Source organism: Streptomyces polygonati (assembly GCF_042650325.1).
Classification (GTDB): domain Bacteria; phylum Actinomycetota; class Actinomycetes; order Streptomycetales; family Streptomycetaceae; genus Actinacidiphila; species Actinacidiphila polygonati.
Window position 1 is genome coordinate 98,883 of the sequence record NZ_JBHSBB010000008.1, and the last position, 226,855, is coordinate 325,737.

General features: G+C 73.1%; 187 protein-coding genes, 3 pseudogenes and 1 riboswitch. Of the genes and pseudogenes, 88 read left to right on the plus strand and 102 right to left on the minus strand.

Features of this window, described 5'->3' with window-relative positions; genetic code table 11:
- Positions 1 to 53: 53 nt before the first annotated feature.
- Positions 54 to 1,535, minus strand: coding sequence for an MFS transporter (locus tag ACFO3J_RS09160; RefSeq protein WP_386427942.1), 1,482 nt, complete (start codon positions 1,533 to 1,535; stop codon positions 54 to 56).
- 97 nt (positions 1,536 to 1,632) lie between these two features.
- Here ACFO3J_RS09160 and ACFO3J_RS09165 point away from each other — a divergent pair, with 97 nt between their 5' ends.
- Positions 1,633 to 2,130 (plus strand): MarR family winged helix-turn-helix transcriptional regulator, encoded by a 498-nt coding sequence (locus tag ACFO3J_RS09165; RefSeq protein WP_386427943.1) that lies wholly within the window; start codon positions 1,633 to 1,635, stop codon positions 2,128 to 2,130.
- Positions 2,131 to 2,184: 54 nt separating this feature from the next.
- Here ACFO3J_RS09165 and ACFO3J_RS09170 read toward each other — a convergent pair whose 3' ends face one another.
- The 3 genes from ACFO3J_RS09170 to ACFO3J_RS09180 all read right to left on the minus strand — a co-directional run bounded on the left by ACFO3J_RS09170 (position 2,185) and on the right by ACFO3J_RS09180 (position 8,559).
- Positions 2,185 to 3,534, minus strand: coding sequence for a M1 family metallopeptidase (locus tag ACFO3J_RS09170; RefSeq protein WP_386427945.1), 1,350 nt, complete (start codon positions 3,532 to 3,534; stop codon positions 2,185 to 2,187).
- Between the two features lie 110 nt (positions 3,535 to 3,644).
- Entirely contained in the window at positions 3,645 to 7,628 is a 3,984-nt protein-coding gene (locus ACFO3J_RS09175; RefSeq protein ID WP_386427947.1) for a Pls/PosA family non-ribosomal peptide synthetase, read from the minus strand.
- A 445-nt stretch (positions 7,629 to 8,073) separates the two neighbouring features.
- A complete protein-coding gene (locus ACFO3J_RS09180; protein WP_386427948.1) occupies positions 8,074 to 8,559 on the minus strand; it encodes an NUDIX domain-containing protein in 486 nt (161 codons plus the stop codon).
- 333 nt (positions 8,560 to 8,892) lie between these two features.
- Here ACFO3J_RS09180 and ACFO3J_RS09185 point away from each other — a divergent pair, with 333 nt between their 5' ends.
- The 4 genes from ACFO3J_RS09185 to ACFO3J_RS09200 all read left to right on the plus strand — a co-directional run bounded on the left by ACFO3J_RS09185 (position 8,893) and on the right by ACFO3J_RS09200 (position 12,823).
- Positions 8,893 to 9,843, plus strand: a complete 951-nt coding sequence (locus ACFO3J_RS09185; RefSeq protein WP_386427949.1) for an ATP-binding cassette domain-containing protein — start codon at positions 8,893 to 8,895, stop codon at positions 9,841 to 9,843.
- Positions 9,840 to 10,673 (plus strand): ABC transporter permease, encoded by an 834-nt coding sequence (locus tag ACFO3J_RS09190; RefSeq protein ID WP_386427951.1) that lies wholly within the window; start codon positions 9,840 to 9,842, stop codon positions 10,671 to 10,673. Before ACFO3J_RS09185 ends, ACFO3J_RS09190 begins: the two co-directional genes overlap by 4 nt.
- Before the next feature lie 180 nt (positions 10,674 to 10,853).
- On the plus strand, positions 10,854 to 12,149 hold the full coding sequence (locus ACFO3J_RS09195; protein WP_386427953.1) for a sensor histidine kinase: 1,296 nt from the start codon (positions 10,854 to 10,856) through the stop codon (positions 12,147 to 12,149).
- The gene (locus ACFO3J_RS09200) at positions 12,146 to 12,823 is read left to right on the plus strand and encodes a response regulator (protein WP_386427954.1); all 678 of its coding nucleotides are present in this window, start codon (positions 12,146 to 12,148) and stop codon (positions 12,821 to 12,823) included. The genes ACFO3J_RS09195 and ACFO3J_RS09200 overlap by 4 nt, the downstream gene beginning before the upstream one ends.
- 57 nt (positions 12,824 to 12,880) lie before the next feature.
- Here ACFO3J_RS09200 and ACFO3J_RS09205 read toward each other — a convergent pair whose 3' ends face one another.
- Positions 12,881 to 14,026, minus strand: a complete 1,146-nt coding sequence (locus ACFO3J_RS09205) for a baeRF10 domain-containing protein (protein ID WP_386427956.1) — start codon at positions 14,024 to 14,026, stop codon at positions 12,881 to 12,883.
- 51 nt (positions 14,027 to 14,077) lie between these two features.
- Positions 14,078 to 14,506, minus strand: a complete 429-nt coding sequence (locus ACFO3J_RS09210) for a DUF2267 domain-containing protein (RefSeq protein WP_386427957.1) — start codon at positions 14,504 to 14,506, stop codon at positions 14,078 to 14,080.
- 167 nt (positions 14,507 to 14,673) lie between these two features.
- On the opposite strand from ACFO3J_RS09210, the gene ACFO3J_RS09215 reads away from it, so the two are divergent.
- Positions 14,674 to 15,876, plus strand: a complete 1,203-nt coding sequence (locus ACFO3J_RS09215; RefSeq protein WP_386427959.1) for a cysteine desulfurase-like protein — start codon at positions 14,674 to 14,676, stop codon at positions 15,874 to 15,876.
- Between the two features lie 111 nt (positions 15,877 to 15,987).
- On the opposite strand, the gene ACFO3J_RS09220 is transcribed toward ACFO3J_RS09215, so the two are convergent.
- A complete protein-coding gene (locus ACFO3J_RS09220; RefSeq protein ID WP_386427960.1) occupies positions 15,988 to 17,859 on the minus strand; it encodes a phospholipase C in 1,872 nt (623 codons plus the stop codon).
- A gap of 394 nt (positions 17,860 to 18,253) precedes the next feature.
- Between ACFO3J_RS09220 and ACFO3J_RS09225 the strand changes: the two genes are divergently transcribed.
- Complete coding sequence (locus ACFO3J_RS09225; RefSeq protein ID WP_386427962.1) at positions 18,254 to 19,570, plus strand: PP2C family protein-serine/threonine phosphatase; 1,317 nt, start codon at positions 18,254 to 18,256, stop codon at positions 19,568 to 19,570.
- A gap of 40 nt (positions 19,571 to 19,610) precedes the next feature.
- Here ACFO3J_RS09225 and ACFO3J_RS09230 read toward each other — a convergent pair whose 3' ends face one another.
- Positions 19,611 to 20,444, minus strand: coding sequence for an aldo/keto reductase (locus ACFO3J_RS09230; RefSeq protein WP_386427963.1), 834 nt, complete (start codon positions 20,442 to 20,444; stop codon positions 19,611 to 19,613).
- 2 nt (positions 20,445 to 20,446) lie between these two features.
- On the opposite strand from ACFO3J_RS09230, the gene ACFO3J_RS09235 reads away from it, so the two are divergent.
- Positions 20,447 to 20,878 (plus strand): PPOX class F420-dependent oxidoreductase, encoded by a 432-nt coding sequence (locus ACFO3J_RS09235; protein ID WP_386428290.1) that lies wholly within the window; start codon positions 20,447 to 20,449, stop codon positions 20,876 to 20,878.
- 98 nt (positions 20,879 to 20,976) lie between these two features.
- Positions 20,977 to 22,407 carry a pyridoxal phosphate-dependent decarboxylase family protein gene (locus ACFO3J_RS09240; protein ID WP_386427965.1) on the plus strand — a complete coding sequence of 477 codons (1,431 nt, stop codon included), beginning with the start codon at positions 20,977 to 20,979 and terminating at the stop codon, positions 22,405 to 22,407.
- An 18-nt stretch (positions 22,408 to 22,425) separates the two neighbouring features.
- On the opposite strand, the gene ACFO3J_RS09245 is transcribed toward ACFO3J_RS09240, so the two are convergent.
- The 6 genes from ACFO3J_RS09245 to ACFO3J_RS09270 all read right to left on the minus strand — a co-directional run bounded on the left by ACFO3J_RS09245 (position 22,426) and on the right by ACFO3J_RS09270 (position 27,799).
- Positions 22,426 to 22,746 (minus strand): DMT family transporter, encoded by a 321-nt coding sequence (locus tag ACFO3J_RS09245; RefSeq protein ID WP_386427966.1) that lies wholly within the window; start codon positions 22,744 to 22,746, stop codon positions 22,426 to 22,428.
- Positions 22,747 to 22,869: 123 nt separating this feature from the next.
- The gene (locus tag ACFO3J_RS09250; RefSeq protein WP_386427968.1) at positions 22,870 to 23,550 is read right to left on the minus strand and encodes an HAD family hydrolase; all 681 of its coding nucleotides are present in this window, start codon (positions 23,548 to 23,550) and stop codon (positions 22,870 to 22,872) included.
- Positions 23,551 to 23,656: 106 nt separating this feature from the next.
- A complete protein-coding gene (locus ACFO3J_RS09255; protein ID WP_386427969.1) occupies positions 23,657 to 24,742 on the minus strand; it encodes an ABC transporter ATP-binding protein in 1,086 nt (361 codons plus the stop codon).
- Entirely contained in the window at positions 24,739 to 25,671 is a 933-nt protein-coding gene (locus ACFO3J_RS09260) for an ABC transporter permease (protein ID WP_386427970.1), read from the minus strand. The genes ACFO3J_RS09255 and ACFO3J_RS09260 overlap by 4 nt, the downstream gene beginning before the upstream one ends.
- Complete coding sequence (locus ACFO3J_RS09265; RefSeq protein ID WP_386428292.1) at positions 25,659 to 26,594, minus strand: ABC transporter permease; 936 nt, start codon at positions 26,592 to 26,594, stop codon at positions 25,659 to 25,661. The genes ACFO3J_RS09260 and ACFO3J_RS09265 overlap by 13 nt, the downstream gene beginning before the upstream one ends.
- 29 nt (positions 26,595 to 26,623) lie before the next feature.
- Positions 26,624 to 27,799 carry an ABC transporter substrate-binding protein gene (locus tag ACFO3J_RS09270; protein WP_386427972.1) on the minus strand — a complete coding sequence of 392 codons (1,176 nt, stop codon included), beginning with the start codon at positions 27,797 to 27,799 and terminating at the stop codon, positions 26,624 to 26,626.
- Positions 27,800 to 28,343: 544 nt separating this feature from the next.
- Between ACFO3J_RS09270 and ACFO3J_RS09275 the strand changes: the two genes are divergently transcribed.
- Complete coding sequence (locus ACFO3J_RS09275; protein WP_386427973.1) at positions 28,344 to 29,618, plus strand: S53 family peptidase; 1,275 nt, start codon at positions 28,344 to 28,346, stop codon at positions 29,616 to 29,618.
- A gap of 65 nt (positions 29,619 to 29,683) precedes the next feature.
- Here the strand turns inward: ACFO3J_RS09275 and ACFO3J_RS09280 are convergent, their stop codons facing one another.
- Positions 29,684 to 31,960: an NACHT domain-containing protein gene (locus ACFO3J_RS09280; protein WP_386427975.1), complete on the minus strand. Its 2,277-nt coding sequence runs from the start codon at positions 31,958 to 31,960 to the stop codon at positions 29,684 to 29,686.
- A 98-nt stretch (positions 31,961 to 32,058) separates the two neighbouring features.
- On the opposite strand from ACFO3J_RS09280, the gene ACFO3J_RS09285 reads away from it, so the two are divergent.
- Positions 32,059 to 33,324 carry a M28 family peptidase gene (locus ACFO3J_RS09285; RefSeq protein WP_386427977.1) on the plus strand — a complete coding sequence of 422 codons (1,266 nt, stop codon included), beginning with the start codon at positions 32,059 to 32,061 and terminating at the stop codon, positions 33,322 to 33,324.
- 312 nt (positions 33,325 to 33,636) lie between these two features.
- Positions 33,637 to 35,334 (plus strand): xylosidase, encoded by a 1,698-nt coding sequence (locus tag ACFO3J_RS09290; RefSeq protein ID WP_386427978.1) that lies wholly within the window; start codon positions 33,637 to 33,639, stop codon positions 35,332 to 35,334.
- Positions 35,335 to 35,417: 83 nt separating this feature from the next.
- Here the strand turns inward: ACFO3J_RS09290 and ACFO3J_RS09295 are convergent, their stop codons facing one another.
- Together ACFO3J_RS09295 and ACFO3J_RS09300 are read right to left on the minus strand one after the other, a co-directional pair.
- On the minus strand, positions 35,418 to 36,758 hold the full coding sequence (locus tag ACFO3J_RS09295; protein ID WP_386427979.1) for a PP2C family protein-serine/threonine phosphatase: 1,341 nt from the start codon (positions 36,756 to 36,758) through the stop codon (positions 35,418 to 35,420).
- A gap of 117 nt (positions 36,759 to 36,875) precedes the next feature.
- Positions 36,876 to 38,183, minus strand: a complete 1,308-nt coding sequence (locus tag ACFO3J_RS09300; protein WP_386427981.1) for a YcaO-like family protein — start codon at positions 38,181 to 38,183, stop codon at positions 36,876 to 36,878.
- Between the two features lie 858 nt (positions 38,184 to 39,041).
- Here ACFO3J_RS09300 and ACFO3J_RS09305 point away from each other — a divergent pair.
- Complete coding sequence (locus tag ACFO3J_RS09305; protein WP_386427983.1) at positions 39,042 to 43,205, plus strand: glycosyl hydrolase 53 family protein; 4,164 nt, start codon at positions 39,042 to 39,044, stop codon at positions 43,203 to 43,205.
- Between the two features lie 97 nt (positions 43,206 to 43,302).
- Here the strand turns inward: ACFO3J_RS09305 and ACFO3J_RS09310 are convergent, their stop codons facing one another.
- Positions 43,303 to 45,504, minus strand: coding sequence for a phosphocholine-specific phospholipase C (locus tag ACFO3J_RS09310; protein ID WP_386427985.1), 2,202 nt, complete (start codon positions 45,502 to 45,504; stop codon positions 43,303 to 43,305).
- Positions 45,505 to 45,902: 398 nt separating this feature from the next.
- On the opposite strand from ACFO3J_RS09310, the gene lepB reads away from it, so the two are divergent.
- The 4 genes from lepB to ACFO3J_RS09330 all read left to right on the plus strand — a co-directional run bounded on the left by lepB (position 45,903) and on the right by ACFO3J_RS09330 (position 51,676).
- Positions 45,903 to 46,637, plus strand: a complete 735-nt coding sequence (lepB, locus tag ACFO3J_RS09315; RefSeq protein ID WP_386428295.1) for a signal peptidase I — start codon at positions 45,903 to 45,905, stop codon at positions 46,635 to 46,637.
- A 228-nt stretch (positions 46,638 to 46,865) separates the two neighbouring features.
- Positions 46,866 to 48,512: an ABC-F family ATP-binding cassette domain-containing protein gene (locus tag ACFO3J_RS09320; protein WP_386427986.1), complete on the plus strand. Its 1,647-nt coding sequence runs from the start codon at positions 46,866 to 46,868 to the stop codon at positions 48,510 to 48,512.
- 9 nt (positions 48,513 to 48,521) lie between these two features.
- Positions 48,522 to 49,607, plus strand: a complete 1,086-nt coding sequence (locus ACFO3J_RS09325) for a hypothetical protein (RefSeq protein ID WP_386427987.1) — start codon at positions 48,522 to 48,524, stop codon at positions 49,605 to 49,607.
- 140 nt (positions 49,608 to 49,747) lie between these two features.
- Entirely contained in the window at positions 49,748 to 51,676 is a 1,929-nt protein-coding gene (locus ACFO3J_RS09330; protein ID WP_386427988.1) for a protein kinase domain-containing protein, read from the plus strand.
- Between the two features lie 80 nt (positions 51,677 to 51,756).
- Here the strand turns inward: ACFO3J_RS09330 and ACFO3J_RS09335 are convergent, their stop codons facing one another.
- From ACFO3J_RS09335 to ACFO3J_RS09415, 17 genes and pseudogenes are all read right to left on the minus strand, one after another.
- Positions 51,757 to 52,638, minus strand: a complete 882-nt coding sequence (locus ACFO3J_RS09335; protein WP_386427989.1) for a BadF/BadG/BcrA/BcrD ATPase family protein — start codon at positions 52,636 to 52,638, stop codon at positions 51,757 to 51,759.
- Between the two features lie 8 nt (positions 52,639 to 52,646).
- Positions 52,647 to 53,669, minus strand: a complete 1,023-nt coding sequence (locus tag ACFO3J_RS09340; protein ID WP_386427990.1) for an SIS domain-containing protein — start codon at positions 53,667 to 53,669, stop codon at positions 52,647 to 52,649.
- Positions 53,666 to 54,784, minus strand: coding sequence for a Gfo/Idh/MocA family protein (locus ACFO3J_RS09345; protein ID WP_386427991.1), 1,119 nt, complete (start codon positions 54,782 to 54,784; stop codon positions 53,666 to 53,668). The genes ACFO3J_RS09340 and ACFO3J_RS09345 overlap by 4 nt, the downstream gene beginning before the upstream one ends.
- Positions 54,781 to 55,533, minus strand: coding sequence for a sugar phosphate isomerase/epimerase family protein (locus tag ACFO3J_RS09350; RefSeq protein WP_386427992.1), 753 nt, complete (start codon positions 55,531 to 55,533; stop codon positions 54,781 to 54,783). Before ACFO3J_RS09350 ends, ACFO3J_RS09345 begins: the two co-directional genes overlap by 4 nt.
- Positions 55,530 to 57,578, minus strand: coding sequence for a primary-amine oxidase (locus ACFO3J_RS09355; protein ID WP_386427994.1), 2,049 nt, complete (start codon positions 57,576 to 57,578; stop codon positions 55,530 to 55,532). The genes ACFO3J_RS09350 and ACFO3J_RS09355 overlap by 4 nt, the downstream gene beginning before the upstream one ends.
- A 49-nt stretch (positions 57,579 to 57,627) precedes the next feature.
- Positions 57,628 to 58,416, minus strand: coding sequence for a GntR family transcriptional regulator (locus ACFO3J_RS09360; protein ID WP_386427996.1), 789 nt, complete (start codon positions 58,414 to 58,416; stop codon positions 57,628 to 57,630).
- Positions 58,413 to 59,453, minus strand: coding sequence for a Gfo/Idh/MocA family protein (locus ACFO3J_RS09365; protein WP_386427998.1), 1,041 nt, complete (start codon positions 59,451 to 59,453; stop codon positions 58,413 to 58,415). The genes ACFO3J_RS09360 and ACFO3J_RS09365 overlap by 4 nt, the downstream gene beginning before the upstream one ends.
- Positions 59,454 to 59,605: 152 nt before the next feature.
- On the minus strand, positions 59,606 to 60,577 hold the full coding sequence (locus tag ACFO3J_RS09370; RefSeq protein WP_386428000.1) for an NAD-dependent epimerase/dehydratase family protein: 972 nt from the start codon (positions 60,575 to 60,577) through the stop codon (positions 59,606 to 59,608).
- The gene (locus tag ACFO3J_RS09375) at positions 60,574 to 61,365 is read right to left on the minus strand and encodes a sugar phosphate isomerase/epimerase family protein (protein WP_386428002.1); all 792 of its coding nucleotides are present in this window, start codon (positions 61,363 to 61,365) and stop codon (positions 60,574 to 60,576) included. The genes ACFO3J_RS09370 and ACFO3J_RS09375 overlap by 4 nt, the downstream gene beginning before the upstream one ends.
- A 43-nt stretch (positions 61,366 to 61,408) precedes the next feature.
- Entirely contained in the window at positions 61,409 to 62,083 is a 675-nt protein-coding gene (locus ACFO3J_RS09380; protein WP_386428004.1) for a ThuA domain-containing protein, read from the minus strand.
- Between the two features lie 63 nt (positions 62,084 to 62,146).
- Positions 62,147 to 63,823, minus strand: coding sequence for an ABC transporter substrate-binding protein (locus tag ACFO3J_RS09385; protein WP_386428005.1), 1,677 nt, complete (start codon positions 63,821 to 63,823; stop codon positions 62,147 to 62,149).
- A gap of 84 nt (positions 63,824 to 63,907) precedes the next feature.
- Positions 63,908 to 64,993, minus strand: coding sequence for an ABC transporter ATP-binding protein (locus ACFO3J_RS09390; RefSeq protein WP_386428007.1), 1,086 nt, complete (start codon positions 64,991 to 64,993; stop codon positions 63,908 to 63,910).
- Positions 64,990 to 66,099, minus strand: coding sequence for an ABC transporter ATP-binding protein (locus ACFO3J_RS09395; RefSeq protein WP_386428296.1), 1,110 nt, complete (start codon positions 66,097 to 66,099; stop codon positions 64,990 to 64,992). The genes ACFO3J_RS09390 and ACFO3J_RS09395 overlap by 4 nt, the downstream gene beginning before the upstream one ends.
- A 144-nt stretch (positions 66,100 to 66,243) precedes the next feature.
- Positions 66,244 to 67,074, minus strand: a pseudogene (locus ACFO3J_RS09400) (ABC transporter permease); the annotation flags it as partial.
- 3 nt (positions 67,075 to 67,077) lie between these two features.
- Complete coding sequence (locus tag ACFO3J_RS09405) at positions 67,078 to 68,055, minus strand: ABC transporter permease (RefSeq protein WP_386428009.1); 978 nt, start codon at positions 68,053 to 68,055, stop codon at positions 67,078 to 67,080.
- A gap of 3 nt (positions 68,056 to 68,058) precedes the next feature.
- Positions 68,059 to 68,778 (minus strand): ThuA domain-containing protein, encoded by a 720-nt coding sequence (locus tag ACFO3J_RS09410; protein ID WP_386428010.1) that lies wholly within the window; start codon positions 68,776 to 68,778, stop codon positions 68,059 to 68,061.
- Positions 68,779 to 68,791: 13 nt separating this feature from the next.
- The gene (locus tag ACFO3J_RS09415) at positions 68,792 to 69,895 is read right to left on the minus strand and encodes a Gfo/Idh/MocA family protein (RefSeq protein WP_386428012.1); all 1,104 of its coding nucleotides are present in this window, start codon (positions 69,893 to 69,895) and stop codon (positions 68,792 to 68,794) included.
- A 270-nt stretch (positions 69,896 to 70,165) separates the two neighbouring features.
- Between ACFO3J_RS09415 and ACFO3J_RS09420 the strand changes: the two genes are divergently transcribed.
- Positions 70,166 to 71,110, plus strand: a complete 945-nt coding sequence (locus ACFO3J_RS09420; protein WP_386428014.1) for a zinc-dependent alcohol dehydrogenase — start codon at positions 70,166 to 70,168, stop codon at positions 71,108 to 71,110.
- Positions 71,111 to 71,125: 15 nt separating this feature from the next.
- Here ACFO3J_RS09420 and ACFO3J_RS09425 read toward each other — a convergent pair whose 3' ends face one another.
- On the minus strand, positions 71,126 to 71,887 hold the full coding sequence (locus tag ACFO3J_RS09425) for a GntR family transcriptional regulator (RefSeq protein ID WP_386428016.1): 762 nt from the start codon (positions 71,885 to 71,887) through the stop codon (positions 71,126 to 71,128).
- Positions 71,888 to 72,219: 332 nt separating this feature from the next.
- Here ACFO3J_RS09425 and ACFO3J_RS09430 point away from each other — a divergent pair, with 332 nt between their 5' ends.
- Entirely contained in the window at positions 72,220 to 74,706 is a 2,487-nt protein-coding gene (locus ACFO3J_RS09430; RefSeq protein WP_386428018.1) for a SpoIIE family protein phosphatase, read from the plus strand.
- A 29-nt stretch (positions 74,707 to 74,735) separates the two neighbouring features.
- Here the strand turns inward: ACFO3J_RS09430 and ACFO3J_RS09435 are convergent, their stop codons facing one another.
- The 3 genes from ACFO3J_RS09435 to ACFO3J_RS09445 all read right to left on the minus strand — a co-directional run bounded on the left by ACFO3J_RS09435 (position 74,736) and on the right by ACFO3J_RS09445 (position 77,735).
- A complete protein-coding gene (locus ACFO3J_RS09435) occupies positions 74,736 to 75,032 on the minus strand; it encodes a putative quinol monooxygenase (protein ID WP_386428020.1) in 297 nt (98 codons plus the stop codon).
- Positions 75,033 to 75,170: 138 nt separating this feature from the next.
- Positions 75,171 to 76,733 carry an aromatic amino acid lyase gene (locus ACFO3J_RS09440; protein WP_386428021.1) on the minus strand — a complete coding sequence of 521 codons (1,563 nt, stop codon included), beginning with the start codon at positions 76,731 to 76,733 and terminating at the stop codon, positions 75,171 to 75,173.
- A gap of 27 nt (positions 76,734 to 76,760) precedes the next feature.
- Positions 76,761 to 77,735 carry an ABC transporter substrate-binding protein gene (locus ACFO3J_RS09445; protein WP_386428022.1) on the minus strand — a complete coding sequence of 325 codons (975 nt, stop codon included), beginning with the start codon at positions 77,733 to 77,735 and terminating at the stop codon, positions 76,761 to 76,763.
- A gap of 377 nt (positions 77,736 to 78,112) precedes the next feature.
- Here ACFO3J_RS09445 and ACFO3J_RS09450 point away from each other — a divergent pair, with 377 nt between their 5' ends.
- Genes ACFO3J_RS09450 through ACFO3J_RS09465 form a run of 4 tightly spaced genes read left to right on the plus strand, consistent with a single transcriptional unit; the run spans position 78,113 to position 82,202 of the window.
- The gene (locus tag ACFO3J_RS09450; protein ID WP_386428023.1) at positions 78,113 to 80,668 is read left to right on the plus strand and encodes a sensor histidine kinase; all 2,556 of its coding nucleotides are present in this window, start codon (positions 78,113 to 78,115) and stop codon (positions 80,666 to 80,668) included.
- Positions 80,665 to 81,141, plus strand: a complete 477-nt coding sequence (locus ACFO3J_RS09455; RefSeq protein WP_386428025.1) for a roadblock/LC7 domain-containing protein — start codon at positions 80,665 to 80,667, stop codon at positions 81,139 to 81,141. The genes ACFO3J_RS09450 and ACFO3J_RS09455 overlap by 4 nt, the downstream gene beginning before the upstream one ends.
- A gap of 34 nt (positions 81,142 to 81,175) precedes the next feature.
- Positions 81,176 to 81,616: a DUF742 domain-containing protein gene (locus ACFO3J_RS09460; RefSeq protein WP_386428027.1), complete on the plus strand. Its 441-nt coding sequence runs from the start codon at positions 81,176 to 81,178 to the stop codon at positions 81,614 to 81,616.
- Positions 81,603 to 82,202: a GTP-binding protein gene (locus ACFO3J_RS09465; RefSeq protein ID WP_386428029.1), complete on the plus strand. Its 600-nt coding sequence runs from the start codon at positions 81,603 to 81,605 to the stop codon at positions 82,200 to 82,202. The genes ACFO3J_RS09460 and ACFO3J_RS09465 overlap by 14 nt, the downstream gene beginning before the upstream one ends.
- A 59-nt stretch (positions 82,203 to 82,261) precedes the next feature.
- On the opposite strand, the gene ACFO3J_RS09470 is transcribed toward ACFO3J_RS09465, so the two are convergent.
- The 3 genes from ACFO3J_RS09470 to ACFO3J_RS09480 are packed head-to-tail and all read right to left on the minus strand — an operon-like array spanning position 82,262 to position 84,854.
- On the minus strand, positions 82,262 to 82,927 hold the full coding sequence (locus ACFO3J_RS09470) for an ABC transporter permease (RefSeq protein ID WP_386428031.1): 666 nt from the start codon (positions 82,925 to 82,927) through the stop codon (positions 82,262 to 82,264).
- A complete protein-coding gene (locus ACFO3J_RS09475; protein WP_386428032.1) occupies positions 82,924 to 83,643 on the minus strand; it encodes an ABC transporter permease in 720 nt (239 codons plus the stop codon). The genes ACFO3J_RS09470 and ACFO3J_RS09475 overlap by 4 nt, the downstream gene beginning before the upstream one ends.
- Entirely contained in the window at positions 83,640 to 84,854 is a 1,215-nt protein-coding gene (locus ACFO3J_RS09480) for an ABC transporter ATP-binding protein (protein ID WP_386428034.1), read from the minus strand. Before ACFO3J_RS09480 ends, ACFO3J_RS09475 begins: the two co-directional genes overlap by 4 nt.
- A 185-nt stretch (positions 84,855 to 85,039) precedes the next feature.
- Between ACFO3J_RS09480 and ACFO3J_RS09485 the strand changes: the two genes are divergently transcribed.
- The 3 genes from ACFO3J_RS09485 to ACFO3J_RS09495 all read left to right on the plus strand — a co-directional run bounded on the left by ACFO3J_RS09485 (position 85,040) and on the right by ACFO3J_RS09495 (position 88,512).
- Positions 85,040 to 86,014 carry a magnesium transporter CorA family protein gene (locus ACFO3J_RS09485; protein WP_386428036.1) on the plus strand — a complete coding sequence of 325 codons (975 nt, stop codon included), beginning with the start codon at positions 85,040 to 85,042 and terminating at the stop codon, positions 86,012 to 86,014.
- 176 nt (positions 86,015 to 86,190) lie between these two features.
- Positions 86,191 to 86,835, plus strand: a complete 645-nt coding sequence (locus ACFO3J_RS09490) for a TetR/AcrR family transcriptional regulator (protein WP_386428038.1) — start codon at positions 86,191 to 86,193, stop codon at positions 86,833 to 86,835.
- A 162-nt stretch (positions 86,836 to 86,997) separates the two neighbouring features.
- On the plus strand, positions 86,998 to 88,512 hold the full coding sequence (locus tag ACFO3J_RS09495; RefSeq protein WP_386428039.1) for an MFS transporter: 1,515 nt from the start codon (positions 86,998 to 87,000) through the stop codon (positions 88,510 to 88,512).
- A gap of 102 nt (positions 88,513 to 88,614) precedes the next feature.
- Here ACFO3J_RS09495 and ACFO3J_RS09500 read toward each other — a convergent pair whose 3' ends face one another.
- The 7 genes from ACFO3J_RS09500 to ACFO3J_RS09530 all read right to left on the minus strand — a co-directional run bounded on the left by ACFO3J_RS09500 (position 88,615) and on the right by ACFO3J_RS09530 (position 96,539).
- Positions 88,615 to 90,168, minus strand: a complete 1,554-nt coding sequence (locus ACFO3J_RS09500) for a PstS family phosphate ABC transporter substrate-binding protein (protein WP_386428040.1) — start codon at positions 90,166 to 90,168, stop codon at positions 88,615 to 88,617.
- Between the two features lie 196 nt (positions 90,169 to 90,364).
- A complete protein-coding gene (locus ACFO3J_RS09505; protein ID WP_386428042.1) occupies positions 90,365 to 90,610 on the minus strand; it encodes a DUF397 domain-containing protein in 246 nt (81 codons plus the stop codon).
- A complete protein-coding gene (locus ACFO3J_RS09510) occupies positions 90,607 to 91,470 on the minus strand; it encodes a helix-turn-helix domain-containing protein (protein WP_386428043.1) in 864 nt (287 codons plus the stop codon). Before ACFO3J_RS09510 ends, ACFO3J_RS09505 begins: the two co-directional genes overlap by 4 nt.
- A gap of 128 nt (positions 91,471 to 91,598) precedes the next feature.
- The gene (locus tag ACFO3J_RS09515; RefSeq protein WP_386428045.1) at positions 91,599 to 91,922 is read right to left on the minus strand and encodes a hypothetical protein; all 324 of its coding nucleotides are present in this window, start codon (positions 91,920 to 91,922) and stop codon (positions 91,599 to 91,601) included.
- 30 nt (positions 91,923 to 91,952) lie between these two features.
- The gene (locus tag ACFO3J_RS09520) at positions 91,953 to 93,647 is read right to left on the minus strand and encodes a HoxN/HupN/NixA family nickel/cobalt transporter (RefSeq protein WP_386428046.1); all 1,695 of its coding nucleotides are present in this window, start codon (positions 93,645 to 93,647) and stop codon (positions 91,953 to 91,955) included.
- Entirely contained in the window at positions 93,647 to 94,966 is a 1,320-nt protein-coding gene (locus tag ACFO3J_RS09525; RefSeq protein ID WP_386428048.1) for a tetratricopeptide repeat protein, read from the minus strand. Before ACFO3J_RS09525 ends, ACFO3J_RS09520 begins: the two co-directional genes overlap by 1 nt.
- A gap of 124 nt (positions 94,967 to 95,090) precedes the next feature.
- Positions 95,091 to 96,539: a DUF4331 domain-containing protein gene (locus tag ACFO3J_RS09530; protein WP_386428049.1), complete on the minus strand. Its 1,449-nt coding sequence runs from the start codon at positions 96,537 to 96,539 to the stop codon at positions 95,091 to 95,093.
- 217 nt (positions 96,540 to 96,756) lie between these two features.
- Here ACFO3J_RS09530 and ACFO3J_RS09535 point away from each other — a divergent pair, with 217 nt between their 5' ends.
- From ACFO3J_RS09535 to ACFO3J_RS09550, 4 genes are all read left to right on the plus strand, one after another.
- On the plus strand, positions 96,757 to 97,833 hold the full coding sequence (locus ACFO3J_RS09535; protein WP_386428051.1) for a hypothetical protein: 1,077 nt from the start codon (positions 96,757 to 96,759) through the stop codon (positions 97,831 to 97,833).
- Between the two features lie 546 nt (positions 97,834 to 98,379).
- The gene (locus ACFO3J_RS09540; protein WP_386428052.1) at positions 98,380 to 100,326 is read left to right on the plus strand and encodes an amidase; all 1,947 of its coding nucleotides are present in this window, start codon (positions 98,380 to 98,382) and stop codon (positions 100,324 to 100,326) included.
- On the plus strand, positions 100,323 to 100,514 hold the full coding sequence (locus ACFO3J_RS09545) for a hypothetical protein (RefSeq protein WP_386428053.1): 192 nt from the start codon (positions 100,323 to 100,325) through the stop codon (positions 100,512 to 100,514). Before ACFO3J_RS09540 ends, ACFO3J_RS09545 begins: the two co-directional genes overlap by 4 nt.
- The gene (locus ACFO3J_RS09550) at positions 100,511 to 103,471 is read left to right on the plus strand and encodes a hypothetical protein (protein WP_386428054.1); all 2,961 of its coding nucleotides are present in this window, start codon (positions 100,511 to 100,513) and stop codon (positions 103,469 to 103,471) included. The genes ACFO3J_RS09545 and ACFO3J_RS09550 overlap by 4 nt, the downstream gene beginning before the upstream one ends.
- A gap of 82 nt (positions 103,472 to 103,553) precedes the next feature.
- Here ACFO3J_RS09550 and ACFO3J_RS09555 read toward each other — a convergent pair whose 3' ends face one another.
- Positions 103,554 to 107,663 carry a S8 family serine peptidase gene (locus ACFO3J_RS09555; RefSeq protein WP_386428056.1) on the minus strand — a complete coding sequence of 1,370 codons (4,110 nt, stop codon included), beginning with the start codon at positions 107,661 to 107,663 and terminating at the stop codon, positions 103,554 to 103,556.
- A gap of 190 nt (positions 107,664 to 107,853) precedes the next feature.
- On the opposite strand from ACFO3J_RS09555, the gene ACFO3J_RS09560 reads away from it, so the two are divergent.
- Complete coding sequence (locus tag ACFO3J_RS09560; protein ID WP_386428058.1) at positions 107,854 to 108,870, plus strand: helix-turn-helix domain-containing protein; 1,017 nt, start codon at positions 107,854 to 107,856, stop codon at positions 108,868 to 108,870.
- 296 nt (positions 108,871 to 109,166) lie between these two features.
- Positions 109,167 to 112,052 carry an AfsR/SARP family transcriptional regulator gene (locus ACFO3J_RS09565; RefSeq protein ID WP_386428060.1) on the plus strand — a complete coding sequence of 962 codons (2,886 nt, stop codon included), beginning with the start codon at positions 109,167 to 109,169 and terminating at the stop codon, positions 112,050 to 112,052.
- 29 nt (positions 112,053 to 112,081) lie between these two features.
- Here the strand turns inward: ACFO3J_RS09565 and ACFO3J_RS09570 are convergent, their stop codons facing one another.
- Together ACFO3J_RS09570 and ACFO3J_RS09575 are read right to left on the minus strand one after the other, a co-directional pair.
- The gene (locus ACFO3J_RS09570) at positions 112,082 to 112,771 is read right to left on the minus strand and encodes a hypothetical protein (protein WP_386428062.1); all 690 of its coding nucleotides are present in this window, start codon (positions 112,769 to 112,771) and stop codon (positions 112,082 to 112,084) included.
- A 31-nt stretch (positions 112,772 to 112,802) separates the two neighbouring features.
- Positions 112,803 to 113,390: a sigma-70 family RNA polymerase sigma factor gene (locus tag ACFO3J_RS09575; RefSeq protein ID WP_386428064.1), complete on the minus strand. Its 588-nt coding sequence runs from the start codon at positions 113,388 to 113,390 to the stop codon at positions 112,803 to 112,805.
- 178 nt (positions 113,391 to 113,568) lie between these two features.
- Here ACFO3J_RS09575 and ACFO3J_RS09580 point away from each other — a divergent pair, with 178 nt between their 5' ends.
- On the plus strand, positions 113,569 to 113,865 hold the full coding sequence (locus ACFO3J_RS09580) for a hypothetical protein (protein WP_386428066.1): 297 nt from the start codon (positions 113,569 to 113,571) through the stop codon (positions 113,863 to 113,865).
- Positions 113,862 to 114,458, plus strand: a complete 597-nt coding sequence (locus tag ACFO3J_RS09585) for a hypothetical protein (RefSeq protein ID WP_386428067.1) — start codon at positions 113,862 to 113,864, stop codon at positions 114,456 to 114,458. The genes ACFO3J_RS09580 and ACFO3J_RS09585 overlap by 4 nt, the downstream gene beginning before the upstream one ends.
- 74 nt (positions 114,459 to 114,532) lie before the next feature.
- On the opposite strand, the gene ACFO3J_RS09590 is transcribed toward ACFO3J_RS09585, so the two are convergent.
- The 4 genes from ACFO3J_RS09590 to ACFO3J_RS09605 all read right to left on the minus strand — a co-directional run bounded on the left by ACFO3J_RS09590 (position 114,533) and on the right by ACFO3J_RS09605 (position 122,191).
- Positions 114,533 to 118,891 (minus strand): FtsK/SpoIIIE domain-containing protein, encoded by a 4,359-nt coding sequence (locus ACFO3J_RS09590; protein WP_449343640.1) that lies wholly within the window; start codon positions 118,889 to 118,891, stop codon positions 114,533 to 114,535.
- 121 nt (positions 118,892 to 119,012) lie between these two features.
- Positions 119,013 to 119,306 carry a WXG100 family type VII secretion target gene (locus ACFO3J_RS09595; RefSeq protein WP_386428068.1) on the minus strand — a complete coding sequence of 98 codons (294 nt, stop codon included), beginning with the start codon at positions 119,304 to 119,306 and terminating at the stop codon, positions 119,013 to 119,015.
- An 86-nt stretch (positions 119,307 to 119,392) separates the two neighbouring features.
- Positions 119,393 to 120,154 carry an SseB family protein gene (locus ACFO3J_RS09600; protein WP_386428070.1) on the minus strand — a complete coding sequence of 254 codons (762 nt, stop codon included), beginning with the start codon at positions 120,152 to 120,154 and terminating at the stop codon, positions 119,393 to 119,395.
- Positions 120,155 to 120,181: 27 nt separating this feature from the next.
- On the minus strand, positions 120,182 to 122,191 hold the full coding sequence (locus ACFO3J_RS09605; protein WP_386428071.1) for a scabin-related ADP-ribosyltransferase: 2,010 nt from the start codon (positions 122,189 to 122,191) through the stop codon (positions 120,182 to 120,184).
- A gap of 144 nt (positions 122,192 to 122,335) precedes the next feature.
- Here ACFO3J_RS09605 and ACFO3J_RS09610 point away from each other — a divergent pair, with 144 nt between their 5' ends.
- On the plus strand, positions 122,336 to 123,808 hold the full coding sequence (locus tag ACFO3J_RS09610) for a hypothetical protein (protein WP_386428074.1): 1,473 nt from the start codon (positions 122,336 to 122,338) through the stop codon (positions 123,806 to 123,808).
- Between the two features lie 38 nt (positions 123,809 to 123,846).
- Here ACFO3J_RS09610 and ACFO3J_RS09615 read toward each other — a convergent pair whose 3' ends face one another.
- The 5 genes from ACFO3J_RS09615 to ACFO3J_RS09635 form a co-directional block, all read right to left on the minus strand.
- Positions 123,847 to 124,992 carry an L-talarate/galactarate dehydratase gene (locus tag ACFO3J_RS09615; protein ID WP_386428077.1) on the minus strand — a complete coding sequence of 382 codons (1,146 nt, stop codon included), beginning with the start codon at positions 124,990 to 124,992 and terminating at the stop codon, positions 123,847 to 123,849.
- 70 nt (positions 124,993 to 125,062) lie between these two features.
- Entirely contained in the window at positions 125,063 to 126,298 is a 1,236-nt protein-coding gene (locus tag ACFO3J_RS09620; protein WP_386428079.1) for a type III PLP-dependent enzyme, read from the minus strand.
- Positions 126,295 to 128,106, minus strand: a complete 1,812-nt coding sequence (locus ACFO3J_RS09625) for an IucA/IucC family protein (protein WP_386428082.1) — start codon at positions 128,104 to 128,106, stop codon at positions 126,295 to 126,297. Before ACFO3J_RS09625 ends, ACFO3J_RS09620 begins: the two co-directional genes overlap by 4 nt.
- Positions 128,106 to 129,878 carry an IucA/IucC family protein gene (locus ACFO3J_RS09630; protein ID WP_386428083.1) on the minus strand — a complete coding sequence of 591 codons (1,773 nt, stop codon included), beginning with the start codon at positions 129,876 to 129,878 and terminating at the stop codon, positions 128,106 to 128,108. The genes ACFO3J_RS09625 and ACFO3J_RS09630 overlap by 1 nt, the downstream gene beginning before the upstream one ends.
- Positions 129,875 to 131,089 carry an ATP-grasp domain-containing protein gene (locus tag ACFO3J_RS09635; protein ID WP_386428085.1) on the minus strand — a complete coding sequence of 405 codons (1,215 nt, stop codon included), beginning with the start codon at positions 131,087 to 131,089 and terminating at the stop codon, positions 129,875 to 129,877. Before ACFO3J_RS09635 ends, ACFO3J_RS09630 begins: the two co-directional genes overlap by 4 nt.
- 221 nt (positions 131,090 to 131,310) lie before the next feature.
- Here ACFO3J_RS09635 and ACFO3J_RS09640 point away from each other — a divergent pair, with 221 nt between their 5' ends.
- Positions 131,311 to 132,189: a (2Fe-2S)-binding protein gene (locus ACFO3J_RS09640; RefSeq protein ID WP_386428299.1), complete on the plus strand. Its 879-nt coding sequence runs from the start codon at positions 131,311 to 131,313 to the stop codon at positions 132,187 to 132,189.
- A 28-nt stretch (positions 132,190 to 132,217) separates the two neighbouring features.
- Here the strand turns inward: ACFO3J_RS09640 and ACFO3J_RS09645 are convergent, their stop codons facing one another.
- Together ACFO3J_RS09645 and ACFO3J_RS09650 are read right to left on the minus strand one after the other, a co-directional pair.
- Positions 132,218 to 132,706 carry a PGPGW domain-containing protein gene (locus ACFO3J_RS09645; protein ID WP_449343641.1) on the minus strand — a complete coding sequence of 163 codons (489 nt, stop codon included), beginning with the start codon at positions 132,704 to 132,706 and terminating at the stop codon, positions 132,218 to 132,220.
- Between the two features lie 188 nt (positions 132,707 to 132,894).
- Entirely contained in the window at positions 132,895 to 136,968 is a 4,074-nt protein-coding gene (locus ACFO3J_RS09650; protein WP_386428086.1) for a discoidin domain-containing protein, read from the minus strand.
- 379 nt (positions 136,969 to 137,347) lie between these two features.
- Between ACFO3J_RS09650 and ACFO3J_RS09655 the strand changes: the two genes are divergently transcribed.
- Positions 137,348 to 138,784, plus strand: a complete 1,437-nt coding sequence (locus ACFO3J_RS09655; protein WP_449343642.1) for a hypothetical protein — start codon at positions 137,348 to 137,350, stop codon at positions 138,782 to 138,784.
- Between the two features lie 135 nt (positions 138,785 to 138,919).
- Positions 138,920 to 140,122 (plus strand): cation diffusion facilitator family transporter, encoded by a 1,203-nt coding sequence (locus ACFO3J_RS09660; RefSeq protein WP_386428089.1) that lies wholly within the window; start codon positions 138,920 to 138,922, stop codon positions 140,120 to 140,122.
- A gap of 20 nt (positions 140,123 to 140,142) precedes the next feature.
- Here the strand turns inward: ACFO3J_RS09660 and ACFO3J_RS09665 are convergent, their stop codons facing one another.
- On the minus strand, positions 140,143 to 140,883 hold the full coding sequence (locus ACFO3J_RS09665) for an N-acetylmuramoyl-L-alanine amidase (protein WP_386428091.1): 741 nt from the start codon (positions 140,881 to 140,883) through the stop codon (positions 140,143 to 140,145).
- A gap of 233 nt (positions 140,884 to 141,116) precedes the next feature.
- Here ACFO3J_RS09665 and efeU point away from each other — a divergent pair, with 233 nt between their 5' ends.
- Together efeU and efeB are read left to right on the plus strand one after the other, a co-directional pair.
- On the plus strand, positions 141,117 to 143,261 hold the full coding sequence (gene efeU, locus ACFO3J_RS09670; RefSeq protein ID WP_386428304.1) for an iron uptake transporter permease EfeU: 2,145 nt from the start codon (positions 141,117 to 141,119) through the stop codon (positions 143,259 to 143,261).
- A gap of 59 nt (positions 143,262 to 143,320) precedes the next feature.
- Entirely contained in the window at positions 143,321 to 144,619 is a 1,299-nt protein-coding gene (gene efeB, locus ACFO3J_RS09675; protein WP_386428093.1) for an iron uptake transporter deferrochelatase/peroxidase subunit, read from the plus strand.
- Positions 144,620 to 144,719: 100 nt separating this feature from the next.
- On the opposite strand, the gene ACFO3J_RS09680 is transcribed toward efeB, so the two are convergent.
- Complete coding sequence (locus ACFO3J_RS09680; protein ID WP_386428094.1) at positions 144,720 to 145,130, minus strand: BlaI/MecI/CopY family transcriptional regulator; 411 nt, start codon at positions 145,128 to 145,130, stop codon at positions 144,720 to 144,722.
- A 204-nt stretch (positions 145,131 to 145,334) separates the two neighbouring features.
- Between ACFO3J_RS09680 and ACFO3J_RS09685 the strand changes: the two genes are divergently transcribed.
- Complete coding sequence (locus tag ACFO3J_RS09685; RefSeq protein ID WP_386428096.1) at positions 145,335 to 146,039, plus strand: phosphatase PAP2 family protein; 705 nt, start codon at positions 145,335 to 145,337, stop codon at positions 146,037 to 146,039.
- A 36-nt stretch (positions 146,040 to 146,075) separates the two neighbouring features.
- Here ACFO3J_RS09685 and ACFO3J_RS09690 read toward each other — a convergent pair whose 3' ends face one another.
- From ACFO3J_RS09690 to ACFO3J_RS09700, 3 genes are read right to left on the minus strand one after another with little or no spacing between them, the layout of a single operon-like run.
- Positions 146,076 to 146,849: an SGNH/GDSL hydrolase family protein gene (locus tag ACFO3J_RS09690; RefSeq protein WP_386428097.1), complete on the minus strand. Its 774-nt coding sequence runs from the start codon at positions 146,847 to 146,849 to the stop codon at positions 146,076 to 146,078.
- 58 nt (positions 146,850 to 146,907) lie between these two features.
- Positions 146,908 to 147,924 carry a hemolysin family protein gene (locus tag ACFO3J_RS09695; protein WP_386428099.1) on the minus strand — a complete coding sequence of 339 codons (1,017 nt, stop codon included), beginning with the start codon at positions 147,922 to 147,924 and terminating at the stop codon, positions 146,908 to 146,910.
- Positions 147,921 to 149,258, minus strand: a complete 1,338-nt coding sequence (locus ACFO3J_RS09700; RefSeq protein WP_386428101.1) for a hemolysin family protein — start codon at positions 149,256 to 149,258, stop codon at positions 147,921 to 147,923. The genes ACFO3J_RS09695 and ACFO3J_RS09700 overlap by 4 nt, the downstream gene beginning before the upstream one ends.
- Positions 149,259 to 149,418: 160 nt before the next feature.
- Here ACFO3J_RS09700 and ACFO3J_RS09705 point away from each other — a divergent pair, with 160 nt between their 5' ends.
- Both ACFO3J_RS09705 and ACFO3J_RS09710 read left to right on the plus strand, forming a co-directional pair.
- Positions 149,419 to 149,646, plus strand: a complete 228-nt coding sequence (locus ACFO3J_RS09705) for an antitoxin (RefSeq protein WP_386428104.1) — start codon at positions 149,419 to 149,421, stop codon at positions 149,644 to 149,646.
- A complete protein-coding gene (locus ACFO3J_RS09710) occupies positions 149,643 to 150,014 on the plus strand; it encodes a fic family toxin-antitoxin system, toxin component (RefSeq protein WP_386428105.1) in 372 nt (123 codons plus the stop codon). Before ACFO3J_RS09705 ends, ACFO3J_RS09710 begins: the two co-directional genes overlap by 4 nt.
- Positions 150,015 to 150,078: 64 nt before the next feature.
- Here the strand turns inward: ACFO3J_RS09710 and ACFO3J_RS09715 are convergent, their stop codons facing one another.
- From ACFO3J_RS09715 to bioB, 4 genes are all read right to left on the minus strand, one after another.
- Entirely contained in the window at positions 150,079 to 150,582 is a 504-nt protein-coding gene (locus tag ACFO3J_RS09715) for a pyridoxamine 5'-phosphate oxidase family protein (protein ID WP_386428107.1), read from the minus strand.
- Between the two features lie 86 nt (positions 150,583 to 150,668).
- On the minus strand, positions 150,669 to 151,415 hold the full coding sequence (bioD, locus tag ACFO3J_RS09720) for a dethiobiotin synthase (protein WP_386428108.1): 747 nt from the start codon (positions 151,413 to 151,415) through the stop codon (positions 150,669 to 150,671).
- Between the two features lie 157 nt (positions 151,416 to 151,572).
- Positions 151,573 to 152,916 (minus strand): adenosylmethionine--8-amino-7-oxononanoate transaminase, encoded by a 1,344-nt coding sequence (locus ACFO3J_RS09725; protein ID WP_386428110.1) that lies wholly within the window; start codon positions 152,914 to 152,916, stop codon positions 151,573 to 151,575.
- Positions 152,909 to 154,126: a biotin synthase BioB gene (gene bioB / locus ACFO3J_RS09730; RefSeq protein WP_386428113.1), complete on the minus strand. Its 1,218-nt coding sequence runs from the start codon at positions 154,124 to 154,126 to the stop codon at positions 152,909 to 152,911. The genes ACFO3J_RS09725 and bioB overlap by 8 nt, the downstream gene beginning before the upstream one ends.
- Before the next feature lie 153 nt (positions 154,127 to 154,279).
- On the opposite strand from bioB, the gene ACFO3J_RS09735 reads away from it, so the two are divergent.
- On the plus strand, positions 154,280 to 155,461 hold the full coding sequence (locus ACFO3J_RS09735; RefSeq protein ID WP_386428115.1) for an 8-amino-7-oxononanoate synthase: 1,182 nt from the start codon (positions 154,280 to 154,282) through the stop codon (positions 155,459 to 155,461).
- Positions 155,462 to 155,511: 50 nt separating this feature from the next.
- On the opposite strand, the gene ACFO3J_RS09740 is transcribed toward ACFO3J_RS09735, so the two are convergent.
- Together ACFO3J_RS09740 and ACFO3J_RS09745 are read right to left on the minus strand one after the other, a co-directional pair.
- A complete protein-coding gene (locus ACFO3J_RS09740) occupies positions 155,512 to 155,745 on the minus strand; it encodes a DUF397 domain-containing protein (protein WP_386428116.1) in 234 nt (77 codons plus the stop codon).
- A 64-nt stretch (positions 155,746 to 155,809) separates the two neighbouring features.
- The gene (locus ACFO3J_RS09745) at positions 155,810 to 156,667 is read right to left on the minus strand and encodes a helix-turn-helix domain-containing protein (protein WP_386428118.1); all 858 of its coding nucleotides are present in this window, start codon (positions 156,665 to 156,667) and stop codon (positions 155,810 to 155,812) included.
- A gap of 260 nt (positions 156,668 to 156,927) precedes the next feature.
- Here ACFO3J_RS09745 and ACFO3J_RS09750 point away from each other — a divergent pair, with 260 nt between their 5' ends.
- The gene (locus ACFO3J_RS09750; RefSeq protein WP_386428120.1) at positions 156,928 to 157,356 is read left to right on the plus strand and encodes an ATP-binding protein; all 429 of its coding nucleotides are present in this window, start codon (positions 156,928 to 156,930) and stop codon (positions 157,354 to 157,356) included.
- Between the two features lie 5 nt (positions 157,357 to 157,361).
- Here ACFO3J_RS09750 and ACFO3J_RS09755 read toward each other — a convergent pair whose 3' ends face one another.
- The 3 genes from ACFO3J_RS09755 to ACFO3J_RS09765 all read right to left on the minus strand — a co-directional run bounded on the left by ACFO3J_RS09755 (position 157,362) and on the right by ACFO3J_RS09765 (position 159,445).
- Entirely contained in the window at positions 157,362 to 157,943 is a 582-nt protein-coding gene (locus ACFO3J_RS09755) for a C40 family peptidase (protein ID WP_386428121.1), read from the minus strand.
- Positions 157,944 to 158,482: 539 nt separating this feature from the next.
- Positions 158,483 to 158,803 (minus strand): hypothetical protein, encoded by a 321-nt coding sequence (locus ACFO3J_RS09760; RefSeq protein ID WP_386428123.1) that lies wholly within the window; start codon positions 158,801 to 158,803, stop codon positions 158,483 to 158,485.
- 6 nt (positions 158,804 to 158,809) lie between these two features.
- A complete protein-coding gene (locus tag ACFO3J_RS09765; protein ID WP_386428125.1) occupies positions 158,810 to 159,445 on the minus strand; it encodes an ATP-dependent Clp protease proteolytic subunit in 636 nt (211 codons plus the stop codon).
- Between the two features lie 96 nt (positions 159,446 to 159,541).
- On the opposite strand from ACFO3J_RS09765, the gene ACFO3J_RS09770 reads away from it, so the two are divergent.
- The 8 genes and pseudogenes from ACFO3J_RS09770 (at position 159,542) to ACFO3J_RS09805 (ending at position 166,470) form a co-directional block, all read left to right on the plus strand.
- Positions 159,542 to 159,820, plus strand: a complete 279-nt coding sequence (locus ACFO3J_RS09770; RefSeq protein ID WP_386428126.1) for a type II toxin-antitoxin system Phd/YefM family antitoxin — start codon at positions 159,542 to 159,544, stop codon at positions 159,818 to 159,820.
- A gap of 101 nt (positions 159,821 to 159,921) precedes the next feature.
- Positions 159,922 to 160,224 (plus strand): urease subunit gamma, encoded by a 303-nt coding sequence (locus tag ACFO3J_RS09775; RefSeq protein WP_386428128.1) that lies wholly within the window; start codon positions 159,922 to 159,924, stop codon positions 160,222 to 160,224.
- A gap of 13 nt (positions 160,225 to 160,237) precedes the next feature.
- Positions 160,238 to 160,546, plus strand: a pseudogene (locus ACFO3J_RS09780) (urease subunit beta); the annotation flags it as partial.
- Between the two features lie 88 nt (positions 160,547 to 160,634).
- The gene (locus tag ACFO3J_RS09785; protein WP_386428129.1) at positions 160,635 to 162,356 is read left to right on the plus strand and encodes an urease subunit alpha; all 1,722 of its coding nucleotides are present in this window, start codon (positions 160,635 to 160,637) and stop codon (positions 162,354 to 162,356) included.
- A 9-nt stretch (positions 162,357 to 162,365) separates the two neighbouring features.
- Positions 162,366 to 163,052, plus strand: coding sequence for an urease accessory protein UreF (locus ACFO3J_RS09790; protein ID WP_386428130.1), 687 nt, complete (start codon positions 162,366 to 162,368; stop codon positions 163,050 to 163,052).
- Positions 163,053 to 163,159: 107 nt separating this feature from the next.
- Entirely contained in the window at positions 163,160 to 163,855 is a 696-nt protein-coding gene (gene ureG / locus ACFO3J_RS09795) for an urease accessory protein UreG (protein ID WP_386428131.1), read from the plus strand.
- Entirely contained in the window at positions 163,852 to 164,616 is a 765-nt protein-coding gene (locus ACFO3J_RS09800; protein ID WP_386428132.1) for an urease accessory protein UreD, read from the plus strand. The genes ureG and ACFO3J_RS09800 overlap by 4 nt, the downstream gene beginning before the upstream one ends.
- Before the next feature lie 258 nt (positions 164,617 to 164,874).
- Complete coding sequence (locus tag ACFO3J_RS09805) at positions 164,875 to 166,470, plus strand: alpha/beta hydrolase (protein WP_386428134.1); 1,596 nt, start codon at positions 164,875 to 164,877, stop codon at positions 166,468 to 166,470.
- Between the two features lie 76 nt (positions 166,471 to 166,546).
- On the opposite strand, the gene ACFO3J_RS09810 is transcribed toward ACFO3J_RS09805, so the two are convergent.
- The 7 genes from ACFO3J_RS09810 to ACFO3J_RS09840 form a co-directional block, all read right to left on the minus strand.
- Entirely contained in the window at positions 166,547 to 167,032 is a 486-nt protein-coding gene (locus ACFO3J_RS09810) for a YbaK/EbsC family protein (protein WP_386428136.1), read from the minus strand.
- A gap of 52 nt (positions 167,033 to 167,084) precedes the next feature.
- Positions 167,085 to 167,798, minus strand: a complete 714-nt coding sequence (locus ACFO3J_RS09815) for a lysophospholipid acyltransferase family protein (protein WP_386428138.1) — start codon at positions 167,796 to 167,798, stop codon at positions 167,085 to 167,087.
- Between the two features lie 231 nt (positions 167,799 to 168,029).
- Positions 168,030 to 168,191: a hypothetical protein gene (locus tag ACFO3J_RS09820; protein ID WP_386428139.1), complete on the minus strand. Its 162-nt coding sequence runs from the start codon at positions 168,189 to 168,191 to the stop codon at positions 168,030 to 168,032.
- Positions 168,192 to 168,345: 154 nt separating this feature from the next.
- Entirely contained in the window at positions 168,346 to 169,302 is a 957-nt protein-coding gene (locus ACFO3J_RS09825) for a cytochrome c oxidase assembly protein (RefSeq protein ID WP_386428141.1), read from the minus strand.
- 103 nt (positions 169,303 to 169,405) lie between these two features.
- The gene (locus tag ACFO3J_RS09830) at positions 169,406 to 170,431 is read right to left on the minus strand and encodes a 6-phosphofructokinase (protein ID WP_386428142.1); all 1,026 of its coding nucleotides are present in this window, start codon (positions 170,429 to 170,431) and stop codon (positions 169,406 to 169,408) included.
- Positions 170,432 to 170,624: 193 nt separating this feature from the next.
- Positions 170,625 to 171,353: a type 1 glutamine amidotransferase gene (locus ACFO3J_RS09835; protein WP_386428144.1), complete on the minus strand. Its 729-nt coding sequence runs from the start codon at positions 171,351 to 171,353 to the stop codon at positions 170,625 to 170,627.
- A gap of 12 nt (positions 171,354 to 171,365) precedes the next feature.
- Positions 171,366 to 172,604 carry a Mur ligase family protein gene (locus ACFO3J_RS09840; protein WP_386428145.1) on the minus strand — a complete coding sequence of 413 codons (1,239 nt, stop codon included), beginning with the start codon at positions 172,602 to 172,604 and terminating at the stop codon, positions 171,366 to 171,368.
- Between the two features lie 169 nt (positions 172,605 to 172,773).
- Between ACFO3J_RS09840 and def the strand changes: the two genes are divergently transcribed.
- Positions 172,774 to 173,325, plus strand: coding sequence for a peptide deformylase (def, locus tag ACFO3J_RS09845; RefSeq protein ID WP_386428148.1), 552 nt, complete (start codon positions 172,774 to 172,776; stop codon positions 173,323 to 173,325).
- Positions 173,326 to 173,368: 43 nt separating this feature from the next.
- Here the strand turns inward: def and ACFO3J_RS09850 are convergent, their stop codons facing one another.
- Positions 173,369 to 174,016 (minus strand): TetR family transcriptional regulator, encoded by a 648-nt coding sequence (locus ACFO3J_RS09850; RefSeq protein WP_386428149.1) that lies wholly within the window; start codon positions 174,014 to 174,016, stop codon positions 173,369 to 173,371.
- 149 nt (positions 174,017 to 174,165) lie between these two features.
- Between ACFO3J_RS09850 and ACFO3J_RS09855 the strand changes: the two genes are divergently transcribed.
- Complete coding sequence (locus tag ACFO3J_RS09855) at positions 174,166 to 175,392, plus strand: acyl-CoA dehydrogenase family protein (protein ID WP_386428150.1); 1,227 nt, start codon at positions 174,166 to 174,168, stop codon at positions 175,390 to 175,392.
- A gap of 181 nt (positions 175,393 to 175,573) precedes the next feature.
- Complete coding sequence (locus ACFO3J_RS09860) at positions 175,574 to 176,185, plus strand: PASTA domain-containing protein (RefSeq protein ID WP_386428153.1); 612 nt, start codon at positions 175,574 to 175,576, stop codon at positions 176,183 to 176,185.
- A gap of 27 nt (positions 176,186 to 176,212) precedes the next feature.
- Here ACFO3J_RS09860 and ACFO3J_RS09865 read toward each other — a convergent pair whose 3' ends face one another.
- Positions 176,213 to 176,356 (minus strand): hypothetical protein, encoded by a 144-nt coding sequence (locus tag ACFO3J_RS09865; protein ID WP_386428154.1) that lies wholly within the window; start codon positions 176,354 to 176,356, stop codon positions 176,213 to 176,215.
- Between the two features lie 280 nt (positions 176,357 to 176,636).
- Between ACFO3J_RS09865 and ACFO3J_RS09870 the strand changes: the two genes are divergently transcribed.
- Positions 176,637 to 176,765 (plus strand): hypothetical protein, encoded by a 129-nt coding sequence (locus tag ACFO3J_RS09870; RefSeq protein WP_386428157.1) that lies wholly within the window; start codon positions 176,637 to 176,639, stop codon positions 176,763 to 176,765.
- An 82-nt stretch (positions 176,766 to 176,847) separates the two neighbouring features.
- Entirely contained in the window at positions 176,848 to 177,459 is a 612-nt protein-coding gene (locus tag ACFO3J_RS09875) for a winged helix-turn-helix domain-containing protein (RefSeq protein WP_386428159.1), read from the plus strand.
- On the opposite strand, the gene ACFO3J_RS09880 is transcribed toward ACFO3J_RS09875, so the two are convergent.
- A complete protein-coding gene (locus ACFO3J_RS09880; RefSeq protein ID WP_386428161.1) occupies positions 177,443 to 177,907 on the minus strand; it encodes a universal stress protein in 465 nt (154 codons plus the stop codon). The genes ACFO3J_RS09875 and ACFO3J_RS09880 overlap by 17 nt on opposite strands.
- Before the next feature lie 216 nt (positions 177,908 to 178,123).
- On the opposite strand from ACFO3J_RS09880, the gene ACFO3J_RS09885 reads away from it, so the two are divergent.
- From ACFO3J_RS09885 to ACFO3J_RS09895, 3 genes are all read left to right on the plus strand, one after another.
- Positions 178,124 to 178,657 carry an SRPBCC family protein gene (locus ACFO3J_RS09885; protein WP_386428163.1) on the plus strand — a complete coding sequence of 178 codons (534 nt, stop codon included), beginning with the start codon at positions 178,124 to 178,126 and terminating at the stop codon, positions 178,655 to 178,657.
- A gap of 243 nt (positions 178,658 to 178,900) precedes the next feature.
- Complete coding sequence (locus ACFO3J_RS09890; RefSeq protein ID WP_386428164.1) at positions 178,901 to 179,632, plus strand: L,D-transpeptidase family protein; 732 nt, start codon at positions 178,901 to 178,903, stop codon at positions 179,630 to 179,632.
- Positions 179,633 to 180,058: 426 nt separating this feature from the next.
- Positions 180,059 to 181,738, plus strand: a complete 1,680-nt coding sequence (locus tag ACFO3J_RS09895) for a helix-turn-helix domain-containing protein (protein WP_386428166.1) — start codon at positions 180,059 to 180,061, stop codon at positions 181,736 to 181,738.
- A 97-nt stretch (positions 181,739 to 181,835) separates the two neighbouring features.
- Here the strand turns inward: ACFO3J_RS09895 and ACFO3J_RS09900 are convergent, their stop codons facing one another.
- On the minus strand, positions 181,836 to 182,954 hold the full coding sequence (locus ACFO3J_RS09900; RefSeq protein WP_386428167.1) for a baeRF3 domain-containing protein: 1,119 nt from the start codon (positions 182,952 to 182,954) through the stop codon (positions 181,836 to 181,838).
- Positions 182,955 to 183,094: 140 nt separating this feature from the next.
- Here ACFO3J_RS09900 and ACFO3J_RS09905 point away from each other — a divergent pair, with 140 nt between their 5' ends.
- From ACFO3J_RS09905 to ACFO3J_RS09935, 7 genes are all read left to right on the plus strand, one after another.
- The gene (locus ACFO3J_RS09905; RefSeq protein WP_386428169.1) at positions 183,095 to 184,102 is read left to right on the plus strand and encodes a DUF4129 domain-containing protein; all 1,008 of its coding nucleotides are present in this window, start codon (positions 183,095 to 183,097) and stop codon (positions 184,100 to 184,102) included.
- The gene (locus ACFO3J_RS09910) at positions 184,099 to 184,914 is read left to right on the plus strand and encodes a hypothetical protein (RefSeq protein ID WP_386428170.1); all 816 of its coding nucleotides are present in this window, start codon (positions 184,099 to 184,101) and stop codon (positions 184,912 to 184,914) included. Before ACFO3J_RS09905 ends, ACFO3J_RS09910 begins: the two co-directional genes overlap by 4 nt.
- Entirely contained in the window at positions 184,862 to 185,932 is a 1,071-nt protein-coding gene (locus ACFO3J_RS09915) for an AAA family ATPase (RefSeq protein ID WP_386428172.1), read from the plus strand. The genes ACFO3J_RS09910 and ACFO3J_RS09915 overlap by 53 nt, the downstream gene beginning before the upstream one ends.
- Positions 185,929 to 187,272 carry a DUF58 domain-containing protein gene (locus tag ACFO3J_RS09920; protein WP_386428175.1) on the plus strand — a complete coding sequence of 448 codons (1,344 nt, stop codon included), beginning with the start codon at positions 185,929 to 185,931 and terminating at the stop codon, positions 187,270 to 187,272. The genes ACFO3J_RS09915 and ACFO3J_RS09920 overlap by 4 nt, the downstream gene beginning before the upstream one ends.
- Positions 187,269 to 187,871, plus strand: a complete 603-nt coding sequence (locus tag ACFO3J_RS09925; RefSeq protein WP_386428176.1) for a hypothetical protein — start codon at positions 187,269 to 187,271, stop codon at positions 187,869 to 187,871. Before ACFO3J_RS09920 ends, ACFO3J_RS09925 begins: the two co-directional genes overlap by 4 nt.
- 103 nt (positions 187,872 to 187,974) lie before the next feature.
- Positions 187,975 to 190,506, plus strand: a complete 2,532-nt coding sequence (locus tag ACFO3J_RS09930) for a glycoside hydrolase family 2 protein (protein WP_386428177.1) — start codon at positions 187,975 to 187,977, stop codon at positions 190,504 to 190,506.
- Between the two features lie 209 nt (positions 190,507 to 190,715).
- Positions 190,716 to 191,576 carry a putative protein N(5)-glutamine methyltransferase gene (locus ACFO3J_RS09935; RefSeq protein WP_386428179.1) on the plus strand — a complete coding sequence of 287 codons (861 nt, stop codon included), beginning with the start codon at positions 190,716 to 190,718 and terminating at the stop codon, positions 191,574 to 191,576.
- 15 nt (positions 191,577 to 191,591) lie between these two features.
- Here ACFO3J_RS09935 and ACFO3J_RS09940 read toward each other — a convergent pair whose 3' ends face one another.
- On the minus strand, positions 191,592 to 192,662 hold the full coding sequence (locus ACFO3J_RS09940) for a HoxN/HupN/NixA family nickel/cobalt transporter (protein WP_386428306.1): 1,071 nt from the start codon (positions 192,660 to 192,662) through the stop codon (positions 191,592 to 191,594).
- A 331-nt stretch (positions 192,663 to 192,993) separates the two neighbouring features.
- Positions 192,994 to 193,144: riboswitch (cobalamin riboswitch) on the plus strand.
- 36 nt (positions 193,145 to 193,180) lie between these two features.
- Here ACFO3J_RS09940 and ACFO3J_RS09945 point away from each other — a divergent pair.
- The 7 genes from ACFO3J_RS09945 to ACFO3J_RS09975 all read left to right on the plus strand — a co-directional run bounded on the left by ACFO3J_RS09945 (position 193,181) and on the right by ACFO3J_RS09975 (position 197,880).
- Complete coding sequence (locus ACFO3J_RS09945) at positions 193,181 to 193,396, plus strand: CbtB domain-containing protein (RefSeq protein WP_386428182.1); 216 nt, start codon at positions 193,181 to 193,183, stop codon at positions 193,394 to 193,396.
- 45 nt (positions 193,397 to 193,441) lie between these two features.
- On the plus strand, positions 193,442 to 194,302 hold the full coding sequence (locus ACFO3J_RS09950; RefSeq protein ID WP_386428183.1) for a CbtA family protein: 861 nt from the start codon (positions 193,442 to 193,444) through the stop codon (positions 194,300 to 194,302).
- A gap of 10 nt (positions 194,303 to 194,312) precedes the next feature.
- On the plus strand, positions 194,313 to 195,071 hold the full coding sequence (locus tag ACFO3J_RS09955) for a (2Fe-2S)-binding protein (protein ID WP_386428185.1): 759 nt from the start codon (positions 194,313 to 194,315) through the stop codon (positions 195,069 to 195,071).
- Positions 195,072 to 195,135: 64 nt separating this feature from the next.
- A complete protein-coding gene (cobF, locus tag ACFO3J_RS09960; protein ID WP_386428186.1) occupies positions 195,136 to 195,909 on the plus strand; it encodes a precorrin-6A synthase (deacetylating) in 774 nt (257 codons plus the stop codon).
- The gene (locus tag ACFO3J_RS09965) at positions 195,909 to 196,646 is read left to right on the plus strand and encodes a cobalt-precorrin-6A reductase (RefSeq protein ID WP_386428188.1); all 738 of its coding nucleotides are present in this window, start codon (positions 195,909 to 195,911) and stop codon (positions 196,644 to 196,646) included. Before cobF ends, ACFO3J_RS09965 begins: the two co-directional genes overlap by 1 nt.
- 159 nt (positions 196,647 to 196,805) lie before the next feature.
- Positions 196,806 to 197,471 carry an HD domain-containing protein gene (locus ACFO3J_RS09970; protein ID WP_386428190.1) on the plus strand — a complete coding sequence of 222 codons (666 nt, stop codon included), beginning with the start codon at positions 196,806 to 196,808 and terminating at the stop codon, positions 197,469 to 197,471.
- A gap of 178 nt (positions 197,472 to 197,649) precedes the next feature.
- A complete protein-coding gene (locus tag ACFO3J_RS09975; protein ID WP_386428192.1) occupies positions 197,650 to 197,880 on the plus strand; it encodes a DUF6296 family protein in 231 nt (76 codons plus the stop codon).
- A gap of 102 nt (positions 197,881 to 197,982) precedes the next feature.
- Here the strand turns inward: ACFO3J_RS09975 and nhaA are convergent, their stop codons facing one another.
- The gene (nhaA, locus tag ACFO3J_RS09980; protein ID WP_386428195.1) at positions 197,983 to 199,914 is read right to left on the minus strand and encodes a Na+/H+ antiporter NhaA; all 1,932 of its coding nucleotides are present in this window, start codon (positions 199,912 to 199,914) and stop codon (positions 197,983 to 197,985) included.
- A 266-nt stretch (positions 199,915 to 200,180) separates the two neighbouring features.
- Here nhaA and ACFO3J_RS09985 point away from each other — a divergent pair, with 266 nt between their 5' ends.
- The 9 genes and pseudogenes from ACFO3J_RS09985 to ACFO3J_RS10025 all read left to right on the plus strand — a co-directional run bounded on the left by ACFO3J_RS09985 (position 200,181) and on the right by ACFO3J_RS10025 (position 207,431).
- Positions 200,181 to 200,414 (plus strand): hypothetical protein, encoded by a 234-nt coding sequence (locus ACFO3J_RS09985; RefSeq protein WP_093735997.1) that lies wholly within the window; start codon positions 200,181 to 200,183, stop codon positions 200,412 to 200,414.
- A 25-nt stretch (positions 200,415 to 200,439) separates the two neighbouring features.
- Complete coding sequence (locus ACFO3J_RS09990) at positions 200,440 to 201,621, plus strand: SPFH domain-containing protein (protein WP_386428198.1); 1,182 nt, start codon at positions 200,440 to 200,442, stop codon at positions 201,619 to 201,621.
- Positions 201,622 to 202,144: 523 nt separating this feature from the next.
- A complete protein-coding gene (locus ACFO3J_RS09995) occupies positions 202,145 to 203,140 on the plus strand; it encodes a quinone oxidoreductase family protein (RefSeq protein ID WP_386428199.1) in 996 nt (331 codons plus the stop codon).
- Between the two features lie 105 nt (positions 203,141 to 203,245).
- Positions 203,246 to 203,371, plus strand: a pseudogene (locus tag ACFO3J_RS10000) (LysR family transcriptional regulator); the annotation flags it as partial.
- A gap of 83 nt (positions 203,372 to 203,454) precedes the next feature.
- On the plus strand, positions 203,455 to 203,682 hold the full coding sequence (locus ACFO3J_RS10005) for a hypothetical protein (protein ID WP_386428321.1): 228 nt from the start codon (positions 203,455 to 203,457) through the stop codon (positions 203,680 to 203,682).
- Positions 203,683 to 203,808: 126 nt separating this feature from the next.
- Positions 203,809 to 205,179, plus strand: a complete 1,371-nt coding sequence (locus tag ACFO3J_RS10010; protein WP_386428201.1) for an NAD(P)/FAD-dependent oxidoreductase — start codon at positions 203,809 to 203,811, stop codon at positions 205,177 to 205,179.
- Positions 205,180 to 205,267: 88 nt separating this feature from the next.
- Positions 205,268 to 205,612, plus strand: coding sequence for an STAS domain-containing protein (locus tag ACFO3J_RS10015; protein WP_386428202.1), 345 nt, complete (start codon positions 205,268 to 205,270; stop codon positions 205,610 to 205,612).
- Positions 205,612 to 206,292, plus strand: a complete 681-nt coding sequence (locus tag ACFO3J_RS10020) for a response regulator (protein ID WP_386428203.1) — start codon at positions 205,612 to 205,614, stop codon at positions 206,290 to 206,292. Before ACFO3J_RS10015 ends, ACFO3J_RS10020 begins: the two co-directional genes overlap by 1 nt.
- Positions 206,289 to 207,431: a PAS domain-containing sensor histidine kinase gene (locus ACFO3J_RS10025; RefSeq protein WP_386428205.1), complete on the plus strand. Its 1,143-nt coding sequence runs from the start codon at positions 206,289 to 206,291 to the stop codon at positions 207,429 to 207,431. Before ACFO3J_RS10020 ends, ACFO3J_RS10025 begins: the two co-directional genes overlap by 4 nt.
- Here ACFO3J_RS10025 and ACFO3J_RS10030 read toward each other — a convergent pair.
- A complete protein-coding gene (locus tag ACFO3J_RS10030) occupies positions 207,401 to 209,455 on the minus strand; it encodes an ATP-binding SpoIIE family protein phosphatase (RefSeq protein WP_386428206.1) in 2,055 nt (684 codons plus the stop codon). The genes ACFO3J_RS10025 and ACFO3J_RS10030 overlap by 31 nt on opposite strands.
- Before the next feature lie 123 nt (positions 209,456 to 209,578).
- Between ACFO3J_RS10030 and ACFO3J_RS10035 the strand changes: the two genes are divergently transcribed.
- Positions 209,579 to 210,310 carry a ribonuclease H family protein gene (locus ACFO3J_RS10035; protein WP_386428208.1) on the plus strand — a complete coding sequence of 244 codons (732 nt, stop codon included), beginning with the start codon at positions 209,579 to 209,581 and terminating at the stop codon, positions 210,308 to 210,310.
- Positions 210,311 to 210,337: 27 nt separating this feature from the next.
- Here ACFO3J_RS10035 and ACFO3J_RS10040 read toward each other — a convergent pair whose 3' ends face one another.
- Positions 210,338 to 211,384: a PP2C family protein-serine/threonine phosphatase gene (locus tag ACFO3J_RS10040; RefSeq protein ID WP_386428308.1), complete on the minus strand. Its 1,047-nt coding sequence runs from the start codon at positions 211,382 to 211,384 to the stop codon at positions 210,338 to 210,340.
- Positions 211,385 to 211,792: 408 nt separating this feature from the next.
- Here ACFO3J_RS10040 and ACFO3J_RS10045 point away from each other — a divergent pair, with 408 nt between their 5' ends.
- Positions 211,793 to 212,200: a rodlin gene (locus ACFO3J_RS10045; RefSeq protein WP_386428209.1), complete on the plus strand. Its 408-nt coding sequence runs from the start codon at positions 211,793 to 211,795 to the stop codon at positions 212,198 to 212,200.
- 74 nt (positions 212,201 to 212,274) lie between these two features.
- On the opposite strand, the gene ACFO3J_RS10050 is transcribed toward ACFO3J_RS10045, so the two are convergent.
- The 6 genes from ACFO3J_RS10050 to ACFO3J_RS10075 form a co-directional block, all read right to left on the minus strand.
- Positions 212,275 to 212,493, minus strand: a complete 219-nt coding sequence (locus ACFO3J_RS10050) for a DUF6126 family protein (RefSeq protein WP_386428211.1) — start codon at positions 212,491 to 212,493, stop codon at positions 212,275 to 212,277.
- Complete coding sequence (locus ACFO3J_RS10055; RefSeq protein ID WP_386428213.1) at positions 212,490 to 213,122, minus strand: helix-turn-helix domain-containing protein; 633 nt, start codon at positions 213,120 to 213,122, stop codon at positions 212,490 to 212,492. Before ACFO3J_RS10055 ends, ACFO3J_RS10050 begins: the two co-directional genes overlap by 4 nt.
- 77 nt (positions 213,123 to 213,199) lie before the next feature.
- The gene (locus tag ACFO3J_RS10060) at positions 213,200 to 214,519 is read right to left on the minus strand and encodes a cation:proton antiporter (RefSeq protein WP_386428215.1); all 1,320 of its coding nucleotides are present in this window, start codon (positions 214,517 to 214,519) and stop codon (positions 213,200 to 213,202) included.
- A 59-nt stretch (positions 214,520 to 214,578) separates the two neighbouring features.
- Positions 214,579 to 216,045: a cytochrome P450 gene (locus tag ACFO3J_RS10065; protein ID WP_386428216.1), complete on the minus strand. Its 1,467-nt coding sequence runs from the start codon at positions 216,043 to 216,045 to the stop codon at positions 214,579 to 214,581.
- 28 nt (positions 216,046 to 216,073) lie between these two features.
- Entirely contained in the window at positions 216,074 to 217,180 is a 1,107-nt protein-coding gene (locus ACFO3J_RS10070; RefSeq protein WP_386428217.1) for an alpha-hydroxy acid oxidase, read from the minus strand.
- A complete protein-coding gene (locus ACFO3J_RS10075) occupies positions 217,177 to 218,796 on the minus strand; it encodes an NAD(P)-binding domain-containing protein (protein WP_386428218.1) in 1,620 nt (539 codons plus the stop codon). The genes ACFO3J_RS10070 and ACFO3J_RS10075 overlap by 4 nt, the downstream gene beginning before the upstream one ends.
- 246 nt (positions 218,797 to 219,042) lie before the next feature.
- Between ACFO3J_RS10075 and ACFO3J_RS10080 the strand changes: the two genes are divergently transcribed.
- On the plus strand, positions 219,043 to 220,587 hold the full coding sequence (locus tag ACFO3J_RS10080; protein ID WP_386428221.1) for a class I adenylate-forming enzyme family protein: 1,545 nt from the start codon (positions 219,043 to 219,045) through the stop codon (positions 220,585 to 220,587).
- A 78-nt stretch (positions 220,588 to 220,665) separates the two neighbouring features.
- Here the strand turns inward: ACFO3J_RS10080 and ACFO3J_RS10085 are convergent, their stop codons facing one another.
- The 4 genes from ACFO3J_RS10085 to ACFO3J_RS10100 all read right to left on the minus strand — a co-directional run bounded on the left by ACFO3J_RS10085 (position 220,666) and on the right by ACFO3J_RS10100 (position 223,698).
- Positions 220,666 to 221,613, minus strand: a complete 948-nt coding sequence (locus ACFO3J_RS10085) for a DUF4232 domain-containing protein (RefSeq protein ID WP_386428223.1) — start codon at positions 221,611 to 221,613, stop codon at positions 220,666 to 220,668.
- Positions 221,597 to 222,085 carry an RNA polymerase sigma factor gene (locus tag ACFO3J_RS10090; RefSeq protein ID WP_386428310.1) on the minus strand — a complete coding sequence of 163 codons (489 nt, stop codon included), beginning with the start codon at positions 222,083 to 222,085 and terminating at the stop codon, positions 221,597 to 221,599. Before ACFO3J_RS10090 ends, ACFO3J_RS10085 begins: the two co-directional genes overlap by 17 nt.
- A gap of 143 nt (positions 222,086 to 222,228) precedes the next feature.
- The gene (locus ACFO3J_RS10095; protein ID WP_386428312.1) at positions 222,229 to 222,915 is read right to left on the minus strand and encodes a class F sortase; all 687 of its coding nucleotides are present in this window, start codon (positions 222,913 to 222,915) and stop codon (positions 222,229 to 222,231) included.
- Between the two features lie 21 nt (positions 222,916 to 222,936).
- The gene (locus tag ACFO3J_RS10100) at positions 222,937 to 223,698 is read right to left on the minus strand and encodes a DUF4232 domain-containing protein (protein WP_386428225.1); all 762 of its coding nucleotides are present in this window, start codon (positions 223,696 to 223,698) and stop codon (positions 222,937 to 222,939) included.
- A gap of 284 nt (positions 223,699 to 223,982) precedes the next feature.
- Between ACFO3J_RS10100 and ACFO3J_RS10105 the strand changes: the two genes are divergently transcribed.
- Positions 223,983 to 226,802, plus strand: coding sequence for a TIM-barrel domain-containing protein (locus ACFO3J_RS10105; RefSeq protein WP_386428226.1), 2,820 nt, complete (start codon positions 223,983 to 223,985; stop codon positions 226,800 to 226,802).
- Positions 226,803 to 226,855: the final 53 nt, after the last annotated feature.

Here is a 226,855-nt window from a genome sequence, read left to right on the forward strand (position 1 = left end):
ACCGGCCCGGCGGCGCTTCGGGGGGAGCGTCACCGGACCGGGGACCGGTCGGCTCAGGGCCGGGACGCCGGGGCCTGCTCGGCGGCGCCGGCCGGGACACCGGCGGCGACGTCCTCGGTGGCCTCCACCCGCCCGCCGGGCAGCACGAACGCGGCCGCCGCCGACAGCACATACAGGCCGACGACCACCCACATCGCGGTCTCCGCCGAGTGCACCGGCGTGCGGTGCTGGTCCAGCTGCCCGAAGTAGACGGTGCCGATCAGCGCCACACCGGCCGCGACACCCACCTGGATCGTGGTGTTGACCAGGGAAGAGGCCGGTCCGGAGTGCTTGCGCGGAACTTTCGCCAGCACGATGTTCACCAGCGTGCCGGCCACCATCGCCATGCCGACACCGGAGATCACCAGACCGGGGATGAGCTGCCAGGAGTGCAGCGCGGTGCCGTAGCGGTCCAAGGTGGCGAGCACCACGGCCATGCCGGCCGCCATCACCAGCGAGCCGGCCATCACCAGGCGGCGCCCCAGCACCATGAGTTGCGGGGCGAAGCCCGATCCCGCGCCGACGCCCACGGTGAAGGGGATCATCGACAGCGCGGTGTGCAGCGGCGAGTAGCCGATGCCCGTCTGCAGGTGCACGGTCAGCACGAGGGTGTACGCCGTGCCGCCGAAGAAGATCACCGCGACCAGCAGACCGCCGACCGCGCCGCGGAACTTGAACAACTCCGGGTCGATCAGGGGCGTTTCCCCGCGCCGCACCATGGACTGCTCGTAGCGGTAGAAGAGGAACGTCACCAGGGGGCAGGCGAGCATCAGGGCGATGGTCCACCACGGCCAGCCCAGGGTGCGGCCCTCGACCAGCGGGTAGAGCAGGGCCACCAGTCCGGCGGTGACGATGAGCGTGCCGGGCAGGTCGGCGGAGGGGGCCCGCTCGCTGCGCGACTCACGGGTCAGCAGCGCGGCGCCGAGCAGACCGGCGATGCCGATGGGCACATTGACGTAGAAGATCGGCCGCCAGTCCTGGCCGAAGAGGTCGGCGTCCAGCAGGACGCCGCCGAGCAGCGGTCCGCCCAGACCGCCGAGGGCGAAGGTCATGCCGTACATCGCCATCGCCTTGGGCTGTTCGAGCTTGGGGAACTCGACCTGCACCATCGCCAGCACCTGGGGCACCATCAGCGACGCCGAGGCGCCCTGCAGTACACGGGTCGCGATCAGCATCTCCGGGCCGTTGGCCAGACCGGCCAGCGCGGAGGTGATGGTGAAGGCCAGCAGCCCGGCCATGAAGATCCGGCGGCGGCCGAACCGGTCGCCCAGCCGGCCACCGGTGATCATCCCGGAGGCGAAGGCGAGGGTGTAGCCCGCCACCGACCACTCCAGCTGGGTCGACGACGCGTGCAGCTGCTCGCGCAGGGACGGCAGCGCCACGTTGATCACGGTCGAGTCGACCATGTCCATCAGCACCGCGAGCAGTGTGACGGCCAGCGCGAACCATCGCTTAGGGCTGTAGCTGGGAGCCGCCTCAGCTGTGTGTTCGGACATGGTCTCGCCCTTTCTGGCCGCGTGACGGCGGCTCGGGTAAGATCGGCGGAGCAAGAAGACTTTGCTTTGAAAGTAAAGCTATGAGGAAGCGAGAGGCATGTCAACCGATGATCTCTCCGGCCGGGACGCCCCGACCGTGGACCAGGCCATCCGCGACATCCTGCTGCTCCTGCCGCGGGTGATGGCCCGGACCAAGCGCGCGCCGGCGCCCGCCAGCCTCCGGTCGTTCAACCTGGCGCCGCGGCACCTGTCGCTGCTGGGCTATCTGGTCTTCGACGGCCCGCTGGCCGTCAACGAGCTGGCCACCCGGCTGGAGGTCGCCCCGGCGACGGTGAGCCTGATGGTCAGCGACCTGGCCCGGCAGGGCGTGGTGGAGCGGCGGGAGGACGAGGCGGACCGGCGCCGCGCCATCGTCACCATCGCCGAGGCCAACCAGGCAGCGGTCGAGGGCTGGCTGGCCAGGGGCGCCCGCGCGTGGCGTACGGCCTTCGAGCCGCTGTCCCCGGCCGAGCGCAGGACCTTCATCGACACGCTGCGTACCTACGAGCGCGAGATGGCGGGCGCGATGGAACGGGAGGTGGCGGGGGAGAAGTGAGCGGCGGGGCGGCGGCGGCCGAGCCGCGGACCGCCCCGCCGGCCGGCTACCGGCTCAGCGGTCGGCCGGCAGCGGCGGCAGCGCGGGGGCGCGCAGCCAGGCGGCGAAGACGCCGTCGACCGGGCGGGTGGTGTACCGCTGGGCGTGGGCGGCCAGATCGGCGGTGGTGACCACGCCGTGGCGGTGTATCACCGTCCAGCCCCTGAGCATCCGGAAGAAGGCGCCCTCGCCCAGGGTGCGGCGCAGGGCGTGGACGGCCAGGCCGCCGCGCTCGTAGAGCCGGTCGTCGAACATGAGCCGTCTTCCCGGGTCGTCCAGCCGCAGGTCCTGCGGCTGCCGGGCCAGCCTGCTGTGCGCGGCCGCGGCGAGCGCGGCGGCCGTCGGGCCGCCGATGTGCTCCGACCACAGCCACTCCGCGTACTTGGCGAAGCCCTCGTTGAGCCAGATGTGCCGCCAGTCCGCGACCGACACGCTGTTGCCGAACCACTGATGGGCCAGCTCATGGGCCACCAGCCGCTCCGAACGCCGCTGGCCGCCCAGGTGGTTGACCCCGAAGGTGGCCAGGCCCTGGGCCTCGACCGGCACGTCGAGTTCTTCGTCGGCGACCACCACCGCGTACTCCTCGAAGGGATACGCGCCGAACACGTCCTCGAAGAACTCCATCATCCGCGGCTGCCGGCCGAAGTCCGTGCCGAACTCCGGCAGCAACCGGGCGGGCACGTACGCCGTCTGCGGCACGGGTCTGCGTGGGTCGAACCGGGAGGCGCGGCCGGTGAGCGGCACGATCTCGTAGCGGCCGATCGAGACCGTCACCAGATAGCTGGAGGTCGGCGCCGGCTGTTCGTACACCCAGGTGGTGCTGCTCGCCCGGGTGGTCCTGGTGAGCAGCCGCCCGCCGACGACCACGGTGTACGGCGACGGGGCGGTGACCGCGATCTGGTACGACGCCTTGTCGGCGGGCCGGTCGTTGCAGGGATACCAGGACGGCGCGCCGACCGGCTGGCTGGCCACCAGCGCGCCGTCGGTCAGCTCCTCCCAGCCCAGCCCGCCCCACTGGCTGCCCACCGGCTTGGGAGTGCCGGTGTAGCGCACCTCCACGGTGAAGGCCGCGCCCGGCTCCAGCGCCTTGCCCGGGCGGATCCGCAGCTTGCCGGCCCGATGGGTGTAGTGGGCGTCGCGGCCGTCCACCGTCACCCCGCCGAGCCGGAAACCCGCCGCCAGATCGAGCGAGAACTCCCGCAGCGCCTCCCCGCCGGCCACCGCGCTGAGCCGCGCGGTGCCCTTGAGCCGGTTGGACACGGGCCGGTAGTCCAGGGCCAGTTCGTAGCGGTGGACGCCGTAGCGGACGTCCCCACTGGCCGGGAAGTACGGGTCCGCGGCCGGCGCCGCCTGCTTGTGGCTCAATGGTGCTGCGCTCCCTCACGGCCGGCCGGCGGACCGTGGCCCGCCGAGCCGTGCCTCATCCGTGCCCCGTCCCTGCCCCGTCCGTGCGTCATCGGTGCCTCACCGGTGCCTCATGGCTGTCCGAGCCAGGCCTCCGCCGGATTGCCCAGCCACCGGGTGTCCGGCGGGATGGACTCCCCGCGCATCACCAGCGAGGCCGGCCCCAGCGTGCTGCGGGCCCCGATCTCGCTGCCCGGCAGCACGATCCCGCCGGGGCCGAGGGTCGAGCCCTCGCGCAGGGACACCGTATCCATCCGCATGATCCGGTCGTGGAACAGGTGGGTCTGCAGCACACAGCCGCGGTTGACGCTCACCCCGTCCCCGAGGGTGACCAGGTCGGCCTCGGGCAGCCAGTAGCTCTCGCACCACACACCCCGGCCGACGCCCGCGCCCAGACCGCGCAGCCAGAGGTTCATCACCGGGGTGCCCGGCACCGAACCGACCAGCCAGGGCACCGCCAGCACCTCCACGAAGGTGTCGGCCAGCTCGTTGCGCCACACGAAGCCGCTCCACAACGGCCGCTCCACCGCGCGGAACCGCCCGACCAGCAGCCACTTGGCGGCGATGGACACCGCGGCGGCGGCCACCCCCGCGCCCAGCAGCACCACACCGGACAGCAGCGCCGCCCAGCCCAGCGGGACGGCCGCGGTCAGCCGCACCAGCGCGGCCAGGGTCAGCGCGGCCAGCGCGGCCGAGGCCAGCACCGGCACCACCCGGCACACCTCGACCAGCCCACGCGCCCAGACGAGCCGGGCCGGCGGTTCGTACGTACGGCTCTGGTCGCCGTCGTCGGCCGAGCGCGGCAGCCGGACCGGCGGCATCCCCAGGTAGGAGCGGCCCTCCTTGGCCTTCTTCGGCGTGGCCGACAGCACTCCGACCAGGCCCCGGTCCGGGACCGCCCGTCCCGGCGCGGTCATCCCGGAGTTGCCGAGGAACGCCCGCTCGCCGATCTCGGCGGCGCCGATCCGCAGCCAGCCGCCGCCCAGCTGGTACGGCGCCACCAGGGCGTCGTCGGCCAGGAAGGCCCCGTCGCCGATGGTGGTCAGGCTGGGGAGCGCCAGCACGGTGGACACCTCGGCCCGGCTGCCCACCTTCATGCCCAGCGCCCGCAGCCACAGGGGCGTGATCAGACCTGCGTACAGCGGGAAAAGGGTCTGGCGCGCCGCGTCCATCAGCTGGCTCACCGTCCACGACTGCCAGCCGACCCTGCTGTGCAGCGGATGCCAGCCGGGGCGCAGGCCCAGGCTCAGCAGCCGTACACCGGCCACCAGCAGCGCGGCGTAGGCCAGCCCGAACGCCAGGGTGGCGGGCACCAGGGCGATCAGCGCCCCGCGCAGGGCCGCGCCCAGGCCGCCGTCGGCCGGGACGACGCTGCCCACGACCAGCAGCGCCGCCAGCCCGGCGGCCACCGGGAGCAGGCTCAGTCCCAGACCGCTCGCCCCGTACGCCGCCGCCCATCCGGCCCGGCGGGCAGGACGCTGTTTGGGCCAGCGCCGCTCCGCCCGGCCCAGCTTGACCGCGGGCGCGCCGGCCCAGCTCTGCCCGGTCGGCACCTGCCCGGTGACGCTGGAGCCGGCCGCGACCTGTGCCCGCTTGCCGACCCTGGCGCCGGGCAGCAGGGTGCTGCGAGTGCCGACGACCGCGCCGGAGCCGATCTTCACCGACCCGATCTCCAGCCGGTCGCCGTCCAGCCAGTAGCCGGACAGATCCACCTCGGCCTCCACCGCGCAGCCCCGGCCCAGCTTGAGCATCCCGGTGACCGGCGGCAGCGAGTGCAGGTCGACGTCCGGTCCGATCCGGGCGCCGAGCGCGCGGCCGTAGCGGATGAGCCAGGCCCCGGACAGCGTGGTCGCCCCGGCGAACTCCGCGATCCGCTCGGCCGTCCACAGCCGCAGATGCACGCTTCCGCCGCGCGGATAGCTGCCCGGCCGCAGACCGCGCAGCAGCAGCCGGGCGCCGGCGGCCGCGATGGCCAGCCGGCCCGGCGGGCTGAAGAGCAGCAGGCCGCCGGCTCCGACCAGCCACCAGGAGGCGGTCGGCGCCCAGGCGTAGCCGCCGAACCACCCGAGGACATCGCCCAGCGCCAGCAGTCCGACCGTCCAGCGCAGCCCGGCCAGGGTGAACAGCGGCACCAGCAGGAGCAGTTGGACGAGCTTGGCGCGCGTCGGGACCGGCGCGACCGTACGTGCCTCGCGGTCGTCGCGCACCGAGCCGTCCAGCAGCCGCGCGAGCTTGCGGACCGTCGGGTGCTGGTAGATGTCCAGCACGGAGACCGACGGGTGGCGGGCGCGCAGCAGCGTGGTGAGCTGGGCGGCGCCGAGACTGCTGCCGCCGACCGCGAAGAAGTCGTCCCGGGCGTCGGTGACCGGCGCGCCGATGATCTCGCTCCACTGCTCGGCCAGCCACGCCTCGGTGCCGGTGAGCGGCTCGGCGGTGAGTGCGTCGGCTTCCGCTTCGACCAGCGGCAGCGGCCAGGGCAGCGCGGCCCGGTCCACCTTGCCGGAGGTACGGGTGGGCAGCGTCTCGACCGCGGCCAGCAAGGGGACGAGGGCGCCGGGCAGGTGCGCCCGCAGCTGCTCGACGGCCTGCGCCCGGTCCCAGCCCTCGGTGGCCACCACATAGCCGACCAGCAGCTGATTGCCCCGCTTGGCCGTCCTGACCGCGGCGGCGGCGCCGGCCACACCGGGCAGCGCCTGGAGCGCGGCGTCCACCTCGCCCAGTTCGATCCGCCGGCCGCCGAGCTTGATCTGCTCGTCCGCGCGGCCGAGGAAGATCAGGCCTTCGGGCTCGGCCTGCACGAGGTCGCCGCTGCGGTAGGCGCGCTCCCAGCCGAGCGCGTCCAGCGGGGCGTACTTCTCGGCGTCCTTGTCCGGGTCCAGATAGCGGGCCAGGCCGACGCCGCCGATGATGAGCTGGCCGCTGCCGCCCATCGGGACGGGGGCTCCGGACTCGTCCACCACGGCCAGCTCCCAGCCGTCCAGCGGCAGGCCGATACGGACCGGCCCGCCACCGGTCAGCAGCGAGGCGCAGGCCACCACGGTCGCCTCGGTGGGCCCGTAGGTGTTCCACACCTCCCGCCCTTCCATGACCAGCCGCTCGACCAGCTCGGGCGGGCACGCCTCGCCGCCGAAGATCAGCAGCCGCACCTCGTTGAGCGCCTCGGCGGGCCACAGCGCGGCGAGCGTGGGCACGGTGGAGACCACGGTGATCTCCTGCTCCGCGAGCCAGAGGCCCAGGTCGCCGCCCTCGCGCACCTGGGAGCGCGGGACGGGCACCAGGCACGCGCCGTTCCGCCAGGCGAGCCACATCTCCTCGCAGGAGGCGTCGAAGGCGACCGACAGGCCGGCCAGCACCCGGTCACCGGGGCCGATCGGCTCCTCCTGGAGGAAGAGCGCCGCCTCGGCGTCGACGAAGGCCGCCGCGTTCCGGTGGGTGACGGCGACGCCCTTGGGCCGGCCGGTGGAACCCGACGTGAAGATGATCCAGGCGTCGTCCTCGGGGGACGGGCGCGGCTGCCGGGTCCGGGCGGGCCTGCTGTCCGTCACCGTCAGGCCGCGGCCGGCCCCCAGCACCGCGCCGACGCCGGCTTCGCCGAAGACGAGGTCGGCGCGCTCGTCCGGGTCCTCGGCGTCCACCGGTACGTAGGCGGCGCCCACCGCGAGCACGGCGAGGATGCTGACGTAGAGGTCGTTGCTGCCCGACGGCACCCGCACGCCCACCCGGTCGCCGATCCCGATCCCGGCCGCCGCCAGCCGGCGGGCCAGCGCCGCCACCTCGGCGGCGAGCGCCCGGTAGCTGAGCGCGGTGCGGCCGTCGTCCAGCGCCGGTTCGTGCGGATGGGCCAGGACGGTGGCGTCCAGCACATCCAGCAGGGTCCGCGGCGCGGTGGCGCCGCGCCCGGCGAAATGGGCCGGCCGTGCGACGGGGTACTCGGCCTCCCCGGCCTCCCCGGCCTCCCCGGTCCCGCCGGGCAGCCCGGTGCCCGCTGCCGGCCCGGTCCCGGTGGCCCGCTCGTCCTCGACTCGCAGTGTGTCGCTCCGCGCCGCTACGTTCATGCGCTCCTCGTCCCTCGTCCCCGGTCCACGGCCGATGCCGTGCTCAGGGGAACGGTGAGGTGCCCTGGCGGGCGCCGCACTCGGTACCAAAACAAGACAACCGGCCAATATTAAGGGCTGGCCGCGGACCGGCCGCCGAGCCGCGGAGGCCCGGCCCGCCGCCGGCAGCCGCGCGGGACGGCCCCGGAAGGGGCGCTGAGCTGGGCGGATGGTGGCCGGGGCGCCGTCCGCGCAGGGGACCGCCGCCTACCGCCGAACGTGACGCAGTCAACGCCGGACGTACGCCGACAGGCGCCCGGGCGGGGCCCGGAGGGGGTGCGGAGAGGCCAACGCCCGCCGCCGGCCGGGCGGTTGGAGCGGCCCGCGCGGGGGAGCGGGCCGCGCACGGCCCGCTCCGCCGGGGAGGCGGCGGGCAGCCGTCCGTACGACGGCGCGCCGGGAGGATTCATCTCGGGGGAGCCTCCCGCCACTCGGCCAGCCGGTCGAGGAAGACCCGCTGGCCGGCCAGGATCTTCTCGCGGGCCTGCGGCAGATCGAGCCAGGCGGCCCGGTCGATCTCCGGGAACTCCTGGATCCGGCCCGACCCCTTCGGCCACTCCATCGAAAAGGTGCCGGGAACGGCCAGCGCGGGATCGAGATCGCCGTCCAGCGCCCACACCGTCACGATCTTGCCACCGCTCTGCCGCGCCTCGCCGAGCGGAATCAGCTCCCCGTCGGGCACCGGCATGCCCAGCTCCTCCCGGAACTCCCGCCGGGCCGCGTCGAGGGCCGGCTCGTCCGCCGCGTACTCGCCCTTGATCACGCCCCACGCGCCGGCGTCGCGCCGGGCCCAGAAGGGTCCGCCCAGGTGCCCGAGCAGCACCTGGAGCCCGCCGTCGGCGCCGCCGGCCGCGCGGAAGGGAAGGATGCCCGCACTTCGCTTGTCCACCACCCGGCCCAGTCTGCCCGGCGACCCGGCCGAAGGCCCGCCCTGACGCATACGGGTGAACCCCGGGACGGCGCGGGGCGGCTGTTTCCGGCCGTCACTGTCGCCCGCTCCTCCCTGAGGAGGTCGGTGGGCAGTACCGCGGTACTGCCCACCGAGCGCCGAGTCCGCTCCCTGGTACGACGCCCCTGGCCTCCGGCGCCCGTACGGTCGTCACAGGGGCTCCGGAGATCGGTCCGGCGGCCCCGCGCACCGGAAGCAGTCCGGAAGCCCGCCCCGACGGACACCGCGGGAACACCCGTGAGCCGCCCAGGACATCCGAGGACCGAGGACACCCCCATGATCGAGATCAGCCATCTGGTCAAGCGCTACGGTGACAAGACCGCCGTCGACGACCTGGACATCACCGTCCGGCCCGGCATCGTCACCGGATTCCTGGGTCCCAACGGGGCCGGGAAATCCACCACCATGCGCACCGTCGTCGGCCTGGACGAGCCCACCAGCGGCACGGTGAAGGTCAACGGCAGGCACTACGCCGAGCACCGGTCCCCGCTCCAGGAGGTCGGCGCGCTGCTGGAGGCGAAGTCGATCCACCCCGGGCGTTCCGCCTTCGGGCATCTGAAGGCCCTGGCCCTCACCCACGGCATCCCGCTCCGCCGCGTCGAGGAGGTGATCGGCGTCGCCGGACTGAGCGAGGTCGCCGGGAAGCGGGCCGGCGCCTTCTCGCTCGGCATGGGCCAGCGCCTCGGTATCGCGGCGGCCCTGCTGGGCGACCCGCGGACCATCCTGCTGGACGAGCCGGTCAACGGGCTCGACCCCGAGGGTGTGCTGTGGATCCGCAATCTGCTCACCGGGCTCGCCGCCGAGGGGCGGACCGTTTTCGTGTCCTCGCACCTGATGAGCGAGATGGCGCTGACCGCGCAGAACCTCGTCATCGTCGGCCGCGGCCGGCTGCTGGCCGACACCACCGTGGACCGCTTCGTCCAGGACGCCGGCGGCAACAGCGTGGTGGTCGCCAGCTCCGACCCCGCGCGGCTGCGCGGCCTGCTGCTCGGCCCCGGAGTGGACATCACCGGCGCCGCCGGGACGGAGACCCTGCACGTCACCGGACTGACCGCCCGCGCGATCGGCGTCGTCGCCGCCGAGAACGGCATCGCCGTCTACGAACTCACCGCGCGGTCGGTCTCCCTGGAGGAGGCCTTCATGAATCTGACCCGCGACTCGGTGGAGTACCACAGCACCAGCGCCGCCGAGCGGCTCGACCCGGCCGGGGACAGGAGCGCGGCATGAGCACCACCGTGCGCACCCCTCCCGCCGAGACGGCCGCCGCCGAGCGGCCGGTCTACCGGGTCACCGGCCCCCGGGTGGTCCGGGCCGAGTGGTCCAAGCTGTGGTCGCTGCGGTCCACCTGGATCACGCTGGGCGTCTCCCTGCTGGCGCTCGTCGCCTTCGGCTGGATCGCGTCCGCCAGCTACACCCCGAACGGCACCATCAGGGGCCCGGGCGGCGACGCCCACGACGCGGTGGGCCTCGCGCTGGGCGGCTTGAACTTCACCCAGCTCGCCATCGGCGTGCTGGGCGTGCTGATCACCGCGGGTGAGTGCTCCACCGGGATGATCCGCTCCACGCTGGCCGCCGTGCCGCGCCGGCTGCCGGTGCTGTGGGCGAAGGCCGGGGTCTACTTCCTCGTCGTGCTGGTGCCGCTGACCGCGGCGGCCTTCGCGGCGTTCCTGATCGGCGGCACCGCGCTGTCCGGATCGAAGATCGCGCTCGGCCTGTCCGATCCCGGAGTCGTGCGCTGCCTGTTCGGAGCGGGCCTCTATCTGGCGCTGGCCGGCGTGATGGCCGCGGCGCTCGGCATGCTGCTGCGCTCGGTGGCCGGCGGCATCGGCGCCTACGTCCTCGGGGTGCTGCTGCTGGGCGAGCTGGTCAAGCTGCTGCCGAACTCGATCAGCGACTCGGTGGGGCCGTACGTACCCGGTAACGCGGGCGGCGCGGTCTTCGCCCTCACCCACGGGTCCGACACCCTCAGCCCCGGCGCGGGCCTGGCGGTCTTCGCCGGATGGGCGGCGCTCCTGCTGGCCGCGGCCGCCTACCGGCTGCGCCGCAGCGACGTCTGAGCCGTCGGCGACCGGCCGCCTGGCCTACAGTCGGAACATGCGGTTTCCGTCCCTCCCGGGCGGATACGCCCCGAGAAGGCATGATCCGAAGGGCCCGGCCCGGATACGCGCGATCCCGATCGGCGGAGTCGGACCGACACCGGCCGGCCACGTACGACCCAGACAGGTACAAGCACCGTGATGAGCAGCCCCGCGCTCCCGCTCGACCCGCTGCCGGCGCATCCGCTGGCCCAGCGCTGGCTGGGCTTCACCCAGCGGATGCGCGGCGCCGACCGGGCGCGTCCCCGGCGGCTGGACTCGCTCATCGCCGCCGTGGTGGCGCTGCTCGGCCTGGCCGACGCCTTCGTCCAGGACCCGGCCAACCCGTTCCAGCGGCTGCACGGCCTTCCGCTGCCGGCCGTCCTGGCGATCATCGCCGGCCTCGCGCTGCCGCTGCTGTGGCGGCGCCGGGCCCCCGGGGCCGTCTTCTCGGTCGTGATCGCGGTCTGCGCCGTGCAGTGGTCGCTGGGCGTGCTGCTGCACAGCGACCTGAGCGTGCTGGTCGCGCTCTACGCGCTGGCCCGCTACGCCACCCGGCCCCGCCTGCCGTGGGCGGCGGCCGCCACCGTCGCGGCCGCCACGGTCCTCGTGCTGCGGGTCGAGGTGATCAGCCAGCCCCTGCTCAGCCTGTTCTTCGTCTGCGGCACCGCGACCGCGGCCGTCGCGCTCGGCCTGGCGGTGCGGATCCGGCAGGCCCACCTGGCGGCCGTCGCGGACCGGGCGGCACGGCTGGAGACCGAACGTGAGCAGCGGGTCCAGCTCGCCATCAGCGCCGAACGCGGCCGGGTCTCCCGCGAGATGCACGACATCGTCGGCCACACCCTGGCCGTCATCATCGGCCTCGCCGACGGCGGCGCCGCACTGGCCGGCACCGCCCCGGAGCGCAGCGGTGAGGCGTTGCGGATCATCGCCGGCACCGGGCGGCAGGCGCTGGGCGAACTGCGCCGCACGCTGGCCGCCCTGCGCGACCAGCCGTCCGGCCCGGAGCCGGCCGCCACCCGTCCGACCTCGGCCGAGCTGGCCCCGCAGCCCGGCACCGCCGACCTGTCCGCCCTGCTGGACCGCACCCGCGCGGCGGGGCCCGAAGTGGCGTTCCGCACCACGGGCGACATCGCCGCGCCGACGCCGGGCGTCCAGCTCGCGGTCTACCGCATCGTGCAGGAGTCCCTGACCAACGCGCTCAAATACGCCGGCCCCACCACCTCCCTGCGGGTGACCTTGCAGGTCACCCCCGACCGGGTGCACCTCAGGGTGCAGGACAGCGGGCCCGGCGAGCGCCGCGCGCCGACCGAGCCCGACCGCGACGGTCTGGGCCTGATCGGCATCCGCGAACGCGCCGTGCTGTCCGGCGGCACCGCCACCGCCGGCCCACGCCCCGGAGGCGGCTGGACGGTGGCGGCCACCCTCCCGCTGACACCGCGGGAAGAGCGCCCATGACGACCGTCCTCATCGCCGACGACCAGCCCTTGCAGCGGATGGGCTTCCGGATGCTGCTGGACAGCAGTCCGCAGACCTCCGTCGTCGGGGAGGCGGCGCACGGCGCGGAAGCGGTACGGCTGGCCGCGCGTCTCCGTCCCGATGTGGTGCTGATGGACGTGCGCATGCCGGGGATGGACGGCATCGAGGCCACCCGCCGCATCCTGGCGGCGGGCAACCGGTCCCGCGTCCTGGTCCTGACCACGTTCGACGTCGACGAATACGCCCACACCGCGCTGCGCGCCGGAGCCAGCGGCTTCCTGCTCAAGGACGCGCTGCCCGACGAACTACTGGCCGGGATCAGGGCGGTGGCCGCCGGGGACGCGGTGGTGGCTCCCGCGCTGACCCGCAGGCTTCTCGACACCTTCGCCCACCACCTGCCCGCCGGCGCCGACGACGCGGGCGCGCTGGCCCCCTTGCGGCGGCTGACCGACCGCGAACGCGAGGTGCTGGTCGAGGTGGCCGGCGGCCTGACCAACCGTGAGATCGCCGAACGGCTCGTCCTGTCCGAGTCCACCGTCAAAGGCCACGTGGGCCGCGTGCTGGACAAGATCGGCGCCCGGGACCGGGTCCACGCCGTGATCATCGCCTACGACGCGGGCCTGGTCCGCCCCCGGCCTCGGACGCGGCCCTAGCCGTGTGACGGGGAGCCGTACGACCGGGAGCCGTACGACGGGGACGCCGGCCGGGCGTCAGCCGCCGGCCGGGGCCGGCAGCGGGAAGCGCAGCGTCGCCGCCGCGACGTGTTCGCGCAGTGGTGTGTCCGCCCGCACGTGCTGGACGCTGCCGCCCTCGTCGATCACCGCGGCCACCAGTTCGTCGACGACGTCGGGAGTCCGCCGCACGCCTTCGCCGCACAGCGGGCAGGCCTCGGCCGACAGACCCAGCCAGCCGTCCTCCTCGCAGACCACACCCGGCACCACATCGCCCTCCTGCACCAGCAGATCCCGCGCCGCCGCGACCGATCCCGCCCACAAGGAGTCGCGCAGGCCGATCGCGGCCGGCCGCCCGGCCGCCGCCCGCTCCAGGCACGCGTCCACCAGCCGCCGCTCCTCCTCGCGCTGGTGGGCGTCCACGAGTTCACCGGCGCTCGCGCGCACGTCGGCGGGGGTGGCGGTGTCCATGTCGGCGCTGAAGGTGCCGACGAGCCGGGCCCGCAGGTCGGGGGAGAGGAACTCCAGGAAGGCGGGCGCCTCGTACGCGTGGCCCCCGACGGCCAGCAGCTCGAACTCGCCGCGGCGGAAGAGATCCGCCAGCAGCTCCGCGACCCGCCGGTAGTGGTGCTTGCTGATCTCGTCGTTCTTGTTGCGGAGGCGGTCGGCGCCGCGGCCGGTCGCGTAACTGGCGTCGCGCAGCAGCGGATCGCGGAAGGTCTCGATCTCGCGCATCTCGTCCAGGTAGAACTCCCAGACCCTGGCCCGGCTCTTGTCGACCAGGACGGCGCAGGTGCGGCGGTACTCGTCCAGCGACGCTCCCAGCGGACGGGTCCAGGGAGTCGTGTCCAGCGTGATCCGGTCGCGCACCGGGTGCGGCAGCGCGACCTCCTCGAAGAGGTCCCGGGCGCCGCAGGCGAAGTAGGCGTACGCGCCGGGCTTGTGGTGGTCGACCGCCGCCGCCTCCGCGATGCGTGCCATGTCCTCGCGCAGCGACATCCGTACGTCGTGTTCGAGCGAGGCGTCGTCGGCCGCCGGCCGGATCCGGTCCAGCAGGTCGCCGACCCGGGCGGGGAACTCCTTCTGCGCGGGCGGGTCCAGATCGACCCGGGCATAGGCCGACAGCACCGGGAAGCGGGGCTCCTCGAAGTGCCTGAGCCGGTTGAGGGTCTCCTGCGTGATCATCTCAGCTCCTCGCCGTTCCGCGTCCGCGTCGGCCGCGCCCTCCGGGTCGATTCACGGCAGCAGTTTTTCGAGGTCCCTGGGGAGAACGGACCCGACGTTGTGCCATTCGCCCTCGGAGACATGGGCCTTGAGCGCCTGGAAGACGGTCCGGGTCAGCTCCTCCATCCCGCCGTCGACCTTGTGCGGGAACTCCTCGCGCACCCGGGCGAGGAAGTCCTCCTTGCCCATCTTCACCGGCACCCGGCTCGGATCCCAGCTGTCGTAGTAGATGCCGCGCACCAGCATGGGCAGCTGCGCGGCGAGATGCGCCGTCTCCTCGACGGTGAGCCGGTCACGCAGGGCATGGAGGGTGGCACGCAGCGCGCTGTACGACTGGTTGCGGCACTCCTTCGGCCATTCGTTGGCCATCTCGATCTGATGCAGCAACGTGTTCGTCTTGTCAACGGTGACGTTGAACGACGAGAAGCCTGTCTCCGCCATCTGAATGTCCTTTCCGGGCTCGCGGTGAAGGAAGAAGGTCTGCGGCGCCTCGGACAAAAGGGTTCTTTCCACCCTACAAGGCAACCGCTGACCCCGCAGCGGAGCGGTTTCGGCCCGGCCCGCCGCCGGGGCCTTGACGCCGGACCGGGGCCGGGCAGGATGAGCACATGCCCCTTGACATCGCACAGGTCCGCAGCGCGTTCCCGGCTCTCGCGGAGGGAGTGGCGCACTTCGACGGCCCCGGCGGTTCGCAGGTCCCGCTGCCGGTCGCGCGGGCGGTCGCCGACACCCTGTGCGGCGGCATCTCCAACCGCGGCGCCGTCACGGCCGCCGAGCGGCGGGCGGAATCCGTGGTGACCGGGGCCCGGGCGGCCGTCGCCGATCTGCTGGACTGCCGGCCCGAGGGCGTGGTGTTCGCCCGCTCGATGACCCAGGCGACGTACGACATGGCCCGGGCACTGGCCAAGCGGTGGGGCGAGGGCGACGAGGTGGTGGTCACCCGGCTGGACCACGACGCCAACATCCGGCCCTGGGTCACCGCCGCCGAGGCGGCCGGCGCGACCGTGCGGTGGGCCGACTTCGACCCGGCCACCGGTGATCTACCGGTGGACCGGGTGACGGCCGTGCTGTCACCGCGTACCCGCCTGGTGGCCGTGACGGCCGCGTCCAATCTGCTCGGCACCCGCCCGGACATCCCGGCGATCGCCGAGGCCGCGCACGCCGCGGGCGCGCTGGTGTACGTGGACGGGGTCCATCTGACACCGCACGCCGCGGTCTCCGCGGCCGAGCTGGGCGCCGACTTCTACGCCTGCTCACCGTACAAGTTCTTCGGCCCGCACCACGGAGTGCTGGCGGCGGCCCCCGAACTGCTGGAGGCCGTGCACCCGGACAAGCTGCTGCCGTCCACCGACACGGTGCCGGAGCGCTTCGAACTCGGCACCCTGCCCTACGAGATGCTGGCCGGCACCACCGCCGCGGTCGACTTCATAGCGGCGCTGGGCGGCTCGTCCGCCGCTTCCCGGCGCGACCGGCTGGTGGACTCGATGCGGCAGGTGGAGGCATACGAGGACGACCTCTTCGCCCGGCTGCTCGACGGGCTGGCGGCGATCGACGGCGTGACACCGCACGGCTCACCGAAGCGCCGCACGCCCACCGCGCTGTTCTCGGTGGCCGGCCGCTCGCCGCAGGAGGTGTACGAGCACCTGGCCGGGCTGGGCGTCAACGCCCCGGCCGGCAGCTTCTACGCGATCGAGGCGGCCCGGCACATCGGACTCGGCGCGGCCGGCGCGATACGGGCCGGCGTCTCCCCGTACAACAGCGCCGACGACGTCGACCGGCTGCTGGCGGGCGTCGCGGACCTGGCCCGGTAGCCCCCCGGCCACGCGGCACTCCGCGCCCGGGCATGGGGAAGCCCCGCGCTCCGGGGGGAGCGCGGGGCCTTCACGCGATACGCCCGGGGGACGTACCTGCCGTGTTGGTGCTTACGCGGCGCCGCGGTTGGCGCGGTAGCGGCGCCGGACCACGGCGGCGCCGCCGAGGGCCACCACGGCCGCGATGCCCGCGGTGACGGGCAGCATCGGCGAGTCGCTGCTGCCGCTGCTGGCGGCGAGCTTGGCGGTGTCCACGCCGCCGCCGGCCGGCCCGGTGATGGGCTTGACGACGGGCTTGGGGAACTTCTTCGGGATCGAGGTGATCTTGGAGACGGCGCCGTGCTTGTCGAGGATGACCTCGACGTCGTTCGGCTTCTTGAAGCTGAAGGCGTTCAGCAGCGTCCCGCCCCGCTTGTCGAACGAGCCGTCACCGATCGTCCCGGTCTTCCAGTTGCCCTCGATGAAGGACGTGATCGAGGCCTGCTCGGTCAGCGTGTGGTCGACGCTGTTGGTCTTCGCGTAGGGCGAGATGACCAGCAGCGGCTGACGCGGGCCGGGGCCGCAGCGGTCGGCGTAGCCGCCCTTGGCCGCGGGACCGGTCTGGCACGCCTTGCTGTCCACGGCCTTGCCGTTGGAGCCGAGCGTGGAGTCCTTGGAGCCGTTCAGCACCGGCGGGGCGACATGGTCGTACCAGCCGTCGGAGTCGTCGTAGGAGATGACGATCGCGGTGGACTTCCACTCCGGCGACTTCTGGATCTCGTTGATCGTGTTGACCAGGAAGTTCTGCTCGTCCAGCGGGTCGGAGTTGCCCGGGTGGCCGTCCTCGTACGCGGCGGCCTTCAGGAAGCTGACCGCCGGCAGCTTCTGCGCGGCCAGGGCCGCGTCGAAGTCCGTCAGGTCGTAGTTGTGGTTCGCCCGCCCGTTGTGCCCGATCTCGTCCACCGACGCCGGGGCGAGGTGGTGCGGGTTGGAGGTGGACTTGTAGTACTCGAACGGCGAGTGGTGCGCGCTGTAGTCGTTGACGGCCTGTCCGCCCACGTTGGTGTGGGTGGTCGCGCACTTGGCGAACGACGTCGAGGTGCCGTCCCACGGCGTGCTCGGGCGGAAGCCGCCCTGGAACCAGCCCCAGCTGACGTTCTTCTGGTTCAGCAGGTCGCCGATGTTCTGGCCGGTCATCTTGGCCAGCGGGCTGGTGGAGGCGTGGTTGTTGTTCGAGCAGTCGTCGAAGGCCGGGTCGGTGTCACCCGACAGCGTGCCCACGCCCTTGGCGTTCGGCGAGGCCACGAACGACGACGGGGTCGCCGTCTGCTTCGGGTTCTCCGTGCCGGTGGCGGCGTCGACCGACTCCACACCGTGCGTCTGACCGGAGACCAGGTTCAGCGCGCCGGGAGTGGAGGGCCCGTAGGTGGAGCTGAAGGAGTTGTCGTTCAGCGTGTAGTGCTGCGCGTAGTTCCACAGCGCCGTGGTGGTGTTGCCGTCGTAGTAGTCCATGACCATGCCCGGCGCGGCGTACAGGCCACCGGAGCAGGTGTCCTGCTCGGTGTTCTGCACGAACTTGTCGGACTTGCCGTTGTCGTACGCCAGCTGCTCCGGGCCGTACGAGTGGTTCTGCGAGCAGGTCATCGCCTGCGCCGGACCCAGCCGGGTGGGCGCGTACTGGTTCGGGTTCTTCTTCAGCAGGTTCGCGTTGGCCAGGTTGTTCACCTTCGGCGTCTTGGAGGACGCGACGAACGGCGTGCCGTCGGTGTTCGCGGCCTTGGGGTAGGTCGCGAAGTAGTGGTCGAAGGACTCGTTCTCGTCGAACAGCACCACTACGTGCTTGATCGGCGTGGTGGTCTTGGAGCTGTTGTCCTTGGCGTGGCCCGCGGCCGACGCCGGAGCGATCGAACCGCCGAGCGCGACGAGCGCCGCCGCCGCGACCAGCGAGGCCGCGCGCACGGTGCCTCCCCGGCCGGAGCGCGCTGTGGCTCTTGCACTGAACATCTGTCACCTATCCATGGATGCGCGGCCGGCCGCTCCCCCTACGGACCTGCCGGCCTGCGCTTTTCGAGTTGCCGCAGGGCATGTTCCAGCCGCCGCCCCACCGCGCACATGGTCCGTTCATGGACCCCATGTGAACCCTTGGTCAGGAAATCGCCAAGAGTGCCGTGAAGAACGCCCATGTCAGCGGCTTGCGCGGAGCCCGGCGACCGCTTGCCGCCGGCCATGGCGGACGTCACCCGAACGGCGGTGCCCGCCCGGACGGAGGGTCACCCGTGCGGCGGAGGGCGGCCGGCCGCGTTTCAGCCCCCGGGTGGGCGCCGCCGTCCGCCGTCCGGCCCCCGGGGCGGCGCCCGCGGCCCTCGCGCCGTCGGCGCCCGGGTGAGAGAACGGGAGCATGTCCGCAGGCAAGCAGCCGCATCAGGCACTGGTCGAGGAGATGGGGCGCCGGCTGGAGCAGTCGCGCGGCGACGAGAACCGGCTCGCCCGCCTGGTGGAGGACGTGCTGGGGATCGGCGCGGACCTGGATCTGATGTCGGTGCTGACGAAGATCGTGGAGGCCGCCGCGCGAGCGGTGGACGCCCGCCACGGCGCGCTGGGGGTGCTGGACGAGCACGGGGAGTTCTCCGACCTGATCACCACCGGCGTCGACCCGGGCGTCGCCCCGACGGTGGGTCATCTGCCGCACGGCGAGGGCCTGCTCGGTGAGCTGGTGCGCGAGCCCGGACCGATCCGGGTGCCCGACCTGGCCGCCGACCCGCGCGCCGTGGGCTTCCCTCCCGGGCACCCCGTCATGCGCAGCCTGCTCGGCGCCCCCATCCACATCCGCGGCACCGTCTACGGCAACCTCTACCTGACCGACCGCCGGGACGGGCACCCCTTCAGCGCCGCCGACGAGAGCATGCTGGTGGCGCTGGCGAGCGTGGCCGGCGGGGCCATCGAGAACGCCCGGCACCACGACCGCCTCCAGCGGGCCGCCGAGGAACTGCAGCGCCGGCTGCTGCCCGAACTGCCCGACATCGAGCCGCTCCAGGTCCAGGCCCGCTACCACCCGGCCCTGACCACACCGCACGTCGGCGGCGACTGGTACCAGGCGGTGGCTCTCGCCGAGGGCGTCCGCTGCGTCGTCGTCGGCGACGTCATGGGCCACGACACCGGCTCCGCCCTCACCATGCACAAGATCAGCAGCATGCTGTACGTGCTGGCCCTCGACCAGCAGGGCGCCCCCTCCCGGGTCGTCCAGGGCCTGGACCGGGCGCTGCACCGTACCGGCTCCGCGACGATGGCCTCGCTCGTGGTGGCCACCCTCCGTCCCCGCGACGACGCCCGCTGGGTGCTGCGCTGGACCAACGCGGGGCACCCGCCGCCACTGGTGCTCACCCCGCGCGGGGAGGCGGTCTATCTGGACACCGAGGAGCCGCACGGGATGATGATCGGCGTCGACCCTGCCGCGCCGCAGCCCGAGCACGAGCGGGTCCTGGAGCCCGGCAGCACGCTGCTGCTCTACACCGACGGGCTCGTCGAGGACCCCCGCCGCACGCTGACCGAGGGCCTCGACGACCTGGCCGAGCGGGCCGCCGCCCTGTCCGGCGCACCGCTGGACCGCCTGTGCGACGCCCTCACCCGGGCGGACGACCGGCACCGCAACCGGGACGACATCGCCTTGATGGCCATCCGCCTGCCGCCGTCGGACGACGTCCGCGGCCAGGCGTGAGGCCGGCCCGGCCGCGCGTCGGCCGGTCACGCGCCGGCGGTCACAGCGAGTCGAGGTGGTGTTTGCGGCCCGGCGGCGGGAAGGCCTCGTCCAGCGCGCGGAGATCGTCGTCCGTCAGGCGCAGGTCGAGCGCGGCGCCGTTGTCCTCGACATGGGCCGGGGTGGACGCCTTGGGGATCGCGATCACATCGTCCGTGCGCAGCACCCAGGCGAGCGCCACCTGGGCGGGTGACCTCCCGTGGGCGGATGCCACCGCCCGCAGCGCGGGGTGGGCCAGCAACCGCCCCTGCTCCACGGGGGAGTAGGCCATGATCGGGACGGAGAGCTCCCTGCACCGGGGAATCAGGTCGTACTCGCGGCCGCGCCGGGCGAGGTTGTAGAGCACCTGATCGGTCTGCGGGCGGGCGCCTTCGGGCAGTTCGGCCAGGTCGGCGACATCCAGGTTGCTCACCCCCCATGAGCCGATACTGCCCTCGGCCACCAGGGATTCCAGCGCCTGGACGGTCTCGGGGAGCGGGATACTGCCGCGCCAGTGCAGCAGGTAGAGATCGATCCGGTCGGTGCCCAGCCGGCGCAGACTCGCCCGGCAGGCCTTGACGGCGCCCCGCCGGTCGGCGTGCCGGGGCGAGACCTTGCTCACCAGGAACACCTCGTCGCGCCGGCCGCGGATCGCCTCACCGACCAGTTCCTCGGTGGCGCCGCTTCCGTAGACCTCGGCGGTGTCGATCAAGGTCAGCCCCAGGTCCAGGCCCCGCCGCAGCGCGGTGATCTCCTCGGAGCGCCGTGCCGGGTCCTCCGCCATGTGCCAGGTGCCCTGTCCCAGCGCGGGCACCCGCGCACCGGAGGGAAGTGTCACCGTCCGAGTCGTCGTCATCGCTGCCTTCCCAGTCCTCGGCACATCCGCGTGGCCGATCCAGCGCCCATGCTCGCAGCCGGCCGCCCGTCCGACGTGCTCCGACGCGGCCGGGTCGTCCGACCGGTGGGCCACGGCGGGCGGACCTCTGGGAGGAGGACGGACGGGTGCTGCTCACCATGGACGAGCGCCGCAAGCGGCTGGAGCACCTGCGCGACGACCCCCGGGTGACGCTCACCGTGCTCGACGAGGCGGACTGGTACACCCACATCAGCATCATCGGCCGCGTCACCGAGATCCGCGAGGACGTCGATCTCGTCGACAGCGACCGGCTGTCCCTGCACTACCGCGGCAGGCCGTACGCACAGCGCGACCGCCGCCGGATCAGCGCGCGGATCGAGGTCGACCGCTGGCACGGCTGGGGCACGCTGAAGGACAGCAGCCAGCCCAGCTGAATCGGACCCGCGGCGGGTGGGGAGGTGACCGCGGCGGGCGGGAGGAGGTGACCGAGGCCGCCGCTGTCCCGGATGACCGATATGTAATTATGTGAATTGTGAACGACTTCCCCCTGGAGCCCGACCGCTCCGCCATGTCCGAGATGGGCGGTCTGGTCCTCGACCGGGTCGTGGACTTCGTCGAACGGCTGCCGGACCGTCCCACCGGCAACACCACCGACGCCGCGGTGACCGCCGACCTGGTGGCCGCCTTCCTGGCGCCGCCGCCGGAAGGGCCGGGGGACCTCAAGGCCCTGCTCGACCGCCTCGACGCCGCCGCCGACTGCGCCCTCGAGACGGCGGGCCCCGGCTATCTGGCCTACGTTCCCGGCGGCGGGCTCTACACCTCCGCGCTCGCCGAGTTCTACGCCCGCGGTATCAACCGCTACGGCAGCCTCGCCATGGGCGCCCCGGCGCTGACCGCCCTGGAGGAGAGCGTGCTGCGCTGGATCGCCCAGGATGTGTGCGGGCTCCCCGAGGGCAGCGGCGGCCTGCTGACCACCGGCGGCTCGATGGCCACCTTCTCCGCGCTGATAGCGGCCCGCCACGACCACCTCGGGGAGGACCTCGAAGCCGGCACCGTCTATGTCACCGCCTACGCCCACCACTCGGTGGCCAAGGCGGCCCGGCTCGCCGGGATAAGGCAGCGCAACATCCGCACGGTGGCCTGCACCGAGGATCTGCGGATGGACGTCGAGGCAGCGGCGGCGATGATCCGGGCCGACCGGCAGGCCGGCCTGCGCCCCTTCCTGCTGGTCGGATCGGCCGGCACCACCGACACCGGCACTGTCGACCCGCTGCCCGCGCTGGCGGACCTCGCCGAACGCGAGCACCTCTGGTTCCATGTCGACGCGGCCTACGGCGGCTTCTTCCGGCTCACCGAGCGCGGTCGCGAGCAGCTCGCCGGAACCGAACGCGCCGACTCCGTCACGCTCGACCCGCACAAGACGCTGTTCCTGCCCTTCGGCACCGGAGCACTGGTCGTCCGTGATCCCGCCAAGCTGTACGCCGCGCACGAAGGCACCGGGGACTACCTCCAGGACGTCGGTTCGGCCGGCGGACTGCCCAACTACGCCCACATGGGGCCGGAACTCACCCACGAGGTCCGCGGCCTGCGCGCCTGGCTGCCGCTCCACCTGCACGGAGTGGCCGCCTTCCGGGAAGCCCTCGACGAGAAGCTGGACCTCGCCGAGGAGGTCCACGGCAAGCTGGCCGCCGTCCCGGCGCTGGAAGTCCCCTGGCGCCCCGACCTGAGCACGGTGGCCTTCCGGGTCCGCCCGCGCGACGGCGGCGCGGAGGCCGCGGCCGAGGCAGACCTGGCCACCCGCGAACTGCTGGCGCGTATCAACGCCAACCCGCGGGTGCTGCTGTCCAGCACCGCGGTCGACGGCCGGCAGACCATCCGTGTCTGCGTCGTCGTCCACCGCACGCACCGCGACCGCGTGGACGAGGTCGTCGAGCTGATAACCGCCGAGGCCGCGCGGTTGTGAACCGGGAGGCCGCCCCGGTCAGGGGGCCCGGTGCAGGTTGAGGACCACCACGCCCAGGATGATCAGGGCGATCCCCACCCACTGCGGCTTGCCGAGCGACTCGCCGAAGGCCACCGCCCCGATGGCGGCCACCGCCGCGGTGCCGGCCCCCGACCAGACGGCGTAGGCGAAGGACACCGGGATGTCCTTCAGCGCCCGCCCCAGCAGGGCGAACGACAGGATGTACGCCCCCGCCACGCCGATGGTCGGCAGCAGGCGGCTGAAGCCGTCGGTGAGCTTGAGGCAGGTCGTGGCGCACACCTCGGAGATGATGGCCAGGGCGAGCAACAGGTAGGGCATCTGCGGCCTCCGCGGTGTCTTTCGGATGAGCTGTCGGGCTGGTGAAGCCGTGGGATCGGTCGGCCCGGCGGTGTACGGGGTGCGGACGCGTCCCGCCCGGTGCGGGACGCGGGCCGGGAGCGGTCAGAGCCGGGCCGTTTCCACCAGCGCGCTCAGCACGGCCAGATCGACGTCCTCCAGGCTGGCCACCACGGTGACGCCGGGGGAGGGGGCGATCGGCACGGCCGAGGGGATCGCCAGCACGGCGCAGCCCGCCGCACGCGCGGAGGCGATCCCGACGGGGCTGTCCTCCACCGCGACGCAGCTGTCCGGCCGGGCGCGCAGCCCCGCTGCGGCCGCCGCGTAGGGGTCGGGCGCCGGCTTGGTCACCGCGGTGTCCTCGGCCGCCACCGTCACCGTGAACCAGTGCGTGCCGAGCGCCCGGAGCACCAGGTCGACGATCCGGCGCGGCGAGGCGGACACCAGCGCGATCGGCACCTCGGCCGCCACCAGCTCGGCGAGCAGCCGCAGGACGCCGGGGCGGGGCCGCACCTCGGCCGCCACCCGGTCCCCGAACGCCCGCTCCAGGTCCGCCGCCAGATCCCGCGGGTCGCGGTCCGAGCCCGTGGTGCGCCGCAGATACTCGGCGGTGTGGCCGATCGGCCGGCCGAGCACATCGGGCAGATCGGCGTCGGTGAGCGATCGCCCCAGCCCCGCGGCGACCTCCACCGCGGCGTACCACCACAGCCCCTCGGTATCGACAAGCGTGCCGTCCATGTCGAACAGCACGGCGGCGGGACGGGTACGGCTGCTGGTGTGGTGCATGGGGAGGATCCTCGACGGGGGATGAGACGGATGCGCGGCCCGGTCGGGCGCGCGCGGAGCGGACCGCGCCGCCCGGCCGGAGCCGGGCGGCGCGGGCGCGGACGGGTCAGGCGGCGCGGCGGTCGACCAGCACCGGGTGCTCGGGGAACGAGACGGTGGCGGACGAGCCGACCGGGAAGCCCGACGCGGCGTGGCCCGGGACATCGATCTTTACCTCGGTGCCGTCGCCCAGCCGCACGGTGAGGCGGGTGATCGCACCGAGGAAAGCGGCGTTGACCACCCGGGAGGCGCCCTCGCCGTCGATGACGATACGCAGCGCCTCGGGGCGGACCAGGACGTCGAGCTCGCCGTCGGCGGGCACCGCCCCGTCCACCGGCAGGCGGCGGCCGAGCACCTCCACCTCGTCCTGCCCGGCCCGCGTGGCCGGGATGCGACTCATCGTGCCCACGAACTCCGCGACGAAGGCGGTGGCCGGCCGCGCGTACAGCTCCTCCGGCGCGGCGCACTGCTCCAGGCGGCCGGAGCGCAGCACGGCCACCCGGTCGGCCATGGACAGCGCCTCCTCCTGGTCGTGGGTCACGAACAGCGTGGTGATGCCGAGTTCCTGCTGGAGGCGGCGGATCTCCTCGCGGAGATTGAGCCGTACCTTCGCGTCCAGCGCGGACAGCGGTTCGTCCAGCAGCAGCACCCGGGGCCGCAGCGCCAGCGCCCGGGCGAGCGCGATGCGCTGCTGCTGGCCGCCGGACATCTGGTGCGGGAAGCGGTCGGCCAGCTGCGGCAGACCGACCAGCTCCAGCAGTTCCGCGGCCCGGGCCCGCCGCTCCGCCTGCCCCACGCCGCGCATCCGCGGCCCGAAGGACACGTTGTCCAGCGCGGTGAGGTGCGGGAAGAGGCTGTAGGACTGGAAGACCATGCCCGCGTCACGGCGGTGCGCCGGAATCCTGGTGACGTCCTTGCCGTCGACCAGCACCTGGCCCGAGTCCGGGTGCTCGAAGCCGGCCAGCATGCGCAGCGCGGTGGTCTTGCCGCAGCCCGACGGTCCCAGCAGCGCCAGCAGCTCGCCCGGGTGGGCGGTCAGGTCGAGTCCGTCCAGCGCGACAGCGGCGCCGAAGGAGCGCCGCAGCCCGCGGAATTCGATGGTGGCCCCGCCCGCCTCGCGGGCGGTGGCGGGTTCTGTCGCGGTGGCGGTCACGAGATCTCCTGAGCGGCCGGAGCCGCCGCGGCGGGACCGCGGCGGCGGTTCGAGCGGGACGAGCGGAAGGAAGGCCCACGGCCGACGGCGGCGAGCACCAGCAGCAGCCCCCAGGTGAGCACCAGGCTGATCACCGAGACGGCCACCGAGGTCTGCGCCTCGCTGTCGCCGATGGAGACGATCCAGACGGCGAACGGCGTGTAGCCGAGGATGGAGGACACGGTGTATTCGCCCAGCACCAGGGCCAGGGTGAGGAACGCGGTGTTCAGCAGCGCCCCGCGCATATTGGGCAGCACCACCTGGACGACGGCCCGCGGCCAGCCGGCACCGCAGTTGCGGGCGGCCTCCACGAGGGTGGGCACGTCGACGGCCCGCAGTCCGGCGTCCAGCGTGCGGTAGGCCAGCGGTAGCGCCATCAGCACATAGGCGAGCACCAGCACCAGCGGGAAACTCGGGTTCTGGATCGTGTTGAAGGTCTGGAACAGCGGGGTGTCGGCGAAGTGCTCGGGCCCCCAGCTGAGCACCTGGCTGATCCCGGCGGTCAGCGCCACCGCGGGCACGACCAGCGGCAGCGAGCAGACGATCTCCACCACCACCCGCAGCCGGGGAGCGGTCAGCCGGACCGCGAGCAGCGCCGGGACCAGCAGGAGCAGCACTCCGGCGATGGTGGCGCCGGCCATCTCCATGGTCAGCCGGATGCCCGGCCAGAAGCCGGCCGTGCCGAAGATGCCGCTGTAGGAGTCGAGGGTGAAGCCCTGGCCCGGCACATCGAGAGTGAAGAGCACCGAGAAGAACATCGGTCCCAGGAAGTACACCGCGGCCAGCAGCCCGACCAGGCCGCGCCACACCCGCGGCCGGGGCCGCCGCTTCCGCGCGGCCGGTGCGGTCGGGGACGTCTGGGGCGCCGGGGCGGCGGTCAGTGCAGCCATCGTGCGGTCCTTCGCTGCAGGGGTATGTAGGCGGCCATCACCACGCAGGCGATGATGATCATGTCCAGGCTGAGTGCCAGGGCCACGTTGCCCTGTCCGACCAGTACGTTGCCGGACAGCGTGTTGGCGATCTGCAGGGTGATCAGCGGTACGGAGCTGCCGACCATCGCGGCGGCGGTGGCGTACGCCGCGAAGGCGCTGCCGAACAGCAGCACGAAGCTGCCCATCAGCGAGGGGGTCAGGATGGGGCGAGCGACATGGAACCAGTACTGCCAGGCGGTCGCGCCGCCGTTGTGGGCGGCCTCCCGCCACTGGGTGCGCAGTCCCTCCAGCGCCGGGGTGATGGTGAGCACCATCAGCGGCACCAGGAAGTACAGGTAGACGATGGTCAGCCCGTTGAAGTTGTAGAGGCTCCAGCCGTGCTTCGTCAGGTCGAGCCGCTCGGTCAGCTCGCCGGCGTTGCCCAGGGTGGCCACGAAGGCGAAGGCAAGGGGTACGCCGCCGAAGTTGGCGAGCACCCCGGAAGCGGCCAGCACCGCCTCGCGCAGCGCGCGGAAGCGGGAGGTGATGACGGCCTGCGCCAGCGGCAGGCCGAACACCACGCTGAGCAGGGCGGTGAGCGCGGACAGCTTGACACTGCCCAGCAGCGCGGTGGCGTACGAACCCTGGACCGACTGGGTCATGTTGGCCGTGGTCCAGTGCGCGCCGGCCGGGTCGGTGGAACCCGTGTTGAACGCGCCCACCGCGATGGCGTACGTCGGCAGTCCGAAGACGACGGCGACGAAGACCAGGAGCGGGAGTACGGCGAGCCATCCGGTGGCGCGGGGCCGCGGGCGGGAGGCGGACGTGCTCGGGGCGGACAGCGGAGCGGCCCCCGTGCCGCCGGTCTCCTCGAACGAGGAGCCGGCGGCGGGGGACGGCATCGCGGCGGAAGCCGTGGTCATCTCGGGGATCAGCCGCCGACAGCCTTGGACCAGCCTCCGGCGACGGCCTTCTGGGCCGCTACCAGCTGGGCGGGGGTCGGGAACGTCGCGGTACCGGTCACCGGCGGGAGCTTGGCGGCAGCCGCGGAGTCCAGCGTTCCGGCCGTCTGCATGGCGGCCATCTCGACGGGACGCGAGAAGCCCTGCAGGAACAGGTTCTGGCCCTCGGCGCTGTAGAGGTACTCCTCCCACAGGCGGGCGGCGGCCGGGTGCGGCGCCCACTTGTTGATGGCCTGGCTGTAGTACTGCGCGTACTGGCCGTCGGCCGGGATGCTGACCTTCCAGTCCAGGCCCTTGGTCTGGAACTCGCTGGCGTAGCCGGCGTTGAGGTAGTCCCAGTCGATGCTGATCGGGGTCTCGCCCTTTTCGACGGTCGCCGGGGTGGACTGCACCGGGTTGAAGTTGCCGCTCTTCTTCAGCTTGCCGAAGAAGTCCAGGCCGGGCTGGATGTTGTCCAGCGAACCGCCGTTGGCCAGCGCGGCGGCGTACACCCCGCCGAAGGCGGAGCCCGACTTGGTCGGGTCGCCGTTCATGGCCACCTGGCCCTTGTACTCGGGCTTGAGCAGGTCGGCGAAGGTCGTCGGGCACTCCTTGACGCGCTTGGCGTCGCAGCCGATGGAGACGTAGCCGCCGTAGTCGTCGTAGCGCAGCCCGGTGGCGTCCTTCTGGTTGTCCGGGATGTCGGCCCAGGTGGCCACCTTGTACGGCGCGAGGATGCCCTGCGACGCCGCGCTGAGCGCGAAGGAGTTGCCCAGGTCGACGACGTCGGGGGCGCGGCCCTGGCCCTTGCGGGAGGTGATCGCGTTCACCTCGTCCTGGCTGGCGCCGTCGGGGTTCTCGTCGGCGACCTTGATGCCGTACTTCTTCTCGAAGCCCTTGATGATGCTGCCGTAGTTGGCCCAGTCCGGGGGCAGCGCGATCGCGTTGAGCGTGCCCTCCTTCTTGGCGGCCGCGACCAGGGCGTCCATGCCGCCGAAGTCGGCGGCGGAGGCCGCGGTGCTCTTGTTCACGGTCGTACCGGCGGAGCCGGTGGCGGCGGCGTTGCTGGGCGACGAGCTGGAGGCGGAGCCGCAGGCGGACAGACAGAGCGTGGCGGCGGCGATGCCCGCGGCGAGGGTGGCCGCGCGGGCGCGATGGAGTGTCACGGATGTTCTCCTGAAGGACGACGGGAGGAATGCAGGCCCGCCGGTACGCCTTGTGGGGTGGCTGTACGGCTTGGGTTGGCTGCACAAGAAATAGTTGCCTGTACAACTTGGCCAAGTAGGCGGGAGTCCGGTGAGCGGAAGGTGAACGGGCGACCTATCCCTGGGGCCTGACGCAAGAACGTCCGATCCTTCGTGGCGGACGCTGTCCGGGCGGTTGACATGCCCCTGATTCGTAGCTACCGCCAATCCGGGAACCGCCCGGTTTCCCCCAGTGCCGGGCGAACCGGGCGCCGGGCCACGGCCGTTGGCCGCGCCCGCCGAAGGCGCGGTGGATTCCATGCGGCCGGCGGGGTCATTTCTTGACAACGACTTGCCCAACGCGAGAAGCCGCAAGGCAAAGCTGGCGTACAGAATCACCCAAACGCGTTGTTGACGTGCTCGCGTCATCACTAGGGTCTTGTCGGTTTCACTGGAGCCTCACCCGGCACCAGCGGCACTTCCGCATCCGCACGCCCCCCGGTAACCCACCACAGGAGGCAGTACGTTGCGCATCTCCCTCACCCCGGCGATACGTCGTGCCGGTCTACCCCTGATAGCCGTCGCCGGACTCGCCGCGACCGCTCTCGTCATCGCGCCGACCGCCCAGGCCCAGCAGCCGGCCGGGGCGGCGCAGCCCGTCCACACCCAGCGGGCCTGCGCGATTCCCGCCAGGGCCGGCGACATGGCCTGTAAGGCCCTCCGTGTCACCAGCGGCACCGTGCACGCCGCCAGGACCGCCACCGTGACGCCCGCCTCGGCCAACGCCGCCACGCCGACCGGTTACGGCCCCACCGATCTGCGCGCCGCCTACGGCCTGACCGCCGCCTCGGCCGCCAACGGCGCCGGTGAGACGATCGCGATCGTCGACGCGTACGACGACCCCAACGCCGCGGCCGACCTGGCCAAGTACCGCACGTACTACGGCCTGACGGCCTGCACCGTCGCCAACGGCTGCTTCAAGAAGGTGAGCCAGACCGGCTCGACCACCTCCCTGCCGACCGCCGACAGCGGCTGGGCCGAGGAGATCTCCCTCGACCTGGACATGGCCAGCGCCATCTGCCCCAAGTGCAACATCCTGCTGGTCGAGGCCACCTCGCCGACCATGGCCAACCTCGGCAAGTCGGTGAACGAGGCCGTCACCCTCGGCGCGAAGTTCGTCTCCAACAGCTACGGCGGCTCGGAGTCCTCCTCCGACACCAGCTACGACTCGTCGTACTTCAACCACCCGGGCGTCGCGATCACCGTCAGCGCGGGTGACGCCGGCTACGGCGCCGAGTACCCGGCGGCCTCGAAGTACGTGACCTCGGTCGGCGGCACCGCCCTCAGCAAGTCGACCAACGCCCGCGGCTGGACCGAGTCGGTCTGGTCCACCTCCAGCACCGAGGGCACCGGCTCGGGCTGCTCGGCCTACGACGCCAAGCCCACCTGGCAGACCGACACCGGCTGCGCCAGGCGGACCATCTCCGACGTCTCGGCGGTCGCCGACCCGGCCACCGGCGTCGCGGTCTACGACTCCTACGGGGTCACGGCCGGCTGGTACACCTTCGGCGGCACGAGCGTCGCGTCCCCGCTCATCGCCGGCGTCTACGCGGTGGCCGGCACGCCGTCCGCCGGCTCGTACCCGGCCTCCTTCCCCTACGCCCACAAGACCGCCCTCAACGACGTGACCACCGGCTCCAACGGGAGCTGCTCCGGCTCCTACCTGTGCACCGGCAAGGCCGGCTACGACGGCCCGACCGGCCTCGGCACGCCGATCGGCACCACCGCCTTCACCGGCTGACCGTCCCGACGTCCCGGTGGGGCGGGGCGGATCTCCTCCGCTCCGCCCCACCGGGGCCGGCGGCGTCACGGGCGCCGGGCCGCCAGGCGCTGCTGGAGACTGGCGTGGCGGAACTGGTGGAGCGGGCCGGACTGGCGCAGGATGCCGCGCTCGTGGGCGTCGTCGAGGAAGGCCATCAGCCGCCAGGGGAGACGGCCGCTCAGCGCGAGCCAGCTTCTGACCAGGACGAAGGCGCCCCAGGCGGTGCCGGACACACCGATCATGCGGTCGGTGGTGATGAAGGCGAAGGCCATCGCGCAGCCGAGGCCGAGGCCGGTGGCGGGGCCGTAGGCGAAGGCCGCGGTCAGACCGGCCCCCGCGGCCACCAGCGGCCCCGCCGCCAGGGCGCGCAGCAGCGCCGCGGCGCGGTCGTCGCGCAGCACCGTCTTGGGGCTCACGGCCCGCGAGATGTCGGCCTCGTTGTCGATCCAGACGTGCAGGCTGTCCACCACGCCCATGGCCAGCCCCATGGCCACCGCCAGCAGCGCGAAGGTCAGCCCGGTCGCGGGGTCGGCCGTCAGGCCGAGCGACACACCGAGGGCGCCGCCGAAGACCAGGCCGATCAGCAGGCCGACGACCATGCGGTGCAGGATGCGCAGCAGATGGCCCTGCACCCGGACCGTCGCCCGGGTCGGCGACGACCGCCCCTCGTGCACGACGAAGCCCGCGGCCAGGCCGGCCAGCATCCCCACGGACGTGCCCTGCGCCACACCGGCCGCCAGCTGCCCGCGCAGGACGAGGGGCAGGCCGGCGCCGAGCCCGGTGGCGAGGGCGACGACCCGTCCGATGATCGGGCCGGGCAGCCGCCGCCCGAAGTGGACCACGGCAGGGGAGAAGGCGCGGACGGTGGCCAGGACGGTGAGGGCCGCGCCCGCGGCGGCCCCGGTCCGGAATCCGGTCATGGTGCCGAGGATGACCGCGGCGGGGACCCCGGCCGCCAGCCCCACCGGGAAGCCGGTGGCCAGCCGGGGCAGCGTCCCCCGGGCGGCGGTGGGCAGCTGCCACCAGGCCAGATCGGTGGTGCCGCGGTCCTTCAGCCACCCGGCCAGGAAGATCAGCCGGCTCTGGGCCCGCCGGACCCGGTAGGCGTCGCGCGGCCCGGAACGGGGATAGGCCGCGGTCACCAGGTTGTCCAGCAGATGGCGCTCGATCGCGCCGGAGTCCGCGAAGGCGGCCGGGTCGGCGAGTTCGCCCGGTGTCGAGCGCGGATGGCGGTAGACGACGCAGGCCAGCCAGATCATCAGCGGGATCTGGAGCGTCTGGGTCACCGCGCTGCCGCCTGCCCGGTCCAGCAGGTCGAAGACGGTGTCCCAGCGGCCCGGCGGCAGTACGGCCGTGGTCGCGGTCAGATAGCTCTTGATGGCGGGCCCGTCCACTGGGGACAGCTCGACCACCGCCGCCCGCGGCAGCCCGCCGCCGTAGGCCTGGACGGCCTGCCGGTACTCGTCGGTGCGGCTCGTCATCACCACCGGGACCTCGTCGCCCAGTTCGGCGATCTTCTCCAGCGCGGCCTCCCTGGACGGCTCCGGTATCTCGTCGAAGCCGTCGAGGACGAGCAGCAGGCGGTCGGACCGGACCAGCGCCGTGGACAGCTGGACCGGCGGGCCGCCGCCGAGCGGGGGGAGCGACAGCCGTTCCAGTTTCGGGTGGGAGCGGACCAGCTGCCGGGCGACCCAGCGGGCCAGGTCCTCCTCGGGGTCCCAGGACGCGAGGGACAGCAGCACCGGCACCCGCCCCTGCCCGGCGCGCATCTGGAGCATGTCGCGGGCCAGCCGCCGGGCCAGCGAGCTCTTGCCGCCACCGCCCCGGCCCAGCACGATCAGCCGCTGGCGGGGCAGCCGCTGGGTGAAGGTGTCGTAGATGGTGTCGTACTCACCGGCCAGCGACGGCGCCCGGACCGTACGGCCGCGGGCCCCGAGGTCGTCCCAGCCCACCCCGGCCATGGCCAGCTCCGCCTCGCCGGACACCGACCAGCGGACCGGCAGCGCGCGCGGATGACTGGCCCGGTGCCGCTCGTCCTCCAGGCTCCACTGCCGCGCCAGGCCCTTCGCGAGCGCCTCGACGACGGCTTCCAGCTCCATCGGCTGGCGGCTGCCGCCGTGCCGCAGCCAGTCCGCCAGCCCCAGCGCCGGTTTCTGGACGACGGCGGCCACCGCGAGCAGGCCGCCGCCGACCCCGACCCACTGCGTCGAGCGGTCCAGACCCTGCGCGCGCAGGAAGAAGGCCAGCGCGAGGACGGCCGCCGCCAGGATCAGCAGTCCGAGCGTGCCCAGCAGTCGCCGCAGGACCCCCCTGGCATCCATACCTGATGATGACCCCAGGAACTTCCCGGTGCCAAGAGGGTGTTGTCGACCCGTACGTCCCCTATGGGCGTCCCTCGCGAGCGCCTACGCTGACCGCCATGGATGCGCCGAAGACCGGGCCCGCGCCCGCCCCTGGCACCGACGGCCTCGAACAGACCGTCCGCTCGCTCGCCCCGCTCTCCCGGCTGCCCACCTCCGAGGGCGAGCGGGAGGCCGCCGAGCTGATCCGCCGCCGTTTCGAGGCCGCCGGATGCCGCACCCGGGTGGAGCGGGAGAGCGCCTTCCCGTCGTACGCGGTGCCGATCGGCCTGCTCAGCGCCGGCGCCGCGGTCGCGGGGCTGCTCGCCGGGCGGGGGAAGCGCACGAGCCGCCGGGAGGCCGCCGCCGGGCGGCGGGCGGTGGGTGTGCTGGCCGGGGCGGCGGCCGTCTGGGGGATCGTCGACGACATCACCGGCGGGCGGCTGCTGGCCCGCCGGGCGCTGGTGCGGGCGCGTACGACACAGAACGTCATTGCCGAGACCGGTGACCCCGAGGCCGACCACACCCTGGTCGTCCTCGTCCACCACGACGCCGCGCCCTCCGGCGTGGTGTTCCAGCAGCACCTCGAACGCTGGCTGGTGACCCGCCATCCCGGCGTCGCCGAGCGGCTGGACAGCAACCCGCCGCTGTGGTGGCCGGTCATCGCCGGGCCCGCCCTCGTCGCCCTGGGCAGCGCCCGCGACGCCGATCCGCTCCGCCGGCTGGGCGTCGCGCTCTCGGCCCTGTCCGCCGCCGCGCTGGGCGACATCGCCTCCCGGCCGGCCGTCCCCGGAGCCAACGACAACCTCAGCGGTGTCGCGGCGGCGGTCGCCGTGGCCGAGGCACTGCGCGCCGACCCGGTCCCGGGCCTGCGGGTCACCTTTGTCTCCGCCGGAGCGGAGGAGGCCCTCCAGCAGGGCGTCCTCGCCTATGCCCGCCGCCACTTCGGCCGGCTGGCCAAGGACCGCACCTGGTTCCTGACCCTCGACACCGTCGGCTCCGGCACGCTGGTGATGCTGGAGGGCGAGGGCCCGGTGCGGATGCACGACTACGGCGGGCGGTTCAAGGACCTGGTCGCCGACTGCGCCCACCGCGCCGGCGTCCCGCTGCGCCGCGGCCTGCGCTCCCGCAACAGCACGGACGGCAGTGTCCCGCACCGCCACGGCTTCCCCACGGTCACCGTGGTGTCGGTGGACGACCGCAAGCTCATCCCCAACTACCACCTCCCCAGCGACACCCCGGACAACGTCGACTACACCTGCGTCGCGAACGCCGCCCGCCTCACCGAGGCCGTGGCCCGCCGACTGGCCACCGCACAGGCCCTGCGGCGGGACGGTTCGGCGTAACTCCGGACCATCCGCGCATCTCGGCCCCGAGACTTGACGGTTCGCGTCGGGCGGCACTTGAATCAGCGGGAACCGGAGCCACTCGTTCATCATCATGAACAGGTGGTACGTGCCGTCCCCGGGTGCCCGCGCACTGACCTCGTGGTCCGAGATCGGCAGCGACGGCACATCGCGCAGGTCGCGAACGGCCGCGCAGGCCAATGGCGGACCTGTCGCGGGCACCGGGTTTCGCCGGTATGTCCGGACCACCCCCCACACAGTTCACCCACGCGGCCGGCTTTCAGAGCCGTGTCCGCTGTTTTGGAGCACTTCATGTCTGTGTCGCATCGCAGGTCGACCTGGTCCCGCCGCAAGGTCCTGAGCGCCGCCGCCGGTGGTACGGCCGCCGCGGCGCTGGGAGCGTTCGGCGTGGCCCGCGCGGCCACCGCCCCCGCGGCGGCCGCCGGCAGCGCGCCGGGAGACGTGGTCGGCAAGATCACCGTCGGGTACCAGGGCTGGTTCGCCGCCAAGGGCGACGGCGCCCCCATCAACGGCTGGTGGCACTGGACGCAGGACATGGGACAGGCGCCCTCCCCGTCCAACACCGGCATCAAGTGCTGGCCGGACATGCGCGAGTACACCCACACCTACCAGACGGCGTACGCGAACCTCGGCAACGGCCAGCCCGCCACGCTGTTCTCCTCCTACGACCAGCAGACCGTCGACACCCACTTCGGCTGGATGCGGCAGTACGGCGTCGACACCGCGGCGCTGCAGCGCTTCAACCCGGTCGGCGGCGAGGGCCCGACGCGCGACGCGATGGCGGTCAAGGTGCGCGGCTCGGCGGAGTCGCACGGGGTGAAGTTCTACGTCATGTACGACGTGTCCGGCTGGACGAACATGCAGTCCGAGATCAAGACGGACTGGACGAACAAGATGAAGGCGCACACCGCCTCGCCGCAGTACGCGACGCAGAACGGCAAGCCGGTGGTGAGCATCTGGGGCTTCGGCTTCAACGACGACAACCACCCCTTCACCGCCGCGGCCTGCCTGGACGTCATCAACTGGTTCAAGGCGCAGGGCTGTTACGTGATCGGCGGCATCCCCAAGGAGTGGCGCACGGGCGGCCAGGGGACGCGTACCGGCTACAGCGACGTCTACCACGCGTTCAACATGATCTCGCCCTGGATGGTCGGCGCGATCGGCAACGCCGGCGACTCCGACAACTACTACCAGAACGTCAACCTGGGCGACCAGGCCGAGTGCGACGCCCACGGCATCGACTACCAGCCGTGCGTGCTGCCCGGTGACGTCTCGGCCCGCCAGCGGGCGCACGGCGACTTCATGTGGCGGCAGTTCTACAACATGGTCCGGGTGGGCGCGCAGGGCATCTACATCTCGATGTTCGACGAGTTCAACGAGGGCAACCAGATCGCCAAGACCGCCGAGACCCAGGCCATGACACCCACCAACTCCGGCTTCCTGGCCCTGGACGACGACGGCACCGCCTGCTCGTCGGACTACTACCTGCGGCTGACCGGCGACGGCGGCAAGATGCTCAAGGGCCAGATCGCGCTGACCGCCACCCGCCCCACCCAGCCCGTCGTGTCCGGCGGCGGCACCCCGCCCACCAGTCCCGGCACCGGCCAGGTGGTCAGCCTGCGCGCGGGCGTCAACAACGACTACGTCACCGCGGAGAACGGCGGCGCCGCCGCCCTGATCGCCAACCGCACCGCGATCGGCGTGTGGGAGCAGTTCGACCTGCTGGACGCCGGAAACGGCGGCATTGCCCTGCGCGCCCACGCCAACAGCCGCTATGTCACGGCGGGTTCGTCGCCGCTGATCGCCGACGCGACGGCGATCGGCGCCGCGCAGACCTTCCAGCTGATCCACAACTCCAATGGAACGGTCAGCCTGAAGGCGCAGGCCAACAATATGTACGTCACCGCTGAGAACGCCGGCGCCGCGGCACTGATCGCCAACCGCACCGCCATCGGCCCCTGGGAGCAGTTCGCCCTGATCACCGACTAGCGCACCGGCTCACCACCCGGGCCGGGGACAGCGTCCCCGGCCCGGTCGCCTTCGTCATGTCGCCCGCGCGGAGGGCCTGGCGCCTATTCGGGGGTGGCGGTGTACGGGGTGGACAGCTCGGGCGGGACGCGGACCGCGATCAGGGCGATGTCGTCGGTGCTGGTCTCGCCCAGGCCGGCCATCAGCCCGTCGCAGAAGGAGTCCAGCGGTTCCCGTGCCAGCGCGGCGGCGTGCTGGCGCAGCCGGGTCATGCTGTCGTCCAGGCCCTCGCTGCGGCGTTCGATCAGTCCGTCGGTGTAGAACAGCAAGGTGGACTCGGGCGGCAGCGACTCGATGGCGTCCGGACGGATCGTCTCCGGGGCGACTCCGAGCAGCAGGCTGCGGCCGCCGCCCAGGAAGCGGGTGTCGCCCTCGCGGGTGACCAGCAGCGGGGCCACATGCCCGGCCGCGGCGTACTCCAGCTGCCAGGGACCATCGGACTCGGGTTTGGTGAGCAGACCGTACAGGCAGGTCAGGGTCTGCCCGGGGTAGAGGATCTCGTTCGCCACGTCGAGCCGGGCCAGGATCTTGCCGGGTGGCTCCTTGCGGTCGCAGGCGATGCCGCGCAGCATGTTGCGCATCTGGCTCATGGCCACCGCGGCTCGCAGATCGTGGCCCGTGACATCGCCGATGATCAGGGTGAGGGCGCCGTCGGGGAGCGGGAAGGCGTCGTACCAGTCGCCGCCGACCTCGGCGCTCGCCCGGGCGGGGGAGTAGCGCGCGGCGATCTCCACCGGGCCGCCGTGCGGCAGGTCGGGCAGCAGGGACCGCTGGAGGTGCTCGGCGGTGTGCGCTATCTGGCTGTGCAGCCGCACATTGTCCACGGTGATGGCGATCCGGTGCGACAGGTCCTCCAGCAGGCTCAGCCGGCCGCGCTGGGGCAGCCCCTCCGGTCCGGTGCGCACCAGGGTCAGCACCCCCAGCACCCGGCGGCGTGCCCGCAGCGGAATCAGGATGGCGCTGTGCGCGCCGAACCGCTGAAAGGTCCGCAGCTCGGCGCGGTGCAGGGCGTCCGCCGCCTGCTCGGGCGGCGGGAATTCGGTCAGCCGCAGCGGCCCCGCCCCCCGTAGCGCCCGGGCCAGGGGAGCGGGGGAGAAGGCGTCGGCCGGTGGCAGCAGGGCTTCGAGGAAACCGGGAGACAGCGCCTCGGGCTCACGGTGCTCCAGCAGCACCCGGCGCAGCCGTCCGTCGTCCTCCAGCAGATCGACGGCGCACCAGTCGGCCAGCGCCGGTACGAGCACCCGGGCCAGCCGGCGCAGGCCCGTGTCCAGCTCAAGGGTGCTGGACAGCGCCTCGGAGGCGTTGGCCACCAGGGTCAGCCGCTCCAGGGCGTCCTGCACGGCCCGGTCCAGATCGAAGGAGTCCTCCCCGTGCTGGGTGCTCACACCGCCTCCTCCCTGCCTGCGCGCCCCCGCGCACGCGCGCCGCGGGTCAGCCTCCACAACATCACACCTTGGAGGCCGGCACCCGCCGGAGGGAATCCGGACGGGGTGGGCGGCGGGCTACCCCTGGCCCTCGTGCGAGTGGGCGCGGGCGCGGCTCAGGGCGCGGGGACCGGGGATGACGGCGGCGCCCTGGGTGACGGCGAAGAACCGCTCCAGACCGGGGACGAACACGCTGACCGTGCTCACGCCGTTGCTCGCCCGGCGCAGGGTGCGGGCGTAAGGGGTGTATCCGCGAGCGCCGAGCCGGGCGGTGAGCCGCTCCGCGTGCTCCTGGGGGGTGAGGGGCGCGTCGGTCCCGGTGAAGGGGATGGTGGTCGCGGTGCGCAGGTGGGGGTCGAAGTCCGCCTGGCCGGCGGCGAGCAGCCGGGGCCGGTGGCGCAGCGTCCGGTAGTCCGGCGGGATGCGGTGGTCGGCGGCGCGGAGCGCGCAGAGCTGCAGGAGCTCGCTCAGGGCGCTGTGGGCGGCGTACTCGGAGGACAGGGAGGCGCCCTGGCCCTGGGCCGGGCGTCCGCCGGCCGAGGTGACGTGCGCGCAGTAGGCGGGGACGCCCAGGTCGGTCGTCATGTCGATGAGGTGGACCGGGCGGGCCAGCCGCTGCTCGGCGTGCGAGTGGAGGCGGGCGAGGTCGGCGGGCAGGGTGGCGGGGTCCACCTGCCGCAGGGGTGGCGGCGTGGCGGTGAGGAAGGTGGTGGCGAGCAGCAGGGAGAAGGCGTCGCGCTCGACGACCTCCGCCAGCGCGTGCACCAGGGCCTCGGTGTGGGTGGCCCCGATGGCGCACCCGCTGTTGGTGCTGTAGCGCGAGACGGAGGTGTATTCGAAGCCGTCCCCGGCCCGCTCGCGCAGCTCCGCCGCCTGGATGTCCAGATAGCTGGGGCAGGTGAGGAACAGCGGGACGTCCAGGGCGCCCGGGCCGGAGACCGCGGTGTGCCTGCGGCAGGCCATCGGGGTGTCGGGGCCGTGCCGGAGCAGCGCGACGGCCGGGTCGTCGGCCAGCTCGCCGGCCGCCAGCTCGTGCGGGCGGCGCAGCACCAGCTCCGCGGAACTCAGGCCGGCGGCATGGCTGTGGTGGTGCTCCAGCGCCTCGTAGAGCGCCCCGACCAGGGCGACCTGGAAGGTGCCCCGGCCCGAGCCGCCGGCGCCCCGCGCGCCGGTGCCGTCGCCGCGGTGCAGATGGCAGCGCCAGGCGTCGCCCAGGTCGGTCAGCCGGGGTGTCAGCTGGGCCTCCGCCACGGCGTTGTGCCCGCGGGCCCAGGCGCTGCTCAGATCCAGCTCCCGCTCTCCCGCCTGCGGCGCCCGCGGTGTCCGCGCCGTCCGTGTGGTCCGCGCCGCCGGTACCGGTACCGGTGCGTGTCTCGGTGTCGTCATCCGCCTGTGCCCGGCCGGTGGAGCCGGGTCGCCCCTTTCACTCGTAGCGATCACCGCACGTCGCGCCCGGACGCCGGGTGGACGCACACAGGTGCGGCCACCCGGGCCCGGACGGTACGGATCAGCTCTCGCCGCTGTCCGTGAGCGCTGCCTCGAACCGGTCGAGCCGGCTCTCTTCCATCGCGGTCATCTCCACCCCGTCGCAAGGGGCGGGGAAGTCCCAGGGAGCGAATTCACCCATAGCGATCTCCATCACTCTGTGTTGCTGTCGGCAACCACTGTGCTACCCAGTGCCGTCCGACCCCATACCGGAACAAAGGGCAGAAACGTTCCGTCCGCTCGGTTTCCTTTCCGGGGCCGGTTTCGGGATCCCGGCTCCCGCGGCCGGCCGACCGCCGACGGCGTCGTTGTTCGATGTTGTGCAGGGCTGTGCCGAACCCTTCACGCGCGAACGGGGTACGGGTGTGCCGGTGGGCGAGGCCGGTCGCCGCGTTCGTCGCGCCGCTCGGCGCCGCCCGGGCCGTTGGGCCAGCACACGGCACCGAATCGCGTTGTCGAAGTTTCAACGGCCAGGGTTGTCAGGTCCCTTGACTTGTCCGGGCGGCAGCGGTTAGCTCTGGGCGGACCTGGTGGAAATAGTTTGATTCTGTCCACTGCCGCGCTGCGGGACCGCGGATCACTTCACTGCGGCAGTGCGGCCGCTCGTCGGTTCGGCCCCAGGTCCGCACTGCCGGCGCACGGCTCGGCCCACGAGCCGCCGCGCCGGTCGGCGATCATGACCCGCCCGGACGGTACGCGTCAGCCGACGCGCGCCGTGACAGCCCGTCATGATCATTCGGCTCTCACCCAGGGGATCGGATGTCCAGCACACCCAGCAGACCCACCCGGCACCGCCGCTCGTCGCGCCTCACCGTCCTGGGACGCGCGTTCGTGACCGGCGTCGTCCTCGCCACCACCGCACTGACCGCCACCGCCGCGGGCGCCGCGCCGGCGGACGGCGGCATCCTCCCGCCGCTGCCCGACGGCCTGAACGCGGCCATCGGGAAGCACCTCGACGCCAACTCCGGCTCGGCGCCCGGGTCCGCGCTCGGCAACGCCGCCGACGGCGACGGCACCAGCCGCTGGTGCCCCAGCACGGTGGGGGCCCACACCCTCACCGTCGACCTGGGCCGCGCCACCGACATCACCGGCACCGGCGTGACCTTCTCCGGCTCCGAGGGCAGCGACGGCTCGCACTACTCCGTGACCACCGGTCTCCACGCGCCCGGCGACAAGCCCTTTCCGCACCAGGGCCCGGGCGACAGCGACGGCATCGTGCAGGGCCCGCTGTATCTGTTCGCGGGCGCCTCGGGCAGCGCCGCCGACACCGCGGCCACCGTCAAGGCCCGCTATGTCACCCTGCACTTCCAGGCCCCCCGCGAAGAGAACCTCTGCGTGCAGGAGTTCCGCGTCTTCTCCGGCTCGGCCGTCGCCGCGCCCGGCCTGCAGTTGGGCGGCGACCTGACGAACCTGGCCGCCGACGACACGGGTTCGTGGTCGGCGGGCGGCACCGCCGCTCCCGTCGCGGACATCCTCAAGAGCGGCGGCATGAACTACGGCCGCGTCCAGCTGCTCGTCGATCCCACCGACTGCGGTACGACCTGCGCCGGCCTGGCCAACGGCCTCACGGTGGCCAAGCGGCTCAAGGCGGCCGGGATGAAGATCTCGCTCGACCTGGAGTACGCCGACACCCCGACCTCCTCGGTCTCGCAGCCCACACCCGCCGCCTGGGCCGGTGAGTCACCGAGCGCGCTGGCACGTACCGTCCGGTCCTACACCGGCTTGGTGGTCGCCGCCTTCGCCCACAACGGCACCCCGGTCTCGGAGGTGTCCATCGGTGACGACATCACCCAGGGCATGCTCTGGCCCACCGGCCGCCTCACCGTCGGCGGCTCCGGCAGCGCGGACTGGTCGCAGCTCACCGCGCTGGTGGCAGCCGGTGTGCAGGGCGTCCGGGACGGCAGCCCCCGGGGAAGCGACCCGCTGATCGAGCTCTCGCTGGACAGCGGCGCCGACAACACGACCACGGTCGACTTCCTGCACCACATCGCCGCGGCCCGCATACCCTTCGACGTCATCGGTCTGGCCTATCTGCCCTGGCAGCAGGGCGCGTTCACGGCGCTCAAGGCCAACCTGGACGATCTGGCCGACCGTTTCGACCAGCGGCTCGTGGTCTCCGAGAGCCAGTTCCCGTGCACCGACGTCACCGGCTACGGAACGTACTCGACCGCTGTCCCGTACCCGGACACCCTGCCCGGCTACCTCATCTCGCCCAGCGGGCAGGCCAGTTACGAACGCGACCTGGTCTCGCTGCTCGCCTCGCTGCGCGGCGGCGCCGGACTGGGCGTCTTCTACTCCGCGCCGGACACCACGGGCGGCCTCGGGCTGTTCACCGCCGACGGGGCCGCGCAGCCCGGTGCCTACGGCTACCGGATCGGCTCCAAGGCGACGCTCTACCACGGCGCTTCCGTCTCGCTCCCCGCCAACACCTCGCCGGGCGACCGGGCGGGCACCGCACTGCCCGGCCGCGTCCCCACCGCCCCGCAGCCGACCGCCGCACCCCTGGCCGCGGCGCCGCAGTCGGCGACGCAGGCTCCGATGCCCGCCGGTCTCGACGTGGCCATCGGTGCCAGGGCGGAGGCGGGTTCGGGCTCGGCCCCCGGCTCCTCGGTGAACAACACGGTCGACGGTGACGGCACCGACTCCTGGTGCCCGGCGGCGCTCGGCCCGCAGACCGTGACCGTCGACCTGGGCAAGCCGACCGACATCACCGGCACCGGTCTGACCTTCTCCGGCCAGCAGGCCGGCGACGGGTCCTCCTACACCGTGACGACCGGCCTCGGCGCGCCCGGTGACCAGCCCTTCCCGAACCGGACCGCCGGCGGCAACACCATCGGGCAAGGACCGCTGTACCTGTTCGCCGGCAGCGCCGGAAAGCCGGCGGCGACCGTCGAAGCCCGCTATGTCACGCTCCACTACCAGGTGCCGAGGGAACAGAGCGTCTGCGTCCAGGAGTTCCGCGTCTTCTCCACCGACGGGCGCCCCTCACCCGACCTGGAACTGGGCGCCGACCTGTCCACCCTCATCTCGGACAACGCGACCTACACGCTGAACGGCGCGAGCGCGCCGATCCTCAGCATCTTCAAGACCGGCGGCCTCAACTACGTCCGCCTGCGGCTGTGGATGAACCCGACCGGCTCGCCGGCCAGCAACCCCACGCTGGCCAACGACCTGATCATGGCCAAGCAGGTCAAGGCGGCGGGCATGAAGCTCCTGCTCGACTTCCACTACTCCGACACCTGGGCCGACCCGCAGCACCAGAACGTGCCGACCGCGTGGGCGGGGGAGAACCTGCCGCAGCTCACCACGTCGATCCACGACTACACGCGGTCGGTGGTCGAGGCGTTCGCCGCCAACGGCACGCCCGTCGACCAGGTGGCGATCGGCAACGAGATCACCCAGGGCACCGTCTGGGCGGCGACCTCGGTGGTCGGCGGCTCCACCACCGCGGTGGCGGGCGGCAGCACCCTGACCGCCCCGGCCCCCGCCGGAGCCGTCAACCTCAAGGTGGCCGGCGCCGGCAGCTTCGCCGCCGGCCAGACCGTGACGGTCGGCGCCGGCGCGCAGGCGCGTCCGGCGGTCGTCGCCGCGGTGGGCACCGCCACCCGCAGCACCACCCTGGCCGCGCCGGTCGGGGCCGGTGACACCGTCGTCAAGGTGGCGTCGGTGACCGGCTGGGCCGTCGGAGACACCGTCACCCTGGGCGCCGGGCCGAACCAGGAATCCGCCACGGTGGCGGCGCTCGGCACCGCCGGGGCCGCCGGCACCGGGATCACCCTCGACGGACCCGCGAAGCGGGCTCATCAGACCGGGGCGGGCGCCGCGGACCTGGGCACCGGCATCACGCTGACCGCCCCACTGCCCACCGCCCAGCCGCAGGGAGCCGTGGTCGCCACCGTCACACCCAAGGGGACCAGCACCCTCCGGGTCGGCAGCACGACCGGTTTCACCCCCGGTCAGAAGGTGGCCGTCGACTCCTCGGCCGGCCAGGAGACGGCCACGGTCGCGTCCGTGGGGACCGGTACGACCGGCGCCACCCTCACCTTCGCCGCTCCGCTCACCCGTGACCACGCCGGACCGTTCACCGTCGCCACCGCGACCCCGGCCGGCACCACCACGCTCAAACTGGCCGCCACCAGCGGCATCCGCGTCGGCGACACCCTGTTCGTCGACGCCGGCGCCAATCTCGTGCCCGACCAGCTCACCGAGACGGCGAAGGTCGCCGCGGTCGGCACCCCCGGCCCCGACGGCACCGGAGTCAGGCTGGCCGAACCGCTGGAACTCGGCCACGCCGGGGCGGTCACCGTCCAGGACGTGCAGACCTCCGGCAGGCTGCTCTTCGACCCGAAGACCGGCAAGGCCGACTGGACCTCGCTGACCACCCTCATCAAGGCGGGCGCGCAGGGCGCCCAGGCGGGCAATCCGGCCCACCACCAGCTGCTCATCCAGCTCCATGTCGACCGCGGCGGCGACAACGCCACCACCGTCGACTGGATGAACCACATGGTGCGGGCCGGCGTGCCGTTCGACGTCATCGGTGAGTCCTACTACCCCTGGTACCACGGCCCGATGGGGGCCATGAAGGCCAACCTCACCGATCTGGTCGGCCGCTTCCACAAGGACGTCCTGATCGCCGAGGACCAGTTCCCGCAGGCCCCGCAGGGCGGCTACGGCACGTACAACGTCGCCGACGCCAACTACCCCGACACGCTGCCCGGTTACCCGGTCACCCCGGCCGGCCAGCTGTCGTACCAGCGCGACCTCGACTCCCTCGTGGCCTCGCTCCCCGGCGGCCGCGGCCTCGGCGTCTTCTACTGGGACGGCGACGGCCAGGGCAACCTCGGCATGTTCAACCAGCAGCACGCCGCCCAGCCCGTCGTCTACGCCAACCAGGTGGGCAACGGCGCCGGTAGCGCCGACTGACCGGCCCGCACCACCACGACCGGCGCCCCCGCCTCATCCATCCCGAGGCGGGGGCGCCGGTCGCGGTTCCGGGGTACGTGGTTCCGGGCAGCGTCGGTCAGCCGGTGACGCTGGCCGTACCGTCCTCCAGGTGGCCGACGTAGCGGCGCGACCAGGACGAGTCGCCGCTCAGCGTCACGGACAGGTCGTACCAGCCGTCGCTCTTGGCCCGCGGGTCCACGGTGTGGGTCGCGTGGCCGTGCGCGGGGACGTGGTAGGTGACCGTGCGGTCCTTGAGGTAGTGGTTCGACGCGACCGTGAAGGTCACCGCGTGCCGGCCGGTGTTGGTCAGCTTCAGCGACAGCTTGGGGTGCGAGCCGTGGCCCTCCACCGAGTAGTCCGCCTCCACCTGCGCGGACTCGCCGGAGGCGTCGAGGTCACCGGTGAAGTGCCGCAGGAAGCGGTTCGGTCCGACGACGGTGATGTCGTACGCCGTGTCGCCCGCCGTCGCGCCGACCGGGGCGGTCCCGGCGACGGTCCTGGTCGAGTACGAGCCGGAGGCGTCGACCGTGTACTGGCCCGGGAACTTCGCGGGGTAGTCGGTCAGCGCGGGGGAGTCCGCGAGGTTGTTGTAGACCGAGAAGTGGCTCGCCCGGCGCACATGCGGACCGTTGTTGCTGAACGCCAGCTTCGCGGTGATCTCTCCGGTGCCGCCGGTCGTGAAGCCGACGAGGTTCGCGTTCGGCTGGTACGGCAGCGCCCGCGCCCGCTTCGTGCCCGGTTCCTGCTGCGGCATCGTGTTGGTGGTGACCGGCGGGTTGTAGCCGACCGGCTCGCCGATGGGGGCGAGGTCGGGCAGCTTGGGCAGGCCGAAGACCGGCGAGGTGAAGTCGAAGGCACTGGTGAGGTCGCCGCAGACCCGGCGGCGCCAGGCGCTGATGTTGGGGCAGATGGCCGGCTTGCCCAGCGCGCCGCTCCACTTCTCCATGAACTGGATGACCGAGGTGTGGTCGGAGACCTCCGAGGTCACCCAGCCGCCGCGGGTCCAGGGCGAGACCAGCAGCAGCGGCACCCGGAAGCCCAGCCCGACCGGGGCCGGCGCGGTGAGGCCGTACTTCGACAGGTCGGTGCCGGGCACGAACTCGTCGGCCTCGCCGGGGGCGGGCACCGGCGGCGGCACATGGTCGAACTGGCCGTCGTTCTCGTCGAAGTTGATGATCACCAGCGTCGAGTTGAAGACGTCCGGGTCGGCGTTGAGCGCCTTGAGCACCTCGTGCACGTAGTAGGCGCCGTCGGTCGGCGCGCCGTCCGGGTGCTCGGAGAACCGCTGGTTGGTGACCAGCCAGGAGACCCGCGGCAGGGTGCCGGCGAGCACGTCCTTGCGGACCGCCAGCGCGAGGTTGTCCGCGTTGCCGGTCTCCGGGTCGTTGGGCTCCGGCACGATCGCGACACCGTTGTCGTACAGCACGTTGCCCGGCGCCGCCGTGCCGCCCTGCCCGGGGTCGTACTGGGCGAAGTTCTTGAAGTACTCGACGCCGTTGTCGCCGTAGTTGTCGCTGCCCTGGTAGACCTTCCAGCTGATCCCGGCCTTCTGCAGCGTCTCGGCGTAGGACTCCCACGCCAGATCGCGGCCGAGCTCGTCGCCGCCGCTGTACGCGGTGAAGGTGCCGTGCTTCTGCGCCGCGTCGATCGTGCCGCCCCAGTGGTAGGTGCGGTTCGGGCCCGTCGCGCTGAGCACCGAGCAGTGGTAGGCGTCGCCGATGGTGTAGGCGTCGGCCAGCGCGTAGTGGAACGGCAGGTCGCGCCGGTCCAGGTAACCCAGCGTCGTGGGGCCGCCCTTGCTGACGTACCAGGCGTTCATCAGGCCGCCGTACCACGCGGTGTGCTGGCTCTCCCAGCTGTGGTCGGTGCCGCCGTAGTTCTGCGCGCCGACCTCCGAGCTGGGCGGCTGGTGGCCCGCCGGGTAGGCCGAGACGGGCGCGTCGCTCAGCCGCCACGGGAACTGCGTCCCGGTGATCGGCTGCCCCGGCGTCGTGGTGGGCTGCTCGAAGACCGACAGACCGCCGGGCAGGGTGGTGGTGGAGCGGTCGCCGAAGCCGCGCACGCCGCGCAGCGAGCCGTAGTAGTGGTCGAAGCTGCGGTTCTCCTGCATCAGGATGACGACCCGCTTGATGTCGCGGATGTCGCCGTGCAGTTTCTGCTGGGGCTTGGACTTGTGGGCCGACTCGGCCTCGGCGGCCGGAGCGGCCGCGCCGATCGCCGCCGCGCCGGTGATCGCGGTGGCCGCGCCGAGGAAGCCTCTGCGGGACAGTTCAGACATGGATCGAGTCCTTCGGGAGGATTTGGGGGGTGCCGCGAACCTACGCACGGCGTCCGGCGTCCCGGCGAAGAAGGCATGAAGGGCAGCGGAAATGATCATATTTTCGCTGCCCCAAAGCTCACAGGAATGCGCCCCGCCGAGGGCCGCCCCGACGGCGCTGACCAGGCACGGCGCGGCCGGCGGGGCAGCGGTCCGGCGGCCGGAACTCCCGTTCGTTGTAGAGGATCGGGGCCGGCGCGGCCCCGAGAGCCGACGACGGCGAAGCGCTGCCGGAGGCGGCGCCGGAGCCGGTCCGGAGCCGGTGCGGAGCGGATGATGATGCGAGCGAAGGAACGCGTGTGAGTGATTCAGGGGTGGGAACGGACGCCGCGGGAGCAGACGGCGTCGGAACGGACGGAGTGGCGTTGACCGACCACGAGGAGACACCCGGCCCGCCGGACCGCGAGCCGGCGCGGGGGCGTTCGCTGTGGAAGGAAGTGCCGCTGCTCGTCGTGATCGCGCTGGTGCTGGCGCTGCTCGTCAAGACGTTCCTGGTGCAGGCCTTCTCCATCCCCTCGGAGTCGATGCAGAACACCCTGCAACCCGGGGACCGCGTCCTGGTCGACAAGCTGACCCCGTGGTTCGGGTCCAAGCCCGAGCGCGGCGACGTCGTCGTCTTCCACGACCCGGACAACTGGCTGGGCGACGAGCCGATCGCGCACCCCAACCCGGTGCAGCGGGCGCTCAGCTTCGTCGGGGTGCTGCCGTCCGCCAGTGAGCGGGACCTGATCAAACGGGTCATCGGGGTCGCCGGTGACACCGTCGAGTGCCAGGGCACCGGACCGCTGAAGGTCAACGGCAAGCCGCTGGCCGAGCCCTATGTCTTCGCCGGGAACACCGCGTGCAGCCTCGACGACCAGGGCGGTCAGTTCAAGGTCACCGTCCCGCCGGGCAAGATCTGGGTGATGGGCGACCACCGCCAGGACTCGCTCGACTCCCGCTACCACCAGCAGGACAAGAACCACGGCTTCGTCCCCGTCGGCAACGTCGTCGGCCGCGCCGTCGTCGTCGCCTGGCCGGTCACCCGCTGGGCCACCCTGCCCGTACCGGACACCTTCGGCCAGCCGGGTATCGACTCGCGCGGCGCGCGGTAGGTCTCTACGCTGGGACAGGTCGCGAGTGATCAGGGACACCGGAGACCAGGGACAAGGGAGAGCCGGACATGGCGGGTGACGACGACATCTCCGGGTGACACCGGAAGATGACCGGCCACCGGCAGGCGCGCGCCAGCGCCGCCGCCGTGGCCGTCTCGTCGTACCTCCATCCCCTTGACCCCCCGCGGGCGGCTCCGGCACGCCCGCCTCTCCCCCGAGGGCTTCCGCATGTCCGACGCGTTCATCGTCTGCTCGAACCTCTCCTTCTCCTGGCCCGACGACACCCCGGTCTTCCAGGACCTGTCCTTCACCGTGGGCGGCGGCCGCACCGGCCTCGTCGCGCCGAACGGCGCGGGCAAGAGCACCCTGCTCAAGCTGATCGCCGGCGAGTACCGTCCCGGCGCCGGAAGCGTGTCCGTCCAGGGACCGACCGGCTACCTCCCGCAGAGCCTGCCGCTGGCGGGCGGGCTGACCGTGGCCGAGGTGCTGGGGATCGCCCCGGTGATCCGCGCGCTGGACGCCATCGAGTCCGGGGACACCGGCGAGGAGCACTTCGCCGTCATCGGCGACGACTGGGACATCGAGGAGCGCACCCGTGCCCAGCTGGACCGGCTCGGGCTGGCGGACCTCCTCCTCACCCGACGCCTGGACACCCTCAGCGGCGGCCAGGTCGTCTCCCTCGGCCTGGCCGCGGAACTGCTGAAGCGGCCCGACGTCCTGCTGCTGGACGAACCGACCAACAACCTCGACCTCGACGCGCGCCGCAGGCTCTACGGCGCGATCGAGGAGTGGACCGGCTGCCTGCTGCTGGTCAGCCACGACCGGGAACTGCTCGACCGGATGGACCGCATCGCCGAACTCGACCGGGGCGGGATCCGTTCCTACGGCGGGAACTTCGGCGCGTACGAGGAAGCCGTGCGCGCCGCCCGGGAAGTCGCCGAGAAGAACGTCCGCACCGCCGAGCAGGACGTCAGGCGGGAGCAGCGGGAAATGCAGCAGGCCCGCGAACGGGCCGCCCGCCGGGCGAGCACCGCCGCGCGGAACCTCAAGGACGCCGGGCTGCCGAAGATCTTCGCCGGCACGATGAAACGCGGCGCCCAGGAATCGGCCGGGAAGGCGAACGAGACGCACGCCGCGCGGGTCGGCGAGGCCAGGGCGCGGCTGGACGAGGCCGGGCGGGCCGTGCGCGAGGAGCAGCGGCTCGTACTGGAACTGCCCGGCACCCGGGTCCCGGCCGGCCGGACCGTCTTCCTCGGCGAGCGCATGCGGGTCCGCCGGGGCGGGCGGCCCGTCTTCGCGGGCGAGGGCGCCGACCTGGTGATCCGGGGGCCCGAGCGCATCGCCCTGACCGGGCCCAACGGGGCGGGCAAGTCCACCTTGCTGCGCCTGGTCAACGGCGAGCTGGAGCCCGAGGGCGGCGGGACCAAGCGGGCCGAGGGCCGGGTCGCCTACCTGTCGCAGCGCCTGGACCTGCTGGACCCCGACCGTACGGTCGCGGAGAATCTGGCCGCGTTCGCGCCCGGGACGCCGCCGGCCGAGCGGATGAATCTGCTGGCCCGCTTCCTGTTCCGGGGCTCGCGTACCCAGCTGCCGGTCGGCGTGCTGTCCGGCGGCGAGCGGCTGCGTGCCACCCTGGCCTGCGTCCTGTGCGCCGAGCCGGCGCCCCAGCTCCTGCTGCTGGACGAACCGACCAACAACCTCGACCTGGTCGGCGTCGGCGGGCTGGAGAGCGCCCTCAACGCCTATGAGGGCGCCTTCGTCGTGGTCAGCCACGACGTGCGGTTCCTGGCGGAGATCAAGGTGAACCGCTGGCTGCGGCTGTCCGACGGCCGGCTGCTGGAGACACGGGGGCCCGACGACGATCGGCGCTGGTAGCGTGATCGGATGCCCTCGGAGATCACCCGGCTCGTTGACGAGCTCGTCGTGCAGATGGAGTCCGGCTCGGATCGCGCCTACCGGCAGGCGATGTCGCGGCTGGCGGAGTCCGCGCGGGCCGGAGGGCCGGCGGCCCTGACCGCGGCGGTCGAGGCGCTCGCGCCGTTGCTGCCGGCCCTGTCCGGTGACCTCGCCACGACTGCGGTCCTGGTCGGCGCGCTGGTCGAGTGGGGCGGGTCTCCGCTGGCCCTGGCCGAGGTGCTCCCCGGGCGCGCGGCGGAGGCGATGCGGCTCAACGACTCCGCGGCGCGCCTGTGGGCCGAGGCGGCGCCCGGGCGGCCGCTGCCGGAGCCGGTGAGCGCCAGTGAGGAGGAGCTGCTGGCGGTCCTGGCCCGGCCGGCCGGACGGCAGGGGCACCCGGACGAGGCGGACCGGAGCCGGATCGCCCGGTCCTGGTTCGACCTGGACGACTGGCTCAAGGCGATGATCACCGTGCTGGGACGCCGCGAGTTCCGCGCGGCGGTGCCCGCCGGCGTCAAGGACGATCTGCGCCGGGACGCCGCCCCGCTCGCCGGCCGGTCACGGCTCGCCGCCTGGGTCGCCGACCTCGCCGCCGTCCTGGACGACGAGCCGCTGATCGTCCTCGACCCCGCCGCGCGCACCGGGTACGCGCTGACGATGAGCGGTGTCGGGGACAATTTCCAGCTGCACATCCTGCTCGCGGACCGGCTCATCGGCGACCCCGGCCGGGGCCTGGTCGCGGGAAAGCGCCCCGACCGGTCGTGGGTCGACGCGGCGACCGACGCCCACCCGCGCCTGCCCGCAGGGAATCCCGCCGTCCGGCGCTTCCGCCTCTTCGACGGGCACGGCGGCTATGTCCGCCCGGAGGGGAAGCCCGCCGACATCGAGCCGCTGGACGGCACCCGCGTGCTCGTCCTGCACCCGCCCGGGGGTGACTACGGCATGGCCACCGGCCGGGTCTTCCACGACATGCCGCCCGCCCTCGTCCTCGACCGGATCCTGGCCGCCGACGAGGCGGAGTCGTGGTTCAGCCGCGTCGCCCCCGCCGTCGAGAACGGTCTGGGGGAGCGTTAGCCCGGCGGCTCCCGGCCGGGGTGTCTGCGGCTTGTGGGGCGGGTGCGTGCCGGAGTGGTGATTCTCCTGCCGCCGGGGGCGCCGCTGAAGTACGTTCCTTGCCGTTGGGCCGAGCGCAATGCGGGCAATGGAGCGGATTCATGCGGGATGTGGCACAAGTCGGCGATGTGATCGCGGAACGGTACGTTCTGCGGGAGCGCATCGGCGCGGGCGGCATGGGCGTGGTGTGGCAGGCGCAGGACCGCCGCCTCGACCGGACGGTCGCCCTCAAATGCGCGAAGGTGGACGACGAGCGCGCGGTGGTCCGGCTGCGGAGGGAGGCGGCCAACGCCGCCGCCCTCGACCATCCGAACATCGTCTCCGTCTACGACTACTTCCACGACGGCCTCGGCTGGTGGATCGCCATGGAGTACGTGCCCTCCCGCAGTCTGGCCGGGGTCATGGCCGAAGAGGGCCTGTTACCTCCCGTCCGGGTGGCGGCGATCGGCCGGCAGATCGCCGACGCGCTCGCGGCGGCGCACGCCAAGGGCATCGTGCACCGCGACGTCACGCCGGAGAACATCCTCGTCACCGGGGAACGGGGGGAAATGGCGGCGACGGGGGAAACGCGGGAAGAGGTCGCCAAACTCGCCGACTTCGGCATCTCCCACGCGCTGTGGGGCGAGACGCTGGACGGCAGCACCACCGGGGGTGTGCGGGGCAAGCCGCGCTATATGGCCCCCGAGGTGGCGAAAGGGCACACCGCGAGCGTCGAGTCCGACCTGTTCTCGCTCGGGGCCTCGCTGTTCGCGGCTGTCGAAGGAGGATCGCCGTACGGCGAGGCCACCAGCCCGATGGCGTACATCGCCCGCGCCCTGGCGGGGCAGACCCGGACGCCGCGCCGGGCCGGGCCGCTCACCCGGCCGCTGACGGCGCTGCTGCGGAAGAACCCCCGCGACCGTCCCACCGCCGCCCGGACCCGGCAGCTGCTGGAGGAGATCGCGCCGCTGTCCCAGGCTGTGCGGAGCCCGCCGGGAAGCGAGCCGGCCGGCGATCCCGTCGGCACGAGCACGCTTCCGCTGTGGAGGTGGTACGTCACCCGTCGTCAGCGGTGGAGCGCCGCCGGGGTGGTGGCCGTCTTCGTGCTCGGAACGCTGGCCTGGCTGCTGTGGGGCCCCGGCCCTGCCATCAACCCCGGGCCGGACCGCGAGGCGGGCTCCGCCGCGCCGAAGGGCGCTGCTGCCCGCAGCGGCATCGGCGACGACCGCCGGGCCGATCCCTGCGCGCTGCTCGACGCCGCGTCGCTGCGACGTTTCGGTCCCGTCCGGCTGGTCACCGACTACGGGAACTTCGACCGCTGCGATCTGCTGGTGGACGACGGGGGCGCCGACTCGGCCGATGTCGCGGTCACCCTGCTCGACGCCCGGGTGGAGATCGGATCCCAGGTGCGTACCCGGAAGACCGGCGACATGACGGTGGCCGCGGAGCCGCTGGGCGACGGCGAGTGCGACCGGACCGTGCGGCTCGCCGACGGCAAGCACGTCCAGATCATGGCGCGGCAGACCGGCTCCGCCCTGCCGGACCTCTGCGCGATGGCCGACACCGCCACCGCCCACGCGGTCACCGTGCTGCGCCGCGGCCCGGTCCCACCGCGGGCCTCCGCCCCGGTGGCCGGTTCGCTGGCCACCGCCGACGCCTGCGAGCTGCTCCCCGCCACCGCGCTGCGCCGGACCCCCGGCCTCGGCGCCGCCCGCCCCGAAGCGGACTTCGGCCATTTCGGCTGCGAGTGGAACAGCCCTTCCGGCGACCGCGCGGTCGGGCTGGTCTTCGACCGCAACGACCCCCCATTGGAGGCGGAGGGCGGCCGCCCGGTCCAGCTGTCCGGCAAGCAGGCCCTGGTGGCTGCCGAGCCGGACGAACCGGGTACGTGCGACGCCCTGATCGTGCAGCGCACCTTCACCGATCTTCAGGGAGAGAGTGTCCAGGAGAGGGTGAAGCTGACGGTGTCGGGCGCCGGCCCGGTCGCGGAGTTGTGCGGTACGGCCCGGGACCTGGGCGCGGTGGCCGCGGGCCGGCTGCCGAAGGCGTAGCTCCGGTCCGGCCCGGTCGCGGCGCCGTGCGGCACCGGCCCGCCGGCGTCGGATTGTCCCGCCAGGGGTGACGGCCGCTGTCACGGCCTCGCGTGGCGGGCGCGGGCCAGGGCCACCGCTCCGGTGACCGGGGCGACGTCCAGGAGGCGGAGGGTGAGGTCGGGGTGCGCTGTCGCGAGGTGGGCGCGGAGGCGGTCGGCGAGCAGGGGCTGCCCGACCAGGACGCCGCCGGCCGCCACGACGGTGCGGCCCCGGGCGCCGCGGCCGCGTAGGCGGCCGACCAGGGCGGTCAGCTGGACCGCGGCCTCGTCCACGACCCCGAGGGCCAGGGACGAGCCGGCCGCCGCGGCCCGGAAGACGGCCGGGGCCGCCGGGCCCCAGTTCGCCGTGGTGGGCTCGTCGTTGACGCTACGGGCCAGGGTCTGCGGGTCCGGGTCGCCGTAGTGGGCGAGCAGCGCGGACAGCAGCCCGTCGTCCTCGCGGCCGGCGTCGTACGCGCCCAGGGCCGCCTTCGCCGCCTCGCGGACGATGGCCGGCGCGCTGCCCTCGTCGCCGAGCACCCAGCCCCAGCCGCCGGCGAACAGCACCGTGCCGGCCGGGTCCGCGCCGACCGCGATGGAGCCGGTGCCGGCGATGACGCCGATCCCGTGGTCCAGGCCGGCCGCCGGCACCAGCAGCGCGGCGTCGTTGACCACGGTGGCGGGCACGCCCAGCGACTCCAGCGCCGCCGCCAGATGGGCGCAGTGCTCCTGCGTGTCACAGCCCTGCGCCCCGACGCCGACCGCGGCGATCTCGTCCCCGGACGGCACGGCCCGGCCCAGGTGGTCCAGCAGCCAGCGCGCCGCCCGGTCCACCGGAGCGGCCTCCCAGCCGGCCGCCGGGACCTCGACATCGGCCCGGACGGCGCCCTCGGGCGTCTCCACCCGGACCGCGAGCTTGGTGCCGCCGACGTCGGCACCCACGAGAACCCTCATACGGCGGGCCGTTCGGCGCCGACCTTGATGTCGGAGTTGTGGAACACGAACTCCTCGACATCGACCCCGCGGACCTCGGCGACCGCTTCCACCAGGATCTGCGCCACCAGGATCTCGATGACGGCGCGCTGCGCGGCCGGCATCCGGGGCACCCGCACCGGGTGCAGCAGCGGGCCCCCCTCGACCGGTTCGCCGGTCACCAGGATCACCGGGTGCCCGGCCGCGGACAGCGTGCCGGCCACCGCGTGCTCGCGGGCGTCGCCGAAGATGACATGCACGCCGCCGCCGGCCGACTCCATCGCCCCGTGCAGGTACTGGCGGGTGCTCATGCCGGTCGACGGGATCCGGGCGACCTCACGGAAGAGCAGCGCGCCCGCCTCGGCGGAGCCCACCGCGGGCCCGGCGCCGACGAAGTCGGCCGAGCCGGCGGTGGCGAACAGCGGCGCCAACGCCCGCACCTGCTCGGTCAGTTCCTTCTCCGCGGTGGCGAAGGCGGCGCCGAGGCCGGCCCATCCGCCGTCCACCGTGCCGCCGTCCCAGGCGTCGGCGAGCATGCCGAGGGCGGCCACGGTCGCGGTGTAGCCGATGGTCGAGGCGTAGCTGTCCGGGATGCTGCCGAGGTCCAGCAGTCCGGTGACCGACGCCGCGATCGGCGAGGGGACCATGTTGACCACCGCGTGCCGCAGCGCCGGCTCCACGGACTCCAGCACGGCCAGCGTCTCGGCGCTCCGGCCGCTCTGCGAGACACCGAAGACCGGATGGCGGCTGGCCGGGTACGGCAGCGGGTGGTCGCCCGCGCCGAGCCGCCAGGAGTGGACCCCCCGGCTGCGCAGCGACCACACCGGGGCGCAGGCCGCGGCCAGGCTCGCGCCGATGCCGACGAAGACCGGACCGGGCCCGCTGAGCCGGCCGGCCGCGGCCAGCGACCCCACCGATCCGCTCAGCCGGCCGATCGCGGCCTCCAGTTGCTCGGCCTGCGTGCTGCGGGCCGCCGCGTAGGACAGGTAGCCCTCGCTCATGTCTGCTCCGTTCCGTCGTAGGTCCGTGCGGTCGGATCCCACTGCGGCGGGATCGGGGGGACGGACGGCGCGCTGCTCTCCACCCGTACCGTCGCTCCGAGGTCGATGGACTCCTCGACACTGAGCATGATGTCGAGGACGTGATAGGCCAACTCGCCACTGGCTCGCGGCTGTCGGCCGGACCGGATGGCGCGGGCCAGCTCCAGCACGCCGACCCCGCGCCCGCTCGGCGTGCCCTCGGCGGGCACCGTGCGCCACGGTGTGTCCGGCGCGGTGCCGGTCAGCAGCCGGGTGGGGCCGTCGAATCCGCTCACCGGCACCTCCAGCACGCCGTCGGCGCCGCTGACCTCGAACAGCTGCCGGCGCACCGCGGAGTCGAAGCTGTAGACGGAGGTGCCGACGACCCCGGAGGCGAACTGCGTCACCACGCTGACGTGGGTGGGCACGTCGACCGGGAAGTCGGTGCCGGCGTCCGGTCCGGAGCCGATGGTCCGCCGGGCCCGCGGGATCTGGCCGCGGGCGGTCACCTCGGTGACCGGGCCCAGCATCTGCACCAGGGTGGTCAGGTAGTAGGGGCCGATGTCGAACAGCGGCCCTGCCCCCTTGGCGAACAGGAACTGCGGTCGCGGGTGCCACACATCGGGTCCCGGACCCTGCATGAGGGTCAGCACGGTCCTGGGCCGGCCGACCGCGCCGTCGGCCAGCAGCCGGTGGGCGGTCTGGATCCCCGGGCCGAGCACGGTGTCGGGGGCGTTGCCGACCACGACTCCGGCGGCGTCGGCCGCGTCGAGGACCGCGCGGGCGCTGGAGCGGTCCAGCGCGAGCGGCTTCTCGCCCCAGACGTGCTTGCCGGCCTCGATCGCGGCCAGTGCGACCTCGGCGTGCGCGGCGGGCACGGTCAGATTGACCACCAGGTCGACGTCCTCGCGCGCCAGCACCTCGGCGGTGGTCCCCCAGCCCCGGATGCCGTAGGCCTCGGCCTGCGCGCGGGCTCGCTCGGGGACGAGGTCGGCGACCGCGGTGACGGCCAGGTCGGGGTAGGCGGTGAGGGCCTTGAGGTACTGGTCGGAGATGTCGCCGGCGCCCACGACCGCGACCCGGGTGGGGGCGCTCACGCGTTCACCCGCTTCAGGAAGTAGGCGGCGTTGCGTTCCACGAGCGGCCATACGTCGCTGTGGTGGGCCACGACCTCGACCACCGGCAGTTCCACGGTGGCGGCGGTCAGCGCGAGCACCTCGGCCATCCGGCCGGCGGTGTCGACGCCGAGCACCGGGCGGTCGTTGCCCGGCTCCCGCTCGTGCACGACGTGCAGCAGCCGTACCCGCTCGCCGAGCCGGGGGAGCAGCTCGAACACGTCGGCGCCGCCGACTCCCGCCCAGTAGACGTCGAGTTCCAGGACGACCGCCGGATCGAGCAGGTCCACCAGCAGCTCGTAGGCCGGGACGCCCTCGACGGTCTGCGCGAACTCGAAGTCGTGGTTGTGGTAGCCGATCCGGATGCCGCGTTCGGCGGCCGGTCCCGCGGCGCTGTTGAGTGTCTCGGCCAGCCGCTCCACGCCGGACCGGTCGGTGATGCTCGCCGGGTCGACATAGGGCGTGATCACGGTTTCGACGCCGAGCGACTCGGCGGCGTCCAGGACCGCGGTCACCTCGTGCCGGACCACCGACGCGTGGGCGGTGCTCGCCCGCAGGCCGGCGCCGCGCAGCGCGGCGCCGAGACCGTCGGGGTCGGTGAGGATGTCGTACGGCTCGGCGTGGGTGAAGCCGAGGGCCGCCAGCCGGGCGAGTGTGCCGCCGAGGGCCGCGGGCGCTATGTCGTCGCGCACGCTGTAGAGCTGGATGCCCAGCGGGTGTCCGGTCGTCATGCGCCGGCCTTTCCGTGGTCGTGGTGGTGCCGGTCCCCGCTGTGGTCTCCGCTGTGGTCCCCGTCGTGATGCCCGCCGTGGTCCCCGTCGTGATGTCCGGCGGGATGGCAGTGGTCACCGGTGGAGGGCGGGATGTCCAGCGTCGGATTGCGGTCGAAGAAGCCGTAGGGCTTGAGGGCGAAGCCCGCCGAGTCGACCGGCATCACCGGCCAGTCCTCGGGCCGCGGGAAGTGGGTGAGCCCGAAGGTGTGCCACAGCACGATGTCGGTGTCGTCCACCCCGCGGTCGGCGGCGGTCCACTCGGGCAGTCCGGCGCCGCCGTTGTGCATGTTGACCAGGTCGCCCGCCGGGTAGTTCTCGTCCGGGTGGTAGGGGGTGACCCACAGGTGGCGGGTGGCGTACGTGGCCCGGCGGTGGATGTCGGAGTCCTGGTCGGCCAGCAGCACCGGCTTGCCCTCCGGGTGGAGCATGTAGCCCACCGGATTGCCCAGGCGGTTGCTGACCGAGGGGTTGACGACCAGCCAGGACCGGTTGCGGGTGTTGTCGGCCAACCGCTGGGCGCCGGACTCGGTACGCAGCCGGGTGGCGGTCTGGGTGAATCCGGTGCCGGTGGGGTTGCGCGGTCCGCGCGGTACGGCCGCGGACTCCACCTCGTCCACCGCGTTGCCGGTGCCGTCGACCGCCATGTCCAGCCGGGCGCTGAACAGGTGCTGGTGGTAGGGGGCGCCGAGGCCGGGCGCGAGTTCGGAGGCGAACTCGTAGCCGGGCCCGGGATAGGCCGAGGTGAAGACGACCCCGGTCGCCTTGACCTCCAGCTCGATGGCGCCGTCGAGCGAGAAGTACCAGTAGAAGCCGTAGTCGTAGTTGCCGACGGTGACGAAGAAGGAGACGACCAGCCGCCGGTTGCGGCGCGACTGCGAGGAGCCGTTCCAGTTGTCGTAGTGCTTCCAGAGGATGCCGGTGTCCTCCTCGTGGATGCAGATCGCCTGCGGTATGACGCGCACGTCGCCCGCGCTGTCGGCGAGCACCGCGTCGAGGTAGGTGATGTCGCCGAGGCAGTCGCAGCCCAGTTCCAGGGAGTTGGCGAAGCCGCCGAGCAGGTATTCACCGCAGTCGAAGAAGTTCTGGAACCAGCGCTGCGGGCTGGGATCGCCGTAGGGGACCATCATCTCGGCGATGGAGGCGCGGTAGAGCACCGGGCGCCGCCGGCCGGCGTCCTCGATGCCGACGTTGTGCAGCACCAGGCCTTCGCGCTGGTCGAAGCCGACCTGCAGCGACCAGCCGAGCCAGCTGATGACGCCGTCCTCGTCGATGGTGAAGCTGGGCCCCTCCGGCTGGGTGATCTCGATGGGCTTGAGGCCCTGCCGGGTCGGGCCGACCCAGGCGGGGTCGTGGAAGTTGCCGTCCTCGTCGGGCACCGGCAGGTCCGCGTAGTCGATGACGTCGAGGACTTCGCGGGTCACCACGTCCACCATGACGGTCACGCCGTCCACCGGGTGCGCCCAGCCGAGGTCGTCCGGGGTCTTCTGCACGAAGGTGAAGCAGCGCTGCAAGCGCCGGCCGGACTCGCCCTCGCCGGGCACACCGGCCGACAGCGGGTTGACACGCAGCTGGCTGAGGTCGGTCAGCCCGCGCTTGCGCATGGCCGCCAGCCAGCGCTCGTCGCGGTGCACGATCTCCTCGACCAGCGGGAACTCGGCGAGCACCACCGGGACATGGCCGTCGGTGGCGACATCCAGCGCGCGCGCCGAGACGAGGCGGTCCTCGCCGGGGCAGACCACCGCGTCGTGCGAAAGGCCGGTGCGCAGGTCGATCAGCATGACGCGGAAGCGGCGCGGCGCGACCGCGCCGGCCAGGAGTTCGCGCTTGTCCTGCTCGGCCAGGCCGAAGTAGGAGACATGGGTGTCGGGACCGAGCAGGCCTTCCCGCTTCAGGAGGGCCTTGCACGCGGTGATCTCGTCGGGACGCGGCGAGGCGAGGGCGGCGGCCAGGGCCGGCGAGCCGTAGGCGCCGCCGTGGCCGGAGTCGCGGATTGCTGTGGTCATCGGGGCTCCGCTTCTGCGAAGGGGTGCGGGGACGCGCGGGGGTACGGACTCATGCGCCCGCGCTCCGCATGAAGGACGTGCGCAGGCGGTAGCGGTCGCCCGCGTAGCGGATCGCCGAGGAGAGCAGCGGTCGCTGGCTGCGGTCGCGGACGATCTGCCGCATTTCGAGGACGGGGGTGCCGGCCGCGATGGCGAGGTGGCCGGCGAGCGCCGCGTCGGCGGGGCGCGCCTCGATGGTGGTCTCGGCCTGGGCGAGTTCGAGGCCGAGGTCGGACATGGTGTCGTACAGCGAACGGGTGGTGAAGTCGACCGCGTCGAAGCCGACGGCGATGTCGGCCGGGACGAGGTTGCGGTCCACGGCGATCGGGACCCCGTCGAGCATGCGGACCCGCTCCAGCCGGTAGAGGCCGGTGCCCGGCGCGATCTGGAACGCCTCGGCCTCGTCGAAGGTGGCCGGGCCGGACTCGCGGCGCAGGATCCGCGAGGTGGCCACCAGACCCATCCGCCGGGCCGTCTCGGAGAACGACTCCAGCGTGTTGGGCCACTCCTTGCGCTCGGGGGCCGCGACGTACCAGCCGCGGCCCTGCGCGGCGCGCAGCACCCCCTCGTCCACCAGCGTGGTCAGCGCCTTGCGCAAGGTGACCCGGGAGATGCCGAGCAGCTGGCACAGCTCCCGCTCGGGCGGCAGCCGGGAGCCCGGCTTCACCTCGCCGAGGGCGATCCGGGTCTCCAGCGCGGCCTTGGCCTGCATCCACAGCGGTTCCGGATAGGCGCCGGTCAGGCCGGGCGGCGAGGGGGCGACGCCGGGGCGGCCGGCGCTGATGTGATCCGTGCTCATGCCGGGACCTGGACCCTTTCCCAGGTACGGGAGCGCATCGAGGCGTAGCAGGCGTCCAGTACGTGGTTGACGACCACGCCGTCCTCGAAGGTCTCGCGCGGGGTCTCACCGCGGGCGAAGCAGTCCACGAAGTGCCGCATCTGCTGGCTGAACCCGTAGGCGCGGGCCTCTTCCGGCACCGGGTACACCCAGCCGGTCTCGGCGTCGGCCTTCTCCACCAGATAGCCGGCCGGGTGCTCGATGAAGCCCCAGACCGGTGTCGCGGAGGTGTCGGTGACCAGGCGGCCGGCGCTGCCCACGAGTTCGTGGCGCAGTTGCATGCCGCCCTTCTCGATCCAGGACGACTCGACGGTGGCGAGCTGGCCGCCGGCGAACCTCAGCAGGGCGATCGCGGTGTCCTCGCCGGTGGTCCGGTCGCCGTGGGCGAGGGTGGCGCCCCAGGCGAAGACCTCGGCGATCGGGTTGTCCTTGCCGAAGAAGTGGCGGGCGGACTCCACGGTGTGGCAGCCCATGTCGAGCAGCGCGCCGCCGCCGGCCGTCTCCGCGTCCCAGAAGTGCGGGGCGTGCGGCCCGGAGTGGGCCTCGCGCGCCCGCATGGTGAGCAGGTCGCCGATCGCCCCGGCGCTGACCATCTCGTGCGCCTTGGCGATGTTGGGCGAGAACACCGAGCTCTCGGCGTAGCCGTGCCAGACGCCGGCCTCCCGGACCACGCGCAGGATCTGCTCCGCCTCGGCGCCGGTACGGGCCAGCGGCTTGGTGCACACCACGCCCTTGCCGGCCGCCGCGACGACGCGGACCGCCTCCAGATGCGCCTCGTTGGGGACCGCGACGACCACCAGGTCGACGGCCGGGTCGGCGCACAGCGCCGCCATGTCGTCGTAGGCGCGGGCGTCCGGGGCCCACTTGGCGGCCAGTGCCCCGGCGCGCCCGAGGTCGCGTGAACAGGCGGCGACCAGCGTCGCGTTCCGTACGTCCTGGAGCGCGTCCGCGTAGGTGTCGCCGATGAAGCCCGAGCCTATGAGACCGACGCCGATCACGCGTTCCTCTTCTCTCGTCCTGCTGCGGCCGGTGCCGGGCGATGCCCGGTCCGGACTCTCATGATAGCAAAGTGGTGTTGTAGTGGTATTGCATAGGTACGCTTATAAAGACCACATGGCATGGCGCTGTCCGCCGTCCCGGCCGGCCCGCATCAGCCCGCCAGCAGCGCGTCGAACGCGCGGGACAGATCGTGGTCGACCGACTGGAGCTCCGGATGGGCGTCGTAGTGGGCCAGCGCCTCGCGGGCCCCCTCGGCGAAGGACACCTCGGGCGCGAAACCCGGTACCAGCCTGCGCAGTTTGGCGGTGTCGAACAGCATCGAGTGCCGGAAGTCGTGCTCCAGCACCTCGTTCCAGCCGGGTACGTGCTCCGCGATCGACTCGCTGGAGCGGTGCCGCAGCAGGGGAGCGCGCACCCCGGCCGCGGCGGCCAGTGCCAGATGGATCTGGTCCCAGGTGAGGATGTCGTCGCTGAGCACGTTGACGCTCTCGCCCAGCGCGTGGTTCAGACCGAGCAGCGGGACGAAGGCGCGCGCGAAGTCCCGCGAGTGCGTCAGGGACCACAGCGAGGTGCCGTCGCCGTGCACCACCACCGGCCGCCCGGCGCGCATCCGCTCGATCGCGGTCCACCCGGCGAGCACCGGGATCACCGTCCGGTCGTACACATGGGCCGGCCGCACGATCGTCAGCGGGAAGTCGCCGGAGCGGTAGGCGTCCTCCAGCAGCAGCTCGCAGGCGATCTTGTCGCGCGGATAGCCGAAGACGGGCTGGCGGCGCGGACTGGACTCGGTGACGGGCAACTGCGCCACCGGCCGGGCGAAGACCGAGCAGGTACTGATGAAGACGTACTGCCCGGCCCGGCCGGAGAACAGCTCCGGATGGCCGCGCAGGTCGTCGGGGGTGAAGCCGACCCAGTTGACGACCGCGTCGAACTCCTCGGCGCCGAGCGCCGCCTTGAGCGCCGCCGGGTCGCGGACATCGGCGCGCAGCGGCCGTACGCCCTCGGCCAGCGGCCTGCCGGGCTCGGAGCGCGTCACCACGGTGACATCCGCGCCCCTGGCCGCGGCCTCGGCGGCCGCCGCCGAACCGATCATCCCGGCACCGCCGAGAAACAGCACCCTCATGTCCGCTCCTCGATCGGTGCCGGGACGTGCGCGCCGCGGGACAGCCCGCGGCCGACCAGGTGGTCGTACGAGCGCCGCAGCGCCTCGAAGGTGTCGATGTGCAGCCGCTCCAGCTCCACCACGTGCCAGCGCAGGCCGGACGGCGTGCTCAGGGTGCGGGCCCAGTCGATCCCGCCCTCCCCGATCGGCACCATCACGTCGTGCTCGTAGCTGACCGCGGGGCCGTCCTTGACGTGCACCAGGCGCACCCGGTCACCGAGCCGCGCCAGCACCTCGGCCGGGTCGGCGCCGCCCATCTGGGCCCAGTAGGCGTCGAGTTCGACCAGCACCCGGTCGTCGAGCAGTTCCAGCAGCAGGTCGTAGGCCTGCTGCCCGTCGAAGCGCCGCGAGAACTCGGCGTAGTGGTTGTGGTAGGCGATCCGCATGCCCCGGCCGGCCGCCCGCTCGGCGGCCTCGTTGACCCGCTCGACCCCGCGCCGGACCGCGTCCGGCGAGTCGAACTCCTCGCGCTCCATGCTCCACACCAGGATCCCGGCGCCCAGCTCCTCGTTCGCGTCGAGCAGCGCCTCGGCGTCCGGCCCGGCCGGGAACGGGGTGTGCGCGCTGGTCAGGGTGAGCCCGGCGGCGGCGATCGCGTCCCTGACACGGGCCGGCCCGAAGTGCTCCACCAGCCCGTAGGTCTCGATGCCCAGATAGCCCATGGCGGCCAGCCGGGCCAGCGTGCCCTCCAGATCGGCCCGCGCCTGGTCGAGCACGGTGTACATCATGACGCCGATACCGGCTGTCATGTCTCCTCCTCCGGCCGGCCCCGAAGGGCCGGCGCTCCTGGGATCAGTCACGGCCGGCCGCCCACAGCAGAGCCTGGCGGACCAGGGTGCGCACCGGCGGCTCGCCCCAGGACCGCATGTCGTGGCCGAGGGCCAGATAGACCACGCGGCCCGCGCCGAACTCCCGGGCGTACAGCACCGGGATGACCGCGCCGTCGGCCCGGTGCCGCTGGGCCAGGACCGTCACGTCCTGGTCGGCCAGCTCGAACTCGTAGTACTCGTCGAAGAGTTCGAAGTCGCTCACCCCGCTGGTGATCGGGTGGTCGGCGACGATCTCGATGGTGTGCCGCCCCTCGTGGTGGCCGGGGCCGTGCGAGAGGTAGCGGTTGCCGAGCAGTTCGAACAGCGGGCGGTCGGCCGGGTCGAGCCCGTCGCCCTGCCAGCCGAGGATGTTGGCGCCGTGCACCCCGACCAGCCCCTTGCCGGCCCGTACCGCGTCGGCCAGCGCCTGCTGCTGGTCCGTCGCGAAGTGCCCGCCCGCGGTGTAGAAGAGGTAGACGTCCGCCTCGGCCGTCTCCGGCCGTGGATCGACGAAGCGGCTGGTGCCCATCGCCTTACGGGTGGCGAACCCGGCCTCGACGCCCAGGTGCTGGAAGACTCCGGCAGCGCTGAGCAGATCGTGGTGGATGTCGTCGCCGTTCACGACGACCATGGCTCTCGGCGTCGAGAGGTATGGCATGGCTCTCCTCGCAGGATGGCGTGCAGCAGGGGCTGGATCGGGGGGCGCTCAGCGCCGGGGTGCTCAGACCGGCTTCAGCCGCAGGGCGACGACGGGGTTGGGCACCGGGGTGAAGTAGGGGTTCTGCGGCGTGGGGAAACCGGTGGCCTTCGCGGTGCTCCAGTTGCCGTAGCTGCCCCAGTAGAACATCGGGATCCACGGCAGGTTGTCGACGAAGATCTTCTCGATCTGGTTGAGGATCTGCTGCCGCTGGGCGTCCGTGGTCGCCTTCGGGTACTCCGTGAACAGCTGGGCGGCCTCGGCGTTCTGGAACCGCTCGATGTTCTGGTAGGTCGGCGTGGCCTTGCCGATCGGGTAGTACAGGTTGGGGTTGATCGTGTCGTTGTAGTACGAGAAGGCGCGCGGCGCGGAGTTGACCGGGTAGCCCATCGTCGAGTCGAAGTCGCCCTTGGCCGTCAGCGTGTTGATGTCGTTGACGGTCGTGGTGTTGATGGTGAGCTTGATGCCGATGTCCTTGAGCTGGGACACCAGCACCTGCACGCGCGAGGCGATGTCGGTGTACGCCGACGGGAAGCTGATCGAGAACTGGACCCGCTTTCCGCCCTTCTGGTAGTAGCCGTCGCCGCCCTTGGAGTAGCCGGCGTCCTCCAGGGTCTGCTTCGCCTTCGCCACGTCCTGGGTGAAGTTGACACCCTGGTACGCCGGGGCGATCGACGAGGTGTACGCCGGCATCGGCAGGCCGGTGACGCTGGTGGCCTCCGGGGAGTCGGTCGCCGCGCCGACCTGCTTGCGGTTCACCCCGTAGCTGATCGCCCGGCGCACCGCGATGTCGCTGAGCGGCCAGCGCTCCAGGTTGGGGATCAGGCCGTCGGTGCCGGCCAGCGGAGCCCAGTAGTTGTTGTTCTTGCTGCGGCTCAGATATGTCTTGTCGGCGTTGGCTATGTAGGTGCCGCCCCAGTCCGCCTGGCCCTGGACGAGCGCGTTGGTCATGCTCTCGTTGTCCTTGTAGGCGACGAAGCGGATCGCCTTGATCTGCGCCTTCGGCTGCCAGTAGTCCTCGTTGCGGACCAGCAGGAAACTCTGCGCGGAGAACTGGTCGAGCTTGAACGGACCGGTGCCGACCGGGTCGGAGTCGGTGTACTTGATCGGGTCCTTGACCTTGGACCAGAGGTGCTCGGACACGATCGCGGAGGAGACGATGTTGGTGAAGAACTGCTCGGAGGGCGCGGCGAAGCTGAAGACCACCTGGGCGGGGGTGGGCGCGCTGACGGTGCTGAAGTCGATGCCCAGCAGGTTCAGGGCCGGGTTCTTCTTCAGCAGGTTGTAGGTGAAGACCACGTCACTGGCCGAGAACGGCGTGCCGTCGGTCCACTTCACCCCGGTCTGCAGGTCCAGGGTCAACGTCTTGTTGCCGTTGCTCCAGCGCCAGGCCCTGGCCAGCCAGGGCAGGTCGTGACCGATGTTCACGGTGTTGATCTGGACCAGGGGCTCGTAGATGAAGTTGCCCTGCCCCGGTGAGGCGTAGGTCAGACCCTGCGCGGTGTTCGGGAGGAAGGGGTTGAAGCTCTTGGCCAGGTTGTCCGACTGACCGGCGACCGTGAGGGTCGCCGCGCCGCCGGCCGAGCCGCCCGAGGACGGGCCGCAGCCGTACAGGGCGAGGGTGCCGGCGCCCGCGAGGGCGCTTGCCAGGACGCCGCGTCTGGTCATGCCTGACGCGATCGGCGACTTCGAAGTTGTCACGTGCGTCTGCTCCTTGGAAGTAAGGACAGCGGGGGCGAGAAGGAGGGGGTCGGGGGCCGCCGGAAGGCTTCCGGGAGGCCGGGATCAGGACGCGGGGGCGGTCAGGCCCGCGACGGCCTCGGCGTTGTCCGCCCGCTTGGCGCGGGCCTCCGGGTCGTCGGCGTAGAGCCAGCACCGGGCGGTGTGGCCGGGGGAGATCTCGAACGGTTCCGGTGCGTCGGTGGCGCACCGCTCCATGGCGAACGGGCAGCGCGGATGGAAGCGGCAGCCGCTCGGCGGGTCGATGAGGCTGGGCGGCTGCCCGATGTCCCGCACCCGGTCGGCGCCGGCCCGGGACGGGTCGGGCGCGGAGGCGATCAGCAGCTGGGTGTACGGGTGGGCGGCCTGCTGGGTCACCGCCTCCGACGGACCCTTCTCCACCACCTGCCCGGCGTACATCACCGCGGTGTCGGCCGCGAAGTACCGGGCGGAGGCGATGTCGTGGGTGACGTAGAGCATGGCCGCGTTGCGGTCCTCGGTGAGGTGGCGCAGCAGGTTGAGGATGCCCAGCCGGATGGAGACGTCCAGGCTGGAGACCGGCTCGTCGGCGAGGAACACCTCGGGGTCGGCGGCCAGCGCGCGGGCGATGGACAGCCGCTGCAACTGCCCGCCGGACAGCTCGTGCGGGAACTTCTCGGTGAACTGCCGCGGCGGCACGAGATTGATCTGCGTCAGCAGGTCGTCGATCACCGCGGCCCGCTCCTTGGCGCTCTTGCCCGGGTGGTGCAGGGCGACCGCCCGCCGCAGGGTGCCTGCGATGGACGCCACCGGGTTGAAGGACGAGAAGGGGTCCTGGAGGATCAGCTGGACGGTGCGGACATGCTCGCGGAACGCCTTGCCGCGCAGCGCCTGCACCGGTTTGCCGTGCAGCCGTATCTCACCGCCGGTGAGCGGATAGAGCTGGGCGAGCAGCCGGGCCAGCGTCGACTTGCCGGAGCCGGACTCGCCGACCAGCGCGGTGATCCGGCCCGCGTACAGGTCGAGCGAGACGTCCTCCACCGCGTGCACCACCTTCTTGGTGGCGCCGCGCCGGGGCAGACCGCCGCGTACCGCGAAGTGCTTGGTCACGTGCACGGCCTGGAGTACCGGTTCGTCCCCGGCCGCCGTACCGCCCGTCGTCTCGTCGCTCATCGGGTCTCACCTGTCGCCAGTTCGTCGGTGCTGTTGTCGGCGCCGCCGTCCGCGCCGCCGCCGGCCGCCACGCCGGCCTTCTCGTGCAGCAGGCAGGCCGCCTGCGACAGGCCGCCGCCGGGACCCTGGATCTGGAACAGGGGCGGCACCTTGGTCGCGCACGCGTCGAAGGCGAGCGGGCAGCGCGGCCGGAAGGAGCAGCCGCTGGGCAGCTTGCGCAGGTCGGGCGGCGAGCCGACGATGCCGGTCAGTTCCCGCTTGGGTCCGCCCAGGGTGGGGAACGACGCCAGCAGGCCCCGGCTGTAGGGGTGCTGCGGCCTGCGGTAGAAGTCGTCGGCCGACCCCTGCTCCACGATCTTGCCGCCGTACATCACCGCGATGGTGTCCGACAGCTCGATCAGCAGCGACAGGTCGTGGGTGATGAAGACCACCGAGAAGCCCAGCCGGTCCTTCAGCTCCATGATCTTCTCGATGATCTGGCGCTGGATGACCACGTCGAGCGCGGTGGTCGGCTCGTCCATCACGATGATCTCGGGGTCCAGGGCCAGGCCGACCGCGATCATCGCGCGCTGCCGCATACCGCCGGACAGCTCGTGCGGGTAGGAGTTGGCCCGGTCGGACGGGATGCCGACGATGCCGAGGAGTTCGATCACCCGGGCGGCCCGCTGCTGGCCGTTCATCTCCGGCCGGTGCGCGACGATGACGTCCTCGATCTGGGCGCCGATCCGCAGGATCGGGTTGAGCGCGTGCATCGCCGACTGGAAGACGATGGACAGCTCCTCCCAGCGGAAGGCGCGCAGTTCGTGCTCGTCCAGGGAGAGCACGTCCACGACGCTGCCGTCCGGCCGGGTGTAGAGCACCTGGCCCTGGGAGATCTCGGCCGGCGGCTTGTGCAGCCGGGTGATGGCGTACGCCAGGGTGGACTTGCCCGAGCCGGACTCGCCGGCGATACCGAGCACCTCACCGCGCCGCAGGGTGAAGGACACGTCGCTGACCGCCGGGGTGCTCCCGCCGGCGCCGACGTAGTCCACCTTGAGGTTGCGCACGTCCAGGATCACGTCGGTGCTGCCCTGGGTGAAGGGCGCGCTCGCCGGGCGCTCGACCACCGGGCCGCGCTTCTTCGGCGCCCGCTTGCGGCGGCGCGCGGAGATCTGGCCGCGCTGGGCCTTCTTGGTGCCGATGCCGGCCTGCCGCAGCCGGGGGTTGATGAACTCGTCGATGCCGAAGTTGACCAGCGACAGCGCGGTGCCCAGCACGGCGATCGCCAGACCGGCCGGCACGAACCACCACCAGGCCCCGGTCAGCAGGGCGCTGCCGGTCTGCGCCCAGTACAGGATCGTCCCCCACGACCACTGGGTGACGTCGGCCAGGCCGAGGAAGGCCAGGCTGGCCTGGGTGAGGATGGCGAAGATGACGGTGCCGAGGAAGGAGGCGGCGATCACCGCGACCTGGTTGGGCAGGATGTCCTTGAGGATGATCCGCCAGGTCGTCTCGCCGGTGGCCCGCGCCGCTTCGACGAAGTCCCGCTTGCGCAGCGACAGCGTCTGCGCCCGCAGCACCCGGGCGCCCCACGCCCAGCCGGTGACGGTGATGACGAGGATGATGCCCAGGGAGCCGCTGTGCGGCAGGTACGCGGCCAGGATGATGGTCAGCGGCAGGCTGGGCAGTACCAGGAAGACGTTGGCCAGCAGTGACAGCAGCTCGTCGCCGATCCCGCCGAGGTAGCCGGCCGTCACGCCGACCAGGACCGACAGCGCGGTGGTCAGTACGGCCGCGCCGATGCCGACCAGCATCGAGGCCCGGGCTCCGTAGAGCATCTGCGACAGGATGTCCTGCCCGTTCTGCGTGGTGCCCAGCCAGTGCGCGCCGGACGGCGCGGCAAGCGCGGTGTCGCTGACGGTCGAGGGGTCGTAGGGCGAGATCCAGGGGGCGATGACGGCCAGCACGATGAAGATGAGCGTGATCACCAGACCGGTGAGGGTCAGCGGCGAGCGCAGCAGGCGCAGCCAGAGGCGGGCGGGCCCCTCGGAGGTCTCCGGGACGGTGTCCGGCTCGGCGAGGGCGGCGGGTTGCAGGGCCATGGATCAGCTCTCCCTTGTCCTCGGGTCGAGGAACACGTACGCGATGTCCGCGATCAGGTTGGCGATGAGCACCAGAACGGTGATGAGCAGGAAGATCGCCGACATCAGCGGGTAGTCGGCGGCCTGGGCGGCCTTGAACAGGACCGAGCCGATGCCGGGGTAGTTGAAGACCACCTCGGTGACGATGGAGCCGCCGACCACGAATCCCAGCGACATCGCGAAGCCCGACAGGGAGGGCAGCATCGCGTTGCGGGCGGCGTAGGTGTACATCACCCGGCGCTTGGAAAGGCCCTTGGCCTCGGCGAGCCGGACGTAGTCCTCGCTGAGCGTGGTGACCATCATGTTGCGCATGCCGATCAGCCAGCCGCCGATGGAGGCGACGGTGATGGTGGCGGCCGGCAGGATCGCGTAGTTGATCGCGCTGCCGATGAAGCCGCTGTTCAGCCCGATGGTCTGGTCGACGGCGTAACCGCCGGACAGCGGGAACCACTTCAGGGTGATCGCGAAGACGTAGACGATGATGATCGCGAACCAGAAGTACGGGATGGACGACAGGAAGGTGGTGATCGGCACCAGCGAGGAGTCCAGCCAGGAGCCGCGCTTCCAGCCGGCCAGCATGCCCAGCGAGGTGCCGATCACGAAGCCCAGCACGGTGCAGATGGTGACCAGGATCAGCGTCCAGTACATGCTCTGCCCGAGGACGGTGCTGACCTTCGACGGGTAGTACGCGTAGGAGATGCCGAAGTTGCCGGTGAACACGCTGTGCCAGTAACTGACGTACTGCTGCCAGAGGTTCTGGTTCGACTGGCCGAACAGCACCCGCAGCGCGTGCACCGCCGACGGGCTGAGCTTCCCGTGGAACTGGTTGATCAGGTTGTCGGCGGGGTTGCCCGGCATGATCCTCGGGATGAGGAAGTTGAGGCTGATCGCCGCCCATGCGGTGAGCAGGTAGAAGGCGATCTTCCGGAGGAGTGTGCGCACGGGTCAGTCCCCTTCGCGATCGGGTCGACAGGCCCAGCGGGCCGCGCGCCGCACCAGCAGGCGCACGGCGGGCTCCCCCCAGATCCGCAGGTCGTGGCCCAACTGGATGTAGCAGACCCGGCCGTCCCCGTACTGGCGCACATGCACCAGCGGTTCGGCGCCGGCGTCGGTCTCACGCCAGGCGATGACGCGCACGTCGGCCGCCGTCGCGAGCCGGTAGTGCTCGTGGGTCACCTCGAAGGGCGCGATGCCCGCCGTCACCTCGTGGCCGGGGTCCAGACGGACCCCGAAGCGGCTTTCGTGCGGCAGCGGTCCGTGCGACACATAGCGGCTGCCGATCAGCTCGGCGAGCAGCCGGTCGGCCTCGTCCAGCTGGTCGGGCGGTGAGGCCAGCACCGTGGTGGAGTGCAGGGCGACCAGGCCGCAGCCGCCGTGGACCGCCCGCGCCAGCCCCTCGCGCTGCTCGGCGGTGAACCGGCCCAGCGCGGTGTAGAGGACGATCACATCCGCGTCGGCCGCGCCGTCCAGCGGAGCGGTGCCCAGGCTGGTGCGGGTCGCGAAGCCCTCGTCGGTCAGCGCGGTCTGCAGCACCGAGGCGGCGGTGAACAGGTCCTCGTAGATGTCGTCGCCGCTGATCACGGCGAGCGCGGTGGACCTGCCGGCGGTGGTGCGGGTGGAGAGGGGTGGGGCATCGGGGACATGGCGGGGCTGGGATATCCGCATGCGGCGGCTCGATTCAGTAGGTGGAGCGCTGTTCACCGGTAGGGCTCCAGAAGCCCTCCGCTCGCCCGCTGATCAGGGCGTTGTCCAGCCGGTCCAGGGGCAGCGGCACCCGCCGCCGGGACCGGCTGCTCTCATAGGTGGCGAAGACGAGTTCGGCGCCGCGCAGTCCGTGCTCCGCGTGCAGGGCCGGCCGCCGGCCGGTCCGCAGCGAGTCGACGAGGTCGCGGATCGCCTCGGCGGTGCCGGCCGTGATCGCCGGGTCCACACCGCGGTCCCAGCGGCGGGTGTCGGTGTCGAACGGCGACACCCGCACCAGGTCCTCCTTGCCGAAGCGCCGCAGCAGGCCGCGGGCGCCGCGCAGATCGGCCCGTCCCCGGGTGCCCTGGACGATCAGTCCGAGGTCGTTCTCCAGGTTGAGCACGGAGGTGTGCGGTTCGCGTCCGGTGGAGACGACCGCCCGCACCCCGTCCGCCCAGCCGAACTGGGTCAGTGAGGCGGTTTCGGTGAACACGCCGTAGACATAGCGGTCGACGGACGCGTCGATCTGGCCCAGGACCCACGCGGGAGCGGCGTCCAGCCGGTGGAAGAGGATGAGGTCGAGGATGTGGGTGCCCCAGTCGAAAAGATTGGGGCAGTAGCCCTCGATGGTCACCACATCGCCGATCTCGCCCTGGGCTATCCACTCCCTGGCCTGGCGCTGCACGGGGTCGAAGCGGCGCTGCAGGTTGAAGGTGAGCTGGACCCCGGCGTCGGCGGCGGTGGCCGCCATCTCCAGGGCCTCGCCGTAGCTGAGCGCTATCGGCTTCTCGCAGTGGATCGCGCGGGCGCCGGCGGCCACGGCCGCCTTCACCACCTCGGGGTGGAACGCGGGCGGGGTGCAGACGCTGACGATGTCCGGCCGGGACGCCGCGAGCAGTTCGCGGTAGTCCTGGTGGACCGCGGGCACGTTCAGCTCCCCGGCCAGGCTCTCGGCGGACGCCAGGTCCAGGTCCGCGAGCCCCGTCAGCTCCACTCCGGGAGCGGCCAGATAGCCGAGACCGTGCACCCGGCCCTGCGAACCCGCTCCGACGACCACCGCCGAGAGCTTCTCACCGGCCGTTTCCAACGCGTTGTCCATGGCTCTCCGCACCTCCCCAGGGTCGATCTGATGGTGTGCCAAATGCATACCACTTGCCGACATCTTAATACGAACGGCGATCCTGTCTAGAGGTGGAGCGGTAGATAACGCGGCGGAAATTCGCCCTTCTATCAGGTACTTCTCCTGCAAAAAGGGACATTGTGGACGAGCTGTTCCAGCCATCACGCTGTCTTTTTCTTGTCGCACCACTGCTTACCACTTAGAACCAGATGACTACACTGACCGGCACCACTCAGACAGGAGACCCGTATGAAGATCAGTCAGCTTGTCGGCCCCCGGACCTCCGAAGTCGTGACCGCGCCCGACCCGGTCCCCGGCGACGGGCAGGTACTGGTGGAGGTGCTGGCGTGCGGGGTGTGCACCTCGGACATCGGCCCCTGGCTCACCCACGACCCGGCCGCGCCCCCGCTGCGGCTGGGCCACGAGATGGTCGGCCGGGTGGCCGCGACCGGGCGCGACGCGGGGCGCTGGCAGCCGGGCGACCTGGTGACCGGTCTGGGGGGCGACGGCTTCGCGACCCTCGCGGTGATGGACGCGGGCGCGATCCTGCCGGTGCCGGCCGGGATAGAGCCCGCGCACGCCATTGGCGAGCCGGTCGCCGACCTGGAGGAGGCCCTGTCCCGTACCGGCATCCGGGCGGGCGACCGGGTGGCCGTGGTGGGCCTCGGCTTCATGGGGCTCGGCCTGGTCCAGCTCGCCAAGCGGCACGCGCCCGGCCTGCTCGTCGGTGTCGACCCCGACCCGGCCCGCCGGCAGCGGGCCCTGGCGCTCGGCGCCGACCTGGTGTTCGCCCCCGACGAGCTGCCCGAGGAATACCGCGCCGAGACCACCCGGGCCGGTGAGGCCCGGCTGGCCATCGTGCTGGAGGCGACCGGGACGACCGGCGGCCTCAAGACGGCCGGCAGCCTGGTGCGCCCGTTCGGCACCCTGTGCGTCGTCGGCTACCACCACACCGGCGACGCGATGATGGACATGGACCTCTGGTACAAGGCCGTCACCGTCGTCAACGGCTTCTGCCCGGACCGCACCCGCCTGCTCGCCGCCATGCGCGACGCCCTCGGCCTGATCGCCGAGCGGCGCTTCAGCTACGCCCCGCTGATCACCCACCGCTTCGGGCTGGACGGCGTGGACGAGGCCTTCCGCACCATGGAGGAGGGCGGCCCCGACTTCGTCAAGGGGGTGCTGCTGCTCTGAGCCGGGCGGCCCGGCTCAGTCGTGCGACCGCGAGAAGGACGTACGCAGCCGGTAGCGGTCGCCCGCGTAGCGGATCGTCGAGACGAAGAGCGGTTCCTGCTGCGCGCTCAGAGCGAGCTGCCGCATGACGAGCACCGGGTCGCCGAGCGCCAGATCGAGGTGCTCGGCCGCCCGCTCGTCGGCCTTGGTGGCCTCGATGGTGCTGTCCGCCCGGACCGGTTCGACCCCGGCCGCGGCGAGCAAGGAGTACAGCGACCGGCTGCGGAAGTCGATCCGCTCGATCTCCGGTACGAGGGCCGCCCGCAGCCGGGTCAGGTCGAGCGCTATCGGCACGCCCTCCAGCAACCGCACCCGCTCCAGCCGGAACAGCGCGGTCCCCGGGGCGATGCCCAGCTGCTCGGCCTCGTCGATGGTGGCCGGCGTCGCCTCGGCCCGCAGCACCTTGGAGTGCGGCTCCAGTCCCATCCTGGCCGCCGTCTCGCTGAACGACTCCAGGCTGTTGGGCCACTCCTTCTTCTGCGCGACCTGGGCGACGTACCAGCCGCGCCCGTGCGAAGGGCTCAGCACACCCGCCTCGACCAGGCTGCCCAGCGCCTTGCGCAGCGTCACCCGGCTGATGCCCAACTGCTGGCACAGCTCACGCTCGGGGGGCAGCCGGCCGCCCGGCCGGAGCACTCCCCGGTCGATCTCACCGCGGATCACGTTGACAGCCTGGATCCACAACGGCTCCGGGTACCCCGGCAGTACGGTGCCCGAGACCTCGGGAGAGTCGTTCATACGGTGTGAGGCCCCCTGGTGATCCGCTCCGTCGAACAGCGCGGATCACCTTAGCCCGCCCCGCCGCCCGCTGGCCACCATCCGCCGCGCGGGGAGCCCGCGCCCGGCGGGGAGGCCGCCGAAGGACTCCCGTCACGCGGTCCTGACGCTGTGTCGGCGGGCGGATGCCGGTCGCGCGTGAGAGGTTGGCCCTCTGCCGCCGGTCCGGGACGGAGGAGGGTGAACGGGATGAGCGCGCGTGGTGCGGACAGGGCGGACACGGTCCCCGGACGGGCGTCCCGGGCGTCGCGGAAATCGCGGCCGCCATCGGCCCGTTCATCGACGGTGCCCCGGTGAACGAGCCGGAGGACGTCCTGCTCGGCCACCGCCCCGGAGCCTTCGAGCCGGTCGGCGCGGCGGTGGCGGTGCTCGACGCCGACGGGACGGTGGCGGGCTGGACCGGCGACGCGCGGCGGCTGCTCGGCTACTCGGCGGCGGAGATGGTGGGCCGGCCGGCGGCGGCCCTGCTGGAAGCCCCGGACGACGACATGAGCGCGGCGCTCACCGCCGCCGAGCGGGCCCGCGCCGAGGGCGGCTGGTCGGGCCGGGTGAGGGTCCGTCACCGCGACGGCCATGTGCTCGGCCTCCACCTACGGGTCTCCCCGCTGGCCGCGGACGACGGCGAGGATGGGCAGGAGGAGAGCGCCGGCGCCCTCGGAGCAGGCTGGATCGTGGCTGCGGCCGACCGGGACCAGGTCGGCCGGTCGGTGTGGAACGCGGCGGCGTCGCAGTCGCTGCTGGTCCGTTCCCCGCTCGTGGTCATCATCTGGGACCCGCGGCTGCGCTACATCTGGGTCAACGACGCCACGGTCGAGGAGAACCGGATCCCCCGCGAACGCTGGCTGCGCCGCCGGATCGAGGACGTGCTGCCCGGCGTCCTGGACACCCCGCCCTTCGAAGCGGTGATACGGCAGGTCCTCGACAGCGGCGTCCCGGCCCTCGGCTACGAGTTCTCCCGCCGGACCCCGGGGGACAGCCCGCACCGCAAGCACACCTACTCCATCTCCTTCTACCGCCTCGACGGCGCGGACGGCGCCCCGCTGGGGGTCATCGGACTGCGGGCGGACGTCACGGCGAACCGCCGGGCCCGGGCCCGCCTGGACCTGCTCAGCGAGGCCAGTACCCGGATCGGCACCACCCTGGACGTGATGCGCACCGCGCAGGAACTGGCCGACTACGCCGTCCCGCTGCTGGCCGACTTCGTCACCGTCGACCTGGCGGAGTCCGTACCGCTCGGCGAGGAGCCGCTGGCCCGGCTCGACGACCGGCCGGGCCTCACCGCCGTCTTCCGGCGCGGCGGCGTCGCGACCGTCGAACAGGGACCGGTGGCGCTGTGGGGGCGGGGCGAGGCGATCTACGTGGCGCCGTCCTCGCCCTTCGTGCAGGTGGTCAGGACGGGCAGGTCCATCCTGCAACCCGTCATGGACGTCGCCCCCGGCGGCTGGGTGGACGAGGACCCGGAGCGGGCCCGGGTCATCCGCGAGACCGGCATGCACTCCCTGATGATCACGCCGATCCGGGCGCGCGGCGAGATCCTCGGCTGCGCGGTCTTCGTGCGCAGCCGGAACCCGGCCCCCTTCGAGGAGGACGACCTGCTGCTGGCGGAGGAACTCGTCGTCCGGGCCGCGCTCAGCCTGGACAACGCCCGCCGCTACGCCCGCGAGCGCACCGCCGCGCTGGCCCTCCAGCGCAATCTGCTCCCGCACGGGCTGGACGGCGGGAGCACCCTGCAGGTCGCGTCCCGCTATCTGCCCGCGGACGTCGCCGACGGCGTGGGCGGCGACTGGTACGACGTGATCAAGCTCAGCGGCGCCCGGACCGCCCTGGTCGTCGGCGACGTGGTCGGGCACGGCATCAACGCCGCGGCGAGCATGGGCAGGCTGCGCACCGCCGTCCGCACCCTGGCGGACATGGACCTGCCGCCCGACGAACTCCTGGCGGCCCTGGACCGCACGGTGGCGCACCTGGACGAGGAGGACTCCGACTCCGGCGGCCTGCCGGTCGCCATGGGAGCCACCTGCCTCTACGCCGTCCACGACCCCATCACCCGGCGTCTCACCGTGGCCAGGGCCGGCCACCCCCCGCTGCTGCTCCTGCGGCCCGGCTCCGGAGCGAGCGTCCCGTACGTCCCCGCGGGCGCCCCGCTCGGCCTGGGGCTGCTGCTCTTCGAGTCCGCGGAGTTCGACCTGCCGCCGGGATGCTCGATCGCCCTGTACACCGACGGACTCGTCGAGACCCGCGACCACGACATCGATTACGGGATCGAGCGGCTGGCCGCCGCCCTCACACCTCCGGAGGCCGCACTCGAGGATCTGTGCTCCGGCGTGTTCGACGCCATCGAGACCGGCACGCTGTCCGACGACGCCACCCTGCTCATGGCCCGGCCGCATTTTCTGGACGCCGCCGACGTCGCCTCCTGGGAACTGCCGGACGACCCGGCCGGCGTCGCCGGCGCGCGTTCGCTGGCCGCCCGCCAGCTGGCGGTGTGGGGGCTGCCGGAACTCACCGCGACCACCGAGCTGATCGTCGGCGAACTCGTCACCAACGCCGTCCTGCACGGCGCCGCTCCCATCCACCTGCGGCTGATCCGGCACGAGGTACTGGTCTGCGAGGTCTCCGACAGCGAGCCCGCCCAGCCCCGGCCGCGCCGCGCCACCGGCGAGGACGAGAGCGGCCGCGGTCTGCTCCTGGTCGCGCGGTCGTGCCTGCGGTGGGGCACCCGCCGCACACCCGGCGGCAAGACCGTCTGGGCCGAAGTGGCGCTGGCGCCCGGCGACTGAGGCGGGCGGGCTCCGCGCCGCCGCGTCCGCTAGTCGGTGACGTCGTACGACTCCCGCCAGCGCTTTTCCAGGAGCGGCACCACCTGTCCGAGCAGCAGTTCCTGGAAGTGCGGGGTCCGCTCGTGCGCCGCGGCCGCGTCCCGCGACGCGTAGCGCTCCAGGATGACGAAGGCGCGGTCGTCCTCCAGCCGGCGGTAGACGTCGAAGGACACGTTCCCCGGCTCCTCGCGGGTGGCCGCGGCGAGCCGCGCGTAGAGACCGAGGACTTCGTCCGGATCCCGGTCCCCGGCCACGCGGTGATGGGCGATCACCTGGAACTGCGCCATGGTCGTACCTTCTCTGTCGTCCCTGTACGGAGGCGGGCTGCTTCCCCTCCCGCGCCCATCATCACCTGCGCCGCCGGGAGCCGCGCGATCAGCCCCAGGGGGACGACCGGGCCGCCCCGTACCGCCCGGGGCCGGGGTTCACAGCGCCGCCAGCGCCGGCAGCAGATCCGCCGCCGCGGCCACGTCCGCGGTCAGGGGGCGGTCCTCGGCCAGCGGGGACAGGCCCGCGTCGAGGACTGCGAAGACCGGGGCGGCCGGGGGAGGGACCGGGTGCTGGCGCAACGCGCCCACCGCCGCGACGAGTTCGCAGGCCAGGACCAGCCGGTAGGCGTCCACCGCGCGCAGGGCCTGGCGCACGCCCTGGGAGGCGAAGCTGGCGGCCTCCTCCATGCCGCGGGACAGCACGGTGTGGCCGGTGGAGGCCGGCATCGCGCAGGACCGGACCTCGGCGAGCGCGGAGTTGGCGCTGTACTCCAGGATCATCATGCCGGAGCTGCCCGCCGGGCCCTGCGCCAGGAAGGGGCGGAGCCCGGTGACCTCCGGGTCCGCGAAGGCGGACAGCCGCGCCGCCGAGAGCTGGCCGGTCTGGAGCAGCGCCAGGCACAGCTGGTCCAGCGCCAGGCCCAGCGGAGCGGCGTAGAAACCGCCGTGGTGATAAGCGGCTGGGGCGCCGTCCGGACCGTCGTCGCTGATCAGCGGATTCTCCGACGGGCAGTTGATCTCGACGGCGACCATCCGGCGCAGCGCGGCGGCCGCCTCCAGCGCCGGGCCGTGCGCCTGCGGGAAGGCACGGAAGCCGAACGGGTCCTGTATCCGGCGCCCGGTGGCGCGCGGGCGCTCCGGAGCGCCGAGGAGCCGGCGCACCTCGGCCGCCGCGTGCACCACGCCGGGATACGGCCGCAGCGCGTGCACCGGCGCCGCGTACGCCTCCAGGGACCCGGACACTGCGGCCAGCGACAGGGCCGCCACCGCGTGCGAGGCGCGCAGCAGGACGTCCACGTCGTGGCAGACCAGCGCCGCCTGGCCGAGGATGAGGGCGTTGCTGCTCATCAGGGCGAGCGCGTCGCCGTGCGCGAGCACGACGGGCGCGGGTACGGCGAAGGTCGCGTCCGTCTCCTGCGGGGCCGGGCCCGTCGCGGGGCGCGGGGCCGCGTCGTCGGACAGCCAGGGCCGCTCCCCTATGACGGTGAGACCGGCCTGGGCCAGCGCGGTCAGGTCTCCGGTGCCGACCGCGCCGTACTCGTTGACCGCCGGGTGGACGCCGAGCCGCAGCGCCTCCACCAGGGCCTGCGCGACGGCGGGCTGGAGGCCGGAGCCGCCGGCCAGCACCTGATTGGCCCGCACCGCCAGCATGGCGCGGATCTGGCGGACCGGCAGCAGGGCGCCGACGCCGCCCGCGTGGCTGCGCAGCAGCCGCAGGTCCTGGCCGGCCTGGTCCTCATGGCTGAGGAAGACCATGCGGTTGGCGCCGACGCCGGTGTCGCGTCCGTACATCCGTCCCGCCGCCGCCAGCCGGCGCGCGGTGTGCCAGGAGCGCTCCGCCCGGGCCGCCGCCTCGGCCGGCACGGTGGGCTCGGCCAGCCGGTCGGCGAGCCGGGCCACCGCGTCGGCGTCGAGCGCGGCGCCGTCCAGCACCACGAAGGCCCCCTCCGCCGAGGGTGCCTTCGTGGGGTGCCGCGGGATCTCGGACGCCGTTCCCATCACACTGATCCGGCCGGGGGCCGACGCTCAGGCCAGGCCGACCGACGTCAGCCAGGCCTTGGCGACGGTCAGCGGGTCCTTGCTCTCGCCCTGCACCTGGGCGTCCATGTCCAGCAGCGCCGCGGTGTCGAGCTTGGCGGACAACGCGTTGAGCGCGTCGACACCGGCCTGCGACAGCCCCGACTTGTAGACCAGCGGGATCACGTTCTCGAACCCGAACAGGTTCTTCGGGTCCTGGAGGACGACGAACTTCTCCTTGGTGATGGTGGTGTCCGTGGTGAAGATGTCGCCGGCCTGGATGTTGCCGTTCTTCAGCGCCGCCTCGGTCAGCGGACCGCCCGCGTCGAGGGCCTTGAACGCCTTGGGCGTCAGACCGTAGACGGACTTCAGGCCCACCAGGCCCTGCTGGCGGGTCTGGAACTCCGGCGAGGCGCCGATGGTGATGTCCTTCCCGGCCGGGGCCAGGTCGGCGATGGTGGAGTCCGTGGTCAGGTGGTACTTCGCGGCGGTCGCCGCGTTGACCGTGATGGAGTCCTTGTCCTGCGCGGGAGCCGGCTGCAGCAGGGTCAGCTTCGGGTCCAGCTTCGCGGTGACCGCGGCGTCGGTGGCGGCCTGGGTGGTCGGGGCGGCCTTCGCGTCGAGGTAGGCCAGCAGGGCGCCGTTGTACTCCGGCAGCACGGTCAGCGTGCCGTTCTTGAGCAGGCCGTAGGTGGTCTCGCGGCTGCCGATGTTCGGCTTGTAGGTGACCTTGATCCCCTTGGCCTTGAGCGCCTCGCCGTAGATGTCCCCGAGCAGGATGCTCTCGGCGAAGTTGTTGGAGCCGACGACCACGGTGTCGCCGCTGGGCTTGGACCCGGCCAGCGGGTCCTTGGGGCTGTCGGAGGAGGACGAGGACGAGGAACAGCTCGTCAGCGATGCCGCTGCTGCGACGGCTGCCAGCGCCACCCCGGCCAGGCGGTTGCGTCTCGGGCTGGACCAGGTGCTCATCACGGGAGAAGTCACGGTTTCCGCTTCCGGGTTCGGAGGTTTCGGACGGTTCGGATGGTGTCGGGTATTGAACATGACGCGTGAAGGGTGTTACCCAGCGATCCAATCCAGCCGGTTCGATCTCCGTCAAGAGCGGCCTGGTCACGATCCGCGACACCGTCGAACCGTAGGCCGAAGTCGGCCCGGGGAGGGCGACCCGGCACGTTATGTAACAGAGTCTTGATGATCCGGTCAGATGACAGCGGCAAAGACGAGGTAGTCTCCCCGACGTTGGTCACGGGGCTCGGACAACTGTCCAGCGGATCCGGCCATTTCGGGCCGGGAGCAGGCAGAAGCGGTCAATGAGCACCTCGGCTGTGTCCGGTTGTCGGTGACGTCACGCAGGAGGCTTGGTGTCCGTGGACGAGGTGGTCGCTCCGGTGCGGCCGGCTCCCGATGCTCCTACCCGGGGCGGTGTCGGGAGTTTCGCCGACAAGTGGCCCTTCCGCCGCAAGCTCAACGTCCTGGTCGGTGTGCCGCTGGTCGTGGTGCTCCTGCTGCTGGCCTACGTGATCAGCGGGCTCACCGGGCAGGCCAAGGACGCGGCCTCGGCGGCCAGGCTGGTCCGCGACAGCCGGCAGATCGCCGAACTGATCGACCGGGTGGAGACCGAGCACCAGCAGGCGGTCCTGCTGTCGGTGCGCTACGAGTCGGCGGTCGGCGGCAAGCGCCCGTCGCTCTCGGCCTACCTCGCGGCCAGGAACTCCGTCGACGCCCAGGTCGAGAAGGTCCGCTCGGCCTTCGGCACCGGCCTGCCGGACGCCGAGGCGCAGGCGCTCAAGGAGATCAACGGCCTGGACAGCCTGCGGTCGACCATCGAGCAGAGCTATCTGCCGGCCGACAACATAGACCCGGCGTACACCGCGATCGTGGACGAACTGATCGACGGCCTCGGCCTCGACCAGCGCTCGAATCTGGCCGCCACCGTCACCGGCAGCCTGCTGGACTCGCTGCTGCGGGCGGAGTCCGCGCACAGCTCGCTGGAGACCAGCGTCTTCTCCGCCCAGACCGGTGACACCAACGCGCTCATCGAGTTCGTCGGCGCGGTCGGCTACGCCCAGCAGTACAGCTACCAGGCGAGCAGGTTCGGCCGGTTCGCCAGCCAGTCCCAGGTCACCCAGCTGGCCGGGATCGAGCAGAACCCGGCCTGGAACGACATCTCGCTGCAGTACGCGGGGCTGCAGATCGACCCCAGCGCGCTGGTGGCCAAGTCCCCCGCCCAGGTGCGGTCGGCCTTCGTCGCGGCGCTGCGGGAGTACCCGACCTACCAGCGGCAGGCGCAGTCCCGGCTGAGCATCACCGCCAATCTGATCGACCAGATCGCCGCCCGGGCCGACCGGGCGTCGAACGACGCGTGGTGGCGGGCGGCCTGGCTGCTCGGCGGCGCCCTGCTCGCCTTCGTGCTGTGGCTGGCCTTCTCGGTGGCGGTGCGCCGCTCGGTGATCCGCCCGGTGCGGGCGCTGACCGGGGCCGCGACCCAGGTCGCCGAGGTCGCCGACGAGGAACTCGCCCGGGTGGCCGACGACGACGCGGCCTACTCCGGCCCGCTGCGGCTGCGCGAGGTGCCGGTCACGGCACGCGACGAACTCGGTGATCTCGCTGAAGCGTTCAACCGGGTCCAGGGCACCGCTGCCCGGCTGCTCGAACGCCAGGTGCTCAGCCGCCGCAACGTCGCCGAGATGTTCGGCAACGTAGGCCGCCGGATCAGCAACCTGACGGCCCGTCAGCTCGCGCTCATCGACGCGCTGGAACGCGGCGAGACCGACCCCGCGCTGCTCGACCGGCTCTACCGGATCGACCACCTCGCGGTACGCCTCCAGCGCAACGCCGACAGCCTGATGCTGCTGGCCGGCATCCGGGAGGCCGGTCTGGACGCCAGCCCGACCGCGCTCACCAACGTCGTCCGCGCGGCGCTGGGGCAGATCGAGGGCTATCAGCGGGTCTCACTGGTCGCTGAGACCAATGTCACGGTCGCCCCCGACATCATCGCGGACCTGACGCTGATGTTCGCCGAACTGCTGGAGAACGCGGTGGCGTTCTCCCCGGCGCACAGCCCCGTCGAGGTGACGGTGCGCAACGGCTCCGACGGCGCCCGGATCGAGATCTCCGACCACGGCCTGGGCCTGAGCGCGGAACGCCTGGCCGAGGAGAACGCCCGGCTGATCCGCCGCGAGCGGCTCGACCTGGCGCCCACCAGGGTGCTCGGCCTGTTCGTGGTCGGCAGCCTGGCCCGCCGCTGGGGCATCGGCGTCACGCTGACCCGGACCCCGGGGGGCGGTGTCACCAGCCGGGTGACGATCCCGGCCGCGCTGATGCTCCTGATGAGCCCGTTCACCGCCTCCGACGGGCAGCACGACCGGCAGCAGGACACCGTACGGGACAGCGGCGCCCGGCCCGGCTACGGACGGCCCCCGGTGGCCAAGGTGCCGCTGCCCGAACCGCGCGGCGCGCTGCCGCCCGCCGCGCCGCGGACCCGGCCCGAGCCCAGCCCCACCGCCGCCGGCACCGCCGTCATGGGCGGCCAGCCCGGGGCGCAGCGCCGGGCGGACGACGTGCCGTCGCTGCCCCGGCGCGTCGCCCGGCCGCAGACGCCCGAGCCCGCTCCGGCCGCCGAGCGGCCGGCGCCACCCGCCCCGGCCGCCGGCGGACCCGCTCCGCTCATGTCGCCCGGCGGTGACGGCGGGGCGAGCCCGCTGCGGCGCCGGGTGCGCGGGGCCACCCTCAAGACGACGGTCACCGACGCCGAACGGCACGCGGCGCGGCAGGCGTCCCGCCCGGTCGACGCGGAGGAAGTGCGTTCCGAGATCGACGAGTTCGAAGCCGCGGTGGAGCGGGCCAATCGCGAAGCCGCCGCAGCAGATGGTAAAACGATCAACGAAGCAGGGTCCCCGGAAGGAGTGGAACAGTGACAACGCCGACAGGTGACGCCTCGGCCGGGCAGAGCGTGCCCACCGATCTGCGAGCCGCCGCAGCCGACTTCACCTGGCTGCTGAATCGGTTCGCCACCGAGACCGCGGGAGTCGTCGACGCCATCGCCGTCTCCTCCGACGGACTGCTGATCGCCGTCTCGCAGCTGCGCAACCCGGCCGACTCCGAGCGGCTCGCGGCGATCGTCTCCGGCATCACCAGCCTGGCGGCCGGCGCCGCCGGGAACTACGGCCTGGGCGGCCTGAACAAGGTGATCATCGATCTGGAGCACGGCCATGTCCTGGTCTCCGCGATCGGCAGCGGCGCGGTGCTCGGGGTGGTGACCTCCAAGGAGGCCAAGCTCGGCAACATCGCCTACGAGATGACCGTCTTCGCCAACCGGGCGGGCGCCGCGCTCAGCCCGCAGCTCGTGCTCGAACTCAAGAACAGCGTCGGCTCCGCTTCGGCCAGATGACCTGTCGGGAGGCGAGGCCGAGGAAGGGATCCCCATGACGGGCGGTGACACGCCACCAGGCGAGGACCCCTTCCCGGGGGCTCCCGCCGCCTCGGCCGGACGGGCTCCCGCCGTACGGCCGTTCCTGGTCACCGCGGGACGGGTGGCGGGCGCCAGGTCCGGACCGCCGATGCCGGTCGAGACCCAGGTGGTCACGACAGCGGCGGGAATCGAGGCGCTCGACCTGCTGTCCTTCGAACGGCACGACATCGTCGCCCTGTGCCGGGTGCCGCAGTCGCTCGCGGAGGCCGCGGCCAGGCTGCGGCTGCATCTCAACGTGGTCCGCGTCCTCGCCGAGGACCTCCAGTCCAGCGGGGAGCTCGCGGTCTACCTGCCCACCAGCGGCACCGCACAGGACGCCTCAGTACTGCGAAGGGTTATCGATGGTCTCCGCGCCATCCCCGACTCCCGGGGGACACTCCGTGACACCGATTGAACCGACGGCCGGCCGAGTCGCCCAGCAGACCGTGACCCGGCCGCCGCTGCCGGTCAAGATGGTGATCGCCGGCGGGTTCGGCGTCGGCAAGACCACCACCGTCCGGTCGATCTCCGAGATCACCCCGCTCACCACCGAGGCCTCCATCACCGAGGTCGCCGCCGGCGTGGACGACCTCAGCCACACCCCGCACAAGACGACCACCACGGTCGCCATGGACTTCGGCTGCATCACCATCGACTCGGCCCTGAAGCTCTACCTGTTCGGCACGCCCGGCCAGGAGCGGTTCGGCTTCATGTGGGACGACCTGGTCGAGGGAGCGCTCGGCGGGCTCGTCATCGTCGACACCCGGCGGCTGGACGACTGCCACGCCGCGGTGGACTACTTCGAGCACAAGCAGATCCCGTTCGCCGTCGCGGTCAACGCCTTCGACGGCAGGATCGAGCACCCGCTGGACGATGTCCGCTGGGCGCTCGACGTGGCCGACCAGGTCCCGGTGATCGCCTTCGACGCCCGCCGGCGCGGCTCGGTCCGCGACGCGCTGCTGGTGGTGCTGGAAGTGGCACTGAGCCGGACGGCCGGCTGACACCTCCGCGCCGGCCGGCCCCCCGGAGGGGACCGGCCGGCGCGTCCGTCCGGCCGGGGCTAGCCCCGGCGCACCCCGGGCGACACCGCGAGCCGTCCGATCAGCCAGAAGACGCCGATGGTCAGCAGCGCCAGACCCGCGATCAGGGTGGCGCCGCCCACCACCTTCTCGTAGTTGCGCTGGTAGAGGCCGTCCAGCACGAAGCGGCCGAGACCGCCGAGGCCCACGTACGCCGCGATGGACGCCGTCGAGACGACCTGGATGGCCGCCGACCGCAGACCGCTGAGGATCAGGGGGAGCGCGACCGGCAGTTCGACCTGGAAGAGGACCTTCGCCGGATGCATGCCCATGCCCCGGGCGGCGTCGACCGGCGCGGGATCGACCGTCCGCACGGCCTCGTACGTCGTCACCAGGATCGGCGGTACGGCCAGGGCGACCAGCGGGATCATGGCCGGCGCCAGCCCGATCCCGATCACGACCGCGGTCAGGACCAGCAGGCCGTAGCTGGGCAGCGCGCGGGCCGCGGCGGCGATGAAGGACAGCGTGTTGCCGCCCCGCCCGGTGTGGCCGGTGTACAGGCCGATCGGCAGCGCGATGGCCATCGCCATGCCGAGCGCCATCAGGCTGTACTCCACATGCTCCAGCAGACGCCGCGGGATGCCGTCGTAGCCGTGCCAGTGCGAGCCGTCGCTGAAGAAGGCGTTGATGAAGTGCAGAACGTTCATCGGGCGGCGTCCTCCAGGGCGACTGCCACGGGTTCGGGTCGGGCTTCGGCCGACCGGCCCCGCCCCTTGGCCCGGGTGCCGCGCGGCATCCACGGGGTGAGCGCGATGCGCAGCAGCACCAGCAGTCCGTCGAGGACGATGGCGAGCACCGCGGTGGTGACCACCGAGTTCACCGCGAGATTCGTCCGGTGGTAGAGCTGCGCGTCGGCGAGCAGATTGCCCAGCGCGCCCTGGTTGCCGATCAGCGCGCCGACGCTGACCAGGCTGATGCTGGACACCACCGCGACCCGCAGCCCCGCGATGATCGCCGGTACCGCGATGGGCAACTGCACCTGCAGATAGCGCTGGACCGGCCCGAAGCCCATCGCGGTCGCCGCGGCCAGCGTCTCCTCGGGCACCGAGCGGACACCGTCCACGATGGCCGGGACCAGCAGCACGAGGCTGTAGACGGCCAGCGGGATCATCACGGTCGTCTCGGTGGCGCCGGTGTAGTCGATGAGCACCACGAAGAACGCCAGCGACGGGATCGCGTAGAGCACCGTCGTCACCCACAGCACCGGCGGATACAGCCACTTGAAGCGGACGCACAGCTGGCCGAGCGGAAGGGCCACCACGAGTCCGCCGAGCACCGGCAGCAGCGCCTCCTTGAGGTGGACGCCGATCAGGCCGAAGTAGGAGTGCTGGAGATCGCTCGGAATGTCGAAGAAGCCGCTCATCGGGCGGCCCGGGCGGTGCGGCCGGTTCCGGGCGCGCTCGCGGCGGCGCCGCTGCCGGCCGGACCCGCGGTCTTCGCGTCGTTTGCCGCCGTCTGCGCGCCGCGCTCGGCGTGCGCGCTGCGGATGGCGTCGGCGATCGACTCCTGCGAGGTGACACCCACCACCCGCCCGGCGGCGTCCACGGCGACCGCCCAGCCGGTGGGGGAGAGCACCGCGCAGTCCAGCGCGTCGCGCAGCGACTCCTTGCCGAACTCGAACGGCCGCCCGTGGGACAGCAGCGCGCCGCGGTCGACGCTCCCGCCGCCCGCCGTCAGCGCCTTCGGTTCCGCCCAGCCGAGCGGCTTGCCGTCGGTGTCGGTGACCAGCAGATAGGGGATGTCCGGGGTGGTCCGCTCGGCGACCTGCTTGGCGGTGGCGTCGATCGCGACGATCGGCGCGGTGGTCAGCTCCAGTCCGGCCGAGGTGAAGAACGACAGCCGCCGGATGCCCCGGTCGTTGCCCAGGAAGTCCTCGATGAAGGCGTCCGCCGGAGCGGACAGCAGTTCGTCCGGCGGCGCGAACTGGACCAGCTCGCCACCGGTCCGCATGACCGCGATCATGTCCCCGATCCTGATCGCCTCGTCGATGTCGTGCGTCACGAAGACGATGGTCTTGCCCAACTCGGCCTGGATCCGCAGCAGCTCCGTCTGAAGGCCCTTGCGGACGATCGGGTCCACCGCCGAGAACGGCTCGTCCATCAGCAGCACCGGCGGATCGGCCGCGAGCGCCCTGGCCACGCCGACCCGCTGCTGCTGCCCGCCGGAGAGCTGGTAGGGGTAGCGGGACGCCAGCGAGGCGTCCAGACCGACCCGCTCCATCAGATCCGTCGCCCGCTTGCGCGCCCGGCTCCGGTCCCAGCCGAGCATGCGGGGCACGGTGGCGATGTTGTCCAGGATGGTGCGGTGCTGGAACAGCCCCGCGTTCTGGATGACATAACCCATCGACCGGCGCAGCGCGTTGACCGGCTGGTCGCGGATGTCCGCGCCGTCGAGCAGGATCCTGCCCTCGCTCAGTTCGACCATCCGGTTGATCATCCGCAGCGTCGTGGTCTTCCCACAGCCTGACGGTCCGACCAGGACGGTGATCGAGCCGTCCGGTATCTCCAGCGACAGGCGGTCGACCGCCTTGGTGCCGTCAGGGTACCGCTTGGTAACTGACTCCATACGTATCAAGGTGCCGAATACCCTTCGGGATTGGGCATGAGTCGGCTTGTCTTCGTACGTCGTCGTACAAGCCGTTGCGGAGGAAGTTTAGACCGAGGTCGTCGCGGCCTGTCATCGCGCACGCCGTCCGGGCCCCATGAGTGTCGGCGCCGACGGTCACCGGCCGGACAGCCCCCGCTGGTTACGCTCTGGACATGGCGCGCAATCGGTTGTACCGCAGCGGCACCCTGGTCCTGGAGGACTTCCCCACCGACGACATCTCCGACCACCTCGCCGACCCGTCGTCCGTGGTGTGGCTGGATCTGCCCCATCCGGCGCCGGACGACTTCAGCACGGTGGCCCGGGAGTTCGGCTTCCACGAGCTCGCCATGGACAGCGCGTCGCACCGCGGTGAGCGGCCGAAACTCGACCAGTTCCCGGACCACGCCTACCTCAACGCCTACGCCGTCGACCTGGCCCAGGACGGCTCACGGGTGTCCGTCTGCGAAGTCGCCGTCTTCCTCACCCGCCAGGCGCTGATCACCGTCCGCAACGACGACTCCTTCCCCATCGAGGAGGTCGTCGCCCGCTGGGACGGGAGCGCGGAGCTGGCCGGACAGGGGGTGGGCTTCCTGCTGTACGGCCTGCTGGACCACGTGGTGGACAGCCACTACGCCGCCGTGCAGCAGCTGGACGATCTGGTGGACGAGCTGGAGGACCTGCTCTTCGAGGACGAGCCGCAGCAGATCAGGACCGCCCACCGCCGGCTGTACGTGCTGCGCAGGGCCCTGGTCCGGCTGCGGCGGGTGATCCTCCCGATGCGCGAGGTGGTGAACACCGCCATGCGGCCGGGGCTGCATGTGATCACCGAGCCGCTCGCGCCCTACTTCCAGGACGTCTACGACCACGCGGTGGCCGCCAGCGCGCGGACCGAATCCGTACGGGACATGCTGGCCTCGGCGATGGAGACGAACATGTCGGCCCAGTCCAACCGGGCGAACCTGATCATGAAGAAGGTCACCAGCTGGGCCGCGATCATCGCCGTGCCCACCGCGATCACCGGCTTCTACGGCCAGAACATCCCCTATCCCGGCTTCTCGCGCGAGTGGGGATTCGCCACCTCCAGCGGCGCCATCGTCGCCCTGTCGACGGGGCTGTACGTCGTCTTCAAACGCAAGGACTGGCTCTGATCCCGGCCGGCATTCCCCGGTATCTCCTCGATGTGCCCCAGGTCACATCGAGGAGATGAAATAACCGGTGACTGGTTCCCCGTTTGCACTCACGTGGCCGAAAACCGGGGAGTCGATCCCCGATTATGAACACCATGTGAACCGCAAGGTCCCCGCTGCTGGAAGGAGAGTCTGTCGTGACCACCGTTGCCGAGAATCCCACGCGCCGCGGTCCCCGTACACGGGCGGACGCTCTGCGCAACCGGGAGCTGATCGTGACCGCGGCCCGCGAGATATTCGTGGAATTCGGTCCGGAAGCGCCGCTCGATGAGATCGCCCGTCGGGCGGGAGTGGGCAATGCCACGCTCTACCGGAACTTCGCCGACCGGAGCGCGCTGATCCACGAGGTGCTGCTGTCCGTCATGATCCGCACCGCGGATCACGCGGAGGCGTTCGCCGCCCTGGAGCCCGATCCGTTCACCGCGCTGCGCCGCTTCGCGCACGCGGCGGTCGACGAGCGGGTCGGAGCCCTGTGCGGGATGCTCGTCGGCGGGGTCGACCAGCACGATCCGATCGTCAAAGCCCATGGTGAGCGCCTGGAAAGCGCCGTCGAAGGGCTGATGGAGAAGGCACGGCGGGCCGGCCAACTGCGCACCGATGTCACCGTCGGCGATCTGGTGGTGGCGCTGTCCCAGCTCACCCGGCCGCTGCCGGGGATGGGGTGCCTGGACACCGACGGAGTCGCCCACCGGCATCTCCAGCTGTTCCTCGACGGCCTGCGATCGGCCGCCCCTTCCGAACTTCCCGGTGCCTCCACGACGCTGGAGAATCTGGGTTCCTGATTTCCCCGCACCCGATCCGCACACCCGATCCTGTGACCACCTACTGACTTACCGACGCTGACTCCGGTTCTCGATCCGGTTCCGGAGTCCACCTCCTGTGCCCCGCAGTGTCGATGACGCCTGCGCGCTAACTCCTTTCCACACCCTTAGGTGGATACACCCATGCCACAAACGGTCGAAAATCGGCTTCCCGACCCCCGGCGCTGGAAGGCGCTGGTGTTCATTTCGCTGGCCCAGTTGATGGTCGTGCTCGACTCCACGATCGTGAATATCGCGCTGCCGAGCGCCCAGCGCTCCCTCGGTATTTCCGATGCCAACCGGCAGTGGGTCATCACGGCCTACGCGCTCGCCTTCGGCGGTCTGCTCCTGTTCGGCGGTCGTATCGCCGACCTCTGGGGCCGCAAGCGCACCTTTGTCGTCGGACTGACCGGCTTCGCCCTCGCGTCCGCGCTCGGCGGCGCCGCCACCAACGAGGCGATGCTGCTCGGCTCCCGCGCGCTCCAGGGCGCCTTCGGCGCGCTGCTCGCGCCGGCCGCCCTTTCCCTGCTCGCGGTGACCTTCACCGACGCCAAGGAGCGGGCGAAGGCCTTCGGCATCTTCGGCGCGATCGCCGGCGGCGGTGGTGCGGTCGGGCTGCTGCTCGGCGGTGTCCTGACCGAATACCTCAACTGGCGCTGGACCTTCTTCGCCAACATCCCCTTCGCGATCATCGCCGCCCTCGGCGCGTACTTCGTGATCCGCGAGCCGTCCGGCGGCCGCAACCGCTCCCCGCTGGACGTCCCCGGTGTCGTCCTGTCCACCCTCGGCCTGGTCTCGCTGGTGTACGGCTTCACCCGCGCCGAGACCAGCGGCTGGTCCGCCACCTCGACCATCGGCCTGTTCGTCGCCTCGGCGGTCCTGCTGAGCGCGTTCGCCTGGGTCGAGTCCAAGGTCAAGGCCCCGCTGCTGCCGCTGCGGGTGGTCACCGAACGCAACCGCGGCGGTGTCTACGCCTCGCTCGGTCTGGCCATCATCGGCCTGTTCGGCGTCTTCCTCTTCCTGACCTACTACCTCCAGGTCGTGCAGGGGTACTCCGCGATCAAGACCGGCTTCGCGTTCCTCCCCATGGTCGCCGCCTTCGTGGTGGGCTCCACCCAGATCGGCACCAGGCTGGTCACCCGGGTCCGGCCGCGGCTGCTGATGGGCCCCGGCTTCGCCGTCGCGGCCGTCGCCATGCTGCTGCTGACCCGGCTCCAGGTCGGTTCCTCCTACCCGGGCGTGATCCTGCCGGGTCTGGTGCTGCTGGGCCTCGGTATGGGCACGGCCTTCATGCCGGCCATGTCGCTGGCCACGCACGGCATCCAGCCGCGTGACGCGGGCGTCGCCTCGGCGATGGTCAACGCCTCGCAGCAGGTGGGCGGCGCGATCGGTACGGCGCTGCTGAACACCATCGCGGCCTCCGCCACCACCGCGTACGTCGCGGCCCACGTGGCGGGCGCGGGCGGCCCGAAGCTGCTCCAGTCGCAGGCACTGGTGCACGGCTACACCCACGCCATCTGGTGGGCGGTCGGCATCGAAGCCCTCGCCGCGCTGATCGCCCTGACGGCCATCAACGTCGGCCGTCCCGGTTCGACCCTGGTCGGATCGAGCGCGGACGGCGCCGAGGAGGAGACCCAGGTCCCGGTGGTCATGCACTGACACCGGCGCTCGCGCCACCTCCCAGGAACGGATCTGCCCCGGCCCGCCGCATCGCGGTGGTGACCGGGGCGGATCCGTCTCCGGGCGGGGCCACCGGCCGGCTCAGGTGCCGCCGCACCGCTTGTAGCCGGCCGGCGACTGGCACGGCAGATGGTTGTCGTACTCCAGCACCGCCTTGCCGTCCCCGTTGACGGCGAAGTTCAGGAAGCTCTCGGCGAGGGAGCCGCCCGCCGGGCGGTCGTAGGTGTAGGCGTACTCGATCTCGGCGAACGGATACGTGCCGTCGTTGATCGCCTGCGGCGACGGTGCTTCGCCGCCGATCTTCAGGACGCGTACCCCCTTGGCGTGCTGGGCGGCCTGCAATTCCGCGTAGCCGAGGCCGCCGGGGGTCGTGCCGACCTTGTCCAGTACGTCCTGCGTCCGGTCGAGTTCGCAGCGGATGGGCCGGACGTCGGTCGGGTAGAGCAGGCTGACGCAGTCCCCGGAGGTACGGCCGGGCTCGGTGTGCCGGCCGAGGATCAGCCGCTCGAAGAGCTTCCGGGTGCCGGACCCGTCCTTGCGGCTGATCAGCCGGATCGGCAGCCCGGAATCGACCCCCAGCCCGCGCCAGGCCAGGACCGGGGCATCGTTCGCGTAGGCGCTGCGGAGCGCGGCGAGCGAGAGGTCCTCCACCGGCAGCCGGCTGTTCACCACCATGGCGAACGCGGTCACGGCGACCTTCTGCCCGGACAGACGCGGGGACACGTTCTGCGCGGGCCCGTCGGAGAACACGATCACCGGCGGCGAGGAGTCCTTCGCGCGGTCGCCCTGGCCGATCAGCGCGGCGATGTCCACGTCGCTGCCGTTCGCGTCCACGGTGATGCGCGAGCCCGGGCACTCCTTTTCGTACCGCGCGGCGAGGTCGGTCGCGGCGGGCTGGAAGGCGGTGGAGCCGGCGACGGTGAGACCCCCGGTGGCGCAGCCCATCGGATCCGTGTGCCGGGCGTCGAGATGGACGACGAGCCCGCCGAGCACCAGGAGCGCGGCGCAGAACGTCCCGATGATCCCGTACGCGGTGCCGCTGATCGCGGGCGAGGTGTCGTCCACCGGCCTGGCCCGGTTGGCGTACACCCGCCCCTCCCGCAATCCACCGGTGATCCGTACCGGCGAGGCCGCCGGCCCGCCGGTGAGCAGGACGAACAGCTTGTAGTGCTGGCCCCGGTCGAGCGGGACACGCGGAAGGTGGATCTGGTTGCCGTGGTGCGCGACGGCGCCCGGCCGGGTGAAGTGGTCGATCAGGTGCTCGTCGCTGAGCTGCGTGACCGAGACGCCCCGCACGACGCGATCGGTGAAGACCACGGTCAGGCCGTGGGACGGATCGGGGCTGGTGTAGTCGCTCTCGGCGACGGTCTCCCGTCCGTCGTTCTCGATCCGGAGCAGGACGACGGTCGCGTCGTGCGACAGCTCGGACAGGTCCCCGAACAGGCCGAGCCGGACGTTCTGCTGCTCCGCCTGGCCGTTGTCACCGCCCACGGGTGTGTCGAGCTGGACGCGGTAGCCGATCCGCCGCCCGCCCCGGCCCCGCAGCCAGAACACGAAGTTGACGAACGGCGTGATCCCCAGCGCGATCAGTGAGGTGACGATGGCCACGATGCTGTCCGGGCTGATCGGACTCACCTCTTGTTCCGCTGTTCTTGTCCGCCCCCTGCGGCGATTCACGACACCGTACGAGCGCTCGACGCGAGCGGTGACCGGCTCCCGGCTCTGTTCGCCGACCGTTCGCCTCTCATTCGCCGCAGGGGCGTCCGGAGCGGACGCACGACCGCGCCCCGCCACGGACGGGGGTCCGGGGCGGGGCGCGGGGGTGGGTGGGTCAGAGCTGGCGCGCGTAGGCGAGGAAGCCGGCCCAGGCGTCGGGGGAGAAGGCGAGCTGCGGGCCTTCCTTGTCCTTGGAGTCCCGGACATGAACGGTGTCGGGGCAGGCCGCCACCTCGACGCAGTCGCCGGAATCGCCGCTGCTGTGGCTGGACTTGCGCCAGGAGAGGGCGACCTCGACGCAGTCGCCGGAACTGCCGCTGCTGTAGCTGCTTTTGAACCAAGCCAGTTCGCTGGTGTTCATAGCTCTCCTCGCAGTCGACGCAACAGGCTCATGGAGTCCTCGGGGGTGAGGGCCTGCGAGCGCAGTTTCGCATACCGCTGCTGGAGCACGCTGATCGTCTTGGTGTCGGATACGAACTGGCCGCTCTCCTGCCCCTCGGAGTAGCCGAACCAGCGGTTCTCCGGGGTCTCCAGCAACTGGATAGGTCCGTTCAGCCCGGGATGGACCCCCCTTGCCAGCGGCAGCAGTTGCACCTCGGTGTTCCGTCGCTCGGTGACCTCCAGGATGTGGTCGATGAGCCCGCGCCTGACATCTGCCCCGCCCGTCGGACGCATGAACAGGTGCTCGTCCAGCACGAAGCTGAAAGCGGTGTGCGGGCGCTCCGTCAGCAGTCGTTGCCGCTCGAAGCGAGCCGCCAACTGGGCCTCGATGTCCTCGTCGCTCAACGGTGGGAGACGCTGCTCGAACAGCGTCCGCGTGTACCCCTCTGTCTGCAACAACCCCGGGACGACCCGGCATTCGTACGTGCACAGCGTGATCGCCGTCAACTCCAGCCGTGCCCAACGCCGGAACCACACCGCCAGCCCCGGCTGCCGCGCGATGTGCTTCGACGCCTTGCGCAACGCGCCCGTGTTGCCCAGGACCACCTCCGCGCGCTCCACGAAGTCGTCGTCCGGCATGCGGCGGCCCACCTCGATCGAGGCCACCGTGTGCTTCGAGTAGCCCACCTGTGCCGCGAACTCCTCGCGGCTCAGGCCCGCGTGCTCCCGCAAGGCCTGGACGACCGCGCCGAACGTCCGCAGACTGTCCGACGACTCCGGCTCGCTGCTGCCGGTTCCTCCCGTACCCGTACCACTCGCCCCGAACGTTCCGTCGGCCATCTCCGGCCACCTCCCACGTACCCGCCCCGCCCGTATGATCGTCAAACGATTCATGCTGGCCATTGGTGACGCGTACTGTCCACTCACCGTACGCGTACGATCGCGCAGCGTACGCGGCTGACGCTCCGTCAGAGCCGGGGGCGGGTGAGGTCCGCGTAGAGGCGGGCCCAGGCCGTGTCCTGGCGGGTGGGAGGCCTGCCGTCGCAGAAGGGGAGCGCGCCCTTCGCGGTGTAGTACTTCAGCATCTTGAGGACAGCGAGGGTCTGGCCGCCCTTCCCCGCTGTGTAGTCGTGGTCGGGCAGGACGCTCTGGTGGCCTCGGCAGTGGGACATGCCGCGGTCCGCCGTGGTGTCGAGGGCGCCGGTGCGGGGGCCGGAGGCGGCGCAGGCGGCGAGGGCCAGTGCGGTGGCGGCGAGTGCGAGGGCGCGGCGGGGGCGGACGACCGGGTGCATGGGGATGTCTCCTCTGGGGGTGGATGCCGGCTACCGGGGCAGGGCCCGCACGGCTGTTCCCAGCCCGACGGCCAGGATGAGCACGGCGGTGCCCAACGGGACGAACCGGGCGCCCCACGCGGTCAGCCGGTTCACCCGGCCGCCGTTCAGGGCGGGGACGCGGTCCCGCAAGGTCAGGAGCAGCAGACCGGCGGCCGCGAGGGTGGCGGCCATGCCCAGGCCGTAGCAGACGACGAGCGTCACGCCGAAAGCGGTACGTCCCAGGGCGATCGACCCGAGCAGAACGACCAGGGCCGAGGGACTGGGGACCAGGCCGCCCGCCACCCCGATGCCGATCAGACCGCTCTTGCGCCGGCCGCTGTCCCCGGTGCCGTGGTGGTGATGGTGCCGGTCGAACAGCCCGTGCCGGTGGTCGTGGCCGTGCTGGTGGCTGTGCTCGTGCTCGTGCTCTTGCCCGTGACGGTGCTCGGGCTCGGCCAGGGCGATGCCCACGGCCACCGCGCTCCCGTCTTTCGCCGCTGCGGCGGGTTGCGGCCGTACCCCGGACCCCGTCCTTACCGGCGGGTGGTGGTGATCATGTCCGTGCCCGTGGTGGTGCCCGGCCGGGCTCGCTGCCACGCCCGCCGCGACCGTACGCAGCCCGCGCAGGGCGTTCGGCAGCAGCCACACTCCGGCGGCGGCGATCACCAGGCCGCTCGCGGTGCCGAGCCACGCCAGTACGTCCTCGCCGACGAGCGCGGAGGACACGCTGAGCGCGATGCCGAGCACCAGCACGGAGGCGGTGTGGGTGAGGGTCACCGTGGTGGCGACGGTGACCGCGTCGCGTGGCCGGCCTCGGCGGCCGGCCAGATACGCGGCCATGATCGTCTTGCCGTGGCCGGGCAGGGCCGCGTGACCGGCTCCCAGCACGATGGCCATCAGGACGGCCAGCAGGCCCACCGGAAAGGTGAGCCGGTGCCGGTCGGTGAGGGCGCCCAGGTGCCGGTCGAGCGCGGCGTACCAGTCGGCGGGCCATCCGGCGGACGGTGCGGTGGCGGTGGCGGAGCCGGGGCCCGCGCCCAGCGTGAGCCGGGCGGTGCGGACGTCCAGGGGACTGGACAGCAGGTCGGCGGGATATCGGCGCAGCGCGTCGGACACCGAGACGGCCGGCACGTCGGACGACCCGATCCGTACGCCGTCGCCGCGCGCGGTGATCTCGTGCCAGCCGATCCGGGTCTGGTCCACCCCGCTGGTCAGCCGCAGTGTTCCGTCCTCGCCGAGGTCGGCCGCGGCGGTCAGCCGGCATTCGAGCCGCCCGGTGTCCAGGCCCGCCTGCCCGGGCACCAGCCGGAAGGCGCTGGTGACCGGACGGAAGCGCACGGCGCGCGGCCGGGCGGTCCCGGTGCGGTCGGGCGACGCGGTGGCGCTGATGCCACCGGCCAGCACGGCGCATGCCGTACGCGCGTGGGCGGCGGCTTCGGCGGGGCTCAGGCGGCCGTCGTGGTCGGTGTCCATGGCCGGTCCGGCCTGGAGCGTGGGGATCTCCGCGGTGTCCACCACGGCCAGGTCGTCGACGCGGTCGTGACGGACCGTCAGGCCGTCGTAGCGGTTGACGGTGAAATTGCCGAGCGGGTGGGCGCCGGCGGCGGGCGCCGCCAGCATCAACAGGGCGGGGACGGCGATGAGCAGCAGGGCGGCGCGAACGCGGGCGCGGCCCGACATCGCGGACGGGGCGGGCGGGGTCATCACTGTCCTCGCAGGGCGGCCAGGCGGGCGCGCGCGTCGGGGGCGAACACGGGGGAGAAGACGGGGTTGGCGGACAGCGCCCCCGCCAGATCGGTGCGGGCGGTCGTCCGGTCGCCGAGGGACTGCTCGATGACGCCCCGGTGGTAGCGCAGCAGGGCGTCACGCCAGCCCAGCCGGTTGGCCTCGCGGGCCAGCGGCAGCGCCTCGGTGTCGCGGCCGGCCCGGTGCAGGGCCCAGCTCAGCGCGTCGGCGACCAGGACGCTGTGGCGCCGGTTCCATTCGGCGGTCAGCAGGGTGACGGCGAGCTTCGGATCGCCGTGGTCGGCCTGGTACTGACCGAGGTTGAGGTCGTCGACGACGCCGTTGGCGGCGAAGAGCCGCTGCTCGGCTTCGAGCACGGCGTACTGGGCGCGGGCCTCCTTCCGCCGGCCGAGGGACTGGAGCAGCTCGCCGAACTCCAGCACGTACTGCGGCTGGGGCACCCGGGCGATGGCCGTGCGGTAGTCGGCGACCGCCTCGTCCGTACGGCCGAGGGCCGCCTCCGCGCGGGCGGCGCCGGCCACGGACGCGGTGTAGGTCGGATCGAGGGCCAGCGCCGCGCGGTAGTGGGCCAGGGCCTGCGCGGTGGCGCCGGTGTTGAAGGCGAGTTCACCCAGGTAGTGCTGGCAGAACGCCTCGTCGGCCGGACTGCTCGCGTCCTGGAGCGCGTACCGCAGCGCCTTGGCCGCCTCGCCGGTCCGGCCGTGGAGTTCCAGGGTGTAGGAGGCGCGGGTGAAGGACGCGGTGGAGGGGTGCAGGTCGAGCATGTGCTGGACGGCGTCCTGCGCGCCCCGGTCGTCGCCCAGTTGGGTCAGGGCGTCATTGAGAGCCCCGTAGGCGGCCCAGGCGTACGGATCGGCGGCGACCGCCCGCCGCGCCCAGCTCCGGGCCTCGGCGAACCGGTGCCGGGCGTTGGCCAGACCCGCCATGCCGGTCTGCGCGGCGGTGTTGGCCGCCGGCTGAAGGGCCAGGGAGCGCCGCAGCGCCTGCTCGGACTTGGGGTAGAGCGTCGGGTCGACGTGGAGCCGGGCCTGCTCCACGTAGGCGGAGCCCAACTGGGCCCATGAGCTCGCGTCCGACGGTGACCGGCGCAGCCTCGCTTGCAGCTTGCCGACCACGGCGTCGTTGCCGAGGGGCGCGGCTGCCGCGCCGGGGTCCGGAGCCGGGGCGGCGACCGGCGCGAGGGAGGGAGCCGTTTCCCCGGTGCGTTCCAGGACGGCGTAGCCGATCAGTGCGCCGCACAGCGCGGCGGCGGTGGCGATCAGTGCGAGGCGGCGCATCGGCGTCGTTTCCTAGCTTCGAAATGTCGCAACGGTGTTGTCCTGGCGGGGTGGCGGCGGGGGAGTGGGCCCCGGTGCGGACCGATGGATTCGGGCCCGCACCGGGACGTCTTCCGGCCGGTGGTCAGCCGGCCTGGTTCACGGCGTTGGTGAACGGCAGCGCGATGTACGGGAAGGTGCCCGCGAACGGCCTGCCGGGTCCGTTGACGCCGTCACCGGCGGCGAGCGCCTGGACGAGGTGGCCGGGCGTGGCGCCTTCGAGGGCCTGGATGGCGATGTCCACGACGTCGTCACCGAGTCGGCGCCCGTTGGGGAATCCCTGGAAGTCGCCGTTGAGGACGCCGAGGCGGTCCGGTTTGGCGGTCACCGGGGTGGACATGTTCAGCCGCAGTTCCTCGGCCGGGACGAACCGCTTCCGGTTGATGTCCTTGTTGAGCAGCTGCGAGTTGAGGTCCACCGCCAGCGGGCCGCCAGCCGCCTTCGCGATGCCCGTCAGGAAGATCTCCTGGAGGTCGCGGCGGGGGGTCTTGGGCGCCGGGATGCCGTAGATCGCCTTGATGAGCTTGGGCAGCTCGGGGTCGAGTACCTTGGCGACCACCTTGGGCTGCTTGTGGTCCTGCGACGGCGGCAGCGCGTTGAAGGCGTTCTTCAGGCCGGCCGGCACGACTGCCTCATTGACCAGCGGGTTCCCCAGCCGGGACACCTGCACGTACGGGCCGGTGGCGGTCTGCTTGCCGGGGCTGAGCTTCATCGTGCGACGCTCGGTCGAACTCCACACGCCGATCACCGGGTTGCGGTTGGCGTTCCCCTTGTAGGCGAGTTTCGACTTGGGCACCTGGATGGCCAGGGTGTTGACGTTGTAGCCGTTGAGGGTGTTGTGACCGGTCTCCGACAGGTTGCCGCCGTAGAGCAGGTCGAAGACCCGCAGGTCCAGGAAGAACGGGTCGGCTGCCTGGGTCGCCACGGTCCGGCCGCTCCCGCCGGGCAGCAGCCTCGTCGCCTCGCCGCGCAGCCGGGTGTAGTCGGGCATGGACGCCTTGCCGACGTTCGACGGTGCGGCGATGGCGTCCTTGACCAGGGTGACGGGCTTGCGGCCCGCCCGGAGTTCCTGGAGCGTGTAGTGCTGGCGGAACAGCAGCGTCTTGTCGGTGAGGTTCTTGACGACCCCGTTGTTGTACAGGAACGTCCTGTCGCCGCGCCGGTCCTCGTTGCGGAACGTCCACCGGTAGGTCAGGTCCGGCTTTCCGGTGCCCTGGCTGTCGATGTTGATGTCGTAGTGCGCGTCGGTGGCGAACGGGTAGAAGTTCGGCCCGCCGTTGGGCTCCTGGAACGGGTACCAGTTCGCGACCAGGGTCACGGTGTCGGACTTGTCCGGGCTGGAGAAGGCGTACAGGTCGGTGTTGTCGACCTGCGGGTCGGCCGCGATGAGCGGCGCTTCCCGGTGGCTGGACGCCTGGCTGACGCCCGTCCCCGGTCCTGCGAGCGCGGCCCCGGCCACTGCCGTGCCGAGCGCCAGCAGCAGCGTGGCCGACTTCCACCGGCCGACCGCCGCCAGTGTTCTGCGTGTCGTCATGAAGGGTCTTCCTGTGGGGAGAGAAGGGGCTTCGAATCGCTGCCCCGGGAACCCCTTCGTGCCTTCCGGACACAAGGAAGGGTCCGGAGCCGGTACTTCACCCGGACGGGTAGAGCCGGCGGCGATTGCTGACGGGAAGTCACCCGGTAGGCTGAGCGCGCTCGAAAGCCGGTACGGGGGTTCTGCACCGCGCGGGGCATGGGGAGAGCGGCTGCGGATGCGCCTTGGCCGGGGGGTCGCGGCGCTGTGGCTGTCGGTCCTGCTCATAGGAATGGCAGCCGCCTGCGAGTCGGTCGGTCCGTCCGGCAGCAGCGGGGATCCTTCGCCCGGGGGGACCACCTCACCCGCGGCCCTGGTGGGCCAGGCGGCCTACGCGCTGGCGATCCGTCAGGACCAGCGGTCGCTCGACAAGGGCCTCCTGGTCCACACCGATCTGCGCCGCCTCGACGCCGGAGCGGAAGCCGACTTCCTGGTCACGGTGACCGACCTCGGCAGGAAGCCGCCGCTCTCCTCCGACCGGGACGCGCCGCGGGTCCGGGTCCGCGCCGGCGAGGTGGCCTCGGACCAGAACATCCCCACCGGCGGCGACCTCGGTGTGACCGCGTCCTGTACGGGGCTCGGGTGCGAGGAGATCTCCCGTGAACGGCAGCCGGTGGTGGGAACCGGGAGCTCGGCGGTCTGGTCGTTCGTGGTGAGGGCGGATCGGCCGGGCACCGGGCACATCAGGATCTCCGCGGTGGTCTACCGGTTGAACACGGACGAGGTCCTCGACGCGGCGATACCTGTCGAGGTCACCGTGACAGTCCACCGCACCTGGTCCTCGACCTGGTCGCAGATCTGGCATTGGCTGCTGAGGAGCGCCCCCGGCCTGGGGATCTCGAGCGGCGCCGTGGCGACGGCCGGCGTCGGCCTGGGGCGCCGGCTCCGGCGCCGCGGCCGCAGGACCGACATCGAGCGGGTGCTCGCCTCGATACCGCGCACCGACGAACCCGACTGGCTGCTCTTCCGGCTCTCGCACGCGAGCGGCGTCCCGGTCGAGCGGCTGCTGGGAGTCGACTACGGGCAGGTGTACTGCGGCCACCGCACCGCCTTCGTGGCGATCGGCTCCGACACCGCCCGGGTGACCGACCGCGCCGTGGTGCGGGCGCTCCGCCGCAGGCTGGCCGGCCACCCGCGGGGGGCCGTCTTCGCGCTCGGCGACGACGCGCTGTCCTTCGAGGCCGCGCAGGAGCGCTGGCGGACCTGCTGCGCGCGGGTCGGGTTCCATCTGCCGATCACCGACCTCCACGCCTGACACCGTCGGTATGTCGGCCGGTCGGCCCTTCCGGGCGTAAATCTTGTCGCCGCGCTCACCCGACGGCACGCGATTTCCCGTACCGCGCTATTCCGCGCGCGAGAATCCGGAGTTCCGAGGCGGGCGGCCGGGCGGCAGGGGTGGCCGGTGCATTAAATGGGTAAGCTCAGGAAAATTCTCCCGGCCCGACAAGCCGGACCGACGCGTACTCGTGTATATGTCATGAACGCGCCATGGTTACCTGTCGGCGAGGCTGTCCGTGTTTAGTTTTTGTTTCAAACACCTCTTTCCTTGCAGCTCAGAGGGTGTGGCGGGCGCGGAAGCGGTCGATTGGCCCGGATTGATGGCGCATTGGCGATCACCCGAATTTCATCCCTCCGGAACGCCGCTGAAACACGGATGTGGATATCGGCCGACCCGCCGAGAAGTCCTTCCAGCGGGCTTCCCCTGTGTATTCGCGGGGTTCTAAAGTTCCTGGCGAGTGGATATTCCCCCCACGTTCACCCTTTCTCTTGCTATGCGCCAACGAGGACAGGAAAGCGGCAGATGCCAGCAGAGCGTGTCACCCCCAACCTCGCGAATCCCAAGAATCCCACCACCCCCGCCCGGGCCGGCGCGCCCGCGGTGCCCGAGACCCGGCAGGGGTTCAGCCGCCGGGCCGTGCTCGGCGGCGCCGCCGCCGTGACGGGGGCCGCCGCCGTGTCGGTCGGCGCCGCGGTCCCGGCCAGCGCGGACTCCGGCGCCTCGGCCGCCTCGGCGTTCGAGCGATGTCTCCCGTCGGTCCCGGCCATCAAGCGCCGGTCGCGGCTGGTCGACTACGAAGTGGTCGAACTCGCCGCCCTGCTGCGCGCCCGCGTGGTGACGGCCGTGCAGGTCACCACCGCTTACCTGGACCGTATCGACCGCTTCAACGGACCCTTCGAGACCTACGGCGACAACGGCGGTTACAACGCCTTCGTGCGGATCGACCGGGCCGGCGCACTGGCCCAGGCCGCCGCCGCCGACACGAAGTTCGCCCGCGCCCGGCACACCCGCGAGACCCTTCCCCCGCTGCTCGGCATCCCGTTCGGCGTGAAGGACTCGGTGGCCGTGCAGGGCTTCGAGGCCAAGGACGGCAGCCACGCCTTCGACGGCAACGCGGCGCTGCGCGACGCCACGGTGGTGCACCGGCTGCGCGAGGCGGGCGCGGTGATCCTCGGGCACACCATCGCCTCGGCCTTCTCCGGCTCGATCACCGGCACCTTCGCCGGCAACGCGTGGAACAAGGCCTATGTACCCGGCGGTTCGAGCCAGGGCTCGGGTGTCGCCCCCATCGCGCGGCTCGCGGCGGCGGCCATCGGCGAGGAGACCGGCGGCTCCATCATGATGCCGTCGGCCGCCAACGGCGCGAGCGGCATCAAGCCGTCCCTCGGCACCAGTTCGGTCGCCGGGCTCATGCCGCTGTCGCCCGGGTACGACGTGCTGGGGCCGATCGCCCGCTCGGTGCGCGACGCGTCCTTGATCCTGTCGGTGATCCTTGGCCCGGACCCGGCCAACGACCCGCTGACGCTTGCCGCCCCCGACCCGTTCCCCGCCATGCCGCTCACCGCCCGCGGCGGCCGCAAGCCGCTGTCCGGGATCACCATCGGGATACCGCAGTCCGACTGGATGCGCACCGGCAAGGGCGTCCAGGCCGGCACCTCCCCCCAGTCGCTGTACGACCAGGACCACCAGACCGCGTTCGCCCGGCTCAAGCAGCAACTCACCTCGCTCGGCGCGCAGGTGAAGGAGTTCCCGGGCCTGGACGTCACCGTGCCGGCCAACGACCCGTACTTCTCCAGCGCCGATGTGCTGGCCACCGTCGACGGCTCCCCGGTCTCACCGTCCTCGGCGGTGCTGAGCCCCAACCGGTACGAGATCCGCTACTGGGACGCGGTCAAGGACTTCGCCGCCACCCGCCCGGCCGACCAGGCCGCGGCGCTGCTGGCCCAGTACGGCCGCAAGGGGCCCAACGACACGGTGTCCTCCTTCGACTCCGCGACCCGCTTCGCCGGAGCCGTGCCCGCGTCCGTGCGGGTCGAGGGCGAGAAGCGCCGCCGTCAGTTGCAGGCCAACTACCAGGCCGCGCTGGACGCGGCGGGCGTGGACTTCATGCTCGTCCTGTCGCTGGGCGCGCAGATCGGGCTGCGCACCGGCTCGGGTTTCCCCGTCTACCGCGCCTACTACCAGCTGCCCAACGCGCTGGCCTGGCCGATGGTCTCCTTCCCCGTCGGCTACGACAGCACGGTGGGCCTGCCGATCGCCGCGCAGTTCTGGGGACCGCGGTTCAGCGAGCCGGAGATCGTCCAGGCCGCCATCGACTACCAGGCGCACTTCCCGGACTACCACAACGCCGCCCCGCCGGACCCGGTGCTGTCCACCGCCAAGGTCGCGCCGCACGCCCTGGTCGTCGAGCGGCCCACGCCGCCCGAGCTGTCCAACGACCCGCTGATCGCCGAGGAGGCGCTGCGATGAGCTTTCTGACCGTGGCCTGGGAACCGGTGATCAACGCCGGGCTCCTGCCGCAGCACCCCGGGGACGGCACCACCCCGGTGGCCACCGTGGGCTGGCTGCCCAAGCTGGGCACCGCGTTCTACCCCTACCCCGACGACGACCCGGACGCCGCACCCGCGCGGCACGAGCCTGGAAGCGGACGATCATGAACAGACGGATACCCGTACACATACCGGCGTTGCGGCGTCCGCTGGTGGCGCTGGCCGCGGGCCTGCTCGCCCTCGGGACGACGACGGCCCTGTCCGCCCTCCCGGCCGCCGCCTCGACCACCGCGCCGGACACCGCCGTGGTCGATTCGGGAGCCGGCTGGACGGTGGCCAAGGCGGCCGGCGGCTATGTGGTGTCGCTGACGCTGGACGCCGCGCTGCCCGTCAAGGACGACATGCCGGTGCTGCTCGCCGACGGCGCCAGCCTCGGCCCGGCCGCCGAATCGGCCGACGGGCGCACGCTCACGGTGACCACCGCCGACCCCTCGGCCGCCACCGCCACCTCGGTGAGCTGGCAGTGGTCCACCGGGGGCGACGACACCGCCACCGGCTCGACCACGCTGCCGCCCGAGAGCGCCCAGCTCAAGGCCCAGCTGAAGACCCAGCAGAACGCCGGCCCGAAGACCCCCTCCGCCCCGGCCTCGACCGGCGCCGACCCGACGACCATCGGCACCGGCCGCTACAGCGTCGCCGACTACAACTTCGGCGCCCAGTCCATCGCGCTGGCCGACATCGGCGGCATCCGCGGCGAACTCGAAGGACGCATCTACCTGCCGAGCGGCAAGGGCGACCACCCGCTGGTCGTCTTCCTGCACGGCCGGCACAGCTCCTGCTACAACACCACCACCCTCAAGGGCGCGAGCGGCTGGCCCTGCCCGGCCGGCACCGCGCCGATCCTCAGCTACGCCGGATACGACGGCGCCGGCGAGGCACTGGCCGCCGACGGCTACACGGTGGTGTCGATCTCGGCCAACGCGATCAACGCCAACGACAACCAGCTCTCACCGGACGACGGCGCCATCTCGCGCGGCCAGCTGGTGCTGGACACCCTGACCATGCTCAAGGCGGCCAACAGCGGCCACCCGGTGAGCTATCCGGACGCCGCGACCGGTCAGGACCTGACGCTGAACCAGGCGCTGGCGGCCGGTCTGTCCACCTACCCGACGGGCACGATCACCGCCCGCAGCCTCGTCGGCAGCATGGACTTCAGCAGCATCGGACTGATGGGCCACTCGCGCGGCGGCGAGGGCGTCGTCACCGCCGGCACCCTCAACGAGGCCCTGAAGCACCCCTGGAACCTCAAGTCGGTCTTCGCCCTGGCCCCGATCGACTTCACCCGCGCCACGCTGCCGGACGTCGTGACCACCACGCTGCTGCCGTACTGCGACGGCGACGTGTCGGACCAGCAGGGGCAGCACTTCTACGCCGACTCGCGCGACGACACCTTCTCGGACGACGTCCAGCGCTCCGACATCTGGGTCATGGGCACCGACCACGACTTCTACAACTCCTCCTGGACGCCGCCCTACCCGGGCGCCTCGGACGACTGGTCGAACACCAACGACCCGGTGTGCGGCACCAGCGCCACCGCCCTGGCCTCCGGCAAGAACATCCGGCTCACCGCGGCCCAGGAGTACCAGGTCGGCTCCGCGTACGTGGCCGGCTTCTTCGAGTCGACCCTCGGCGGCGGGAGCCGCTTCCAGGGCATGTTCGACGGCTCCGGCCAGGAGCCGCCGTCGGTGGCCGGCTACGCCGACGTCCGCACGGTGGCCCAGCAGCCCTCGTCCCGGCGCGCGGACATCACCACCTTCAAGACCGCCTCGCCGCAGGTCACCACCACCGGGTCCGTCACCGCGGTGGTCTGCGCGAACAAGTACGGGCGCACCGTGCCCGAGGCGCTGCCCTTCTGCACGAATCCGGGCAGCACGCTCACCAACCAGCAGGTGCCCTACTGGACACCCGCCAACTACGCGCCGAACGTGCCGCTCAACCCGATGACGCACCTGACCTGGACCGGTACCGCCGGCCGGCTCACCGTCGCGATCCCGCCCGACGAGCGGAACGTCTCGCGCTACGACGAGATGACCGTGGACATGTCGCCGGACGAGAGCGTGGTCACCGGGACCGACATGAAGCTGAGCGTGACCGACACCTCCGGCCACACCTGGAGCGGCCTGGCGTCCGACCTCAACAAGTGGGGCGTGACGCGGATGCCGTCCAGCACCTCCACGAACCTGGGCAAGATCGTGCTCCAGCAGATCCACGTCCCGACCGCCACGCTCAAGAAGGCCGGGCTGAATCTCAGCCGCCTGTCCGCGGTCACCTTCACCCCGGCCATCGGCGCCGACGGTACCGCGAGCGCGGGCGCCTATCTGTCCGACCTCGGCTTCGACAGCAAGGACATGGGCACCGCCAAGGTCCGGCAGCGGCCGACGGTCAACGTCGCCTCCACCTCGGTGGAGGAGGGCGCCGCGGCCGGCACCGACAACGTGGCCGTCTACCTCTCGCAGCCGAGTCCGTCCAAGGTCACCGCCTACCTCACGGTGCTCGGGTCGGCCACCGGCAAGGCGGGGCTGGCCATGCAGCAGGTCACCTTCGCCCCCGGTTCGACCTGCCGCGCGGTCACGGTCCCGGTGACCGGTGACACGGTGGCCGGCACGGTGGCCAGCGCCGCCTACAAGATCGCGGTCTCCGACTCGACCGACGCGGTGCTGGGCAGCCACGACTTCGGCACCCTCACCGTCCGCGAGGACGACGGCGTCACCGGGACGGCCACCCCGGCGCCCCCGGTCGGCGTACAGGGCGATGTCTGCGCCGAATACCGCGGCCTGTCCCACCCGGGCAAGCTGGACGTCGCCGACAGCAAGCCCGCCCCGGGCGAGACCTTCCCGGTCCGCGCCTCGGGCTACCGTGCCGGTGAGGCGGTGACCTTCTCGCTGGACTCGGCGGCGCTGGGCACCGCGGTCGCCGACAGCAAGGGCACCGTGCGCTTCTCGGTCGCGATCCCGGCGGGCGAGCCCTACGGGAGCGCGGTCGTCTCCGCGCTGGGCGCCGGATCGGGACGCGTCAGCACCGCGAGCGTGCGCGTCACCCGCCCCTTCGGCAGGGGAGGCCACTGACACCGGTGACGGGATGACGACAGGGGCCCGCCGGCCCGGCCTCACAGGCCGGACCGGCGGGCCCCCTCATGGGTTCACCGGGTCAGTACGAGAACTGCTGGATCTGCCCGTCGTACGCCGCGTAGGTCCATCCCGTGCGGGTCTTCGGATCGAGCTGGAGGGAGTTCATCTCCCCTCCGTGGACGAGGGGACCGCCATGGGAGTCCATGCTGAAGCCGGTCAGGGTGCGCAGCACCGTACCCGAGGCGAGATCGACCAGCAGAAGCTGGCCGGTCGCGTTGTTGTCGAGCACCAGCCCCTGCTGGGAGCCGAAGTAGGCGGTGCCGGCGGGGGAGGAGTAGGAGACCAGCGCCAGCCGGTGGACGCCGTCCACGGCCAGCGCGACCGGGACCTGCTGGCGCAGGCTCACCGGCTCGCCCTGTGTGCCGGAGGTCTCGTCGAGGCCGGTCAGCACACTGCCGGGCACGATCTTGGTGCTGATCGAGGTGGCCGACAGGTTGTAGAGGGTGCCCGCGCCGTCCGAGGCGAAGCCGTGACTGCACCCGGAGGTGGAGCCGGCCCCGGTCACCGTACGGGCCACCAGGTCGACCCGCGCCACCGTGACACCGCCCAGGCACAGGAACGCGGGCGCGCCCTTGGCCAGATAGACCGCGCCGGTCGAGGTGTCGAAGTCCAGCAGGCTGTACGTCCCCGCCGGGACGCCGTCCGGGTCGGCGGGGATCGGCGCGCCCGCGACCCCCGAGGCCAGGTCGACCGGCAGCACCAGATCGCCGCCGTCGGCGGCCGAACGCAGCAGCAGCGCGCCCCTGTCGTGCGCGGCGTCCACCCGGCCGACGACGAACGTATAGCTGTCGGCGGGCAGTCGGCCGCTTCCGACGAGTTTGCCGGTGGCGGTGTTCCAGGTCTCCACGCCCACGTCACCGCCCGGCGCCGCCTGGTGGACGACCAGCGCGCGGTCGGCGCTCGCGCCCAGCACCTCGTAGTCCGAACCGGCGCCGCCGTCCGAGGCGATCACCGCGCCGTACACGCCGGTCGCCGGGTCGTAGCGGCGTATCTCGGTGCCCCCGGCGGCGGTGCGCAGGGCCGCGACGGAATGGCTGCCGGCGGTGGCGAAGCTCAGCACCGTGCTGCCCCCGGGCGCCGGCCCGTCGTCCACCGACAGGGTGGACAGCGCCGAGGCCTGGCCGATGACATGGTGGTCGCGGTCCAGGGCCAGCACCCGTACGTCGTACACCTCGGAGCCGGACAGCCCGAGTCCGAGCGCGTCCAGACGGATCGAGCCGGAGACCGCGGGCAGGGTGCGGTGCGTGGTGGACGGGGTGTTCACGCCGTCGTCGTCGAGGCCGCTGCCGTTGGCGTCGGTGAAGGTGTTCAGGGAGCCGTTCACGGTGGGCGCCGGGGCGGAGAACTCCACCTCGGCGGAGCGGGCGCCCCGCACCTCACCGGCGTCATAGCGCAGCGTGAACTCCGGTGCGGCGCGGGTGACTTCGGCCGTGTGCCCCGGGACACCGTCGCCGCCGGTGATCAGCGGCGCCGCGGCCCGCTGGTCGGCCGTGCCGCCGCTCACCCGGACCGGGGCGAACTCGCTCCAGGAGATGTACTGCGGGTTGCCGCCGAAGCCCGACTGGGCGATGCCGATGCCGTAGATCCCGCCGCCGCCGTCGAACGCGGCGGCCGGAAGGGTGATCGTGCCGCTCGCCGCGGTGAGCGACTGGTGCCAGGCGGCGCTGAAGACCGGGCCGAGCGCGGGGTTCCAGTGGCCGACGCCGGACACGACCAGCTGCGGATCGGCCGTAGCGGCGACCCCGCTCAGGTCGTAGGAGACCGTCACCGCGTGTCCCGCGCTCACCACGGCCGGCGCCTTCGGCGCGGCGGCCTCGGCGTAGGCGCCGTCGCTCGGGCCGACCGTGAGCGTACGGCGGGCGGTCGCGACCGTCCGGCCGCCGCTGACGACCGCGTAGGTCACCGTGAGCGCACGGTCGGCGGTGGCGACCACCGGGAGTCCGGCCGCCGCGAGCAGCTGCCGGGGCGTCACCCGTATCGCGGGGGAGCCGGACCGGAAGACGGTCCGGCCGACGGTCAGGGTGTACGCGGCTCCGGCGCCGTCCAGGCCGGTGACGTCACCGGCGAAGGTGACCGGGCCGACCAGGCCCTCGCCGTCGCCGCCGGAGGCCATGTCGCCGAGGTCGATCCGGTCCGGGTCGGTGGTCTCGGTGAAGGAGCCGCCGAGGCCGCCGGCGATCACCCGGTGGGCGACCGACAGCCGTACGAGCGAGGGGCCGCCGGGTGTGCGGCGGCCCAGCGCCTTCTCGGCCGCCGCGGTCACGTCGATCTGCGGCCCCACGTGCAGGGTCCGGTCGATCTGCGGCGGGGTCGGCACGGCCCGGCCGGTCTGCTCCAGCAGCTGCCGGACCCGCGCCGGGGTCAGTGCGTGCCCGCCGAGCCGTCCGGCCTGGAGCACCACCGCGGCGGCCGCGGCGATCTCCGGCGCGGAGGCCGAAGTGCCGCCGTTCAGCGAGGCGTCGACCTCCTGCGCGGCGCCGCCGGCCGTGTGCGAGAAGGCGACGATGTTGTCGCTCGGCGCCGACAGGTCCACCCGGCTGCCGAAGCCCGAGGAGAAGGTGCCGAAGCCGCTGATCCGGGTCTCGGCGGTGGTGGCCGGACCGCCGGCGCCCTGCGCGAGGGTGTCGTCCAGGGTGGTGCCGCCCGCCGCGATCGCCCCGGAGTCGGGCACCTCGGTGGGCGTGGTGGACGCCGCGTCGTCGTCGATCGTGGTGGCGGCGGCCGCCTTCCCTGCCGTGTCGGTGGGGGTGCTGCCGCCGTCGGGGCCTACCGAGGCGGGGGTGTAGAGCCGGGTCCCATCGTTGGACGAGATCGACACCACGATGCCGTCCTGCCGCACGATGGAGGCGACGACCGACCGTATGACCGGGTCGTCCTCCAGATAGCGGCCGGGGAAGCCCTGGGCGTCGGTGCCGAAGCCCAGGCTCGCGGTGATCACGTCGGGGCGGGGCGACTGCCGGGCCGCCGCCAGCAGCGCGCCGGCGATCCGGTCGGTGGTCGGCTGCTCCGGGACGACCAGACGGTAGTGGGCGCCCGGTGCGATGCCCAGCAGGTCGGTGTAGCCGCTGCCGGTGTCCGCAGGGCGCTGCCGGTCGTGGGGGAGCGGCGCCATCACGCCGAAGTCCAGCATGACCTCGCCGAGGGAGGCGTCCTGGTTCTCGGTGGAGGCGGCGCCGTCCAGGCCGCCGGCGTCCTCGGCCACATAGGTCGGGATCAGCGGCATCGACGGCAGGTCCAGATAGCGCTGGCCCTCGCTGACCACCGTGGTCGGGCCGTTGCTCCGCACATACGGGTCACCGGCGTCGGCCATCGACTGGTCGGTGAGGTCGCCGATGGACACATTGGTCACGGTCTCGCCCGCGCCCGGCTGCTGGCCGTAGCGGCCCTGGAGGAGCGAGAAGGCGCCCACCGCGTCGACGCCCCCGGCATTGAGGAACGCCTGGGCGGAGTCGGACAGCGCGTAGTTGGCGGGGACCCCGGAGGCGTCCGTCCGGCCGGCCGGGGGCGTGGCCGCCGGAGCGCGGGTGGCGCCGACGGCCGAAGGCAGCGGCTGGGCGCCGCTGTTCATGGTGTTCACATAGCGGTCGGGTTCGGCGGCGGCCACCCCCGGCGTGCCCCGCAGCGCGCGGGCGACCGCCGCGGAGTCCTTGTCCTTGGTCTGCAGGACGTAGGTGCGGGCCAGATCGGAGGTGTCCGCGCCGAGCGCCGAACGGGCCGCGCTCACGAGGCCGTTGACCGAGTCCGGGGACAGCCCGGGGAGCAGCGGGCGCAGCGAGACGGCGCCGGCCGAGCGCAGCCGCGCGTCCAGCCCGGCGCTGCTGGTGTCCGGGACGCGTGCGGCCACCCGGCTGCCGGCTGTTTCCGCGCCGGTCACCGATGTGCTGGCGGTGAGGGTGACCAGGACCTGGCCGGAAACGACGCCCTGGCGCTGCTTCGGCGGCGGTTTCGGCGAAGCGGCCTTCGCCAGGGGGGATAGGGCGGGAGGGGAGGAGGCGGCCCGCGAGGAGGCCGGTGGCGGCGCCGAAGCGGCGGCCGGTACGGCGACGGAGGCGGTGACGGCCGCGGTGACGGCCGCCAGCGCGACCGAGGCGCGGCCGAATCGGCCGGGGGGCGGGACAGACCGGTGCATGGGACACCTTCCGGCGAGGGGGAGCGCACAGCTCGGGCGAGGTCCCATGGCGAGCAGCCACCTGGCGGCCACCGCGGAACAGCGCCCCGTGCGGTGGAAGATGCCAAGCGCGGTGGATCATGTGCAAGATGTTCCCGGTGGCCGGATTCTGCCAGGTGGCGGCCGGTCGCCACCCGAGCGCGGAGAAGAAATGGAACTTAACGTCCTGGGTCTCGGCGATGAAACAGAACGCGTCTACATCGCGCTGATCGGCCACCCGCGCGGCACCGCCTCGGAGCTGGCCGGCCTGTGCGGCGGCTCCACCGCCTCGACCGCCCGAGTGCTCGCGACGCTGGTCGCCATGGGTCTGGCCACCCGGACCGGCGGCCGGCCGCCCCGCTTCACCGCGCACCCGCCCGAGGTCGCGGTCACCGCGCTGATCCAGGAGCGCGAGCACCAGCTGGACGCGGCGCGCTCCCTGGTGCAGCGGCTCGCCGAGACGCATCGCGAGGCCGGCCGGATCAGCCATCCGGACATCGCCGTGGAACTGCTGACCCACCGCGAGGACATCAGCGAGGCCGCGCACCGGCTGACCGCCGATGCCCGCCGCGAGGTCCGCGCCTTCGACCTGCCCCCCTACGTCGACCGGCCCGGCAGCAACCTCCAGCAGCAGATGCTGCGGCAGCGCACCGGGGTCACCCACCGGGTGATCTACTCGCGGGCCGCGGTCTCCTGGCCCGGCCGGCTGGCCGGCGACATCATGCCCAGCGTGCGGGCCGGTGAACAGGCCCGCGTGCGGGGCGAGTTGCCGCTCAAGCTGATCATCAGCGACGACCGGGCCGCGCTCATCCCCTTCAGCCTGGCGGCCGGCGGCCACGCGGCGGCGTATCTCGTCCACCGCTCCCCGATGCTCGCGGCGCTGGAAGCACTCTTCGAGGCCGAGTGGGACCGGGCGGTGGCCCTCGGCGTATCGGCGCCCGCCCTCGACGAGGGGCGGGCGGCCCCCGGCAGCGGAGCCGCGCCCGGCGCCGGCGGCCCGCCGCCCGATCCGGCGACCCGTGTGCTGCTCACGCTGCTCACCTCGGGTCTGACGGACGCGGCCATCGCCCGCACCCAGGGCTGGAGCCCCCGCACCACCCAGCGCCGCATCCAGCGCCTGATGACGACGCTGGGCGCCACCACCCGCTTCCAGGCCGCCCTCACGGCGGCGCGGCGGGGATGGATATGACCGCCGGGGACGGCGGTGTCAGCGGGCGCCCGCCCGACCCGGACGGCTGTCCTCGACCCCGCCCGGACCGGCGGCCGGCCGCCCCCTGACGCCGCCGTGCCGGGCCGGCACCGGTGTATCGTTCGACTTCTGAACAAGGGAGCCGTTCGGCGGGCGGCGCACCGGGCCGGTGCCTCATCCCTCGCGGGTCGGGCACCCGGGGCACCTCCCTGCCTCGCCCACCGTCGGTTCCGACCCGCCCCGGGCAGGCCCGGACGGGGCGCGACGAGAAGGACAGCGGCGGGGATCTTCGAGCGATGTTGACGGCAGTGCGGTACACGGTTCTCGGGCCGGTCAGGGTGTGGCGGGGCGACAGCGAGCTGACGCCGGGGCCCCCGAAGCAGCAGGCCCTGCTGGCCCTGCTGGCGGTACGCGCCCCGGAGCCGGTCGCCGTGCACGAGGCTGTCGACCTGCTCTGGGACGAGGACCCGCCGGACAGCGCCGTCAACGTGGTGCACCGCCACATCGGCGGGCTGCGCCGACTGCTGGAACCCGGACTGCCGCCCCGGTCCGAGGGCGCCCACCTGATCCGTACCAGCGGCGGCTACCGGCTCGCCGCCGACTCCGCCTCGCTCGACCTCGCCCGCTTCCGCGAGCTGCGGGCTTCGGCCCAGCGGGCGGTCGCCGCGGGCGCGGCGGAGGAGGGCGTACGCCTGCTCGTCGAGGCGCTGCGTCTGTGGCAGGGCCCGGTCACTGTCGGCGGCATGCCGCGTCTGCGGGACCATCCCGTCTTCGTGGCGGTGGAGAACGAGTACGTCGCCACCGCCAAGGAAGCCGCCGACGCGACGCCCTGGGAGGTGTCCGGGCTCGCCGAGGAGGTACTGGCCGCGCTGCGCCGGGTGGCGGCCGGGCGCCACCGGCTGGACGAGGCCCTGCAGGCCAGGATCATCACCGCGCTCGCCGCCTCCGGCCGGCAGGCCGAAGCGCTGGAGCTGTTCGGGTCCGTCCGGGCCGATCTGGCCGAGGAACTCGGCATGGACCCCAGTCCCGAACTGCGCGCCGCCCACGAGCAGGTCCTGCGGCAGAGCGCCGGTTCGTACGCCGCGACCGGCGACTCCCCGCCGCCGGCGGGCCCGGACAGTACGAGGACCGCCGTCCGCCCGGCCCAACTACCGGCCGACATCGCCTCCTTCGTCGGACGGCAGGACGAACTCGCCCGGTCCCGGGCGCTGCTGGAGCCGGACGATCAGGGCGCGCACGCTCCGGTGGTGATCGGGGCGATCAGCGGCATGGCGGGCGTCGGCAAGACCACACTGGCCGTGCGCTGGGCGCACATGGTCGAGGACCGCTTCCCCGACGGGCAGCTGTACGTGAATCTGCGCGGCTTCCACCCGGCGATGCCACCGCTCAGCTCCCTTGAGGCCATGCGCGACGTGATCGACGCGCTGGGGGTGAAGCCGGGCCGGATGCCGGACAGCCCCGACGCCCTGGCGTCGCTCTACCGCAGCCTGTTCGCCGGCCGCCGCTTCCTGATCCTGCTGGACAACGCCCGCGACTCCGAGCAGGTGCGCCCGCTGCTGCCCGCCGCCGGCGGCTGCCTGGCCATCATCACCAGCCGGCACCGGCTCGACGGCCTGATCGTCGCCGACAACGCCCGCTTCATCCCGCTGGGCCTGCTCAGCCGCGCCGAGGGCGTCGAACTCCTCATCCGCAGGCTGGGCGAGCAGCGGGTGACAGCCGAACGCGCCGCCGCCGAGGCCATCGTGGACCTGTGCGGCCGCCTTCCGCTCGCCCTCGCCATCGCCAGTGCCCGCGCCGTACTGCACCCGACCTTCCCGCTGGCCTCCATAGCGGCGGAACTCCGGGAGAGCCAGGGGGGCCTGGACGCCTTCGCCACCCATGACACCCGCACGGACGCCCGCAGTATCTTCTCCTGGTCCTACCAGGCCCTCAGCCCCGCCGCCGCCCGGCTGTTCCGGCTGCTCAGCCTGCACGCCGCCCCGGACATCGCCGCGCCGGCCGCGGCCAGCCTGGCCGGAGCGCCGCTGCGGGAGGTACGCCGCCAGCTCGCCGAACTCGTCGAGCACCATCTGCTCACCGAGCACACCCCCGGCCGCTTCACCTGCCATGAGCTGCTGCGCGCCTACGCCGCCGAGCTCTGCGAGGGACAGGACGACGAGCGGACCCGGGCCGCGACCCGCCGCCGGATGGTCGAGCACTATCTGCGCAGCGCGCACACCGCCGACGCGCTGCTCGCCACCTACCGGGAGCGGGTGACGCTGCCGGACCCGCCGCCGGGGGTCTTCCCGCAGACCTTCGGCGGGCCCTTCGAGGCCGCCGACTGGTTCCAGCGCGAGCGGCAGGTGCTGCTGGCCATGGTGGAGCAGGCGGCGCGGCACACCGCCGAGGGCGACGCGTCCTGCTGGCAGCTGGCGGCCACCCTGGAGATCTTCCTCGACCGGCACGGCCGCTGGCAGGAGCAGCACCACATCCAGACCACTGCCCTGGACGCCGCCCGCCGCACCGGCGACCTGCCCGGCCAGGCGAACGCCCTGCGCGCGCTGGGCTTCGCCGCCTGCCGCCTCGGCGCCCACGACGAGGCGCGGCGCTGTCTGTCCCGGGCGCTGGACCTGTTCGACCGGCTGGCCGACCCCATCGGCATGGGCCGCACCCACCGCTACTCCGCCTTCCTGGCCAACGTCATGAAGGACCACCGGCGCGCGCTCGACCACTACCGCCGGGCGGCGGACTGCTACACCCCCATCGGCTACGCCACCGGACAGGCCGCGATCCTCAACGAGATCGGCTGGACGCATCTGCTGATGGGCGAGTACGAGTCCACCCTGCTGCACTGCGAGCAGGCCGTGACGATGCACCAGGAGATCGGCGACCAGTGCGGCGAGGCCGCCGCCTGGGACTCCCTCGGCTACGCCCGCCACCATCTGCGCCGCTACGAGGAGGCGCTGACCGGCTACGGCCACGCGATCGACCTCTACCGCCGCACCGGGGACCGCAGCCTGGAGGCCGACACCCTGGTGCACGCCGGGGACAGCCACCACGCCCGGTCCGACCCGCGGCGCGCCGAGCAGGTGTGGCGGCAGGCCCTGGAGCTGTACGACCGGCTCGACCATCCCGACGCGGCGGGCGTGCGCGAACGGCTGGAGCGCCTGGAGCGCTCGCGAGAGGACGCCCCGGCCCGCTGAACAGCCTGCCGCGACAGGGGACATGACGGCTACGGCCGCGCCTTCTCGCCGGTCGGGCCGACCGCGAACCAGGTGCCCCCGACGCCCTGGCCCTTGGTGTCGCCCGGCTGGGTGTCCTGCGCGAAGCGGTAGACCGGCCAGCCGCCCACGGTCAGCTGGATCCGCCCGTCCGGCCGGCTGATCGCGCCGACCGCCTTCGGGTCGACCCCGGCCAGATAGACGTTGCCGCCTTCCTCGACCGTCACCGGCGGCCACTGCGTCGCGCAGGCGTCGACGCAGTTGGAGGCCGACGGCTGCGCGGTGTCCTTGTCGAAGCGGTACAGCGTCGACTCGTTGATGTCGATCAGGTGGGCCCCCAACCGGGGCGACTGGACCGCCGACAGCTGCACCCAGACCGGCGGCGCCTGCTGGACGGCGGCGCCGGTGACCGTACCGCCGGTGCCGTTCAGGCCGTTCTGTGCCGCGCTGCTGTCGATGACCTGCAATCCGGTGTTGCCGGCCGCGGCGGTGGCGGGCTCGGTCGTGGCGGGCGGCGCGGGCGGCGGGGTGGTCGCCGCCGGGGCGGAAGCCGGGGCGGCGGCGGGCGTGCTGGTGACCGTGACGGTCCTGGTGCAGCCGGCGGCGGCGACACCGGCCAGCACGAGGACCGCGGCCAGCACGGCGGCGCGCGGGGCGGTCGGGCGGGGGCGCGTGCCGCTGCGGCGGGGAGAGGGACTCACACGATGTACACGGAGCGCGGCGCCCGAAGGTTCACGGCCGCGCGGGATCGGCCGGATCCGTTCCGCCCGGCCCGGCGGCGGGCCGGGCCGCACCCGCCGGGCCGGCCACGCCGCGCGAGCGCAGCTTCGACAGGGCGTAGTGCTGACGGGACTTGACCGTCCCGGCGGGCACCCCGAGGATCCCGGCGGTCTCCTGCACGGTGCGGCCGCACAGATAGGTGTGCACCAGCACCTCGCGGTGCTCGTGGGACAGCAGCCGCAGCAGCCGGGTGGACTCCACCGAGGCCAGCACGGCGTCGGTGTGGTCCCGCTGGCTCATCTCGTGGTTCCCGGCGTCGATCGTCTCGTAGCGCGCCGAAGGACTGCGCAACCGGTCGATGACGAGATTGCGGGTCACCTTGAGCAGCCAGCCGCGTATCGACCCCTCGGTGCTGTAGAGCCGGTCGGTGTGCGGCCAGGCGCGGATCAGGGCCTCCTGCGCGATGTCCTCGGCGAGGTGGTGGTCACCGAGCAGCCGCTCCGCGTAGGCGGTCAGGGCCTTGCGGTGCTCCGCGACCATCGAGTGCAGGAGTTCGGATCGGGCTGCCGGGGCGTACGGGGCCGCCGCGCGTGTCTTCATGGTCCTGGTTCCCTCAGGGGTGAGCCGTCTCTGAGGAAGACCGTAGGCAGGGGGCTGTGCCGGATCCGTGCCGCTTGTGTGCCGTCCTCCGCGTTGAACGAAGCACCCACCGCGGCGCGTGTTCCTGCTGCGGGGAATCACCCCGGCGCACACCGGCACACACGCACCAGGGATCGGGATGGCTCAGGACGTCAACATACCCGGGGACGAACTGCTCGAAGCACAGAACATGCTGGGCTTCGTGCACGACTTCATCGACATCGGGCACCACACCTTCGACTTCGACGCGGCGTTCGGCCCGGAACTGTCCCACGGCTCCGCGCAGAACTTCGAGAACAAGTGGAACGACGGCAAGCAGCAGCTGCGGAAGCAGGTGCAGGGCGTCAAGGACGCCATCGGCAGCATCCTGGACGCCTTCGCCAAGACGGACCAGGACGCCGTACAGAACCTCAGCGACGGGCAGGCCGGCCAGTGAGCAGCGCACAGCGATTCGTCCTCGACGTCCCCGATCTGTGGGACCAGACCGACCTGAGCGGGGAGGAACTGGCCAGAACCCGGGCGACGGTGCTCGCCACCACCGACGACCCCCGGCAGAAGGCCCGGATCAACGACATGTTCCGGCAGGGCCGTGAGGTCAGCAGGGCGGCCCGCCGGCAGGGCGCGCTGCTCGCCACGGGTACGGCGACCCTCTACGACGAGGGACTGTTCATGGCCTACGGCATGGTCTTCGCCGTCACCACGCCCAAGGGCTCCGAGCTCACCCTGCCGGTGCTCTCCGCGCAGCTCGGCGTCTCCACGGCCGGCGGCGCGGCGCCCAAGGACCGGGTGATCACCTCGGCGAAGGTGCCGGCGGTGGGGACGGTGGCGCGGGTCACCGGCACCGAGGTCACCCGGCTGACCGGCGACATCGACGTGAAGCTGCTGACGATGCACACGATGATGCCGGTCCCCGGGACCACCGAGGACTTCCTGGTGGTCACCCTGGCCAGCCCCAACCTGCCGCTGAAGGAGGAGGTCTACGACCTCTTCGACGCGATCACCGGCACCTTCCGCTTCGTGCCGGCGTGAACGGACGGGGACGGCCGGGCGCGGTGCGCCCGGCCGTCCCCCTGGTCCGTCTCCGGACCGCCCCCGGCGCGCGCTCAGCCGTCCACCGAGGACAGCGGGACCTGCACCGCGACCAGCGCGCCGTCGCCGAGGTGCAGCAGCCCGCGGCCCGGCTGCGGGGCCTGCCCGACGAGACCGCGGCTCAGCCGCACCCCGATCACATCGCCGTCGCTGAGGGTCTGCGGCGACAGCAGCATGCCGGTCCGGTTCCGCTTCACCTGGCCCATCCAGCCGCCCAGGCTCAGCGACAGCGACTCCGCGTTGCCCGCCGCCATCAGCCCCCAGCCGTTGCCGGCCCCGCCGCGCGCCAGCAGCGCCAGGTCCGACTCGATCTCGGAGCCCATGAACAGCTCCGCGTCGTCCACCAGGATCACCGCGTTCGCCTCGGACACATTGCCCAGCACCTTGCGGAAGTCGGCCACCGGCACCTCCGCGTCGGTGATGACCGCCGAGATCCCGGGCCGGCCGGCCAGCTCGCGCAGCGGCGAGCGGCGCGGCGCCAGCACGATGACCCCGGTGCCGCGGGCCAGCAGCGACAGGGCCGCGGTGAGCAGCACTGTGCTGCGACCGGTGCGCGGCGGCCCGGCGACGACGAAGGTGGGGACATCCGCGAGATCCGGCCCCAGCGAGGCCAGTACGTCGCCGCCGATGGCGACCATCGGCCGCATCATCCCGGTCGGCCCGTGCAGGGCGGCGGCCTCGGCGTAGGAGATCCGGTCCGGCAGTACGTCCAGCGACAGCGGCCGGCGGGTGGCGGTGATGCCCGCCTCCCGCTCCGCCAGCACCTTGCCGAGGTCGATGAGCACCCGCGCCTGCGCGGTGCCGGCCAGATCGGCGCCGAGCACCGCGATCTGGGTCTCGGTCAGGTCCTGGGTGCGGATGCCCCGGCCCGGGGCCTGGGCGGCGGGCGCGGACCTGGTGGGGATGCCGACGGAGGAGTAGTCCTGGCGGTCGTTGAGGCGCAGCACGATCTTGTCCTCGGTGGTGCCGGAGAACCGGCTGCTGCCCAGCACCCGGTCGCCGGCCAGCACGACATGGATGCCCGCGCCCGCGCCGTCCCGCAGCAGTCTGACCAGCCGCTCCATCAGGCTGCCGTTGTCGTAGGCGGTGAACTCGCGCTCGAAGACCTCGAAGCGGTCCACCATCAGCACGATGTGCGGCAGCCGCCGCTCGGGCGGCTGGGTGGTGCGCAGCTCGGTGAGGTCCGCGGTGCCGCGGGCGCCCAGCACGCCCTGGCGGGTGGTGAGTTCGGTGTTGAGCCGGTCGAGCAGGCGTCCCAGCCGCTCGACCTGGTTGCGGTCGACGACCGCGCCGCAGTGCGGCAGCGCGGTCAGGGCGTTGAGCGCGCCGTTGCCGCAGTCGATGCCGTACAGGTGGACGTCGTCGGCGCCGTGTGCCTGGGCCAGGGCCGCGGCCAGGGTGCGCAGCGTCTGCGAGCGGCCGCTGCGGGGCGAACCGACGATGTGCAGATGACCGGCCCGGTCCAGGTCGAAGGTGAGCGGGGCGCGGGCCTGCCGGGCGGGCAGGTCCACCAGCCCGTAGGCGACGGCCGGCAGGGCGCCCGGGCGCCGCTCGGCGGGCAGCGGCGCCGCCGGGACGGTCCACTCCAGCAGGTCGGGCAGGGCCGGCAGCCAGGGACTCGGCTGCCGGGGCACCTCGGCGAGCCGCGCCGCCCGCGCGACGGCCGCGGTCAGCACCGCCAGGTCGGTGACGGCCTCGGTGCCGGCCGGACCGGAGGCACGGGCCGGGCCGCCGATCAGCGGGCCGCCCAGATCCCGCCAGGCCACCGCCGCCGCGCGGACCGGCACCTCGGTCTCCGCCGCGCTCTGCCCGCCGGGGCGGCGCCCGCCCACCCGGCCGGCCTGGAACGGCAGCAGCGCCGAGGGCCCGAGCCGGGCGTAGGCGCGGCCCGGGTTGGCGGGGGAGATGTCACCGGAGTCGGGCGCGTCGATGATGTCGCGGCTCTCGGTGGTGTCGGTGGTGCGCAGCGCGATCCGCAGATTGGTGTTGGCGCGGATGTCCGGGGTGACCGCGCCGCCGGGGCGCTGGGTGGCCAGCACCAGGTGGATGCCCAGCGACCTGCCGCGCTGGGCGATGTTGACCAGACCCGCGATGAAGTCCGGCAGTTCGCGGACCATGGAGGCGAACTCGTCGATGACCAGCAGCAGTCGGGGCAGCGGCGGCATCACATTCCCGCCGCGCTGCCGCTTGTCGAGGTAGTCCACCACGTCCTTGGCGCCGACCTCGGCCAACTGCGTCTCGCGGCGCCGCAGTTCGGCTCCCAGCGAGACCAGCGCCCGCTCCACGAGGTGGGTGTCGAGGTCGGTGACCAGACCGACGGTGTGCGGCAGGTCGGCGCACTCGGCGAAGGCGCTGCCGCCCTTGTAGTCCACGAGCACGAAGGTCATCTCGTCCGGGCGGTTGACCACCGCCAGGGTGGCGACCAGTGTCTGGAGCAGCTCGGACTTGCCCGAGCCGGTGGTGCCGGCGATCAGCGCGTGCGGGCCGTCCCGCACCAGGTCCACCGAGAAGTCCCCGTCGTAGCCGGTGCCCAGGATCGCCCTGGTGCTGCGGCCGCCGAGCGACCAGCCGGCCACCACGGCCTTCGCGCTCGGCGGCTCCAGACCCAGCAGGTCGAGCAGCCGTACGGAGCCGGGCAGCGCGCTCTCGTCGCTGTCACCGACCCCGCGCAGCGGCGCCAGCGAGCGGGCCAGCGCCTCGTACCAGCCCGGCTCGGGCGAGTCGGTGCGTACGTCCGGCAGGGCGGCGGCCGAGCCGGTGCGCACCCGGCAGGAACCGGGGGCGCCGGTCTCGATGACGACGACCGCGCCGCACTCCTCGGGCAGCAGCCGCTCCTCGCGGTCGATGCAGATCGTATGGACGCCCACGGACGGGCCGTCGCGCAGCAGTGCGATCACACCGGGCAGCGACCGCGCCCTGCGCGCCTGCTCCAGCACCACCAGCACGTCCGGGTAGCCGCTCACCCCGCCCCTGACCAGCTCGGGTCCGGCGGCGATCCGGGACTGGACGAGCTGGCCGAGTTCGCCGATCCGCCGGGCCAGCGAGTCGGTGGTGCTGCCCACCAGGGAGTACGCGTCCTCGCCCTGCGCCTGGGCGTGCGGCAGCCAGCGGGTCCAGGACCAGTCCTTCTCGCCCTCGGGTCCGGCCAGCACGACGATCCGCAGATCGGCCGGGCTGTGCAGGGAGGCGGCCTGGGCCGCCATCCAGCCGGCCAGCCGGGCCGCGCCCGGACCGGCGATCCCCGCGACCCCGGCCCGGCGCATCGCCACCGACACCGGGACCTGGTTGAGGCGCGGCACGGTGGTCCGCCGGTGCTCGTCCTGGGTGGGGTCCTCGACGCTCAGCGACGACGGCAGGTCCGCGGTGCCGACCCGCACCGACAGGAAGTCGGGGTCCTGCCAGCGCCGTTCCCACAGCCGCTCGGACGGCTGGGTGGCCATCTGGAGCAGGGACGCGGGATCGGGCAGGGCGAGCCGCAGATTGTGCTGCTCCTCCAGGATCGCGGCGTCGATGTCGGCGTGCAGGCGTGCGAGCACCTTCTCGTGCTCCGCCTTCTGCTCCAGGTACTTGACCATCGCCTGCTTGCGGCCGCCGAACTGGGTGACCAGCGCGGCGACCGGTGAGAGCAGCGCGATGAAGACGAAGGTCCACGTCTTGGTGACGAAGATGGCGATCGCCGCGCTGCCGGCCGGCAGCAGCAGGATCGGCAGCAGCGGAATCGGCCGCTTGTCCGGCTTGACCGGCGGGGTCGGCAGCCGGAAGCGGGCGCCGGCCGACGGCGGCAGGAAGCGCGGCGGCCGGTTGAACTCCAGGCCGAGCCCGTCCTGGGCGGCCGTCAGCGGCGCCTTGGCGGACTGACGGGACGTCAGCTCCAACAGGATGTCACCGACGGCGAGTTGGCTGCCCTCCCGCCATCCCGCCCCGCTCCGGGCCGCCTTGCCGTCCATCAGCGCCATCTCGGCGCCGAGCAGTTCGGCGGAGCCGTCGACCGCGACCCGGACCCGGGCCGCGACCGGGGGAGCGCCCGGCGCCAGCCGGATACGGCAGGCCGGCGCGCCGCCGATGTCGTAGTCACCGGGCATCAGGCGGTAGACGGTCCCGGCGCCCGCCCCCGACACCACCCGGATCTCGGTACGGCCCTCGGGCTCGGGCTCCGTGGGAACGGGAGCGCCGAGCCCGAGGTCCATGCCGTCCCGTATCCCGGCCGCCCGGAGAGTCGCAAGCGGGTCCACGGCCTCGGCGCCGACGAACAGGGCCGGCTCCGGCGCCCGGTCCGGGCCGCTGCCCGGGTGGCCGACGGCGCGTGCCAGCTCCGCCGCGAACCGGCCCGCACGGGCGGAGGGTTCGGTGTCGACGACGACTGCGGTGGACACCCCCTCGTCCTGCGGGTCACGAACGCTGACGTTCAATCGCACGGGGATCGTCTCTCTCCTGCTGCTGGGGAACGGGGATGGCCGGGCAGGGTCAGTCAGGGTCAGTCAGGGTCGGCCGGGGTCAGCCGAGGTTGGCGCCGAGCTGGTCGTCGGTCTGCGAGAAGGCGTCACCGACGGACTTCACGTACTGGCCGATGCCCTGGAGCCCCTGGTTGACCTGGTCGAAGCCCTTGGCGAACTCGTCGAAGAACGGCGAGAACTTCTGCTGGGCGGCCGGCGTGCTGTAGCCGTTGGACAGCAGGCTGGAGATCTTGCTCTTGACCTCGGAGAGCTTGTCCTGGAGCTGCGAGAAGTCATTGAGCAGCGCCTGCGAAGTGGAGGCGGTCTCGTCCGAGTTGACCTTGTAGTCGGGCATGGTGGTGCTCCTTGCTGATGATCGGGATGCCACTGTCGGGCCGTCCACCCCGCGTGGGGTGGAAGTCTGTTGGGTGCGCGGAAGGGTCAACCGCCGCCGCTGACCCGCCCCTTGCGGGGAATGCCGGGCAAGCCGGGCAGGCCGGTGCTGGGGGCATCGGGCCGCGGATCGCGCTCGGCGGCAGCCGCCGCGCGGCCCGCCGGCGCCGCCCGGGTGGCGAGGGCGGCGCGGAGCTGCGCGCTCGACACCCCCATGGACACCTCGCTCTCCGGGTTGATCCACAGCGCGGTCTCGTCCGGCAGCAGGCCGAGCAGCTCGGCGGATTCCACCGGCAGCAGCCTGGGCGCGGCCGGCGGCGCCTGCCGGGGGTCGGTCAGGACGGTGACGTAGGGGCCGTCCTCGTCCTCGTACGCGGTCAGTTCGCCGGCCGCGTTCGTCGGCAGGTACACGGTGGTGCCGGCCAGCGCGTCCAGCACCGCCGCCTCGGTGCCCTGGCCGGTCGCGGCGCGCCGCATGGCGGCGTCCACCGGGTCGGTGGGCAGCCCCGCCTCCCCGGCCGGTCCGCCGTCTCCGGCCGGGCCCGACCCGGCCTGGTCGGTGAAGAGCAGGCTCAGCTGCGAGGGGCGGTACCCGGGGTTGGTGACGAACTCCCCGGGCTCGCCGTCCGGGCCGACCGGCCAGGCACCGATCACCGCGTGCGGCGGTACGGTGCCGTCGGGGTCGTAGCCGGGATCGATCGAGTAGAGCCAGCTCCCGGCCGGCTGCCGGGCCCTGGCCGGTGTGTTCCCGACGGGTCCTGGCTGTGCGCGGCCGGTGTGCTGCTCGGCCGGGTGGGCTTCTTCGATCATGTCGCTCTTCCGTGAGGGTATGGGCCGCTACGCGGGAGGCGGCGGGGGAAGCGGGGGGAGGGCCCCGGTGGGCGCCGGACGCGGCGGGGGCATTGCCCCGCCGCCGGGCGGCGGCGGTGGCGCGCCGCCCGGTGCCGGCCGCGGGGGCGGCAGCGGCCGGGTGCGCGGCAGCCGCGGGGGCGCGGGGGAGTGGTGGACCACCGGGCCCTGCGAAGGACCGGCCACCGGGACGTGCGGCGGCGGGCCGGCCGGCGGGAAGCCGCTGCCGGGCGGCGGGATCGGCGGCGGGCTCGGCGGCAGCGGGAGGTGCGCCGGGTCGAAGCCGGGACGGGGGACGAAGTTGGGATTGCGGACGAACGGCCCCACCGTCACCGGTGCGAAGGGAGGCCCGCCGGACGTGACCAGCCTGGCCCCGACGATGTCCGACGCCGCGATGCCGCCCGGGAAGGCGATCTCCTGCTGGCCCTGGTTGAAGTGCGGGCCCAGCGTGGCGTTGACGTCGATGCCGCCGGGAGGCGCGAGGTGGAAGCGGAAGACCAGCGCGCCGTTGGGCCCCGCCCCGCCGAGGAAGTTGAGGTTCTCGTTCCTGGTCGTCGACACGAAGGCGGAGGGGGTGTTGGCGGCCACGAAACCCGCCAGATCGGTGTTGGCCGGATTCCTGGGCGCGAAGCCGGTCTGGAAGATGCCGCCTTCACCCACCGGGGTCCGGGTGTCGTCCCGGAACAGCGGGTTGTTGTCGGTGCGCAGCTGGGGCGGCGGCGCGGCGGCGGCCGGGACACCCGGCGCGCCGCTGGTCGAGGGCGTCGGACCGCCCTCGCCCGGCAGGCCCCGGGAGGTGCCGCCGCCGGCGGACTTGAGCGGGATCCCGCCGCCCGCGCCGCTCCCTCCCCCGCTCCCCGGCCCGCCGCCCTGTCCGCTCTGTCCGCTCTGGTCGCCGAGCTTCTTCTTGGCCGCGATCCCGCCGCCCACCGCGCCCGCCGCTCCCGCGCCGAAGATGAGGCCGGCGTCCAACTGGTCGCCGTTGAGGGCCTCGGTCGTCGCCTCGTCGGTGGCCTTGTCGCCGAAGCCCTTGACGATCTCGCCGCCGATCTTCCCGCCGGTGCTGTTCACCAGCGGTCCGATCGTCCTGCTGCTGTTGATCGAGGTCTTGATACCGGTGATCGTGCCGCTCACCGACTTGGCCGCGCCGGGGGCGAGTTTGGCGATCCCGCCGACCCCCGCCTTCGTCACCGCGCCGCCCAGCTTCAGCACCGATCCGCCGGGGACCAGGCCGATCAACCCGACCAGGAAGTCGCCCAGTTTGAAATTGCCGCTCGCTATCGCCGATATCTGGGTGATGGCGAACAACGCGCCGCCGAGCAGCAGTCCGGCCACCGGGAAGAACACCGACACGACCGCGATCAGCAGGCCGAGCAGGATCTGGACGAACGGGAAGTCCTTGAAGAAGTCGGAGATCTTCTGGAAGATGTTCCGCTCCGGGATCGCCTCGCCGGCCGCCTTGTCCAGCACGTCCGCGCAGGAGCGCTGCGCCGTCTCGCGCATGGCCTTGGCCTGCTCCGCCAGGCTTTTGGCCGCACTGAGCTGCTGCTGCCCCTGCGAGATCGCGTCCTGCGTCTGCCGCGCCGCCGCCTTGTCCTGGTCGGTCGCGTCGGCCGCCAGCGTCCTGGGCTGCTGATCGGCCTGCGGGGCGGCGGCCTGGGCCTGGTCGACCGCGCGGTCGAAGGTGTCCTGGGCTTCCTGGAGCCTGGGGATGTAGTCGGTGTAGGCCCGGGCGGCGTCGTGGTAGGAGTTCATCGTCTTGGTCAGCTTGTCGGGCAGATCGTCGCCGATCTTGTCCTTGAGCTTGTCCATCGCCGAGCCCCGGCCCTGCGAGATGGCGCCGTCCTTCTTGATGACGTTCAACGCCTTCTCCGCCGCGTCCCCGATGTCGCGGTACCGCTGGGCGACGCCCTGGATCAGGTCCGGATCACCCGGCGTCGGGTCCTTGTCCAGCCCGACCAGGGCGAAGTCCGCGGGACTTGAGTGCTGCCGTGCCATGAACTGGTCCCCCGCCGCTGATCTGTTCCGTGTTCGCCTCCTACACGGACGGCACCCGCCCAACCGTTCAGCCGAATTTTCGAACTCTTTCCCGGGCGGCCCCGTGTAGGAGGTGAAGCAGTGTCATGAGCACCTGGGGAGAAGATGAGCAACGGCGTCGTCGCCACCGCGGTCAGCCCGCCGAGACACGTCACGGCGCACCGGAAGGGCGGACCGGGGCGGGCCGTACGGCCGGGACGCGGCCTGCTGCGGGCGGTCGCCGTCCTGCTGCTGGCCGTGTGGGCGGCGGCCGGACTGGCGGCCCCCGCGACGGCGGACGACAGCGGCGCGGTGGTGAAGGTGTTCGTGGTCCAGGACCCGGCGCGGTCCGGGCAGGCACTCGCCACCCTGCGGTCCGTCGCCACGGCCACCCTGGGCGACCCGTCGCGGGCCGGCGAGATCTTCGACCTCAACAAGGGACTGGCCCAGCCGGACGGCGGCGCGCTCACCGCCCCGGCGGACCAGCTCCACCCCGGCTGGATCCTGCGGCTGCCCGCCGACGCCGCCGGCCCCGACGTCCAACTCGCCAAGGACTCCGGCGCCGCCCCGAACGCGCAGGACGGGACGGCGGGGACGAAGAGCGGCACCGCCGCCACGACCGGCGCCACGACCACCACGACGACGACCAGGACGACCCTGCTGTCGATCCCGCTGCCCGCCGCCCTCGCGCTGATCGGCGCGATCGCGCTGGCCCTGGTGACGGCCGCCATCGTGGCCAGGCAGCGGGTGCGCACGGCGCTCGGCTCGGTCGGGCGGCTCTTCGCCCGGCTGGGGGAGCCGGCCGCGCGCCGGCGCAGGACCGAGGCCCGGCGCGCGGTGGGCCGGAGGTTCGCCGCCGACGCCGAGTCGGTGCGGCGTGCCTACGGCGCGCTGGGCGAGTTCGCCGCCGCGGGGGACCGTCCGGACAAGCCGGTGCACGCGCTGCGCGTCGACCCCGAGGGGACGACCGTCTGGCTGGCGGCCACCGAGACCATGGACCGGCCCTGGCAGAGCGTCGACGACACCCGCTGGCGCCGCCCGTCGGCCCCCGGTGACGGGCAGTGGGGCGCCGGCGGCCCGGACCCGACGGCCTGTCTGGTGCGCGCCGGGGCCGACACCGACGGCGCGCCCGTCTTCGTCGACCTCAGCCGGCTGGACGGCGTCCTCAGCGTGACGGGGGACCGCGCGGTGGCCGGCGACGTGATCCGCAATCTGCTGGCCGAGACCGCCCGCAGCAGGCCCGACACCCCGGTGACCGTGCTGCGGACCGGTGACGGCGCCCCGCCGGTGGCGCTGCCCGCGGGCCTCCGGCAGGTGACCCGTGTCGAGGAGCGTACGGTCACCCCGCGCGCCGCCGCGGCTCGCGGCACCATCCTCGGGGCCGCGTCCCGGCGCCCCGTCAGGGGCCTGGTGGTCATGACGGGCACGCCCACCGAAAGCGAGGCCGCCGAACTGGCCGCGCTGTGCGGGCCCGGCGGGGCCGGCTGGACAGGTCTGGTGTGCGGCGAGGCCGACGGCGCCCACTGGCGCTGGCACACCGACGCCCGCGGCGAGGTGGACATCCCCATCCTCGGCGTGCGCCTCACCGTCCCGGTCTGACCGCGCCCGACCCACCGCCCGGCCCGGTTTTCAGCAGGTCAGTCCGGCTGCCCGACCACGCAGGACTCCTTGGTCCAGGCCCTGGCCTGCGCGCTGAGCGTGATGCCGAGGCCGGGCCGGGCCGACAGGTGCATCCGGCCGTCGCGGATCTCCTGGCGCTCGTCGAACAGCGGCTCCAGCCACTCGAAATGCTCGACCCACGGCTCCCGCGGGTACGCCGCCGCCAGGTGCAGATGGATCTCCATCGCGAAGTGCGGGGCGAGTCGCAGGTGCCGGTGGTCGGCCAGGGCGGCGACCTTCAGGAACTGGGTGATGCCCCCGACGCGTGGGGCGTCGGGCTGGAGGATGTCGCAGCCGCGGCCCTCGATGAGGGCGGCGTGCTCGGCCGCCCCGGCCAGCATCTCGCCGGTGGCGATCGGGGTGTCGAGGGCGGCGGCGAGCGCGGCGTGCCCCTCGATGTCGTAGGCGTCGAGCGGCTCCTCGATCCAGGTGAGCCCGAAGCCCTCCAGGGCGCGGCCCATCCGCAGGGCGGTGGGCCGGTCCCACTGCTGATTGGCGTCGACCATCAGGGGTACGCCGTCGCCGACGCGGGCGCGTACCGCCTCGACCCGCTTGAGGTCGGCGGCGCCGTCCGGCTGGCCGACCTTGATCTTGATGCCGCCCAGACCCCGCTCCAGCAACGCGTCCGCGTTGTCCAGCACTTCCTCGACGGGAGTGTGCAGAAAGCCGCCCGAGGTGTTGTAGCAGCGCACGGAGTCCCGGTGGGCGCCCAGGAGTTTGGCCAGCGGCAGCCCGGCGCGCCGGGCCTTGAGGTCCCACAGGGCGATGTCGAGCGCGGCGACGGCCTGGGTGGCGAGCCCGCTGCGGCCGACCGAGGCGCCGGCCCAGACCAGCTTGTCCCACAGCCGGCCGATGTCGCTGGGGTCCTCTCCCACCAGCACGGGCGCGACCTCCCGGGCGTGGGCGTACTGCCCGGGGCCCCCGGCGCGCTTCGCGTAGCTGAACCCGATGCCCTCGTGGCCGTCCCGGGTGGTGATCTCGGCGAAGAGCAGCGCTATCGCGGTCATCGGACGCTGCACCCCGGTCAGCACCTTGGCGTCGCTGATCGGGACGGCCAGCGGCAGCAGCACGGACGACAGCCGGACCGAGCGGATACGGTCACCGGCGAGCGCGGCAGGGTGCACGGGAGATCTCCTTCGGTTTACGTACGTGAACGATGGGCGCCTTTGTGAACACTCCTTCTACGGTAGATGCTCAGGATCCGAGGAAGTGAACCGTCGGCCGGGGGTGCATCAGGAAGTCGTGGTGGGAGATGTTCCAGGCGTAGGCGCCGGCCAGCGCGAAGGCCACCCGGTCCCCGGCCCGCAGGCCCGGGGCCGGCACCCCGCGGGCGAGGACGTCCTTGGGGGTGCACAACTGGCCGGTCAGCGTGACCGGACCGGGGCCGCCGGCCGGCCGCGGCCACGGGTGGGGCCAGCCGTCCACCGGGAGGATCGCGCAGGGCTGGTCGTGGCCCTTGGCCGCCGGGGTGCGCAGATGGTGCGTTCCGCCGCGCAGGACCGCGAACTCCTCGCCGTGGCTGTGCTTCACGTTGAGGACATCGGTGACGTACCAGCCGCAGTACGCGGTCAGGGAGCGGCCGGGCTCCACGCGGAGCAGCGGTCCGCGGCGGGCGGCGGTGAGCCGGGCGAGTCCGGCGCCGTAGGCCGCCCAGTCGAAACGCGAGTCGGGACGGGCGTAGTCGACGAGCATCCCGCCACCGATGTTCACCTCCCGCAGCTCGACGCGGTGCCGGGCGGCCAGTTCGGCCGCCCAGCCCACCACCGACGCCGCCACCGCGAGCAGTTCGGGCGCCGCCAGCCCGCTGGCCAGATGGGCGTGCACACCGAGCAGCTCCAACTGCGGGCAGCCGCCGTCCGTGAGCAGCCGCACCGCGGCGTCGGCGCGGGACGGATCGATGCCGAACGGCGCCGGGCGCCCTCCCATGGCCAGCGAGCCCGACTCCAGCAGCCCGTCCGCCACCGGCAGGTTGAAGCGGAGCAGTACCCCGACGCGGCGGCCGGCACCGGTGGTCGGGCCCCCGCCGGGAGCGGGCGGCGGGTGAGCGGCCAGCTCCGCCAGCATGCGCAGTTCGTACTCGCTCTCGACATGGAAGCGGCGCACCCCCCGCGCCAGGGCCGCCGCGACCTCCGCCGGAGTCTTGCCCGGGCCGCCGAAGGCCAGCGCACTGCCCGGCAACACCTCTGCCACATGGGCGAGTTCACCCCCCGACGAGACTTCGTAGCCGTCGACGAAGGGTGCGAGGGCGGTCAGGATCTCCGGCTCCGGATTGGCCTTCGCCGCGTAGTACAGCTCGACGCCCCCGGGCAGCGCCGACCGGACGGCGGCGGCGTGCTCCCGCAGGGCGCCCAGATCGTAGACATAGGCGGGCAGTTCTCCGGTCGGCAGGGACCGGGCGAGATCGCGTACGGACGCGGTGGGGGCGGTCACCGCGCGGTCCCGGCGGCGTCAGGGCGGCCGACGGCACCCCGGGTGAGGTCCCCCGCCAGGGGTGAGGGCAGCCGGACGTAACCCGCCTCCCGGTCGGCGGCCCGGCCCCAGCGGGTGAGCAGATTGGCCTTGGCCGGCAGCGGTTCCCCGGCCAGCAGGGCGGCCAGCCGGGGTGCGGCTCCGTGCCCGGCGGCGAAGTCCTCGATCACGCGCCGCACTTCGGACCACAGGGCCCGCTCGGCCGACGGGTGCAGATCGGCGAGCGCCGAGAGCATCTCGGCGACATGGTTGACCAGCAGGCAGTAGACGAGCCGGTCCCAGCCCCGGTCGGCGTCGTACGTCAGCGGGCCCGCGACCCGGGCGGGCAGCGCGGCCAGGGCGCCGTCGTGGTGCTCCGGCAGCAGTTTGGTGCCTTCCAGGTCGCGGAAGAGGACCTGGACCGGATCGCCGTGGGCGTCGACGCACACCAGCACGTTCTGCAGATGCGGTTCGAGCACGATCCCGTGGTCGAAGTACGCCGCCAGCACCGGTGGGACGAGCAGCCGCAGATACGCCCGCCACCAGCGCAGCGCGGCCGCGCGCTCCGCCCCGCCGAGCAGCCGGGAGATGTGCCCGGGGCCCGTCGGGTACTCGTCCGCGACGGCGGCGGCCAGCAACGCGGTGGCGCCGGGCCGCAGCCGTTCCCTGAGCCCCTCCCGGACGATCACACCGAAGCCCTCCAGCAGCGAGAGGTCCGCCGCCCCGTCCGGCCCCGGCACCGCCAGGCTGCGGAACGCGGGCTCGCGGAGCATGCCGCTGCCCGGGAAGCGGGCCGCCAGGTCGGCGAAGGCGGGAGCGAGCAGCCGGGTGAGGGCGACCGCGCCGGACAGCTCGTAGTGGGCGTTCTTGCGCAGGCAGTTGGTGATGCGGACGTTCAGACTGAATTTGAGGAAGCTCTCACCGTCGTAGACCGTGCGCACCGAGGCGGTGGCGGCGAAGAGGGCCGGGCCCGGGCCCAGGTCCAGCACATCGCCGCGGCCCAGCGCGGCACGCAACGCGGGATGCCGGCCCAGCAGTTCGTACTGCCAGGGGTGCGCGGGCAGCAGCCGGTAGCCGTCGGGCACCGCGGCCAGCCGGTCCAGCGGGCCGGTCGCACCGGGCTCCGCGCCCTCCTCGACGGTCAAGCGGTCGCGTACGGCCAGCAGCCGCAGCGGGAAGCGGGCCCCGGCCTCGGGCGCGTAGGCCGCCCAGGAGGCGGGATCGGCGCTGCGGTCCTTGGGGGTGGGGTGGAAGCGGTGGCCGTAGACCAGCGACTGCTCGGAGGCCAGATAGCGGGCGAGCGGATCGCCGTCCGCCGCCGGACGGGCCGCGCCGAGCCCGGCGGCGACGCCCTGGTGGCTGGAGACGACCTGGTCGAGGAACTCGTCGTTGGGCAGACCGGTGCGGGCCGAGAGTTCCGCGTGCGTGCGCTCGGCGAGCCGGCGCCAGCCGATCACGGACCAGCGGCCGTCCGCGTACTCGGCCACCGGCCCGGCGAAGCGGTGCGCACCCAGCACGGAGGTGCGGCGCAGCGCCACGCGCAGCCGTACGCCGGTGCAGGGCAGCCGCAGCAGCAGGCGGCCGTCGACGACGGATGTCCGCCGCTCGGGCCCGGCCACCTCGCGGAGCAGGCAGTTGAGCAGGGTGTGGGCCACCGCCTCGTCGGCCGAGGCGAGTCGGGTCCGGCCGGGCGGGTCGGCCGGCCCGGTCGGTCCGGCCGGGTCGGTCGGGCCGGAGCGGCGGGCCCGGTCCGCGCGGTCCGCGGGGCCGGTGACGCAGGGCAGTGCCATCAACGGCTCCGCAGAAGGTAGTTGGGACCGGTGGTGTAGTGCTTGTTGATGTCGGACGCTCCTGAGCGGTTCTTGGTGAGCAGCGTGCCCGCGGTGACCATCGCCTTGACGGGCAGCCGCGGGGCGTCCAGGACGTGGGCGCGCAGCGCCGCTCCGGGCCGGCCGGGCCCGTCCCCGAGCCGCCGCACCGCCTCGTCCAGCCGGTGGCGTACGAGGTCGAGCAGCCGGGCCAGCGGGGCGCGGCCGTGCCGGGCCAGGGCGAACGCGAAGGCCCCGGCGCACAGATGGACGGTGATGGTGGTGAACAGGTCGAGGACCGGCCGGTCGTCGTCCACGAAGATCCGCGGATCGGCGAAGTCCGCCGGGCCCACGGCGTCCGGTCCCAGCGTGTCGCGCAGCCGGCCGCGATGGATCCGCGGGCTGTCGTCGTCCCTGAACAGCAGCCGGAGCCGCGGGCGGTCCTCGCTTCCGTCCAGCAGCAGCGAGATGTTCTGCTGATGGGACTCCAGCGCGATGCCGTAGCCGAACAGCGTGGTCTGCCAGTCCAGGAGCAGCCCCAGCACGGCGTCCAGCAGGGCGAGCGGATCGGCGCCGAACCAGCGGTCGGCGAGGTGGTCGATCACCAGCCGTCCGTCGGGGGCCGGAGCCGTCAGCGCCGCCAGCGGCAGTACGAGGCAGTCGTCGAGGCCGGGCGGATGGCGGCGGACGAGGACGGCGAGGAGCTCATGCCCGGCGTGCGCGTACCGCGTCTCGTCGGTGTGCAGGACGAGGCCGCCGAAGCGGGGTTCGCGGGCGGCCACCGCCGCCAGCAGGCGCTGCCCGGCCGCGCCGTCGGTGAGGCTGCCGGGCTTGACGGTCCGCCGGTTGAGCAGGCCCAGGGTCGAGGTGGCCAGCGGCAGTTTGAGGTGGACACCGGGATGCGCGGTGAGGGCGACGGTCCGGGTCGACAAAGTGGGCGCCGCCTCCAGACAGGGGCGGTCCGCCAGGGCGGCGGCGCCTTCGAGACCGGCCGCGCGTAAGGCGTCCCGCAGCGGTCCGGCCGCGGTCAACGGATGGACGGGCAAGGCCAGATGGCTGTCGTCGAGCCCCGGCAGCCCGAGCGCGGACGGCGCCGGCCAGCAGCCGGCGAGACCCGCGATCCCGTCCGGCCCCGCCACGGTGACCGTCTCCTTGGGCAGGGCCACCCAGCGCAGCCGGAAGCGCGGGCCGAACTCGGGTGCGTGGCGGGCGAGCTGGCCGGCCCCGAGTCCGGTGCGGGCGGCGGAGGTCGGGTAGAGGGGATGGCCGGCGCGGGCGGCGAGAGTGTCGAAGCCGAGGCTCGCCGCCGGGCCCCGCCACCGGGCGAGATCGGGGCCGTGCCCGGCCACCAGCCGCGCGGCGACCTCGTCATGTGTGGCGGCCTGGAGCCGCAGCGCGGCCAGCGCGTCCCCGTACTCCGCAGCGAAGGCGGCGAAGCCCGCCCGGTCCTCGGGCGGCGCGAGCGCGCCGAGCGCGGCCAGGACCGCTGCGCCGGTGGTCAGTTCCCCGCCGTCCGGCTCCACCCGCAGCAGCGGCAGCCGGGCGGCGTACTCGCACTGGAAGCCGTCCTCGGCGACCGGCAGCGCGAGCGACCGCCCACCGGTTCCGGCCAGCCGGAGCCAGCGCCCGTCCGGCCGGTCCGACACGGTGCTCCGGGTGCGCAGGCCCAGCACGTCCTCGCGCAGCAGCGTGCCCAGCACCCGCAGCAGCAGCTTCTCCTCGGTCGTTCCGGCGACCGGACCGGTCGCGGTCACGAGCTGATCTCCCACGTCCGCTCGGCGAGGAAACCGGTCACGGCCCGGTCCACGGCGTCCTGTTCGGGCCCGACGGCCCGGACGACGCCCAGCAGGTCGCGGTTGGTGTGGTGCAGCGGGTGATGCTCACCGACGGCGCGCAGCGGACGGTACGTCAGCCGTACGCCGCCGAGGGTCAGATCGGCCGGACCCGGCGCGGCGGTCAGCGTGCCGGCCCGCCGCGCGTAGGGGTAGTCGAGCCGGGCGGCGCGGCCGGTGCGCACCCCCAGCCCGGCCGGCAGGCTCTCACCGAGGTGCACGCGCAGGATGTGCTCGAACAGCGGCACCTCCAGCAGGTCCGCGAGCAGCAGATCGCACTGGTCGCCGATGGCCCGGTAGTTGACCTCGATCAGCCGCGCGCGTCCCCCGGAGACCACGAATTCGGTGTGGCAGGCCCCGAAACCCACGCCCAGCGCGTCCAGTTGGGACAGCACCTGCGCCTCGACGGCCGGCGGACGGTCCGGGACGAACGTCAGCCGCTCCTCTATGAAGTACGGCGGCGGGGACAGCCGGGTGCGGAAACCGCCCAGCACCTGCCGGGTCCGGCCGTCGCCGAGGGTCTCCAGCGTCAACAACTCGCCCGGCAGATACTCCTCGACAACCAGTGCGGCCTGCGGGCGGCGGGCCTGGATCTCCGCGCACAGCCGCGCCAACTCCGCCGGTCCCTCGGCCCGTACGACATCCTCGCTCGCCACCCCCTCGCGCGGCTTGACCACACAGGGGTACGGCACGTCCAGGCCGGCCAGCACGGTGAACGGGTCCTGCCCGGCGGGCAGTTCGACCGACCAGACGGTGTCGGCCCCCGCGGCGGCCAGGGCGCGGCGCATCTCCGCCTTGTCCTTGGTGCGCAGCGCCGCCTGCCAGCTTTTGGCGGGAAGGCCGAAGTACGCCGCGGCCAGGGCGGCTTGGGTCTGCAGGTGGTCGCTGTTGCTGAACACCGCGTCGGGCCCGCGGTGCGCCGAGACGCGGGTGATCACCGCGTGGAAATCGCGGACCGCGCACTCCAGCACCTCGACGTGACCGGACCCGTCCCCGCCCCCGCCGTACACGGCCCAGTGCGCCTCGGGCTGGTCGGTGAGCACGGTGACGTCCAGACCGAGCCTGCGGGCGGCGGGGAGGAACCCTTCGGTGACCGAGTCGGTGGGGTTCAGGGCCAGCAGGTAGAGCTGCATGAGAAGAGATCACTTCCGCGCGCCGAGTCGTCGGCCGGCCGTCGCGGCGACGTCCGGCCCGGAGGTAGGGCGAGCCTAGGTTAGGCATACCTAAGCCTGTCAATTCGCCCCGGCGCGTGTCCCGACTGGCGCGAATGATCTCCGTCATGATGAGGTCAGCCTTACCTAATCGAGTTCGCCTCGGCGACTCTCGACGACAAGGAGCAGTTGTGCCTGTGGCCATGCCATCCGCGCCTGCCGGTCCGGCGGTCGTACCCGTCGCCCTCCTGGCCCCGGCGTACCGACGGCTGGTCGAGCTCTGCCCCGCGCTGGAACTCCGGGTGACCTCGCCCGGCGCCCCGGTCGGCCGGGGCTGGGTGGACGGTGAGCGGCTGGCGGCCGACGGCGCGGTCCTCGACGCCTGGCTCGACGCCGAGGCGACCCGTATCCGGGACCGGCACGGCCGCACCGCCCGCCCCGATGTCGTCGCCTCCCGCGCGCTGCACGGCTACCTCTGGTCGGTCTGCCTGATGATGAGCGGGCCCTGGTACCTCCAGCGGCGCGTGCCGCGGCTGCGCCCGCGCGATCTGCGGATCGATCCGGCGACAGGGCGATTCGCGGTCGTCCCCGCGGACTTCGCCTGCCTGCCCGGGGACCCGGCGGCCAGGCTTTCGCGACAGGCCGGATTCGCCGGACAGGCCGGAATCCGCGTCCTGCCGGACGAGAACGCCCTGCGCGCCGAGCTCCGGTCGGCGGTGGCCGACCACGTACGACCGCTGCTCGGCGCACTCGGCCCGCGGCTGCGCCGCGGCGCCCGCGCGCTGTGGGGGATGGCCGGCGACGATCTGGTGTCCGGCGTCTGGCACCTCGGACGCGCCCTCGGCGAGGAGGAACAGGCGGTCCTGGCGGCCGGGGAACTGCTCCCCGGACCCGTCGCGCCCTTCCCCGGCGGCGCCGACTTCCGCCATCTGGCGGACCGGGAGGGACGCAGGCTCCCGACCCGTACCCGGCTCGGCTGCTGCCTGCATTACACGATCCGGCCGGCCGAGACCTGCGGGACCTGCCCGCGACTGTGCGACGCGGAACGGCTGCGCGCGGCCGACGGCCCGGCTTCCCGCTGACCCGCTCCCGACCGGCCGGCCCGGGATGTCAGGACCGGGGCCGGGAGCGGTGGACCCGGCGGTAGCTCCAGACCAGCAGGGCGAACACGATGACACCGGAGAAGATGAGGCTCGCCCCCGTCGTCCAACCGGTGGCCGGCAGCCAGTCCAGCACCGCCACCCCCCAGACGACGCCCGCGGCCACGAGCGCCAGGCCGACCACGGCCGAGCCGGCGATCCGCCAGCGCGAGGCCACGCTGCCCTCGGCCGCCAGCATCGCCCGCACCCGGACCGGTTCGACATAGCGGGCCACGGCCGGCACCGCGCGCGAGAGCAGGATGAGCCCGGCCAGGACCAGCAGCAGCCCCGGCCCCGGCAGCACCAGCAGGGCCACCCCGACCACCAGCAGCAGGCCGCCCGAGACGCCCAGGGCCAGCCGCTTCATCAGGGGGAGCCTGGTCGGCCGCGCACCCGCGCCGTCCTCGGACTTCTCGTCCGGCGTCGGTTCCCCGGTCTCCGCCCGCCGCGCTCTGCTCACCCGTCCACCGTAACCGGGCGATGATCGACACCGGACCGCGACACCGGGTCGATCCGGCCCGACCGCGGGACGGACCGGCCCCGGCCGGGGAGTTCCGGGGGCCGGTCCGGTCGCCGGCCAGGCGTCCCGGTCCGTCCCCCGGCCGGCCGGCCGGGGGGACGACCAGCGGTTTCCCGCTGGACGGGCGGCTACGCCCGAGTCACCGTCCGGGCGACGTTGTAGCCCTCGACCCGCAGCGCGGGGCGGCCCGAGGCGAGCGCCTCGGCAGGCCACGAAAGGGTGACGGTACGTGACTCCCCGGGCAGCAGCCAGAGGTAGTTGTCGCCGTACAGCGTCGGCAGCACCCGCTCACCGCTCCGGTCGTCGAGCAGCGCCAGCCGTACCATCGCCGCGACCGCCGAACCTCGGTTGGTCACCGTCGCGGTCAGTTCCTGGCGCGCCCCCGACCGGGTCACCCGGCCGATAGCCGAGGACACCTTCACCGGTTTGGCGCTGTTCAGCGCCCGCATGTCGGCCGTCTCCCGGTAGCGCCAGTAGGTGTTCTCCGACAGGACCCGGCCCTTGCCGTCCTCCAGGCCGAGCCGCAGGAGGTGGAAGTCGGGCAGCGCGTCCGTCCAGCCGGCCGTGAACGCCTCGGTGGTCGCGGACGAGGCGACGTCCACCGCCGCGCGCCGGGTGGAACCGACCTGCCGGCCGCCGAGGTCGAAGACCCGGGCCGTCACCGTCGCGCCCTTGAGTCCTCGCGGAGTGTGATTGACCGCGATCACCTGCCAGTCCACGCCGTCGGCCTGGACATGGAGGGGCTCGCAGGCCTTGCGCGCCCCGTAGTAGGTGCCGTTGACGTCGAAGTCGTAGTCGTAGGTCTGCCACACGGTGCTGTGCCAGGCCGGGTGGGACATCCAGAGCATCAGGCCGCTGGCGTCCTTCCACAGGTTGGCGTTCCACGCCTCGAACATGGCACGGGTGTTCTCGTAGTTCACCAGCTGCGCCTTGCGGGTGAAGTCGTCCAGCCCGCCCGCGGTGTCCAGCCGGGCCTCGATGGCGGCCTGGTAGTTCTGCGGGGCCTGATTCCCCTGGGTGCTCCAGTCGTGGTAGTACCAGGCACCGCCGACCGGCCACTCCGGTTCGTCCCCGACCATGTTGCGGGTGCTCTCGGCGGTGGACACCACCGGCATGCCGATCTCGGTGTGGAAGCCGAAGCTTCCGCTGCCGTAGGTGGTGGGGGAGAAGTAGCGCTCCGGGTCGATCCAGCCGTAGGGGCCGCCGCCGGTGATGATGCCGCCGGCCGAGTTGTTCTGGTAGAGCACCCCGGGCGCCTGCGACTGCACCGCGTCCCGCATGCCGTTGTCGATCGCGGCCGGCGGATTGCCCTCGTTGGCGCCGCACCAGACCACCACGCAGGGGTGGACGCGGTAGCGCAGCACGGTGTCCGCCGCGATGTCGTTGTACGCCTGGTGGTCCGGCGGGTCCATCGCCCAGGCGTTGGGGAAGTCGTTCCACACCAGCAGGCCGTGCTCGTCGCAACTGGCGAAGAACTCCTCCCGGTTGCTGGAGGCCACCCAGTTGCGGATCATGGTGAAGTTCATGTCGCGGTGCATCCGCACCGCCGCGTCCATCCGGGCGGCGGGCATCCTGCGCAGCAGTTCGTCCCAGCCCCAGTTGCCGCCGCGGCAGAAGACCCGCACGCCGTTCACGCTGATCTTCAGCGGGTCCGGGGTGTTGTCCACCGTCTTGACGTCGGTCCACACCGAGCCGTCGTCGGAGACCTGGATCACATAGGTCTTCGGGTAGGCCGCCTCCCACACGACGACCACCCGGTCGAAGGACACCGGGGCGCCCAGGTCCACCTGGATCCACTGGTTGTCCAGATACTCCGACGACCAGCGGGAGTTGGGGTTGCCGTCGGTGGCGTTGGCGGCGGGGTTGGACGGGTCCTCGGTCGAGGCGGTGGCGGTCCTGCGCAGCGCCAGGTCGGTGCTGGGCGAGGCGCTGTCGATGACCGCGAGGCTCCACAGCGAGTTGCCCCAACTGGTCGCCCGCGCACCGCCGCTGATCCGCACATAGCGTGCGGTACGAGCGGTGAAGTCCTCGGTCTGCAAGCTCGCGTCACCGGCGTTGAACGGCAGCGGCACCGCGGTGTTGTCCACCGACTTGGCGTCCGTCCAGACCGAGCCGTCGGTGGAGACCTGCACCACGTACGTCTGCGCGTACGCCTGCTCCCAGACCAGGTCGACCCGGTCGAAGGCGACCGAGGAGCCCAGGTCCACCTGGATCCACTGGTTGTCGTCGAAGGAGGAGGACCAACGGGTGTTCGGGTCGCCGTCGGTGGCGTTGCCCGGCTGGTCGGCCGGGTCGTCCACCGTCGAGGAGGTGGCGGTCTTGTGCAGCGCCAGGTCGGTGTTGGGCGAGGCGCTGTCGAACACCGACAGGGCCCAGAGCGACGAGCCCCAGCCGGTCGCGCGAGTCAGACAGTTGACCCGGACGTAGCGGGCCTGGCGGGCGCCCAGGTCCAGCGACTGCGTGTAGGCGTCGCTGCCGGCGGTGAAGGGCAGCGGCACGGCGTACTCGTAGCCGAACTGGCGTATGCCGAAACGGGTGGTGCGGCGGTCGCTCTCCCGGCCGCCGACCGAGGCGGTCAGCGTGAGGTCGTGCAGGTCGGGCTGTCCGTAGCCGTTGGGCCACCACAGCTTCGGGTTCCGCAGCCGCAACTGCTCATAGGCGTCCGGGGTGAAGGTGACCTCGACGCTGCCGCCGGCCGGCACGGTGACCGTCTGCGACACCCGCACGGTGTCGAAGGAGGCGGCGACGGTGACCCGCTGGTCGGCGGAGTCGGCGTTGCGCACCGGGACCACGACGGTCAGCTCGGCGGTGCCGGTGTCGGGCAGATCGGGGAGCTCGGTATCCACCCGGGGGTCGCCGATCACCGCGTGGCCGGTCGAGCGCAGCCGCACATGGTTCCAGATGCCGGCCACGCGGTCACGCACGGCCGGCATCCAGTCCCAGCCCGAAGCGGCCAGATACGTCGGCGAGTTGCGGTTCATCACCTCGGCGCCGGCGTCCACGAAGGACAGGCCCTCCGGTCCCTTGTCACCGGGACTCCCGGGGATCGGCATCGGCGTGATCTTCACCGCCAGCGCCTGCTCGCCGCCCGCGGCCAGCAGCGCCGTCACATCGTGTGCGGAGCGGGCGAAGGGATACGTCAGACCGCCCACCCGCTGGCCGTTGAGCCAGATGTCGGCCTCATGGTTGACGCCGTCGAACTCCAGCCAGACATGGCGGCCGGAGCCGGTCTTCAGGCCGCTCGGCAGCCGGAAGTCGCGCCGGTACCACCACGCGTGGCGGGACAGCGCCTCCGGCACCCGGAGGTTGTTCAGCCCGGCGACCGGGTCCGGCAGCCGGCCCTGGTCCACCAGTGTGGTCAGTACGGTGCCGGGGACGGTGGCGGGCAGCCAGCCGCTGGTGTCCACGGCCGGCCGGGACAGGTCCGCGCCCTCGCCGCCGGCCCAGTCGTCCATGGTGAGCGTCCAGCCCGACTCCAGCGGCACCGTGCCGTCGGCGGCTACCTGGAGCGCGGGGGCCCGGTGGTCGTGCGTGCCCCAGTCGGTCCAGCCGGTGGCGGCCGGGCGGTGGCCGCGCGCCGTGCCGAACACCTCGAAGCCGTTCAGGCCCAGCGGGTTGGCGTTGGACCGCTTGCGCACGGTCATCCGCACCCAGCGCGCGACCACCGGTTCGGCCAGGTCGATCCGCGTGACGCCGCCCGTACCCGAGGTGGTCCGGTACAGGCTGGTCCAGGAGCGCTGGTCCCGCGACGACTCGACCACGAAGTCCACCGCGCAACTGGACAGGATCTCCTGGCCCGTCGTGCCGTCCCACGGGTCGCCGCCGGTGGAGGGCACGAACACCGGGTCGCTCACGGTGGCCTCGAAGGTGAGACGCACCGACTCGACCTCGCAGTCCGCCTGCAAGTCGACGCAGATCCACTGCGGATCGCCGTCGGCGGCGCGCCAGCCGGTGCCCCGGACCCCGACCGAGTTCACCTTGTCGACCACGAACTCGCCCGGGGTGGGCGCGTAGTCGGTGGACGACACCGTGATCGGGCGGTAGGCGGCCAGTTCGCCGGGGGAGGAGCCGCCACCGGGGCCCTTGGGCTCGGCCGCCGAGCTGCTCGCCGGGAGCGCGACACCGAGGCCGAAGCCCGCGAGCAGGGTGGAACCGGTGGCGACGATCGCCCGACGGGAGGGGTGCGAGGACTGATTCGACATGTGCAGGTGGTCCAATCCCATGTGAGCCCAACGGAGCATGCGGCTCGCCGCGGCTCAAATGACAACGTTGCCATAGGCTTTAATCCGATCCCGGTTCTGTCAAGACCCGTGGCCGGGCCGGTTGGGACGGGAGGGGCCGCGGGAGCGGCGGCGACCGCCCCGGCGACCCTGCTGGAGACCGGGGAGAAGGGGCCCTGGCTACGCCGACGGCGGCCGGACGGCCGGGAATCGGCCCCCGGTTCCGTATCCGGACGGCCGTGTCTCACCGACGATCGAGCGGGGTGCGCCTAGGCTGACATTCACCACTATGTATCAGAAAACGTCGGCGGGGACTCCCGCCCCAGCGCGCGCACCGCAGCGGTCCGCCGGGCGCCGGCCGGTGCCCTGGCCGGCCGCGGTCTGTGTCGCCTTCTGCCTGGTCCAGTTGGCGGTGGTGGCCCCGGGCAGCGGACTGGGCTGGGACGAGACCGTCTACACCAGCCAGGTCAGCCGCTCGCTGCCCGCGGCGTTCTTCAGCGCGCCCCGGGCCCGCGGCATCACCTTCCTGGCCGCGCCCGTCGCCGGGTTCACCACCTCCACCGTCGCCCTGCGGGTGTGGATGGCGGTGCTGTCGGCCACCGCGCTGTTCATCGCGCTGCGGGTGTGGCGCACCCTGATGCCGGCGCCGGTGCTCGCGCTGGCCGGCGGACTGTTCGCCACGCTGTGGATCACGGTCTACTACGGCCCGCAGGTGATGCCCAATCTGTGGTCCGCCTTCGGGGCGCTGGCGGCCACCGGCTGCTTCCTGCGCGCGGTCCGGGACCCCGCCGACCGGTGGGCGGTGGCCGGGCTCGGATCGGCGGTCGCCCTGACCGGTCTGATGCGGCCGCTGGACGCGGTGTGGCTGGTGGCGCCGCTGGCGCTGGTGGCGCTGTTCTTCCGGCGCGCCCGGCGACCGCTGCTGTGGGGAGTTCTGGCGGCCGGACTGGTGCTCGGCTGCGCCGAGTGGGTCGTCGAGGCGTACGTACGCTACGGCGGCCTGACCGCGCGGCTGGACCGGGCGAGCGAGATCCAGGGCGGCACCGGCTGGAACTTCGCGGTGGACGACCAGATCCGCGCGCTGAACGGCCGTACGCTGTGCCGCCCGTGCGATGTCCCCTGGCGGGGCAAGGTCACCTCGCTGTGGTGGTTCGCGCTGCCCTTCCTGGCGGCCGGCGGGTTGGTGGCGTCGGTACGGGCCGGGCGGCGGAGCACGGCGCTGCTGCCGCTGCTGGTCGCGTCCTTCACGGCGCTGCCCTACCTGTTCCGGGTCGGCTACGCGGCCCCGCGATTCCTGCTGCCGGCGTACGCGCTGCTGGCGCTGCCGGTCGCCTCCTGTCTGTGGGCCCTGGTCACCGCGCCGGTCGGCCGGTGGCGCCCGGCGCTGATCGGGCTGGTCACCGTCGCGCTGTGCGGCCACCTGTCGATCCAGTTCGCCACCACGGCCGCCGACGTCCGCGCCAATCACGCCATGCGGGTCGCCTACGACGCGGTCGCCGCCCGGCTGCACGCCGCCGGGGTCCGCCCGCCCTGCGTGCTCACCGGTGAACACGCCGTGCCCATGGCCTACTACACCGGTTGCGCCTCCCGGCAGATCGGCGGCTCGGACGGCAGCATCACCCTGGCCGGCCTGCTCGCCGCCGCCCGCGCCCGGCCGGTCGCGGTCCTCGTCCCCGCCTTCGGCCGGCCGCCCGCGTACGCGCGCTCCTGGCACGTCGTCACACTGCCGGACTCACGCTCCTTTCCCGGCTACCACGGCTATGTCGCACCGCTCCCACGCGGCGCGGCCCGGCCGTGAGCGGACGAGTCCGGCCCGGGTCGACCGCCCTCGCCGCCGGGCGGCGGCATTCTCGCAATTGCGAGTGCGTCGCACCTGGTCAGAGGCCGTACCACGGCAATAGCCGCAAGGGGATTCACGTGGGACGGTAGTCGGATGGACGCCAGCGGGCACACTCACCGACCGGGTCGCACACCCCACCATGAGCACGGTCACGAGCCCAGCCGTGAGCACGGGCATCAGCACGGGCATCAGCATGGCGACGGCCACGGCCACCACCACAGCGAGGGCGAGCACGGCGCGCACCGGCACCCCGGCGGCCGCCGGGCGCCGCTGCGGCACCGGCTCGCGCACCTGCTGAGGCCGCACAGCCACGAGGCGATGGACAAGGTCGACTCCGCGATGGAGACCTCCGCCGACGGCATGCGCACCTTGTGGCTGTCGCTGGGCGTCCTGGGCGCGACCGCGCTCGTCCAGGCGGTGATCACGGCCCTGTCCGGATCGGTGGCCCTGCTGGGAGACACGATCCACAACGCCGCCGACGCGCTGACCGCCCTCCCGCTCGGCGTCGCCTTCGTGCTGGGCCGCCGGGCGGCCAACCGGCGCTACACCTACGGCTACGGCCGGGCCGAGGACCTGGCCGGGATCGCCATCGTGCTCACCGTCGCCGCGTCCTCGGCGCTGGCGGCGTACGAGGCGGTGCAGCGGCTGCTCCACCCGCACGACGTCAGCCACCTGTGGGCGGTGGCGGTGGCCGCGCTGGCCGGTTTCGCCGGCAACGAATGGGTCGCCCGCCACCGTATCCGGACCGGCCGCCGCATCGGGTCGGCCGCCCTGGTCGCCGACGGACTGCACGCCCGTACCGACGGCTTCACCTCGCTCGCGGTGCTGCTCGGCGCGGGCGGCGCCACCCTCGGCTGGCGGTGGGCCGACCCGGTCGTGGGCCTGCTGATCACCGTCGCGATCCTGCTGGTGCTCAAGGACGCCGCCCGCGAGGTGTACCGGCGGCTGATGGACTCCGTCGACCCCGCACTGGTCAGTACCGCCGAGACCGCGCTGCGCGAGGTCGACGGCGTGCTCGGCACCGGGCAGGTGCGGATGCGCTGGATCGGGCACACACTGCGCGCCGAGGCCGACATCGTCGTCGACCCGCACCAGAGCGTCGTCGCGGCCCACTCACTGGCGGTCGCCGCCGAACACGCCCTCATGCACGCCGTTCCCCGTCTGACGGCCGCCACCGTGCACACCGACCACGCCACCCACGGCGGTGACCCGCACGCCTCGCTCGCCCACCACGCCGCCGGGGACACCGGTGGGCACACCGCCGGGCACAGCACCGGGCACACCGCTCGGCACTGAGGCCGCCGGGGCCGGACGGTTCACCAGGTGGCCTTCTCCCGCAGCGCGGCGGCGGCCTTCCGCACCAGCGGGAGCGCCGCGTAGAGCGCGTCGCCCGGGCAGTCCGTCTCGAAGGTGTCGCGGTGGCCGGAGATCACCTGGAGATCCGCCGAAGTGCCCTTCGGATAGCGGCTCTCGTCGTTGCTGGACACCAGCCGCACCCGGCCCCTCGGGTCGATGCCCGGGTCGAGCTTCCACGCCGCTATCGAGGCGACGGCCCGCAGCATCGCACCCGGCACCTTCTCGCCCTCGCCGAAGCTCCCGAGAGCGGCTATTCCGACGGTGTGGGCGTTGAAGCCCTCGGTGTGCGCTCCCCGCACCGCCCGGTCGACCCCGCCGGCCCGCCCCTCGTAGATGCCGCCGCACCGGTCCACGACGAAGTTGTAGCCCATGTCGTCCCACCCCATGTCGTGGATGTGGTGCTCCTCGATCGACCGCAGCATGGCGGGGACATCGGCCGTGCAGTCGTAGTCGTTGGGGTGGTCCGTGTGATGCACGAACACCGCCTTGACGGAGTCGTCGTACTGCGGCTCGGAGTGCACCGCCCGCTCGTCCGCGTGCCACGCCGTCCGCCCGACGACGACCGGCCGCAGCGCCGCCCGGTGCAGGAGGGCGACCGCGCGGTGCCGTGACTCCTGCGGGTGCTGCTCGGGCGCGGAGCAGGACATGAGGAGGGCGAGGCAGAAGACCGCCACCCCCGGCTTGAGCCTGTGAGGCCGCATGGCGTCCAGCCTGTCCCGGATGCCCGTACGCGACATCCGCAAGGGGTCGTTCGGGTGAAGGGTGCCCGGACGGGTGGTCATGGTCCGTGCGCGGTGGGACGGGCGCCGTCGCGCGGTCCGGTCCCGGCTCCCCCGTGACGACAGTCGTGTAGACACTTCTGGGACCGATTGACTAAGGTATGCCTTCGCTAATGAAGGCAAGGCACACCTACCTCCATCGGGGAGAGCGCGGCATGTGGGACGACGCGTTTCCGAGCTTCCTGATCGGGCTGCGGGAGGGGCTTGAGGCGGGTCTGATCGTGTCGATCCTCGTGGCCACGCTGGTCCGGGCCGACGCCAAGTCACGGCTGCCGCAGGTGTGGACGGGCGTACTGGCGGCGATCGCCATGGCCCTGAGCTTCGGCGCGGTGCTCACCTTCACCGCGGCGAATCTCTCGGGCCAGGCGCAGGAGGCCTTCGGCGGCACCCTGAGCGTGGTGGCCGTCGCCTTCGTGACCGCGATGGTCTTCTGGATGCGCCGCTCGGCCCGCCACCTGTCCGGGGAGATCAAGCAGAAGGTCACCGCCGCGCTCACCATGGGCGTCGGCATGCTGGTGACCACCTCCTTCCTCGCGGTGGGCCGGGAGGGGCTGGAGACCGCGCTCTTCCTGTGGACGACGGCCAGGGCGGCCGGCGAGTCCTCGGGGCCGATGGCCGGCGCCGGGACCGGCCTGGTGCTCGCGGCCGGTCTGTGCTGGGGGCTCTACCGCCGGGTGCTGCGCATCAACCTGGCTAAGTTCTTCACCGCGACCGGCGTCGTCCTGATCGTCATCGCCTCGGGTGTGCTCGGTTACGGCCTGCGCGACCTCCAGGAAGGCGGCGTACTGCCGGGGAAGGGCGCCTACGCCGTCGATCTGAGCGCCCATGTCGACAGCGGCTCCTGGTACGCCACCCTGGTCCAGGGCGTGTTCAACCTGACGCCGACCATGACATGGCTTCAAATCGTCACCTACGCGGCGTATCTGGCGGTCGTGATGACGCTCTTCGTCCACGGCGTCAGGAAGCCCGTCCCGAGGACCGCGGACCGACCGGCGCCCCGGGCCGCCGCCGAACCGGCCCTGACCACCACCGGCCCCCCGGAGTCCGGGACCGACCTCACCCCCGCCCCCGCAGCTCCCGAACCCTCCCCGCCCGACGCCGTACGCCCGTCCGCCGGCGGCCCCGCTCCGGCCGCGCGCGGGCGGCGGCCGGTCTGGGCGGTCCCGGTCGCGGTGATCGTCGTCCCCGCCGCCGTCGCGGGCCTGATCGTGGGTCTCGGCGGCGGCAAGCCCGCCGGCGCGCAGACGGTGGCCGTCTCCGAGTCCGACTGCGGCAAGGGCTTCACCGCCCCCCGGCCCGGCCGGCGGACCTTCCGGATGCACAACACCGGCAGCCGGGCGTCCGAGGTCTATCTCGTCAACCCCTCGACCGACGCGGTCTACGGCGAGATCGAGGGCCTTGCCCCCGGCACCACCCGCGATCTGGTCGCGACCGTCGGCGGCGGCGACTACGCCTGGCGCTGTGTGCCGACCGGCGGCAAGGCCGTCACCTCGGCCTCGGTACGGGTGACCGGCGGCGGCAGGTCCAAGGCGGTCCTCCCGCTCGCCGAGTCCGAACTCCGGCCGCCGCTCGCCGCGTACCGGGCCTACGTCGGTGCCGGCCTCACCACCCTCGCCGCCCGGACGGACCGGCTGACGGCCGACATCACGGCCGGCGACCTGACCGCGGCCCGGGCCGACTGGCTCAGCGCCCACCGCACCTACGCCTCGCTGGGCGCCGCCTACGGCACCTTCGCCGACTTCGACGCGCGGATCGACGGCCGCCCGGACGGCCTGCCCGGCGGCGTCGGGGACAAGGACTTCACCGGCTTCCTGCGGATCGAGTACGGCCTGTGGCACGGCGAGCCGGCCCGCGCGCTGAAGCCGTACGCCGAGCGGCTCGGCGGCGATGTCACCGGGCTCCGGAAGGCGTTCCCGACCCAGCCCTTCGATCCGTCCGACCTGCCGCTGCGCAGCCACGAAATCCTGGAGAACACCCTCCAGTTCGAGCTGACCGGTGACACCGACGAGGGCAGCCACAGCAACCTGGACACCGCGGACGCCAACCTGGCCGGCACCAGGGAACTGCTGGCCGTGCTCCGCCCGCTGATCGCCGCCCGCGACCCGCACCGCCTGACCGCGGTGGACGCCGGCATCGCCCGGTTCCAGGGGCTGCTGGACGCCGCCCGCGAGGGCGGCGGCCGGACCCCGGTGGACGCGCTCGACCCGATGACCCGGGCCAGGATCGACGGCGCCCTGGGACAGCTGCTGGAAGACCTCGCACCGATCCCCGACCTCCTCGAGATCCGGAAGTCCGCCTGATGCGCGGGCCCGTGAGCAGTGATCAGCGCCAGCCGCGCCGTACGGAAGGGAAACCGCAGATGCCCGCCGCCCCCGACCCCGCCACCGAGGACGAGACGCCGGGCAGCTGCCCGCTGGGCGCGGGCCGCCGGTCCTTCGTGAAGACCGCGCTCGGCGCGGGCGCCGGGGCCGCGGCGCTGGCCGGCGGCGGTATCGCGGTGACGACGGCGCTGAGCGAGGACAGCGCGCGGGCCGCCGAACCCGGCCGGGCGGGGGCGGTGCCCTTCCACGGCGCGCATCAGGCGGGCATCACCACGGCCACCCCGCCGGCCGCGACCTTCGTTTCCTTCGACGTCATCGCCGCCGACCGGGCGGAACTGGCCGATCTGCTCAGGACGATCACCGACCGGGCCCGCTTCCTTACCCAAGGCGGTGTCCCCGCGGACCTCGGGGTCGGCGCCCCGCCGTCGGACAACGGCATCCTCGGCCCGACCGTCCCGGCCGACGCGCTCACCGTCACCGTGGGCGTCGGCGCCTCGCTCTTCGACGACCGCTACGGTCTGGCCGCCGCCCGGCCGCGCCGCCTGGGCCCGATGCGGACCTTCCCCAACGACAACCTCCGGCCGGCGGAGAGCCACGGTGACCTGTCGCTCCAGATCTGCGCGGGCAGCACGGACACGGTGCTGCACGCGCTGCGCGACATCGCCCGGCACACCAGGGGCGCGATGCAGATCAAGTGGCGGATCGACGGCTTCCACAGCGGACCCCGGCCGGCCGGGGCGCAGCGCAACCTGCTCGGCTTCAAGGACGGCATCGTGAACCCGGACGTGTCCTCGGGGCGGGAGATGGACCGGCTGGTCTGGGTGACGGACGCGCTCGGCGAGCCCGCGTGGGCCGTCGGCGGCAGCTACCAGGTGATCCGGATCATCCGGATGCTGGTGGAGTTCTGGGACCGGGTCTCGCTCACCGAGCAGGAGAAGATGTTCGGCCGCCGCAAGGACACCGGCGCCCCGCTGGACGGGGCGGTGGAGACCGACGCGCCGCGCTACGCCAACGACCCGCGGGGCACCGCGATCCCGCTGGACGCACACATCCGGCTGGCCAACCCGCGCACCGCGAAGACGGACGACTCCCGTATCCTGCGCCGCGGCTTCAACTACGACCGCGGTGTCGACACGGTCGGCGACCTCGACATGGGACTGGTCTTCTGCTGCTACCAGCAGGACGTGCGGCGCCAGTTCGAGGCGACCCAGACCCGGCTGATCGACGAGCCGCTGGTGGACTACATCTCACCGGTCGGCGGCGGCTACTTCTTCGCCCTGCCGGGGGTACGCGACACCCGGGACTGGCTGGGGCGGAGCCTGCTGTCCGCCCGCTGAGCGGATAAGCCCGGGTGCCGCTTCCCCCTCCCGGGCGCCGTGACCGGCGATGACCGGCGAGGGCGTGCGGTCGGCGGACCGGGCCGCCGCGCGAGCACGGTCACCCGTCCTCGCCGTCGACGTCCAAGTCGGCCAGCAGGCGCCGCAGCGACTCCTCGTCGTCCGCGGAGAGCCGGGACACGAAACGGGCCAGGACGGCATGGCGGTCCGGGCCCCTCCTGTCCAGCTCGGTGTGCATCCGCGCCGCCGCCAGACCGGCCGCGTCCTGAGTGGGGGTGTAGGCGTAGGCGCGGCCGGCCCGTGAGCGGGCGACGGTGCCCTTGTCGTGCAGCCGGGACAGCACGGTGGCGACCGTGTTGCGGGCCGGCGCGCCGCCGAGCACGCGGCGCACATCGGCCGGTGTCATCGGAACTCCGGCCGCCCACAGGGCGGTCAGTACGGCGGCTTCCAGTTCCCCGGAATGCCGGCGCGGGGCGTTCGGTTCGGCCATGGCGGTGTTCTCCGCTTCCATCGTCTACAGTCTTGTAGAAGGTCTACGTCACTGTAGACGGTCGGGCCGTCGGGACGGTCCCCGACCGGCCACATCCACCGGAGGCGCTCCCCGTATGACCCTGTCGCCCGCCGATCCGGCGCCGAGGCTCCAGGCCGCCGGGCCGGCCACCGCCGGTCCTCCCGGCCCCGTACGGACCGCATCGCAGAAGCGGGCGGGAGCCCGGTGACCCCGATCGCAAGACGCCCCACCCGACGCGCCGTGGCGCTGGCCGCCTGCCCCGCCGCTCTCTTCCTGCTGCTCCTCGCCGCCGTATCCGCGCGCGGCGGCGCACCCCTGGGCCCGGATCTCGCCCTGCACCACTGGGCGGTGGACCACCGGCCGGGCGATCTGCGGCAACTGGCCCTGCTGGTCAGCTCCACCGGCACCGGCCCGCTGCCGTACGTCGCCGCGATGCTGGCCGGCTGGACCGCCTGCGCGCGGTCGGCCGAACCCCGGCAGGAGGTGGCCGCCGCGCTGGCCGCCGTCGCCGTGCTGCTGACAGGCCAGGGCCTGCGGCTCGCGGCGATGGCGGCGGTCGCCCGGCCGCGACCCCCGATGGCCGACTGGGCGACGGTGGCCGGCGGCTCGTCCTTCCCCTCCGGCCACACCACGTCAACGGCTCTGGCGGCGGGGCTGCTCGTCTTCAGCGCGGCCCGAAGCGGCGCGCCCCGCCCGGTGGTCCGCGCCTGGCTGGCGGCCTGCGTCTGCTGGGCGGTGGGCGTCGGCGCCACCCGGGTCTACCTCGGCGTGCACTGGCCCACCGACGTACTCGGCGGCTGGCTCCTGGCCGCTGCCTGGCTGGCGCTGACGCTGCCTCTGCTCACCCGGGTCGCCGGCCCGCGCGGCCGCGCCCTCGCCTCGACCGGCGACACCGCACCCGCGAGGTGATCTTCGGGCCCTGCCACCCCGGACGGCGGGCAGGCCCTACTGGTCGCGGTAGGGAAGCAGTTCCGGGCGCTTGGGCGGACGCCCGTCGCCCGAGGAGCGGCCGGTGAGGCGGCGGCCGATCCAGGGCAGCAGATGCTCACGGGTGAAGCGCAGATCCGCGCCGCGCCGCGACGCCCACCCGGCGCGCACCGCCGGGGGCAGGGCGAGGGTCCATTCGGCCTCGGCGGGCAGACCCAGCGCCTGCCACACCGCCTCCGCGACCCGCTCGTGTCCTTCGGGGGTCAGATGCAGCCGGTCGTCCGCCCACATCCGCGCGTCACTCAGCACCCCCGCGCCGTACAGGTCGACCACCAGCGCGCCGTGCCGCTCCGCCACCTCCCCGACGAAGCGGAAGAGCTGCTCCATCCGGGGCAGGAACCGGGTGGCGACCGGACCGGTGCGGACCGGGCTGCGCATCAGCACCAGCTGCTTGCAGGCCGGTGCCAGCCGCTCCACGGAGCTCTCCAGCAGCGCGCACACCTCGTCGACGTCGCACTTGGGCCGCAGCGTGTCGTTCAGCCCGCCGACCAGGGTGATCAGATCCGCGCCCATCGCCGCCGCGAGGTCCACCTGGTCCTCGGCGATCTGCCGGATCAGCTTGCCGCGCACCGCGAGGTTGGCGTAGCGGAAACCCGGGTCGAGCGCCGCCAGCCGGGCCGCGAGCAGATCGGCCCACCCCCGGTAGGTGCCGTCGGGCAGCAGATCGGACATCCCCTCGGTGAAGGAGTCGCCGACCGCGACGAAGCTGGAGTACGTGATGGGCGTCTGCATGGCGCGATGATCTTATGCGACCGCTCGGCGGTACGGAACGCGGTCCGCACGACGAGGTCTACGGACGTCCCCGGCCCACCAGTTCCTTGAGGACGTCCTCCATCGTCACCAGGCCCACGCCCCGCCCCTCGTCGTCCACCACCGCCGCCAGATGGGCCCGGCCCGCGCGCATCGCGGTCAGCACGTCGTCCAGCGGCGTCACGGCCCCGACCCGGGTGATGGGGCGCAGCGCGGACCGGGGGAAGGGCTCGTCGGGCGGTTCGGCGTCCAGCGCGTCCTTGACGTGCAGATAGCCCAGCACCCGCCCGTCCGCGTCGGCCACCGGGAAGCGGGAGAAGCCGGACCGGGCGCCCAGCGCCTCCAGCCCCTCCGGGGTGATGCCCAGCTGCGCCCGCACCACCTGCTCGGCTGGCAGGACGATCCCGCCGACCGGCCGCCGGCCCAGTTCCAGCGCGTCCCGCAGCCGCTCGGTGGCCCGCTCGTCCAGCAGCCCGGCGGCGCCCGCGTCCACCACCATCCGGGACAGCTCGTCGTCCGAGAACACCGCCTCCACCTCGGTCTTCTGCTCGACGCGCAGCAGCTTCAGCCCGCCGTTGGCCAGCGTGTTCACCCCGAAGATGGCCGGCCGCAGCGCCCGGGTCAGGCCCACCAGCGGCGGCCCCAGCCGCAGCGCGGTCGGCACCGGCGCGGCCAGCGCGATGTTCTTCGGCACCATCTCGCCGAACAGCATGTGCAGATAGGTCGCCCCGACCAGCCCGATGACGAAGGAGACCGGACGCACCACCCCGTGCGAGACGTGCGCGGCGTGGAAGACCGGCTCCAGCAGGTGCGCGATCGCCGGTTCCGCCACGATGCCCAGCACCAGCGTGCAGGCGGTGACACCCAGCTGCGCGGCCGCCAGCAGCGGCGACAGGTGCTCCAGGCCCCACAGCACCCGGTGCGCCCGCCGGTCGCCCTCCTCGGCGAGCGGCTCGATCTGGCTGCGGCGCACCGAGATCATCGCGAACTCGGCGCCGACGAAGAACGCGTTCACCACGATGGTGAGCAGTCCGATCAGCAGCTCGACGAAGGTCATCGGCCCGGCTCCGCCGGCTCGTCGCCGGGGGGCGGCGACAGCAGCCGGGCCCGCGCCGCCCGCCGGCCGGCCGCCTCGGTGACCTCGATCCGCCAGCCGTCGATGCCCACCGTGTCCCCCTGCTCGGGAATCCGGCCGAGCCGCTGCGCCACCAGGCCGGCCAGCGTCTCGTACGGTCCCTCCGGCACACGCAGCCCGATCCGCTCCAGCTGGTCCTCGGTCCGGGTGGCGCCGTCGGCGTCGTAGATCCGGCGGCCCTCGGCATCCTCGCGCAGGAAGAGCAGCACCGGCACCTCCTGCGGATCGTGCTCGTCGCGGACCTCCCCGACCACCTCCTCGACGATGTCCTCCAGCGTGACCACCCCGGCCGTACCGCCGTACTCGTCGATCACCACCGCCATCGTCTGCCGTCCCGACAGCCGGTCCAGCAGGCGGTCGACGGTCAGCGACTCCGGCACCAGCAGCGGCTCGCGCAGCAGCTCGGTGACCGGCAGCCTCGGCCGGCGATGGGCCGGCACCGCCAGTACGTCCTTGATGTGCACGGTGCCGACCACCGCGTCGAGGGTCTCGCGGTAGACCGGGAAACGGGACAGGCCGGTGGCCCGGGTCGCGTTGGCCACGTCCTCGGCGGTCGTCCGCTCCTCCAGGGCGGTGACCTGGACCCGCGGCGTCATCACGTTCTCCGCGGTGAGGTCGGCGAGGCTGAGGGTGCGGACGAACAGCTCGGCGGTGTCGGCCTCCAGTGCCCCCTCCTTCGCCGAGTGCCGGGCGAGCGCCACCAGCTCCTGCGGCCCCCGGGTCGAGGCCAGTTCCTCGGTCGGCTCCAGGCCCATGCGGCGCAGCACCCGGTTGGCGGCGTTGTTGAGATGGCGGATCAGCGGTCCGAAGGCGGCGGTGAACCTCCCCTGCGGCCCGGCGACCGCCTTCACCACGGCCAGCGGCCGGGAGATCGCCCAGTTCTTCGGGATCAGCTCGCCGATCACCATCAGCACCACCGTCGAAATCACGGTGCCCAGCACCAGGCCGAGCGAGGACGCGGCCGACTTCGACACGCCGGCCCCCCGCAGCGGACCGCGCAGCAGCTTGCCGAGCGAGGCCTCCGACAGCATGCCGATGATCAGCCCGGTCGCGGTGATGCCGAGCTGGGCGCCGGACAACTGCACGGTCAGCGTCCGTACGCCGGCCAGCGCCGCGGCGGCCCCCCGCTCGCCCTCCGCCGCGGCCTGCTCCAGCTCGCCGCGCTCGACGGTGGTCAGGGAGAACTCGGCGGCCACGAACACGCCACAGGCGAAGGTGAGCAGCAGGGCCACCACCAGGAGCAGCACTTCGATCATCCGGACACCTCGGTCCCATGATCGACCAGGTCCCGGGGGAACGCACGCGTTCGGACCGTATCCGTCGGAAGGCGGGCCCCGCCGGGGCCCCGGCCGGGCCTGTCCGCGATCGGAGCGGGCACTCTTGCCGCTACTAGCGCCACGGCGCTAGCGTGGTGGTATGGCGAAGACCCAGTTGAATGTGCGGGTGGACGAAGCCACCGCCGAGACGGCACGGGAACGGGCCTCACAGCGCGGCATCAGCGTGAACCGCTACATCGAGGAACTCGTCCAGCAGGACGAGGGGGAGAACGGCCGGGCGTTCGTCCAGGCCGCCGCCGACTTCATGCGGCGGTACGAGCAGGTCTTCGAAGAGGAATTCGGCGGCCGGAGTGACGGTCCCCGTTGACCCTGCGGATCGACCTCGCCTGGCTGCTGATGGTCGCCGAGCACAACACGCCGGGCGACCCGCAGGTCACCGACTGGGGCGCGCTGGTGGCCGCGGTCAGCCGGCACCGGGCTGAGATCTTCGGCCGTCCCGTGTACCCCGACGAACACACCCGGGCCGCCGCGCTGCTCCAGTTACTGCTGCATGTGCCGGCCCTGGAACGCTCCAACGCGCTCTTCGCCACCGCTGTCGCCTACGCCTATCTGGTGGCCTGCGGGCTGAAGGTGACCACCACCCCGGAGCAGGTCAGGGAACTGGCCCGGCTGGTCAAGGACGGCGGCGCCGGGCTGGACCGGATCGCGGCCGAGCTGCGGGCCTGGACCGAATGACCGGTGGCGGCTTCGCGGGCGCCAGGAGCCGGAGCAGGAACGGGGGCGGGGCGGCGGGCGGGGCCTATTCGAGCCGCCATGTCGTCTGGGCGTATGTCCCGCCCTTGCGGAAGGCGATCAGCTTGGCGGGCGCCACCTCGTAGACACCCGCCGCGCCGCCGCCCTCGTGCCAGAAGGCGCCGTCCCTGACCTCGAAGCGCCACTCCTCGCCGTACTTCGCCACCCAGGCGCCCGACAGCAGCTCCAGCAGCGCCGGCTCCGTGACCGGGACGGCCGCGCCCTCGGCCACCACGTCCAGCCCCTCCTTGAGGGCATTGCTCCCGGTGGTCAGCGCGACCCGCGGGTTGGCGGCGAGATTGCGGGCCTTCTGCTCGCCGCCGCCGGTGGTGAAGTACAGCCGTGCGTCGTACCAGACGGCGATCAGCGGGGTGACGTGCGGACGGCCGTCGGCGCGGACGGTGGTCAGCCAGTACGTACCGGCCGTGGCCAGCACCGTCTCCACCTCCTCCCAGCCGGAGGGCGCGGCGGCCGGGTCGCTGAAACGCGGGTCGAGCATGCCGGGTGCCATGGCGTCTCCATCGACGGGGGAGCGGCTGTCGTCCCCCAGCATGACGGGAGGGTCCGACAATTCCCCGGCGCCGGGCCCGGCACGCCCTACGCGTCGGCGGCCACCGCCGCGAAGGGCGCCGGCGCGTAGGCACGGGCGAAGGCGGCCGCGTCCCAGGTGCCGCCCAGCTGCGGAGCCAGCCAGTCGGGGGCGGCCACGCGGAAGGTCTCGGGGGACAGGGCCCCGGCGGCTTCCGGCAGGGCGCCGAGCAGCGGGGCGCCGGCCGCCTCGGGGAGGTCGGCGAGGTTGCAGCGTTCGGCCAGCTCGGGCTCGGCCCGCCAGCTTCCGATGATCACACCGAGGCAGCTGAGCTTGTGGGCCTGGAGCGCCTGCGCGGTCAGCGCCGTCACATTGAGCGTCCCGAGTCCGGCGGGGGCCACCAGCAGCACCCGGGCCCGCAGCAGCGCCGCGGCGTCGGCCAGCGTGGAGCCCTGGGCGTCGTAGCGTACCAGCAGCCCGCCCGCGCCCTCGATCAGCACCACGTCGTGCACGGCGGCCAGCTTGGCCGCCGCCTCCGCGATCTCCTCAGGCCCGACCGTCTCCAGGCCGGCCCGCAGCGCCGCCGTGGCCGGTGCCAGCGGCTCCGGGTAGCGGGCGAGCTCCGCCGCCGTCACCTCCCCGGCCAGCCGCGCCACCTCCGCCGCGTCCCCCGGCGCCCCGCCGCTCACCCCGGTCTGGGCCGGCTTCAGCACCGCCACGCTCAGCCCCTGCGCGAGGGACGCGGCGGCCACAGCGGCGGTTGCCACCGTCTTCCCCACCTCAGTACCCGTCCCGGTGACGACCACGATGGCCATACCTCAGCTCCTTTCCTCGATGCTTCCCGGCTTCCCGGCTTCCCGGCTTCCCGGCTTCCCGGCTTCCCGGCTCTTCCGGGCCTACGGCCCTCAGGCGTTCGGGCCCGACGATACGGCCCCGCCGGCTCCGGCCCGCCCCCGCCCATGGCGCGGCGCCTCAGCCGGCCGCCGCGGCCCCCAGCAGCCCCGCGCAGATCCGCGCCAGATCCTCGTCCCCGGTCACATACGGCGGCATCGCGTAGACGAGGTCGCGGAAGGGCCGCAGCCACACCCCGGCGCGCACGGCGGCCCGGGTGGCCGCGGCCATATCCACCTCGTGGTCGAGCTGGAGCACGCCGATCGCCCCGAGAACCCGCACATCGCGCACCCCGGGGAGGCCGGCCGCCCCGGCCAGCCCCTCCCGCAGGCCCGACTCGATCCGTTTGACCTGCTGCGCCCAGTCCTGGTCGAGCAGCAGGTCGATCGACGCGCAGGCGACGGCCGCCGCCAGCGGATTGCCCATGAACGTCGGGCCGTGCGCCAGCACCGGGACCTCGCCCCGTGAGATGCCCTCGGCCACCCGCGAGGTGCACAGCGCGGCCGCCATGGTCAGATAGCCGCCGGTCAGCGCCTTGCCCACGCACATCACATCGGGCGCGACACCGGCGTGCCCGGCGGCGAACAGCTGCCCGGTGCGGCCGAAGCCGGTGGCGATCTCGTCGAAGACCAGCAGCACGTCGTGCTCGTCGCACGCCTCCCGCAGCACCCGCAGATACTCGGGGGAGTGGAAGGACATCCCTCCCGCGCCCTGCACGACCGGTTCCACCACCACCGCCGCCAGTTCGTCCGCGTGGCGGCCGATCAGCTCGCGCAGATGCCCGGCGTAGGCCGGGTCGGCGGGGGCGTCGAAGCCGGGCGGCGGCGCGTCGGCGAAGACCTGCCGTTGCAGCACACCGGACCACAGCTGGTGCATACCGCCGTCCGGGTCGCACACGGACATCGGCTGCCAGGTGTCCCCGTGGTAGCCGCCCCGCCAGGTCAGCAGCCGCTGCTTGCCCGGCCGCCCCAGCGAACGCCAGTACTGCAGGCACATCTTGACCGCGACCTCGACCGAGACCGAGCCGGAGTCGGCGAGGAAGACGTGCCGCAGCGGCTCCGGTGTGATCTCCACCAGCCGCGCGGCCAGCCGTACGGCCGGTTCATGGGTGAGCCCGCCGAACATCACATGGCTCATCCGGGACAGCTGCTCGCGTACCGCCTCGTCGAGCACCGGGTGCTGGTAGCCGTGAATCGCCGACCACCACGACGACATGCCGTCGATCAGTTCGGTACGGCCCTCGGCGGGGGCGGCCAGCCGCAGCCGGACCCCGGCCGCGGACTCCACCACCAGCGGCTGCTGACGGCCCGGCATCGGACCGTACGGATGCCAGACGTGCCGCCGGTCCAGCTCGAGCAGCACATCGGGCGGCAGGGGTGTCCGGGCGGCCCGGACACCCCCGCCGCCGGCCAGTGGTTCAGGCATTGGGCGGCAGGTCCGTCCCCGCGCCGCGCCGCCGGACGGCGACCAGATCCGTACGGACGCCCGGCGCCTTCTCCCCGTCCGGTACGGTCTGCGCCGCGGGCACGGTCACGGCCGGCTCGTGGGAGCCGCAGACACCGCCCTCGTGCCCGCCGCAGCCCGTCGCGCAGCCCGCCTGCCCTGGCACGTGCGAACCGCAGTCGGCGGCGGCGCGGTGCTCCGGCAGGGTCCGGGTCTGCGCGCCCTCCACCTCGAAGCCGGCGTCGGCGATCATGTCCAGGTCGGCCTGCCCGGCCTGCCCCTCGCTGGTCAGGTAGTCGCCCAGGAAGATCGAGTTGGCCAGGTGCAGGGCCAGCGGCTGCATCGTCCGCAGGTGCACCTCCCGGCCGCCCGCGAGCCGCACCTCGACATCCGGGCAGACGAACCGCACCATCGCCAGGATGCGCAGGCAGCGCTGCGGGGTGAGGTTCCACTCCTTGGCCAGCGGGGTGCCCTCGAAGGGGATCAGGAAGTTCACCGGCACCGAGTCCGGGTCGAGCGCCCGCAGCCCGAACACCACGTCCACCAGGTCCTCGTCGCTCTCGCCCATCCCCGCGATCAGCCCGGAGCACGCGGACAGACCGGCCGCCTGGGCCTGCCGTACGGTGTCCACCCGGTCGGCGTAGGTGTGCGTGGTGGTGATGTCCCCGTAAGTGGCCTCCGAGGTGTTGAGGTTGTGGTTGTACGCGTCGGCGCCCGCTGCCCGCAGCCGCTCGGCCTGGCCGCCGGAGAGCAGACCGAGGCAGGCGCACACCTCGACGTCCTCGTTCTGGTCCTTGATCGCCTCGATGGTCTTGGACACCCGGTCCACGTCGCGGTCCGTGGGCCCGCGCCCGCTGGCCACCAGGCAGACCCGCTTGGCGCCCCCCGCCACCCCGGCGCGGGCGGCGTCGGCGGCCTGGTCCGGCTTCAGCCAGGTGTACTTGAGGATGTCGGCCCGTGAGCCGAGCCGTTGGGAGCAGTAGGAGCAGTCCTCGGGGCAGAGCCCGGACTTGAGGTTGACCAGGTAGTTCAGCTTGACCCGGCGCCCGAACCAGCGGCGCCGTACCCTGCCCGCCGCGGCCACCACGTCCAGCAGTTCGTCATCGGGGGTCGCCAGTACGGCGAGCGCCTCGTCCCGGGTGGGCAGCTCGCGGCGCAGCCCCTTGTCCACCAGTGCGGTCAGCAGATCCATAGGGGCGATTTTCACCTACGACGGTGCCCGCAGCCAATGACGGACCGCACAACAGGGGTGGCCCGGGGTGTGTGCATCACCACACCCTGTGCACGTCCGGGGCCAAGTACGTTGCTTGCAACCACCACCCGAACCGCACCGAGGGGGACCGCCGTGAACGGCGCGACCAGCGTGAACGGCCCGCAGCACGCCGGGGCCACCGGCCCCTTCGCCTGGATCGCCGAGCAGGACCGGACCCGCCGCGCGGCCGGGCTGCGCAGGGAACTGCGCCCGCGCCCGGCCGAGTCGGCGCTGCTCGACCTGGCCGGCAACGACTACCTGGGCCTGACCCGGCACCCCGAGGTCACCCGGGCGGGAGCCGACGCCTGCTTGCGCTGGGGCGCCGGCGCGACCGGTTCCCGGCTGGTCACCGGCAGCACCGCGCTGCACGCCGAACTCGAAGCGGAACTCGCCGACTTCACCGGCTTCGAGGCGGCCCTGGTGTTCGCCTCCGGATACGCCGCCAATCTCGCCGCGGTCACCGCGCTCACCGCCCCCGGCACCCTGCTGGTCTCCGACGCCGCCAACCACGCCTCCCTCATCGACGGTTGCCGGCTGTCCCGGGCCACCACCGAGGTGGTCCGGCATGCCGACCCCGACGCCGTGGCCAAGGCGCTGGACGGGCACCGGGGCGCCGCCGTCGTGGTCAGCGACACGGTCTTCTCGGTGGACGGCGACGCCGCCCCGCTGGCCGCGCTGGCGGCTGTCTGCCGGGAGTACGGCGCCGGGCTGCTGGTCGACGACGCGCACGGCCTCGGCGTGCTCGGCGCGGAGGGCCGCGGCGCGGCGGCCGCGGCGGGTCTGGCCGGGGCGCCCGACCTGGTGTGCACCGCGACCCTGTCCAAGGCTCTGGGCGCCCAGGGCGGTGTGGTGCTCGGCCCGGCGGCCGTCATCGAGCACCTGGTGAACGCGGCCCGCACCTTCATCTTCGACACCGGCCTGGCCCCGGCCGCCGCCGGCGCCGCGCTCGGCGCGCTGCGGCTGCTGCGCCGCGAACCGGAACGGGCCGGGCGGTCGCGGGCGGTGGCCCGCGACTTCCACCGGCGGCTGACCGGGGCGGGCCTGGAGTCGAGCGCGCCCGACGCCTGTGTGGTGTCGGTACGCGCCCCCTCGGCCGACTCGGCGGTGGCCTGGGCGGCGGCCTGCCGGGCCGAGGGACTGGCCGTCGGCTGCTTCCGCCCGCCGTCGGTGCCCGACGGGGTGTCCCGGCTGCGGCTGACCGCCCGCTGCGATCTGACGGACAGTCAGGTCGCGGACGCCGCGGACATCATCGTCCGGACGGCGCCGCGGCCGTGACCCCGGGCCGGCCGCGTGGACGACCGCGGCCGGCCCGGGGACGGGGGGACTCAGGCCCGGCCCAGGCCGTCGCCCGTCAGCGCTCGTACGAAGTCCGCCCACGCGTCGGGCGGGAAGAGCAGCGCCGGCCCCAAAACGTTCTTGGAGTCGCGCACCGCGAGCTGCCCCGATGCCAGCCGGGCCGTCTCCACGCAGTTGTTCGCGGCGGTGCTGTGGCTGCTGCGCCGCCAGGTCACGCCAGAAAGAGCGGCACTGCAGGAAAGATAACGGGACCGCGTCGTCATGAGGCCTCCAATTTCCGGTCGGCGCGGCTGACTCGGCTCGTTCGGCTGACCGAACCGATCCGAACTAACCCGACAACTCGTCACGGATACCGGCGATCATCGCCGCCGACTCCTCGCGGGGAAGAGCCCGGGCGTGCAATCGGGTGAACGCGGCCGTGTAGGCCGTGATGTCCTCTTTCCGATCGACGTAGAGACTACCGGTCAAATGGTCGACAACGACCACATCCAGATCAGCAATGCGCGGAAATGAGAAGATGACGAAAGAATTCGTCACTCCCATGTGCCCACCGGCGGCGAACGGCAGGACTTGCAGCCGGACCTGCGGAAGTTCTGCGGCCTCCTCCAGTTTCCGCAACTGGGCCGCCATCACCTCGCGCCCGCCGACCCCGCGCCGCAGCACCGCCTCGTCGAGCACCGCCCACAGCTCCAGCGGCGAGTCCTGCCGGAGCACCGCCTGCCGGGCCAGGCGCACGTCGACCAGAGCGTCCAACTCCCGCCGGTCCAGCTGCGGCATCACGTCCGCGGTCAGCGCCCGCGCGTAGTCGGGGGTCTGGAGCAGCCCCGGGACCACGGTGTTCTCCATGGAGCGGGCCCTGGCGGCCCCGGTCTCCAGGGTGATGAAGTCGCGGTACTCCACCGGCAGCACATCGCGGAAGTCGTGCCACCAGCCGCGCTGGTAGCCCTTGCCGGCGAGGGTGCCGAGCAGATCGCGCACGGCCAGGTCGTGCACCCGGTAGACATCGAGGAGCACCGTCACATCCTCGGCGCGGACGCTGCTGCGACCGGTCTCGATCCGGCTGACTTTCGACTGGTGCCATCCGGCCAGCGTGGCCGCTTCACCACTGGTCAGCCCGGCCAGGTCGCGTAATCGACGCAACTCCTCGCCAAGTCTGCGCCGGCGTACGGCGGGGACCCGTTCCATGCTCTCTCGCGCCTCCTGAGTGTGCGATGGCGGCCGCACGGCCGCCATTACGACAGTGTGCCGACCACATGCGTATCCACGTAGCAGAGTTCACTGATTTGAGCGACAGATATATGCAGACGGGTGTGGAACGCCCGCAATGGCGGCACCATGAGTGCACTGCGGTGCGAATCGGCAGTATCCGGACCTGAGGTGAGAAACGGGTCGGGAACCCCGGCGCACCGTAGCCCGGTCACGGGAGGAAAGGGAACGGCGTCGCCATGGCGGATCCACAGGAAGCAACGGTCACCCTGCCCAGCGACCCCGCGTCGGTGACGACGGCCCGGCGCTATGTGTGCGCGCTGCTTCAGGGATGGGGGCTGCCACCGGACGATCCGGCAGCCGACTCGGTACGGCTGATCGTCTCCGAACTGGCCACCAACGCGGTGCTGCACACCTCCGGCCAGTCACCGACCTTCACCGTGGAGGTGCGGCTCGAACACGGCGAGCAGCTGCACATCGGGGTCACCGACAGCCACCCGCGCTGGCCCCGCCGGCTGCCCGCGGCCGTCCAGCAGGACAACGGCCGGGGCATGGTGATCATCCGTCACCTCACCGTCGAATCCGGCGGCGGCCTCCATGTCACCCCGACCGAGGACGGCGGCAAGACCGTGTGGATCATGCTCCCCTGGGCGGTTCCGGTGCCCTGAGGGTTTCACCGCACCCTGCCGTACCAGACGTGATGGGTCCAGATGTGTTCGAGCCGTACCCGCGCCCCCGTCTTGGGGGCGTGCCAGATGTTGCCGCCGCCGGCGTAGATCCCCACGTGGTAGACGGAGGAGCCGGACGAGCCGGTGTGGAAGAACACCAGGTCGCCGGCCTTCCGCGAGCGCGCCAGGATGTGCCGCGTGCTGTTGTACTGGGCGGCCGCGGTGCGCGGGATCGCCTTGCCGGCCCGCTTGAAGGAGTAGAGCGTCAGCCCGGAGCAGTCGAAGCGGTACGGACCCGTGGCGCCCCACTGGTAGGGCGAGCCCTTCTTCGACGCGGCCACGCCGAGCGCCAGGGCGGCCGGAGTGCCCGCCTCGGCCCGCTGGGCGGCGCCCGACAGCAGCGAGGGCACGGTCACGGCCGCCGCGGTGAGCACGGAGGCCGCACCGAGCCGGGAGAGCCGGGCGGAGATCCGGGCGGGCGGACGGCGGACGGGGGCCGCGGTGGCGGCAGGGGTGGCGGCCGGCCCGGGGGAGGACGGGCGGGCGGCGTCCGTCTCCGGCGAGGAGACACGGTGGAGCGCGGTCATGCGCGACCCTTCGTCGTCAGCCTGCGAAGGATGACCTGTCGGGTTCGAGCAGGCGAAGATGCCCGGCCGCGATCAGCGCGGCTTCACCCCAAGGGGCGGCCGGGAAGCAGTCTCCGTGGCCGGCCCCGTCGTGCTGGGTCCTCCGCTCCCGCCGTTGCACTCGTGTCGACCTGGCATCCGCGCGGCGGCAGGATTGGGCGTCCGCGCGGACCGCCCCGTCACGGCGACGGGGGCTTGTCGTCACCAGGGATGCTTACGCACGCAGCGTGCTCATGCAGGGACAGAAACGCGCTGTGTGAGTTTCATCACAGATCGGCCATCCGACTGAGCAGCGGCCGGGAAGCCGCGCCGCGGACCTGCCTCCCGGGCGCTGACCTGGTGTGATGACCGTGAAGCCGGACGACGTCCAGCCGACACGCGCAACTGCGGCGGAATTCCGCGCCCGCCGAGCCGGGTGCCATTCGGGTGAGGCCGCCGTGTCATCGCGCCGGGTGTGTCCGGCGCCGCGCGCCGGCCGGCTCGGCGGGCGCCTCCGCGGTTCACTCCTCCGGGGGTCCGGCCGCCGGCTCGGGCGCCACCGTGACCAGCCCGGAGCGGCGCTCGCCGTCCAGCACGCGCAGCGCCCGGCCGAGTGTGCCGTGGTGCAGTTCCGTCTCGCCGCGCATGTGCATCACGGTGAGCGCGTCCTTGAGGGCCACCGCCCGGCTGACCAGTGCCTGCGCCGCCCGTAAGGCCGCGTAGGTGTCGGTGGTCCGGGACGGATTGATCCGTCCCAGTAGATCGACCGCCTCCAGATAGCGGTCGACCAGCTCGCCCTCGGACCGGGTGAGGGCGGGCAGCGGCGGCGGTTCGGGTGTCACCGCGGGTCACCTCGGGCGGTTCGGGGCCGGGTTGGTCTTGCGGCCGGCCGTCAACCGGTCCGCCAGTCCGTACGCCACCGCGGCCTCGGCGTCGAAGACCTTGTCCCGCTCGATGTCGGCGCCGACCCGCTCCCGGTCCTGCCCGGTGTGCCGGCTCAGCAGGGTCTCCAACTGCTCGCGGACGCGGAGCATCTCATGGGCCTGGATCTCCAGGTCGGAGATCTGCCCCTGTATCCCCTCGCCCATCGACGGCTGGTGGATGAGGATCCGCGCGCCCGGAGTGATCATCCGCTTGCCGTGCTGTCCGGCGGCCAGCAGCACCGCGGCGGCGGAGGCCGCCTGGCCGATGCACACCGTGGACACCTCGCAGGTGACGAACTGCATGGTGTCGTAGATGGCGGTCATCGCCGAGAAGGAGCCGCCGGGCGAGTTGATGTAGAGATGGATGTCCTGCTCGGGGGCGGCGCTCTCCAGGTGGATGAGCTGGGCCATCACGTCGTTCGCCGAGGTGTCGTCGATCCGGGTGCCCAGGAAGACGATCCGCTCCTGGAGCAGCTTGGAATACGGGTCCATGGTGCGAACCCCGTTACCGCTGCGCTCGGTGAACTCGGGCAGCACATAACGGGCGGTCGGTCGGAACATGGCAGGCACCTCCGGCGCTTCCTTCGGGTCCATCGAGGTCCGTCAGGTCCATCACTTCAAAATGTACAGGACGTACATCTCGTTATGATGGGGAGCATGACCCATGACGTCCCGGTGACACAAGCGCGCGCGGAGCTGGCCGAGCTCATCAACCGCGTCGTCTACGGCGGTGAACAGGTGGTGCTGACCCGTCACGGCAAGCCGCTCGTCGCCCTGGTGTCCGCCGCTGACCTGCAACGACTGCGTGATCTCGACGAGCAGGCCGAGGAGCGGGTGATCAGCACCGTGTCCGCCGTCGGCTCCCGGCCGTCCGCCACGGGCGAACGCCGCAGGTTCGGCATCGCCGCCGAGCACCGCGGCCCCGAGGTGCGCTGAATCCATGGCGGAGCCCGTAACAGCCGCCCGTAACAGGCGTTAACGCAGGCGAAACGCCGCCGAACTAATCTCGCGGAACCCGGACGACTGTGAGGTGCAGTGTGCAGCTGACCCCCCATGAGCAGGAGCGGCTGCTCATCCATGTCGCCGCCGACGTGGCCGCCCGGCGGCGCGCCCGCGGGCTGCGGCTCAACCATCCCGAGGCGGTCGCGCTGATCACCGCGCACCTCCTCGAAGGAGCCCGCGACGGGCGGACCGTCGCCGAGCTGATGGCGTCCGGCCGCAGCGTCCTGACCCGCGAGGATGTCATGGACGGCATCCCCGAGATGATCCACGAGGTCCAGGTCGAGGCCACCTTCCCGGACGGCACCAAGCTCGTCACCGTCCACCAGCCGATCGTCTGAGGGGCGGGCCACAGTGATTCCCGGAGAGATCCTCCTCACCGACCAGCCGCTGCCGCTGAACGCCGGCCGTCCGGTGACCCGGCTGACGGTGCTCAACGCCGCCGACCGGCCGGTCCAGGTCGGCTCCCACTACCACTTCGCCGAGGCCAACCCCGGACTGCGCTTCGACCGCGCCGCCGCGCACGGCCTGCGGCTGAACATCGCGGCGGGCACCGCCGTCCGCTTCGAGCCCGGCATCCCCGCCGAGGTCGAGCTGGTGCCGATCGCCGGGCAGCGGATCGTCGCCGGCCTGCGCGGCGAGACCGCCGGCCCGCTCGACGCGGGTTCCGGCGGCAGCCCCGGGCCGGCGGCCGCCGACCCGGACCCGGACCCGGACCCGGCAGGAAACCCCGACCCGAACGGAGCCGAGCGTGGCTGAGCTGTCCCGGGCCGTATACGCCGACCTCTACGGCCCCACCGCCGGCGACCGCATCCGGCTCGCCGACACCGATCTGCTCATCGAGGTCGAACGCGACCTGGCCGGCGGCCCGGAGCGGACCGGGGACGAGGCGGTCTTCGGCGGCGGCAAGGTGATCCGGGAGTCCATGGGGCAAAGCCGCGCCAGCCGCGCCGAAGGCGCCCCCGACACGGTGATCACCGGCGCGGTGGTGCTGGACCACTGGGGTGTCGTCAAGGCGGACATCGGCATCCGTGACGGCCGGATCACCGCACTCGGCAAGGCCGGCAACCCCGAGACCATGGACGGCGTGCACCTGGACCTCGTCATCGGCCCGGAGACCGAGATCATCGCGGGCAACGGCAAGATCATCACCGCCGGCACGATCGACGCGCACGTCCACTTCATCTCGCCCACCCTGATGACCCAGGCGCTCGCCTCCGGTGTCACCACCGTCATCGGCGGCGGCACCGGACCCGCCGAGGGCACCAAGGCGACCACCGTCACACCGGGCGGCTGGCACCTGGCCCGGATGTTCGCCGGCCTGGAGGCCTACCCGGTCAACGTCGGGCTGCTCGGCAAGGGCAACACCGTCAACCAGCAGTCCATGCACGACCAGTTGAAGGCCGGCGCGGTCGGCTTCAAGATCCACGAGGACTGGGGCTCGACCCCGGCGGCCATCGACGCGTGCCTGACCGTGTGCGAGCGGACCGGCGCCCAGCTCGCCATCCACACCGACACGCTGAACGAGGCCGGCTTCGTGGAGGACACCCTCGCGGCGATCGCCGGGCGCGGCATCCACGCCTACCACACCGAAGGCGCGGGCGGCGGGCACGCGCCGGACATCATCACGGTGGTCTCGCAGCCGCATGTGCTGCCCTCGTCCACCAACCCGACCCGGCCGCACACCGTCAACACCGTCGAGGAGCACCTCGACATGCTGATGGTCTGCCACCACCTCAATCCGGCGGTCCCGGAGGACCTGGCCTTCGCCGAGTCCCGTATCAGGCCGTCCACCATCGCGGCCGAGGACGTACTGCACGACCTCGGCGCCATCAGCATCATCAGCTCCGACTCGCAGGCGATGGGCCGGATCGGCGAGGTCGCGCTGCGGACCTGGCAGACCGCCCATGTGATGAAGCGGCGGCGCGGCCCGCTGCCCGGTGACGGCCCGGCCGACAACCACCGGGCCCGCCGCTATGTCGCCAAATACACCATCAACCCGGCGGTGGCCCAGGGCCTCGACGCGGAGGTCGGCTCGGTCGAGCCGGGCAAGCTGGCCGATCTGGTGCTCTGGGAACCGGCGTTCTTCGGCGTCAAACCCCAACTGGTCATCAAGGGCGGCCAGATCGCCTACGCGCAGATGGGCGACGCCAACGCGTCCATCCCCACCCCGCAGCCGGTGCTGCCCCGGCCGATGTTCGGCGGCGTGGGCTCGGCCCCGGCGCTGAACTCGGTCAACTTCGTCACCGAGGCCGCGCTGGCGGACGGACTGCCCGAACGGCTCGGTCTCGGCAAGCAGTTCACCGCCGCCCGGGGCACCCGGGCGGTGACCAAGGCCGACATGCGGGAGAACGACGCGCTGCCGGTGGTCGAGGTCGACCCGGACACCTTCACGGTACGGATCGACGGTGAGGTGGTCGAGCCGGCGCCGGCCGCCGAACTGCCCATGGCCCAGCGGTACTTCCTCTTCTGAGGAGCGACGATGACCCGACCTGCCGCCCGCGCCGCCCTGCTGCTGCTCGCCGACGGCCGTTTTCCGGCCGGCGGCCACGCGCACTCGGGCGGGGCGGAGGCCGCCGTCGCCGACGGCCGGGTCCATGACGCGGCCACGCTCGCGGAGTTCTGCCGCGGCCGGCTGCACACCACGGGACTGGTCGCCGCCGCACTGGCCGCGGCGGCGACCGCCGGGCTCGACCCCCTGATCCTGGACGAGGCGGCCGACGCCCGCTCACCTTCTCCGGCGCTGCGGGCGGTCTCGCGCCGTCTGGGCCGCCAGCTGCTGCGCGCGGCGCGGGCCGCCTGGCCGGACCCGGCCCTCGACGCCCTGGCCGCCGCCCACCCGCGCGGCGCCCACCAGCCCGTCGTCCTCGGCCTCACCGCCGGGGCGGCCGGTCTCCGCCCGCTGGACGCCGCGTACGCCGCCGCGTACGAAGCCGCCAGCGCCCCCGCCACCGCCGCGGTCCGCCTGCTCAGCCTCGACCCCTTCCACGCCGCCTCGGTGCTGGCGCGGCTGGCTCCCGACATCGACCTGGTCGCGGCGGCGGCGGAGTCCGCCGCCGCCGAGGCCCTGACCGAGGGCGTGGCGGCCCTGCCCGCCGCCTCGGCGCCCCTGCTCGACCTCGCGGCCGAGCACCACGCGACCTGGCCGGTCAGGCTCTTCGCCTCATGACCGGCCGCCAAACGTCACTCGCCACCGGCCACCAGCCGGTCAGCCACCCGCCGCGCCGCCGCCCGGCCCGCCACCGTCCTCGTCCGCCCGTCCCCAGGGAGTCGGCCATGCACCTCGATCATCCTCAGGTTTTCCCCGAGCGGTACGCCCACTCCGCCCCCGGGACCGGCCCCGACGGGCGGCGCCGGGCGCTGCGGATCGGGCTCGGCGGCCCGGTCGGATCGGGCAAGACGGCCACGGTCGCCGCGCTGTGCCGCAGGCTGCGCGACGAGGTGGCCATCGCGGTGGTGACCAACGACATCTACACCCGTGAGGACGCCGACTTCCTGCTGCGCAACGCCGTGCTGCCCGCCGAGCGGATCGTCGCCGTCGAGACCGGGGCCTGCCCGCACACCGCGATCCGGGACGACATCTCGGCCAACCTCGAAGCCGTCGAGGACCTGGAGGAGGCGGTGGGTCCGCTCGACCTGGTGCTGGTCGAGTCGGGTGGCGACAATCTGACCGCGACCTTCTCCAAGGGGCTGGTGGACGCGCAGATCTTCGTCATCGACGTGGCCGGGGGCGACGACATCCCCCGCAAGGGCGGCCCCGGCGTGACCACCGCCGATCTGCTGGTGGTCAACAAGACGGACCTCGCCCCCTATGTCGGCGCCGACCTGGACCGGATGGCCCGCGACGCCGCCGCCCAGCGCGGCCACCTGCCGGTGGTCTTCACCTCGCTCGCCGCGCCCGACGGCGTCGCCCCGATCGCCGGCTGGATCGCCGAACGGCTCACCGCCTGGGCGTCGGTGGCGGCCGGATGACCGGTCGCGGCGTCCGGGCCGTCGCCCGGATCGGAGCCGTCGCGGACGGGCGCGGCGGTACGGCGCTGCCGGTGCTGGCGGGGGAGGGCCCGCTGGCGCTGCGCCGGTCGCGCGGCGGCGCGGTGATCCTGGTGGGGGCGATGAGCGCCCCGCTGGGCGGGGACCGGCTGCGGATCGAGGCCGATGTCGGCCCGGGGGCGCGGCTGGTCGTCGGGTCCGCCGCGGCGACCGTGGCGCTGCCCGGCCTGGACGGCGCGGCGGCGTCGTACGACATCCGGCTGACCGTCGGCGACGACGCGGCCCTGCGCTGGCTGCCGGAACCGCTGATCTCGGCCAAGGGCAGCTCGCTGCGGATGACCACCCGGATCGAACTCGCGCCGACCGCACGGCTGTTGCTGCGCGAGGAGCAGATACTCGGCCGGCACGCCGAAGCTCCCGGCGATCTGACCACCCGGCTCACCGTGCACCGCGACGGAGGCCCGCTGTACGACCAGGAGCTCTCCTACGGCCCGGCCGCACCTGCCTGGTCCGGCCCCGCCGTGCTCGGCCCCTACCGGGCGGTCGGCCAACTCCTCCTGGTCGATCCCGACTTGGCCCGCGACCCGGCCAAGCCGCTGATCCTCACCGACTCCCCGAAGGAGGGCCGGGCCACGCTGACCCCGCTCGCCGGCCCCGCCCTGCTGGTCACCGCCGTGGCCGCCGACGGCCTGCGCCTGCGCCGACTGCTGGACCGGGGCCTCGGCGCGGCCCGGCATCGCTGAACCGGCGCCGGTACGAACACGGCGAGGGCGAGCCCGCGCCCGGCGGCGACCCCCTGGTCCGGCCGCACCGCGTCCCGCGTCACCCGGGCGGCCCACCGCCCGACCGGGTGATCCCGGCCAACTCCGGCCGAAAATCGTATTTTGACGAAGAATCACCCGGCTGGGCTGTTCACAGCAGACACACAGGGGAAAGTATCCGCACCTCATCACTGTGATCCCCGTGGCCACAAGTCACGGTTCTTCAGGGGGAGGTTCGACGTGAGACGCACGATCGTGCTCGTCTCCACCGGTGTCCTGCTCGCGGGCGCCGTCGCTGTCGCCCCGGCGGCCACCGCCGGCCCGCCGCGGACCACGGCGCCGAGGTCCGTCACCGTACCGGAGCAGGTCGGCGAGCTGATCGCCGCCCGCGGCGCCGCGCGGCAGGGCGTCGACTGGGCGGACTGCCCGGCCGGCTGGGGACTGGCCGCGCCCGTGCGCTGCGGCTGGGTCACCGTGCCGGTCGACTACGCCAAGCCGTTCGGCGACACCATCCGGCTGGCGGTCGACCGGGCGGCGAGCACCGGCGCCCCCGCCGAGCGGCAGGGCTCGCTGATCTACAACCCGGGCGGCCCCGGCGGCTCGGGCCTGCGCTTCCCGCTGCGCTCCACCACCGCCGCCCCGCTGTGGGTCAAGACCGCCAAGGCGTACGACTTCGTGGGGTTCGACCCGCGCGGCGTCGGGCACTCCGCGCCGATCTCCTGCGAGGACCCGCAGGAGTACGTCAAGGCGCCCAAGGCCGACCCGGTCCCCGGCGACGAGGCCGACAAGCGCGCCCAGCGCAAGCTCGCCGCCGAGTACGCCCAGGGCTGCCTGGAGCGCACCGGCGCCCGGATGCTCTCGCAGATGACCACCGCCAACACCGCCCGCGACCTAGACGTCATCCGGGCCGCGCTCGGCGAGAGCAGGCTCAACTACCTCGGCGTCTCCTACGGCACCTACCTCGGCTCGGTCTACGCGAGCCTCTTCCCGACCCATGTGCGCCGGATGATCGTGGACAGCGTGGTCAATCCGGACCGGGACCAGATCTGGTACCAGAACAACCTCGACCAGGATGTCGCGTTCGAACGGCGCTGGAAGGACTGGGAGACCTGGGTCGCCTCGTACGACTCCGTCTACCACCTCGGCGACACCGCGGGAGCGGTCCAGGCGAACTGGGAGCAGTTGCGCGCCGCGGCCAAGGCCCAGCCGATCGGCGGCGTCATCGGCCCGGCCGAACTGCTCGGCTACTTCCAGAACGCGCCCTACTTCGACTCCACCTGGGCCTCCGTCGCGGGCGTGTGGAGCAGCTACCGGGCCGGCGACACCCAGGCCCTGGTGGACGCGGCCGGCCCGGACCCGTCCGACACCGCGGGCAACACCACCGCCGAGAACGGCAACGCCGTCTACACCGCGGTCGAGTGCACCGACGCCGAGTGGCCCACCAGCTGGCGTACCTGGGACCGCGACAACACCGCGCTCAACGCCTCGTACCCCTTCCTCACCTGGTCCAACGCCTGGCTGAACCTGCCGTGCGCCACCTGGCCGGTGCCGCAGCGGACACCGGTCACGGTGCACGGGGGGCGCGGACTGCCCGGGGTGCTGATCGTGCAGAGCGTCCGCGACGCGGCCACCCCCTATGACGGCGCGCTCGAAGTCCACCGGAGGCTCGAAGGTTCCCGGCTGATCACCGAGCGGGACGCCGGCTCGCACGGCGTCACCGGACTGGTCAACCCCTGCGTCAACGACCGGGTCGACGACTATCTGCTGACCGGCCGGCTCGGCGACCACGACGTGGTGTGCGGCCCGCACGCGGCGCCGGTGCCGGCCGCCCGCTAGCCACCCGGTAGGAAGAGGCCGCCCGCGCCCCGAGCAGGGGGCGCGGGCGGCCCGCCGGAGGAAGCCGCGGGCGGTCTCAGCCGGCGATCGGCTCGATCCGCGGCGCCGCGACGCGCTCGTAGTCCTTGGCCGACAGCGCCAGCGACCGGTCCAGGCGAGCCGCGTTGAAGAAGATCTCGTCCTGAGCCAGCAGCGCCGGGTCCACGACCAGTTCCAGCTTGTCGTCGAAGGAGAACGGCAGCACGGTGCCGCTGACACTGCCGGCCAGCCGCTCCGCGATGTCCTGGGAGGCGAAGGACACATAGGTGCCCATCAGCAGCGCCTTCACCGCGTTCAGGTCCACCCGGCGGTCGCCGGGCACCACCGCGAGCACGTAACGGGTCACCTTCTTGCCGACCTTGACCATCACCACGATGCATTTCGCCGCCTGCGCCAGCGAGTTGCCGCGCAGGCCGCTCACCACCTCGGTGGCGCCCTCGGGCGCGTGGTCGATGGTCCGGTACCGCGCGCCCTGCTCGTCCAGCAGCGCGATCAGCCGGTCGTACGTCTCGTGCTCGCTCATACCCGCCTACGGTGGTCTCGTCGGTTCCCGCGCAGCGGCATCGTACCCGCGATCACTCCGGCGTCCGCGGCGGGCGAGCGCGGGACGACTCCGCCCGCTCGGCCTTCACCTCGTCCGCGTACCGGTCGACGTACTCCTGGCCGGACAGTGCCATGATCTCGTACATGATCTCGTCCGTCACCGACCGCACCGCGTAGCGCTCCCCCTCCAGGCCGGCGAACCGGCTGAAGTCCAGCGGGCGGCCGAAGCGGATGGTCACCCGCCCCAGGCGCGGGATCTTCCGCCCCGGCGGCTGGAGCTCGAAGGTGCCGACCATCGCGCACGGGATCACCGGCGCCCCCGCCCGCAGCGCCATCACCGCGACGCCGGTGCGCCCCCGGTAGAGCCGGCCGTCGGGCGAGCGGGTGCCCTCCGGATAGATCCCCAGCAGCCCGCCGCGGCCGAGCACGCCGAGCGCCGCCTCGATCGCCGACTGCGAGGCCTTGCCGCCCGACCGGTCCACCGGGATCTGGCCGATCCCGCGGAAGAAGGCCGCGGTCAGCCGCCCCTTGACGCCCCGGCCGGTGAAGTACTCCGCCTTGGCCAGGAAGGTGATCCGGCGCGGCAGGACCGTCGGCATCACGAAGTGGTCCGAGAAGGACAGGTGATTGCCGGCGATGACGGCCGCGCCGCTTTCCGGGATGTTCTCCAGGCCGTCGATCCGCGGCCGGAAGAACAGCCGCAGCAGCGGACCCAGAATCACATACTTGAGCACCCGGTAGAACACCGCGACTGCCTCCCTCGACCGGTCCGTCGACGCCCGGCTGCGCCGCCCCAGTGCTCCGGTGCCACGGCAGAGTAGTGCCCCCGCGCCCGCCGCGACCAGGGCGCTACGACAACGCTCCGGCGAACGGGTGAGCGATCACCCCGTACGGTCGCCGCCCGGCCCCGCCCGCGCTTCCGGGGAGCGTGGGCCAGCCGCAGCGGCGGCCGAGTCGATGCCGTGGTCGCGGGACCCTCAGCGCGGCGCCTTGAGGGCGGCCACGCCCGCCGTGCACAGGCCCAGCACCACCCAGCCGAGCCACAGCAGGGCGCTGGAGCCGAGCGTGGCCGAGTAGCCCACCACCGCCACCAGGCACGCCACCGTGCACACCGCCATCGCCTTGGCAGGTCCCGGCATGGTCGCCCTCCCTCCGCGGCCGCGCGGGCCCGCCGTCGGCCGGGCACCCATGGTGAACCGGCCGCCGCGCCCGGCGCTACCACGCCCCGCCGGTCAGCCGGCCGGGACCGTCCCCCCGGGCCGCTGCCCACCCACCGGCGGCCGCGCCGTGCGGTCAGCTGCGACCGCGCGCCTGCAGCGAGGCCAAGTAGGCGTTGTACGCGACGAGTTCCGCGTCGCCGTCCCGGTCCGCCGCCCGGTCCGAGCGGCGCGCCTGGCGCTGCTCGGAGGTGTACCACTGGAAGAGCAGGGCGACCAGCACGATGACCGAGGGGACCTCGCTGAACGCCCACGCGATACCGCCGGCCGCGGTCTGGTCGTTCAGCGGATCGACGCCGAGCGAGGCGGGCGGATGGAGGAAGGTGGTGACCATCGGCTCGCTGGCCATCATCAGCGCCACCCCGAAGAAGGCGTGGAACGGCATCCCCGCGAACAGCTCCAGCATCCGCATCACATAACCCGGCCGGTGCGGCCCGGGATCGACGCCCATGATCGGCCAGAAGAAGACCAGGCCGACCCCCAGGAAGTGCAGCATCATCACGATGTGCCCGGTCCTGCTGCTCATCAGCGTGTCGAACAGCGGCGTGAAGTACAGCCCGTACAGGCTCGCGATGAACAGCGGGATGGTGAAGGCCGGATGGGTGATGTAGCGCATGTAGCGGCTGTGCAGCAGCTTCACCAGCAGCTCGCGCGGGCCGAGATGCCCCCGCTCGGCGGTCGGCAGCGCCCGCAGCGCCAGCGTCACCGGGGCGCCGAGCAGCAGCAGGATCGGGGAGAGCATGCTGAGGATCATGTGCTGCACCATGTGCACGCTGAACATGACCATGCCGTAGTCGTTGAGCCGGGTGCACATCGTCACACCGACCGTCAGCACTCCCAGTACGAAGGCCGCGGTGCGGCCCACCGACCAGTGGTCCCCGCGCAGCGCCAGCCGCGCCACCCCCCAGCCGTACAGCGCCAGCAGCAGCAGACAGCCGATCAGGAAGAAAGGGTCGTCCCCGCTGAAGACCATGCCCCGCCCGAAGGTGAACGGCGGCAGGTCCATCCGCATACCGTGCCCGCCGTGATCCATCTGTCACTCCTTCGACCGTTGTGCCCGCACCAGAGTAGATCCGCCCCTGGCCGCGATTCCGGCCGGGGGCGGGCAAGCACTCCGGAGGCTGAGCGGGACAGGGTCAGAGCACGCACTCCGCCTCTATGTAGCGGTTGGCCGGGACCGTCTTGAGCTCTTCCACGGCCTCGGCGAGCGGCACCAGGACGATGTCGGTGCCGCGCAGCGCCGTCATCATGCCGAACCGGCCGCCGTGCACCGCCTCCACCGCGTGCCAGCCGAAGCGGGTGGCCAGCACCCGGTCGTACGCGGTCGGGGTGCCACCGCGCTGCACATGACCGAGGATCACCGGCCGGGCCTCCTTGCCGAGCCGCTCCTCCAGCTCCACCGAGAGCTGGTTGGCGACACCGCTGAACCGCTCGTGGCCGTAGACGTCGGTGGCGCCGGAGGTGAAGTCCATCGTGCCGGGGCGCGGCTTGGCGCCCTCGGACACCACGACGATGGCGAACTTCTTTCCCGCCTCGAAGCGTTCGCCGACCACCCGGGCCAACTCCGCGACGTCGAAAGGCCGCTCGGGCACCAGGATGGCGTGCGCACCGGCCGCCATGCCCGAGTGCAGCGCGATCCAGCCGGTGTGCCGGCCCATGACCTCGACGATCAGCACCCGCTGGTGCGACTCGGCGGTGGTCTTCAGCCGGTCCAGCGCGTCGGTCGCCACACCCACCGCGGTGTCGAAGCCGAAGGTGACGTCGGTGGCGGTGATGTCGTTGTCGATCGTCTTGGGCACGCCGACGATGGGCAGGCCCGCGTCGGACAGCAGCCGGGCCGCCTTGAGGGTGCCCTCACCGCCGATCGGGATGATCGCGTCCAGCCCCAGGTCCTGGACATGGCCCCTGGCCCGCTCGACACCGTCGCGCAGATGGGCCGGCTGGACACGGGAGGAGCCGAGGATGGTGCCGCCACGGGCCAGGATGCCGCTCACCGCGTCCAGGTCCAGCTTGCGGTAGTCCGCTTCGAGCAGGCCCTTCCATCCGTCGTGGAAACCGATGACCTCGTCACTGTGGTCCACCACGGCGCGGTGCACCACGGACCGGATGACGGCGTTCAGCCCGGGGCAGTCGCCGCCGCTGGTCAGCACACCAATACGCATTGCTCTCGCTACTCCCGCAACTCGACCGGACGGCCGGACCCCCTCGTCCGGATGGATCGGGGCAAGTTTAGCGAGCCCGGCCGACCCGCCTCCACGCCGACCGGACTGCGGACACCTGACGATTACCGGAACGACGGGAAAAGGTTTCGCAGCGTGACGGGGCCGGGCGAGGCGCGGCGGGACGCGGGGCGGCTCAGGCGGGCTGGACCGCCGCCGCGATGCGCTCGTTCCGCAGCGCCTCGTACCACTGGTCGTCGACCGGCGGCAGCGCGTTGACATCGAGCGCCAGCTTGATCAGCAGATCGCCGATCTGCGGATTGCGCGCCATCACCGGCCCGTGCATGTACGTACCGAACACCGTGTCGTTGAAGGCGCCCTCGGTGCCGTCCCCGGTGCCGTTGCCCTTGCCGACCCGCAGCCGGGCGAACGGGCGGGCGCTCGGACCGAGATGGGTGACACCCTGGTGGTTCTCGAAGCCGGTCAGCGGCGGCAGGCTCAGCCGCGGGTCGATGTCGGCCAGCACGTCGCCGACGCAGCGCTCGCCCTCGCCGCGGGTGCTCACCACGTCCAGCAGGCCCAGGCCCGGCTCCGGGCGGCCCAGGTCGTTGATGAACTCATGGCCCAGGATCTGGTAGCCGGCGCACACCGAGAAGACGATCGCGCCGTTGGCGACCGCGCGGCCCAGCCCGCCGTCGCGGCGCAGCCGCTCGGCCGCCAGCCGCTGCGGCCGGTCCTCGCCGCCGCCGATCAGATAGATGTCGCCCGAGGTGGGGATCGGCTGGTCGGACCGGACGTCGACCCGGGTGACCGGCACCCGGCGCTGCAGCGCCCGCCGCTCCACCACCAGCGCGTTGCCCTGGTCGCCGTAGGTGCTCAGCAGGTCGGGGTAGACCCACACCAGGCGCAGGCTGGACTCACTCATACGTGCTTCTCCTCAGTTGCCGACGCGGCGGCGCAGGTCCTGGAAGGCGGTGTAGTTGGCGATGGTCTCGATCCGGCCCTGCGGCGCCGACCGTACCGCCTCGTCCAGATCGGCGCAGACCCGGAACTGCAGCCCGGCGACCTCCAGGCGTACCGCCAGGTCCATCTTGCGGTCCCCGAGCACCATGATCGGGTGGCCGGCCAGCCGGGTGTAGTCCACGTCCCACAGCCAGGAGGTGTCGGTGCCGTCCGCGCCGCGGGCGTTCACCGACAGGATCACCGGGGTGGGCGGGCCGTCGATCAGCGAGAACGTCTCCAGCCAGCCGGCCGGGTTCTTCGCCAGCAGCAGCCGCAGCTCGCGCTGGCGGTACGACACCACGTCGTAGCGCCCGGCGACGGCCTGCACCTTGTACATCCGCTCCAGAGCGATCTTGGGGTCCACCCCGAACGCGGCGGCGGCGGCGGCCGAGACCGCGGCGTTGGACTTGTTGGCCCGCCCCGGCAGCTGGAGGTGGATCGGCCAGGCGACGCCGTACGGGTCGATGACGTGGTCACCGGACAGCGCCCAGGTGGGGGTGGGCCGGCGGAAGCCGCACTCGGCGCAGAACCAGTCCTCGGACGGGCGCTGGAGCACCCCGCCGCAGGACGGGCAGGACCAGGCGTCGTCCTTCCACTCCTGCCCTGCCGCGACCCAGACGACGGTGGGGCTGGAGGAGGCCGCCCAGGTGATCAGCGGGTCGTCGGCGTTGGCGATGATGATCGCCTCCGAGCCGGCCAGGCCCTCGCGCCACTTCTCGGCGAGCATCCGGGTCTCCGCGGCCCGGTCCAGCTGGTCGCGGGACAGATTGAGCAGCGCGATGGCCTTGGGGGCCACGTCCCTGGCCACACCGGCCAGATACTTCTCGTCCACCTCGATCACGCCGTAGCGCGCTTCCGACCCGCCGGCCAGCGCGGAGGTGATGCCGGCCGGCATGTTCGCGCCCAGGGCGTTGGAGACCACCGCGCCGTTGGCGCGCAGCGCCTCGGCGAGCAGCCGGGTGGTGGTCGTCTTGCCGTTGGTGGCGGACACCAGCACCACGTCCAGGTGCCGGGCGAGCCTGGCCAGCAGGTCGGGGTCGAACCTCAGCGCCACCTTGCCGCCGATCACCGACCCGCTGCCCTTGCCCGCCGCACGCGACACCGCGGCCGCGGCCTTGCCGGCCGTCACGGCCAGCTTGGCCCGCGGCGACAGCGGCTCCGAGTTGCCTGCCATCGTCTCTGTTCCTCCTCGACTCCGGCCGCGCCGCTGCCCTTGCGGCGGCCGGTCCTCCACCCCTGCTCGCCGCCGCGGCGGCCGACAACTTCCGGTTCCGGCCCAGCCTATCGACTCCGCGCGCCGGGACCGCACCGCGCCGCCCCGACGGGCGCCTACTCTGTCCCGCATGCGATATGGCAGCATCCCCGGCAGCGCCGGCGCCGTCCACCCGGTCCGGCTGCTCGGCGACAGCGCCCTGCACACGCCCTGCGCCGAGGTCGCCGAGTTCGGCGCCGTGCTGGTCCGGCTGGTGGAGGACATGTTCGCCACGATGTACGCGGCCGGCGGGGTGGGCCTGGCCGCGAACCAGATCGGTGTGCCGCTGCGCGTGTTCGTCTACGACTGCCCGGACGACGAGGACCGCCGCCACCTCGGCCATCTGGTCAATCCCCGTCCGGTCCGGGTCGGCGGGGTCACGGTCACCGGCGCCGAGGGCTGTCTGTCGCTGCCGGGCATCGAGTCGGGCACCCGCCGCCACGACGAGATCGAGCTGGCGGGATTCGACATGCTCGGCGAGCCCGTGACGGTGACCGGGACCGGCTTCTTCGCGCGCTGCCTCCAGCACGAGTGCGACCACCTGGGGGGCACCGTCTTCACCGACCGCCTGCGCGGCCCCCGCCGGGCCCGCGCCCTGTGGGCGGCCCGCCGGGCGTCATGGGCGCACGGGGCCCGGAGCTAGGGACCGATACGGTCGAGGGAGACGAGGCGGGGACGCCGGGCCGTCACAGGCCCGGGCTGCCCGCGCGGTCGCCGGCCGCCGCCAGCCGGCCCCACAGCAGATCGGCCAGGCTGCGCACCAACTGGTCGCGGGAGACGGGGCGTTCGCTGAGCCACCAGTCGCCGGCCGCGTACATCATGCCCACGATGCCGTGGCCCCAGGCCCTGGCCACCTCGCGGCTGTCCGGGCCGAGGTCGAGCCGCTCGGCGATCACCTCGGCGAGGTCCTCGCCCATGCTGCGCAGCAGCGGGACGGAGTGCCGGCCGACGTCGAAGCCCTTCTCGCCGTCGGCGGCCGGAGTCTCGGCCGGGTGCATCAGGAAGCGGTAGACCTGCGGGCGGGTCTCGATCGCCGACAGGTAGGCGTGCAGGGTCGCCTCCACGCGGTCCCGGCGGTCGCCGGGGGAGTCCAGCGCGGCGCGCAGGGTGGCGAGCAGGGCGTCGGTGTGCCGCTTGGCCAGCGCCCGGTACAGACCGCTCTTGTCGCCGAAGTGCCGGTAGAGGATGGGCTTGGTGATGCCCGCCTCGGCCGCGATGGCGTTCATCGACGCCTCGGGCCCGTCCCGCAGTACGACGCGGTCGGCCGCTTCGAGCAGTTCCTGGCGCCGTCGCTCGGTGGCCGTGCGCTGGTCCTGCCGCTGGCCGGTCTCCACCCTCGCCTCCCCGGTTGTTCGATTGCTGGTGGTCCGCGCAACGTAACACCCCGCCGGTCCCGATCAGCTCCGCGGGTGAGGAGTTGACATTGCCTACCAGAGGGTAACAGACTGCTGTTACCGCAAGTAACCAGCACGTGGAGGGGACGATGGGCGACTTCACGCTCGATCTCAACGACGACCAGCGGTCCGTGCGCGCGTGGATCCACGGTTTCGCCGCCGATGTGATGCGCCCGGCCGCCGCCGAGTGGGACGAACGCGAGGAGACGCCGTGGCCCATCATCCAGGAGGCGGCCAAAATAGGCCTGTACTCCCTGGACTTCTACGCCCAGCAGTTCTTCGACCCCACCGGCCTGGGCATCCCGATGACCATGGAGGAGCTCTTCTGGGGCGACGCGGGCATCGCGCTGTCCATCGTCGGCACCGGTCTGGCGGCCGTGGGCGTGCTCGCCAACGGCACCGAGGAGCAGATCGGCACCTGGGTCCCGCAGATGTACGGCGACGCGGCCGATGTGAAGGTGGCCTCCTTCTGCTCCTCCGAGCCGGACGCGGGCTCCGACGTCGGCGCCATGCGCACCCGGGCGGTCTACGACGGGGCCAAGGACGAATGGGTGCTCAACGGCACCAAGACCTGGGCCACCAACGGCGGCATCGCCAACATCCACGTGGTGGTCGCCGTGGTGGACCCGGAACTCGGCACCAGGGGCCACGCCTCCTTCATCGTGCCGCCGGGCACCCCCGGCCTGTCGCAGGGCCAGAAGTTCAAGAAGCACGGCATCCGCGCCTCCCACACCGCCGAAGTGGTCCTGGCGGACGTCCGCGTCCCCGGCCACTGCCTGCTCGGCGGCAAGGACAAGCTGGACGAACGGCTCGCCCGGAGCCGCGAGCGCGCCGCGACCGGCGGCGAGCGGGTGAAGAATGCGGCGATGGCCACCTTCGAGGCCTCCCGCCCGGCCGTCGGCGCCATGGCGGTGGGCACCGCGCGGGCCGCCTACGAATACGCCCTGGAGTACGCCGTCGGCCGTGAGCAGTTCGGCCGGCCGATCATCGACAACCAGGGCGTGGCCTTCCAGCTGACGGACATGCGGACCCAGATCGACGCGGCCCGGCTGCTGGTCTGGCGCGCCTCCTGGATGGCCACCGCCGGCAGGCCCTTCACCTCGGCCGAGGGCTCGATGTCGAAGCTCTTCGCCAGCGAGACAGCCAAGAAGGTCACCGCCCAGGCCATCCAGATCCTCGGCGGCAACGGCTTCACCCGGGAGTACCCGGTGGAGCGGATGCACCGCGACAGCGCCATCTACACCATCTTCGAGGGCACCAGCGAGATCCAGCGCCTGGTCATCGCCCGCACCCTGTCCGGGCTGCCCATCCGCTGAGCCGGCCGCGGGGCGGCGGGGGCCCGGAGCGCCGGCCCCCCGCCGCACGACCACGCGCCGCGCGTTTCGTAACAATCCCGGCGCGCCGGATACGGCCGGCCGGCCGGACTGCCAGGCTCGGACCCAGGACCGCGCCGAGCAGCACCCCGCCGAGCCCATCCGCACCGAGGGGGACGACCGTATGCGTACCCGAGGCCCCGCCGCCGCCATCGTCCTGATCGCGGCGGTCGCGGCCGCGGTGACCGGCTGCGATCCGCACGCCACCGATCCGCAGGGGCCGGGCGCGGCCACGTCCGGGAGCACCGGCGCCGCGGCCGCCAGAACGGTCCCCGACCTGGTCGGCAAAGGGCTCCAGGCCGCGCAGGACACCGCACAGGCCGCCGGCTTCCACCACCTCACCAGCCACGACTCGGCCGGGCGGAGCCGGCATCAGATCCTCGACCGGGACTGGAAGGTCTGCTCGCAGAAGCCCGCCGCCGGGACGAAGGTGTCCGCCGGCACCGAGATCGACCTCGGTTCGGTCAAGCTCGCCGAGTCCTGCCCGAGGTCCGACCGGACGCCGCCCGCGAAGGCGGGCGCGACGATGCCCGACTTCACCGGCAAGGCGCTGAACACCGCGGCGGACAGCCTGCCGTCGAACACCTCGATCGGCTCCTCCGACGCGGCGGGCCACCGTGTCATCGTCCTGCGGTCCAACTGGAGGATTTGCACCCAGAAGCCGGCGGCCGGCACCCGGCTGAACGGACAGCCGGTGATGTTCACCGCGGTCAAGTTCGGCGAGCGCTGTCCTTAGCGGCGGGTCCGGCGGGCCGCCCGGGGCTCAGTCGTTGTCGCGGTAGCCGCGCAGCACGAACCAGGCGATCAGAACGCCGCCGACCACCGCGATCACGATGATGCTGCGCATCACCGGCCCGGGGCCGGCACTGTCGCTCACCGCGAGGTCGAGCACCTGGTTGATCTGCATGGGGAACTCCTTCTGGTCCGGCCGCACCAGACTAGACCCGGTCTCTTTCCGCTCGGTGCGGTGGGTGCCGCCGGCCGTCGCGGGCCGTTTCCCGGCGGCCCGGACAAGCGGGCGAATCGCCGCGTACGCCGCACCGCCGGTCGTATGCCCCGCGGCAGTGCGACCGGCTGACCGTGCGTGGACTCGCTGACCGTGCGTGGACTCCCCGTGTGACCTCTTCCACGCCGCGACCTCGTCCCGGCCCTGACGCGGCGGGCACGGCGTCTGGTTCAATAGGGGCATGGCCAGCACTACTGACATCGGGACGGGTCGATACGACCTGGAGCCCTTCTGGCCGTCCCGGCAGGAGCAGCACTTCGACCGCTGGTGTTGCCGCGCGATCCCCGCGCGGACCCGCGTCGCCCGCTGACCTGCCCTTCTACGGCACGCATCAGCGTCCGGTCCCGCGCAATACGTCGTCCGACGACCCTTCGCGCGAAAGAGCCGAACCCATGCCGAACGTCTCCCAGTTCCCGCCCCTGCCGGTCCCCGCTCCCCCCTCACGCGCCGACGCCGCCCGGCAGCGGCTGCGCGCCGTCGGCCCCGACGAGGCGCCGCCCGCCCCCGACTTCCTGCCGCCCGGCGCCACCTGGATGCCGGCCCCCGGGCATGTGCTGGCCGCCGTCTCCGGCGGCGCCCCGATGGTCGGTTACCTCGTGCTCGTACCGGCGGAGGCCGGCCGGGCCGGGCCGCCCGCCACCGCGATACTGCCGCCGGAGGCCGCGGATCCCGCGGAGGGCGCCGGGGCGCCCGACGTGCCCGACGACGCGCCGGTCAGGATCGACGGCGAGCGCCGTACCGCCGTCGTGGACGGCCGCCAGCTCGAACTCACCTACCTGGAGTTCGAGTTGCTGGCCCACCTGGTGGCCCACCCGCACCGGGTGCACTCCCGCGACCAGCTGGTCACCACCGTGTGGGGCTACGGTCACGTCGGTGACGGCCGCACCGTGGACGTCCATGTCGCCCGGCTGCGCCGCAAGCTCGGCGCCGCGCACCGGGGCAGCATCGTGACGGTCCGCCGGGTCGGCTACAAGTACGCCCCGGCGGTCACGGCACGACCGTGACCGGCCACTTGCCGGCCTTCACCAGCCGGACGGCGACCGACCCGACCAGCCGGTGCCCTGCCTGCTCCGAGGAGCCGACCACCACGGCGTCCGCGGTCAGCTGGTCGGCGGCGGTCGCCAGTCCGTTGTAGGGGTCGCCGCGGAAGGTGTGGAACTCCCAGCGCACCCGGAAGGTGTTCCCCACCCGGGCCACCGCGTCCCGTATCTCCGCCAGCAACTGCTCGGCGATCCCGGTGTCCGTGTCCGACACCGGGACGCCGAGCGCCGCGCCACCCGCCAGATAGGGCTGTACGTACACCAGCGCGAGCAGGGCGTTCTGCCGCCGCGCGAGTCCTGACGCGTAGGCGGCGGCTCGCCAGGACGAGTCCGAGCCGTCCAGTCCGGCGAGGATGACCTTGGGCCCGTCGGTGCCGCGCTCGAAGTACGCGGGGACCTGGTGTTCTTCCACGCGGCAAAGGCTATCGACCCCGCGCCGCCACCCCTATCCCCGAGCGCGATGCATCTCTCACCCGAATGGACTCATTGCCACGACATGAGCCCATTTGCGAGGCACGCTTTCGGAAGAGGAGTGAATCAGGCGGCTCGCCCGCCCGGCGCCCCGCCGCCGGTCCCGGTCCGCGCCTCGCGTGCTCAGCCGCCCACGCCGCTAACGGGGAGGTTTGTGATGCCGAGCGTTTCCACGAACGTGTTCGTGCCACGGCCGGCCACTGAGGTCTTCGACTTTCTCGCCGATGCCCGCAATCTCGCGCTGTGGAGCTCGGGGGTGGCCTCGGTCGACAAGGCGTTCGTGCAGCCCGGCCGCAAGGCGATGTACTCCTACCGCTATCCCGGGCGGCGCCGGCCGCACCGGCTGGTCTGCGCGGACTACGAGCCCTGCCGCCGGATAGCCTTCCGCGGCCAGCGGATGTGGAGCCCGCTGGGCACCCAGGTGCCGCTCTACGCCTTCGACCTCCTCCCGCACGCGGAAGGCACCCTGGTCCGGCTGTCGGTCACCAGCTCGCTCAGCGCGGGCCTGCTGCTGCTCGGCCCGCTGATCGCGATGGCCTGGCGGCGGGACCTGCCGATCGACGGGCGCAAGTTCTGCGACCTGCTCGGCTCCTCGGTGCCGGCCCGCCCGGCCCTTCCGGCGGCCGCGCCGGTGCCCGCCTCGCCGGAGCCCAGCTCCGCCGAGCCGAGTGGCTTCGACTACGCTCATTGAGTGTTAAACTAACAACGCGAGGCGGGTGCGTCCCGTCCGCCCATGAACTGCCCCGGCCTGGTCCCCCCGTCCCGGCCGGGGCTCCTTTGTGCCCGGCGGCGGTCGTCGGCCGGCCCTCGCGGCCCCGTCACTGTGCGCCGGGCGGGTACCGGGGAATTGGCGGGGACGCGTTCCGGGCGCGCGGCGCGCCGGTCGCTGGCAGACTCCGACCGACGCGTCCTCGTGCCCGAGCTGGAGGCCCCCGTGCGTAGCCGCACCCCTGTCGCGCTGACCGCTGCCGCCGCCGTGACGGCGGCCCTCACCGTCGGCTCGGCCGGCGCGGCGGCGGTCACCGCCCCGCGGACGCAGTTCCCGCTGCCGCGCCTGATGCGCGACACCGGCGGCGGCACCCAGCTCCTCACCGTCACCGCGCCGACATTGGCCTCGACCACCGGCACGCTCGTGCAGTGGGAGAAGAGCGGCGCCACCTGGAAGGAGGTGGGCAGCACCCCGGCCCGTTTCGGTGCCAAGGGGCTCGTCGAGGGCGCCGCCCGCAAGCAGAACACCAGCACCACGCCCACCGGCCTGTTCGGGCTGCCCTTCGCCTTCGGCAACGCCGCCGCCCCGGCCGGCACCACCCTGGCCTACCGTCCGGTCACCAGCACCTCGTGGTGGTGCGAGGACGTCGCCTCCGCCTCGTACAACCGCTGGGTGAGCCCGCTGCCCAAGGACTGCCGGGCGAGCGAGTCGGAGCAGCTCGCGGACTATCCGACCCAGTACGCGCACGCGGTCGTCATCGACTTCAATTACGCCAAGCCGGTCAAGGGCCGCGGCGCCGGGATCTTTCTGCATGTCAACGGCAGCGGGGCGACGGCCGGTTGCGTATCGGTGCCGGCCGCCGCGATGAACCGCGTCCTGGCCTGGCTCAAGCCCGGCGCCAAGCCGCACATCGCTATCGGCACCACGGGCGGAACCACCGCGCTGCTCCACTACTGATACCGGTGAAGCGTCGTGGGGCGTCGGGCGGTGCGACCCCGCTATGCGGGTAGAGTAAAATATTTACCAAGTGGAGGCTGTTGACCGGCTGTTCGCATGGCTGGATTCAACGTAATCACCACAGGTCAGACGTTCGAGTCGCGCCCCGCTGAGCGGAAGTGCGGAGGGAAAACCGGTTGCACGGCGGCACTCGTCCGCGCTTGATCCGCCATGCCATGATGCAGACGGCCGGCCGCCGTGCGGCGCGAGGGACGGGGACCCTTTGCGTTTCGCCTTCGGCGCACGTCCGCGAGCGCAAGTGCCGACAGGCATGGCGAGCGACCAGGGGGCATAAAAAGTGTCAGTAGAAGTCGGGCCGTGGTGTCAGAGGTCCAGACCGGTAAGCGGGAAAGTCACCGTCACCCCGCTCCTCGCCGAGGGGCCGGTATGAGAAACGACTTACTGCTCGCCTTACGAAACCAGCGCGGCTGGACGCAGGAAGAGCTGTCCGAGCGGTCCGGGATCAGTGTGCGCACCATACGGAATCTGGAGCGGGGCCGGGTGCAGAGCCCGCGCCGCAGCTCCCTCGATCTGCTGTTCTCCGTACTCGATCCCGAACGGCGGGGGAACAGCGCCGGTGGGCCGATCCCCGGCGGCGGTGGCGCCTTCCACCCCGGCGGGAACGGCCCGGGGAACGGGGCCGGGAACAGTACCGGTAACGGTATCGGGAACGGTGCCGCGAACGCCGCGGGGAACAGCGGCCTGCACGGGGCCGGAAACGGTCACGGGAGCGGAAGCGGGAACGGCGCCGTCCGGGTCCAGCAGAGCGGCGACCAGGGCCGGGCCCGCGGGCCGGCGTCCCCGGCGCCCGGCGCGCCGGTGGGGGTCCGCAGACTCGGACCCGCAGCCGCGGCCGGCCGGCCGAGCCGCTGGCGCGGTCCACGGCCGCCCAGGACGAGCCTGGTCGGCCGCGACAGCGACCTCGACCGGCTCTGCGACATCGTCACCGGCCACCCCGTCACCGTGATCACCGGGCCGGGCGGTATCGGCAAGTCGCGGCTGGCGCTGGCGGTGGCGGAACGGACGGCGGCGGAGTTCCCCGGCGGTATCGCGGTCGCCCAGCTCGGCCGGATCGCGGTGACCGGCGCGGTGGGCGGCGCCGCCGGTAACGGCGCCGTCGGGCACGGGACCGTCGGGGACGGCGGTGGCGGCGCCGTCGGGCACGGGACCGTCGGGGACGGCGGTGGCGGCTCGGGGCCGGTCGCCCACGGCATCGGCGGCCCGGGTCCCGGCATCCGGGATCCGGGCGTCCACGGCGTCCCGGGCGGTGACGGCCCCGGTGCCCTCGCCGCCGCCGGGCACTCCGTCGCCGAACTGCTCGGCGACGAGCGGCAGCCGCCCGGCACCGGTCCGGCCCTGCTCGTGCTCGACACCGCCGAGCACCTGCCCCAGACCACCGCCCTGCTCGTGGAGCAGCTCCGCGGCGCCTGGCCGGACGCGCGGATCGTCGTCACCACCCGGCGGCCCCCCGCCCTGGCCGAGGCGCGCATCTGGGAGACCAGACCGCTGCCCCTGGACAGCGCGGTGGAGCTGATGTCCCGCCGGCTCGCGAGCAATTCGCTCACCGACGACCTCGCGGGCTCGCCCGCGCGGGTACGCGAGCTGTGCCGCGAACTGGACTGCGTACCGCGGCTCATCGAGTTCGCCGCCTACTGGCTGCGCAGCGTCCCGGTGTCCGCGCTGCTCCGGCCGGATCAGGTACTGGAACTGCTCGGTGTGCCCGACGTGTCGGCGCTGCCGCACCAGCGATCGATGCGCGGCAGTCTCGAATGGAGCTGGGGGATGCTCACCGCGCGCCAGCGGCAGTTCATGCTCCGGCTCGCCGAGCGGCCCGAGCCGGTGGCCAGCGACGGGCTCGAATCCGCCTCGCTGGAACCGGAGTTCAGCGGCACCGAGGCGGTGTGCCTGCTCGCCGAGCTGGCCGACGCCTCGCTGCTCCAGGTAAGCCGGGGTGCCCGCTACGAATACCGGATGCTGCGCCATGTCCGGGCGTTCGTCCGGCACCGGGCCGAGCCCGTCTCCGGCGCGCCGCGGCCGGCCGCGGTGTGCGCGGCGGCCTGCGGCTGACCGGCCGTACCCGTGCGTGGTGCCCGCCGGGAGGCGGGCACCACGCGGAGCGGACCGCCATGGTGGGACGCCCGGGGGACTCGCCGCCCGCGCGCGCTCAGTAGCGCAGCACCGCCGCGATCCGCCCCACGTCCGCCAGCGCGTCGTCGGGCACGAACCGGACCCGCGCGCCGGTGTCCAGGGCCTGCTCGGCGATCTCGTCCACGATGTCGTCCCGGGCGCCCCGCTCGTCGGGCCCGGCGGGGACCAGGTGCTCGCCGTTGTCGCGGACGGTCGTACGGTAGCCGTCCTCGATGGCGACGAGTCCGACCCGCCCCTCGGAGACCGACTGCCACACCTCGTCCACCCCGCCGGCGAAGGACTTGCGGCCCCGGGCCCGGTTCAGGTCCGCCAGTACGGCGGCGACGGCCGCCTCGTCCCTGGCCCGGTCGGCGTCCCGCACCGCCCGGCCCAGGGCCTCGCCGGGACCCTCGGCCAGCCCGCCCCGCGCCACCCTGGCCACCGCCTCCGCCAGCATCGGCCCCGCCTCGTCCAGCGCGGCCAGCGCCTCCATCTCGCCGACGACGTAGAGCGGTCGCCGGGCGGCGGCCTGCACGGCGCCGACCGCCTCACCGATCTCCCGCAGGAAGCGGTGGGTCGCCTCGTCACTGAACGTGCTGGGCTGGTCGCCGATCCGCTCCTGCCGCTCCGGGTCGAAGTCCGCCTCCGGGCGGCGCAGCGGAAAGGCGGCGGACACCTCGTCGGACACCGGCACCGGGGTGTGCTGCCGGCCGCCGCTCCACAGCGTGGCCACCCGGGAGTCCAGGGCGAGCACCCAGTAGGGCTGGTTCGCGGAGTAGGCGGCCACCAGGTTGCGGGTCAGGAAGGTCTGGGCGAGCAGGACCCGGGCCGGCACCGGACGGCCGAGCGACCATATGTGGTGCTCGCCGGGCGCCGCGAAGATCGCCAGCCCCTCCTCGCTGTGCACCAGGTCGACCTCGGCCAGTGCCTGGTCGAGCTGCCCGATGACGTCGATCCGGTCGGTCCTGGAGACCTCCGGGTCGTTGTGCACGGCCTCCTTGGCCTCCTCCAGCAGGTTGCGCAGCCGTACCGGGTCCTGCGCGTTGTCCGGCTCGCGCCGGTGGGTGGGGAGCAGCACCGACACCGCGGGGTATTTGCGGGGTCGGCGCAGCTCGGCGAGCACGGCAGGGGTGAGCGGCTGGCGCGTGGACGGCATGGCTGACCTTTCCGGCGACGCCCCCGAGAAAACACTCCCTTCCTGGATAGCCCAATGTGCGGCCGCCCGCAGCCGGGGGCGGCGGCGCCCGGCGGGGGCCGTACTGACAGCCGGGGGTTCGTATGGGAAGCTGCCGACCGGTGACGAAGGGCGGGCTGGTGGGGCGGGAGCCGGTTTCACGTGGCGGAGCTGGGGGAGTAGGCCTCGGGCAGGCCGCGCTGGCCGTGGTGGTCGTCGCCGGAGCGGCGCTGGGAGCGCTACTGCTGAGGCCTGGCGGCGGCTACGGGAAGGGGACCGGACCGCTCGGCGGGAGCACCGGCGTCGTCGTCCTGCTGTCGCTGGTCTGGGCCGTGGGCGGATTCTGGCTCGGCGCCCGCTACCGGAGCCGGGCCCGGTCCGACCTCGTACTCGGCCCGGTCGAGTCGCGGCTCGCCGAGACCGTGCGGTACGCGTTCTTCGTGCTGCCGATCGCCGTCCCGGTCCTGGCGCTGAGCCTGCACCGGTCCCGGGCGGGCAGCGGCGCCGCGCCGAATCCCGAGCCCCCGGGCAAGCCGCGGATCTCGCTGGGAGAACCGACCCCGCCCCACTTCACCCGGCCCCGGACGTCGTCGCGGGGCAAGATGGACCTCGGTCTTCTGCTGCACATCCTGATCGGCATCGGCATCGCGCTGTTCGTCGTCCTGGTCGTCGTGGCCGCCGTGCTCCTGTGGCGGCTGCTGGGCCCGTCCTCCGAGCCGCCGCCCGTGGGCACCTACAGCGTGATCGACGACGAACAGCGCCGGCTCGCCGAAGCGGTGGACTCCGGGCGGCGCGCCCTGCTCGACGGCGACGACGCACGCGCCGCCGTCATCGCCTGCTACGCGGCCATGGAGCGCTCCCTCGCCGCCTCCGGGGTGGCCAGGAAAGCCTCCGACAGCCCCCACGACCTGCTGGCACGCGTCACGGGCAGCGGTCTGCTCACCGGCACCAGCGCCTCGGCGCTGACCGAACTCTTCCGTGAGGCCCGCTACTCCACGCACCCGATGGACGCCGGTCACCGGGACCGGGCCGCCGCCGCGCTCACCGACATCGCCGCCCGACTCGAAGCCCACCGACCCGACGGCGGCAGACCCGACGCCGACCGGGCGACCGCGGAGGCATCCCCGTGACGACACCGCCGCAGAAGCCGCCACGGAAGCCTCCGCAGCAGGGGATACCGCGACCCGAGGCGCGGCAGGACACGACGGCGCGGCGGACCGCGCGCCGGGAGCCGGCCCCGGTCGGCACCGTCCTGGCGGACAGGCCGCCGCCGGACGAGACCCCGGCGGCGGTGAGCAGGGCCGAGCCCGGCTCGGTCCGCCACTCTGTGACCCTGCTCGGCGGGATCGGCGTGGCCGCCGTGCTGCTGCTCGCCCTCACCGACGGCGCGGCGGCCGCCGCCCTCGGAGCGGCCCTGCTCACCGCCGCCGGGCTGTTCATCGCCCGGTACGCCGTCGGCGGCGGCGCCCAGGACAGCGGCTACCGCAGATCGGTGAAGCTGCTCGGCACCCGCGCCCCCGCGCTCGGCGAGTGGGAGTGGATCGTCGGCCGGGGACTCGGCCCCGACAGCGATGTGTACGTCGCGACGACCGTACGCCCGCAGCTGGAGCGGCTGTTCGCGGCCCGTCTCGCCGAGCGGCACGGTGTGGACGCGCGACGCGACCCGCGACGCGCCCGCGCCCTGGTCGGCGCGGAGCTGTGGCCCTGGATCGACCCGTCCGGGCCGCCGCCCGCCTCCGCGCTGACCGAACCCGTGCTCCGCGCGCTGCTCGACCGGCTGGAAGCGCTGGACACCCCCACGCGCCCCGTCGCCGACGAGTGGGCGGAGCGGGAGGACCAGACGGAGCGGGCGGACCGGACGGAGCCCGGGCGGACCGAGCCCGCCGAGCATGCCGCCACCCACCCCGACCAGGCCACCGGCCACCGTGACCAGGCAGAGTAAGGACCCGACCGTGACCAGTCCCCAGTACCCCAGCGGCCATGACGCCCTGACCCCGCGCCAGGCCGGGGAGCGGGCCGAGCAGGTGCTCGCCGAGATCCGTACCGCCGTGGTCGGCAAGCCGGAACCGCTGGCCCTGGTGATGCTCGGCATCCTGGCCGGCGGCCATGTGCTGATCGAGGACCTGCCGGGCCTGGGCAAGACGCTGCTTGCCCGCTCCTTCGCCACCACCCTCGGGCTGGACTTCCGGCGCATACAGTTCACCCCCGACCTGCTGCCCTCCGATGTCACCGGCGCGCCCTTCTACGACCAGCGCGACGGCGACATGGTCTTCCGCCCCGGACCGGTCTTCGCCCACCTGCTGCTCGCCGACGAGATCAACCGCACCCCGCCCAAGACCCAGGCGGCACTGCTGGAGGCGATGGCCGAGGCCCAGGTGACCATCGACGGCAGCACCCGCCCGCTGCCGGACCCGTTCGTGGTGATCGCCACCGCCAATCCCATCGAGTACGAGGGCACCTACACGCTGCCCGAGGCCCAGCTCGACCGGTTCCTGCTGCGGGTGCGGATGGGCTATCTGACCGCTGCCGAGGAGGCCGGCATGCTGCGGGGCCGCCTCGACCGCGCCGCGCCCGAGGCGGTGCTGCGCACCCTGAGCGGTCCCGGCGAGGTGCTGGCCATGCGGGCCGCCGTCGAGCGGGTCGAGGTCGAGGACGACCTGCTGGAGTACGTGGTCGCGCTGGTCGGCGCCACCCGCGCGCACCAGCACATCCAGGTCGGCGCCTCCCCCCGCGGCGGCCTGGCCCTGGTGCAGCTCGCCCGGGCCCGGGCCGTACTCGCCCTGCGGGACTACGTCACCCCCGAGGACGTCAAGACCGTCGCCGTGCCCGCGCTCGCCCACCGCGTCACCCTCAAGCCCGAGCTGTGGGTACGGCAGATCGACGCCGACGACGTGATCCGGGAGGTCGTCCAGTCCGTGCCGGCGCCGCAGACGCTGCCGCGCGCCGCGGTCGCCTCATGAGCCCGCGGCGCCCCCCGACCGCGGTCGAACGGGCCCTGGGCGGACCGCAGTCCGAGGCCGAGGCGCCCTCCGAGCCACCGCCGCCGCCCGCCGCCGGCTGGCGGGCCGGGGAACGGACCCTGCGCTACGGCACGGTGGCCGCCGTCGCCCTCGCCGCCGCGCTCGTCACCGGCCGGCCCTGGCTGCTGGCGCTGGCCGCCGGCCCGCTGACGCTGCTCGCCCTCGCGCTGCCGCACCAGTCGCGGGCCCGCCGGATGACGGCGGACGTCGAGGTCGAGGCGCGGCGCTGCTTCGAGGGCGAGCAGGTCGTCGCCCGGATCACCGTCGCCCACGACGGCGGCGACGGGCGGCTCGACCCCGGGATCACCCTGGGCCCCGGAGTGCGCCTCGACCACCTCGCCGTGGGCCGCTCCCTGATCGAGCTGCGGATGACCGCCCGGCGCTGGGGCCGCTGGAGCCTGGGCACGGTCGACATCGACCTCTACGACGCGGGGGGCCTCGCCCGCCGCACGGTCCGCGCCGACCTCGGCGAGATCGCGGTCTTCCCCGTGCCCTCGGCGGCCGCTGTCACACCGATCCCGGTCCGGCTGCCGCAGCGCCTGGGCGAACACACCTCCACCCAGCGCGGTGAGGGGGTCGAGGTCATCGGGATCCACCCCTATGTGCGCGGCGAGCGGCAGCGGCGTATCCACTGGCCGGCCACCACCCGGCGCGGCTCCCTGCAACTGCACCAGTTCGCCGCCGAACGCGCCTCCGACACGGTGGTGCTGCTGGATGTGCTGGCCGACGTCACCGACCCCGCGACCGGCGTTTCCTCGCTGGACGAGACCTTCCGGGCCGCCGCCGGACTGGTCCGCGCGTATCTGCGCACCCATGACCGGGTCGGTGTCGTCTCGGTGGGGGGCGCCACCCGCTGGCTCCAGCCCGGCAGCGGCGACGGCTACTTCTACCGCATCGTGGAGAGCGTGCTGGAGGTGCGCAAGGACCGCTCCTTCCGCAGCCCGGGACTCAACCGGCTGCCGCCGCCCGCGCTGCCCGAAGGCGCCCTGGTGTACGTCTTCACGCCGCTCACCGACCAGCGGATCCTCGATGTGCTGCACCAGATCCGGGGCCGCGCCAACCCGCTGGTCGTGGTAGAGATCGCCACCGGCGCGCCGCGGATCGACCCCGGTGACCCCGTGGCCGAACTCGCTCTGCGGCTGTGGCGCGCCGACCGCGACGCCATGCGATTCGCCCTCACCGAACGCGGTATCGCGGTGATCACCCACCAGCGGGGCGAGAGCCTCGACCTGCCGCTGGCACCGCTGCTGCGCACCCGTATCCAGGGAGGAAGCCGATGAACCCCACCGCGGACCGGCTCACCGCGCGCTGTCTGGGTACGGCCCTGGCGGTCGCCGCCTGCGACCCGCTCGCGGCCTTCCACGGGCCCGGCGCCGCCGGGGCGCTGCTCGTGGTGGTGGCCGTCGTCGCCTGGTGGGCCGCGCCGATGACGGACGAACGCCCGATCAGGACGGCGCTGCGCTGGCAGGGGATCGCGCTGCGCCGCCGGTCCACGCTGCTGGCCGCCGGGTCGGTGGCCATCGCCGCCGCGACCGACCCGCCGCTGTGGACCGCAGCCTGCGTCACCGCGCTGCTGCTCGCCTATCTGCTGGTCACCGACCCGTGGACCGCCGGAGTCACCGCGCCGGCCGGCCCGCGTCCGCTCGGGCCGCCGCTGATCGCGGCCGCCGCCTGCGCCGTCGTCTTCCTCGTCGCGCAGGCCCCGATCGCGGGCACCTCCTGGTCCCGGCTGCCCGCTGCCCTGGCGCTGGCGGCCACCGCGGTCTGCCTCGGCCTGGCGCTGTGGCGCCGCACCGGCGCGGGCGACCCGTCGCCCGCCCCGCGCACGGAGCCCCCGGCCGTCCCTGAACGGTTCAGTGAATTCCCCAGCCACCGATGATCACCCCGCTTCCCCCACGGCACCTGCGGTGCTTTACCGTTTAACCGCCAGTACCGCACCGGCCCGCCCGCCCCCTGCGCGAGGCCGCAGCCAAGGAGCAGCGATGAAGGACGTCACGCCGGTCACCGACGGCTGGAGGCTGCGCCTCGCCGACCGCCTGCCCGACGGGTCCGCCGCCCGGCTGCCCGCGGGTCTCGCCGAGCGCCTCACCGGCGGCGCCGGCCTGCCGGCGGTCGTGCCCGGCTGCGTGCACACCGACCTGATGGCCGCCGGCCTGCTCGCCGACCCGTTCCTGGACCGCAACGAGACCGAAGCGGCCTGGGTCGGGCACGCCGACTGGACGTACGAGACGCTGCTGCCGCCCCGCGACAGCCGGCACGAGCGCTCCGACCTGGTCTTCGAGGGGCTCGACACCGTCGCCGAGATCCGCCTCGGCGGCGCGGTGCTCGGCGCCACCCGCAATATGCACCGCGGCCACCGCTTCGACGTCACCGGGCCGCACGGCGCCGAGGCGACCCCGCTGACCGTCGCCTTCACCTCCGCCTACACCGAGGCCGAACGGGTCCGCGCGCTGGTCGGGGAGCGGCCCAACGCCTACCCCGAGCCGTTCCAGTACATCCGCAAGATGGCCTGCTCCTTCGGCTGGGACTGGGGGCCGACCCTGGTCACCGCCGGCATCTGGAAGCCGGTCCGGATCGAGCACTGGTCCACCGCCCGGCTGGCCCGGGTCACCCCGCTGGTCACGGTGGACGGCGGCGCCGGCCGGGTCGAGGTCCGGCTGGAACTGGAACGCACCGCCACCGGCGCCGAGCGCGAACTGACCGCGCGCCTGAGGGTGGGACAGACCCTGGTCGAGACCGCGGTACCGGCCGGCGCCGACCGGATCTCCGTCACCGCCGAGATCCCCGACCCCGCGCTGTGGTGGCCGCGCGGCTACGGCGGACAGCCGCTGTACGACTGCGAGATCACCCTGCTGGACGGCTCCGCCGAACTCGACGGCTGGCAGCGCCGGATCGGCTTTCGCACCGTGGCGCTGGACACCGCGCCCGACGCGCGGGGCAGCGCCTTCACCCTGGTCGTCAACGGCACCCCGGTCTTCGCCCGCGGTGTCAACTGGATCCCCGACGACGCCCTGCCCACCCGGATCGACGCCGCCCGCTACCGCCGCCGGCTCACCCAGGCGGCGGACGCCGGAGTGGACCTGATCCGGGTGTGGGGCGGCGGCCTCTACGAGAGCGACGACTTCTACGACGCCTGCGACGAACTCGGCCTGCTGGTCTGGCAGGACTTCCTGTTCGCCTGCGCCGCCTACCCCGAGGAGCAGCCGCTGCGCGGCGAGATCGAGGCCGAGGCCCGGGAGAACGTCACCCGGCTCGCCCCGCACCCCAGCCTCGCCCTGTGGAACGGCAACAACGAGAACCTGTGGGGCTTCCGCGACTGGGACTGGGAGCAGGAACTGGCCGGCGACTCCTGGGGCGAGGGCTACTACCTCGGCCTGCTGCCGCGGGTGGTCGCCGAGACCGACCCGACCCGGCCGTACTGGGCCGGCAGTCCCTGGTCCGGCTCCTGGGACCACCACCCCAACGACCCCGGCCACGGCACCGCCCACTCCTGGGACGTGTGGAACCGCACCGACTACACCGACTACCTCGACAGCGTGCCGCGCTTCGTCGCCGAGTTCGGCTGGCAGGCCCCGCCCGCCTTCGCCACCGTCCGCCGCGCCATCAGCGACCGGCCGCTGACCCCCGGCTCGCCCGGCATGCTGCACCACCAGAAGGCCGGCGACGGCAACGGCAAGCTCGCCCGCGGCCTGGCCCACCACTTCCCGGTCCCGGACGACTTCGACCGCTGGCACTACCTCACCCAGGTCAACCAGGCCAGGGCCGTCGCCACCGGCATCGAGCACTGGCGCTCGCACTGGCCGGCCTGCGCCGGCACCATCGTCTGGCAGCTCAACGACTGCTGGCCGGTGACCTCCTGGGCCGCCATCGACGGCGACGAGCGGGAGAAGCCGCTCTACCACGAGCTGAAGCGGCTCTACGCCGACCGGCTGCTCACCGTGCGGCGGGCGGCGGACGACTCCGGGGCCCTGGCCGGGGCACTGGTCAACCAGGGCGCGCTGGACTGGTCGGGCACCGCGGTCCTGCGCAGGGTGGCGGTGGACGGCGAGATCCTCGCCGAGGCCCGGCTGCCCTTCACCGCGCCCGCCCGCTCCGTCGCCACCCTCGCCGTACCGCCCCGGCTGCGGCCGGCCGCCGGCAGCGACAGGGAACTGCTGACCTTCGAGGCCGACGGGCTGCGCGCCCTGTGGTTCGCGGCGCGCGACAAGGACTTCGACTATCCGGCGCCGCGCTGGGACATCGCGGTGACCGCCGACGGCGACACCGCCCAGGTCACCGTCACCGCCCGCACCCTGCTGCGCGACCTGCTGCTCCAGGCCGACCGGCTCGACCCGGCCGCAGCCGCGGACCGCGGCCTGACCACCCTGCTGCCGGGCGAGAGCGTGACGATCACCGTACGCGGCTGGCCCCGGCCCACCGCCGAGGCCGCCGCGGCGGCTCTCCACTGCGTCAACTCCGCGGTGCGGGACGCGGCTCCGGCACATCGAGCCGAGGCCGCTGAAACGGTTCAGTAGCGCCGGGGAGCGGTGTTCGGGGGAGGCCGGACGGCGCGATGCGGTAGGTTGAAGCCGCGCGGTGAGCCGCGCTCACGCACGAGCCGGGGAGGTGGGACCGATTACCGCCAGTTCAGGACGGGTGCTCCCGCCGTACCGCCGCGCGGCCTGATCATCGGCCGCCGCGCACGGTCGGGGAGCGCCCTCGGGCTCCCCGAAAGGCTCTCCTCATGCAGGACTTCTCCACTCCCGCCCCGCCCCCCTCGTCAGCCGTGACGCCGCCGGCGGTCCCCTCACCCGCGGCGCCCCCTGCACCGCTGACCGAATCCGCGGTCGTCGAACGGCTGCGGTCGGCCGGCTGCGTCTTCGCCGAGGACGAGGCACGCCTGCTCGTCGAGGCGGCCAGCGGCCCGGCCGGACTCATGGACATGGTGGAGCGCCGGGCCGCCGGACTGCCGCTGGAACACGTCCTCGGCTGGGCCGAGTTCGCCTCGCTGCGGATCGCGGTGGACCCCGGCGTCTTCGTACCCCGCCGCCGTACCGAATTCATGGTCGGCGAGGCGGTGGCGCTGGGCCGGGCCGGCGTGGTCGTGGTCGATCTGTGCTGCGGTTCGGGCGCGGTCGGGGTGGCGCTCGCCGCGGCCCTGGACGGCGTGGAACTGCACGCGGCCGACCTCGACCCGGCCGCCGTCCGCTGCGCCCGCCGCAATGTCGCGCCGGTCGGCGGCCGGGTGCACGAGGGGGACCTCTTCGACGCCCTGCCGCCTCGGCTGCGCGGCCGGATCGACCTGCTCGCCGCCAACGTCCCCTATGTACCGACGGACGCGGTCGGCCTGCTGCCGTCCGAGGCCAGGGACCACGAGGCACGGATCGCCCTGGACGGCGGCCCGGACGGCCTCGACGTGCTGCGCCGGGTCGCCGCCGAGGCCCGGCACTGGCTCGCCCCCGGTGGATCGCTGCTCTTCGAGACCAGCGAGCGGCAGGCACCGCACGCCGTGGAGATCGTCCGGGCGGGCGGCCTGGAGCCGAGGGTGGCCACCGACGAGGAGCTGTACGCGACGGTGGTGATCGGCGCCCGCCCGGCCGGCTGACACGGGCGGGGGCGGTCAGTCCCGCGGATCGGCGGTACGCAGCCCGGCCGACCACTTCTCCTCGATGTCGCCGAACTTCCACACCGCCACGGCGACCGCCCAGGTGACGAAGAACAGGCCCACGATGACGTAGCCGACGATGTTCAGGTCGAGGCCGCCCACCCAGTCCCAAAAGACGCCGTGCAGCCCGGCCTTCTCGCCGAGGAGGCCGAGGAGTTCCACGGTGCCGATGATCAGGGCGACGGCCACCGACAGACCGGTGATGGTGAGGTTGTAGTAGACCTTGCGGACCGGCTTGGAGAAGGCCCACTCGTAGGCGAAGTTCATGAAGGAACCGTCGATGGTGTCCAGCAGCGACATCCCGGCGGCGAAGAGCACCGGCATGCACAGGATCGCGTACCAGGGCAGCCCGGACGCGGCGCCGGACCCGGCCAGCACCAGCAGTGCGACCTCGGTGGCGGTGTCGAAGCCGAGGCCGAAGAGCAGACCCAGCGGATACATCTGCCACGGCTTGGTGATCGATTTCATCACCCGGCCCAGCAGCCGGTTCATGAAGCCCCGGTTGTTCAGGTGCTCCTCCAGCGCGGCCTCGTCGAAGTCGCCCTCGCGCATCTGCCGGAAGACCTTCCAGATCCCGGCCAGGATCACCAGGTTGATGAAGGCGATCAGGTAGAGGAAGGTGCCCGAGACGGTGGTGCCGATCCAGCCCGTCACGTCGTGCAGCCGCGAGTCGTCGTCCTGGACGGGGTGCGCCAGCGACCTGACCCCCAGTGACAGCAGCAGGGTCAGCCCGAAGACGATGCTGGAATGCCCGAGGGAGAACCAGAAGCCCACCGACAGCGGGCGCTTGCCCTCGCCCATCAGCTTCCGGGTGGTGTTGTCGATGGCCGCGATGTGGTCGGCGTCGAAGGCGTGCCGCATGCCCAGCGTGTAGGCGGTGACGCCGATACCGACGCCGAAGGAACCGGTGCCCAGGCTGTAGTGCTCGGGGGCGACGACGAGCACCAGGACGAACCAGCCGATGAGATGCAGCGCCACGATGAACGCCGCCATCCCGCCGAGCCGGGTCCACTCCGCCCGGCTCATCGAGTCGGCGATCCGGCGCCATCGGGACCCGGCGGCGACCGGGGTCTCGGCGGTTATGGTCATTTCGGCGTCCTCCGGGGGCGTCGGTTCCAGCGGCTACACGCGGCAGCTTACTAGTTGCAAACTCTTCGCAAGAGTGCCCACCCGCCGACGGCGCCACACCTGTGACCAGGCACCTGCCCCGGGGGCAGTGGAGTCGTGGCGGGTCGTGGCGGGTCGTGCGGGGTCGCGCGAAGGCACGGGGAGCCGTGCGGGAACGCCCCGGGCGCCGCCGCGCCTCGGCCGCCGACGGGTCCCACCTGCGGCGCGGCGCCTCCGACCGGCGTGCGCCCTGATTGACGCATGACAGGGCCGCCTCTACGCTCCTCGGTGTAGTGATGACGTGGGGAAGCCGGTGGAACTCCGGCACGGTCGCGCCACTGTGAGCCCACCGCCGCCAGGCGGAGGGGGAGTCAGACACCCGCCCATCACGACGCCCATGGAACAGGGACGCACGATCCCCCAAGGAGGGCCCACCCTTGAGCAGCATTTCTTCTTCCCGCCCGGCCGCGACACCGGTCGTCCTGCCGATCTCCAAAGCCGTGATATGGCTCGTCGGCACCTCACTCCTGGCGCTCGCCGCCTACTACTTCATCGGTGTCGACCAGGGCGCGGTCTCGGTGTTCGGCAAGGACATGCACATCCACGAGTTCGTCCATGACGCGCGTCACTTCCTCGGCTTCCCCTGCCACTGACCCGTCATCCCGTCACTCCCTCACCTGACGTACGGACAACTCGACATGGAAAAGAAGCTCATACTGCGCGGCCTGCTGGCCGGCGCAGTCGCCGGGCTGCTCGCCTTCCTCTTCGCCCGGATCTTCGCCGAACCGCAGATCGGGAAGGCGATCGACTACGAGAGCGGCCGTGACGCGGCGCAGGCCGCGCTGGACAAGGCCGCCGGACTCGCGCCGACGGCCGCGGGCCCGGATCTGTTCAGCCGCACCATCCAGGCGGACGTCGGTATCGGCGTCGGCATGATCGTCTTCGGTACGGCGATGGGCGCGCTGTTCGCGGTGGCCTACGCCGTCTGCCTCGGCCGGGTCGGCGGGCTGCGCCCCCGCGGGCTGGCGCTGGCCGTCGCGGCCGGCGGCTTCCTCGGCATGTATCTCGTGCCGTTCCTGAAGTACCCGGCCAACCCGCCCGCCATCGGGCACGAGGAGACCATCAGGGCCCGCAGCGGGCTCTACCTGATCATGGTGCTGTGCTCGGTCGCCTTCCTGGTGGGGGCCGTCTGGCTCGGCAAGCGCCTCCAGGCGCGGTTCGGCAACTGGAACGCGGTCCTGCTGGCCGGCGCGGCCTTCGTCGTCGCGATCGGCGCCGTCATGCTGATCCTGCCGGCGCTGGGCCATCTCGCGGTCAACAAGGAGCAGTTCGGCGATCAGGCCACCGAGACGCCGCTCCCGCTGACGGACTCCAAGGGCGCCATCGTCTATCCGGGCTTCCCGGCCGACGTCCTCTACACCTTCCGCTTCTACTCGGTCGCCGCCCAGTTGCTGCTCTGGTCGGCCATCGGCCTGGTCTTCGCCCCGCTGGCCGAGCGCCTGCTCCAGCCCGGCCCCGACCGCCCGGCCGTCCCCGCGCCGGCCCCCGTACCCGTATGAGCGCGTCCGGATGAGCGCGCCCGCACCACCACCGGTCGGACCGGGCCCGGGCGCGGTGATCGAGGAGATCACCGCGCTCGGCCCGTTCTTCGCACTGGAGGCGCACGGACCGGCCGAGCCGGCGTCCTCCGCTGCGGGCGGGCCGGGTTGGCAGCCCGTGTCCGCGCCGCTGCTGGCGGACCGGGTCACCGCGGTACGGCGGTGGCTGGCCGACGCCGGCGGGCAGCCGGCCGAGGCCGTCGAACTCCGGGTCGCCGCCTCGGTGGCGCACCTGGGGCTCGCCGCCCGCCTGGTCTCCCCGGCGCTGGCCGCGGCCGTGCTCTTCGGCCGCCCGCTCCTCTTCACGCTCAGCCAGGTGCGCTGGCAGCCCGTACTCGGCGGCCCCGCACCGCTGTCGCTGCCCACCGGCGCCCTCGGCGAGCCGCGTCCGGGCGCCGAGTCCCTCGCCGGACTCCTCGCGACCGGCCTGGTGTCCGGAGCGCTGGAGGAACTGGCGTCGTGCTTCGAGCGGTTCGGCGTCTCCCGGCACATCCTGCGCGGCAACACCGCCTCGGCCGTCAACGGCGCCGCCGTGACGCTCGGCCGGACCCGGCCCCAACACGCGTCGCGGACCTCGGTGTTCGCCGCGTCCCTGCTGGCCAGCCCGCCGCTGGACGGGGAGAGCGCCACCGACGCGGCGGGGGTCTTCCGCCGCCGCAGCTGCTGCCTGATCTACCGGGCGGCGCCCGGCGCGCAGGGCGCCCTGTGCGGCGACTGCGCCCTGCGCTGACCTCGGGCGACCCCCGCCCGCGCTGGCCGCGGCCGGCGGCGCGCGGTGTGCCAGACTCCGGGGCGTGAAGCAGATCTACGTCATCGGTATCGGCGCCGGCGACCCCGGGCAGCTCACCTTGCAGGCGGTCGAAGCCCTGGGCCGTACCGAGGTGTTCTTCCTGCTGGACAAGGGCGAGGAGAAAGCCGATCTGGCGGGCCTGCGGGAGCTGATCCTGCGACGGCACGCCACCGGGCCGCACCGGGTGGTCACCGCCCGCGACCCGGACCGGGACCGCGCCGCGCCCTCCGCCGCCTACGCGCCCGCCGTGGACGACTGGCGGCGGCGCCGCGCCGACGTCTACGAGCGCCTGATCGCCGAGGAGCTGCCGGACGGCGGCCACGGCGCCTTCCTGGTCTGGGGGGACCCGGCCCTCTACGACAGCACGCTCGGCATCCTGGGCGAGGTGCACGCCCGCGGGACCGAGGACTTCGCCTGGAGCGTCGTACCCGGCGTCAGCAGCGTCTCCTCGCTGGCCGCGAAGCACCGCGTCGGCCTCAATCAGGTCGGCCGCCCCGTGCAGATCACCACCGGGCGCCGGCTCGCCGACCAAGGCCTTCCCGACGGCGTGGACGACGTGGTGGTGATGCTCGACGCGCGGCAGGCGTTCGGAGCCTTCACCGGGCAGGGCCTGCACATCTACTGGGGCGCCTATCTGGGCACACCCGACGAGATCCTGCTGGCCGGCCCGCTGGACGACGCACTGGCCGGCCGTATCCGCGCGGTGCGGGCCGAGGCCCGGGCCCGCAAGGGCTGGATCATGGACACCTATCTGCTGCGCAGGACCGACGAGGGCTGATGCGGCGGCTGCTGATCCTCGGCGGCACCGGGCAGGCCCGCGCGCTGGCGGCGGAGCTGGCCGCCGATCCCGCGCTGGAGGTGACCAGTTCGCTCGCCGGGCGCACCGCCGAACCGCGGCGGCCGTCCGGCCGGGTCCGCAGCGGCGGCTTCGGGGGAGCGGCCGGGCTCACCGCGTGGCTGCGCGCCGAGCGGATCGACGTACTGGTGGACGCCACCCACCCGTTCGCGCAGGAGATCAGCCGTTCCGCCGCCGTAGCCGCCGCCGCGGCCGGCGTCCCGCTGCTGGCGCTGCGCCCGCCCGGCTTGACCCCTGGACCGGGCGACCGCTGGACATGGGCGGACACCCTGACGCAGGCCGCCGCGCTCCTGCCGTCGCTGGGCGGCCGGCCCTTCCTCACCACCGGCCGGCAGGAACTCGCCGCCTTCGCCGCGCTGGACCTCCCGGTCCTCGCCCGCACGGTCGAGCCCCCGGCGCCGCCGCTGCCCCGGCGCCTGGTCCTCGTCCTGTCGCGGGGCCCCTTCACCCTCGACGGCGAACGGGCGCTGCTGCGCGAGCACCGGATCGACCTGCTGGTCACCAAGGACAGCGGCGGCCCGGCCACCGCCCCCAAGCTCACCGCCGCCCGTGAGGCCGCCGTCCCGGTCCTGATCGTCCGCCGTCCGCCGCCGCCCCCCGGCGTGGTGACGGTCGGCAGCCCCGAGGCCGCCCTCGCCTGGCTCCGGGCCCATCGCTGACCGCGCTCCCTACCGGAGGACCCCGCGCCTCGCACGTCCTCCCCGGCCCTGCGACATACGGCCGAACGCACATGGCAGCAGGTCCCCGCCGCGCCGATGCTGGGAAGCGGCGGCCCGCACCGGGGCCCCGTACCCCGAGGCACAGCGAAGGCGGCGGCGATGAGCAGCGAACCGACCGGACGGACCGTACCGACCGAGCCGATCCCGGTGGCCGTACCCGACACCGCGCTGGCCCGCGAGGCCACCGCCCTGGTGCGCGACACCACCAGCGACCTGATCTACGACCACTCGCGCCGTGTCTTCTTCTTCGGCAGCCTCCAGGGCCGGGTCCGCGATCTGAGCTTCGACCCGGAGCTGCTCTACATCGGGGCGATGTTCCACGATCTGGGCCTGTCGGAGCGGTTCCACGGCAGCGGTCACCGCTTCGAGGTGGACAGTGCCGACGAGGCCCGCCGCTTCCTGCGTGCCCACGACGTGCCCGAGGACAGCGTCCGCCGGGTCTGGACGGCGATCGCCCTGCACACCACCCCGGGTGTCCCGGAGTTCATGGAGCCGGAGGTCGCGCTGGTCACCGCGGGTGTCGAGTACGACGTGCTCGGCATCGGCTACGCCGACATCAGCGCGGCGGAGCGGGCCGCGGTCACCGGCCTGCACCCCCGCCCCGACTTCAAGCGGCGCATCCTGGCGGCCTTCACCGACGGTATCCAGCCCAGGCCGGAGACCACCTTCGGCACCGTGAACGCCGATGTGCTGGCCCACTACGTCCCCGGTTTCGAGCGCGGCGACTTCGTGGACACCGTCCTCGGGTCGCCGTGGCCCGAATGAGCCCGGTCCGGCCGTCCGCCCGACCGACCCGAGCCGTGCCTGCGCCGATCACGGTCAGTGATCGCGGTTCCGGGTAGGCGACGGCGGCCGACCCGGGGCATTATGGGTAGGTCCGGCGAAAGGCCAGCGGAAGGGGGCGGTGCGGCGCGAGGACCGCACCACCTGTCGGGAGGCACGCATGGAGTACCCGGAAAGTTATGAGCTCGTCTTCGACGCCGTCGCGGAAGGTGACGACACCGTGGCCGTCCACCGCACCGAGCAGGCCGGATCGGGCGGTGCCCCGATCTACGAGGACGAGACCGGAATCGTCCGCGCGGAGATCAGCGCGGACGGTGAGATCCGCATGGTCGCCAGCGGGGGCCAGCAGGCCTCCGCGGTGCCGCGCGTCGTACGCACGCTGAAGCCGTGACGCCGTGAGGGCGCTCGCGGCGGGCGGGCCGGACCCCGAAGGGGCCGGTCCGCCGCCCTGTGCGGTCCGCCGCCGGCCGGCCGCCGTGTCGGCGCCCGCCGGTCACTCCTCGCCGCGCCGCCGGCTGCGCCGCCTGCCGCGCTGCTCACCGCGCTCCACCAGCAGCACCCGGTCCCTGGCCGCTATCACCGACGCCGACAGGCTGGCGATGTCGTAAGCGCCGTGGTGGCGGCGGCCATTGACGAAGAAGGTCGGTGTGCCCGACACCCCGCTCGTGTCCGCCGACTCCACGTCCCGCAGCACCCGCTCCTTGGCCTCACGCGACCGCAGCGCCTTCTGGAAGGCGTCCATGTCGAGATCCAGCTGCCGGGCGTAGGCCAGCAGGTCCTTGGGGTTCAGCTCGTCCTGGTGCTCGAACAGCAGATCGTGCATGTCCCAGAACTTCCCCTCCCGCGCCGCGACCTCGGACGCCTGGGCGGCCAGCTGGGCGTGCGGGTGCACATCGGACAGCGGCAGGTGCCGCCAGACATAGCGCACATCCCCGAAGTCCACCAGCAGTTCGCGCACCACGTCCTCGGCCTGCCCGCAGTACGGGCACTCGAAGTCGCCGTACTCCACCACCGTGACCGGGGCGTCCAGCGCCCCGCGGACATGGTCGCGTTCCGGGTCCACCGGGTCGGTCAGGTCCACCACCGACTGCGCGGTGCCCAGCAGCGCCCGGGCCCGCCGGGCGTCGGGCAGCCGCTCGATCACCAGCGCCACCACCGTGGTGGCGAGCATCGCGAACAGCACCGCGCTGAGCACACCGATCTTCGCCTGGTCCAGCTGAGCGCCGTGGAAGGCGAGCGTGGCGATCAGCAGCGACACGGTGAAGCCGACCCCGGCGATGGTGCCGCCGCCCAGCACCGCGCCCCAGCCGACCGGCGGCCGCATCCGGCCCCGGCTCAGCCTGGTGCTGATCGCCGACGCCCCGAAGATGGCGATCGGCTTGCCCAGCCCGTAGCCGAGCAGGATGCCCAGCGTGATCGGCGAGGTGAAGGCCTGCCGCAGCAGCGTGCCGTCGATCGCGATGCCGGCGTTCGCCAGCGCGAACAGCGGCACGATGACGTAACTCGTCCACGGGTGCCACATCCGCTGCAGCCGGTCGTTGGGCGACAGCGCCGAGGCGATGCCGAGCCGCGCCTCCCGCTCCAGCTCCGCGGTGGGCTGCTCGCGGAAGGAGCGGAACAGGCCGGTGGCCCGCTCCAGGTCGTCCCGCGAGGCCTGGTACGCGTACGACATCATGCCGAAGACCAGGCCGACCACCAGCGGGTCCACCCCGGAGTGCAGGAAGGCCACCCACGCCACGATCCCCAGCGCGCCGTACACCAGGCCGCGGCGCACCCCGGCGCGGCGCACGATCCCCACGACCACCAGCACGCCCACCCCGAACAGCAGCGGGGTCCAGGAGATGTGGTCGCTGTAGGCGACGGCGATCACCGCCAGCGCCACGAAGTCGTCCACCACCGCCACGGTCAGGATGAAGGTGTGCAGCCGGCGCGGAAAACGCGAGCCGAGCAGGGCCAGCATGCCCAGCGCGAAGGCGGTGTCGGTGGACATCGCCGCGCCCCAGCCGTGCGCTGAGGACCGGCCGGTGTTCACCAGCAGGTAGATCAGCACCGGTACGACCATGCCGCAGATCCCGGCCAGCAGCGGCAGCGGGATACGGCGCCGGTCGCGCAGCTCGCCCAGGTCGAACTCGCGGCGCGCCTCCAGACCGACCACCAGGAAGAACAGTGTCATCAGCCCGCTGTTCACCCAGTCACGCATGTCCAGGTCCACGCCGTGCTGTCCCACCCGGATCGACAGGTGGGTGTGCCAGGCGGTCTCGTAGCTGCCCGGCGCCGTGTTCACCCAGATCAGCGCGGCCAGAGTGGCCGCCAGCAGCACCGCGGCGCTGCCCGTCTCGGTGCGGATGTACGCCCACGCCGAGGCCACGGTCGTGCGCTCGTGCTCGGTCCGACCCGTCAAGGGTGTGGTGAAGCCCCGGAACATCCAGCCTCCTGCCGGTACATCTGTCTGCGCATACCCTGGCACGGCCCGGCGGCGGACACGCGCCCAGCCATTCCCTAGGGGGCCACCGACGGCGGAACCACCGGCGTACAGCACGCGTATTCCGTAAGGACGGCCACCGACCGGGAGCGTTTCCAGGTGGGAGGATGGTCATGTCGAGGAATGCGGCTCGACGGCACCACAGCACAAGGCTCGACAGGATGACTCAGCACGACTCGGCATGACGACGACGAGGGGGGCGGCCGTCGATGGCTCGCGACGACGCCGTGATCGGCTGCGCCGGGGAGTTGATCATCGGCACCCGGGGGGTGGCCGGACCCGGAGAGGTCCTGGTCCGGATCCGGGGCGGCTCCGAGGCCTTCCTCGCCTGGTCCGACGAGCCTCTGCCGAGGGGCTCGACCGTGCTCGTGGTGGAATCCCGCGGCGCCCGGCAGGTGGACGTCATCGCGTGGGCAGACCCGCTGGAAGTGCCGGCCGACTGAGCCGCGCACACGAAGGAGACCAAGGATGTTCGGTTATCGCGTTCCCGCACCCGATGAGGCGATGCTGATCTCGGGCGGCCGACGAGGTCTGGGGGGTGCGCCGTTCCGGGTGGTGACCGGCCACGGCAAGTTCGTACCGCCGGTGTTCCGCAAGACCCGGTTCCTGACCCTCGCCATGTGCGAGGCCGAGGTCGCGGAGACCTGCGTCACCAAGCAGGGCATCGCACTGAGCGTCACCGCCGTCATCGCCTTCAAGGTCGGCAACGACCACGAGAGCATCGTCAACGCCGGCCAGCGCTTCCTGTCCGACCAGGACCAGATGTCGGTGCTGACCGGCCGGATCTTCGCCGGCCACCTGCGGTCCATCATCGGCTCGATGACGGTCGAGGAGATCGTCACCGAGCGGCAGAAGCTCGCCACCGAGGTGCTGGAGACCTCCAAGACGGAGATGGCCAAGATCGGGCTGACCGTCGACTCGCTGCAGATCCAGTCCATCGACGACGGCGCCACCGGCTACATCGAGGCGATGTCCGCGCCGCACAAGGCCGCCATCCAGCGGCAGGCGCAGATCGCCCAGGCCCAGGCCACCCAGGCGTCCGCCGAGGCGCAGCAGGCCGCGGCCCGCAACCAGGCCGAGTACGCCCGGCAGACCGCCGTCGTCCAGGCCCAGTACAACGCCGAGGTGGACCGGGCCCAGGCACAGTCGGCGCAGGCGGGCCCGCTGGCCCAGGCGCACGCCCAGCAGGAGGTGCTCGCCGCCCAGACCGAGCTGGCGCTGCGCCAGGCGGAGCTGCGCCAGCAGCAGCTCGTCGCCGAGATCGTCAAGCCCGCCGAGGCCGAGGCGGAGCGGATCAGGGTGCTGGCCGTCGCCGACGCCGAGCGGATGCGGATCCAGGCCGCGGCGGCCGCCTCCCACGACCGGGTGGCGCTGGACCGGATGCTGATCGACCAGCTGCCGCTGATCGTCAAGGAGGCGGCGGGCGGCCTGGCCGGCGCCAACGTCAATGTGCTCAACGGCGCCGACGGCCTCAGCGAGATAGCCGCGGGCCTGGTCAGCCAGGGGCTGACCATCCTCGACTCGGTCCGCAAGAATCTGGCCGGCGACGGCCCGGCGGAGTCGAACGGCGAGATCGCGCTGCGCGGCCAGGTCGGCCCGAACGACCGCCGCGGCGGCACCTCCTCGGACGGCCCGGTGCCGATCGACTAGGGCTCGACGAGCCGCCCGCCCGGCCGCCGCGTTCTCACCGTCGAAGGTCCGCGGTGGGCACGGTGGCTGGGGCGGCGGGCCGGTCGGGGACGGGCGGGGTGCGGCGGGTGATGGCGACGACGCCGAGCACCGTGACGGCGCCCCCGGCCAGCGCCGCCGGACGGGGGACCTCCCCCCAGCCAGCCGAAGGCTCAGGCCTATCCGGACCCGCGCGCCCGGCGCGGAGGGCCGGCGCGTGCGGGACCGGTAGCCGGCGATCTTGGCGAGGAGGTCGGGCAGCCGTTCGAGGGGCTCGGTGTGGCGCCCCCCGAGGGTCGCCGTGAAATCCAGGCAGAGCCGGCCGCCGACGAAGCGGAAGGCCGCGGGGTCCTCCCGCCCGTCGTCGGCCCGCTCTTCGTCCCCTTTGTCGCCGGGTGTGAAGGACACGCTGGTCATCGTCCGACGGTAGCTGTTGACACCTGTTCATACGGTGTCGGAAGGTGGGCGCCGGCCCAACCGGCGTCGGCGCGAGGACAGGTGGCACATGCGAGCGGTACGGATCGACGCGTTCGGCGGACCGGAAGTCCTGACCCCGGTCGAGCTGCCCGACCCGGTGGCGGGGCCCGGCGAGATCCTGATCCGGACGGCGGCGGTCGGCGTCAACCGGGCGGACGCGCTGATCCGCGCGGGCAACTACCACCGGGTCGTGAAGCCGCCGCTGATACCCGGCCTGGAGGCCTCCGGCACCGTGCTCGCGGTGGGGGAGGGCGTCGAGGACATCACTCCCGGGCAACGGGTGATCACCCAGGGCGCCGCCAACGCCCCTGGGCTCTACGCCGAGTTGGCGGCCGTACCGGCCGGGCGGGTGACCGTGCTGCCGGACGGGGTGGACCTGCTGTCGGCGGCGGCGCTGCCGATCGCCTGGCTGAGCGCCTGGTACTGCCTGCGCCGGCTGGGCGGCCTGGCCGCCGAGCAGACCGTCGTCGTACAGGCGGCGGCCAGCGGGGTCGGCAGCGCGGCGGTCCAGATCGCCGCGGCGGCCGGCGCCCGGGTGATAGCGGTGGCGGGCTCGTCCGCGAAGACCCGCTGGGTGGCCGGGCTGGGCGCCCACCACACCGTGGACAGCTCGGCGTTCCCGGGCGGCGCGGTGGTCGACGAGGTGCTGCGGCTGACCGGCGGCGCCGGCGCGGACATCGTTCTCGACACCGTCGGCGGCGACGTCTTCGCGCAGAGCCTGCGCGAGGCCGCCTTCGCCGGGCGGGTGATCGCACTGGCCAATGTGGCCCTGCGGCCCAGCACCGTCGACACCCGCGACTTCTATCCCAGGAACGTCTCCGTCCACGGCTTCCAGCTCACCGGCCTGATCGACCACGGCTACGACCCCCGCCCCGACCTGCGCGCCATCGCGGACGGCGTCGCCGCCGCCACCTTCCGCGTCCCGGTCGAGGCGACCTTCCCGCTGCACGAGGCGTCCCTCGCCCACCGGCGCCTGGAGGACCGCGCCAACCTGGGCAAGATCGTCCTCACCACCGGACGGTGACACCGGAACCGTCCCCGGCGCGAGCCCGCCCCGCCGCGACCCTTCCGGCCCGCCCGGAGCGAAGCGGCGCCCGTCCGTCGGCGCGCGGTCTGTGAGCCTGCCCGGATGCTCGCTGCACGGCGCCTGCGCGTCCTCCAGCAGCTGGCCACCTACGGCACGGTCGCGACGACCGCCGAGGCGCTGCAGCTGACCGCGCCCGCCGTCTCGCGGCGACAGACGGTACGGGAGCAGGAAGCCGGGCTGCCCGCGGTGGAGAAGCACGGCCGGGGGCTGCGGCTCACCGCCGCGGGGAGCCGCTGGTCGCGCACACCGAAGTGGCGCCGGGCGACCTCGCCCTGGTCGCCGCCGCGGCGGGTGTGGCCCTCGTCCCCAGGCCGGCGCTGCCGGCGGCGACCGCGCCGCTCGCCCTGCACCCGCTGGCCGCGCCGGTCACCCGGACCGTGTCGGCCGCGGTCCGCGCCGGCACGACCCGCCGCCCCGACCAGCGCCGGGTCCTCGACCTGCCGCGCGGCGCGGCGGCGGCCTGGTCCCCGGCCGGCTGAGGGGAGCCCCGGCGGACCCTCCCGGATGGCGGGCGGGCCGCAGCCGGGATAGGACAGGAGGTGCGAGGCCGCGCTCCACTGGGCAGGCGTGCGTACGACCGCCTGGGCCGAGAAGGGACGGACAACGTGGCACGACCGAAGATCCTTGTGGTGGGGGCCGGATTCGGCGGGGTGGGGTGCATACGGCGCCTGGAGCGCAGACTCCGCCCGGACGAGGCCGACATCGCCCTGGTGACGCCGTTCTCCTACCAGCTCTACCTGCCGCTGCTGCCTCAGGTCGCCTCAGGTGTGCTCACCCCGCAGTCGATCGCCGTCTCGCTGCGCCGCAGCGGCAGATTCCGCACGCCGATCATCCCCGGCGGCGCCGTCGGCGTGGACACCAAGGCGAAGGTCTGCGTGATCCGCAAGATCACCGGCGAGATCGTCAACGAGCGCTACGACCACATCGTGCTGGCCCCCGGCAGCGTCACCCGTACCTTCGCCATCCCCGGCCTGGCCGACAACGCCCGGGGCATGAAGACCCTCGCCGAGGCGGCCTTCGTCCGCGACCACGTCATCGCCCAGCTCGACCTGGCCGACGCCAGCCAGGACGAGGCCGAGCGCGCCTCCCGGCTGCAGTTCGTCGTGGTCGGCGGCGGCTACGCGGGCACCGAGACCGCCGCCTGCCTCCAGCGGCTGACCAGCGACGCCGTCAAGCGCTATCCGCGGCTGGACCCGAAACTGATCAAGTGGCACCTGATCGACATCGCGCCCAAGCTGATGCCGGAGCTGGGCGACAAGCTCGGCCTGAGCGCGCTGAAGATCCTGCGCGACCGCGGCATCGAGGTCTCCCTCGGCGTCTCCATCGACAAGGCGGCCCCCGAGGAGGTCACCTTCACCGACGGCCGGGTGCTGCCCTGCCGCACCCTCATCTGGACCGCGGGCGTCGTCGCGAGCCCGCTGATCGCCACCCTGGAGGCGGAGACGGTACGCGGCCGGCTGGCCGTCGACACCCGGATGACACTGCCCGGCGTCGACGGGGTCTTCGCGCTCGGCGACGCCGCCGCTGTGCCCGACCTGTCCCAGGACGCGGACGGCGGCGCGCTGTGCCCGCCCACCGCGCAGCACGCCATGCGCCAGGGCCGCGTGGTGGCCGACAATGTGATCGCCACCCTGCGCGGGGAGCCGCTGCGTCCCTACCGCCACAAGGACCTCGGCCTGGTGGTCGACCTCGGCGGCCGGGACGCGGTGTCCAAACCGCTCGGCATCGAACTGCGCGGCATGCTCGCCCAGGCCGTCGCCCGCGGTTACCACTGGTCGGCGCTGCGCACCAATGTGGCCAAGACCCGGGTGCTCACCAACTGGATGCTCAACGCGGTGGCCGGCGAGGACTTCGTGCGCACCGGCTTCCTGTCCCGCACTCCGGCCGCCCTGCGCGACTTCGAGTACACCGACTCCTACCTCACCCCCGACGAGATCCGGCAGCACACCGGCACCCTGACCGCGCGTCAGGGGTGACGCCGGGCCGACTGCCGGTTCCGCGTGTAGTGCGGATTCACTAGGCTGGTCTGGTGTCTTCCGCACAGACAAAGACAGGGGGCGGGCGATGACCGCCCCGGCGCTGCGGGTCACGGCGGACTGCGGGGCCGCCCGGGCGACGCTCGCGCTCACCGGTGAGCTCGATCTGGACGGCGCGCGGCCGCTGCGCGCCGCCCTCTCCACCTGCTACGCCCGGCGCCCGCGCGAACTGCTGCTCGACCTGCGGGGCCTGTGGTTCTGCGACTGCGCGGGCCTCAACGTCCTGCTGGAGGCGGCGGTCTCGGCGCGTAGACTCGGCGTCGAACTGCGGGTGGAAGGCGTCCATACGCAGGTGGCCCGTCTGTTCACCCTGGTCGGCGCGGACGAGGTGTTCGCCTCGGACGGGGAGCGTCTACCGCCGAGGATCCTTTGATGCCGCAGTCCCCCTCGTCGTCCTCCCGGCCTGCCGCCGCCGCGGCCGGGAGGATCAGGATCGTCCTGGTCGAGGACCACGACATGGTCGCCGAGGCGATCCGGATGGCGCTGGACCGCACCGCTCATCTGGAGGTCGTCGGCCGCAGCGCGTCGCTGGCGGCGGCGCTCGCCGACGTCACCCGGCTCCGGCCCGACGTGGTGCTGCTCGACCGGCGGCTGCCGGACGGCGACGGGATCGACGCCATCGCGGGGCTCAGGGCCGCCGCGCCGGACTGCCGGGTGCTGGTGCTGGCCGGCGAGGGCTCCGCCTCCGACGCCACCCGGGTGGCCGCCGCGGGCGGCGCCGGACTCATCCTCAAGGCCGACAACCTCGGCGAACTGCGCGACGCGGTACGGCGGGTGGCGGCCGGCGAGGTGGCCTTCAGCAAAGGCCTGCTCGGCGCCGTACTGGACCGGCTCACCGGCCGCACCCCCGAACGCGGCGCCACCCTCACCCCGCGCGAGCGCGAGACGCTCGCCCTGCTCGGCGAAGGCCTGGGCAGCGCCGAGATCAGCCGGCGCCTCGGTGTCGCGCTGAACACCACCCGCAACCACATCCAGCGGGTGCTGGAGAAGCTCGGCGCCCGCTCCCAGCTGGAGGCCGTCACCACGGCCCGCCGTGAGGGCCTGCTGCGATGACCACCCAGCCCTTCCAGCCGGCGCAGGGACCGCCGCCGCGCGTCGCCGCGCCCTCCGAGGCGGCGTTCGGTCTGCTGGTCCAGGGCGTGCTGGACTACGGCATCTTCATGCTCGACCCGGGCGGCCACGTCACCAGCTGGAACGCCGGCGCCGAGCGGATCAAGGGATACCGCGCCGACGAGATCACCGGCAGGCACTTCTCCGTCTTCTACCCGCCCGAGGACATCGCCGCGCGCAAGCCGCACCGCGAGCTGGAGATCGCGGTCGCCGAGGGCCGCCTGGAGGACGAGGGATGGCGCATCCGCAAGGACGGCTCCCGCTTCTGGGCCAATGTGGTGATCACCGCTCTCTTCGACCAGACGGGGGAGCTGCGCGGCTTCGGCAAGGTCACCCGGGACATGACCGAACGCCGGGCCGCGGAACAGGCGCTCAGCGAGCGGCGCGGGCTCTTCGCCCACCTGGTACGGGCCCAGGAGGCCGAACGCCGCCGGATCGCCTGGGACGTGCACGACGACTCCATCCAGTCGATGGTCGCGGTCGGCATGCGGCTGCAACTGCTCGCCGACCGGGCGCCCGAGCCGTACGCGGCCGAGCTGAGCCGGCTGGACGACTCCGTCCGCGACGCGGTGGCCCGGCTGCGCCAGCTGGCCTTCCGGCTGCACCCGCCGGGCATCGACCGCCACGGCCTGGTCGAATCCCTCGCCCGCCATCTCGACGACGTGGTGCGCGGCTGGGGACTGGAGGCCGCCTTCACCCATGAGCTGCCCCGCGAACCGGCGCCGGAGACCGCGGTCACCGTCTTCCGTATCGTCCAGGAAGCGCTGCTCAACGTCCGCAAACACGCCAACGCCGGCGCCGTACGGCTCCAGATCGCCTCGGCGGACGGCGGACTGCTCACCCGCGTCATCGATGACGGCGACGGCGACGGCAACGGCGGTGGCGGCATCCCCGCGACGGACCACGCGCAGCCGCACTTCGGGGTGATGGAGATGCGCGAGCGGGCCGAGAGCGCCGGCGGCTGGTGGTCCATGCGCGGCGAGCCGGGCGTCGGCACCACCGTGGAGTTCTGGGTGCCGGACCTGCCGGCCGTCGAGGTCGGCCCGCCGCCCTACCCCGACGCCCCGCCCTCCGGCGGCTGATCGCGCCGATCGCCGGGTCCGCCCGGCCCGCCGTCGAAACCATCGGGATCGTCGGGGTCGTCAGGATCACCAAGGTCACCCGGGTCGGCGAGACCGCCGGCGTCGAGGGCGGCGGACTCGGTACCGCTGGACCCGGTACCGCTGGACTCGTGCAGCGCGAACCACACCGTCTTGCCCTCCGCGTCCGGCCGTACGCTCCACTGGTCGGACAGGATGTCCAGCAGCACCAGACCGCGCCCGGACGAGGCCAGTTCCCCCGGTGCCCGCTGGTGCGGCAGTTCGTCGCCGCCGTCGGTCACCTCCACCCGCAAGGTGCGCCGCCCCGGCTCCCCGCTGACGGTGGCGATGAGCGCGGCCGGCTGGTCGGTGTGCACCAGGACGTTGCCCAGCAGTTCGGACGCCAGCAGGCCCGCGGTGTCCACCTGGTCCGGCTGGGCCCAGTCGTGCAGCAGCGACTTCAGCTCGGCGCGCGCCTCGGCCAGGCCCTGCGCCTGGTCCTGCTCGATGGTCAGCACCAGCCGCCGGTCCGGCCCGCCCGGGTGCGGCACCTCGGTGTCCCGCCGCAGCAGGAGCAGCGCGATGTCGTCCTCGTTGCGCGGCGAGAGCCGGATGTCCTCCACCCCCGCCACGGGGCTGCCGATCGCCCGGATCAGCCGGTCCGCCATGCCCTCGATGTCCGCCGACGGCCCCGGCGACATCGCGTCGCGCACCCGCACCCATCCGGTGTACATGTCGTGCCCGCCGGTCTCGATCAGCCCGTCGGTGCACAGCAGCATCACCTCGTCCGGGCGCAGCTCCAGGACGTTGATCGGATAGTCGTCCGACTCGGACATCAGTCCCAGCGGCAGTCCGCCGCGGATGTGCTTGATCATGCAGGTGCCGTCCGGCATCCGCAGCACCGGGTGCGGATGACCGGCCCGGGCGATCTGCATCACCCCGGTCGCCGGATCGGCCTCGATGTAGATGCAGGTGGCGAAGCGGTCCTCGTCCAGCGCGGCGAGAAAGCGCGAGGCGCGCGAGAGCACCGCGTCCGGCCCGTGCCCCTCGGCGGCGTAGGCGTGCACAGCGGTACGCAACTGGGTCATCAGACCGGCCGCGTGCACGTCATGGCCCTGGACGTCGCCGATCACCAGCGCCAGCCGGCCGGTCGGCAGATTGATGGTGTCGTACCAGTCGCCGCCCACCACCAGCCCGCCGCCGGTCGGCACATACCGGGTGGCCACGCTGAGCCCGGCGGACGCCGGCTCGGAGGAGCCCATGCTGCGCCGCAGGCCCCGGGACAGGGCCAGCTCGGCCTCACCCGTGCGGGTACGCTCCAGCGACTGGGCCACCAGCCGCGCGGTCGACATCAGCAGGCCCTGCTCCTCCGGGGTGAAGGCGACCGGTGAGGCGAAGCTCGCCATCCACACCCCGGTGATCCGCCCCGCGGTCACCAGGGGCAGGAACGCCCACGAGGCGCGGTCCCTGGGCTCGGTCAGCGGCCAGGTCGACGGATAGCGCCGCCGGTACTCCTCCCGGGAGGGGAGGTAGACCGGGCGACCGGTCGTGACCACTTCCACGGCCGGGTATTTGGTGGTCATCGGTATCCGGACGGTGCGTTCGGCGTCGATGTCGCGGAAGCCGTACTGGCCGAGCCCGTTGAGGAACTTCTCGGTCACCCCGAAGACCACCAGGCCGTCCAGGTCGAAGCCCGGCGTGCGCAGCTGCGCCAGCGCCCTGAGCACGTCGGCCAGCGAGTCGGCCTCCGCCAGGTCGTGCCCGGTGCTGAGCAGCGCGGCGTCGCGGCGCCGGGCGGCGGCGACGGAACCGGGCTCGGGCGGGGGAGCGTCGCTCTCGCCGGACAGGGGCTCCCGCTCGGCCTGCTCGGCGTCGGGCGGACCGGACCGCAGCCGGTTGAGGGCCTCGATCTGCCGCAGCTCGAAGACGTCCTGGTCCTCGTCCCGGCCGCGCCGGATGCCGAGGTCCGGCGTCCGCTGGTCCGGTGGCTCCTCATCCGGCGTGGGCCCGTCTCGTCCACCGCCCATCCGACGCCCTCTCCCTCCGGTTCGGCTGCCCGTACCCCCCATGCTCCGTCCCCGCCGCGTTCCGCGCAGTCCGGGAGGCGCGAAAGCCGTATCAGGACCGCGGCCGGACCCCGGCAGGGGGCGATGTGCCGGACCGCCCCCGCGGACTGGCATGATCAGGGGGTGGTCGAGCGCATCATCGCCGCGTGTGACGGGGCATCGAAGGGCAATCCGGGACCGGCCGGCTGGGCATGGGTCGTGGGCGAGGGATCGGGCGAGCCGGTCCGCTGGGAGGCGGGGCCGCTGGGCGTCGCCACCAACAACGTGGCCGAGCTGACCGCGTTGGAACGGCTGCTCGCGGCCGTCGCCCCGGACACCCCGATGGAGATCCGGATGGACTCCCAGTACGCCATGAAGGCGGTCACCACCTGGCTGCCCGGCTGGAAGCGCAAGGGCTGGAAGACCGCGGCGGGCAAGCCGGTCGCCAACCAGGACCTGGTGGTCAGGATCGACGAACTGCTCACCGGGCGCACGGTGGAGTTCCGCTACGTGCCCGCCCACCAGGTGGGCGGCGACCCGCTCAACGACTTCGCCGACCGCGCCGCCAGCCAGGCCGCGGTCCTCCAGCAGCCGGCCGGCAGCGCCCTGGACTCCCCGAAGCCGCCGCCCTCCCCGACCGGCGGCGCCCGGCGGATGTCCACCGCGGCGCCCGCGGCCGGCCCGGTCGTCACCGTCGCCGCGGGCAAGAAGGCGCCGGGGCCGCCCCGCACCCTCAAGGCGAAGTTCCCCGGCAGGTGCCGCTGCGGGCGCTCCTACGCGGCCGGCGAGCCGATCACCAGGAACGACGACGGCTGGGGCCACCCCGACTGCCGCTGACCCGGTGCTTCCCGGCCCGGCGCTGGTTCAGGAGGCCGGCCGGCCACCCGGTGCGGGCTCCGCCGGTGCGGGCTCCGGCTCGCGGTGGCGCAGCAGCAGCATCGCCGCGTCGTCGTGCAGCGGGCCCCGGGTGTGCCGGATCAGATCGGTGCGCAGCGCCTCCAGGGCGTCCTGCGGATCGCTCTCGGACAGCAGCCAGGCCCGCTGGCCCAGCGGATAGAACATGCCGGCCGCGTCCCGGGCCTCGGTGACGCCGTCGGTGTAGAGCAGCAGTTGGTCGCCCGGCCGGAACGACACTGTGAAGGGCACCGGCCCCTGTCCCCGGTTCAGACCGAGGCCCAGCGGCAGCGAGTAGGCCTGCGGTTCCGGGAAGACCACCGTCCCGTCGGGGGAGACCACCATCGGCGGCGGATGCCCGAAATTGAGCAGCCTGGTGCCGTACTCGGGGCTGATCTCGGCCATCAGCGCGGTGACGAACTTCTCGCCGCTCACCGTACGGTCGGTGGCGCGCTGCACCCGCTCGCCCACGCCCTCCAGGGTCTTCTCGTCCCAGGCCGCCTCCCGGAAGGCGCCCAGCACCACGGCGGCCGTCTCGACCGCCTCCAGGCCCTTGCCCTGCACATCGCCGATGATCACCCGGACCCCGGCGGGCGAGGCCACCACTTCGTACAGGTCGCCGCCGATCCGGGCCTCGGCCACCGCCGAGGTGTAGGACACGGCCGCCCGCAACTGCCCGGGGCTGGCCGGCACCGGCCGCAGCAGCACCCGTTGGGCCACCTCGGCGATGGAGCGCACACTGGCCAGTTCCGCCTCGCGGCGCTGCCGGGTCACGGCGGCGATCACCCCGGCCACGGTCACCCCTACCACGGCCCCGATCGCGGCGAAACCGCGTCGCTCCGAGAACAGACCGTCCGCCACGCCCAGCGCGCACACCACGGCGACCGCCAGCGCCCCGATCACCGCGGTGCGCACCCACGTCCCGATCAGGCCGGCGAAGGCGGGGCCGAGCGAGACCAGCGGCAGCAGGCCCACGCTCGCGCCGGCCACTCCGTCGACCACCGCGACCAGCGCCATCACCGCGTACGGCAGCACGGTCAGCGGCAGCGGCACCGGACGTTCGCCCTCGCGCGCCCTGGCACCGGTGGTCGTACCGAGCAGGGCTCCGACGCGCCCTGCCGGGCGCACGCGGTCCGGGACTCGTCGCAGCACGGTGACCTCTCCTTACCCCGTTCCCTCAACGCCAGGCCCGGTCCGGCACATGGCGCCCGGCCTGTGGCGTGGCGCCCATTCGATCACGGCTTGCTGTGTCGCGTCCCGTCGTCGGCGAACCGCGCGGCGAGTCGCCGTATTCACCGCTACGGGGGACGGCCCCGAAAGGCGCCGGTACACGCCCCGCCGACGATCGGGTGAAGATGATGCCGCCGAGGCATGGAAACGGTATTTTGCTGCCGCTTTCACCGTTTCGTCACTGATAGGAGACATATGCGCACCCGTAGGGCTCTGGCCGCCTGTGGTCTGGCCGCGGCCGTGGTCGCCACCGGCGCCGGCACCGCCTCGGCGATCGGCAACGACGTCGGGACCACCACGGTCAACGGCAACGGCGCCACGCAGGCGTACGGCAACACCAGCACCGGTGGTGAACTCAGCCCGCAGATCGGCCTGGTGCAGGGCTCGCTGAACAAGCTCTGCCTCGGCGTCCCCGCCAAGGCGAACGTCGGCTCGCTGATCGGCCTGCTCATCCCCGTCACGGCCCAGGACATCCAGGTGCTGTCCTCGCCGCAGAACCAGCAGTGCGCCGAGGGTTCCACCCAGGCCAAGGGCGACGAGCCGCTCTCGCACATCGCGGACGACATCCCGGTGCTTTCCGGGAACGGCCTCGCCAACCGCTGACCCGGTCGCACGAGCGGCGGCCGGCCTTCTCCCGTGGGAAGGCCGGCCGCCGCGGCCCGTCCGGGCCACCGGTGTCAGTGCTTGCCGAGCACCGCGAACATCAGCCAGAGATAGAAGGCCAGCAGGTGCGCCACGACCACGTAGACCAGCACCCGCAGCACCACCCCGCGCTCCTTGCGCCGTTCGGTGCCGTTGGTGGTGCGGACCACGGCCGGCGCGGTGGGATCGGTGACGGACTCCGCGGCGGGCGCGGCGAGCGGCTGCGCGGTGGGTTCGGTCTCGTGCATGGTCATCGCCGGTCTCCCAGGCTGTCGGTGGTGTCCCGCGGCCCGATGCACAGGGTCGAGGTCTCGCTCTGCATCAAGGTGTGGAGGAAGAGCAGGTCGACCCCGGCTGTCCCGGCCGCGGCCAGCCGGTGCGGCACCAGTGAGTCGAAGTGCGCCGAATCCCCGGCGGCCAGCCGGTGGGCGCGCTCCCCGAGGGTCAGCTCCAGCTCGCCTGCGGTGACGTAGAGCCACTCCTCACCCGGGTGCACCCGGACGAGCGCGCGCTGGGCCCCGGCGGGTACGTGCACCCGGAGCGCCTGCATGGCCCGGCCGGTGCCGCCGGCCCGCCAGTACGTCCAGCCGCCGGCCGGTACGGCCGGCATCCGGCCGCCGCGTACGATGGGATCCGGCTCGGCCGATGTCTCCCCGAGCAGGTCGGACACGGTCGTCCCGTACAACCGGGCGAGTCCGAGCAGCACCGGCAGCGACGGCTGGCGCAGCCCGGACTCCATACGTGACAGGTGCGCCGCCGACAGGCCGAGCCGGTGGGCCGCGGCCTCCAGGGTCAGCCCGCCGGCCCGCCGCCGCTCGCGCAGCCGGGGGGCCAGGACGAGTTCCTCGTCGGGGGCGGGTTCGGCGGCTCCGGTGGCTTCCATGGATCAATGGAAGCAGGCCCTGTGCCTCTGAGGCAAAAGTCTTGCCTCAGAGGCAAACGACGGCGGGGAACCCCAGGTCAGCCCCGTCCGTCCGCAGCGGACCCGCTGTCCATCGCGGGCACCGCGGAGCGCGGCGGTCCGGCCTCCGGCGGCGGCTCGTCGTCCACCGCGGGCAGGCCGTTGTCCAGCCGGTCCCACAGAGCCAGCAGGGGAGTGGCCATCATCGTGGTGACCAGGGCGACGAGCACCAGCACCGTGAACATCGAACGGGAGACGATCCCCTCCGCCAGCCCCACGTTGATGGCGATCAGCTGCATCAGCCCGCGGGCGTTCATCAGGGTGCCGATCCGCAGCGCCACCTGGCCGCTCTGCCCGGCCGCCCGCGCGACCAGCCAGCACGCCACGAACTTGCCGGCGATCGCGCACACGATGCAACCCGCGGCGAAGGCCAGCAGCGCCGGGTCTCCCAGCAGCCCGGTGTCGGTGTTGAGACCGGAGTAGGTGAAGAACAGCGGCACCAGCAGGGCGTTGCTCAGCGGCGCGGTCGCCCCGATCGCCCGTTCGATGCCGGGGGAGCGGGGGAAGGCCACCCCCAGGCTGAAGGCGCCGAAGACCGCGTACAGGCCGATCCGGTCGGTGTACCAGGAGGACAGGCACAGCAGCAGCACCACGCCGAGCACCAGCTGATGCGGGGCCAGCCGGTCCGCCGCCCGCGCCAGCCGGTCGCGCACCCGCACCAGGAGCGCCAGCGCCACCACCAGGCCGAGCCCGCCGACGACCGCCAGCAGCACCGGTCCCGAGCTGCTCCGCGACAAGCTGATCACCCCGGCCAGCATCACCCAGGCCACCACGTCGTCCAGCGCGCCCGCGGCCAGCGAGACCGTACCGAACACCGTGCCGGTCAGACCGCGTTCGGTGATGATCCGGGCCAGCATGGGGAAGGCCGTGATGGACAGGGTGACGCCCACGAACAGCGCGGTGATGTGCGGCGGGACACCCGCCGGCGAGGCGTGCACCGAGTCGTGGACGGCCCAGGTCAGTCCGGCGCCCAGCGCCAGCGGCACCGCGATCCCGGCCGCCGAGATGGCCGCCGCCGACCGGGCCACCGGCTTGATCCGGTCGAGGCGGAATTCGTACCCCGCCTGGAACATGAACAGGACCAGACCGAGCTGACCGGCCACGTACAGCACCGGCCGCAGTTCGGCCGGGAAGATCCAGTGTTCCAGACGAGGGGCGGCGAGCCCGAGGATGGACGGTCCGAGCAGCACGCCGGCGAGCATCTCCGCGACCACCGGGGGCTGGAGCAGCGGGCGCAGCGCCCAGGTGACCAGCCGGCAGGTGACGAGGATGACGACGGCGGCGAACAGGAAGGCGGTGCCGAGCGCGGTGGCGGTCATGGTGGATCGACCCTTCGGCGTTGGGCGTGCGGGGGTGGGGGGTCTGATACGGGGCGGGCTCAGTCCGGCGGAGGACCGGCGGCGGGACCCGGGCCGGTCCCGCCGCCCGGGGCGGTGCGGTGCGCGCCGACCGGGCATCCCGGACGCATGGGGGCCGCGCTCTCCAGGGCCCGCCCCTGCGTGTCGTGCCGCTCGAAGTACCGTTCGGCGGGCCGGGCCCGCCGGGCGTCCAGCACCATCCAGCTGCCGAAGCCGAACTGCAGCAGACTGCGCCCCACGTCCTCCCAGCGGTCGCGCAGCCGCAGGAAGGCCAGCACGGCGGCGATCCGGTGGCGCGGCAGCGGTCGGTCGCGCGGCACCAGCAGGCAGGGCGCGCGGTGCGGGATGGAGCGGGTGTGGGACACCGACGAGTGCAGGGTGAAGCGGCGCAGCACCTCGCGGGTGACCGCCCGCATCGCCAGCGGGGCCAGCCGCCAGGCCGGGCAGGGCCGGTTCGCGGCCACCCCGAAGGGGATGTGGTGGGCGTCCTTGACCGACAGGTGGTCCCAGCGGTCGGGGTCGAAGCGCTCCGGGTCGGTGTAGCCGGTCGCGTGGTAGGCCGGGTAGTCGAAGCACAGCACGGTGCCGGCCGGATAGCCGATGCCGTCGCCCAGGTCGATGTCCTCGCTGGTGATGCGGTGTGCGATGCCGAACAGGGGATACATGCGCAGCGTCTCGTTCATGACGTTGCCCAGGCCGTGGTCGTCGTCCGGGTGCTCGGCCAGCCGCCGCTGGAGGTCGGGGCGGGCGGCGAGCACCAGCAGCAGGTGCGCCATCGCCTCCGACATCTGCACCACGGCGGTGTTGAAGAAGGCGCCCTGGAGGTAGTGGGCGCGGTCGCGCGGCGTGGTCAGCTCGGCGGGCAGTTCGTGCGGCACCTCGCCCGCGGCGAGCCGGCGCAGCAGATACCGGGTGAGCCGGGCGCGCCGGTCCATGTGCCGCAACCGGGTGTTCTTCAGCGAGTTGATGACGTCCTCGGCGTTGTCCACGATCAGCCGGCGGGCCAGCGGCGGGCACGGCTCGCGGAACACCAGGCCGTAGAAGAACTCCGCCCACACCGGCATCATCAGATCGCGCAGCCGGACCAGCGTGGCCTCGCCGTCACCGAGTTCGTCCAGGACGGCGGCGGCGCACCGGGTGGCGGCGGCCGACAGCTCGGCGCTGCCGCCGGCCAGGATCGCGCTGGTGGTCCGGGCCACCGCGTCGTAGCGCGGCCCGGGTTCCAGATGCTCCTGGTGGACTTCGGGACCGGGGGCCAGCCAGTACCAGAAGAGGTCGGACAGCCCCGCGCCCCGGCTGCGGCCGTCGGCGGCCGGATGCGCGTAGAGCTCGGCGAACCGGTCGGGGCCCACCCGCTCGTCGGGCACCACGACGCCCTCGGGCCCGTTCACCTGGGCGAACACCTTCACCCGCAGCCCGATCACGGCCTTCGGCAGCCAGTACGGGGTGGACAGTGCCACCGCGACGGCGGCGATCCGCTTGATCATCCGGCCACCCGCCCCGGTCGGCGTACGGTCAGCACTCCGCCACCCCCAGTCCGCGTACGACCACTTGATCGCGGGTCAGGTCGCCGCTGTCGCGGGCCCCGCACAGCGTCAGCACGTGCGCCACCTCGGCCCGCAGCTGTTCCAGTACCCGCGCCACCCCGGCCTCGCCCTCGGCGGCCAGGCCCCACAGCACGGGGCGGCCGACGCCCACCGCGGTGGCGCCCAGCGCGAGCGCGATCACCACGTCGGAACCGGACCGCACCCCGCCGTCGAGCAGCACCGGCAGCCGGTCGCCGACCGCGGCGACGACGGCCGGCAGCGCCTCCACGGTGGCCGGCGCCGCGTCGAGCTGCCGCCCGCCGTGGTTGGAGACCAGCAGCGCGGCCACACCCTCGTCGGCGGCCCGCCGGGCGTCGTCCGGGTGCAGCACGCCCTTCAGTACGATCGGCAGCCGGGTGGCCGCCCGCAGCCGGCGCAGGTCGTCCCAGGACAGTCCGGGGGACATGGCGATGTCGAGGGTGCCGCCCTGAGGCGCCCCGGGCAGGTCGCGCATGTTCTCGGCGGCGAAGCCCGCGGGCAGGTCGTGGAAGCCGTTGCGGTCGTCGCGGGCCCGGTGGCCGAAGACCGGTGAGTCCGCGGTGACCACCAGGGCGCCGCAGCCGGCCCGCTCGGCCCGCCGGACCAGCGCGTCGGTGACCTCCGGCGACGGCTGGAGGTAGAGCTGGAACCAGACGGCCGCGTCGGCGCGCACCGCGCGGGCCGCGGCGGTGACCTCGGCCACCGCCGTGGTCGACGCCATCGAGGTGATCAGTACGGTGCCGGCCGCGGCGGTGGCGCGGGCGGTGGCCAGTTCGCCGTCCGGATGGGCCAGCCGCTGGAAGGCGGTGGGCGAGACGAAGACCGGCAGCGCCGCCCGGTCGCCGAGCAGGGTGACAGCGGTGTCGGCCGGCCCCGAGCCCCGCAGGATCCGGGGCAGCAGCGCGAGCCGCCGAAAGGCCCGCTCGTTCTCCGCCAGCGCGATCTCGGCGTCGGCCCCGCCCTCGAAGAAGTCCCGGTGCACCGGGTCGAGGCGGGTGCCGGCCTTCTCGCGCAGCTCCGACAGCACGGTGGGCGCGTCGCCGCTATCGGCGGTCATGACGGGCTCTGGGCAGCGTTTTCCGGCCGGAGGCGCTCGGTCAGAAAGCGCACCAGCGGCACACGGTGGACTTCCTCACGGTCCCATTCGTTCTCCAGGTTCTCGGTGAGGTGGTGTTCGGCGAGGAGTTCGCCCCCGCGGAACAGCCGGACCACCGGGTGGAGATACCGGCCGTCGAGCCCGCCGGTGTCGGCCTGCGCCACCCGGCCCACCGAGATGTCGAACGGATTGACCTTGTCGTGGTCGGCGCCGTATTCGAGGGTGACCGCGAAGTAGCGGTCCACGTCGCCGAGCAGGCCGTCGGCGACGGCCCGATGCAGATGGGCGACCGGCAGTTCCTCGTGATAGGCGGCCGTACCGTCGGCGCGCAGCACCACCGCGTCGGCGAGGAAGCCGAAGAGCTGCCAGAGCGCCGAAGTGCGGTTGACCCGGCCAATCACCGCGTCGGCGACCGCTTCCGGTGTCGCGGGGAGCTCCCGGCGCGGCCAGGGCTCGTCGTGGTAGCGCTGCTCCAAAATGTGGTGCAGGGCCCGTACCCCGTAACGGAAGCCATGGATGAATCCGCTGGTGGATTTCTTGAAGTCCCGTACCTGTGTGATGGTGCCGGCGAAATACAGATCGGGGACGTTCGTGGACTCCCAGGCTTCGGTCTGTGCCGGAAAACGGTCTTTTATGGTGAGTTCCGGCCGACATTCCGGGGCGAAGACGGAGGCGTCGAAGCGGAATCCGGTGGCCAGGATCACCCGGTCGTACGGTATTTCCTTGATGATTTCGTTCACCCGTACGAACTTGACCGCCACGCGATAGGGTCCATCGTCCCCGTCGCGCCGGACATACATGATCTCGCCGTCCAGCAGTGCGTTCTGCGATTTCAGCTGATACGTGTCGAGAAAGTTGTTGTTCACCGCGCGCAGATGTCCGACGAAGTGGGTCTGCCAGGCCAGCCGCAGTGCGCCGGGGCCCGCCACATGAATGACCGAGGCGGTCTCGATGAGATTGTCGGCGGTCTCGAAGGCCGAATTCCCGCGGCCGATGATCAGGACCCGCTGGTCGGTGAAGCCGGCCGGGTCCACCGGGACCTCGTCGTAGCGCTCGGCGAGTTCCGCGCCCTCGATGGGCGGGATGTACTGCCGGGTCACACCGGTGGCCACGATCAGCCGCCGGGCCAGGAAGACCGTGCCGTCCTCGGCGGTGGCCCGGAAGTCGCCCCGGGCGCCCCCGTCTTCGGCGGGCGGGCGGGTGATGCCGGCGATCCGGGTGCGGTAGCGGATGTTCACCTTGTGGGTCTCGGCGAAGTCCGCGAGGTAGCCGACGAGATCGTCGGCGTCCGGGAAGTAGCGGGGGGTGACCGAGGTGAACAGCGGGGTGTTCTCCACCGACAGCAGGGAGTTCCAGTCGGTACGGAGATTGAGTTCGGGATCGTCCCAGCCGGTGTGCCGCTTGTTGATGGATATCAGCTTCCGGTGCCGGGGAAACCTGGTGAAAAACGTACCCGGCGCGTCACCCGCCTCCACCACCAGATAGTTGCGGCCGGCCCGGCCCAGGAAATAAGCCGCCTGGATTCCGGCCGGTCCCGCGCCTATGACGAGGTAATCGACCCGCTCTTCGCCCGACATGTACCCTCCCGCTTCGGAAGATGACCGGCACCACCGTAGTTGAGAGTTAAAAGAGGTATCCAGACTTCAGAATGTGATCCATATCACATCGGTGCGGGGCGGTGGTGATTCGCCCGGCCGGATAACTTCGGCAACGGTGCCGCAGGTGGTCCGGCGTACGCCCGTGAGCGGCGCGGGGGGCGTATCCGGCCGAGTTCCCGTGCGGCTGGAAAACGACCCCGTGATCGTCCCGGATCGGAGGAAGCCGTGAACAATCCGGCCGAATCGGTATTTCCGCAGGCACTCGTCGAGGACTTCGTCCGGCAGCCCGGCCTCCCGGCCTTCGAATTCCGGTCCCGCCCGGTGCCGCGCGCCGAGGTCCTTGACCTGGTACGACGCGCCGTGGCGAACCTGCGGGCGGCCGGCCTCGGCCGGGACACCGGTGTGGCGGTCACCACCGCTGTGACCCCCGCCGGATTCGCCGCGCAGATCGCCGCCCATCTGCTCGGCTGCCGGGTCACCGGCCTGCGGCCCGGGCTCACCCCGCCCCAACTGGTCGGCGTGCTCGCCGAGGACATCGACGTGGTGATCACCGACGCGACCACCGCTGGACCCGGACTGGCGGCCGCGGCCGGCGCCGCCCGGATCCTCGATGTCGACCACGACCTGCTGGCCAAGACCACCCTGACCGGCGACGAACTCACCGCCCGCGGCCGCCCCGGCGACATCGCCCTGATCACCCTCACCAGCGGCAGCACCGGCCGCCCCAAGGGCGCCGCCCAGACCTACCGCTCGCTGAGCGAGCACTGGACCTGGCAGCCCGCCCGCCGCGACGCGGTCACCGCGCGACTGGCCGCCGGCTACCGCCGCTACCTGGTCTTCGGCACCCTCACCAGCGCCGTGATGCTGGAGCACCTCGCGCTGTGCCTGCTCAGCGGCGGCACCGCCGTCATCCCGGAGGCCCCGCTCGAATTCCCCCGGGTCTGGGAGCGCTACGCGATCACCGCCTGCCTGTGCACCGTCCCCCGGCTCTACCAGGTGCTCGACACCCTGCGCGCCGAGGACCCGGCCGCGACCGACCTCAGCGCCCTGCGGGTGCTGCTCGTGGCGGGCTCCCCGCTGCCCCCGCACCGGCTCGCCGAGGCCGCGGACCGGCTCGGCCACGCCTTCCACCAGGGCTACGGCCTGACCGAGACCGGCATGCTCAGCCTGCTGACCCCCGAGGATCTCGCCGAGCGCGGCGAGCGGGTGCTGGACTCGGTCGGCCGCCCGATGCCGGGCGTCGGCATCGAGATCCGCGACCCGCTGGGACAACCGGTGCCGGCCGGCGGCGCCGGCGAGCTGTGGGTCAAGTCCCCGGGCCAGGCCTCCGGTTACTGGTACGACGAGGAGCAGACCCGCGAGGTCGTGCGGGACGGCTGGTTCCGCACCCGCGATCTGGGCGTCCTCGGCGCGGACGGCTTCCTCCGGCTGGTCGGCCGGGCCCGGGACGTCGTCATCGTCAACGCGATCCTGTATTACGCCGGGGCGATCGAGGCGGCGCTGGCCGCCGATCCCGATGTCGACCAGGCCTATGTGGTCAGCGCGCCCGACGAGCGCACCGGGGAGGCCGCCCATGCCTTCGTCGTGCCGGTCGCCGGCCGCGAGCCCGACCAGGACGCCCTGCGCGCCGCCGTCCGCGCCGCGCTCGGCGAGCCCGCCGTCCCCGCCACTGTCACCGTGCTCGACGCCGTACCGGTCGCGCCCGGCGGCAAGCCCGACAAGAAGGCGCTGGCCGCCCTCCTCCCGGCCGGCAGGACACCGGGGCCCTGACCGCCGCCGGCCCGGCCGCCCCGGCCCCCGGACGGTCCGGAGCGCGGGTGCTCGTCGCTCTCGGCGGCAACCCGCCCGTCACGACGGCGGGTTGCCGGTCTCCCCGCCGGTGAGGGGAGTGATCGCCAGCAGGTCGTCGCAGTTGGTGATCTTGCCGGGGAAGACCAGCGACGCCCTGCTGCCCGGCGGATAGACACGCACCCGCACCGACTCGGGCAAGCAGGCGCCCTGGTGATTGACGGTGTGGACGGTGTCGCTGGCGGACCCGCCGGGCGCCAGCACCACCGGCTGGTACGCGACCGGCTCCCGGGTGGCCGGATCGCCGATCTGCGCGCCGTTCGCGTCCAGCAGGGACAGGCCGGGGAAGCCGGTCAGATGGCAGGCGGTCGTGCTCGTGTTGGTCAGCACCAGATAGCGGTAGAGATTGCCGGCCCCGGCGTCGCCGCCGCCGAGGGCGGCCGACAGCTGCGCGGCCGTGCACATCGCGGTCGTGGCGGGCGATGTCGCGCCGCCGGAGGACGTCGGCCTGGGCGGCACGGTGGGCGAGCCGGTGCCGGGGGTTGTCGGCGGCTTCGTGTCGGGCGCGGGGGCGACCGGGACCGGCCGGGTCACGGGCGAGCCGGTGCTGCCGGACACCGACGGCGGCAGCGGCCGCGCGGTGCTGGGAGCCGTGCCGGTGACGGACGGCGGACTGTGGCGGACACTGCTGGCGGGCGGGCCCACCACCTCGTCACCGCCGCCGGTGTGCAGCGAACCGGCCACGTAGAGGGCGCCGGCGACCACCGCCACCGCGGCCGAACCACCGACCGCGGCCCTGATCCTGCGCCGCCGCGCGGCCCTGCGCCTGATCCGCTGGAAGGAGCCGGGCGGCGCGGACAGGAAGGGCGCGGGGGAGCGCGGCAGCGACTCCGGCGCGTCGCCGTCCGCATCCTGGGCCGACCGCCCGGAACCGGAAGGGCCGGGCTCGCGGGGGGCGCTGGGCCCGGCGGGGGAGCCGGCCAGGTCGTCGTCAGGAAATCCGGTCATGGTGTCCCCCGAGCTCGGCGCGGAGTAGTTCGCGGGCGGCGTGCAGATCGGCCTTGACGGTCCCCTCGTTACGGCCCAGCAGCGCGGCCACCTCGCGCACCGGCAGATCGGCGTAGTAGTACAGCAGGGCCGGGTTCCGGAGCCGCTCGGGGAGCGACTGGACGAGCATCCGCACCGACGGGTCGGCGGAGTCCGGCCGCTGCTTCACCGCTTCCTCCGTCTTCACCCGGCGCATGGCCCGCCGCTCGCGCTCCATCTTGCGCCAGTGGTCGCGGACCAGATTGGCCGCGGTCACATAGAGGAAACCGGTCGGCTCGTCCACCTTCGTCCAGCGCGCCCACAACCGGGTGAACGCCTCCGCGGCGATCTCGTGCGCGGTCCCGTCGTCGTCCACCAGACGGCGGCACCAGCCCGCCAGCCGGGGGTAGATCGCCTCGAACAGCTCGGAGGCCGCGCTCTCCTGAGACCGGATGACCGCTGTCTCCTCACTTCTCGCTCTGCCGGTGCCGCCCGCGGGGCCCGCGGTGCCGGCGCCTTCCGCCGGGCCGGATCCGTCGCCCGCCCCGGCGGTCCCGCGCGTCGGGCCCGGGCGCCGCACCGCCGTCTGTCCCCGGTTCACGAACCGGCCACCAGGGAGGCGTAGACGATCACATTGTCCGGGTAGCCGCCGCCCCCGCTCACCCGGGTGCCGCCGCAGGTGATGAGACGCAGCGCCGGGTGGTCGACGTTCCCGTAGACCGAGGCGGTGGGGAAGCGCGACTTCGGGACGGTCCGCACCGAGTCCACCGCGAAGGTCGCCACCGTGCCGTCGGCCCGGGCCACCATCACCCGGTCGCCCCGGCGCATCCGGTTCAGCCGCAGGAAGACCCCGTCGCCGTAGGAGCCGACGGTCACATGGCCGAGCAGCACCGACGGGCCGGTCTGGCCGGGGGTCGGCGAGCCGTCGTACCAGCCGGCCGGCGCGTGCGCGGCGATCGGCGGCACCCGCGCCGTGCCGTCGGAGTTCAGACCGAGCGGGATCACGGCGGTGTCCACCCCGATGGCCGGGACGCGCAGCCGCAGCGGGAGCGAGCGGGCCATCGGCGTCACCCCGGTGGCCGTCGGCGGCGCCGCGGTCGCGGGGGTGGCCGGACGGGGTGTCGTCGCGGTGGCGGCCGGCGCCGGCCCGCCGCCCACGGGGGCCCGGACCGGAGAGGTCGAGGCGCAGCCGCACAGCAGGGCGAGTCCGGCCGCGGCCAGACCGAGCGAGGTACGGGCGCGGCGGCGCGGGCGGGCGGAGCTCCGCCCGCCCGCGGCGGCCATCGGGAACACGCGGCTCAACGCTCAGCCCCGGGTCTGCGACCTGCGGCGGCGTACCCCGACCGCGCCGAGGGCGCCGACGGCCAGCAGGCCCGCGGCCCCGGTCGCCGCGACCGCCGCGGTGTCCGTGCCGCCGGAGGACTTCGCCGCCAGGCCGGTGTCCGGGGCGCCCTTCGGCACGGCGGTCACCTGCGCGCCGCCGCTCGCCGCCGGTGCGGGCGCGTCGGTGGCGGGGACGGAGGCAGCGGCGGTGGCCGTGGGGGCGGTGGGCTCGGTCGCGTTCCCGGGGTTGCCGCTCCGTCCCGCGCCCAGCGGGGTGATCGCGAACGTGTCGTAGCACTCGGTGATCTTGGCCGGTACGAGGACGGAGGCCGTGTTCCCCGGCGGGTAGACGCGCAGCCGCGCCGAGGTGGGCAGGCAGGTGCCCTGCTGGTTGACGGTGTGGATGGTGTCGCTGGCCGAGGCGCCGGGCTTGAGCACCACCGCGCTGTAACCGGGGTGCTCGCGGGTGGCGGGCCGGCCTATCTGCCGGCCGCCCGCGTCCAGCATGGACACCCCCGGGTAGCCGGTCAGGTGGCAGGTCGTGCCGCTGTGGTTGGTGAAGACCAGATAGAAGTAGAGATTGCCGGCACCGGCGTCGCCGCCGCTCTGGGCGACGGACAACTGCGAGGTGGCGCACATCGGGCCGGCCGACGCGAGGACCGGAGTCGAGGCCGTCGCGGGGACGGCGGTGCACGCCGCCGCGGCGGCGGCAGCGGCCGCCACGGCTACTGAACGCTTGCGCATGTCCTTTTCCCTCGTCTCTCCCGCGGCCCCCGGAACTGGAGCGAACCGGCGGGGCCGGACCGGGAATCGAGAGCAGAGACGACGCGGGACCGGGCCGGGTTGTAAAGAGATGTCAAAGTCCGCACCGCGCCGAGCACCCCCGTCTGCAAAAAACCGACGGTACGGCGGCAGTTGGCGGCATGGACGATGAAAGCAACCGGTCCGCACTACGGACATCAGCTGTCGCTTGCGTCACACTCGTTGGCTGGCGTCCCCCACGGCACCCGTACTTCCGGAGGTATGGCATGTCCTTGCCCAGAATGCGGCCGGCGCGCCGCGCCACCCGCGTCGGACCGGCGCAGCAGCCGCCGATCCGGCCGCGCCGGCCCCGCGCCCGCCGCGCCGCCCGGACCGGCGCGCTCGCCGCCGTCCTGCTGGCCGCGTGCCTCGCACCGCTGCTCCCCGCCTCACCGGCCGCCGCCGACGACGGCGCGAACGCGGTCGTCGACGGCTCCGCCCGCTTCGAGGTGATCAGTCCGACCGTGATCCGGATGGAGTACGCGGGCGACGGCCACTTCGAGGACCGCCCCACCTTCAACGCGGTCAACCGCAACCACGCACCGGTCGCGTACACCAGCACGGTCACCGCCGACGGCTACCGGGAGATCCGCACCGCGGCCGTCGACCTGCGCTACCGGCGCGGCTCCGGCCCCTTCGGCGCCGACAACGTCACCGCCCAACTGACCGTCGCCGGCCAGAGCGTCACCGTCCACCCCTACGCGGGCGCCGCCACGGCCGGCGGCTGCGCCTTCGGGGCCCTGTGCGAAGGAGAGGCCGCGCAGCTGACCGCGGGCGTGACGGTGGGCACCGACCACGCCGGCTTCACCGGCACCGGCTTCGCGGCCGGCTTCGAGCAGACCGGCGCGAGCGTCACCGCGACCGTCGGCTCCGTACCGGCGGCGGGCACCTACTCCCTCGCCGTCCGCTACGCCAACGCCGCGGGCAGCGACGGCCAGACCACCCAGCGCACCTTGACCGCGACCGTGAACGGCGCCGCGGTCGGCACGCTGACCCTTCCGCCCACCGGCAGTTGGGACACCTGGAAGACCGCCGCCCTGAGTCTGCCGCTGACCGCGGGCGCCGACACGGTCAAGATCTCCCGCGGGGCGGGTGACAACGGCCGGGTCAACATCGACAGCTTCGCCCTGCTCCAGCCCGGCGCCGCCTACCCCGGCCCGGGGACCGCGCCGGGCGGCAACTCCCAACTGGGCGGCTGGTACCGCGGCCTGGACAACCCCGCCACGCTGCCGGTGGCACTGCACCCCGGTGTGCTCAGCCGGGCCGGCTGGTATCTGCTCGACGACAGCAGGACACCGGTCCAGAACCCCGACGGCACCATCGGCCAGCGGCCCACCACGGCCGGACAGCCGTACCAGGACGGCTACTTCTTCGGCTACGGCCACGACTACAAGCAGGCCCTCACCGACCTGAGCGCCGTCACCGGCCCGACCGCCCTGCTGCCCCAATGGGCCTACGGCGTCTGGTACTCCCGCTACTACGCCTACACCGACGCCGACTACCGCAACACCCTGCTGCCCGCCTTCCGCGCCAACCACGTGCCGCTGGACGCCCTGGTCATCGACACCGACTACAAGTCGCCCAGCACCTGGGACGGCTGGAACTGGAACACCGGCCTCTTCCCCGACCCGACCGGCTTCATGAACTGGACCAAGACCCAGGGACTCAAGGTCGCCCTCAACATCCACGCCGCCATCGGCGGCAACGACCCCAAGTTCGCCGCCGCCAACGCCACCGCCGGCGGTCTCGCCCAGTCCGGCGGCAACTACGTCTTCGACTGGAGCAACCCCCAGCAGGCCAAGGCGTACTTCGACCTGCACAGCTCCTTCGAGCAGCAGGGGGTGCGCGAGTGGTGGCTGGACTGGTGCTGCGACGCCAGCCAGGTCAGCGCGCCCGACATCACTCCCGACGCCTGGATCAACCAGCTCTACAAGCAGCACGACGACGCCCGCGGCGTACGCGGCTTCGCCTTCTCCCGGATGGGCGCCTCCTACCAGAACTACGGCGGCACCTACCCGGCCGGACCCTGGGCCGAGCACCGCAACACCCTGCAGTTCACCGGCGACACCCCCGCCACCTGGGACATGCTCGCCTACGAGGCGCAGTTCACCCCGGACGAGGCCGCCATCGGAATGTCCAACGTCAGCGACGACATCGGCAGCTTCCACGGCGGCCACCTGGCCGACGACCTGTACGCCCGCTGGGTGCAACTGGGCACCTTCCAGCCCGTCGACCGGCTCCACTCCGACCACGGGGACCGGCTGCCCTGGAACTACGGCGCCGCGGCGAACGCGTCCGCCAGCAGATTCCTCCAACTGCGCGAGGCCCTGGTGCCGTACACCTACTCGCTGGCCCGGCAGGCCTACGACACCGGGGTGCCCGTCGTCCGCCCGCTGTACCTCGACTATCCCGAGTCCGACGCCGCCTACACCAACGCCGGTGAGTACCTCTACGGCGACGACGTACTCGTCCGGCCGGTGACCACCTCCGGCACCTCGGCCACCAGCAGCGTCTGGATCCCGCCGGGCACCTGGACCGACTACTTCACCAACACCGCATACACCGGTCCCGCGACCGTCCAGATCACCGACGACCTGTCCACCATGCCGGTGCTCATCCGCGGCGGCGGCATCCTGGCCACCCGCACCGACCAGGTCGACAACGCGGCCCAGCGCCCGCTGGACCAGGTGACCCTGGACATCGGCGCCGGCGCCAACGGCTCCTTCTCGCTGTACGAGGACGCCGGCGACACCAACGCCTTCACCACCGGCCAGTCCGCGCGGACCGCCGTCACCTACGACAACGCGGCCGCCACCGTGCGCATCGCCGCCGCCCAGGGCAGCTACCCGGGCCAGGCCACCAGCCGCCGCTGGACCGTTCACCTGCGGAACCTGGCGACCGCCCCCGCCTCGGTCACCGTCGACGGCCGGACCCTGACCCAGGGCACCGACTGGACGTACAGCAGCACCGCGCGTCAACTCACCGTCAACACAGCGTCATTGCCCACCGGATCGGTCCACACCATCGTCAGCCGCCCCGCCGCCTGACCTCGGACCGACTCCTGAGCGCCGCCCGGACCCGGCGGCCCGGCGGCGACCCG

Excerpts from the sequence above, each read along its gene's own strand:
- ACFO3J_RS09610 (WP_386428074.1), top strand. The coding sequence starts at position 122,336 with ATGAGCAACGGCGTCGTCGCCACCGCGGTCAGCCCGCCGAGACACGTC.
- ACFO3J_RS09420 (WP_386428014.1), top strand. The coding sequence starts at position 70,166 with ATGAAGATCAGTCAGCTTGTCGGCCCCCGGACCTCCGAAGTCGTGACC.
- ACFO3J_RS09280 (WP_386427975.1), bottom strand. The coding sequence starts at position 31,960 with ATGGATGCCAGGGGGGTCCTGCGGCGACTGCTGGGCACGCTCGGACTG.
- ACFO3J_RS09580 (WP_386428066.1), top strand. The coding sequence starts at position 113,569 with ATGGCTCAGGACGTCAACATACCCGGGGACGAACTGCTCGAAGCACAG.
- ACFO3J_RS09865 (WP_386428154.1), bottom strand. The coding sequence starts at position 176,356 with ATGCAGATCAACCAGGTGCTCGACCTCGCGGTGAGCGACAGTGCCGGC.
- def (WP_386428148.1), top strand. The coding sequence starts at position 172,774 with ATGCGATATGGCAGCATCCCCGGCAGCGCCGGCGCCGTCCACCCGGTC.
- ACFO3J_RS10055 (WP_386428213.1), bottom strand. The coding sequence starts at position 213,122 with ATGGAAGCCACCGGAGCCGCCGAACCCGCCCCCGACGAGGAACTCGTC.
- ACFO3J_RS09290 (WP_386427978.1), top strand. The coding sequence starts at position 33,637 with ATGTCTGTGTCGCATCGCAGGTCGACCTGGTCCCGCCGCAAGGTCCTG.
- ACFO3J_RS09350 (WP_386427992.1), bottom strand. The coding sequence starts at position 55,533 with ATGACGACCGGACACCCGCTGGGCATCCAGCTCTACAGCGTGCGCGAC.
- ACFO3J_RS09165 (WP_386427943.1), top strand. The coding sequence starts at position 1,633 with ATGTCAACCGATGATCTCTCCGGCCGGGACGCCCCGACCGTGGACCAG.
- ACFO3J_RS09870 (WP_386428157.1), top strand. The coding sequence starts at position 176,637 with ATGGCCAGCACTACTGACATCGGGACGGGTCGATACGACCTGGAGCCC.
- ACFO3J_RS09690 (WP_386428097.1), bottom strand. The coding sequence starts at position 146,849 with ATGCAGACGCCCATCACGTACTCCAGCTTCGTCGCGGTCGGCGACTCC.
- ACFO3J_RS09250 (WP_386427968.1), bottom strand. The coding sequence starts at position 23,550 with ATGCACCACACCAGCAGCCGTACCCGTCCCGCCGCCGTGCTGTTCGAC.
- ACFO3J_RS09790 (WP_386428130.1), top strand. The coding sequence starts at position 162,366 with ATGACCCGACCTGCCGCCCGCGCCGCCCTGCTGCTGCTCGCCGACGGC.
- ACFO3J_RS09625 (WP_386428082.1), bottom strand. The coding sequence starts at position 128,106 with ATGGCACTGCCCTGCGTCACCGGCCCCGCGGACCGCGCGGACCGGGCC.
- ACFO3J_RS09370 (WP_386428000.1), bottom strand. The coding sequence starts at position 60,577 with ATGAGGGTGCTGTTTCTCGGCGGTGCCGGGATGATCGGTTCGGCGGCG.
- ACFO3J_RS09800 (WP_386428132.1), top strand. The coding sequence starts at position 163,852 with ATGACCGGTCGCGGCGTCCGGGCCGTCGCCCGGATCGGAGCCGTCGCG.
- ACFO3J_RS09640 (WP_386428299.1), top strand. The coding sequence starts at position 131,311 with ATGCCATCCGCGCCTGCCGGTCCGGCGGTCGTACCCGTCGCCCTCCTG.
- ACFO3J_RS09595 (WP_386428068.1), bottom strand. The coding sequence starts at position 119,306 with ATGCCCGACTACAAGGTCAACTCGGACGAGACCGCCTCCACTTCGCAG.
- ACFO3J_RS10100 (WP_386428225.1), bottom strand. The coding sequence starts at position 223,698 with ATGCGCAAGCGTTCAGTAGCCGTGGCGGCCGCTGCCGCCGCCGCGGCG.
- ACFO3J_RS09915 (WP_386428172.1), top strand. The coding sequence starts at position 184,862 with ATGCCGCCACCCACCCCGACCAGGCCACCGGCCACCGTGACCAGGCAG.
- ACFO3J_RS09835 (WP_386428144.1), bottom strand. The coding sequence starts at position 171,353 with ATGAGTGAGTCCAGCCTGCGCCTGGTGTGGGTCTACCCCGACCTGCTG.
- ACFO3J_RS09425 (WP_386428016.1), bottom strand. The coding sequence starts at position 71,887 with ATGAACGACTCTCCCGAGGTCTCGGGCACCGTACTGCCGGGGTACCCG.
- ureG (WP_386428131.1), top strand. The coding sequence starts at position 163,160 with ATGCACCTCGATCATCCTCAGGTTTTCCCCGAGCGGTACGCCCACTCC.
- ACFO3J_RS10070 (WP_386428217.1), bottom strand. The coding sequence starts at position 217,180 with ATGACCGCCGATAGCGGCGACGCGCCCACCGTGCTGTCGGAGCTGCGC.
- ACFO3J_RS09550 (WP_386428054.1), top strand. The coding sequence starts at position 100,511 with ATGAACAGACGGATACCCGTACACATACCGGCGTTGCGGCGTCCGCTG.
- ACFO3J_RS09390 (WP_386428007.1), bottom strand. The coding sequence starts at position 64,993 with ATGAGCGACGAGACGACGGGCGGTACGGCGGCCGGGGACGAACCGGTA.
- ACFO3J_RS09660 (WP_386428089.1), top strand. The coding sequence starts at position 138,920 with ATGGACGCCAGCGGGCACACTCACCGACCGGGTCGCACACCCCACCAT.
- ACFO3J_RS09190 (WP_386427951.1), top strand. The coding sequence starts at position 9,840 with ATGAGCACCACCGTGCGCACCCCTCCCGCCGAGACGGCCGCCGCCGAG.
- ACFO3J_RS09940 (WP_386428306.1), bottom strand. The coding sequence starts at position 192,662 with ATGAGCCGGGCGGAGTGGACCCGGCTCGGCGGGATGGCGGCGTTCATC.
- ACFO3J_RS09355 (WP_386427994.1), bottom strand. The coding sequence starts at position 57,578 with ATGACCACAGCAATCCGCGACTCCGGCCACGGCGGCGCCTACGGCTCG.
- ACFO3J_RS09575 (WP_386428064.1), bottom strand. The coding sequence starts at position 113,390 with ATGAAGACACGCGCGGCGGCCCCGTACGCCCCGGCAGCCCGATCCGAA.
- bioD (WP_386428108.1), bottom strand. The coding sequence starts at position 151,415 with ATGGCCATCGTGGTCGTCACCGGGACGGGTACTGAGGTGGGGAAGACG.
- ACFO3J_RS10015 (WP_386428202.1), top strand. The coding sequence starts at position 205,268 with ATGACCGCCCCGGCGCTGCGGGTCACGGCGGACTGCGGGGCCGCCCGG.
- ACFO3J_RS09855 (WP_386428150.1), top strand. The coding sequence starts at position 174,166 with ATGGGCGACTTCACGCTCGATCTCAACGACGACCAGCGGTCCGTGCGC.
- ACFO3J_RS10075 (WP_386428218.1), bottom strand. The coding sequence starts at position 218,796 with ATGTCGGGCGAAGAGCGGGTCGATTACCTCGTCATAGGCGCGGGACCG.
- ACFO3J_RS09545 (WP_386428053.1), top strand. The coding sequence starts at position 100,323 with ATGAGCTTTCTGACCGTGGCCTGGGAACCGGTGATCAACGCCGGGCTC.
- ACFO3J_RS09520 (WP_386428046.1), bottom strand. The coding sequence starts at position 93,647 with ATGACCCCGCCCGCCCCGTCCGCGATGTCGGGCCGCGCCCGCGTTCGC.
- ACFO3J_RS09195 (WP_386427953.1), top strand. The coding sequence starts at position 10,854 with ATGAGCAGCCCCGCGCTCCCGCTCGACCCGCTGCCGGCGCATCCGCTG.
- ACFO3J_RS09375 (WP_386428002.1), bottom strand. The coding sequence starts at position 61,365 with ATGACAGCCGGTATCGGCGTCATGATGTACACCGTGCTCGACCAGGCG.
- ACFO3J_RS09565 (WP_386428060.1), top strand. The coding sequence starts at position 109,167 with ATGTTGACGGCAGTGCGGTACACGGTTCTCGGGCCGGTCAGGGTGTGG.
- ACFO3J_RS09715 (WP_386428107.1), bottom strand. The coding sequence starts at position 150,582 with ATGGCACCCGGCATGCTCGACCCGCGTTTCAGCGACCCGGCCGCCGCG.
- ACFO3J_RS10040 (WP_386428308.1), bottom strand. The coding sequence starts at position 211,384 with ATGGCGCTGGTCGCGGTGGTCGACGGAGTGGCCGGCGCGAGCGTGGGC.
- ACFO3J_RS10020 (WP_386428203.1), top strand. The coding sequence starts at position 205,612 with ATGCCGCAGTCCCCCTCGTCGTCCTCCCGGCCTGCCGCCGCCGCGGCC.
- ACFO3J_RS09325 (WP_386427987.1), top strand. The coding sequence starts at position 48,522 with ATGCCCTCGGAGATCACCCGGCTCGTTGACGAGCTCGTCGTGCAGATG.
- ACFO3J_RS09525 (WP_386428048.1), bottom strand. The coding sequence starts at position 94,966 with ATGCGCCGCCTCGCACTGATCGCCACCGCCGCCGCGCTGTGCGGCGCA.
- ACFO3J_RS09160 (WP_386427942.1), bottom strand. The coding sequence starts at position 1,535 with ATGTCCGAACACACAGCTGAGGCGGCTCCCAGCTACAGCCCTAAGCGA.
- ACFO3J_RS09225 (WP_386427962.1), top strand. The coding sequence starts at position 18,254 with ATGTCCGCAGGCAAGCAGCCGCATCAGGCACTGGTCGAGGAGATGGGG.
- ACFO3J_RS09755 (WP_386428121.1), bottom strand. The coding sequence starts at position 157,943 with ATGACCGCGCTCCACCGTGTCTCCTCGCCGGAGACGGACGCCGCCCGC.
- ACFO3J_RS09330 (WP_386427988.1), top strand. The coding sequence starts at position 49,748 with ATGCGGGATGTGGCACAAGTCGGCGATGTGATCGCGGAACGGTACGTT.
- ACFO3J_RS09320 (WP_386427986.1), top strand. The coding sequence starts at position 46,866 with ATGTCCGACGCGTTCATCGTCTGCTCGAACCTCTCCTTCTCCTGGCCC.
- ACFO3J_RS09495 (WP_386428039.1), top strand. The coding sequence starts at position 86,998 with ATGCCACAAACGGTCGAAAATCGGCTTCCCGACCCCCGGCGCTGGAAG.
- ACFO3J_RS09560 (WP_386428058.1), top strand. The coding sequence starts at position 107,854 with ATGGAACTTAACGTCCTGGGTCTCGGCGATGAAACAGAACGCGTCTAC.
- ACFO3J_RS09955 (WP_386428185.1), top strand. The coding sequence starts at position 194,313 with ATGAGCGCGCCCGCACCACCACCGGTCGGACCGGGCCCGGGCGCGGTG.
- ACFO3J_RS09340 (WP_386427990.1), bottom strand. The coding sequence starts at position 53,669 with ATGAGCGAGGGCTACCTGTCCTACGCGGCGGCCCGCAGCACGCAGGCC.
- ACFO3J_RS09470 (WP_386428031.1), bottom strand. The coding sequence starts at position 82,927 with ATGAACGTTCTGCACTTCATCAACGCCTTCTTCAGCGACGGCTCGCAC.
- ACFO3J_RS09440 (WP_386428021.1), bottom strand. The coding sequence starts at position 76,733 with ATGGGAACGGCGTCCGAGATCCCGCGGCACCCCACGAAGGCACCCTCG.
- ACFO3J_RS09885 (WP_386428163.1), top strand. The coding sequence starts at position 178,124 with ATGCCGAGCGTTTCCACGAACGTGTTCGTGCCACGGCCGGCCACTGAG.
- ACFO3J_RS09840 (WP_386428145.1), bottom strand. The coding sequence starts at position 172,604 with ATGGCAGGCAACTCGGAGCCGCTGTCGCCGCGGGCCAAGCTGGCCGTG.
- ACFO3J_RS09950 (WP_386428183.1), top strand. The coding sequence starts at position 193,442 with ATGGAAAAGAAGCTCATACTGCGCGGCCTGCTGGCCGGCGCAGTCGCC.
- ACFO3J_RS09825 (WP_386428141.1), bottom strand. The coding sequence starts at position 169,302 with ATGGATCACGGCGGGCACGGTATGCGGATGGACCTGCCGCCGTTCACC.
- ACFO3J_RS09215 (WP_386427959.1), top strand. The coding sequence starts at position 14,674 with ATGCCCCTTGACATCGCACAGGTCCGCAGCGCGTTCCCGGCTCTCGCG.
- ACFO3J_RS10030 (WP_386428206.1), bottom strand. The coding sequence starts at position 209,455 with ATGGGCGGTGGACGAGACGGGCCCACGCCGGATGAGGAGCCACCGGAC.
- ACFO3J_RS09965 (WP_386428188.1), top strand. The coding sequence starts at position 195,909 with ATGCGGCGGCTGCTGATCCTCGGCGGCACCGGGCAGGCCCGCGCGCTG.
- ACFO3J_RS09680 (WP_386428094.1), bottom strand. The coding sequence starts at position 145,130 with ATGGAAGCGGAGAACACCGCCATGGCCGAACCGAACGCCCCGCGCCGG.
- ACFO3J_RS09360 (WP_386427996.1), bottom strand. The coding sequence starts at position 58,416 with ATGAGCACGGATCACATCAGCGCCGGCCGCCCCGGCGTCGCCCCCTCG.
- ACFO3J_RS09460 (WP_386428027.1), top strand. The coding sequence starts at position 81,176 with ATGACGGGCGGTGACACGCCACCAGGCGAGGACCCCTTCCCGGGGGCT.
- ACFO3J_RS09530 (WP_386428049.1), bottom strand. The coding sequence starts at position 96,539 with ATGACGACACGCAGAACACTGGCGGCGGTCGGCCGGTGGAAGTCGGCC.
- ACFO3J_RS09860 (WP_386428153.1), top strand. The coding sequence starts at position 175,574 with ATGCGTACCCGAGGCCCCGCCGCCGCCATCGTCCTGATCGCGGCGGTC.
- ACFO3J_RS09705 (WP_386428104.1), top strand. The coding sequence starts at position 149,419 with ATGGCGAAGACCCAGTTGAATGTGCGGGTGGACGAAGCCACCGCCGAG.
- ACFO3J_RS09245 (WP_386427966.1), bottom strand. The coding sequence starts at position 22,746 with ATGCCCTACCTGTTGCTCGCCCTGGCCATCATCTCCGAGGTGTGCGCC.
- ACFO3J_RS09975 (WP_386428192.1), top strand. The coding sequence starts at position 197,650 with ATGGAGTACCCGGAAAGTTATGAGCTCGTCTTCGACGCCGTCGCGGAA.
- ACFO3J_RS09485 (WP_386428036.1), top strand. The coding sequence starts at position 85,040 with ATGGCGCGCAATCGGTTGTACCGCAGCGGCACCCTGGTCCTGGAGGAC.
- ACFO3J_RS09700 (WP_386428101.1), bottom strand. The coding sequence starts at position 149,258 with ATGATCGAAGTGCTGCTCCTGGTGGTGGCCCTGCTGCTCACCTTCGCC.
- ACFO3J_RS09205 (WP_386427956.1), bottom strand. The coding sequence starts at position 14,026 with ATGATCACGCAGGAGACCCTCAACCGGCTCAGGCACTTCGAGGAGCCC.
- ACFO3J_RS09600 (WP_386428070.1), bottom strand. The coding sequence starts at position 120,154 with ATGATCGAAGAAGCCCACCCGGCCGAGCAGCACACCGGCCGCGCACAG.
- ACFO3J_RS09185 (WP_386427949.1), top strand. The coding sequence starts at position 8,893 with ATGATCGAGATCAGCCATCTGGTCAAGCGCTACGGTGACAAGACCGCC.
- nhaA (WP_386428195.1), bottom strand. The coding sequence starts at position 199,914 with ATGTTCCGGGGCTTCACCACACCCTTGACGGGTCGGACCGAGCACGAG.
- ACFO3J_RS09765 (WP_386428125.1), bottom strand. The coding sequence starts at position 159,445 with ATGTTCCGACCGACCGCCCGTTATGTGCTGCCCGAGTTCACCGAGCGC.
- ACFO3J_RS09435 (WP_386428020.1), bottom strand. The coding sequence starts at position 75,032 with ATGGCGCAGTTCCAGGTGATCGCCCATCACCGCGTGGCCGGGGACCGG.
- ACFO3J_RS09985 (WP_093735997.1), top strand. The coding sequence starts at position 200,181 with ATGGCTCGCGACGACGCCGTGATCGGCTGCGCCGGGGAGTTGATCATC.
- efeB (WP_386428093.1), top strand. The coding sequence starts at position 143,321 with ATGCCCGCCGCCCCCGACCCCGCCACCGAGGACGAGACGCCGGGCAGC.
- ACFO3J_RS09695 (WP_386428099.1), bottom strand. The coding sequence starts at position 147,924 with ATGACCTTCGTCGAGCTGCTGATCGGACTGCTCACCATCGTGGTGAAC.
- ACFO3J_RS09900 (WP_386428167.1), bottom strand. The coding sequence starts at position 182,954 with ATGCCGTCCACGCGCCAGCCGCTCACCCCTGCCGTGCTCGCCGAGCTG.
- ACFO3J_RS10025 (WP_386428205.1), top strand. The coding sequence starts at position 206,289 with ATGACCACCCAGCCCTTCCAGCCGGCGCAGGGACCGCCGCCGCGCGTC.
- ACFO3J_RS09740 (WP_386428116.1), bottom strand. The coding sequence starts at position 155,745 with ATGACGACGCGGTCCCGTTATCTTTCCTGCAGTGCCGCTCTTTCTGGC.
- ACFO3J_RS09935 (WP_386428179.1), top strand. The coding sequence starts at position 190,716 with ATGCAGGACTTCTCCACTCCCGCCCCGCCCCCCTCGTCAGCCGTGACG.
- ACFO3J_RS09265 (WP_386428292.1), bottom strand. The coding sequence starts at position 26,594 with ATGCCGTCCCCCGCCGCCGGCTCCTCGTTCGAGGAGACCGGCGGCACG.
- ACFO3J_RS09750 (WP_386428120.1), top strand. The coding sequence starts at position 156,928 with ATGGCGGATCCACAGGAAGCAACGGTCACCCTGCCCAGCGACCCCGCG.
- ACFO3J_RS09175 (WP_386427947.1), bottom strand. The coding sequence starts at position 7,628 with ATGAACGTAGCGGCGCGGAGCGACACACTGCGAGTCGAGGACGAGCGG.
- ACFO3J_RS09650 (WP_386428086.1), bottom strand. The coding sequence starts at position 136,968 with ATGTCGAATCAGTCCTCGCACCCCTCCCGTCGGGCGATCGTCGCCACC.
- ACFO3J_RS10065 (WP_386428216.1), bottom strand. The coding sequence starts at position 216,045 with ATGATCAAGCGGATCGCCGCCGTCGCGGTGGCACTGTCCACCCCGTAC.
- ACFO3J_RS09665 (WP_386428091.1), bottom strand. The coding sequence starts at position 140,883 with ATGCGGCCTCACAGGCTCAAGCCGGGGGTGGCGGTCTTCTGCCTCGCC.
- ACFO3J_RS09305 (WP_386427983.1), top strand. The coding sequence starts at position 39,042 with ATGTCCAGCACACCCAGCAGACCCACCCGGCACCGCCGCTCGTCGCGC.
- ACFO3J_RS10095 (WP_386428312.1), bottom strand. The coding sequence starts at position 222,915 with ATGGCCGCCGCGGGCGGGCGGAGCTCCGCCCGCCCGCGCCGCCGCGCC.
- ACFO3J_RS09540 (WP_386428052.1), top strand. The coding sequence starts at position 98,380 with ATGCCAGCAGAGCGTGTCACCCCCAACCTCGCGAATCCCAAGAATCCC.
- ACFO3J_RS09415 (WP_386428012.1), bottom strand. The coding sequence starts at position 69,895 with ATGGACAACGCGTTGGAAACGGCCGGTGAGAAGCTCTCGGCGGTGGTC.
- ACFO3J_RS09260 (WP_386427970.1), bottom strand. The coding sequence starts at position 25,671 with ATGGCTGCACTGACCGCCGCCCCGGCGCCCCAGACGTCCCCGACCGCA.
- ACFO3J_RS09555 (WP_386428056.1), bottom strand. The coding sequence starts at position 107,663 with ATGCACCGGTCTGTCCCGCCCCCCGGCCGATTCGGCCGCGCCTCGGTC.
- ACFO3J_RS10045 (WP_386428209.1), top strand. The coding sequence starts at position 211,793 with ATGCGCACCCGTAGGGCTCTGGCCGCCTGTGGTCTGGCCGCGGCCGTG.
- ACFO3J_RS09875 (WP_386428159.1), top strand. The coding sequence starts at position 176,848 with ATGCCGAACGTCTCCCAGTTCCCGCCCCTGCCGGTCCCCGCTCCCCCC.
- ACFO3J_RS09510 (WP_386428043.1), bottom strand. The coding sequence starts at position 91,470 with ATGGCCGACGGAACGTTCGGGGCGAGTGGTACGGGTACGGGAGGAACC.
- ACFO3J_RS09930 (WP_386428177.1), top strand. The coding sequence starts at position 187,975 with ATGAAGGACGTCACGCCGGTCACCGACGGCTGGAGGCTGCGCCTCGCC.
- ACFO3J_RS09635 (WP_386428085.1), bottom strand. The coding sequence starts at position 131,089 with ATGCAGCTCTACCTGCTGGCCCTGAACCCCACCGACTCGGTCACCGAA.
- ACFO3J_RS09830 (WP_386428142.1), bottom strand. The coding sequence starts at position 170,431 with ATGCGTATTGGTGTGCTGACCAGCGGCGGCGACTGCCCCGGGCTGAAC.
- ACFO3J_RS09725 (WP_386428110.1), bottom strand. The coding sequence starts at position 152,916 with ATGCCTGAACCACTGGCCGGCGGCGGGGGTGTCCGGGCCGCCCGGACA.
- ACFO3J_RS09505 (WP_386428042.1), bottom strand. The coding sequence starts at position 90,610 with ATGAACACCAGCGAACTGGCTTGGTTCAAAAGCAGCTACAGCAGCGGC.
- ACFO3J_RS09895 (WP_386428166.1), top strand. The coding sequence starts at position 180,059 with ATGAGAAACGACTTACTGCTCGCCTTACGAAACCAGCGCGGCTGGACG.
- ACFO3J_RS09995 (WP_386428199.1), top strand. The coding sequence starts at position 202,145 with ATGCGAGCGGTACGGATCGACGCGTTCGGCGGACCGGAAGTCCTGACC.
- ACFO3J_RS09230 (WP_386427963.1), bottom strand. The coding sequence starts at position 20,444 with ATGACGACGACTCGGACGGTGACACTTCCCTCCGGTGCGCGGGTGCCC.
- ACFO3J_RS09300 (WP_386427981.1), bottom strand. The coding sequence starts at position 38,183 with ATGACGACACCGAGACACGCACCGGTACCGGTACCGGCGGCGCGGACC.
- ACFO3J_RS10050 (WP_386428211.1), bottom strand. The coding sequence starts at position 212,493 with ATGACCATGCACGAGACCGAACCCACCGCGCAGCCGCTCGCCGCGCCC.
- ACFO3J_RS09970 (WP_386428190.1), top strand. The coding sequence starts at position 196,806 with ATGAGCAGCGAACCGACCGGACGGACCGTACCGACCGAGCCGATCCCG.
- ACFO3J_RS09200 (WP_386427954.1), top strand. The coding sequence starts at position 12,146 with ATGACGACCGTCCTCATCGCCGACGACCAGCCCTTGCAGCGGATGGGC.
- efeU (WP_386428304.1), top strand. The coding sequence starts at position 141,117 with ATGTGGGACGACGCGTTTCCGAGCTTCCTGATCGGGCTGCGGGAGGGG.
- ACFO3J_RS09820 (WP_386428139.1), bottom strand. The coding sequence starts at position 168,191 with ATGCCGGGACCTGCCAAGGCGATGGCGGTGTGCACGGTGGCGTGCCTG.
- ACFO3J_RS09310 (WP_386427985.1), bottom strand. The coding sequence starts at position 45,504 with ATGTCTGAACTGTCCCGCAGAGGCTTCCTCGGCGCGGCCACCGCGATC.
- ACFO3J_RS09210 (WP_386427957.1), bottom strand. The coding sequence starts at position 14,506 with ATGGCGGAGACAGGCTTCTCGTCGTTCAACGTCACCGTTGACAAGACG.
- ACFO3J_RS09770 (WP_386428126.1), top strand. The coding sequence starts at position 159,542 with ATGACCCATGACGTCCCGGTGACACAAGCGCGCGCGGAGCTGGCCGAG.
- ACFO3J_RS09920 (WP_386428175.1), top strand. The coding sequence starts at position 185,929 with ATGAGCCCGCGGCGCCCCCCGACCGCGGTCGAACGGGCCCTGGGCGGA.
- ACFO3J_RS10085 (WP_386428223.1), bottom strand. The coding sequence starts at position 221,613 with ATGACCGGATTTCCTGACGACGACCTGGCCGGCTCCCCCGCCGGGCCC.
- ACFO3J_RS09220 (WP_386427960.1), bottom strand. The coding sequence starts at position 17,859 with ATGTTCAGTGCAAGAGCCACAGCGCGCTCCGGCCGGGGAGGCACCGTG.
- ACFO3J_RS09475 (WP_386428032.1), bottom strand. The coding sequence starts at position 83,643 with ATGAGCGGCTTCTTCGACATTCCGAGCGATCTCCAGCACTCCTACTTC.
- ACFO3J_RS10105 (WP_386428226.1), top strand. The coding sequence starts at position 223,983 with ATGTCCTTGCCCAGAATGCGGCCGGCGCGCCGCGCCACCCGCGTCGGA.
- ACFO3J_RS10060 (WP_386428215.1), bottom strand. The coding sequence starts at position 214,519 with ATGACCGCCACCGCGCTCGGCACCGCCTTCCTGTTCGCCGCCGTCGTC.
- ACFO3J_RS09515 (WP_386428045.1), bottom strand. The coding sequence starts at position 91,922 with ATGCACCCGGTCGTCCGCCCCCGCCGCGCCCTCGCACTCGCCGCCACC.
- ACFO3J_RS09605 (WP_386428071.1), bottom strand. The coding sequence starts at position 122,191 with ATGGCACGGCAGCACTCAAGTCCCGCGGACTTCGCCCTGGTCGGGCTG.
- ACFO3J_RS09990 (WP_386428198.1), top strand. The coding sequence starts at position 200,440 with ATGTTCGGTTATCGCGTTCCCGCACCCGATGAGGCGATGCTGATCTCG.
- ACFO3J_RS10035 (WP_386428208.1), top strand. The coding sequence starts at position 209,579 with ATGTGCCGGACCGCCCCCGCGGACTGGCATGATCAGGGGGTGGTCGAG.
- ACFO3J_RS09410 (WP_386428010.1), bottom strand. The coding sequence starts at position 68,778 with ATGCGGATATCCCAGCCCCGCCATGTCCCCGATGCCCCACCCCTCTCC.
- ACFO3J_RS09380 (WP_386428004.1), bottom strand. The coding sequence starts at position 62,083 with ATGCCATACCTCTCGACGCCGAGAGCCATGGTCGTCGTGAACGGCGAC.
- ACFO3J_RS09745 (WP_386428118.1), bottom strand. The coding sequence starts at position 156,667 with ATGGAACGGGTCCCCGCCGTACGCCGGCGCAGACTTGGCGAGGAGTTG.
- ACFO3J_RS09285 (WP_386427977.1), top strand. The coding sequence starts at position 32,059 with ATGGATGCGCCGAAGACCGGGCCCGCGCCCGCCCCTGGCACCGACGGC.
- bioB (WP_386428113.1), bottom strand. The coding sequence starts at position 154,126 with ATGGATCTGCTGACCGCACTGGTGGACAAGGGGCTGCGCCGCGAGCTG.
- ACFO3J_RS09925 (WP_386428176.1), top strand. The coding sequence starts at position 187,269 with ATGAACCCCACCGCGGACCGGCTCACCGCGCGCTGTCTGGGTACGGCC.
- ACFO3J_RS09535 (WP_386428051.1), top strand. The coding sequence starts at position 96,757 with ATGCGCCTTGGCCGGGGGGTCGCGGCGCTGTGGCTGTCGGTCCTGCTC.
- ACFO3J_RS09810 (WP_386428136.1), bottom strand. The coding sequence starts at position 167,032 with ATGAGCGAGCACGAGACGTACGACCGGCTGATCGCGCTGCTGGACGAG.